Genomic DNA, 218,858 nt, shown 5'->3' with positions numbered 1-218,858 from the left:
TGCTGCTACCGGCGTTGAGCGCAAAGGCAGCGTCGCCATATGTTTTACCGGTGATGGCCGGGAAGGTGATGGTTTGTGACGCCAGTCCAACGGTTAAGTTGCCATTAACAGCAGCGAAAGTATAGTTCGCCGCGGTCAATGGTGTTACATCCACTGTAATAGGATATGTAGCAGGTACGCTGCTGTTATCGGCACTGGTGCTGAGCGCAGGTGTACCGCTTATCACGCTGCTGTTTTCACCATTCACAAACCCACTGATGGTGTAAGTGAGCGCAGGATTATTAGCGCCATATACTTTCTGTTTATCATCCGCGGTTGCCGTCAGTATGGCCGGGGTTACCTGGAACGATTGGCTCACCGCCGCTGCTGCGGTATAGTTGGCGTCTCCTGCCTGCGTGGCGCTGATGGTTACATTGCCCACGCCGGTGATGGTGACGGTGTTACCGTTTACGGTAGCCGGCCCGGAAGTAACGGCATAGGCTACTGTTAACCCTGCATCGCTACTGGCGCTGAGAGTAAAGGCAGGGTCACCATATGTTTTACCGGTGATAGCCGGGAAGGTGATGGTTTGTGAAGCCTGTGTAATAGTGAGTGATCCGTTCACAAAGCTGAAGTCATAATTAGCTGCTGCTAACGCACCAGCGGTAACCGTAATCGGATAAACACCCGGCACGCTATTGATATCAGCAGTGTGAGTAATAGTGGCGTCGCCATTGACTGCGCTGTTGTTTTCACCATTTACAAAACCGGTAATGGTATAATCCGGTGTTGGATTAGCTTGTTTGTACGCCCTGTTTTTATCATTAGCCGTTACCGTTAGTATGGCTTTGGCAACGTTGAATGTTTGTGTTGATTGCGGAGCAGGAGAGTAGTTGCCGTTGCCTCCCTGGTCGGCGGAAACGGTTACATCGCCAGCGCCTGTGAATGTAAGGATGTTGCCATTGACTGTTGCCGGACCGCTTACCACGTTGTAAGTGATCGGCAAACCTGCGTCGCTGTTGGTATTGAGCGTAACCGGTGCACTGCCATATGTTTTGCCGGTGATAGCCGGGAAGGTAATGGTTTGTGGCGCTATTGTTACCGTCAGTATTCCGCTGGCAGGAATGATATTGTAGTTAACAGCACTCAGCGAGGCAGCATTGGTAACCTGGATAGGGTAACCACCCGGCACACTGCTGGCATCTGCCGTAGTACTGAGCAGCGGAGTGCCTGTTACCACGCTGTTATCTTCCCCATTCACCAAACCGCTATAAGTATAGGTTAATGCAGGGTTATTTCCTCCATATAACCGCTGTTTGTTATCGGCAGTTACAAATAATGATTTTTTCAGGACCGTAAATCCGCCGGATACAATGGTGGCTGCGTCGTAATCAGTATCACCGCTTTGTGTAGCCGTGACCGTTACATTTCCCGTGCCCGTAATGGTAACGGTGTTGCCGCTAAGCGTAGCCGGTCCGGCAACAGTGAAGTCCACCGTGAGGCCGGAGGTGCTGGTAGCGTTCAATGCAAAAGGGGCGTCACCGTACGTTTTGTCCGTTAATGCGGTGAGGGTGATTACCTGCGGCGCTTTGGTAACGGTAAGTGTACCGGGTGCGAAACTGAACTGGTAGTTGACAGCAGTGAGTGCGCCGGCGCTTACAGTAATAGGGTAGTTGCCGGTGTGACTATCAATGTCCGCTGTGGTGCTGATGTCCGCATTACCGTTTACCACGCTGCCGTTGTCGCCGTTCACAAGGCCGGTAACCGTATATTCCAGGGTGGGATTAGCCTGTTTGTATGCCCTGTTTTTATCGTTAGCCGTTACCGTTAGTATTGCTTTGGCAACATTAAATGTTTGTGTTACCTGTGCCGCTGCGGCATAGTTGGTATTTCCCGGCTGATCGGCGTTGATGGTTACATCGCCAGCGCCGGTGATCGTAAGTGTGTTACCACTAACGGTAGCCGGACCTGAAACCACAGTGTAAACAATTGCATTTCCTGCATCGGTATTGAGCGGTAATGTAATCGGGGCGGTGCCATACACAATGCCCGTTATCGCCGGGAATGTGATGGTTTGCGGCTGCTGCGTAATAGTTAATGTACCATTTGCGGCCGACAAACTATAGTTGGCTGCACTGGCTGCACTTACATCTGTTGTAATCGCATAGGCGCCAACCGGACTGTTTAGATTGGCTGCGAAGGTGGTATTTACCATACCGGTGATAACACTGGCGTCATCTGCATAAACAAACCCGGTATAAGTAAACGTGGCAGCGGGATTAGCCGTTTTATAAGGCCGGCTCACATCAGCTGCTTTTATAGTCAACGCTTTTTTAGCGACGGTAATAGTTTGTGATACAGGACTTGCAGGAAGATAGGTATTGGTAGCTCCTGCGTGGGCAGTGATCACCGCGGTACCTGCACCGGTGGTTTTAATTTTCCCGTTCACCACGTCTGCAACGGCTGTATTGCCGGAGGTATAGGTAATAGTGCCATCTCCGGAAGTCGTCGCATTCGGATCAATATCTGTATCTCCATACGTAATAACAGGCGTGGAAGGGAAGGCCGGGAAAGTGATTGTTTGCGGTATGGCCTGTATTTCATAGGCGCCCAGGTCAATAAGGCTATTGCTGATACGTGTTTTCCTGTCGAGATCCAGTGTATCTGCCTGTGCGGCATAACCCGCATTATTGGTTTGCGGATCGCCTTTGTTGATGCCGAAGTTGGCAGCCGTTAACCGCAGGTTACCGTTGGTGAGGTCATTAAACACCACATCGGGAACAGGTTGTACAGTAGCTGCGTCGCTATAGTACAGGTTACCCAAAATACTGTACCGGATGTTTGCGAGAGGACCGGAATAGTCGCTGCCACTACCGGGAGTATTCTTTGCCACAATGCTGTTGTACGAAGTGAAAATTCCTCCGGTGCTGCTTATAGCAGCTCCTCCTCCGGAGTTACCACCCACTGTAACGTTGGTAAGCGTAGTATTACCGGTGGTTCTTATAGCCGTTCCATCCAGCGTAGCCTTGTTACCAAAAAATACGCAGTTGACCAGTTTTATATTCCCACCAACCTGGTAGATGGCGCCACCATTCTGGGTGGTGTTGTTTCCATAAAATTGTGTATTCCTTATTGTTAAATTGGAAAAGGGAGCGTAAATACCACCTCCCGACACGTTGCCCGCACCTCCGGTAATAATTATGCCATCCAGTATACTTTCGGCGCTGTTACCTGCCACCGTTACCAGGTGAGTGCTGTTGCTACCCCGGATATCTGTTGCCTTCAGTGTAATAGTATTGGTAAGCACGTCATTGAAATCAACGTCTCCGCTGAGGATTACCGGGTTAGCAGGAATATTCCGGTCAGCCAGCTTAGTTTCAGTGCCTGCAAAGCCGCCATAAACAGCCACACCGGAAGGGATATTAAAGGTAGCGCTGGTATTCCTTGTGTAATCAGGCTTATAAGTATTTTGGGCCACCCATATGGTGGTAATACCATTCAACGGGTCTGCGGCAGCATTGAGTGCAGTGGTTAATTCCTGCAGGGCAGTGGCCCAGCTGCTGCCGTCGCCGCTTTGGGAAACTTGTTTGTTTACATATACAATACCGCTGGTATCCGGGTTCACAACCGTAAAAGAGCAGGGCGGTGCGGATACAAGACTGAATGCCGTTGGGGCTGGCACTGTTAAGCTATAGTCCTTCGTCCAGTTGGTGGTATCCACTACGAGGTTACGCAGGCGGGCCGAAGTGCCGATAGTAGTTATACAGTTATACCTTGCATTCACTGCATTTATGCTGGGGAAGCTAAGAATGCTGGTGGTAGCTGGTTTTAATGATTTGGAAGAAGTGAATTCTTCGGCATCGAGAGATGTCTCCCAGGTTTTGCGGTTTACATTGATACCGGCAATGATGGTGGGATTATTGATGTTGCCGGTGAATGCAAACAACTGGTCGCCGGCGAAGCCAAGACTGATATATTCTTTATTAGCCTGTAACGCAGTATTAGCGGTAGGAGTGGAGAGGGTAAGTACCCCGGCAGATGCGGTAGGGCTATATTTACAGAAAATAGTAACCCGCGTTCCTGCATCCATTTTGTTGTTGCCGCCGGGCGACCACTGCAGCACCCCATCTGTTTTCGGACCGGTGGAGCTGTCGGCGGAAATGGTTTGAAAGCGGCTACCCATCCAGCCGAGATCTGTAAAATAAATGATCGTATTTTTAGGGCAATCGCGGAGCAATACAAACGAAAACGCATCATTCTGTACGCTGCCGCTAATATCGTCATCAAAAATATTGACGCCCGTAAAAACAAGATCGCCGGGGCCGAAAGCCTGTGCCTGCGCGCAGGTGGCAATGCCTGTGAGTAATAAAAGGGATATCAGGGTTCTACGTAAAATTAACTTCATAGAAGGCGAGCCTTAGGTATAAGAAATATATAGACATGCACCCTGTTGTTCAGGATGTTAAATTATTCAGAAGTACCTCACCTGATCTTTCTCAGGCACAGAGGTAAGTGTTGATCCAGCTGGAAGACACGCCGTGTATCTTCGTATGCACAATGTCCTGCCAGATCTGCGCGGTATTATCTGTGCCGCCAATTACTTCCGGCTCAAACGCCTCATTTGTTTTCACCAGCCATGCAGGAGCAATCATGTGGTGAGTAGCTGCATCCATGTGTAGCGGACCGCGCGGACTATCCAGTGTTACGTCGCTGAGTGCCGCCAGGATTTCCCGTGCCCTGAACCGGTGTGTATCTGCTGTATTATAAATCTGCTCCAGGATCATACCGGTGTTCCAGCCGTGCATACCAGGTAAATTGGCTTCGCGGCCGGTGTGAGCGTTAAACTGCGTTTTCAGCAATTCATTAGCGTTATTTTTGAGAGATGATAACCAGGGCACATATCCGCTTACCTGGAACGGTATTTTCAGCTGACCATGCACAGTTGTTAAGGTTTCATCCAGCAGCATGGGACTGCCAAATACCTGTAAGCCTTCCGTTACATCCGACGTCTGCAGCTGCTGCAGAAAGCAATGCGCCAGGTCGCCGTTGTAAAGCGCCAGCAACGTTTGTACGTGTGCGTTAGTCCGCAGGAAATGATGCAATGGCTCCGAATCAAAATCACTCACCTTATACTGGCTTACAAAGTTGTAGGCAACACTGCCGCCGTTATCGGCGTACGACTGCACCAGCGCATGATTATGAGAATAGCCGCCGTCGTAAAACGAGGTACATACGGCTGCTTCTTTTGAGAGAGTGGCAGCATGGATCCCGGTAAGCCGGCACTGAATAGTATTGTTAAGTGTATGTGACAGCACCACAGGGTGAGGCTCCCACTCGTGCATATATTTTGCGCCGTTGTGTACCAGTAATACCAGGCGGTTCAGCTGTTTTGCAAGGGCTGCTATGTTGCTTACTGCCGGCTGATCTGCATATACCACCAATACATCGGCATGATGCTCCAGCAGCATTTTTTCTGCCTCTTGCAGTACCATTTCAGGATTGGTGCCAAACCCGATATTGGCGGTAAACCATGTTGTGGATACGCCGCGGTATTGCAGGTATGCTTCCATCCCTTGGAGAAAATCGTGCTGCAACAGCGGGTGAAATGTAGATCTCGGTAATAGTGCTCCTATTTTCATATAAGTGGTCCTTATTATGGCGTAGGAAATACGCCATACAGGGAAATAATAAAATTCACAACCAGGTATGGTTGCATGTTGTCTGTGTTTTCATTTCCGCCTACTGGCTGTACGCTCATTATCAACGAATCACCGTCAGGAGCCAAACCCATGTGTGGAACCTGTAAAGGCGCCAACCTGCTGGTATCGCTTTTAACAGTGCTGTAAACTTTTTCTGAATTGGTGATAGCAAAGGAACGGTCCTGTGGATTGGTTGTGTTGGCGGGGTTTTCTCCCAAAGCTGGCAGGAATACCGGTCCGGATATATAATGTATATGCGGTGGAAGATTGTTTGAATTCAGCGTCACTTCTTCTGTTCCTCCATTTTCGCCTATCTGGTAGGTTATGCCACTACCGGGATCAGTACCCATATGTAAAGGTACCCTGCCCCGCAGATCCGGCACGGCAAAAACAGACTGGCCATCACCTCCGTAGGTAGTACCAATCAGTTGAAACAGGGTGTCGTTTTCTGAAATGGGAAGTAATTGCCCGTCGCAAATGGCCCAACCCGCCGGTGCAAAATTTCCTGCAAATATTCTTATTTCTCCTACAAAAGGCATTTGTATTGGTGTTTGAGTGTGATCGTTTATTATTGGCGGGGAGGAAATACTCCAGCCATGGCTATAGCAAACATAATGGTAAGGGTTGGCTGGTAATTGTTCACCGGTACATTGCCTCCTGAGCCAGTTGCTTTCAATCTTGACCTCACATTTGCCATTGTTCCGGTGCCCGCTGTTTTACTGTAGGGAAGCCCGGAAGCGGCTATGCCGGGATAATTATTGATCGGATTGTTGGTGTTGTTATTCCCGCCTGTGGGCAAAGACATGGGTCTCCGTTTGATCATATGTGTATGCAAGGGCATTTGGTTGATGGTCAGGGCATTTAATCCAATACCAGCCGACTCGCCCAGGAACCGGTCTGCCAAACCGCTCCCCTGTCCGGTGCCGATGGGAACTTTTCCCTGCAGATCAGGCAAGGCAAAAGTGGCCTTGCCATCCCCTCCGTAATAGGTGCCCAGGATAGAGAAAAGACCGGTGTTCTGGGAAATGGGGAGTAGTTGTCCGTTACAAAGTGCAAAATTTTTGGGTGCAAAATTGAAAGGGATCATAATGATTTCACCAACAAAAGGATCAGTTGCAGACATATCTATATAAATCAAAGAGTTGAAGGAAATATGCCTGTCAAGGCAATAATATAATTCATGGTGAGATAAGGCATCATATTATTAACGGGATTATTGGGAGAGGGATTGGCCTCCGTAGCAAAGGCACCGTTCCCGCTATCCGTTACCAGGTCCTGACCCTGCACGGTTGCCATTTGTTCATCCGCGTTGTTGCTGTATTTAGCGCCGGAGGCAACTGCAGGATAGGCATTGGCAGAAGAATCAGTGTTTGCTGTACCTCCCACCGGCATTTGGAGTACGGCAGTGATATTATGCTCATGTAGCGGAAGATTAGCCGTGGTGATTTTAGTAGTAACGCTGCCGGTTACACTCCCCTGCATATATTCGCCGCCCTGATGCATAGGAACACGCCCCCTCAGGTTGGGTAATGCAAAATTAGTCTGACCGTTACCGCCGTAAGTAGTGCCCAACAGGGAAAATAAAGCCTGATTCTGGTTAATGGGAAGCAATTGCCCGTTACACAGGGCATAACCTTGCGGCGCAAAATTAAAAGCCACTAAAAAGATCTCTGACAGGTAGGGAGTAGAGTTATTCGCCATCGTTGTATTTGGTATTGCAAGGGATAATGGATCACGTTATCTATGATAAAACTGGTATAAAAGTATAGCTTATTTTTTTTTCAAAGTAATATTTATTTGGTTTAACAAGAAATCAATGGAAGTGTTTATCTTCACATCACTTTTTTCCAGATCCCTATAATATGAATAAAGAACGCCGCTCCTTTCTACGGAATACATCACTGGTAACAGGCTTATTACTGCTGCAAAATCCCCTCAAAGCGCTGACTTCCGCTTCAGAAAACGCCACTTATCTTCCCGGCAATAACCGGGAACTCCTGATCTGGCATACGAATGACCTGCATGGTCAGCCGGCCGGTCACCGCCAGGAAGGGGAGCAGGGCGTGTTTGTGGATGCCGGCGATTTTACTTGTGGAACAGATAACGTGAACGCCTGTATGGAAATGATAAGGGCCATGAATAAAGCCGGCTACCACGCCGCCACTATTGGTAACCGGGAACTGGCCAACGGACAGGCTGCACTGGCTGCACTGATTCCACACATGCAGTTTGCGCTGGTAAACTGTAACTACCGTTTCACCGATCAATCGCTGGCGCGCCAGGTGGTACGTCATAAAATCGTATATGCGGGATCGTTAAAAATCGGCATCACCGGTGTAGGGCCACAACTGACAGGCACTCCCGGCGTTACTTACCTGCCTCCCGTGGAAGCTGCCGATGCGGTAGCCGCCACGCTTAAAAAAGAGCACAACTGCCACGTAGTGATCTGTCTTTCACACCTCGGGTTCCAGCAACCCGGCGAAACGGCAGACAACTGTGATATGGCTACTAAATCTACGCATATCGACTTTGTAATAGGTGGTCATCAGCAGAAGATGATCACTACTACTGCTGTATTCCGGAACGTGGCGGGCAACGAGGTATACCTCAGCCAGGCCGGATGGAACGGCATGATGACCGGCAAGATGAAAATGCTTTTCAATGAACACCGCCAGGGTTGCGGTATTCAGCCTGGTTACCTGATGTCGTGATAAAGATTATTTCGCCGATCCTCTTTCTACACTTTTGATATCTTCCTGCCGGTCCTTTTTAAAATCGAAGTGGTTAAACGCTGGAGTGGCTGGTACCTGCACGGTGTAGCTGTCGAGCAAAGATATTTCGATGGTGATATCACCGGTGATAAGGTCAACAATATGGCCGCCGGCATCTTTCTGATCTGAAAGATAATGAAAGTGATAACCGGAGATATTGGTGTTGTCCATATATACCGGCAAACGGTATCCTACCAGGTCGCCGTTGCTTTCTTTATACTGGAAGAAATGCTGCTTGTCGAGCATACCCGCCAGCTGCGGATAAGGTTGCTCATTCACCGGAGGGAAAGCCCTTGTTTTCAGATACCTGAATTTACCTTTAATATGAATCGCGTACATGCCGTTCACGTTAGGCATGATACTGTCGAGATAATGATAAAAAGTAGCTTTGTCCATACTGTTTGGCACATGTATCACGGTATTGGCGCGGAAAAAGTTAACCATGCAGAAAGGAATGCGGTGATGCTGGTCCGCTACCTCAAATGTTTTCCCGGTATATTGTGTTTGATAAACTTTGCCGTTCAATACCAGCAGTTCTCCGTCGAGTTTATCCGGGGCGCCCAATCCGAAATCCCCTTTTGTTTTTAAGGAGTCGATAGGATAGAAGCCGTCGTACAGGCCGCCCATTAAGCCACTGGCCACCCCGGCCGTGAAAAGGTGACGGTATTCCGCTGGTTGCTGCTGCGCCATTGCGAAGGCGGGCCATACCAGTAAAAAAGCGATCATCTTCTTTTTATATTGGAAGAACAGGCGGTGGAAAAGCGCTGGAAAAGTAACCATAGGATGTGTGATAAGCCTGCAAGTTAAGGATAATACTGTTTTAGGGGCAAATTGTTTGATTTCCACAATTATTACTTTGATGGCTACAAGTGGGAGCTGGTATTTGCCCGTTAATTTTGCCTGGTTACACAATTAAAATTCTCTTATAATGATTACAGCTAAAGGTTATGCTGCGCAAAGTCCTGTCACTGATCTTGGCCCCTGGAATTTTGAACGCCGGGAAGTTGGGCCTCATGATGTACAGTTTGATATTTTATTTTGTGGTGTGTGTCACTCAGATCTGCACCAGATAAGGAATGAGTGGTTTCCTGGCATTTTTCCTATGGTGCCGGGGCATGAAATAGTAGGACGTGTTGTAAAAGTAGGATCGCACGTGACAAAGTTCAAGGTGGGCGACCTGGCAGGTACCGGCTGCCTGGTGGATTCCTGCCACACCTGTGATAACTGTAACCACGGCCTGGAGCAATATTGCCAGAATGGCGCCGTATTAACTTATAACAGCGTGGATAAGTATGGAGATGGTAGTCCTACCTACGGTGGATACTCCAATACCATTGTAGTAAAAGAAGATTTCGTATTGCATATCTCCGATAAATTACCGCTGGCCGCAACAGCGCCGTTGCTGTGTGCCGGTATTACCACCTATTCTCCGTTAAGACACTGGAAAGTAGGCAAGGGGCATAAACTGGCCGTTCTCGGATTGGGCGGTTTAGGACACATGGCTGTAAAATTCGGGGTGGCTTTTGGTGCAGAAGTAACGGTATTAAGTACTTCACCATCAAAGGCGGCAGCGGCGGCAAAGCTGGGCGCACATCATTTTGTGGTAACCTCCGACGCTGATCAGGTAGCAGCCGTGAAAGGCTCTTTCGACTTCATCCTGGATACCGTGAGTGCGGAACATGATTTCGGTTTGTACCTGTCTTTATTAAAAACAGATGGTACGCATATCTGCGTGGGCGTTCCGTCTTCCCCTAATAAAATACCTCCTTTTGCAATCATCGATGGCCGCAAAAGTGTGGCAGGATCTTCTATCGGCGGTTTGCCGGAAACCCAGGAAATGCTGGATTTCTGTGCAGAGCATAATATCGTATCTGATATTGAGCTGATAGATATGAAAGATATCCATGCTGCCTATGAGCGTATGGAGCGGGGAGATGTGAGATACAGGTTTGTGATTGATATGGCTACGTTGTAAAACGTTTGCGAAGAAAGCGCGACACTGCTGTTATGGCGGTGTCGTGCTTTTTTTTGTAATTTCGGTTATGTTATATGAACAGCGGATGAAAGTAGAACTGGAGATCTGGCAGCATAAAATGCAGGGCCGGCCCTCCCTGGTGGACCGGTTGTCCAGATCGGTACAGTCCCGTATTAACCGCATTATTCCGCAGAAAGTACATGATGCTATTACCGTTACCATTAAACAAATGGTGCGGGGTGTGTTGTTCGGCTCTACGTACACAGTACCCAGTCAGCCTGTTTTTGCTTCGTTGTATGATATGGAAGAAGCGGTGCTTCGCCGGGTGGACTTTTACCGGAAAACAGCCGCGGCTGAGGGCGGCCTTACCGGCGCAGGCGGATTTTTATGGGGCCTTGCCGATTTCCCGATACTGCTTGGCATGAAACTGAAACTGCTTTTTGACATCGCCACCTTTTATGGTTTTGATGTAAAAGATTATAAGGAACGGTTGTACATCCTCTATATTTTCCAGCTGGCTTTCAGCAGCCAGGAACACCGGCGCAATGTGTATGAGAATATTGTTGACTGGAAAGAGAAAAGCCGCCAGTTGCCGGAAGATATTCATAGTTTCGACTGGCAGCGTTTTCAGATTGAATACCGTGATCATATAGACCTCGCCAAGATGGGGCAGCTGCTTCCCGTAGTGGGCGCGGCTGTGGGCATAGTGGTCAATTACCGCCTGGTTACAAAGCTCGGTACTACCGCTATGAATGCCTACCGGATGCGGATACTGGACTGATATTATATTTTCTAATAGAAGAATTGCTCCAGTACAATCTGTCCGTCTTTCACTTCATATAACATGATCTCATCGAGTTGTATTCTTCCCAATCCTTCTACGGTAACATCCATACACCGGCCTACGGAAAAATAATTGCCGCCAACAACGGGTGGAGTGGTAGAAGCGCCGTGAACTTCCCGGATTTTTGATACAAAGTCCTTCCCTTTTTTGTGAACCGCCGCTTTGCCTTCTGCATAGCCAAAGTAAGGCGAATGGGCCGGGTCAACGCTTCTTACATTATCTGCAAAAAATTCGTCCTGGATTTCAAACCATTTTTCCTGTTGGGCCAGCTCGTTGAACCGGGTTGCTACTTCCTGGGTTGTCAGTGTGGTATTGATGGTTGTTGTCATAATATTGAGATTTATCAGGTGATGTATACCCGGCTATCGCCGGTTGCTTATTACATCATAAAAGTAGTCATCCTTCCGGGAGGAAGTAAGTGGCGGAAGTGACAAAAAAGAAGGCAATATTGCCATATCTTTAATGCAAAAGAATTCTCTTGCGTATTGCTATTCTTGATTATAAAGACGCCGTTCCAACATGCGTGACCGGCCCCGCTGATATCTGGGGCGGGCTTAAGCGGATGTACCCATTGGTAACCGGTACACCGTTAAAGGAAGATATCGGGATCGATTTTATTACCGAAGCAGATGGGCAGTTCACCCGGAGGCCGATGGGAAGCAGCGAGGCGCAGCAGCTCACTCCGCGCGACCGGTACCGCCTAATTATTATTCCCGCCATGCGCTATGATAAGATCGATGAAGTGATTAGCCGCGAAGGCCGGCTGATCGCATGGCTGAAGCAGCAACGCCACAAAGGCGCCGACCTCGCAAGCATCTGCGTGGGCGCTTTCCTGCTGGCAGAAACAGGCTTGCTGGACGGCAAAAAAGCTACCACCAACTGGTTGTTCGCAGACCGGTTTCAGCAGCGTTATCCGGCTATCAGCGTGCAGGACGATAAGATTATTGTAGACGAAGGAGCGGTGTATTCCTGCGGAGGCGCGTTTAGTTTCACCACCTTTATGATCTACCTGATAGAAAAATTAATAGGTCACCAGGAAGCCGTGATGGCATCAAAAATATTAATGATCAATACGCATGAGGATTCACAGCTGGCCTTTTCCGTGTTCCGTTTCCAGCATGATCATGTGGATGACCCGATAAAAAAGATTCAGCAATTCATCGAGGCCAACTACCAGGAAGCAATCATCCTCGAAAAGCTGGCCGGCGACCATCACATGAGCGTCCGGAATTTCATCCGCCGCTTCCGGCAGGCAACGGGCAATACCCCGCTGGAATACCTGCAGCGGGTGCGTATTGAAGCAGCAAAAAAGCTGTTGGAAAATACCCGCGAGAGTATTGAAAACGTGGCGCTGCAATGCGGTTATGAAGATATCAGCTTCTTCCGGAAAGTTTTCCGCCGGCAGGTGGATATGAGCCCGAAGGAATACCACCTGAAATATGGTAAGCTGTCGGAGCGGCAGAAATTGAAAGCCTAGCGGATCCGTTTAAATGAGCAAAACAGGAAATGTTGCGTGGTATTAAATGGCGTTACATGGTTTTCAGTGATACACTTTATCTTCTCAAAGCCGTTGCTGAGCCGGGCTGTCAGGGTATCCTCATTATATTGTTTTATAGGAAGACCGCTGCATTTTTCGGGACCATCAGTAGAAAAGGTGCCTATAATGGCATAGCCGCCGGCATTGATATTTTGCCGGGCGATATGTAAGTACCGGTCAATCTGTTCCGGCGCAGTGAGGAAATGAAACGTGGCCCGGTCATGCCATATATCGTAAGTAGTGGTTGGCTGAAAGGTGGTAATGTCCTGCACGATCCATTTAACAAGACCCGCTTTTTCACCCAGCCGTTGTTGCGCTCTTTCCAATGCTTTAGCCGAAATGTCCAACACGGTAATATTGGTAAATCCTGCTTCCAGCAGGAAGTCGGCCAGTTTACTGTCGCCGCCGCCGATGTCAATAATGGCCGCTGTTTTCGGAAAGTTTCCCGGGAGAATGAAATCGAGGGAAGTTTGTGGTACATCCTGTGTCCAGCTTACTTCTGAAGGCGTTTTGGTGTTGTAAACATTTTCCCAGTGCTGTTTATTTTCTTCCATGCCGGATATCGTTTAAATACAAATGTAGTAATTAAGGAACAAGACAAGATGCCTGTATTTTAAGCCCGCCGTGCATAATAAACACAAACCTTTGTACGTATATTGTCAAATACCTGCGTAAAAAAGCACTAAATGAAAAAGTACCTTGCCTTCATATCCGGCCTGTTGATTTTAATTTCCAATGACGCCTTCTCACAAAATCTGTCAAAAAAACAACTGCTGGAAGACTTAATGTACTACAGGGATACCCTCCCGGTAAAGCACAAAAATCTGTATAACAAAATCACCAGAACAGAATTTGAAAGTAAAGTTGCCCGGATAGCCGGAAAAATTGACACCCTGAATGAGGAAACCTTCATGGTAGAGCTTTTCAGGTTAAACGTGTCCATCGGCGACGAGCATACGCGGATTGAGCCTCAGTTTACGCTGGCTTTGCCCATAAAATTTACCCCATTCGACGATGGCATATTTGTTACCGGTATTGATCCTCAGCAATCATCTGCTCTTTTATCTAAACTAACCGCCATTAACGGGCATCCCATCGATGAAATTAACCGGAAGTTTAAAGAAGTAATTAAGGCCGACAATCAATCCTATTTTGAGATCTATGAGCAACAGTTCCTGAATAACCCTTCTTTTCTCAAAGGACTGGGCATCCTAAACTCAGATAAAAGCGCAGAATTTACATTGCAAAGCCGCAACGGAGAAACCCGCCAGGTAACACTTTACGCCGTTAATAAAGACAGCCTGAATCTGACACTGTCCCCCCAATACGGCGCCATGTTGCCCTACAGGGAACCCGAAAAAGACTATTGGTATGCGTATGACTCAACAAAGAAAACGGTCTATTTCAACTTTGTTCATTGCATAGATGATGAGCAGCATCCATTCGCGCAGTTTAATGAGGAACTGTTTTCAAAAATAAACAGCTGGCATCCCGATAAAATTATTATTGACCTCCGGTATAACAGTGGCGGTAATTCCGGTGTGCTGGAACCTTTCATCGACAGCATTAAACATAGCTATTTAAATAAGAAGAACCATTTTTATGTGCTTATCGGGAAGCAAACCTTTTCTTCCGCTTTAATGAATGCCATTGAATTTAAAAGATATACCAATGCCATCCTGGTCGGGCAAATGACCAGTGGCAACATCAACCACTATGGAGAAGTGCGCGGATTCAGACTGTCAAATACAAAGATCGTGATCGGTTATTCAACAAGGTATTGGGAAAACTGGAAAGGAAAAAAAGGCGCCTTAATGCCTGATAAAGGAATTACCTATAGTTCTTTAAATTTTATTGATAATAAAGATGAAGCACTGGAATACATCTATAAACAGTAAATTATAATTATATAAACATTCCCCTGAATTGTATAATGCCATTGCTGATGGAATAGCTGAACTTCGCATAGCTCAAATACCGGATATATGCTAAGTGCCTATAAAATATTTATCAAAGGAATGGTTTGCGACAGGTGTATTCTCGCCGTGAGAGAGGCGCTGCATGAGCTGCAGATACCGGTAACCGGTATTACGCTGGGACAAATTACCACGGTGTCTGCATTATCTGAACCGGATATGGACGCCATCCGGGAGAAGCTGACCCCGCTGGGTTTCACCCTGCTGGAAGATAAAAAGACCAGACTGGTAAGAGACGTTAAATCCCTGGTAGATAAAGTATATGGCGGATCTTATGATTTCCCGGATAATTTTAAGTTTTCAGATATAGTATCCCGTACGCTGAATAAGGATTATACAGTCATCAGCAATATTTTTTCAGAAGCAGAAGGAATTACCCTGGAGAAATATATTAAAGAATACCGTGTGGAGAAGGTAAAGGAGTTACTGGTTTATTCTGATGAAACCCTGTCGGACATTGCTTTTAAACTGGGTTATAGCAGCGGCGCCCATCTTTCCCGGCAGTTTAAAGATCAAACCGGCCTCAATACCTCTCATTTTAAAGAAATCAGGAAATCAAAGCAAGCCCTGACCCATCACCCCGGTCACCAGTCTTAAAATTATATACAATTCCCCTTGAATAGTGTAACGCCCGTGCCCACACCGCAGCGTAGCTTTGTAAAAAATCAGCAGTATATGTCATCAGCTATATCATTACAACAGGAATCAACAGCCACCAGGAAACACAAAGCCGGCACTACAAAAGAAACCTTTCCCGTATTGGAAATGACCTGTGCAGCATGCGCTGTTAGCGTGGAATCCATGCTGAAATCGGTGCCTGGCGTACAGGATGCCGGCGTTAACTTCGCCAATCAAACCGCCTGGGTACAATATGATCACGCCACTGTTACCCCTGCCATGCTGCAAAGTAGCGTCCGGTCAGTGGGATACGACCTGGTGATTGACAAGGAAAACCAGGACGAAGTAAAGGAAGAAGCGCAGCAGCGGCACTACCGGGAAGTGAAGCAACGCACCATCTGGGCGTCGGTGTTATCGCTTCCCATCGTTATTATCGGGATGTTCTTTATGGATATGCCGTATGGTAACTGGATCATGATGGCGCTTGCCACACCGGTGGTATTTTTCCTGGGCCGGAACTTCTTTATCAATGCCTGGAAACAGGCCAGGCACCGCAAAGCCAATATGGATACACTGGTAGCGTTGAGTACCGGTATCGCCTGGTTGTTCAGTGCTTTCAATACCATATACCCTGAGTTCTGGCATCAGCGCGGATTGCATGCGCATGTATATTTTGAAGCCGCTGCTGTGGTGATAGCGTTTATCTCGCTGGGTAAACTGCTGGAAGAAAAAGCTAAATCCAATACCTCATCTGCCATAAAAAAACTCATCGGCCTGCAACCCAAAACAGTGCTGCTGGTAGACGAAGCCGGCAACACCCGTGAAATCCCTGTTTCTGAGGTAAAAGTGCAGGACCTGCTGCTGGTAAAGCCGGGCGAAAAAATCCCGGTGGATGGAAAGTTAGCAGATGGCGCCTCTTATGTGGATGAAAGCATGATCACCGGTGAGCCGGTACCAGTGGCTAAACATACCGGCGACGCAGTATTTGCAGGTACCATTAACCAGAAAGGAAGCTTCCGCTTCCGGGCCGAGAAAGTAGGCGCAGACACACTCCTGGCGCAGATTATCAAAATGGTGCAGGAAGCACAGGGCAGCAAGGCGCCGGTTCAGAAGCTGGTAGACAAGATCGCCGGTATCTTTGTACCGGTGGTAATAGGTATTGCTATCCTCACCTTCGTTTCCTGGATGGTGTTGGGCGGTGATAACGCTTTCACCCATGCGCTGCTTACTTCGGTAACAGTATTGGTGATCGCCTGCCCGTGTGCATTAGGACTGGCAACGCCCACCGCCATCATGGTAGGCGTAGGTAAAGGCGCGGAAAATAATATCCTTATCAAGGATGCGGAAAGCCTGGAGCTGGCGCATAAAGTAAACGCCATCATCCTCGACAAAACCGGTACCATCACAGAAGGTAAACCGGTGGTAACCGATCTCATCTGGCATACAACCGCCAATAGCACATCCGGCTCAGTACTGTATTCCCTTGAACAGCAATCCGAACACCCGCTGGCAGAAGCCGTGGTAGCATATCTGAAAGACGGCGGCGCAACGCCAGTTCAGTTGTCAGGCTTTGAAAGCCTCACCGGTAAAGGGGTGCAGGGAACTTTTGAACAAACCGTTTACCTGGTAGGTAACCGGAAGCTAATGGATGAAAACCATATTGCTGTTGAACCGCAGCTGGCACGACAGGCCGCCGCATTGCAGGAAGATGCCAAAACAGTGATCTATTTTGCGGCAGGCAAGCAACTGCTGGCGATAATCGCTATCGCCGATAAAATAAAGGAAACCTCCAGGGAAGCCATTGCCTCCTTACAAAAAGACGGTATTGAAGTATATATGCTTACCGGCGACAACACTCACACTGCCGCAGCTGTAGCCAGGAAAGTAGGACTGAAACATTATAAAGCAGAAGTGCTTCCTTCCTACAAAGCTGCCTTTGTAAAAGAACTGCAGCAATCCGGAAAAGTAGTAGCGATGGTGGGTGATGGTATCAACGACTCACAGGCGCTGGCCCAGGCAGATGTAAGTATTGCAATGGGCAAAGGCTCAGACATTGCGATGGATGTGGCCAAAATGACGCTGATCACTTCTGATCTGAACAGTATTCCCAAAGCACTGAAGCTGTCGCGCAAAACCGTGAGCACTATTAAACAGAACCTCTTCTGGGCCTTCATCTATAATATCATCGGTATCCCGGTTGCTGCCGGTGTTTTGTTCCCTGTCAACGGATTTTTGTTAGACCCGATGATTGCAGGCGCGGCTATGGCCCTCAGTTCTGTAAGTGTAGTGAGTAACAGTTTGCGTTTGAAAGCGGCGCGTCTTTAAAATAAATCATCAGGAAACATGAATAATGTACAGATCTGGCGCACCACCGGTATTACCCGGGAAACTGCATCAACAGTAACCATACAATTTGATACCGGCGGCCAGCCGTTTATATATAAGCCAGGACAGTTTATCAATATTACTTTAACGATCAATGGCGGCGCTGTTACAAGGTCTTATTCCTTAAGCTCGGTATATGGCCGCGACAAACAACCTGCCATCACGGTAAAAAGAGTAGCAGGGGGGATCATGAGCAACTATATTGCCGACAAGGCATCAGCCATCACGCATTGGTCTGTATCCGGCCCCTATGGCTCATTTACTCCTGCACACAATACCCATCAGGCGAAGCATCTTGTGCTGCTGGCGGGTGGAAGTGGTATCACGCCCTTGTATGCCATTGCCAGATCCGTGATCGGCCAGTCTCCCGATACCCGTGTTACCCTTATTTACGCCAGCCGCACGCCGGATGAAATTATATTCAGAAACGATATCGCGCTATGGCAGGAGCACTACCGGGAACGGATCAACGTTCATCATGTGATATCAGTTTATGAAGAAGTGGCCTCCCCGGATTTTATTAAGGGCCGGCTGGGTAAACTGATAACGCGGAAGCTCATTCAACAGGCGGTAGGCGACCCTCTGGATGCCGTTCACTATTTTATCTGCGGACCCACAGGCTTAATGAAAATGCAGCATGAAATGCTGGAAGCATTGCAGGTACCGGCGGAGCATATTTTTATGGAATGGTTTTCCCCGGAACCCGTTAAAGAGGAAGAAGTAGTACCGGCACAGGAAGTACTGCTGCATTTTTATGAACAGTGTAACCTGCTGGAGGTGGCTGCCGGTAAAACGATCCTTGAAGCAGCGCTGGAAGACAGGATTCCCCTGCCATATTCCTGCAAGGGAGGTACCTGCGGTATTTGCGCCGCAAAGGTTACTGCCGGAAAGGTGAAGATGCTTGGTAATTATGCGCTCAGGCAACAGGAGGTGGACGAGGGAATGGTGCTTCTTTGCCAGAGCTTTCCTCTTACAGGTGATGTGACGGTGGAGATAGGATAATGCGGAAACCGCCTCACACCGCGGAAACAATACCCTGCTGCTGCTTCCGCTGTATTCAGCCTGTCAATAAAAAAAGCCTGAAGGCCGCGAAGACCTTCAGGCCCGATGAAGTACTCAGCAACCACCTTTGTTGGGAGGACGTTCATAAATTATTTTACTATCCCGTTCTATATAGTCGCCCGATACTATTGGATATGAATACTTGGGGGCGTACGATACATTATGGCTTCTTATAATTATTTTGTCGTTAACTTTCAGGCTATGCAATTGCTGAAATTCATCAGGCTGTTTCGGCCCAAAACTAAGAATATAATCGACCCCATCAATCCTGACCATCACTCCGAAACCTAATCGTGAGCCTGGCGGAAGAGAAAGGGAGGTTATAACAGCCTCCATATTGGTAAAAGCATTTACAGGCTTCCCTATTTTAGCAGCGCCGGCAAGCACTTTTTTACCGTCGGGAGACGTTTGCCATTTTTTGAACATTATACCAGCAGGGGTAGCCTCCCATTTTCTCAATTCGGCTTTCATTTCTGCAGCAGAGGGTGGCCTGGGGGTTGGTTTTTTAGAATTTTCATTTTTGATTTCGCGATTGGCAAATACTAATCCGCCTACCACAACCAGCGGTAAGATCAGTGCATAAATAGCTTTTTTCATATTTTTTGTAGTTTTAATTAACATAAATCTATCTCCTGATAAATCATATCCGCTTAGGGCATCTCTTTTATTTTTCATATAAAAGTTTGATACAGCGAAACTACTTTAATCCTTTCCGCTTGAAGGATTAGGATTGTAAATTAAAATGTAAACTTTGTAAATTATTGTAAATAGCCCGCTGGGCCTTAGAATCCCGTTGCTTAAGATCATCACGGACTGCAAAAAAAAGGTTGCCGCTCCCCGAAGCAAACTTCTTTCCGGTTAAAATATAAAACAAACACAAAATTATATAACAATCAACCGGGCGGTTACCGCTACTTTTGTTACAGCATGAAAAAGGCGTTTGCACTCATATTAGCTTTCCTGTATGCCGGCTCATCTACCGGCGCTACTTTCCACATGCACTACTGCATGGGAAAGCTGGTAGAGGTGGCATTATGGCATGGAGAAGTGAAGCCCTGCAACCAGTGTAGTACTGGTCATAGTAAGTCATGCGCCAAAAAATGTTGCAGGGATGAACACAAAACGGTAAAGCTGGAAAAGGACCAGAAAGCCGCCGAACATGCCTTTCATTTTAACCAGGTAGCTATGCTGGTGGCTCCCCTGTCTTTTTTTGAGCATCACCCGGTGCGTGTGCTGTCCATAGCGGAAGAATATCCGGCTACCCATGCGCCACCGCGAAGTAATAAAATACCCACGCATATATTTAACTGTAGCTTCCTGATCTGATACCCCTCTTCCTCCGGCGTATGCTATTACCATACAGCATTCACACGCCTTTATCTTACCACATAATTTATTGAGAAATAAACTTCCCGGTTTATGAATTGCGCCATTGCCATACGATTGCAGCGGCCTGTTTTATACCTGCCGGGAAAGTAACTGCATAAAGATTTATAGAAAGAGATATGGTACATCGTATTATAGAATGGTCATTGCGCAACCGCTTTATTGTGCTGGTAATGGCGGCAGCTATGTTTGCCTGGGGCGTGTTTGCCGTGAAGAAGAACCCTATTGACGCCATCCCGGATTTATCCGAAAACCAGGTGATTGTATTTACGGAATGGATGGGCCGGGGACCACAGCTGATCGAAGACCAGGTCACTTATCCGCTGGTGACTAACCTGCAGGGTCTTCCCAAAATTAAGTATGTACGCGGTACGTCTATGTTTGGAATGAGTTTTATCTATATTATTTTTAATGATAACGTAGATATTTACTGGGCCAGGGAAAGAGTACTGGAAAGATTAAGTACCGTTTCCAGGACATTGCCAACAGGCGTAACGCCACAACTGGGACCCGATGGTACCGGCGTGGGACATATACTCTGGTACACATTGGATGCGCCGGGTATGGACCTGGGCGAACAACGCGCATTGCAGGACTGGTACGTGAAATTCGCCCTGCAAAATGTAGCAGGCGTCAGTGAAATTGCCTCTTTCGGCGGTTTTCAGAAGCAGTACCAGGTTACCGTAGATCCCAATAAGCTCCTTTATTATAAGCTCTCCGTGGCAGAAGTAATGAATGCCATTCGTACGAATAACAATGAATCCGGCGGCCGCAAATTTGAGCTAAGTGATATTGGCTATATCATTAAAACATCCGGCTACTTAAAGTCAGTGACTGAAATAGAGAATATACCCGTTAAAACGCAGAACAGTATTCCTGTAAAGATATCAGATGTTGCCGCTGTTCAGATGACCGGGGAAACCAGGCTGGGCGTCTTCGATCAGGACGGACAAGGAGAGCGTGTAGGCGGTATCGTAGTAATGCGTTATGGTGAAAACGCTGCAGAGGTGATTGATAAAGTGAAGATAAAAATGCAGGAGGTGGCCAAAGGCTTTCCCGATGGAGTGAAGTTTGACATCGTGTACGACCGGGGAGCACTCATCAAAGAATCCGTGGATTCCATTAAACATACCCTTATTGAAGAAATGGCGGTGGTATCTGTTGTGGTGATCATCTTCCTTTTTCACTGGCGCAGCGCCCTTAGCATCATTATACAGATCCCGGTTACCCTGGCCGCAAGTTTTATCCTGCTGAATGCTTTTGGCATTTCTTCCAACATCATGTCGCTCACAGGTATTGCGCTGGCTATCGGGGTTATTGTAGACAATGGAATTATCATGAGTGAAAATGCCTATAAACACCTGGCAGAACGGTATGCGCAGTGGCAGGGCGAACAAAAAACCAAGTAACTATGAACTGGCTGAAGAATATATTTAAAAAATCACCGCAATGGATATCTGAAGAAGAGCGGTTAAAGATAATAGAGAAGTCGAGTAAGCAGGTATCCCGTGGGGTATTTTTTGCGACCATCATTATTATTACTTCATTCTTGCCGGTATTTATGCTAACAGGGCAGGAGGGTAAGCTGTTTCACCCGCTGGCTTATACCAAAACTTTTATCATGATCGTGGATGCGCTGCTGGTAATTACACTGGCGCCCGTGTTGATCTCCTTCTTTATGAAAGGAAAATTCAGGCCGGATCATGATAACCCGGTAAACCGGGTGTTGGAAAGAATTTATGAGCCCATCATAAAAGGCGTGCTGAAGTGGCGGAAAACGACCATCGCTATCAATATCATCGCGCTGGTGATTACTATCCCGCTGCTTAAAAGTCTTGGTAGCGAATTTATGCCGCCACTGGATGAGCAAAGCATTTTGTTTATGCCCGTAACACTGCCGGATATTTCCAACGGAGAAGTGAAACGCATTTTACAGGTGCAGGATAAGATTATTAAATCTGTTCCGGAAGTGGACAAGGTTTTAGGAAAGGCCGGACGCGCCAGCACGGCTACCGACAATTCTCCTATGAGCATGATTGAAACCATCATCATGCTGAAACCAAAAGCGAAATGGCGGGAAGGCAAAACGAAGCAGGACATCATCAATGAGCTGGATACAAAGTTACAGATCCCCGGTGTGGTGAATGGCTGGACGCAACCGATTATTAACCGCATAAACATGCTGGCTACCGGTATTCGTACAGACGTAGGCGTGAAGGTATATGGGCAGCACCTGGATAGTATTGCGGTGGTATCTGAACGCGTGAAGATGGCCCTGGAAGGTACGCCTGGTATCATGGACCTGTACGTAGAACCGGTTACCGGCGGTAAGTACCTGGATATTGATGTGCGCCGGCAGGATCTGGCGCGTTATGGACTGAATGTAGATGAGGTGAACCAAACGGTGGAATTTGCGCTGGGCGGCGCTCCCGTAGGTAATACGGTGGAAGGCCGGCAGCGGTTTTCCATCAGCGTGCGGCTGGCGCAGGACTATCGTAACAGCGTTGAACGGATTAAACGTATCCCGCTCATGTCCGCATCTTTTGGCGAAGTGCCTTTATCCGCTGTAGCAGATGTGAAATTTGCGGATGGACCGCCTATGATCTCTTCAGAAAACGCCATGCTTCGCGGGGCTGTTTTATTTAATGTGCGTGGCCGTGATCTCGGAGGTACCGTGAGTGAGGCGATAGATAAGATGAGTAAGGCCAAAGGCCTACTGCCGCAGGGATATTATCTGGAGTGGAGCGGACAGTATGAAAACCTGATCCGTGGCCAGCAAACATTGATGTGGATTGCCCCCATTGTATTAGTGATCATTTTCTTTTCCCTGTATTTCGCATTTAATTCTATCCGGGAAGCATTTCTTAGTCTTATTACCGTGCCGTTTGCCCTGATTGGCGGCGCCTACATGATCTATTTCTGGGGCGTGAATTTATCGGTGGCAGTGGCGGTAGGTTTCATTGCCTTGTTTGGTATTGCCGTAGAAACCGGGATTGTAATGGTAATTTATTTAAATGACGCCATGCAGCAACTGGTGAAAGAGAAAGGCAATTCTTCGGAAACAATTACCCCGGAAGACCTGCGGCTGGCCGTGATTCACGGCGCCGCCAAACGTTTACGGCCCAAGCTGATGACGGTATGCGTATCGCTGTTCGGACTGGTGCCCGTTCTTTGGGCTTCCGGTGTAGGCACAGATGTGATGAAGCCAATAGTGCTGCCGATGATTGGCGGTGTGCTTACTTCTTCCACACACATCCTGCTGGTAACACCGCTGATCTTTTTATTGTCGAAAGAATACGAATTACGCAAGTACGGAAAAATAGAAATTCATGAAGTACATCATTAAATATATACTGATAACAGCGCTTTGCGTACCCATAACCCTGGCCGCGCAGCAGGCGCCTGTATTGCGGCTGGATACCATTCTGCAAAGGGTGGATCAGCACAATATCCTGTTACAGTCATACGGTCTGAAAGCAGAAAGTTACAAGTACAGCGCTGATGCAGCTACGGCCTGGATGGCGCCGATGGTAGGCGTCGGAACGTTTATGACGCCTTACCCGGGCCAGCAGGTGATGGACGACAGGGACAAAGGCAGCCTGATGCTGCAGCTGGAGCAGGATATTCCTAATCCTGCCAAACTGAATGCAAAGAAAAAATACATCGCCTCCCAGGGAAATATTGAACTGGCCACCAGGGATATTACGCTGAATGATCTGAAGGCACAGGCTAAACGTCTTTATTTTAACTGGATCGTTGCCAAACAGCGTATTGGGGTATTGCAGGAAAATGAGAAGATCATGGTCACCATGAAAAAGATTGAGGAAGTGCGCTATCCGTATAACCAGTCGCAGCTCGGCGCGGTGTTTAAAGCCACTGCAAAGATCGAGGATAATCACAACATGATCCGCATGCAGGAAGGCGCCATTGCAAAGGCAAGGTCGTGGCTCAACAGCCTGATGAATGCGCCCGGCAACCAGGCATTTGATATTGACACTACTTACCGGCCGGTGTTTGAAGTGGCTGCCTCCTACGACACGGCGTCTCTTGCTTCCGCGAGGAAGGATGTGGTAAAGATGGACGAAAGTATCCGTTCCATGCAGCTGAACATTAGCAGTATGAAGCGGGAGAAGAAACCCGATTTCAAAGTGCGCTTTGATCATATGCGTCCTTTGGATGCCATGATGCCCAGGGCTTTCAGCGCGATGGGAATGATCAGTATCCCGATAGCGCCGTGGTCGTCCAGGATGTACAAATCAGGTATAAAATCCATGCAGTATAATGTGGAGGCGATGGAAAAGGAGCGGGCGGCAATGCTCCAGGAAACACAGGGAATGCTGTACGGTATGCAGTTTGAAATACAGTCGATGCAGCAGCGCGTGGAAGCAATGGAAGAAAAGATCATTCCTGCGCTGCGCCAAACGCTGGATGCCAACTTTCTGAATTACCAGGAAAACAAGCTGGCGTTGTCCAACGTGATCGACTCCTGGGAAGCGCTCACCATGATGCAGTTGAACGTACTGGATGAGAAATTAAAACTCTATGAAATGATAGTGGATTATGAGAAACAGTTATATCGTTAAAATATTCTTCCCTGCGTTTGCAGTGGCCGCCGGATTGTCCGCCTGCAAAGGCAAAGCGGATAAAGCAGCTCACAATAGGCAGGCTGTGCATGATGAGCAGGCCATGGATAGCAGCATTGCCCGGCTTACAAAGCCGGTGAATGCACAGGTAATTGCGGCTATCCCCGCTATTCAACCGGAGGGAGGCACCCGCATTTATGCGTCGGAAGTAAATGGTGTCATTACGTATGATACCCGTAACCAAACCAGTATCGCCAGCAGGGTTGGCGGACGGATAGAGCGCTTGCTGATAAAATATAACTATCAGCCGGTGCGGAAAGGTCAGCTGATCATGGAGGTATATTCTCCTGATCTGGCGGCGGCGCAAAGAGAGTTACTCTATGTAGCACATAACAGCCGGGAGATGCTGGCGGGAGCAAAGCAGCGGTTACAACTGCTGGGTATGCAACCGGCACAAATTAACGAGGTGCTTACAACCGGTAATATCTTTTATCGTATTCCTGTTTACAGTAACAGCGATGGTTATATACTGGAAAAAACGGCTGCGGGTCCGGTGGCTGCGCCGTCTTCGCCTGCTGCTTCCCCGGATGGTATGGGCGGTATGGGTGGCGAAGCAACGGCAACAGCGGCGCCTGCTCCGGCCGCCCCGGTAGCTGCTCCTGTACTGTTACGCGAAGGACAGTATGTAAATGCGGGCCAGTCGCTTTTTACCATTTACCAGGCCAAAGCCCTCGTTGCCGAATTTGCTTTTCCGATGCCACTGGCAGCCAGGATCAAACGCGGTCAGCGGTTGTTATTTTTTCCCGCCAATAATGATACGGCCATGCAATCGGGAAGTATTGGTTTGATAGAGCCCGTGTTCCGCGATGGCGTGAACTTTACGCTGGCAAGGGTATACCTGGAAAATAATGATTTCCGGGTAGGACAATTACTGTATGCAAATGTTCCTGTTGTTTATACCGAAGGATGGTGGCTGCCAAAACAAGCGGTGTGGCGTTTGGGTAATCAATCTGTTGTTTTCAGGAAGGAGAAGGAAGTATATGTTCCCGTTACCGTGAAAACGGGTGTGGTAACGAAAGACATGATCCAGGTAATCACTGACATCGGTAACTGGAAAGTAGCCGCTAATGCAGCTTACCTGGTAGACAGCGAGAGTTTTATTAAAACTGATCATTAAAGCAATATGGAAAGGAAAAGTTTTTTAAAGGCAGTGGCGTTTGTTTCACTTGCACCGGTAGTATTGCTGGCCGCCTGTAAGGATGCAGGTAAGAAACAGGCAGGAGAGGAAAAGGTGCAAACCTATACCTGCCCTATGCATCCGCAAATAGTGCAGAACAAGCCAGGTACCTGTCCTGTTTGCGGTATGGACCTGGTACCATTTGATAAAAATAATAAAGAAGCATCGCTTACCCTGGGTGAAAGCCAGATGGCGCTGGCCAACATCACGACAATGATGGTAGGCGCCGGTGCTTTATCCAACTTCAGGCAGCTGAACGGCAGACTGGTAACAGATCCTGAAAAGTCGGCCGTTATTTCCAGCAGGGTAGCAGGCCGTATTGAGGCATTGTATGTAAAGGAAACGGGCGTAAAGGTAAGCAAGGGCCAGCCCTTGTATAAAATATATTCAGAGCAGCTGGCGAGCCTTCAACAGGAATACCTGCTGGCGGTAGCACAGGTAACACAGTTCCCGGATGATGCGCGTTTTCAGCAGATAGAAAAGGCTGCAAAGCAAAAGCTGGTGTTATATGATCAGTCAGCTGGTGACATCAGCCGGCTGGTACAATCGGGGAAGGTAAACCCTTATGTTACTTACCCGGCAACAGTTAGCGGGGTGGTATCCGGGCTTACCGCCACAGAAGGGCAGTATGTAAACGAAGGCGGCGAAGTGATGCGCCTGGAAGGATATAGCCAGCTTTGGGTAGAAGCGGATCTGTATCCCGCAGAAGCAGCTGCTGTACAGGTAGGTCAACCGGTAAAGGTGATCATTGCCGGCTGGGAAAATGAGCCACAAACCATGACGGTGCAGTTTATCAATCCGTCGTTGCAAAGCGGCAGTCAGCTGATGCAGGTGCGGGGTACTGTTCCCAACCCGGATAACCGCTGGCAGCCAGGTTTACAGGCAAATATCTTATTACCGGTTACCAGCAAAGGCAACGTGTTAAGCCTGCCGGCAGATGCGGTAATCCGCGATGGTAAAGGCGCGCATGTATGGATTCAGAAAGCCCGCGGAAAATTTGAACCGCGCATGGTAAGCACCGGTATGGAAAATTTCGACGACGTGGAAATTACGCATGGCCTGGTAGCAGGAGATACAGTGGTGATTACCGGCGCTTATTTATTGTACTCCGAATATATCCTTAAAAAAGGCGCCGACCCGATGGCGGGAATGCCTGGTATGGGACATTAAAAATATCTGTATAAAAAACAAACAGCCATGAAACAATTTGTAAAATTTACGGTAGCTCCGCTGGCGGCGCTGATTTTCCTGGCCGCATGCGGCAACAACAATCCTGTAACTAAGGAACAGGACTCCACCAGTCAACATGAAACAATAGCAACTTCGCCGGCAATTGTACAACTGAAAGATGATAAGCTGCATGCCGTGTATCAGCATTATGTGCTGCTGTCTGCTGCCCTGGTTAAGGGAGATGTGAAAGCAGCGCGCCTTGCCGGTAACGCTATTGAAACCGGCGCCAGCGAGATAACAGGTGGTGAAGCAATAGGGGCCGGCGCTGCAAAAATCACCGCTACCGCAGATATCGCAACGCAACGGATAGCGTTTTCGGCGTTAAGCAATGATTTTATTTCCCTCGCAAAGAAATCCGGGTTGAGTAGCGGTCAGCTGTATGTCGACTTCTGCCCGATGGCGATGAATGATAAAGGCGCTTACTGGCTGAGCAGCGATAAAGCCATTCAGAATCCCTATTTCGGCGATCAGATGCTGACCTGCGGCGAAGTGAAAGAAACAATTCAATAATATCTAAAAAAAATAAAATGAAAACAATCATCACCGGCGCTTTAGTGGCTGCCACCGTTACCTTTACTGCCTGTAATAACAGCAACAATAACGCTCATGAAGCGCATCAGCATGATACTGCTGCAATGGCTATGAAACAGGGAAGTTCGCCCGCTGATCATTCAATAGCGCAGGTAAAGCCCCGGTTTACAAATGTGGATGCCAACGTAATGGCCTCCCTGACACCTGTTTTCGGACATTATCTGCATCTTAAAAATAGTCTTGCTGCCGATAATTCAGCTGAAGCCGCCAGCAGTGGTAAAGCGATGGAAGCCGCATTGGAAAAAGTGGATAAGGCCGCTATGACGCCTGAACAACAGAAAGAGTATCATGAAAATGAAGATGATCTGAAAGAACATGCGGAGCATATTGGCCGGAATGAAGGAAATATAGCACATCAGCGTGAACACTTTGCCCAGATGAGTGAGGATGTATATGCACTGGTAAAGGCATTTGGCGGGAAGCAAACTTTGTATCATGATTATTGCCCTATGTACAATGATAACAAAGGAGCGCTGTGGCTGAGCGAAACAAAGGACATACAGAATCCTTATATGGGTAGTAAAATGCCTGCCTGCGGTTCCGTTAAAGAGATGATTCAATAGCGTATGACCAGGATCATTTTATTTTTATTGCTGATCATTATTGTTGCGATACAATTTTTTCAACCGGAGAAAAATGAAAACGGTGGCAGGAAATCTCCGGATGAAATCACCGGTTTGTATACCATTCCGGCGAATGTACAAACGATATTGAAGCAGGCGTGTTATGATTGTCATAGTAATAATACCCGCTACCCCTGGTATGCGGGTATTCAGCCTGTGGGCTGGTTAATGGCTGCTCATATCAGGGAAGGGAAAAAGGAGTTGAACTTTGATGAGTATGGGGCCTATTCATCCAAAAGACAGCGTAATAAAATGAAGAGAATGAAAGAACAGGTAACAGCCGGTAAAATGCCGTTAAGTTCATATACCCTTATACATGCTGATGCCAGGCTAACTACCGGCCAAAAGGAATTGATTGCAAACTGGATCGACAGTACCCTTGAGCTGCATACAGGGGACCACTAAATTGTTTTGTAAAAATGTAACTGCATTTGGAAGGTCAGCCGGTGCGTAAGCTGTCAGTGGGCGAAGTCACAAGTGTTTTGCCAGGGATCAGGCATTGGCAGGACAAAATTGCGACTGAAGGCCCCCTGCCTCCCGGATGCTTCTCCGATGCCCCGGACTTGCGTATATCATGGATCATCCATGCACTATCTATACTGTTCGCATGGACTCCTCATGGACTCCTCATGCACTCCTCATGGACTATCAATGCACTATCTATTATACCAGGTCCCCCTTTAGCTCCGGGAGCTTTCACTTCCTGTTGCGATGTTATGTATTGATAATCAATATATTTAGCGGATAGAACAGCCGGCCGGTACCTTTACGGATTTATTTTAGAGAAAGTTAGCGTCATTTTTATTAGCTTGTATGCTGCCAAAATCGTTTGAAATTATACACTAATCGTTTGATCTCTTCAACAATGAGCACATTATCAGCATTGCCAGTGACATCCGGAGAAGCCCCTATGGCAATAAACCGTGACAATGAAAAAAAAGCCCGTCTTTACTCATTAGATGCCCTCCGGGGATTTGATATGTTCTGGATTATGGGCGGCGGCGCCATCTTTCATGAAATAGCCAAAGCAACAGGATCGCCTTTCTGGGCGGCAATAGATGTACAACTGGAACATCCCGCATGGAATGGGTTCCATTTCTATGATCTTATATTCCCGCTTTTCCTGTTTATGGCTGGTGTGTCCACGCCGTATTCGGTAGGCCGGGAGCTGGAGAAAGGTAAGAGCCGGAGCCAGTTGTTATTGCGTGTAATAAAGAGGGGACTGGTACTGGTGTTGCTGGGCATCATTTATAATAATGGGTTGCAGCTGCAGCCGGTATCACAGATACGGTTTTGCAGCGTATTAGGCCGCATCGGCCTGGCCTATATGTTTGCTAATATCATTTACCTGTATACAAAGGAACGGGCGCAAATGATCTGGTTCGCCGCTATCCTGGTGGCGTATTGGCTGCTGCTGAAGTTTACAGCGGCGCCCGGATTTGCGCCCGGTGATCTTACGATGGAAGGGAATTTTGCATCGTACCTCGACCGCTGCATCGTTCCGGGTAAGTTGTACCTGGGCATCCATGATCCGGAAGGATTTACGTCTACCTTCCCGGCCATCAGCACAGCGATGTTAGGAATTCTAACAGGAAATTTATTGCGTAACAACCCCATGCCTCCGGTGAAGAAGGTAGGCGTGATGGCACTTACAGGCGTGGTTTTCCTGGTGCTGGCGCAATTATGGAATCTTGATTTCCCCATCAATAAAAATCTGTGGACCAGCTCATTTGTGCTGCAGGTAGGAGGTATCAGCCTGTTGTTGCTCGCATTTTTCTATTACGTGATTGATATTGCGGGCTACCGGAAATGGGCGTTCTTCTTCCGCGTTATAGGAATGAACTCTATTCTTATTTATATTTCCGGTCACTTTATTGACTGGGGTTACAGCAACAATGTATTTTTTAAATGGCTTGGGCAGTTGGTGGGAGAGCCGTTTGGAGCGGTAGCCCTCAGCATCTCCCTGGTATTTCTAAAATGGTTGTTCCTGTATTTTATGTATAAACAGAAGGTGTTCCTGAAAGTTTAAAGGCTTTCTTTGTTGCGCTTTGCATCGGGAAATCCGGCAATCCGCTTTTTCTGCTCCAGTTCCATTTGGGCCAGCTTTTCTTTTCCCAATGTTTCTGCGAGCAGATCATCTATCGACTTATTCCTGGAATTTGATAACAGTTCCTGGTGCTTATGCTCCGTGTTTGTAAGAATACTTATAACCAGCTGTTTGTCTTTATAATCAATGTCATTATACATTAACAGGGTAGGTTTGTACAGCAGCTGGTATATTTTGAATAGTTTTTTTTCGCCTGTTTTTGTGATGCTGACAAGTTTCGCCCTTTTGTCATCCGGGTCAGTTCTCTCTGTTATATATCCCAGATTTTTTAACTTATTTAGAATGTCAATACCAGTGGTTTGTTCTGTGAAGTTGTATTGTATGACCTGTGTTTTCTTTACTTCTTTTAGCTGGTAGATAGAGTTCAGAAAATAGAACCATTCCAGCTCAAACCCGGGTATTTCCTGTAGCGCCATTTTTGAATAAACCGTTTGCATGCCCGCAAGCCTTCCTATCAGCTTTGCAAATACAGTATCCAGGTCAGGCGGGGTAAGCCCGCTGAATAATTGATTGTTGCTCTCTTTTGCCAAAAAATACATACAGAATTCCGTTGCAGAAACAGTTGTATTCTTTTGAGCATATTCTTCCCAGGCGGTAATCAGCGTTACAAGTTCACTCATAGTTTATATCGGATTCGATGTAAATGTAGCAAAAAATGGTTTGAAAATTTGCTATAATCGATTTTATAACTATTTTTACATCGGAATAGATGTTTTATTGCTATGAATAAAACGGAAATGATCTAAAATGATTTCAAATGAATAACATAACAACAGGTTACCTTACCAGAGCTGAATTATGGTTGTATATCACAACACTGATCTATTTTCTGATGAACGGGGCGCAGATATTTGAAACCCTTGTATTCGTACCAAAATGGACAGATGCCCCACCTGTTAATTTCAAACTCTTGCTGGATGGGCGGGGAGCAAGTTTGAAAAACTTCTGGATCGTCTTTCATTCCTTACATGAAGTTACCTTTATCCTTGCCATTGTCTTCTGCTGGAAAATTGACTTCGCCAGGAACTGGTTACTGATTTTATTTGCCATTCACTTCGCAGTAAGGGTTTGGACGCTGGCTTTCTTTGCACCCAACATTATCAACTTTCAGAAAATAGCCGAAACGCAATCAATGGCGCAAAACTTAGTGAGTAAAACATCACTGTGGCAAACACTCAACTACATCCGGGTAGCCATATTTATCCTGGTTTCAATCGGGCTTATCCCTTTATGTATCAGGGTATTTAATTTACGTCATTGAAAATAGCCCCCTTTCTCTCCAATAAATAAATTTTTCCAAACTTTTAATACATTTGTACTTTGTGATAAATTTAGCAAACAGGGATGAAGGGGAAAGATCTGACAAGCCGGGAGGAACAACTGCAGCAGGAGCAATTTACTGCTTACTTCCGCCTGTATGAATATCCCCTTTATTGTTTTGCCCTTAAAACCATCCAATCCGAATTACTCGCCCGCGACATTATCCAGGAAGTATTTATTAAGTTATGGTCGGTCCGCGATCAGTTCAGCGATATCAGGAACATAGAGGATTATCTTTATAAGATGGTGCGTAATAAGGTATTGGACGTACTACGCCAGCTTGCCAACGACCGCAGGTTGCGTGCCGCCTACTTCAATGATCACCAGTGGGAGGAAAGCCGTACCTACGAGAATATTGTAGCCAAAGAATATGAATTTGCCCTGGCAGAAGCCATCAACCAGCTGCCTCCCCAGCGCCGGATCATTTACCAGCTGAGCCAGGTGGAAGGCCGCACCCGGAATGAAATTGCAGCAGAACTCCGCATTTCCCCATCTACCGTAAAAAACCAGCTAACCGCCGCCCTCAGCTATCTCCGCAAAATTGTAGCCGGCCAGATTAAATTATTTTAATTTTTTTCTCCGCCCGATAGGACATCCCCTTTTTTCAAACGTCAGTAATATATAGTCCTGTATCAGGACACGTCACATTAATACTATCGGAGATTGGATCAGGCATATTTTACACATCTTTTCAGGTTATACATTTCCGGCAAATGCTCGCCGGAAGAAAGGAATGAATTCTTTGACCTCCTGGAAGCCAACAAGGAGGACAATACCATGATTTCCCTGCTGGATCAGCTTTATAGTGAAGTGAGACTGGAAACACCGTCGGCTACCTATGTCAATAACCGCGGTGAAATTGACCTGGCTGTTCATCCTGCGGCTCCTGCAAAGGTGGTGCCTTTTTATAAACGCCGCAGCACCATTCGTGTGGCTGCTGCCGCTTCCCTGTTGTTACTACTGGGCACTGGCGCCTGGATGCTTTCCACAAAGCGGAACCCGGCTCCGCTGGCTGCCGGCGTGCAGAAGGGAGAAAAGCTGGAGCTGATTGCGGCAACTACCACCATCCGCACCGGCAACAAGGAACGTAAAGTGATTGTTCTGTCAGACAGCACCCGCATCGTATTGAACAGTGGTACGGAAATCAGGTACCCCGATCAGTTTGATCCGCAGAAAAGGGAAATATTCCTGGAAGGCGAGGCATTCTTTGAAGTGTCTAACGCGGCTGCATGGCCTTTTGTGATACACTCCGCCGGTGGCATGACTACCACCGTACTCGGTACCTCCTTTAATATTAAAGCCTATCCCGGCCGTAGCCAGGCGATCGTATCTGTTGTTACGGGAAAAGTAAAGATCTCAAAAGATAAAAAAGATATATCCACCCTTATAAAAGGGCAGGAGCTGCATCTCACCATGCTTACCGGTGAAGTGATGCAACGCAATACCATCAGTATTAATACAGCAGGATGGCAAACAGGAGACATCAGTTTCAGCGATGAACCATTGGAAGATATAATGAAAGATCTTCAGATCTTTTACGGCGTAAATATAAAGATCAGCAATCCAGGGTTGGCCAACCTGCTGATCACAACAGGATTTAAGAAGAACACATCTGTTGACAGTGCCCTTGATATAATATGTGAACTGGCCAATGCGAAGTACGCCAGGAATCAGGACGGTTACGTAGTTTACTGACTACACATTTAAATCAACCAATTAAAGTACGAGATGACAAAAAAGATTGTTGCAGTGCTGCTGGCATTGCTATGCCTTAACTATTCCCTTTCTTATGCACAGCAAAAAGAAGACAGGGTTACCCTGCACCTGACCAATGCCACACTGAAAGAAGTGTTTCGTCAAATGCAAACGCAAACAGGGAAGTATTTTGGTTACCAGTCGAAAGACCTGGAAGGGCTTCCGCGCCTGAAGTTCGATTGTACCAACGAGCCGCTGGAGGATGCCCTGAAACAGCTGTTGCGTAACACCGGTTTAACCTTTGCGGTAAAAGGTAATAATGTGCTCATTAAAAAAAGCCAGGAAACACCCGCCGGCGCCCGGCAGGTGGACATTGCCACCACCCGTGCGGAAAACAGAACGATATCGGGAAGGGTGATCAACAGTGAACAACAGGGCATACCAGGCGTAAGTATCCTGGGTCTGCTGTCAAAGAAAACAGCCTTCACCAACGACAACGGGGAATATTTTATCCAGATACCGGAAGATGAAACGATGCTGTCTTTTTCCAGCGTGGGATTTCAAAACCGGAATGTGATGATGGAAGCCGCAAAAACATATAACGTAACCCTGCAGGAACGGGTAGGCAACCTGAAACAGGTAGAAGTAGTTTCCACCGGTTATGTAAACCTGCCAAAAGAACGCGCCACCGGCTCCTTTGGCGTAGTCACCGCAAAAGACCTGGAAAAGATCCCGGTGCCCAACGTGCTTCACCGGCTGGAAGGCCAGGTGGCCGGCGTGCAGCTGAACCTCACAGAATCTGATAACAGTTTTGTATATACCAACCTGAATGGCGCCGTGCAGGGAAACGGCAGTTATGATATTACCATCCGGGGCGCCAGCACACTGAACAATGATGTAAATAAAAAACCGCTGGTGGTAATAGACGGATTTCCTACGGAGATGGATATACGCACTATTAATCCCGCTGATGTGGAACAGATTACCTTCCTGAAAGATGCGGCAGCAGCCTCTATCTGGGGCGCCCGCGCATCTGCCGGTGTAATTGTGATCACCACCAAAAAAGGGAAAATAAATGATGGCGCTCCACGCATCTCTTTCTCTGCAGGATTAGGCATAAACGGCAAGCCGAGGTTATCCTCGCTGCCGCTGATGAATGCCGCACAAATGATCGACTATGAGCAGGAGCTGGTTAACAAAAGGTTTATCACCGATCCCACCGGTTTGCCCGCTGCCAGTCAACGGCCCATCAGCGAGGCGGTAGATTGGATGTTCCGGCTTAAAAGAGGCGAGGTAACCCAGGCACAGGTAGATGCTGCATTTGCAGTACTGAAAGGACGCGATTCCAGGAAACAGGTGGAACAATACCTGCTTACGCCAGCTTCTACCAGCCACTACGATCTCAATGTGAGCGGCGGCACCGGGAGACATACTTACTTCGTTTCCGGCGCCTATGATAAAGAAAATACCAGCACCAAAAATACGTTCGGGGAAAGAATGACCCTGACGGCCAACCAGGAATTTACCTTCTTTAAAAATGTGACCCTGTCTGCCAACCTGCGTGGAAGCTGGTTTCGCTACCGCACCGGCGGACAAGGGATCAGTGTATACGGCCGTTCCCCCAACCCGCTGATGCCTTATGATCAGCTGGTAGACGATAACGGCAACAGCGTAAATTATGCACGCGCCTATTACTCCGGCCGGCTCAGCAACCTGGAGGCAAAGGGTTATATGCCCTGGCGCTATAACTATATCAATGAACTGGCCCTGTCAGATAATACCACCAATGAAAGTAACTACGCTGCCACCTTTGCCTTAAATATCCCGCTGTATAAAGGTTTGAGCTTTAATGCCCAGTATATGGCAGAACGGGCTTCTTCCGGCGCAAAAAACTTTAACAGCGACAGCTCCTACTATACCCGCAATATGCTGAATACCGCTACCTCCATTGATGCAAACGGTAAACTGGTATATGGTATTCCTTTGGGCGGTATCATGGAAACAACGGATTATTCAAAAAATAATTACAGCATCCGCGGACAGCTTAACCTGGACCGGAACTTCTCTGGTAATCACCAGGTGAATGCCCTGCTGGGTATGGAAGCCCGGCAAACCATTGATGGCTCCGGCAGCAACCGCATGTTTGGCTTTAATACACAAACGCAGTATAGCAAGCCGGTAGATTATGTAACCCCGTATGTAACGGTAGACGGCTACCAGTCGGTAGTGCCATATGGCGTAAACTATTCCTCCAAGCGCAGGCGTTATCTTTCTTACTACGGCAATTTTTCGTATACCTATGCAGGTAAGTATACCCTGTCGGGGAGCGCACGATACGACGACTACAATAACTTTGGCCTCGATAAAAAATACCGCGCAAAGCCTTTCTGGTCGGCCGGCGCAGCCTGGGCATTGTCCAAAGAGGACTTTATGCAAAACGTTAGCTGGGTAAGCGGACTTACACTGCGCGCTACCTATGGTATTAACGGTAACATCAGCACCACCGCATTGCCATACGATCAGCTATACCTGCTGAACGACTATCAATACCCCTTTGATCCTTATTCAACGGTGGGATCACCGGCCAATCCATCGCTGCGATGGGAACAAACCGGCGTGTATAACGTTGGACTGGACTATGCGTTGTTTGATAACCGCCTGAACGGAGCGGTAGAATTCTATTATAAAAAAGGTACCGACCTCTTTGCTTCGTTCCCGATCGACAATACCGTGGGCTTTGATAATATCACCCGCAATACTTCTTCCCTGACCGGCAAAGGAATTGACCTGTCGCTGGGTGGCAGTATTATCCGCAACAAAGAATTTGAATGGTCTGCCAACCTGGTATTCGCCTATAACACCAATAAGGTAACAGATGCGAGATATAATGTTACCAACTCCCTGCTGCAATCCGGCGGTGTTGGCGGTCCCATAAAAGGATTCCCCACAGATTACCTGATGGTTTTCCGTTACGCCGGACTGGATCGCAACGGCAGCCCCCGCGTGATAGGAGGTAAGGGAGATACGCTGACTATCTATCAATCGCCCAAAGATATCAGCGATCTGAAAAACGCCGGCCGTTTATCGGCTCCGTATTTTGGTAGTCTCCGGCAAACGGTCCGCTACAAAGGGTTCTCTTTGTTTGTACTGGTTACCTATAAACTGGGCTATGTATTCCAGCGGCCGGTACCCGGTGATTACCCTGGCCGTTACGGGTTTCAGAACTACGACTATAACAAACTCGTGGATCAGCGCTGGCGTAAACCCGGTGATGAAGCCTTCACCAATGTGCCCGGCCTCAGTGGTAACAGCACCGGGCAAATCAGGTACGCGAATGCAGATATCAATGTACTGCCCGGCGATCATATCCGGTTACGCGAAGTGTCGCTCACTTATAACGTGCCGGCAGCATTGTTCCACCGCCTGCCTGTTAAGGGTATTTCCCTCACCGGTGCAGCCAGGAACCTGGCGTTACTGTGGACAAAAAACGAAGATGGCATAGATCCGGATTTTCCGCCGAGCGCCCGGAATGTAAAATTGCCGCCATCTGCATCGTATAATTTTTCACTGAACGTCAGCTTCTGATTTTACTTCAAACCGCAGTCAAATGAAACGATATAAAATATTTCTCCTTTTTATTGTTGCCGGCACACTTATCCAGGCTTGCAGCAAATACACCGATATAAAAACCGAAGGCGCGCTTACACCTTCCGACTATGTGAACTACCGGTACCTGATGAATAACCGCCAGGATCTGGAACGTTCGGTAGATATGCCGGATATGACCGCAGATGATATTGTATACAATGATGCCGCTATACAACAGGGTTTATCGGCCGAGTCACGCAATGCCTATATGTGGGCGGCGCAATACTATGATGTGGTAGCTGCGGACCCCGACTGGAAAATACTCTACGCCAATATCTATCCCTGCAATCTGGTGATCAGGGATGTAATGAACAGTAACGGCGGTACTACACAGCTGAAAAAGCAAGTATTGGCAGAAGCCAGGGTACACCGCGCATACAGCTATTTCACGCTGGTAAACATGTATGGTAAACAATACAATGAGAGCAGCAAAGCTACGGACCTGGGAGTGCCTTTACTGCTGGAACCCGATGTGGCCATTGTAGCTACCCGTGCTACGGTACAACAGGCCTACGATCAGATATTGACCGATCTGCAGGCTGCTGTTCCTGATTTGCCGGAGAAAAATACCTACAATATTTATCCGTCCAAAGCTGCGGCCTATGCGTTGCTGGCAAGAACCTACCTGCAAATGGGACAGTATGTGGAGGCAGAAAAAAATGCAGATAACGCGTTGATGATCCAATCAGGGTTACTGGACCTGTCCACTCTGAGCAGTTACCCGCAGCGCACAGATAACCCGGAAATCATTCTTTCCAAAACAGCAGGAATGAGCCACCAGTATTCCGCTATGCAGGTAATGAGCAGCCAGTTGCTGTCGTTGTACGACACTAAAGATTACCGCTACAGCTATTTTACAAGTAATTACACTTTATCCGGAAATACTTACCGCGTTTATTCCAAAGAAGCGGTGATTGGCGGTAACCGCAATATTGGTCCGTCTGTACCGGAGATGCTGCTTATCAAAGCAGAGTGCCGGGCCAGGGCAGGAGATGCAGGCGGCGCTATGAGCGCTATCAATACACTCCGGGCCAAACGCTTTGCGGCACTCGATTTTACGCCTATGACTGCCACCAGTGCAGCCGATGCGTTGGTAAAAGTATTACAGGAAAGAAGACGGGAATTATGCTTCACCTGCATCCGCTGGTTTGATCAGAAACGTCTTTTTACCGACAGCCGTTTTGCGGAAAATATCACCCGTACCAATTTTGCCACCGGCGAAACGTATACGCTTACGCCTGGCAGCAACCGGTACCTGTTTCCCATTCCGCAGTATAATATCCAGCTGAACCCGTCGCTGGAACAAAACCCGAGATAAATACTAAAAGCAATCTTCAGATGAATAAAATAAAAATGGCCTTTGTGATGCCGTGTGTGTTGTTCTCCGGAATGGCCTTTTCACAACAGGCAATGAAACTATCGCCGGAAAGGGCTATAGCAGGGGATTCAGTCACCATCAGCTATAACCCGGAAAACACCAGGCTGAAAGGACAGGCGCCTGTTAGTGGCGTGATCTATCTCTATAACAACAATCAATGGGAAGCGCACGACCTGCAAATGAAGATGACCGATTCAGGCTGGGTAACCCGGTATTATTTACCGGAGAAAACCGCGTTGCTGGTATGTAATTTCTCCGCCAACGGCATTACGGATAAAGGCGGCACGCTAACTTATGCCACCATGTTGTCCACCCGTGATGGCCGGCAAATGGCTACTGCATACGCTGCGTGGGCTTTTCTACGCACACCTTCCTTTATAGGTGAAGTACCGCCCGCGGTAGATGATACGGTGAAGATCACCAACGAAGTAGCCATGTTCTGGATGAACAACGAACTCCGGTATCACCCGGAAAGCAGGCGTCTTATTTTTTATAACGCCATGAAGATCCTGAAAAGCACCGGCGAGAAACGCGCTGATACCATCATCCGCCGTGAAATTAATTATATAAGTAGTTTGAAAGATGTTACTGAAGCGGAATTAATGGATGTAAGTAAAGCGTATAGAAATTTGTTGGGAGACAGGAACCGCGCCGACTCCATGAATAATGTGATCATCGCCCGTTTTCCTTCAGGAGTGGCAGCGAGAGACGCTATGGTGTTCAAAATGTTCAAGGGGCCAGCAGGTGGCCGCTATCCGATATGGCAGGAGTTTGTGAAAAAGTTTCCGCCGCAGCAGTTTGAAGGAGTGAATACGGAAATACAGCAGATGTATTATAACAAGGCTTTTCGCAGCGTTGTTTATGAAAAGGTGATGGCCGGTAAAAACCTGCAATACCTGGATGAAATAATGGACGTGGCGCCTTTCGAAGCGCTTACAGAATTTCATCGCCTCCTGATCATGAACGCGCTGGCACACGATGAAATTAAACTGGCAGATGCATTTCCATACTCCAAAAAACTGGTGGAGCGTATCGAAGCATATGCCACTAACAGGAGTGACGCCGCCAGCCGGTTTTATTCGCCGCTGCAATGGAAAGAACAGGTCCTGAAATTTGCGTTACCCGCCTTTATGGGACACGCCTCCCTGCTGCATAAACAAGGCGATGATAAAGCCGCCCTGCAATGGATGGAGAAAGTAAAAGAGCAACCGGGCGCTGAAAGGGCTGATTTTCTCAGCTTGTATGCTACCTTACTGGAAAATACCGGCCGGCATGCAGATGCCATGCAGATTGCTGAAAACGCCACCAGGTCCAATAAGGCAACGCCGGAAATAATTGCGCTGCTGAAACAGGAATATGTACGCAAACACAAAAAAGAAACAGGGTTTGATGCTTACTTCGAGGGCATGAAAAGCGCCGATGTATTATCTGTAGAGCAGGAAGCATTGCGCGCACAACTGATCCGCAAACAAGCGCCGGGCTTTAAACTGGAACAACTCACCGGCGGCGTGGCTGATCTTGCCAAAATGAAAGGCAAAATTGTAGTGTTGGATTTCTGGGCTACCTGGTGCGGACCCTGCAAAGAAGCCATGCCGGGCATGCAGATGGCGGCAGATAAATACAGCAAAGACAAAAACGTAAACTTCTTCTTTATTGCCACCCAGGAAACCAAACCGGACTACCGCGACCAGATAAAAAAATTCCTTCAGTCGAAGAATTTGCACCTGAACGTATTACTCGATGCCAAAAGCAGTACCTCCGGTCACCTCGATGATACCTATAACAAATACGCCCAAACATTGTCTTTCTCCGGCATCCCGGCAAAGGCGATCATTGATCAGCATGGAATGATCCGTTGGCTGGGAATTGGTTACAAAGGAAGTCCGAGCGCCCTGGCAGACGAGATATCTTATATCATTGAGTTATTAAAGAAAGAAGGATGAGGAACGCAGGGAGGTTTTTAGCTGTAATCGTTATTTGCATGATGGTGTGCCTGCCGCGGGTATATAGCCAGGCAGACGCGCCCCAAAGCAGGAATGTTTATTTCAGCAACAAAGATAAAAGTATCCGTTTCGGTGGTACCCTTACCATTCCGGCTAACCGCAAAAGCTTTCCCGCCGTGGTATTATTATCCGGCACCGGTAAGCAGGACCGCGATGGCACAATGGCCGGCCATAAAATGTTTAAAGCATTGGCAGATTCGCTTGCCGCAATGGGCGTTGCGGTACTCCGTATAGACGACCGCGGCACCGGCGAAACAAATGGAGTGTATGAAACTACCACTACCAAAGACTTTGCAGACGATGCACTCGCTGCCATCAACTATCTGCGGCTGCAGCCTGGCGTCACCAGAACAGGATTGATCGGGCACAGCGAAGGTGGCGCTGCCGCTATCATCGCGGCGGCAGGGAGTAAAAATGTGGCTTTTGTGATCACACTCGCCGGACTGGCCACCAGCGGCATCGAGGCACTGAAGCTGCAAAACAGCGCTATCATTGATGCCGCGCCCATTTCAGCGTACGATAAAAACCGGCATCATACCATCACCACACTGATGTTTGATACCGCCTACCGCTACGCCTATACGCCGGAGCTGGAGCCACGGCTCCGTGCTACCTATGCGGCATGGAAACATGCGGACGACAGCGCCTACGCAAAAGATAAAGCCGGGGAAGAAGATCATATGCGCTTCTTCCTGGAATCTTATATCCGGCAGGCCACCGGCCCCTGGTACCAGTATCACCTGCGGCACAACCCTGCGCCATTCCTGCAGCAGATTAAAGTACCCTTTCTGGCGCTGAACGGCGATAAGGACATCATGGTGCCTTATAAGGAAAACCTGGCTGCCATCGCGGGAAGCGGCAACCCACAGGTAACCGTAAAAGTATTGCCGGGTTTAAATCATCTTTTCCTGCATTGCGAAAGCTGCACCAATGAGGAACTGCCCCGGCTGAAAGGTGATATTGCCCCGGAAGCCTGGACTGCGATAAAAAACTGGATGCAATCGTTTTTATAAAATCAAAAATCAAAGAGTGATGATGGCCATCCCTGTCAAGGGATGGCTTTTTTGGTTATAACCAGGCCAGCTTTCACAGGGGCGAAATAAAACTAAAGAGAGCTTTGCAGATATATTAATATTTCTTACTTTGGAACAAATTAATACTTCGTAGCCCCGGTTAGTTATTCCTTATCCCTAATACTTACACACATGAAAAGACTCCTTTCATTATTATTGCTATTGCCTGTAGCAGATCTGTACGCGCAATCACCTGATACCATCCTGATTAATTACCAGGACTTACCCAAATCAAAAATAAAACGCCGTGTAAGTCATGGAAATATGGTTGTACTGGAGATCATCAACATTAATAAAAGCCGCTACAATATCCAGGTAAATAATACCAGCACTAATTTCTTCCTGCAACAACCTGAAATTCTTTCAAAACTGGATGGATCATCCCTGGAACTTAATACCTCGGAGGATCCTAAACCGCCCGCCGGGCCCGCATTTTCATTTAATGATGGCGCTTTGAAACTGAAAGCCCTGTGGCAGGCGGAGCTAACTCCTTTTAAAGCAAGCTATAAAAAGTTGAATGATAAGCTGGACAATTACTGGGAGAGTCTGAAGAAATTTAAGAAAGCAGTAGAGGTACTGCAACATAGTTTATACTATAAAAATGAACTGATCGCAATAAAGGATGCCTGCGATGGTACTTATCCCCAGGCAGAGAAAAACCTGCTCGCTGCCACCACCACTTTTGTCAACAATAATAAAATCGGGGAAGAAACAGCCGCTGCATCAAAAGAACTGTTGCTTGCCCAGGTGACGAATATCCTGGACCATTATACGCAGGTAGCCACTACTGAAAAGGCAACCCTGGAGCAACTGGTGAAGGAAATTAATGAAGCCGCAAAGCCTTTTAAAGAAGATGCAGATAAGCTGATGGCAAAGCTGTTAACGGTAAAGAAAACTGCGAAAGCAGATGATTTTACCAATGATAACCTTATCCTCGATAAGGCAATCAGGGTGACCAATGAAAGAGTGGAAACCATGCAATCCAATGAGGAGGCGGTTAAAAAAGGCATCGAAATTATTGATAGCTATAAACTGCTCGATCAGAAGAATTTAATAGTGAATAGTTATAAAGTGATTAACCCGGTAAATTATACAATAAGACAGGCAGCCATTGCAGATAAAGATGAATTGAAATTTGATATTAAGATAGAACCCAAAGACAACACCATTTGCGCCGACCCGGGTATACAAACCCCCGTTATTGTCAGAACGTATGGCGGGTTTAAGCTCGATTTCAGTACCGGCTTTTTTCTGAACTTCGGGAATAACAATTTTTTTGATCAGTCTTACCGGCTGGACAGCATCAGCGGCGATCCGGATAATGTGAAAATAGAAAAAAATGATAACCGCAATAAAGTAGTACCCGCCCTCGGCGCATTGATGCACGTTTATTACAGAACAGGGTGGGACTTTCAGCCTGCATTGGCCGTAGGCGTAAGCTTGTCTACCGGATCTACCACAAAATTTAATTATCACCTGGGCGTTTCTGCTGCTATAGGCCGTGAACAACGGTTTATAGCCAGTTTTGGATGGACGCTCACGCAGGCAACATTGCTTTCGTCAAAATACCAGGAAGGACAAATTGTACCAAAAGCAACTATGGGAACAACGGTGGAAACGGAGTCTTTTTACAAATGGGGAAATTTTCTGGCAATCACCTATAATCTCACCAGGTAATGGCAAAGTATATACTGTTAGGCGCAGCCATCATACTGCTGCTGGCGCAATACAAGGCGTACAGCCAGGTTGCCCCGGCTATACAACCGCTTAATGATACCATACCGGCGGATAGTAATTTTCTTTTTTCATGCGGTTTTGTGAGTAGTCAGCTGGAAGATGAATGCATTCCGGATATGCAGCCGTCATTAAGTGCGGATGGTTTTACTCCTGCAAAGGTCATTCTTAAAATCCAGCAATTATTAGGGGTGGATAGCGATAACCAGGTGGCCGCAAATTTCATCCTGTATGAATGCAGTTTCCCCGGACCGGTGTTTAAAGCGGTAATGACGCGGGGCGACAGTACCCGGTATATTTTATACAATCGCGGGTACCTTAATAAATTAGTAGCCCAGAATACAGATTGGGTGGCCTTTGCAATCTTCGCGCATGAAGTGGGCCACCATTTCCTGGGCCACTCCGTCAGGAACCAGGCGTTGACTTACGCCCTTTCCAGGCAAAGAGAATTAGCGGCGGACTTTTTCTCCGGGTATATTATCAAGAAGCTGGATGGAACATTAAAGAATGCGGAGTCGGGCATTATGGCGGTTGATAACCATCCTCCCCCGGAACTCGAAGCAGGTTGCAGTCACCCTACCAAAGCCAAACGGCTGCTGGCAATAGCGAAGGGCTATGATTTCGTAAATCAGCCCGGCGCTTCCCTGAGCAGCTTTTTAAACATCGACAGCCTGGTGAGGGCCGAAGGGATAGAACAACTGCTTAACCGCACCAACCAGTTGTATCAGCAGCAAAAGTTCCAGCAGGCGCTGGATCAGATCGACAAGTTATTTGATAGGGTTAGCAGCAACCAGCTCCCCATGATGTTTAATAACAGGGGACAAATAAAGCTGAAGCTGAACCAGGAGATTTCTGCATTGGAAGATTTCAACAAGGCAATAATGATTAATAATAAACACGCCGAATTTTTTGAGAACAGGGGCAAGCTGAAAACGCAGCTGGCTAATGAGATCAATATCAAAGAAGCGAAAAAAGACCTGGACAGGGCTAAGTTGCTGAAGCAACAGCAGCGTGTGCAATGATACAGCCCGTAGTTTTTATTGCTGCTCAAAAGAAGAAATATCCACGTAGTACCTGCGTGGATTATTTCTATCTATGTATACATCTATTTTTTTATCGGGGCCAATCGCCGGGGTAGGGTCAGACCAGATAAAGCCACTCTTGAAATGGCGGCTTTCCCCGGTGAGCGGATCTTTCCAGTGGCACCGGATAAAAAAAGGATGACGATTGTTAACGTGAACAAACCGGTTGACGTCTACCGAATCAAAGTCGGCCTGAACCAGGAGCCCCGATTGCTTCAGCTGGTCACTGCGCGAGTGGCCCACCTTTCTCACAATATAATAACCCAGTCCGATCAGGCTGAATACTAACCCGAGGCCACCAACGATGATAGCGCCAAAATACTCCCGCCAGCCGGCTATATTTGCATCATCCGGATTTTTGGGGTCATAATACATGCCAACGCGTTCCCCGATTTCGTAACCGGCAGGATTGGAAGAAACGCTGGAAATATAGCGATGCTTCACACCTGCTTGATCGTAATAGGTAACCACCGGGGCGTAAGACCGCTTGCCTTTGGCTATCAGGTCAACCACTGTTCCACTGGTTTTGACCGCGGAGGCATTGAATTGCCGGATATTGTAGTATATCACCGAGGCGCCGGCAATCATCAGCAAACCAATTCCCAGGAAGATATTAAAAGTAAGCGATACTGAACTACGTTTCATGCAGGCGAACAAATTGGGTAAGGGCGCAAGATACCAAATTGTACAGATAAGGAAACAGGGCGCCTTCCGGGCATTAAACAGGAATGAATAAAGTGAATAAGCCTGGCTGGATAAATAGCTGTAATTTTAGTAAAGTTCAGTATTCTCCTGACGACAACCAATAATCAAACTATGAATGCCCTCGGAAAATCTGTTAAAAGAGTGTATGTACTCTTATTTGCCCGGAAGGTCTTTTATCCCGTGAACCTCTTTCTATATAAGCTAAGTATGTTTGGCATGGGTATCAGGAATCATGAAAATGATACGGTATCCGGGGAAAAGGCGTTTATCAAATTCCTGAAAGCCCGCCGGAAGCTCGACACCGGGGTGATCATGGATATTGGCGCCAACATGGGCAACTATTCGGTTATGCTGAGAAAGAACGGCATTACCCTTCCCATCTTTGCTTTTGAGCCACACCCCGCAGCATTCCGCAAGCTAAGCGCTGTAGCAGGAACATACAATTTCACTGCCATACCACAGGGAGCAGGAGAAGTGAGCAGCACCGCCACTATTTACGACTACCAGGGAGATGGCGGCTCGGAACATGCCAGCATGTATAAAGGCGTGATAGAACATCTTCATAAGGGAAAAGCCGAGGAAGTGGCCATTGCACTTACTACCATCGACGAATTTGTAGCACAACAGGAGATCTCCCGGATAGCATTGCTGAAGATAGATACAGAAGGACACGAACTCAGTGTATTGAAAGGAGCCAGGCAAACCATTGCCAGCGGCCTGGCGGATGTGATACAGGTAGAGTTCAATGAAATGAATATCATCTCCAGAACCTTCTTCAAAGATATTGTAGACATATTACCGGGCTACGACTTCTACCGGTTGCTACCCGACGGACTCAAAGCCCTCGGAGAATACAACAGTACCAGCTATGAAATCTTTTCCTTCCAGAATATTGTAGCCCTGAAAAAGTCCTGGCGTTAATAAGCATTCTTATCGCCTTTGATCATATTCATCAATGTCTGGAAAATGATCTGGCAGTCGAGCCAGAAGCTATAGTTTTCAATATACCACAGGTCAAAGTCTACACGTTTCTGCATCTGGCCGGAGATTCTCGTTTCCCCCCTGCAACCATTCACCTGTGCCCAGCCTGTAATGCCCGGCTTTACTACATGCCGCAGCATATAATTTTGTATGGTATTTTTAGATTCCTGGTGTAAAGGAATGGGATGAGGGCGGGGGCCTACCAGCGACATATCTCCCATCAGCACATTAAAAAACTGCGGCAACTCATCGAGATTTGTTTTGCGCAGGAAGCGCCCAACTGAAGTAATGCGGGAGTCATTCCGGGTGGCCTGGAGATATCGGCCGCTGGCGTCTACCACGTCGCTGTTCCTGGTCATGGACCGGAACTTATAACAGGTGATCTTTTTATTCTTCAGTCCCCAACGCTCTTGTTTGAACAGCACCGGTCCCGGTGAAGATAGTTTAATCAGTATCCCGATAAGCGGAAACAGCCAGCTGAATACGGTAATAAAAAGCACCGTGGTGAAGCAGAGTTCAAAAAGGCGTTTGAACCGTTGCTTCGCCAGGTCATCCAATGGAGAAGTACGGATCGTTAACAGCGGGAATTTGCCAAAGAAGTTCATACTGGCTGTAGAGGTGCAGAAGCGGTGACAATCTGCGATGATCCTTACCCGTTTGGCTTCTTTCTCACTGGTAATAATAATATTTTCCATTTCCGTGTTTAAGGTCTCCGGCAGGGCAACAATTACATCATCTATTTCATGGCTTTCCAGGATCCTGGTGAGGTCTGATATTTTGCCCAGGTACTGGCCGTTCAGATAGGGATTGGTTTGCTCATCCACAAAACCAACGCACCGGTAACCGAAATGGTCGTTGGATAAAATTGTTTTGTAGAATTTCATACCGGTATCGCCGGTACCTACTATGAGGATGTTTTTTATATTATAACCGTTGGACCGCAACCGGAGCAAAGATTGCTTTACAATAAACTTAACAACCGTAATGCTTACAAAAGTAAGGAACGCATAAAGCAACGTGAACGTCCTGGGATAAGGATAGTATTTAAAGCAGTAGAAGAACAGGAACGTGAAGAAACAGGCGTGAAGCAATACAGTTTTAAGAATGGCTACAAATTCGTAGGAGAACGACCTCGTTCTGAATTCGTCGTATAAGTGAAGCGACATGCCAATGACGGTCCATGCGATGATGCTGATGCACAGCAATAGCAGGTTAAAGCCGGAAAAGAATACATCTCCCAAACCCGAAATATATTCACGGGTGCTCAAAAAGGTCAGTATCAGTACTACATAATCGATCAGGAGTCGTAGCAGGAAATTAATGTGGTTGCCGGGTTTCATAACGTTCTCAATTAAAAGATGATGGATAGTATGGATGGCACCGGGTTACGAACGACAATCTTTATCAGTTCAGGATCGTATTAAATACCTGTAAAAATTTGTTTTCAATATGTTTGATGTCGAAATTCCTTTCAGCATATGCCCGTCCGTTATGACCCATTTCCTGTCTTAGTGCCGCATCTGCCAGCAGGGTTTCAATATGCTGACAGAAGCCCTGTTCATTATCCGGCGAAATGCAATAGCCGGCCTTGTTATCCAATACAATTGCAGCGCTCAGGTTATCCGGCGGCATGGCCAGTACGATTGGCTTTTTCGCGCACAGGTAAGTGAGTACTTTCGATGGCACGGAATAGGTACCCGCATCATTTTCCAGTATGGCCAGCAGGATATCCGCGGCGCCCAGCACCTGGCTCATATCCCTGAAATCCTGGAAGGGAAGAAGCAGCAGGTTGTCCAGCTGCAGTTTCTCTTTTTCTTTTTGCAGGAATGTGGCGCCTAATCCTTCGGAGATAACAATAAACACCACATTTGTATGCCTGCGGAAATAAGCCGCTGCGGCGGACAACATAGATGGATTGTGTTTTAATCCAAGTGTGCCCGAATAAATAATGCAGGTTTTATCTGCTACCTGGTGCCGGTGGGCCCAGTCGTTATTTTTAGCCGTAAGCGTTATTTCCCGGAGCGGCGCCCAGTTGGGGATACACGTTACCTGTTTGGGATGCACCTTCCATTTGTCGAAAAGATCGCTGAAGTCTTCGGTAATACTGATCACATGCGCGCTTTTCTTCAGCAGTTTTATTTCCAGGTTTTTAAAATAATACCAGATGGGAAAACTGGCGAATCCCAGCCTGCGGCGGGCAATTTGCCGGATGGCAATGGTGTAAATATCCTGGCACCAGTACACAAATTTGATTCCTTTCCGGATGCAGTATTGCTGCACATGTTGCTGTACAAACAACGGTGTGGTGCCGCTCAGCACCACGTTGGGTTGAAAAAGATCCAGTTTATCAGTCAGCTGCCGGGCGTATTCAATTTCCTGTTTTCTTCTTTTTAACAACGAGTATTTGTCGAATTCACCCTTGATCATAATGGGTAGTATGGTTAGTCCCCGCATGGGCAGGTCTTCAAAGTTTCCTTTGGGCGACTGGAAAGAAACGGAGTAAGCATGCAATACTTCATGCCCGCTTTCAGCGAATTGCCGGCTTAGCTGTAATGTAAAGGCGTGGCCGGAATGGTCGTTAACTACAATTTTCATCCTTTCTTTCTTTTATATAAAAGATCCATTTGCAGGATCTGTAATTTTTCCGATTGCAGGAATCCTACAGGCGCTATGAATTCAAATCCCAGTTCTTTCACAAAATGGTGCATCTCATCAAACAATGGCTCGCCGTCATACATCTGAACAAAAGAGGTTTCAAACAGGAGGTAATCAATTTGCCGCAGGCTGTGCAACGCTCCTTTTAGTACTTCTTTTTCAAAACCCTGAACATCCATTTTCAGTAGTACCGGGGGGATAAAAGGAAGTTTATGACGGAGGTCGTCCAGGCGCTGTACGGGCACCTGTATCCGGTTGGAAGTAGCTGTTTTTGGGAGCATATTTTTTTGCAGATCAGACACGTGCAGCGCCGAGCTGGCGTGTGAATACGCGTTGCTGTAAAATTCCAGTGTTCCGGTGGAGTTGCCCAGCGCCATGTTGTAGGTGTTAATGCTGGTGAGCCTGCGGGTATTACGTTGCAGCAGGCGAAACACTTCCGGCAGGGGTTCAAAGGAATGGATCCGCGCCTGCGGGTAAAAGTGACTGGCAGCTACAGCAAACTGGCCCTGGTTGGCGCCTACATCTATAATTACGCCAAGCGACGGGATATAGTGCCGGCAGTTGTGTAAGATCTGCGTGGAGGCTACGGAGGCGCCTTTTTCCAGCAACGAGGTAAGGCCCCTGCGGGAGGTCAGGAATACTTTTACGGTGTCTGCAATTTTGAAAATAATACTCATGTCGAGAATTTGTAGTTCCAGCAATCTTTGTAAAAACCAATTGTTTCCTGTACGCTTTTATCCCATGTGAATTGTTGCACCTGTTGGAGTCCTTGTGTAATCAGTTGTTGTTTGAAGGTGTCATTTTCAAGCGATCTTATTTTTTCTGCAAACAGCAGGGGATCGGCCCTGTCGGCCATCAGCCCGGCGGTTCCTACTACTTCGGGCATGGAGGTCATGCTGGTGGTTACTACGGGGCAACCGGCCTTCATGGCTTCTCCCGGAGGAAATCCGAAGCCTTCATAAGCGGAGGTATAGAGCAGGCAGAAAGCATGATTGTATAGTATATTGAGGTCGGCCTGGCTTACAGTGGGGAAAATATGATAGCGGCCGGCCAGTTTTTCTTTCATCATGCTGATCTCGTTTTTATTCCACGATTCTCCGCCAATTACTACCAGGTGATAGGATGAAGGCAGTAACTCCATTGTTTTTACCGCCATGAAAAAGTTTTTATAGTTCCTGCGTGCGCCTACATAGAGAATGAACTTTTTGTGAAGATCTATTTCCAGCGAACAGCTCACCGGCAGCTGTTTGTTGATGGGGTAGAAGTCGCCGGCAATGCCATGATGAATCACTTTTACCTTTGCGGGGTCTATGCCGGGGAAGAAGTGGAGCAGTTCTTTCCGGGTGCTGTCTGAAATGCAGATGATCCCATCGGCCCGCCTGATGCCGTATGCTTTTTGCAGGGTATTGGCGAGGCCGCGGGGAAACTTCGAGGCCAGTTTCCGTTCGTGCGCAAAGTCATGTACCGTCAGGATGTTGAGGATATTTTTCTGGGGGGAAACCCGCAGGTATCCTCCGTGAAAAACTGCCGCGGCCGGAAGTGGGTAGCGCACCGGCAGATAGCGGAGATACTTGCTGGGAATCCAGCTTTCACGGATACAGTTGAACCGGTGGTATTCTATTTTCCGTTCAAAGATATTATCGGACCCCGGGCGTGCGTTTAAGAAACCGATGGACAGCCCGCTGTTGCACATACCGGACAACAGCTCATACCAGTAAGCAGATACGCCACCTGCTTTCTGAATAGAGAATACGATATTATCCAAAAATACCTGCATCATTTTTCGTTTACGGATTCATTATTATATGCGCAGAGTAATGCTACTATTATCAGGAAAAGATCTATCTGGCTGAAAAAGAAACACACCACCACATACGCCAGGTAGTTGCGCTGAAAAGGCGGCACATCCGGTCCTGTTCTGGTAAGTATCAGGAAAAAGAAGAACAGGGAAACGGCCCCGAATTCTGCCAGGATAAAGAACCAGCGCATATTGAGATTGCGCCCGCCAACTCCCTCTATGCGGCTCTGGTAGCTGAGCTGCCCGAAGAAATAACTCGAAGGAATAAAGGTGCTGTTGCCTGCGCCGTAACCAGATATCAGCAAATAAGGCTCATCCCGCAGGAAATCCACCACCGGCAGTTCCATATCCCTTTGCAGCGGAATGCCGAGAATGATATTATTCTTACCCCATATTTCGGTATCATAACGGTAAGCGGATCTTTCAAAGAGCATCTGGTATACCGGCTGATTACGGTTAGCCATATAGTGTTTCAGGAAGTATTCCTTAGAGGCGGCTACCCCAAGAAAAAGGACAACGATCATACCCAGGGTGCTGAGTACTTTCCATCTTACCGACATCAGTTTTGGCAAACATAAGTACAGGAGCCCGCCACCCAGGATATTGACCCAGAACGTTTGGGAAGAAGTGAGTATGCCTACTACCATCATTATCGCTGTGGCCTTGTAATTCCGGTCTTTTATAAACAAAGGGATTGCTAAAGAAAGGAAGGCGCTGAATATTTTAGGTTCCCCGAATAATGCCTGTACCCGCAATCCCAGCGGGCCATTGATTTCCTGCATCAGGTAACGGCTTTGCAGCCCAAGCAGCTCACTTAATGCCACATTCCGGAAAATAAGCTGTACGGAAATCTGGATAAGGGCAATGATACAGGATATACCAGCAATTTTCCTGATGGTGGCAGCAAACTGCCCGAATGAAAGCTGCTGCCGGTCCTGTACTATCCTGGCGCCAATAGCAAACCAGGGAAGATAGGTTTTCAGGTAGAAGTAAAGAGGCTTTGTATAGAAAACAAAGAGCTTACCATCGGGATAACTGAAAGGATCTTTATAAAGTTGTGTGATCAGGAATACCGTGATATTTGATATCAATGGTAACAGCAGCAGGAAAAGATATTCCCTCCGGATGAATTGCTTTCCTGTAAAGAGCTGATGCGCCTGTTCAAGGAAGATAAACATGCCTACAAAAAAAGTAGCGGTAAATGTAGGCCCGATAGCCAGCATCGTATAAGCTTCTGATGCAAAAGCATAGAGCAGCGCGTCTATAATAGAGATCCGCTTGTTGTAATACAGGTATAATAAAATTGCCGCAATGATCAGGGGCATGCTTTCCCTGAAACATTCCACGAAAAAATTGCTGCTTTGAAGATTACTGTATCCGGTTTCCATATAAATTTACTGATCAGGAAATACGTTTGTACAGGTTGTACAACAGTGTATTGTTTTTTACTATTTTTTTTAGTTTGACGAATAACCTGCCTGGACTGTACAGGGTGTTGATGGTATACCTGTCTGCTTCCTCGTTGATGTTACTGCTGCCGGGATGAACGATATCCGCTATGGTGCCGTATTGTATCCTTTTAAACCACCGTGGGATAACACGGGTGTGGGTGGCATCTTTGCCATAACCAATATTTTTAACAAGACTTATATTGGGCGTAATTACCCATCCTTTATTAAACCATACAGACATAAACCATTGGATATCCCAGGTATCAACCCGCTTGTCGTATATAGATTGCAGTTCTGATTGCAGGAAAGTGTTGAGCCCTTCCCGGGATACATGCCGGTACCGCTGAAGGGTAAAATCGTAGTATTGCCACGCGCGTCGCCAGGTAGCCCATCCCCATATATGCGCATAGCGGGAGTAGTAGTAGGAAGCGTTTCCCCGCAGGATGCCCGCCTGGTAATTGCCGCCGTGAATATGCATAATGGTGTCATTGAACCGGTATTTCTCCAGCAGCGTGGTGCAGAATGGGAAGAAGGAGGGATCAGGCACACAATCATCTTCCAGTATAATACCTTCCTCAACATGACTGAAGAACCAGTCGATCGCCGAACTAACCGCCTTGCCACAACCCAGGTTGTGCGGGCGGAACAGGGTTTCTACTTTACAGGGCCAGTCGATACTTTTTAAAACAGCCATTCTTGTATCCTCGCACAGCGCCGCGTCTTCAGGCCTGTCCGGCCGCGGGCCATCGGCGGCAATAAACAGTTGCTCCGGCTGCTGCAGCCTGATTTGCCTGAATACAAGCAATGCCTGTTCAGGGCGGTTAAATACCAGTAATAAGACCGGCGTGTGTAACATCATTTTGTTGCCTCCAATGCAACGGCGTTATTAAATCTGATTTCTTCTTCCACCAGTTTAAACATCGTGTCATTGCTGTCGTTAAAACCACAGTGCCGTATGTTTTTAAATCCTGCTGCGGCCAGCTGGTGTGATAGCGACAGGTGATCCCACATATATAAATGTTCCCGGTTACCCAGGGCCAGCTGCACCAGCTGTTTCATGCCACGAACCCTGTTTTCTTTACCCAGCAGCGTTTCTTCCATAAACCCGGTGTTCGCCTTCGGATCGTTACTCCTCAGCTGATCAATATATCTCCTGGCAGCGCCTTCCAGGTCGGGCAGCACACACCGGAAGTATCCGCCGGGCTTCAGAATGTGAAAGGTATTCCGGATCGCCAGGAGGCAGTCGTTATAAGAAAGATGCTCCAGCACATGCGAACAATAGATGCCATCACAGGAGCTTTCCTTAATACCAGGCAACCCTTTCAGTATATCGCCCGGCAATACATCTTTATGAAAGGACACGTGCATCACAGGTTTCAGCAGTTTCCCTATCACGGGAATTTGCTGAATCCTGAGCGTGGGCGAGGAGTCGTAGTTTTTCCAGCCGGCGGGCGCCGAAAAAGGGCCGCAACCATATTGTACATATAACCTGCTTCCGGACATTTTACGTGTTCATGTTTTTAAAGAAGTAAGTGTAATAGGTTTTGGCGAACATGCTATATCCTACCTGTTGCATAAACTGGCATAACTCACTGCGGTCTGTTTGAAGTACCTCAAATGGTGATGATTCTGCCAGTACATATGCGGGTCTGTATTTATCCCAGTTATTGGAGCGCAGTACTTCCATATCAAGCCCTTCGGCGTCGATAGTGATAAAATCTATGGTAACATCTTTTGGCAGATAAGTATCGAGAATATCTGCCAGTGGCCACGTATCTACCTTCTTTTCCCTGATCACCCGGTACTTCGGTATTTGTGTATATTCTTTTACTTTTTCAGGAGAAAAAGTGCTTAAAGCAGGTTCGTTAAAGATGAAATAAGTAAGTTGTTGTTTTACTACGGACACACCTATTTCGAGGTTAATATCTTTGGGCCGGTGTTTATTGAATAATGCCTTTGAGCCGGGCAGCGGATCTATGTTGATGCCGGTCCAGTTTCTTTTATAAAGCAGGTAGGTATTGGATACCCTGAACGGATGATGTGCACCTACATCTATATACACCCCTTTCTTTTTCTTGTCGAAGATCCTTTTCAGAATGAGGTCTTCTCCTTCTGAACTGTAAGCACGCACACCGTAACTGAGCCGGGGAAATAAGGTGGTAACTAACTTTACCGCGATATTTTTCATGCTGTTCATTTGGTATAGTGTTTTTGATTTAGGGTAACCAGATTGGTGGTGAAAATCCTCAGGCTGTTGTATACTTGTTTTATATCAGAAAATACCAGTAAGGGATGAAACATTTTTTGGGTAAGGAGGTATCCCTGGCCGCTTTTGTCGAGCAGCAGCAACATGCCATAAACGGTGGTATACGCTGCTACCGTGGCAATGGCGGCGCCGGTTCCACCATAAAGAGGGATCAGGAAAAAATTGATGCCCGCATTCACCACCAGGCCGGAAAGATTGCCATACAGGTAAATTTTGTATTCCCCTTCTACAAACAGGTACTGCACCATAACGATGCTCAGGAATACGGGAATACCCGCCCATATATGGATCATCAGCATCCACGACGCTGCCACGTAACCCGGACCATAGAGGAATGGAATAATGATATGCGCCGTTGAAGTAACCACCAAGGCAATAGCAATACTCAGCCAGAAGGACAACCGCAGCCATTTTTCCAGCATCAGGAGGTATGCCTGCCGGCTGATCTTTTTCTTTTGTATGAGCCCCGGCAGTATCGCTACAGAGATCACGGTGGGGATGGCATACCATAGCTCGGAAATCCGGGCCGCGCCCACATATTTCCCAAGTTCCGCCGGGTTGGCGAGCGTCTCCAGCAGTACCAGGTCGATCTTCATAAACAACACCACTACCAGGTTGGAAAGCATCAGCGGCCAGCTTTGCACCAGCAGTGTTTGCGCTAACGCGGTATCAATACGCCAGGTAAAAACGTGGGTATTACCGGATATATATACTACGACGATGATAAAATAGGTAACCACTAATTCTATAACCGAAGCCCACAGGAATGTGATCAGGGTACCATCGAAGTAGATGATGAGCAGCTTTATCCCGCAGAAAGCAAGGAATACCGCTACTTTAGGAATAATCACTCTTTTAACATTGTTCTTTACCTGGTAAAAATAATCCAGTACATCAAAAGACTGCAACAGGATAATGAGTGCGGAAAAAATGGTGCAGTAAAGATAAAGCTGCCGGTGTTTTTCCGTAAGCAGTACAATGCCGGTGCTTACCGCCATACACAGAGCGCCGGCAACGATCCTCATCAGGATAACGGTAGCCACAATAGTGCCCTGTTTTTGCTCGTTATTGATCAGCTCTTTCACGGCAAGTTTATCCATTCCCAATATGGCCACGCTGCCAATAATAGTGGTAAGCGCCAGTGCATAGTTCCAGATCCCGAATTCTTCCGGACCCAGGTGCCTGGCAATAAGCGCCATAATGATAATGCCCGGGAAAAGTTTACTGAGCTTATCAATCAGGAGCCAACCGCTATTTTCAAATAGTTTATGCAATGCGTTGTTTTATTTTTTTCATCAATGATAACCAGGTATGATTATGTTGTTTATTTTCTGTGTATGAATAATGATCGTAGTAGTAATACGGGTAGAAAGTATCCTGTTCTATACCGTTAAAGATGATCCCGGTTTTTTTGAAGAACCCTTTCCGGATGTTTTCTGATACCGGTATCAGTTTGGATTTGAGCGTGAAGTTGTACCGCACCACAAACAGGGCGCAATCCACCTGGTGTGAAATGCTTTTTGCGTCAGATACGATACCGATGGGCGACATATCAATCACCACGTAATCGAACAGGTCTTTCAGCTGCGCCAGCAAATCGGCCATGCGTTCTCCTTCGATCAGCTCTATAGGATTGGGTGGAATAGGGCCGGAGGAAACCAGGTAGAGGCCATCGGTGCCGGGTACTTTTTTGATGATCTCTTCAATGGTTTTATTACCGATGATATAGTTGGTAACCCCCACGTTGTGATCCAGTCCGAGGAATTGGGAGAGCTTCGGTTTCCGGAGATCCAGTTCAAGCAGCACTACTTTTTTATTGCTTACGGTTAAGGAGTTGCCCAGGTGGGCCGACAGGAACGTTTTCCCTTCGCCCGATATACTGGATGTAAGCAGGATGGTGGGCGTGCTGGTTATGCCGGTGAGGAGGAACTTCAGGTTGGTACGCATATTAAAAACCTGTTCCACCAGTACGGACCTGTTCTGGAGCGACATATCACGCGCGCCTTCTTCCTGCTGGTAAATTTCTGCGATCACCGGCAGGTCGAATACCTGTTCTATTTCTTTTTTGCTGAGTACACTTGGGTTCAGGAAATATTTAAGATAGATATAGGCGCTGGTAAGTACCAGTCCTGCTGCAATAAAGCCGATGAACACCAGTGATTTTTTGGGGGTGATGGGTTTGTCGGGTACAAACGCGGGAGCAATCACCTTATTATCCACCACGTTGCTGGCGTAGGCCACCGATGCTTCTTCTTTCTTTTTCAGCAGATAGAGATACAGGTTTTCCTTAACGCCTTGTTGTCTTTTGATGTTGATGTATTCCTTTGCGTAGGTGGGAATGTTCGCTATTTTGCCTTGTATCTGGTTTACCTTGGCCTGTGTTTTTCTTTGCACCACGTCTGCATTGCGCCGGTAGCCGGCAATATAATCCTTGATAGTTTTTCGCGTGTCGGTGATTTGCGATTCCACGTTTTGCAGGATATCGCTGGTAGGTTTCAGCGAAAGGGAGAGCCGTTTCTTTTCCCTGAGCGCTTCTTCATACCGGTTGATCATGGAGGTGAGTGTTTGATCGATGTTGCCAAGCACGGGTGCAAAGGGGTAATCGCTGGAAGGGTTGCTGATATAGCCGTCTACCTGGTCAAATACAGAAAGCTGCAGGTTGGCTTCACTGAGCCGGATATCCGCTTCCTTTACCTGTTCCAGTGCCAGTTTGGAGCTGGCGTCAATATCTGTGATGCCTCTTTGTATTTTAAAATTCTCTTCCTGTTTTTCCAGCAGTCCCAGTTCTTCTTTTAATGAATCGATCCTTACTGCCAGGAAGTGAATGGTTTTGAATGCTACTTTGTTTTTATCATCGAGGGTATAGTCATTATAGGCTTCCAGCAGGGAGTTGAGGAAGTCGGCCGTTCTTTCAGGAACGGGGTCTTTGTAGCTTACCAGTATCACGGTGGCATCGCGGTTAACCAGGGCGGTGCCTATTTCCTCTATTTTTTCGTAGGCGTATTCCGGTACGGAATCTACCCGGATGCGGAATGTATTGGTGGGCGTACCTGTGGTTAGTGGCGGGAAGGTGATCACGAATTTATCTTTCCCTACGGTGAATGGTTCGCCGGTCCGTGCGGTTAGCTGCAGACTGGTATCGGTGGTATAGTTCACCTGTTTTATTTTCAGCAGGTCATTTTCGCGTGTTACATCAAAAGTATAGTTGCCTACTTTTGAGCTGTCGCCCAGCACGCGGAGGTGGAGTGGCGGATGGTTATAGATCTCTTCATTCTTTACCGTTCCTTTTATATAGTAACGGATGTTGAAACCATTGCCGGCGATTACTTTTTCCACCAGGATAGGGGATTTCAGCACCTCCATCTCATTTTCAATATTTTTACCGTTGTTAAAAAGCGCCAGTGATTTGAGTGCATCCATTTCTTCTCCACCACCTTTTTTTTCATCTTTCAGGTATAGTTTGGCGCTCGACATATAGATTGGTTTTTTGTACTTCAGGTACAGCATGGCGCCGGTCACCATCGCCATCAGTACTAACAGGTATAATGGCCAGTGAAACACTATTTTCTGGAAAAGATCATTGAGATCTATAACGGAGTTCCTGTTGTTTGTAGGTCTTGGTTGATTCATATCGCGGATCATTTACTTAAAATGACAATCGTGGTAATGAGTGATATAACGCCGATGATGGCTGGTAACAGCTGTATTGTTTTGGACGTGGCAAACTTGCGGTCGGGTCCGGGCTTTACGTATATAACATCGTTATTGCTGAGATAATAGTAAGGCGAGGAAAGGGTTTTGCTGTCGTTCAGGTTGATGGAAGCATATGTTTTGATACCATTTACTTCCCGGATGATCATGATATCATCGCGTTTAGCCGTTACGTTGAGGTCGCCGGCCATACTTAATGCATCCAGCAAAGAGGCCCTTTCAGCGCCGATCCTGAAGGAGCCGGGGCGTGCCACGTCGCCCAGCACCGAGATCCTGAAATTAACCAGGCGGGTAGATACATAAGCGTTACGCACTGTTTTTTCCAGTTCCTGTGATACGAGGTCGTTGATGGCGGCGGTCGTTTTGTCTTTTACATTTATTTTCCCGATCACCGGCAGGGAAATATTACCGGTACTGTCTACCAGGTATCCCTGTTCCATGCCATTGCCTGCTGCCGGGCCGGAAACGGCAATGTTGGGATTAAAGATCTGCGATACTTCCTTATCGAGGGTGGTAATGGTGATTTGCAGGATATCGCCGGGTTGTATTTTGAGTTGCTGCATGCGGCTGAGGGAATCGGCGCCCGCCGCTGCTGCAATGTCATTAAAATAGGTCAGTTTTTGGGTGCTCGCGCATCCGGAAACTATAACTAACGCCAGGATCAGGGGTAAGCTAAATTTCAATCCCATATTTAGTGATTAATTTTTCAATGCTGGTATTGTGTAATAAATGACGCGTGAATACAGGAGTTTATCCGGTAATTATTTACTACACAAAGGTTTTTCTTTTTAACAGGGAGGTGACGGACCTCCTTCACTACGGAACTTTTAAGTCGTTATATTAACATCAGCTATCTTTACACGGGTCTTGTTTGCTTTGGAAAACCGGGCTCTGAGTTTGTCCTGAGCGGGAAGTTCGAAATAATAATAAGTGGCCATGCTTAACGGGATCAGTAACAGGAAAAACAGCAATAATGTACCTGGTGATCTTAATACAAGACGGCTCATGTGAAACCAGTCAACTACGAGAACGAATATTATTTGTAACGGATAATGGATCAGGTACATCGCATAGCTGCCATTGCCGAGCAGCGCCCACTTCCTGTTGAGCATGCCTTTGGTTGTTTCCCACAGTGCCAGGGTGAGAATGGTGAAGGGAGAAACGGCGATGCGGAAGAAAAAGTTTCTGAGCTGGCCAAAGAGGCTCAATGCGGTTTCGGTGCTTTTGTCCGGCATCGCCTGGTGAAATAGTTTTATCCATATTCCCTGTAAGAAAGAGAATTGGTATTCGGCAAGCATGGCTGCCCATAGCACCAGGGTGACAATGGTGAGGGCCGGTAAATATTTTCTGGCCCTGTTTTCTTTCATCATCCAAACATACAGGTAGTAAACCAGGCCACCGAGGAAAAAGGTAAACATACCTTTTCCGATGAGGCTATAATAATATTGTAAAAATGCGCCCACGGGAATCAGTAAAAAGAGCAGCAGTTTTTTCTTTTCCAGTTTCAGGTAACAAATGATAAAGAACAGGAAATACAGGAATACTTCTACGGAAACAGACCAGGAGGGGCCGTTAAAGGAAGGGCCTTTCTCAAATCCCCAGTTTTGAATGAAGAGGAGGTTAAGCAGGAAATGATAGCTATCATTATATTGTATGATAAAGTAATGCCCTACATTTCTCAGCATCAGCCATTGCAGCACCGCTACCAGCACTAATGTAACAAAGTGGATGGGGTAGAGCCTGCTCACCCTGTAAACGATGAACTTGCGGAAGCTGATTTGCCGGGTAGCAATCCGCTCTGCATACAGCCAGAAGAATATAAACCCCGATAACAGGAAGAACAGATCCACGGCTACCATCCCATCGGTGTAGAAAATAGAGAGGTACTTGTACCACGGGAGCGCTGTTTTCTCGTACCCGTTCTGTACATAGATGTCGTTTGCATAATAAAAGAATTGCCAGTGGTATAAAACCACTATCATAGCTGCAATACCTCTGATAGCGTCAAGGGCGTAAAAATGCTGAGGAGGATTTTGGTTAGAAGTCATTAGGGTATTTCGATAGCAATATGATCAATTGACGGTATCTACGATCATTTCCACAATAGTAATTTAATTATAATACTGATAGTTACAAGGTTAGCGTGGATAAAGGATGAAATGGATACGAGGTGATTAAAATGAATAAAATGAACAGGGCTTTGGGGAGGGATTACGTTATATTATAGAGTAACCCAACCGGTGAGTAATCATTGTTACCTCCGATAAAAGAACTCCCTGTTTCCTGGTATATGCAATCATCATGTGAGGGCTATCTTTGTAGCGGATAGAAAAGTAATCCGGTGAATGGTAATACTGGTTAAAACAAACTGATGGACTTTCATTTCGGCCCTTTCGGAGAATATTTAATATACACGATTTACTTTTGGTATGTTACCATGCCTTTAGCTTGTTTGTTCCTGTGGGTTTGCCTTCGCAGGAAAAACCCCCGCGTGCTAAGATGGATTTCCGGCATCGGCGCCGCCGTATTACTGTTTCCCGTGGTAGTAATGATGTGGGTACTGGTGAGCGGATCGATTGAAGACGGAAAAAGCCGCCGGGAATTCAGGCAGAAAAAGGCGCTCCATACCTTTATCTTAAAACAGCCCGAAACCGTAGCAGGTATTGCCCTTTCAACAAACGATACGGTTTATTACCAAACTGATTTTGATATGAACTACAGGAACCAGGCGCAATTGATGGATGTTGACTCGGTTCATTTGACAAAGCCCACCTATTTTTTCAATCTGCAGGTGAAAGACTATATCGGGGTTGTTATCAATGACCCCGATACATGGAACGTTACACTTACGCATGATCAGCTGGTGTTTGGCTGGCCCTGTACAGGCAAGGCGGTCATCGCTGCTGATAGTACGTTTGTTTCGGGAACACTGGCCAAAGATCATGTGGCATGGGGCCACCAGTTGCCCAAAGGTGCGAAGGTGACATACAAAAAGGAGTATGAGCAGCTAAACATCATTTTGCCCGATTCGGAGTTTATCACCATCGATCTGAAAACGAAATAGCCGTTCTATAGCAATGCCATGCTGAACAGCCCATGCTGCGTACCTTTTTTATCGGCCAGATAAATACAGCAAACTTTATCACCGGGCAGGAAGCGGTCATCATCCAGGTATCCCGATACAATTTGCTTACCAATACGGTACCAATATACCCTGGTATATCCACTGCCTTCGTTATCATAGCGGGAAACAAAAACTTCTGTAATGACACCGGTAAGGGCTATTTTTTGTTCAGCGTTTTGTACACGGCGATTGAAAATCAGGGCGAACCCTGCCAGAAAAATAACAATCGCTGCAAAGAAAAGCAGCATGCCGAACATTATTTCAGGTTCGCGCGCCCTTTCAGAAAACATCAGGCAGATTGCCCACGGACCTGCGAATGTGAAGAATAGTATTTTGATGGTGCGGCGGTTCCAGCGCATCATCAAGGGCGCTTTTTCTGCTGCGCTTGTGGGTTCGGCGATGCTGGTCGCCCCGGGCACATCTTTATATTGTACGCCCAGTAGTATATTATGTTGTACGGTTATAGGAAGCCATTCCAATACTATTAATGCCCGCGGCAAAAAAAGGCTGTCGCTAACGTGCTCTAAAGGTCCCGGCGCAACTACCTTTATGGTGTTATTGTCTACGGTATAAGTGAGCAGATGTTTATCTGCTCTCATCTCCAACAGTGTACCCGTGGTCACCTGTTTCAGTCCCCTGCGCAGAACAGTACGGGTTTGCCTCATTTTACCAAAGACGCTCACCAGCTTATAAACAAAGAATGAGGCAAATGGCATAAAGGAAAGCATAAATATATAGGCCGGCAGCTTTTCTTCCTGGTTGAAAAAAATAAAAAACAAGGCTAACAGCAGGAGAGGGAGTACGAGAAGGCTGGCCCATAGCCTGACTTGCCTGCTATACTTTTTACGCCACCAACGTACCAGTTCTTCATCTTCCGGACTAAGCGCCTGACAGCCGGAGTTAATAATCATATTCTTTTCTTGTTTGATGCTTACGCCCTGTACTAAACCCCGAAATTAAAGAGAATATGCACAAGTTATTATACCTGTTTCCAGGGATGTTATTATGAAGCAATTGTGCTTATCATTGTGTATCGTTACAGAACCTTAGCTTTACAGGAAGTAAACAGCAACTATGTACATGAAATTTATTTTATTGGCTTTGTTACTTGCTACAGGTACAACGCTTGTAGCACAGGAAAATGCAGTAACCAAATCATTATCGGTATTTAAAAACGGGCAGTCCTTTGTAGTAAAAGAAATAAAAGCCCAGGTGGCCGACAGTGGCTTTAGGCTCAATAATCTTCCGGTGGCATTATTTGGCACTTATTGGTTTGCCGGTACCACCAACCCTGTAAGCCGCGTGAGTAGCCGGGTAGAGCAGGTAAATGAAATACAGGAAAGAAAAGCCAACAGCTTTTTAGAATTGCTGCATGCCAACAAAGGCAAAAATATTACGATTGTTACCGCCGATAATAATACTTATAAAGGCAGTGTGGAAGACTTTGACCTGCCCGAAGAAATTAACAGCAGGCTGCAGTTGCAGCAAATGCAATTGACTAATGTATATCGTGGGCAATACCAGTTCGACCGGATATATGCCCCTGCCAACCCCGTTCTTTTACTAAAGATGAATGGTAAATGGATAGGCATAGAACCTGCCACCATCAAAACAATTACATTTGAAGATAAGCCCAGCCGCACTACCACAGCGCGTATTGCCGTTCAAAAACCTATAGTTACGGTACATTTTGCTAAAAGCGGGCAGCAATCTTTTACCATGATGTACCTGCAAAACGGATTGAGCTGGACACCCGTTTATCAATTGCAACTGGTGTCTGAAACAGAAGCCACGCTTAACCTGCAGGCAGAAGTGAATAACAATGTAGAAGATATTAAAAATACGGATGTTGATTTTGTGATGGGGGTACCCAATTTTTCGCAAGCTATCACGCTGGCTACCCTGCTCAATTTTAGCAGTACCGGGAATGTAGAAAACGCCAATATATACAGCAATGCCATACAAATGAGGGCGGATTATGCCAGGGACAGAGCTGCAGAATCCATTGTAATGCCGGAACAGGCGTCATCGCCTGATAATACCGCCGTAGAAAACGAAGACCTTTATTTTTATACACTAAAAAACATCAGCCTCAGCAAAGGGGAAAGGGCGCAATATCCAGTTTTTAATAAACCCGTAAAAATCCACCATTTTTATAAAACAGTATTGCCCGCATCTGTCATGAGTACCTACCAGGTAAACGGCGAAGAGGGGACGGCATCAGAAGAAATGGAAGCCGCGAATCATGCAGGGCGCGGCGCCACGCCCAACAAAGTGAACCACTTTGTTGAAATCTACAATAACACCGACAATCCATTTACATCAGGCGCTGTTTTAATCTTACAAAAAAATACACAAAAGCCCATTGCACAGGATGTGCTTAAGTTTACAGCCAAAGGCTCCTCTACGCCCATATTTATTACCACTGCGCCGGATATCCTGGTACGGGAAAAAGAAGCACTTGTTTCGGTGAAAAAAGAAGCCAAAACATATAATGGGTATAAATACACCTTAGCTACTGTAAAAGGTACCATTACTGTTATTAACAGCAAAAGCAGATTGGCGGATATACAGGTGCAGAAAACGATCAGCGGTGCTATTACTTCGGCCAGTACCAAATATAGCCAGTCATTAAATCTTGAATACAAAAACGATATCAACCAGGGGCGACAACTGGATTTTGAACTGGCCGTAGATGCCGGTACAAAAAAATCATTCACCTACACTTATGAAATGTATATCAGGGAATAGCTGAATGATAAACACTGTAAGAAGGTGATTGCCTGCGGGCTGGGGTTCAGGTACCCGCAACACTTCACGCGTCTCTTTCAGAAACGTGTTGGCTACACGCCCAATGAGTTCAGGACGCAAAATTAGACAGATCACCCCGTTGCCAGGATCTTTGCACAACCTGCATATTTAACCACATCAATCACCTCGTTGGTGATGGGCATTCCCATTTCAATACCGATGCCAACCAACAATGTTTTGGTATCGTCCAATTCTGCTAGGTCCCTGAGTTGCAATACAATTCTTTGCGCCTCAAAATCCTGCTTTACCGGTTGCCACTCCGTATGTGCCGTTGTTGGCAGCAGTAGCTTTTCCTGGCTTTGGTAATTGCTTTCTTTGCATACCACATCTGCCACCATTCCGAACGTAATAATAAACCGGAAAAAAGGATATTGCCAGGGCGCCACCAAATTGAATCCGGGGTTAAGTGCCGGAAGTTGTATCTCTGCACTGCCCGTTTCTCTTTCTATAAAACACCCGGCAGGATGGCGGACTACATAATCGAATGTATTCTTTTTATTCAATTGAAATCCATCCAGCAAATAACTATGCCGCGATAGCAGGATACTCCTTTGCCCCCTGTCACCCACTTTATCCTGTAGCTGGATATGTTTCGCCAGTTTAGTTAGGGTAGAGGTGAAATTGTAATCGGCCAGGTGCTTTACCGGGAATAATACCTGCCTGATCGCTTTGGACGCATAGCTGCAGCCACCAAACTCCGTATTGTTTTCCCGGGTACGTTCAAACCCCGGGGAATGTTTGATCTGTGTTTTGGAGGCGCCCCCTTTGCTGCGGACAATAATCTTATCAGTTCCTTTCATTTTATAGGCCGTCATATTGCCTATTGCGCCTATAAAGGCGATGCCATTAGTAAAATAAGCCATAACTCATTCATTGGTTATTATATGACCCTTCCAGGTATATTCGTATTATACCCGGAAAGAAAATAGTGTTTACCTGTATATAACCTGTATTTTATAGGTACGGGTTATATACAGCTTAAGTACGGCTTAAATACGGCTTATCTACGGCTTATCCTATAATGGCGCCTGCCGGAGGTATACCGCGTAAAAGCTTTTTTTTCGTTAATTTAGTACACCCGGTTTCCTGGATCAATACTGTGGCATTAAATGATAATCAACCTATTAAGTCAATTACCGCAAATGTGCTGCGACAATTTAAAGCCGCAGGCCATCCCCCCCGAAGAAGTGAACAGGAAAATAGCGGAAATGGCCAACTATAAAGAAATGTATAAAAGTCCGCAACATTGAAATATAAAAGAGAAACAAGCATACCGTTATTTATTGTATAATACATAGATTTATATCACTTTTTTAATTATACAACACATTTAAATATGAAAAAAGTAACGGGCCTCGGTGGCGTATTCTTTAAATGCGAAAATCCGCAAGGTATGAACGAATGGTACGCCAAAAACCTCGGATTGGCTACCAGTGAATACGGCGCAACGTTTGAGTGGCGGCAGGCCGATGATCCGTCGAAAAAAGGAACTACCGCCTGGTGTACGTTTCCGCAGGATACCCAATATTTTAATCCGTCAGCCAAGCCATTTATGATTAATTACCGGGTGGAAAATATCGTTGCGTTGGTAGAGGAACTAAAAAAGGAAAACGTAACCATTGTTGATGAGATTGCGGAGTATGACTATGGTAAATTTGTTCATGTACTTGATCCGGAAGGGAACATTATTGAGCTTTGGGAACCCAAAGAGGAGTTGGATCAGGATAACGTGGCAGGTAAACCGTAGCTCGCATACATTGGATAGGAATATGATTTTTATTTTCACATAAGATGACCTTAGATACAGCAAGACAAATTGGTAGAAAGTACGCGGTTGCCGCTCAACTGGTGACGATAATTATCCTGGAGTTGTTATGGTTTTTTGAAGAGGCCGGACAGGACCTGGCGAATGGGTGTAGTAGTTGCCTGGCTGTGGGCTTCCAGGCAAATGATGATAAAAATGAAAAACTGACGCGTGGGAAAAATTGTTATCACTGACCGTGCAAAAGGATTTATCAGTATTGTGTTTGTTATGCTCATATGGGGCAGTTCTTTTACTGTTACCAAAACGGTGGTGCAGGAAGTATCTCCTTACCTGTTTGCCACGCTGCGGCACATCATTGCCTGCGGGTTGCTTTTGCCGTTTTATCTTCGTCAGCGTAAAAAGGTAAAACAACAGCTACCTTATAAAAGGCTGGCGTTAATGGGTATCCTGGGCATTACGGTATACTATGGCCTTTTCAACTTTGCCATGCTTTATATCCCGGCGTCTACCGGTGCGCTGGTGGAAGGTTTAATACCGGTAGCCATAGCCATTCCGGCCGCATTGCTGTTGAAAGAACATATCGGCGGCAGAAGTATTGCCGGTATTATATTATGTGTAACGGGCGTAGTGCTGGTGGGTTTTGTGGGGAGTCCGGCGGGGGGGCACACCTTGCGGGGGAGTATATTGATGCTGCTGGCGGTTTGTTGCTGGAGTGCATACACGTTATTATCGAGGAGTTTAAAAGATACAGATACCATCTTAGCCACGTCTGTCAGTACTTTTATTGGCTCGGCTTTTTTAATACCTATAGCTGCTGTGGAATTGTATCAGCATGGCATACCTGAAATATCCGGGAGGGCCTGGGCCGGGATTATTTACCTGGGAGCGTTTGCTTCTGCGCTGGCCTATTTTCTTTACAACAGGGCATTGGAAAGTTTACCGGCTGCCCAGGTAGGTAACTTCCTGAACTTAAACCCGGTGATTGGCGCGTTGATTGCCATGATTTTCCTGAAAGATACCTTTACGCCCTGGCAGATGGCCGGCGGCCTGCTGGTGCTGGGGGGTATCTGGTTAAGTTCAAAACGGGTAAAACAATAGATCGCCTGTCCTGCTATTAAATCTGATAATTAATGTTTAATTTACCTGGCGTCACGTGAACGGTCTCCCGATTGAACGATATTATCACAGCATAATGAATGAACAGGAATTACTAAACCAACTTGCTCTTGGCAACCAGGAGGCGTTTACGGCTATCTATTTACAATACCACGGCGGTATATATAATTACCTGCTGAAATTTACCAAGAATCCCATACTTACTGAAGACCTGGTACATGATGTTTTCCTGAAGATATGGGAGGTAAGGGGGCAGCTGGATATTAAATCGTCGTTCCAGGCTTACCTGTACCGGTTGGCGAGGAATACGGCATTAACGCAGTTAAACCGTATCTCCCTGTACGATACGATCCGGGATGAGGTACTGCACCGGGTTTCGCTGGGTATTAACGACCAGGCCTTAATGAACGCCGTGGAAGCAAAGCAGTATGAAGAGCTGCTGCAGAAAGCGGTAGCCAGCCTGCCTCCGCAACGCCGCGAGGCATTTATCCTTTGCCGGCAGCAGGGCAAAACATATGAAGAAGCCGCTGCACTGATGGACATCTCCCGTAATACCTTTAAACAGCACCTGTCGCTGGCAGTGAAATCGATAAAAGAGTACCTGCTGGAACATGGCGATATTTCATTGCTGATACTTCTGGTGTCACTGAAATAATTTTTTTCCCTCCGCATCCACCCATTTGTTTTATTCATTAGTCTTATTGATATGGAGCTGAACAAATTTTCCGAAACTGACTTGCTTCAAAAGTACCTGGACGGCACCATTACGGAGGCCGAAGGCACAGCGTTGTTTGAATTGCTGAAGGAGAAGGATATTGAAGACAATGCAGCCCTGGAAGCCTTATTACAGCAGGTGTACGACCAGTCGTTTGCCGAGCCGCCAGCGCTTTCCGGCGATGCCAGTCAGCGGATTCTGCACCGGTTACTGGCAGCAGTGGAAGATAATAATAAGGAAGTACCCGTTCGCCGCACCCCTTCCTGGTGGCGTTACGCGGCAGCAGCGGTATTGATTGCTGCGGTGGCCACTATGGCGGTATGGTTTATCAGCAACTATAAAAAAGGCGTACCATCGCTGGCGGGGAATGTATCTTCTTCCGGGGAAATTGTTTCGGGTTCCAGTCGTGCGGTGCTGAAACTGGGCGATGGAGAAGAAATATTGCTGGACAGCACGCAGGGCAATATTGTACGGAATGGAAATTTTAAAGTGAACAATGACAGCGGCAAACTGGATTATGAAGGAAAGGCCGGCAAGATGGAATATCACACGCTTACCACGCCCCGTGGCGGCCAGTACCGGCTGCTGTTACCGGATGGTACGGCGGTATGGCTTAACGCGGAATCCAGCATCACTTATCCAACTGTTTTCACAGATAACTACCGGAAGGTAAAGGTAACGGGAGAAGTTTATTTTGAGGTGGCAAAAAATAAGGATCAGCCATTTATGGTGGATGTTAATAGTAAAGCCACTGTAGCTGTTTTAGGTACCAGCTTTAACGTGAACGCCTATACGGATGAACAAAATATCCGGACTACCTTACTGGAAGGAAGCATCATGATGATTCATGATCAGCAAACTGCCATGCTTCGGCCGGGGCAGCAGGCGCAGATCAACAATGAACTGAAGATGAATATCATTAACAACGCGGATGTGGAAATGGTAGTAGCCTGGAAGAATGGGTTATTCCGGTTTGATCATGCGCATCTCGACGAAGTATTGCGGCAAATGTCGCGGTGGTACGACGTAGGGGTTGTTTATGAAAATGGGGTACCGGATATCATATTCAGCGGGGAAATAAAAAGAGATCTGAATTTATCGCAGGCACTTGTTGTGCTGGAAAAGATGGGCGTTCATTACAGGATCGAAGGAAAGAAAATAATAGTAATGCCATAGCTTAGGCGTAGTATCAATCAACATCAATTTAAGGGGTATGCCAGTCCGGAACGATAGCTGTCCGGTATGTTTAAAAGCAAAGCGGTAACGCTGCAGGCGGAGCTTTGTCCAAACTGAAAATTACATGCATTTGAAGCGGGGAATGATCACAGCAAAAGTGACTCCTCCGGGAGCGGTATGCTCCACAGGAAAGAAGTAGTTATTTAAATCAACCAAAAAATTGTTATGCTAAAATCCAGACTTTACAAGCGGTTGGGCAGGAGGGACCGGGTGTTCGGCAGGCTGATGATTTGTTTTCTTATCACTGCTGCACTGGGTTTGCCAGTCGACGTATTATCCCAGACCATCACCTTCAGCGGCAAACAGGTACCGTTGCAACAGGCTTTTACCGAAATAAAGAAACAGGCCAATTACGCGGTGATCTTTAATCCCGAGCTGATCAATGTAAACGTGGCCATTTCTGTGAATGCAAAAAAGCAGCCGCTGGAAGTATTTATGAAATCGATATTGGCTAAACAGCCTTTGAGCTATACCATTGTAGGGACTACTATTGTTGTTTTCCCCAGGGTGGATAATATGCCGGATTCGGTGAAGTTTACTCTGGAGCCGGTTGTACATGATATTTCCGGGCTGGTATATGACGAAAAAACCGGCGCCCCGGTAATAGGCGCCAGCGTTATTGTGAATGGTTCTGCCAAAGGAACGCAAACGGATGAAAAGGGATCTTTTGTTTTAAGAAAGTTAAAGGATAATGAGCAGCTCACGATTACCTCTATCGGCTTTGAAAAAGTGAATGTAACCGTTCCAATAGGGCAGTCGCTGCTGTATGTGACCATGAAAACGGCTACCAGCGTGTTAGACCAGGCAGTAGTGCAGGCGTATGGTATTACCAGCAAACGGTTGGCTACCGGGAATATCAGCAGGGTAACGGCGGAAGAAATAGAAAGACAACCGGTGATGAATCCATTGCTGGCATTGCAGGGGAGAGTACCAGGTTTACTGGTTACACAAACCAGCGGCTACGCTGCTTCGCCCGTGAAAGTAGAAATAAGGGGGCGTAATTCACTAAACCCCGATATGTTGTCTGATCCGTTATATGTAATAGACGGGGTTCCGCTAACGGTATTGGATGTAAGTGGTTCTGTGAGGTATGAAGGCGGTGCATCGCCGGGATATATCCAGGGAGGGCTTTCAGTTACCGGCGGGCAAAGCCCGTTGTTCAGCATGAATCCAAGGGATATTGCCAGTATAGAAGTATTGAAAGACGCGGATGCCACGGCTATATATGGTTCCCGCGCTGCGAACGGCGTGATATTAATTACCACCAAAAAAGGCAAGCCGGGAAAAACTACCTTCAACATGGAAGTTAACCAGGGTATTATTGATGTGCCAAAACGCTACCAGATGCTGAACACCCCGCAGTATTTACAGATGCGGCGGGAGGCGTTCCGGAACGATGGTATAATTCCAACATTGACTACCGCACCGGACCTGGTATTGTGGGATAGCACCCGGTATACCGACTGGCAAAAAGTGCTGCTGGGAACCGGCAAGCAGAGTGCAGTGGTAACCAGTTTAACGGGCGGCGACAACCTGGCCATGTACCGCATCAGTGCGAATTATGCGCGGCAGGAAGATGTGGTGAAGAACAGCGGTCTTAATCAGCAGGCGTCCATAACATCCAGTGTTGATGTACGCAGCGTTAACCAGAAGTTTTCACTTGGACTGACGCTTGGTTACAGCTATACAAACGTAGATGCAGTTTTTGCCAACGCCTCCGTAATAACGCTGGCTCCCAATGCGCCACCGGTATACGACAGCAAAGGTGAGCTAAACTATGCAGAGTGGAATGCCGCCGGTATAGGAGGTCAGTTTCCTTTTGCGGATCTCCTCCGGACAAATAATGCGCAAACCAATCAGTTCAGCAGCAGTATGAGGATGGGCTATGAGCTGGCAAGAGGATTAAAATTTGTTACTACCGGGGGCTACTCCTATATGATGGGGACAAACAACTATCTCATGCCCATCGCGTCGCAGAACCCGATTGGTAATCCCACCGGGTCAGCTGTTTTTGGTACATCGAAAAATTCAAACCTGACCGTTGAGCCGCAGCTCACATACAGCCGCTTTATAGGCCGGGGCGATCTGAGCGTCCTGGTGGGTGGTACGTATCAATCCACCATGACAAACGGCACCACTACATTTGCCGCCGGTTACGGCGATGATGACCTGATTCATACTGTTGGCAGCGCGCCTTTTTCACAAACCAGTGAAGGGTACAGTAAGTATAAATACATCGGTTTTCTGGCGCGTATCAATTACGACTGGGAGCACAAGTATATCCTGAATATGACTGCCAGGCGGGATGGGTCTTCACGTTTTGCACCCGGCAGGCAGTTCGGGAATTTCGGATCGGCAGCTGTGGCGTGGAACTTCTCAGAAGAAAAATGGATCAAACGTTTCCTGCCGTCGTGGGTAACCTTTATGAAGCTGAGAGTCAGCTATGGTATTGTTGGTGGAAATGCGCCATCGGATTACCAGTACCTGTCGCAATGGGCGGCAATAGCACCTGGCGATATTGCGCCGCTTCCCGGCTACAACGGTGTGCAGCCTTTTGTGCCGATACATGCCGTTAACCAGGATTATCACTGGGAAACAAATAAAAAATTTGAGGCAGGCTTCAGCGCCAGCTTCCTGGAAGAACGCATTAGTGTGGAGGTATCCACATACAGGAACCGTTCCGGGGATCAGATCACCGGCCTGCCCACGCCTGCTTATACAGGCTTCAAATCTGTGACGGGCAACTGGCCTGCACTGATACAAAACAGCGGATGGGAAGGAATGATCTCTGCTACACTGATCCGGAAAAAGGATATAATATGGAACGTGAATTTCAATATTGCTACCAACCGCAACCTGCTGGTGTCTTATCCGGGTATTGAATTATCGCCTTACTTCACCCGGTATAAAGTGGGGCAGTCGCTGAATGCAGAATATCTACTGCATTATCAGGGCATTGATCCGCAAACGGGTGGATACAGTTTTGTTGATTATAACAAAGACGGCCTCGCAAAATACAATTACAATATTCCTGCCGGTACCGGGGATGACGACCGGTACATCGCCATCAACAGGACCCCGAAATATTTTGGCGGTATTGGCAGCACTGTGAACTATAAGGGGCTTTCCGTTAATCTCTTATTTGATTTCAAGAAGCAGTTGGGACAGGATCCGTTTATCACTAACGTAAAAGGGCAGATGAATAATTTTCCTGTAGAAGCACTCCATGACCATTGGCAAAAGCCGGGTGATAACGCGCGGTACGCCCGCTATTCCACTTATTTTGTAGGAGATATAAACGCTTCCGATGCAGGTATCACAGACGCGTCCTACCTGCGTCTCCGGTCAGTGGCCATTGGCTATTCCTTCTCCGATAAATTATCAAAGAAAGCAGGATTGAAAGGATGTACCCTGTCGTTCCGGTTGCAGAATATTTTCACGATTTCCAATTATCCGGGTTTAGATCCGGAGATACAGAACTATTCAGCTGTTCCGGCCGGCCGCACCTTTTCCGGCGCCTTATCATTTACGCTTTAAAATACCAGTGATGCGGATCTATCAAAGAACAATACTCGTCGTTATCAGTAGTCTTTTTTGGAGCATGATACATTCATCCTGCAGAAAGCTGATCGCTATTCCCCCGCCGGTGAATACCATTACCACCACGCAGGTATTCAGCACGGAAGCAAAGGCCAATGCTGCAATGGCCGGCATATACAGCGCCATGATTAATGGAGATAAATCGTTTAGTACATGGTCGTCCGCACAAAGCGTTTTCAGTGCCGGGCTGGTTACCATAATGGGCGGATTGTCGTCCGGTGAGATGTATTCCTATTCCGGCGCCAACGACCAGGCGTTATATGTACTGAGTACCAACAAGGTTAACATCTATAATACCGACAGGCCAATACTGGCCTGGGAAACGGCCTATAAAACCATCTATGCAGCCAACTCGGTAATAGAAGGTATTGCGGCATCTACGGCGGTAACGATCAAAGACAGTACACGCAAAGCGCTCACCGGCGAAGCAAAATTTATCCGCGCCTTTGCTTACTTCTATCTCACCAATTTATTTGGCGATGTACCCCTTGCACTCACGGTAGATTTTAACCAGACCAGCAGCATGCCCAGAACACCACAGCAACAGGTGTATCAGCAGATCGTATCCGACTTAAAGGATGCTGCGGATAATTTACCGGAGAGCTATCCTACCGGCAACGGGGAAAGGGTGCGTGCCAACAAAGCCACTGCCAATGCTTTGCTGGCAAGAGTATATCTCTACCTGGGCGAGTATGGCAATGCCGCCGCTGCCGCCACCACAGTGATTGACAACGTAGCATCGTATGGCCTGGAAACTGATCTAACACGTGTTTTCCTGAAAGAGAGCCGCGAGGCTATCTGGCAGTTGAAACAAACCAATACGGATAATACGCTGAAGAATGCTACCCCGGAAGGATACCAGATGCTGCCTGGTGTGCCCGTCACCGGCATCGCAAAATTTGTTTTATCCGATGAATTACTGAACAGTTTTGAAGAAGGGGACCAGCGCTTTGTAGCATGGACCGACAGCACCAATAACACCGGCCCACAAGGTACCCCCGGGGAGACCACCCATTACCCGGCTAAGTACAGGATCGGGATCAGCAACGGGGTTTTTGGTGCAGAAGCAAAAGAATACTATGTAGTATTCCGTCTTGCCGAGATGTACCTGGTACGTGCAGAAGCCGCTGCCAACGGAGGCCCCGGAGGCGCCGCTGCAGCTATTGCTGATTTGAATGTACTCCGCCGCCGGGCAGGGTTAGGTGATCTGCCGGCTACGCTCACAGCGCCACAAATAAAGGCTGCAGTGGCAAAGGAGCGGCAAATAGAGTTGTTCGCAGAATGGGGCCACCGCTGGTTTGATCTGAAGCGTACCGGCATGGCGCATGATGTGCTGTCGGCCATGCCGCTGAAGCAACCCTGGTCAGGCGATTATCAATTGCTTTATCCTGTTCCGGTATCGGAAATTATTGTCAATCATTTCCTCACTCAAAATCCCGGTTATTAATATGCAGCAGATATTTCCCCGCTACGCAACCGCATGGCAGCTGCTTCGCAGCAGGTTGATAACAGCCCCGCTGCTGATGCTGATACTGGCCTCCTGCGCCAAACAAACGGTGGCACCCGGCGCCGCATCACTCACCCTGATTAACGCAGTAGTGGGCAGTAGCCCGCTGGTCACTAATTTCAAGGGAGGTAACCCGTTTGAGTACTATCACGCCACCCAGCTGATCTATAAAACATTTAATAATAATAGTAACCGCTATGCACAGTTTAGCGGTACCCAACCGGTAGCCCTGTACCAGTATCCCGATACGACGGAGAAAAGTGTTCCTCTTTTTAACCTGGTGCTGGACCTGCCCGTTGGTTCTGTTCAAACGTTGTTTTTAACCGGTACGGTGTCGGCGCCGGATACTATGCTGGTGAAGGATGACCTGCCGTATCATGCCGACAGCTCAATGGGAATGAGGTTTGTAAACCTTTCCCCCGGCAGCAGTGATATCAGCGTCAGCATCAAAGGGCAAACAGGCGCGCCGGAAGTAGCACGCCTGCCCTATAAAGGCAGCACTGTTTTTAAGAAGTATGCCGCCGGATTTGAAGTACACGACTATGAATTTGAGTTCCGCGATGCGGTCAGCGGCGCATTGCTGGGAAGCTATATCACAGAGGGCATCTATCATCAGAATACTATTTATGCGCATCCCTGGATGTATAAGAATTTTACCCTGGCACTGGTGGGAATTCCCGGTGGTACAGGTGTAAACGCACCCGCAGTAATGTTGGTCAGGTACTGAATTCATTCATCAATATTTATTTATTAAAAACGCACTATGAGCACTATACTGAAAATTGAGGGGCTCTCACACAGGTACAGCACATCCTGGGCAATACGTGATATCAACCTGGAAATACAGCAAACCGGCGTAGTAGGATTGCTGGGGTCCAACGGGGCAGGGAAGTCTACCACCATGAATATTATGTGCGGTGTGCTGAACCAAACGGAAGGCCGTGTTTATATCAACGGGATCGATATCAGGCAGCAGCCGGAGCTGGCAAAAAAAGAGATCGGCTTTTTACCGCAGAATCCTCCATTGTATACAGATCTTACGGTAGATGAATACCTCACTTATTGCGCGGAGCTGCGCTTAATAGAAAAGCACCGCATCAAAGCGGCGGTGAACGAAGCCAAGGAACGTTGCGGCATTGCACACTTCAGCACAAGGCTGATCCGCAACCTCTCCGGCGGATACCGCCAGCGGGTTGGCATTGCACAGGCCATCATCCATAAACCGAAACTGGTAGTAATGGACGAGCCCACCAACGGGCTCGATCCTAACCAGCTGATTGAAGCCCGTAAACTGATCAGGGAAATTGCCCTGGATCATACGGTGTTACTGTCGTCGCATATTTTGTCTGAAATACACCTGCTCTGTAAAGAGGTGATCATGATTGAAGGAGGACGGATCATTTTCTCCGATACAATGGACGCCTTCAACAACTATGTGCAGCCGCACACAGTACTGGTGGGGATGGAAAATATGCCGCCTGTAGCCGAGCTGATGAAGATCAGGGGAGTTTCCAAAGTAGAGGTGCTCACCGAAAAACAGGCGCGTATTTATTTCGACGGAGAGAAGGATATCACGGAAAGGATTATTACGGCCAGTGTACAGCATGAATGGCGGCTCCAGGAGATCAGTCTTGACAAAGGACTGCTCGACGATATTTTCAAGCAATTAACTATTCAATCCCACCAATAAACTCACGACATGAAGATGATATTTAAAGTTGCGAAAACAGAGCTTCGAAACCTCTTTTATTCTCCTGTAGCCTGGTTCCTGACGATTGCGTTTATGGTGCAATGTGCGTTTTTTTATACCTACACATTATATCCGTTTACCAAATGGCAGGAGATCTTTGAGAAAAATAATCCGAAGTTTAAAGACTTTAATGTTTCGCTGACGTCCGGAATTTTTTTAGATCCGGCGGGTATGTTTGCCAATGTGCTGCAAAACCTTTACCTGTTTGTTCCATTGCTTACGATGGGACTGATCAGCCGCGAAATTAACAATGGCACCATCAAGTTACTCTATTCTTCCCCGGTGAAGTTGCGCGAAATTGTTTTTGGCAAATACTTCGCCATCATGCTGTATAACCTGTTGCTGGTAGGTATTGTAGGGATCTTTATTGTAACGGGTATCTTTAATATCCGGTCGGCAGATTATGGCATGTTGCTATCTGCTATGCTGGGCTTTTACCTGTTGATGTGCAGCTATACCGCCATCGGGTTGTTTATGTCCAGTCTTACTACCTACCAGATTGTATCCGCTATTGGCAGCTTCCTGATTGTTTTTATCCTGGGCCGTATCGGCAGTTTATGGCAGAAGTATGATTTTGTGAGAGACCTGACTTATTTCCTTTCTCTCTCCGGCCGCACCGGGAAAATGTTGCAGGGACTCATTACCACAAAGGATGTTATCTACTTTGTACTGATCATTTACATGTTTGTGTCTTTTACGATGATCAAACTGAAAGGTGGCCGGGAATCAAAGCCCTGGTTTGTGAAGGCCGCAAGATATGCAGCGGTAATGCTACTGGTGCTGACGATTGGTTATGTATCGTCACGCCCGGCTTTAACCGGCTATTGGGATACTACCGTGGGCGATATTAATACCCTGCATCCGAATACGCAAAAGATCATCAAAGAACTTGGCAAAGAACCATTGGAGATCACGCTTTATACCAACCTGCTGGGTAACGGCGCCAACCGCGGTTTTCCCGAAACCCGCAACGATTACCTGGCCGCTCTCTGGGAGCGTTACCAGCGCTTTAAGCCGGATATCACTTTTAAGTACGTGTACTACTATGATACGGATGATAACGACAGTTCCATTTACAGAAGCTGGCCCGGTAAAAATCTGAAAGAAATTGCAGCGCAGGTAGCAGATGGATATGATTTGAATGCTTCCATGTTTATGCCGCGGGAAGAGATCCGTAAGAAGATAGACCTGGGACCGGAAAATTACAGGCTGGTAATGCAGCTGAAGTACAAAGGTGAAACTGCTTTCGTGCGGACTTTCGACGACAACGTATTCTGGCCCCAGGAAGAGCAGGTGGCGCCGGCCTTGAAACGGCTTTTAAAAGCCGATCTGCCAAGAAACATCTTCCTGACAGGAAACCTGGAACGGAGTATTACCAAAAGAGGGGAGCGGGAATTCAGGCTTCATACCATTGATAAAACGAACCGCAATGCGCTGATCAATGCAGGCTTTGAATCGGACACGCTTTCGCTGGACAACGCCGATATTCCTGCCAATACCACCACGCTGGTGCTGGCAGATCCAAAAACAGCACTGAGCGCCACCACAATGAGTAAACTGAAGCAGTATATCGATAAAGGCGGCAACCTGTTCATAGTAGGAGAACCAGGCAAGCAACAGCTGCTCAACCCTTTACTGGCACAGCTGGGCGTGCGGTTAATGGACGGCACCCTGGTACAGCTTTCGAGGGATGAAATGCCGCATATGGCGACGCCATTTCTTACACATACCACGGCTTACCTGGCCGATGAACCGGCCCTCATCCTGCTGAGGGAAGCGTATAAAGAACATGGCGACAGCATGTTCATCACTACGCCGGGAACTACCGCTTTTGCTTATGCAGATACCGGCGCCTTTGTGATAAAGCCTTTACTGCAAACAATAGAAAACAGGGCATGGCTGAAAGCCGGCGCACTGGTAACCGATTCCACACCGCCGGTATTTAACCCCGCGGAAGGCGATAGCCAGGCGAAAGCTTATGCCACCTTCATCTCCCTGGAAAGAAAGGTGAACAACAAGGAACAACGGATTGTTTTAGGCGGCGATGCAGATGTGTTCAGCAACCTGCGCCAGGGCGGCGGCTTCGTTAGCAAGGGTTTTTACAGCTGGCTCGACTTCAATCACTATCCTATCTATACACCCCGGCCCCGGCCACTGGATAGCCTGTTCACCGTTTCGTCGGCCACAGCAGCAATGTTGAAGATTTTATACGTATGGATACTGCCGGGCGCAGTACTGCTATTCGCCATCATATTATTGATAAGGCGTAAGAGAAAATAAAACGGAAACTATGTTCTTACAAACAGATGATCAAACGATAGAAGACCTCCGGATATTTGGTAAACGTGATGTGAGCGGCATCTACGACCTGTACAATCATACCCACACCCGCGGCGGCGAAAAGGTACTGGAAGAGATGTTCCGTAATCCACTGTCGGACCGGGAGGAGATCAACAGGCGGAGCAATGTAATTGCGCATTTTGCCCGCCTGAAGCTGGCCTTCCCCTTTGATGCGGCCTTGTTTGATATGGCCGAGAAGTACCTGGCAAATACCGGCGAAAAACAAACGGTGCTGAGTGAAAAAGATATTGCCAACGGGGTAAGCGCCGTGATATCACTTATTCATCTTATAAAAAATTTTATAGAAGAAGAAGCAGTAACCGGCATCATTGCCTATGCACGGGAACGGGAACGCATTGCCGTATTACTCACGGATGCCGCTTTTGAACCGGCACTGAAAGACAGCGGGAAAGGGAAGTTATCCTATGCGGCCGTAACCGCCTATGATCTGCTGTTCCGGACCCGCGAGCGGTATAAGATAGAGAAACTGATGGGCTATATCTATTACCTGGATGTGTATCTCTCCGTGGCAAAAGTAGCGGTAGACAGGCAATTCGTTTTTCCAAAAGCGCTGGACAAAGGTACTGCTGCGCTGAAGCTGGAAGGGGTATATCATCCGGGGCTGAAACAGCCTGTGGGCAACAACCTGGCAATGAATGCCAGTCAGAACCTGATCTTTTTAACCGGGGCCAATATGGCGGGCAAGTCTACCTTTCTGCGTTCTTTAAGCACCGCGGTTTATGTGGCGCACATGGGCTTTCCCGTAGCCGCGGCGTTCATGGAGTTTTCTGTAATGGATGGTATTTACACTACCATCAACCTGCCGGATAACCTGGGTATTGGCGCCAGTCACTTTTATGCGGAAGTGCTGCGTGTAAAAAAAATAGCAACAGAACTAAGCGCCGGAAAATCGTTGCTGGTAATATTTGATGAGCTGTTCCGCGGCACTAACGTAAAAGATGCGCATGAAGCCACTGTAGCTATTACCAGTGCCTTTGCAGGGAAAAAGAAAAGTATGTTCATCATTTCCTCGCACATCGTGGAGGCCGGGGAAGAGTTAAAGCAACGGGGCAGTATCGGGTTCCTGTATTTACCTACGCGCATGAACGGCCATACGCCGGAGTATACCTACACACTGGAGCGGGGGATCACCGACGACCGGCATGGTATGATCATTATCCGGAACGAAGGGATCCTGGAAACATTGAAGAACGGGAAGAAGCGTAGCGTTGCACATCTTGTGAAATAAAAAAATAATCATCATGGGTTTTAATACAGACAGGCAAACGATGGATGAACTGAACCTGCTGGGCAAGTACCGGCAGGGTTCCGTATATCATTTGTTCAACCACGTAAAAACGAGAGGAGGGGAACAGTTGCTCGACGATATGTTTCGTCACCCGCTGGAGGAGGCCGGCGCCATCAATGACCGCAGCAGTGTTTTCCGGAGTTTTCAGCGGGCAAAACTGAATTTTCCTTTTGATATATCGCAGCTGAATTTAATGCGCGAATACCTGGATGCAGGCATGCTGGCCAACGGGTTGCTGACGCTGGCGGATACCCTCTTAAAAAAATGGCTTTCCGGTCTTACCCGCGACGAACGCTACAAGAAAAAAGTGCAGGGATTGCAGGCAACGATTGTTACGTTGAAGCGATGTTATTCTTTTCTCGAAATGGTGCCGCCCGATATGGGGGCTTATGCCGCCCGTTTAAAGGCGGTAAAAACCATCCTCTCCGATAAGCTGCTGGAGCGCCTGCTGAATATGGATATCTACCAGGCGTTGCCGGTGAAAACCCTGGCCTTTTATGATCACCTGCTGAAGAGCAGGTTCCGGAAAGAGATGGAAGAAGTGCTGTCGTTTATTTATGAGCTGGATGTAAACATCGCGGTGAGTGATGTGGCGCGCGCCAGGGGATTTACCTATGCGGATGCGTTGCCGCCCACGGAAAATATGTTGTCCGCGGAAGAGCTGGCCCACCCGTGTATCGACGGCGCCGTAGGAAACATTGTGCAGATGCATGAACACAGCAATGTGTTGTTTTTAACCGGCGCCAATATGGCCGGTAAATCCACCCTGATGAAATCTGTAGGCATCGGGATGTACCTGGCGCACATGGGATTCCCGGTGGCGGCGGCGCATATGCAGTTTTCTGTGCGGGAAGGAATATATTCTTCTATCAATGTGGCGGATAATATCAGTCTTGGTTACAGCCATTTCTACGCAGAAGTGGTACGCGTGAAACACGCTGCAGAAGCCGCCGCCAGCGGGCAGCGCTTACTGCTGATGTTTGATGAGCTGTTTAAAGGTACCAACGTAAAAGATGCGTACGATGGCACGCTGGCGGTGACGGCGGCTTTTGCGGAGTACCACGACTGCCTCTTTATTGTATCAACGCATATCATTGAAGTGGGAGAAGCATTAAGAGGCAGCAGCAATGTACAATTCGTTTATTTACCAACTATTATGGATGGCAACCGTCCGCGTTATACTTACCGGTTGCAGGAAGGCATTACGGAAGACCGTCAGGGAATGATGATCATCCGGAATGAAGGCATCCTGGAGCTGATCGGTTCTTAACACAGAAAAATAATAACATCATATGAAGCAACTGTTGATATTTGGCGTAACCGCCATACAGGCTTTCTATTGCCTGAACACTGCCGCACAGGAAAAAAAATTATCGAACCTGACAAAGGAAGACCTTATTTCAGATTTTAAACTGGCGGTGGAGATCTTAAAAAAACAACATCCCAATCCGTATAAGTTTATAGACTCCGTCACCTTTGCGCGTAAAGTGGATTCGTTACTGAACAAGGTAGCGCAGCAGCCGGATGTATTGTCGGGCGTGCAGTATTCGCCTATTTACCTGGTAAAGGATGTACACACCAACCTGGCGTTTTCAAATGACAACGGGAAGGAGTTGTACAACATGATTAATTTTTTCCCGTTTCCGGTGGTGATAGAACGGGAGAAGATATTCGTAAACCTCAAAGGCGGCAGCATTCCTTTCGGGGCGGAGCTGGTGAGCATTAACAACGTGCCGGCGAAAGATATTCTCGGGGCCTTATCGGCGCCGGCTTACAGCGATGGTTACATTACTACCGGGATGGACAGGCTGTACCCTAATTTCCAGGTAATTTTCAGTTTGCGTAACCCGCGGCTTAAAAGTTACCAGGTAGCTTTTCTGGCGCCGGGGAGTAAGGAGGTGAAACGGATTACGCTTCCTGCTGCAGATCCTACACAGGCGTACCATGCAGGGCGGCAGTCGGTATTCCCGGTGAACCTTTTGCAACGGGCATATTATATCTACAATAATTATTTTGATGATACACAAACGGGGCTGCTCACCGTAAATACCTTCGCGTTAAATGAAGCGGACGCTTATAAAGAGTTCAGTGAATTTTTCCGGGAAGTAAACAAACGGAAATACAAGCAGGTGATTATAGATATCCGTAGTAACGGCGGTGGGAATCCGGCTATCTCTGCATTACTTTATTCTTTCCTGGTAGATGCGCCTTTCCGGAATGTTTATAATTACCGCACCCGTACCATAGACCTGGCCTACCCGGAATATGCGGTGGCAGATAACGGCAGGCGGTTATCTGACGAAGATATCCAGGGGCATAAGAATTTTCTTTACCAGCGGTTTGATAAAGACTCTTCCGGTTTTTATGTGGGTAATGCCCGTTTGAAAGAAGGGTTACTGGAAAATTTTCCGCCCGATAAAGATGCGTTTCATGGGAACGTATATGTGCTGACGGGCGGTGGCACTGTTTCTGCGGCTACTTACTTTGCTTCGCTTGTGCAGAAAAACAAACGGGGCGAGATCATCGGGAAGGAAACAGGCAGTGGCGTGGCCGCTACTACAGCCGCGTGGTTTCTGAAATACCTGTTGCCAAAAACTAATTGCGTGTTAACCGTGCCGTTATCGGAGTTGTATTTCTTTAATGCCAGCGCCGACAATGGCCGTGGTATTGTCCCTGACAGGGAAATTCCGCTGACAAAATTTACTACGTATATCCAGTCGGGTAAGGACCCAGAGATCACGTATACGCTTGAGCTGATCAAATCGGGTGGTAAAGTTGACCAGATGCAGTAATTTTGCGGTGAATGAATCACCAGCAACTGTAATATGACCACCGGCAACGTTAAGCAACAAAGAATAAAAGATAAGAATATAGGAATAGCCACGCTGTTGGCTTTTGCCATGATTCCCATGTCGGGGTTTGCCACGGACATATACATCCCGTCGCTGCCGGGCATGACGCATGCCCTCAGTATTTCCAACAGCCAGGCCCAGCTTACGCTGAGTCTTTTCCTGATCAGCTACGGTTTATCGCAGCTTTTTATAGGTGGCCTGCTGGATAGTTTTGGCCGGTACCGGATTGCATTGGTGGCGATGCTGATCTTTTGTGCCTCCTGTGTTACCATTGCCAACACGCACAATATTTATGTGATATACGCCATGAGGGTGCTGCATGGTATTACCATAGCAGCGATGGTGGTAAGCAAACGCGCCTTTATTGTAGACCTCTACAAGGGCGAGCAGTTGAAGCATTACCTGAGTCTTTTTACGATTATCTGGTCTACCGGCCCTATTGTAGCGCCTTTTATCGGGGGATATCTTGAAGTGAACTTTGGCTGGGAATCCAACTTTTATTTCCTGGGTGGTTTTGCCGCTGTGTTACTATTGATGGAGTTGATCTTCAGCGGGGAAACCATCCAGCATACCACGCCGTTTCACCCGGCAAAGATCCTGTCTATTTATTACGGGATGATCCGTACCGGCAGTTTTATACTGGGTATAGTGATGCTGGGGCTCGCCTATTCGATGGTGATGGTATATAACATGTCCGGTCCTTTTATTATTGAGCACTATTTTAACCTGTCGCCCGTGATCACTGGTTACTGTTCGCTGTTCCTGGGTTTTGCCTGGATGGTGGGCGGATTTTTAGGGAAGGGAATGATCAACAAACCTTTTGTGAAGAAGATGAGCATCAACGTGATGTTGCAGTTGGCAGCGGCGTTGCTCTTGCTGGTGATGTTTTCCCTCTATGGCGGGTTGTGGACCATACTGGTATTTGCTTTCCTGGTGCATGTGGGCGCAGGGTTTACCTACAATAATTACTTTACTTTTTGTTTGCAGATATTTCCCAAAAATGCGGGTATAGCGGGTGGGCTCACGGGTGGCTTGTGTTATGTAATTGTTTCCATGCTGAGTTATGGATTGATATATGTGTTGCCTGCCGAAGATGGCAGGCACCTGTCGTTTAGCTATGTTTTCCTGATCCTCGTGAGTGCATTGGTGATGTACCGTGTGTTCCTGTTGTACCGGAAGCGGAAGGCGATAGGGGATGGCCAATAGTAACAAGAAAATAACTGATCATGCAGAAATACCTGTTGCACCTGTTTATGTTCTTACTGCTTTTGCCGGCATTGCCGGGTAACGCGCAGCAGGACACCCTGTTGATAGGAGTAGATGCCCGCAAAAATAAAGGACCCCTGAAACCCATATGGGCCTGGTTTGGCTACGATGAGCCCAACTATACCTATATGAAAGATGGTAAGAAATTACTGACGGAAATTGCCGCATTGAGTAAAGTACCGGTATACGTGCGGGTACATAGCCTGCTGGTAACCGGCGATGGTACGGCTGCGCTGAAATGGGGCTCCACCAATGCCTATACCGAAGACGCCAGCGGGAACCCCGTATACAGCTGGACGATCATTGATAAGATATTTGACACGTTTATAGAACGCGGCATGAAGCCTATTGCACAGATCGGGTTTATGCCGGAGGCATTATCTGTGAAGCCGTCGCCGTACCGGCATCACTGGCAGCCGGATAACAAGTATGGCGATATATTTACCGGCTGGGCCTATCCTCCGAAAGACTATCAGAAATTTGCAACACTGGTATATGAGTGGGTAAAGCATTCCGTAGCGCGTTATGGAAAAGCAGAAGTGGAAAGCTGGTACTGGGAGTTGTGGAATGAACCTAATATCGGTTACTGGAAAGGTACGACCGAAGAATATATTAAGCTGTATGATTACACGGCAGATGCCGTGAAACGCGCACTACCCACTGCCAGGATTGGCGGTCCGGAGGTAACAGGGCCTAACTGGGATGTATCTGCCAGGTTTTTTAAAACGTTCCTGGATCACGTGGTGAGCGGTAAGAACTATGCTACCGGCAAAACCGGCGCGCCGCTGGACGTGATCACCTTTCACGCGAAAGGTGCGCCCAAAGTGGTGAATGGAATGGTACAGATGAACATGGCTGCACAACTGCGTGATATCGATAAAGGGTTTGAAATAGTGGCCTCTTATCCATCGCTGAAGAAGCTGCCTATCATTATCGGTGAATCCGATCCGGAAGGATGCGCCGCGTGTTCAGAAGCATTTCATCCTGCCAATGCGTATCGTAATGGTACTATGTATTCAAGTTATACTGCCGCCTCTTTTGCGCGTAAGTACGACCTGGCGGCTGCCCGTGGCGTAAACCTGGCAGGCGCTGTTACCTGGGCCTTTGAATTTGAAGACCAGCCCTGGTTTGCGGGTTTCCGCGACCTGGCTACCAACGGCGTGGATAAACCCGTTTTAAATGTATTCAGGATGTTTGGCCTGATGCAGGGCAACAGGCTGGAGGTGAGCGGGGCTACCAATTATGATTACCGGCAAATCCTCGACAGCAGCGTACGTGGGGCAAAGCGGGATATTAATGCGTTGGCGGCCGGTGATGAGCATAGCGTTAGCGTAATGGTGTGGAACTATCATGACGACAACATTATTCCGGCACAATCATCTCCCGTAAAAATAAAAATAAAAGGACTGCCCGCCACCCGTGTATTACTAAAGCATTACCGGATTGATGCCGCGCATAGCAATGCATACGAAGCCTGGAAGAAAATGGGATCGCCTCAGCACCCGGATGCTTCACAGATCGCACAGCTGGAAAGCGCGGGACAGCTACAGTTGCTGTCATCACCCGCATGGCTGCAACCGGAAAATGGTGAAATAGTAGTGCCAAATGATTTACCCGGACAAGGAGTATCGTTGCTCCAACTAACGTGGTAACATTTATTTCTGTCGCAAACTCCCCCTTTATTGTCTTATTTCGCCCTTTCATTTGACAATGAACTAAATATCTTTGTGCCTATACATTTCTACCGGTAAAATCAAGTGTTTTACCGGTAGAATGATGATCCTGACCGGAAAGTTTTTCTATTAAAAAACAGGGGTGTCTATATTTGAACCCGGATGAGGATACCCGTTGTGAGAAAGAAAAAACATCCGCCAGAGATCTATCGGTTATTATACAAAATCACCAATATGCACACATCCAGAAAGGCCGCTATCAGCTTTATTTTTGTTACGCTATTAATTGATGTAATGGGATGGGGATTGATTATTCCCGTAATGGCCGACCTCATTGCACAGTTAAAACACATCCCCGTTAACGAGGCCAGTACTTATGGCGCGTTGTTGTTATCCGTTTTTGCGATCACACAGTTTTTATTTTCCCCGGTGATCGGTAACCTGAGTGATAAATACGGCCGCCGGCCTGTATTGTTACTTTCCCTGTTGGGTTTTGGGATCGATTACATTATTCTCGCATTAGCCCCTGCGTATGGATGGTTGTTTGCAGGACGTATTATTGCCGGTATTACAGGCGCCAGCTTCACCACCGCTACGGCTTACATTGCCGATGTAAGTATTGATGAAACTTCCAGGGCAAAGAACTTTGGACTGATAGGCGCCGCCTTCGGGTTGGGCTTTGTATTGGGTCCGGCGTTGGGCGCATTGCTGGCGAACTGGGGTATCCGGGCTCCTTTTTATGCCGCCGCAGTATTATGTTTGGTGAACTGTATATGGGGATACTTTTTCCTGCCGGAATCTTTAAGTAAAGAAAACCGCCGCCCGTTTGAATGGAAAAGGGCTAATCCCTTTGGTTCGCTGAAATTTTTAACCAGGCATCCGGAAATAGGCGGACTGGCATTTGGCTTTTTTCTTATTTACCTGGGCGCACAGGCAGTACAGAGTAACTGGAATTTCTTTACCATTTATAATTTTAACTGGAGTGAGAAAATGGTGGGTATTTCCCTCGCAGTAGTGGGAGTACTGGTAGGAGCCGTACAGGCGGGATTAACAAGAGTGATTAACCCGAGAATCGGTAATGAAAAAAGTATTTATCTCGGGCTGGCGCTTTACGCCGTTGGATTGGTATTATTTGGCTTTGCCACGCAGGGATGGATGATGTTTGTTTTCCTGATTCCATATTGTTTGGGTGGGATTTGCGGACCTTCGTTACAGTCGGTGATATCGGGTCATGTACCGGCTAACCAGCAGGGGGAACTGCAAGGCGCGCTGACCAGTTTGATGAGTCTTACCACTATTATCGGTCCACTGATCATGAATGGCACCTTTGCGTATTTTACGTCAGCCCGGGCGCCGTTCCATTTGCCTGGCGTACATTTCCTGATAGGCGCCGTATGTATTTTACTCAGTATCGTTATTATCCATAAGGTGCTGAGCCGCGAAAAGAAGGAGCATCCGGAGTTAGCGGAGGTGATTGGCAGCAAAGACCTGAGCAGTACGCCCATGCACTAACGGGAAGGGATATACTATTTTAAAATATCTTTATAAAACAGCAATGGCCGCCTCTTACAGGCGGCCATTGTTACATGTTCCCGTTTATTACGCCCTAATCATGCCGTGCGGATCAATCACAAACTTTTTCGCTGCGCCTTTATCAAAATCGTGGTAGCCTCTTACAGAGTCGTTGAGGGTGATCACTTCCACATTCACAGCCGCCGCTATTTTTACCTTATCATACAGGATGGCGTTCATGAGCTGGCGATGGTATTTCATCACAGGGCACTGACCGGTATGAATGGAGTGTGATTTTGCCCAGCCCAGCCCGATGCGGATGCTCAGGCTGCCTTTTTTGGCGGCTTCATCTACTGCGCCGGGATCGCCGGTAACGTATAGTCCGGGTACGCCCAGTTGTCCACCTGCGCGGGTAATTTCCATAATTGAATTCAGCACCGTGGCAGGTTGTTCCACATTGCTGTTATGTCCATGTCCTTTGGCTTCAAAGCCCACGCAATCCACGGCGGAATCCACTTCCGGTGTGCCGGTGATAGCGGCAATCTGGTCGGCGAGGGAAGCTTCTTTTTTCAGGTCGATGGTTTCGCAGCCAAAGCTCCTGGCCTGTGCCAGCCGTTCATCGATCATATCTCCCACAATCACTACGGCCGCTCCCAGCAGGTGACAGGAGGCGGCGCATGCCAGTCCTACCGGACCGGCGCCGGCGATATACACAATACTGCCGGGGCCAACGCCTGCGGTAACGGCGCCATGAAAACCGGTGGGGAAAATATCCGTCAGCAGGGTGAGGTCCCTGATCTTTTCCATTGCCTGGTCGCTGTCCGGGAATTTAAGCAGGTTAAAATCGGCGTACGGCACCATTACGTATTCTGCCTGGCCGCCTACCCATCCGCCCATGTCTACGTAGCCATAAGCAGCGCCGGGGCGGGCAGGGTTTACATTCAGGCAGATGCCTGTTTGCCCTGCTTTGCAGTTGCGGCATCGGCCGCAGGCAATATTGAAAGGCACCGAAACGAGATCGCCTACTTTGATAAACTCCACGTCCCTGCCGGCTTCAATGACGAGGCCGGTAATTTCATGTCCGAGTACCAGCCCGGCAGGAGCGGTGGTGCGTCCCCGCACCATGTGCTGATCGCTTCCGCAGATATTGGTGGATACTATTTTCAGGATCACGCCATGTTCGCATTTACGGTCGCCCAAAGCCAGTTTGGGGTATTCAATTTCCCGTACTTCCACCACGCCGGGTTCTATATAAGCAACGCCATGATTTTTACACATACTGTATCTTTTTAGAAGTTATTTAATTGCATCTGCGCCAGCCTGCGCCACTAAATGATCGTTTTCCACCGAATCGCCGGATACGCCTACGGCGCCAATGATTTCGTTTTTTGCATTACGGATTAGTACGCCGCCGGGAAAGGTGATGAGTCCTCCGTTGGAGTGTTCTATATTATACAGGGAGCCGCCCGGTTGTGACAGCTTACCGATTTCGCCGGTAGGCATATTGAAGTAACGTGCAGTGCGGGCTTTTTTCTGCGCGATGTCTATTGAGCCCAGCCAGGCATCATCCATATGAGCAAAGGCGATGAGGTTGGTACCTGCATCCACTACCGCAATGTTCATCAGTGTTTTAATTTCTGTGGCTTTTGCTTTAGCGGCAGCAATAACAGCTTCCGCCTGTTTTAGCGTAATATTCATAACAGGATTTTTGGGTGAAGGAATTACCAATATTAAGCATATTGGTGGTGGGGAAATTGAACGATTATCCTGATTGATAGAACGATGCTATTTTTTATTTCATTGATCATTCAACCAACGGGAATTTATCGATAAATTTATAAGGCGGAAACGTGCATGACGATAAAAAATTCCACCATGAACCAGATATGCCATCTTTCTCCCATTAACCTGAGTGATGCCACCTCGCTGGATACGATGGTAGAGCATCGCAGGGTATTTAATTTACAGCACTGCGAGCTGAACATCTTTGAAACCTTTCACCGCTGCAGTAATGTGGCATTGTCGTATAACGGGCTGGTAGTGTCCAGTATGATGCGGGGCAAAAAGATCATGTCGTTATCCGGATCTGAAGAGTTCTTTTTTTTGCCGGGAGAAAGTGTGATCCTGCCGGAAGGGGTATCAATGAAAGTGGATTTCCCGGAAGCGGATGAGCGGCATCCCGTGCAGTGCGCCACCCTGGCGCTCGACTGGGATATGGTGAATAAGAACCTGGCATTTCTGAATGAGCAGTATCCCAACAGGGAAGCACCATTTGAGTGGCAGCTTAATTTCAGCCGGTATCACTTCTTAAATAACAAAGAGCTGGCGGCCAGTATGAATAAACTGATCGGGATCAGCATGGAGAGTGATCCTGCAAAGGATGCGCTGGCAGATCTCTCCCTGAAATTTTTATTATTACGTATTATACAAACACAAAACCTGGTAGCCATTAATGATGTGGGAGTGAGCGATCACCGGTTTACACCTGCGTTGCAATATATCAAGGAACATCTTACCCAAAAGATCACGATTGATGCGTTGGCAAAAGTATCCTGTATGAGCCGCTCTGTTTTTTTCCAGGCGTTTAAAGAGCAATATGGTATTTCACCGCTCGAATATATCCTGCGGGAGCGGATCCGGCAGGCAAAACAGATCATGGCCGATCCGGCGTTAAGTATCACGGATGTGTGCTACCAGTCGGGTTTTAATAACCTGAATTACTTTATTAAATTGTTTAAGAGGGCAGAAGGCATCACGCCCAGGGAATACCGTAAATAGCTTCAGGGAAAAGTGATAACACTATTGGAAGCAGGAAGCTCATGATGTACGGGCTGCGTAAGTTTGATATAGGGAATGTTGCCGAATTGGTTAAAGTCGGGAATAGTGCCTGATAAAGTAAATCTTTCAAATACAAAAGGAAGTCCTTCTGCACCCAGTGGCGCATCGGCGTTGGCCACGTGCAGGTGAAGGTGCGGCCCGGTCGACTGTCCCGTAAATCCCAGCCGGGCAATCACATCTCCTTTCTTTACCCGCTGGCCTGCTTTTACAACGATGCTTGCCGGTTGCAGGTGCTCATAAAACACGAAGGTGTTTTCCGCTATTTTTAAAGAGATATAATTGCCTGTGGCCAGATGGGCGGCATAATCCGGGTGACCGGATAATGTGTTGCTTTCCGGGAAATCGTTTCTTGTGGAACTGACAACGCCATCCGCCACGGCCAGTATAGCTGCGCCATAGCCGTACCAGTTAGCAATCCTGTCGTCATCGCCGGCGGCGACTTTGCCGGTACTGTCGAGTTTTATAAAATCAATGGCAAATCTTCCGGGGATGCGCGCTACGCCATCTTTTACAAAGATCACGCGGCGATGTCCCCGTGCCCAGGCAGGGTTGTAGATGGCCGTCCACGGGCCTCCTTTCAGCGGCGCACCAAGTACAATGGCAGGCCCGGTTACAGGTTTTGCTTTGGCGCCGGTGATGGTGTATACCGTTGTGGTATCACGAAGGGTATTTTTGAAAGATACCTGGTGAATAATTTCAGCAGGGAATTGACCAGCGGCAGATGTGTATTCCACAAACAGCACCGCTACATTGCCCGGTGGTATGGTGGCGCCGCCGGGAGCAGCAATCCGTTGTAACAGATCGTTCTCTTTTATTACTGTCAGGGTATTGGTATTCGCCGCATCCTGTGCTTCTACTTTTGTGAGGAGCAGGGGCGAGGGAGAGAAGTTAGTAAGATGAATTTCGTAGAAGAGTGCAGGATGACCACCGGTTACTACCGGCCTGGGATCCTGAAGAACTTTTATTTCAAGCGCAGGGGGCAGGGCAGGGATGCGGTTGTCCTGTGCCTGGCAAATGAAGGTGAGCAGGATGAACAGGGGAAACAGCAGCGCTTTCTTTGGATCGTTTATCACGGGTGTTATTTAGATGAAAAGATAAGGAAGTTCTTCTTCCGTTTGCTGATTACCAGCTAAATACAAGAAAATATTCCGCATGACGTAGTAATGCCGTAGTGCCGGATGCCGGTTCTTTTATGTGAACCCCTACTTTTGAAAGGATTAATCCACATTTCTTTTCAACCAAAAAACTACCCGTATGAAACCATTTCTAAAGCTGTTAGCTATCCTCCTTGTTTGTGCGTTTAACACTATTGCCCAAACCCCTTTCCGCGTTATTGGATATATGCCTTCCTGGGCCGGCAATGTAAACCAGGTGCAGTATAGTAAGCTCACGCATATCAATTACGCATTCCTGCTGCCTACCAGTACCGGTGGCCTGCAGGCGATCGACAATCCCACGAAGTTACAAAGCCTGGTGAGCACTGCGCATGCCAATAATGTAAAGGTGCTGATATCTGTAGGTGGCTGGAACGATGGCAACGACAGCGGCTTTGAATCGCTGGCCGCCAACAGCACCTACCGCAATAATTTCGTGACCAATATGATCAATTTCGTGAACCAGTATGGTCTTGATGGAGTAGATATCGACTGGGAGTATCCCGACCCCGGCGCATCGGCCAATAACTATATTACGTTGATGACGCAGCTCAGCACCGAAATGCATAACAGGGGCAAGCTCCTCACGGGCGCCATTGTAGGCACCGGCGGCGCCAGTATCTTAAACAGCGCCTTTGCGCTGGTAGATTTTTATAACCTCATGGCCTACGACTACAATAACTTCGACCACTCCACTTACAGTTATGCTACCCAGTCGGTGAACTACTGGCGCGGCCGCGGGCTGCCGGCTTCCAAAACAGTGCTGGGCGTACCTTTTTACGGACGCCCTACCTGGGAGTCATTTGCCCAGCTGGTGGCGCGGGGCGCCAATCCTTATGCTGATGTATTTGATAATGTAGGCTACAACGGGATTACCACCATCAGGCAAAAAACCAATCTTGCTTTTGACCAGGGAAGCGGCGTAATGATCTGGGAGCTGTCGCAGGACGCCACCGGGGCCAATTCGCTGCTATCGGCCATTCATGAAGTAGTGCTGGCACGGACCGGCAACCCCGGTGGCAACGCACCTGTCGGGCAAACTATCTGGCTGCGTGGCAACAACAACCTGTATGTTAGCGGCGAAAATGGCACCCAGGCGATGAATTGCAACCGTACCAGTGCGCAGGGATGGGAGCAGTTTACCGTGGTAGATGCCGGTGGCGGCAAAATTGCTTTGCGTAGCCAGGGCAAGTATGTATCTTCCGAAAACGGGACACAGGCCATCACCTGTAACCGTACCAGTGTCCAGGACTGGGAAAAGTTTACCTGGATCAATAACAGCAACGGCACCATTTCATTGCTATGCAACAATGGTGGTTACATCTGTTCCGAAAATGGGACCCAGGCAATGAGCTCCTGGAGAACTACTATCGGTACCTGGGAATCGTTCAACTATGGAGTGGTGAGTGCACTGGCAGCCATCAGCAGCACCACCGCAGCGGTAGCAGAAACGCATGGCGCCATTCCGGAAGAAGCTGCCGCCACTGCTATCAATGTATATCCCAATCCCATCCGCTCGGGCAGCGCATTTACCGTTACCCTGCAGCACTATAACCCGAAGGCGCCGGTAAGGGCCACGTTGGTCAGTGCAGGAATGCAGCCTGTTGCTGTGCAACAACCCAATGCAAAAACCTTCACCGTAAATACCGGCAGCATAGCCGACGGCACTTATATCCTGGAAGTGATGCACGACAATAAACGGCTCGTGAAGAAAATCATTATCCAGTAAACCCTCCTGATGATAAACCTATTTTCTCACCCACAATTACACATTCATGAATTCCACTGTTTTCTCACGTACTGTTGCAGCAGCGGGACTGCTGTTGTTAGGCATCAGTTTTATTTCCTGTAAGAAGGAGCTGGCCAAATCCAATCTTCGGGATAACCCATCCCTGGCTGCTGCTGATGCAGCCATAGGGATTAATGCCATTAACAGCACCTGGTCTGTTAACTGGGACAATTACGCCAATGGCACCACTTACACTTCCACGAATGCGGCCAACGATTTTGGGAATGTAACCGGCTGGAATAACAACCGCGGGTACATCTCCAATGGCAACCTCCGCATCCAGCTGGATCCGAACGCGCTCTCTGCTGCCGGCGGGGTAGTGGCCAACATCGATGTATCTGACGGCGCCGCTTATGAAATGGATTATGATATCCGTTTTCACAGCCAGTTCGACTGGAGCCGCGGCGGTAAAGTAGGTTTCGGCTTTTCCATCGGTGATGGCAACACCGGCGGCGACCCCGCCTGGGATGGGAATGGCGGCACCCTCCGGCTCATGTGGTACCGCAACGATGCCAACAGGGTGTACTTTCAGCCTTACCTCTACTACAGGGACCAGCCGGGCCAGTATGGCGACGACTTCGGGCTCACTTATCCCGCCAGCGGCAGCATCCAGAAAGGCACCACCTATCACGTACACCTGTACATTAAAAGCAATACCGGCAGTAATACCGATGGCCACGTACAGATCGTGATCAACGGCACCGTGCTGCTCGACCGGGATATCCGGTGGACGACCAACGACAGCAAGCGGCTGATCAGGGGCGTTACGTTTCATACGTTCCGCGGTGGCAGCCAGTCTTACTGGGAATCATCTACCGTAGGTTATATTTATTATGATAACCTGAGCATTCATAAGATCAATTAATTAATGGGTTTGAGGTCTGCCGGCGTAATGCCGGCAGGCTTTTTAGTTGAAGAAGATGAATAACGCTGAATAGTTTTTCTATATTTGAAGTAAGAATTTCTAATTTCAGCCTATCACCTATGTTCTTCATTCATGGAAAAAAAACTGCGCGGATTAAGCGGGATACCTATCATCAGTATGCCTGTAAGAATTGTAAAGATTTCGACCTGGATATCCGGGTATACCGGGAGTATTTTCATGTTTTCTTTCTTCCATTCTTCCCTATTGGGTATAAAGAAGTAAAAATACGCTGTAATAATTGCGGAGAGCCTAAATGGATTGAATCAGTGCAGAAGCACTACGAGAAGACCAGCAGAACGCCCTTTTACCTGTACGGTGCGGCGATATTACTGATCCTCTTAATTGTTTCGTGCGTAGTTGTTGAGTTCACTATGTAACAATATAAAATGACCAATAAAAAAATCAACCCAGCACAAACCGGTACCCAACACCTTTTATAGTAAGGATCTGCAGGTTGTCATCCTCTTTCAGGTGTACACGCAGCCGTGTGATATACACATCCAGGTTGCGGCTGTTGAAAAAGGAATCATGTCCCCAGAGCAGGTCGAGGATATTTTTCCGGTCGATGATGCCATCGCGGTTTTCGTATAGTAGTTTGAGTAGTTCGCTTTCTTTGTACGACAGTTTTTTTTCTTCTATGTCGTTGGCCAATACCTGGCGGTTGGTATAAAACCGGAACTTGCCGATTTTGATGTGGTTGGTGGATGGGGCTGGTGTTTTATCCGATTTACGCAATACGTTTTCGATGCGTACAATCAGTTCTTCCATACTGAAAGGCTTGCGGATATAGTCGTTGCCTCCCAGCGTAAAGCCTTTTACGAGGTCGTTGGTTTGTGTTTTGGCGGTGAGAAACAGGATGGGCACTTCCTGGTTGATGGCGCGTATTTCGGCGGCAATCTCAAACCCGTCTTTGTTAGGCAGCATAATATCCAGCACGCATACGGCAGGATTTGCCTGTTTGAACAATTGCATTACGTTGGCGCCATCGCTTTCCAGTATTACTTCGTATCCCCGCCGCTGCAAACTTTCTTTCACTATTTTGCCCAGCGACAGTTCATCTTCAATATATAAAATTTTAATACTCATTTCATCCTATTTTAAGCTTTATAACCCGGCGGCCTTTGTCGTATCGAATTACCGGCGCTTCCGCAAAAGGCAGCTTGATGGAAAAGGTGCTGCCTTTATGCAGTTCACTTTCCACTTCAATAAAGCCCATATGTGATTGTACAATGTGAGATACATAGCTTAATCCCAGTCCATATCCTTTGATATTATGCCGGTTGCCGCTGGGCACCCGGAAAAATTTCTCAAAGATCCTGCTTTTGTATTCGCGTGCAATACCTATACCGTTGTCGGTTACACGTAGTTCCAGGTATTGTTTGTGATCAATGATATGGATCAGGATATCAGGGTCCTCGGTACTGTACTTTAACGCATTATCCAGCAGGTTGTACAGTACGCTGGTCATATGCAGTTTATCGGCGGTGATGATAAAGTTATGCCCGGTTCTTTTCAGCGTGGTAACAGCCCGTTGTTTTTCAAACTGGAGTTTCATGGAAATCATTACGCTCCGGGTAAGGTCTGTAAGGTCGAAGGGTTCTTTGTTTAAAGGAATTTCCCTGTTTTCAAACATCGATAGTTTCAGCACTTTATCTACCAGTAACGCGAGCCGGTTCATTTCATTGGCCGATATATCGAGATATTCGAGTGTTGTTTGCAGATCTTCCAGCGCATCAAAATTTCTCAATGCTTCAATAGCCACGCTTACGGTGGCGATAGGCGTTTTCAGCTCATGCGTCATGTTGCTGATAAAATCATTTTTCAGTTGTGCCAGCCGTTGTTGTTGTTTCAGGTTCCGGTAAAGCAGGAGGAAAGAGAAGATGGTGACAGCCAGGAGAAAGAATGATACCAGTATAGGCTGACTGATACGTTTCAGCAGGTACCAGGTATTGTTTTCAAATAAAACCTGGTAGCTCATGGGTTTGGTAAAACCGATGGTCACCGTATTGCCTTCCAGGTCGTCCGGGAAGGTATTGAACATATCGTTGCTGGTATCTACGGGGATGGTATTGATCATAAAGGAAACGTCAATGTTTTCCCGTTCCAGTGCCCGTTGGTAACGGTCGGTGACTTCCTTTACAGTAATGGAATCCCGGAGGGAATCTACACCGGCCAGGAACTGGAATACCGTTGTAGCGGGAACTGCTTTGGCAACGCCATACCGCACATTCACGGAGTCGTCTTCAGGCATCGATGCGGCGTCTACAGACACGAACATCGTCCGTTTTACGCCACGCATAGGCATAGCAGGAGCCGCCATGGTGGAATCTCTCATTCTTTCCTGCAGCACATTGGTGATACCCGTCATCCCTGCGCGGTCGTGTACCCGCAGGCTGATATTGGAATCGAGGTTGAGCTTTACGGCCTGCAGGCGAAAAATCGTTTCCCGGAAAAGAATATTGGTGCGGACGGTAAACAGCCTTTTTTCTTCCCGGTAGTTATTACTCAGCCAGTATGCCTGGAAAGCGGTGATCAGCAGGATGGTCAACGCAATCAGGAAAACAGTAGCCGGTGTGGAAAGTTTATATCGCACTATGTTGATTGAATGGTCAGAAATAACAATACTACCGCAAATGTATCATTTCCTGCTTCCCAACGCGGAAACATTAACCTAAATTAACATTAAATCAAGTGACATTAACCTCTGTTCCGGCGGGAAGGAAATAGCTTTATTTTCTTAAATGTATTTAACATGAAGAAGATAATTTTTACGCTGGCCATCAGCGGATGCCTGTTAACCGCCAGTGGCCAGCAGCAGCAGGGGCGCGTACTTTACGAACGCACTATACAGATGAAGATGCGTATGATGGGAATGACCGCCGGTGCAGACGACAGCGCAGAACCCGATAACCTGCTGCCGCATTCCAGGAAAGATAAGATCGAAGTATTGTTTGGCAACGGGCAGTCGCTCCGCCGCGCCGTGGAAGAAGATGCGCCCGAAGAATTTGCCGCTGAAGGCGGCATGCACATCCGCATGATGGTAGCAGGCGACAACGACATCACCTACACCAGTTTTTCAAACGATCGCGTAGTAGAACAACGTGAGTTTGCCGCAAAGAACTACATTATCACGGACAGCATTCATAAACTCAACTGGAAGATCACCGGCGAAACCCGCACCATCCTCAATTATCCCTGCCAACAGGCCGTAACACAGCGTATTGGCAAGCGCGCCATGACCTCCATGGAAAACGGGCAGATGAAAACCAGCGAGGTGGCCGATACTGCCAATATCACGGTCTGGTTTACACTGGCTATCCCCGTACCAGCCGGGCCGGATTACCAGGGACAGCTCCCTGGTCTTATCCTGGCTGTAGATATCAACAACGGCGAAATGGTGTACCAGGCGCTGGAAGTATCGGCACAAACAGATCTTGCCGCCATCCGCGAACCCTCCAAAGGGAAAAAAGTAACGGAAGAAGAATTTAATAAAACACGCGAAAAACTGATGAAAGACATGCAACGCAATGGCGGCGGAGCTACCCGGACTATCAGAATAGGACAATAAGAAAAGGGGCCTGGATGATATTCCGGCCCCTTTTATATATACCTCACTCTTTAACGCCGGATCATCCTGATACCCGGCGCAGCGGCGGTGACAAGGCCATTCTTACTAAGACTATAAGTAAAGCTCAGCAGGAAAAAGCGTTGCAGGTTTTTGGTGCGGCTGTCTTCAATATAATTCTGGTTAGTACTGCGGTTGATGCCCACATTTTCATTCAGGATATCAAACGCGCTCAGCTTCAGTTCCCCACGGTTAAAACGGAGGAACTGGCGGCTGACAGCCGCATTCCATAACGGCACCTTCGCATTAAATCCATCGGTACGCCGACTGTTAATAGCATAGTTAAAACTGGTGCTGACATAAAAATTTGCCGGCAGCTGCCAGTTTACTTCTCCTTCATATTGCTGCAGAAAATAACCCGTGTTAAGGGCTGGCTGCAGAGAGTAAGCCGTTTTGTAGTAATTGAAACCCGCGCTGAACGAGAGGTCCAGCTTATCCGCAGGGTTCAGGTCAAAGCGTACAGAAGGCCCCAGCGTAACTGTACTGATACCGTTAGATACGTTATTGATAAACTGTTTGGTTTTGCTGTAACCCACGTTGCTGCTGAAGTTAACCGTACCTTTCAATGCTCGCAGGGGTAGTCCCAGGTTGATGCTGCCGGTCATGTTAAACACGCCGTTTACATTCACCGGCCGGCTGTATTTGATACCAAGACTATCCACTACATCAGCATCCACGATCTTGTTCTGCGTTTCCTGGATGTTGAAAAAAGCAAACAGGTTTTTATTTCTGAAAGGATTTACCGAGATGAAATTTAACTGTACCGCATGTGTTAACTCCGGCTTCAGGTCGGGGTTTCCTTCGCGGATATTGAGCGGGTCACTGATGTCCGGAACCGGCTGCAGCTGCGACATATTGGGCTGGTTAGTGATGGCCGCATAGTTGATGCTGAGGTTGCGGTAACGGGTAAAGTCGTATTGAAAACGCAGCGACGGCAACAGGTTATAAAACGTTTGACGGATCACTGAGTCTTTGGTGCCGGCGATAATAGTGCCTTTCAGGGAAGCATTCTGCCAGTTGAGGCCCGCAGCTAGACTGTATTTTTTTTGTTTTGTACGCAGACGGATGCCTGCATTGGTATAGCTGTAGGCATTTTCGAAGTTGTTTGTCAGCGCGGGATTCGGCTGGTCGAACTTTCCATTATCACCGTTGTAGTCATAAGTGATTTTATCGGAAGTAGTTTTCGTATAGCTGTTACCGATACTAAACTCTATAAGCGAATGTTTGAATAACGGTTCCGTATATACGGCGCGTGCGTTGTAGCTGTTCATATTGCCGGATATGGTATTGCGCTGATGAATGGAATCGTAATTGGGTTGCGATGCAGGGCGGTTATAAAAATGGTTGACGGAAAGCAGGCTGCCATTGCTTTCGCTGTTATTGGAACTGTTTTGCAGGTTGAGCGAAAATGTTCTCCCTTTGCGCCGGAATTTTTTACGGAACAATACATCATTACGGAAATTGGAACCATGACCGGTTGAATAGTTGTTGCTGAAGCCTTCGTTGGCCAGCTGCTGATCTTCCGATAGGGTTTCATATTTGCTGTAGCTTTTGCTGCGGTTTTCCTGGTAGCCGAAAGACGAGGATATTTTAACCGAGTGTAAGGAATCGATCTGGATGTCGGCGCCGAGGTTGAGGCGGTGGCTATTATTGAGGTTGTCACTGGTAGCACGCTGGTTATAGAAATAAGAAGAGTCGGGCAGAAAATACTGGCGCTGTATTTCGCTTTCCTGGTAAGGGTTGTAGCGGTTATAGAAGTAGCTGCTGGTAAAGTCTGTTTTCTTCCCGATGATGTTATTATAATTGATCCCGCCACCCCATGCAGTTGTGATGCCATTGCCACTGTTGCCACCCATGAGCGCAGCAGCCGGATTATCAGAACTCATGGTGAAGCTGGCATTGCCGCTGCCGCTTTGCCGCATGCGGTTCAGTTCCCCGCTGAAGCTCATCATATCCATAAAGGAAAAGCCTTCCGCATTGGTGTTGTTGGCCATGCCGACAGCGGAAAACTGCCGGGCGCCTTTAAAGGCGTTGATGTTGAATCGTCCTTCGTAACGGTCGCTGGTGCCTGCGCCAGCCATTGCTTTTCCAAACATGCCTTTCTTTTTATCCTGTTTTAGTTTCAGGTTGATGGTTTTTTCGCTGTTACCATCATCAAAGCCGGTGAGTTGTGCGGCATCGCTGAGACGGTCGTATACCTGTACTTTATCCACCGCATCGGCAGGTAGATTTTTGGTAGCCATTTTAGGATCGTTGCCAAAAAACTCTTTGCCGTCTACCAGTACGCGGTTCACCTTCTGGCCCTGAGCTTTTACGGAGCCGTCTTTAGCCACCTGCACGCCCGGTAGTTTTTTCAGCAGTTGTTCCACGCTGGAGTTGGGCGGTGTTTTAAAAGAGCCAGCGTTATATTGGATGGTATCGCCGATGAGCGTTACCGGTGGCGCTTCGCCGGTTATCTCCACTTCATTAAGCTGAACACTTAGATCGTGGAGGATAAGGGAAGGAAAGTTTACTACCGGTGCCGTAGCGCTGATAGTCACTGTACGCTGGAGGGAATGATATTTTACATGCGTGATGAGCAGGCGGTACTCGCCGGCGGGAATACCGGTGATTTCAAAAGATCCTTTCTCGTTGGTCATGGTAAAGGATACCAGCGAGGAGTCTTTTTTCTTCAGCAGGGTGATGGTGGCCGATGCCACTGGTCGCCCGGCGCTGGTATCGGACACGACACCTTTGATTACGCCATTCTTTTGTGCGTTGGCAGCAAGTGATAAACAACAGATAAGAAGCCACAGGTAACATTTTTGCATAGCGGACGTTTACTTTGTTACCGAAAGTAGGTCCGCGTGCCGCAAAAGCAGGTTAACAAGCCTTGCATTAATGTTAAGGAAGGTTAATAAAAATTGCCAGCAGTTGTTTTATTCATCATGCGGTTCCAGTGTAAACAGCTGTTCAACGGTAGTCCCAAAGATGCGCGCTATTTTTAACGCCAGTAATGTAGAGGGAATAAACTTACCCAGTTCTATGGCGTTAATGGTTTGCCTGGATACATTCGCTTTTTCCGCCAGTTCCCCCTGCGTGATATTTTGTTTGGCCCTTTCCACTTTAATCGTGTTTTTCATATCGCCTTACTTGCTGTAGCTGCCGGTGAAGAGCAACCTGGTGTAAAATATCAGGATACCCAGGGTGAGCACCAGCATGATAAAGTAGCGGGGAGTAGACAGCTGAAAGGCCAGTACGCCTTTGCTATGAAGATAGGTAGTTCCCACTTCAATGATATATCCCAACGCAAAGCTGATCATCAGTGCATTGGCTCGCAGGCTTTGCGCCCTTTCATCTTCTGTTTTTTCGCGGGTAAAAAGTACCAGGAATAACCCGGTGATGAGCGGCAGTTCGGACCCGGTTTGCGCATGGTTCATCCAGAAAAGCGGGATGCCTGCAAGCACCAGTGCGATGCCAAAATATTTTGTGGCTGTAAACATAGGGAAGATATTTTCTATCATAAAAGTAAAGTATACTTTACAAAAAGACAAATTTTATTGACGGCCTGCGAAGGATTACCATCACTGGCCGAAAACCCTTATTTTTATAAGATACCTTATCAATGAAAGCATTTACCATCGCTAAAGTTCAGCTGCTCATCCTGCTTCTGATCAGCATTATCGCCAGATCGCAGGATATTTCCCCGGTGAAAGATTCCCTTTTTTCCGCCATACTAAAGGAAACCAGGCCCGTGAATGTGGTGCTCCCGAAGAATTACGATCCCGCCATCCAATACGAAGTAATATATTGCCTGGGCGACATCCCGGACTTTTTGAATGTGGAATGGAGCCTTTTGCAATGGGAAGGCTTTATTCCCAAAAACACTATCCTGGTGGGCATTCCGGACTTTGTACGGGATGGCGTGAATATGCGGGAAAGAGATCTGGCGCCAACAAAAACATCGGCCAATACAGGGGAGGCCAACCGGTTCCTGTTGTTTTTCCGGAATGAACTGATGCCCTATATCAACAGGCAGTATCACGCAAAATCGGGCGGGCATACGTTGTATGGCGGTTCAATGGGCGGACTGTTTGTAATGTATACATTTTTAACGGCGCCCGATCTGTTTACTTCCTATGTAGCTATTGATCCGAGTTTGTGGTGGGATAATTTTTACCTGCATAAACTGGCCGCTGAAAAATTTGCTCACCGGGATACCTTGAACAACACGCTTTTTATTGCCGGCCGCGAAGGTGCGGCTTATCAATTCATGGGCGTGGCGGGAATGGATTCCATTCTCAAAGCAAAAGCCCCCGCCGGCCTCGACTGGAAATGTGTGCAGTATAGCAATGAAACCCATTATTCAACAAATTTTAAAGGCTTCTGGGAAGGACTGAAATTTTCCTATGGCGGGTTCTATGCGTCTACAGGAGGGTATCCTACGTCCCGGAAAATTGCTATCAAGCCGGATAACGGCATCGTATTGCGCAACAAGCCTTTTAAATTAATATGCTATAACCTGGCAGCAGATGCATATCTCCATTATACAACTGATGGTACAACACCCGGTATTTATTCTCCCCGGATAACAGGCGAAGAAACGCCCATTACGATCGATAAGGATGCAAAAATAATCGTCACCTCTATGGGTAAACGAAAAGAATACAATAAATCAGCCAGTGCTTTTTTCCAGGTGGGAGAAGTGTTTCCGGCTGCGGCAATGCCGGCAGGATCGAAGCCGGGAGGACTGCGGTATAAATATTATGAAGGCAACTGGGATACCATACCTGATTTCAGGAAATTAAAGCCGGGTGAAACAGGTATTGCCACGACAGATTTTAATCTTAATAAAACTTCAAAGAAAAATAATTACGCACTGGTGCAGGAGGGGTATATTAAGATCAGTGAACCGGGATATTATATTTTTGAGATGGGAACCGGCAATGAGCATACAAAGGTGTATTTGAATAACCGGTTAATTCTTGGTGTGCATTTCAAGGCAGATGAAGGGGAGAGCTTTATGGTGCCCCTGGAGAAAGGATTTTACCCGTTTCGGATCAACTATTTTCATAAAAAGAATGGAAATGACTTGCAGCCCGTTTATCTTAAAACAGAAGGGCAGGAGGATTTCCCCCTTCCGGCAGCAATGCTTTTCAGCGGGAAGTAAGGTTGATATATCCGGTACTGAACAGACGCATCCGCCTGTTCAGTACCGGAGCTGTTTAATCATCATCCCGTCTTTCGTCCATTAGTTTCATGCCTTTTATATTTACCAGTCCGTGTAGAAATATCATATTCATTTCACGATAAACCCTTTCCGGGTTAACGCCCGGCATCCAGATGTCTTCCAGGATAATCTGCAAACAGGTAAAGTGTATTTCCCCGATGAGGTCCCGGTCGATGTTGCTGCGGTAAATTTCTTCCTTATGTCCGCGGTCAATATTTTGCACCAGGAAAGGAATAAGGGCGTCATCCCTGAACTGGTCAAGTTTTTTCCAGCTGCCTGCATAGTACTTTCTGAGTTCATGAAAAAAGATGGGCTTAATGCGCCGGAGAATATTTTCGGTGATGCGGAAAAAGTTACTCATTTCTGAGATGGCATTCACCGATACATACCGGTTCAGCGACAGGTACCTGACGGACTTCGCAGTCCATTGCTCTATGATGAACTCCACCAGTTGATCTTTACTGTTGAAGTATTCATAGAAGGTTCTTTTAGACATGCTGCAGTTTTTCATGATATCTTCCACTGTAATGCTCCTGATACCGCTGTGGCAGAATAATGCCGATGCGGTGGCCATTATCTTCTCTTTTTCTTTTTTCATACAATGCAGTTTTTGCTGTTACAGGAATTGATTATTGCAGGGTTCCGGTTGCTTTTTTATAAGCCGCTTCGTTGATCTTATATTCCACTTTACTGTCAATAATGCTGCTGTATGCCTGTTGCCAGATGGCCTGCGCTTCCTGCACGTCTTTACCGGTGATGGTGCCGGCTTTGAGCCGGTCGTTGGCCAGTTTGAGGTTTTCCTCCGCCTGTGTCAGCGACAGGAGTGATTTATTTATTTTTCTGACAGATTGATTAAGGGCGAGATAGGCCTGTTGTACTTCAATGCTGATCAGTTCCTTTGTTTCCTCCAGTTGTTGCTGCTGTGCTGAGATCTTAAAAGATTGTTCTTTTATTTTACTGGCCTTTTTGCCCCAGTCGAAGATGGGGATGCTGATACTGGCAAGACCGTAATATGATCCCATGAAATCATTGCCGTTGCTGATATTCACGCCTTTTCCGGCGGTGGCGAGGCCCGCGGCGCTTACACCGATGGTGGGGAGCAGATCGCCTTTCAGTATTTTCTTCTGTAGCGCTTCTGCTTCCAGCGAGTTTTTCAGGAGTTTTATTTCCGGGCGGTTGTCTGCGGCGTTTTGCCATTCTTTGAGGGTAAGCTCGTTGAAGTCGCCTGTAACCGAATCCGCTACTGCAAAAGCCGTATTGCCGGGCATGCCTGTGATCTGCGCCAGGTAAAGTTTTGCGAGCACAAAGCCATCTTCTGCCTGCGAAAGATTCACCGCGGCTTCATTCAGATTTACCTCCACGCGGAGCAGGTCATTTTTGTAGATGAGTCCTGCGTCGAAGGAATTCTTTAATTCTTTTTGTAAAGACGTCAGCATCTCCTGGTACCTGCGGGCGAGGATTATTTTTTCGTTGGCCTGTACGATCTGCCAGTATGCTTTATTTACATTCAGCAGCACTTCTGCGGAAGTAAGGGCTTTCTGATTTTCCCGGATGCTGATACCTTTTGCAGCGGCGGCTTTGCCCGCGCGGATTTTTCCGCCTGCATAAATGGGTTGTGTAGCCGTAACAGAAGCAGTGGCAAAGTATTCCGGAATGGCGCCGTTTAATGCGCCGCCAATGGGTTTGCCGAGGTATGCGCCCAGTACTGATCCGTCGATAGAAGGGTAGGCATTGGCTTCCGCCGATTTGAGCGCCGCCTGGGCCGCGTTGATTTCAAATTGTGCGGCCTTTATTTTTTTATTCTGTTCCAGTGCCATCCGCTGGCAATCGGCGATGGATAGTACCGGCGTTTGTGCCATTGTCACATTCCCTGCCAGCACCGCCATTATAATAAATATGGATCTTGATTTCATTGCTGTTGTTTTATAAATATTCCTGCCACCGGCAGTATGGATAAATTAATGCGCCGGTTTATACATGATTTCCACGGTTGCATCAGGCGCTTCCGCAGCTTCCGGTGCGGGTCTTACAAAAAGGTAGTAAAGCACGGGAATCACAAACAGGGTGAGTATCATCGATACAATTAACCCCGACGCCAGTACGCTGCCCAGCGGCGCCCACAGCGGTGATTTTCCGATGATCATGGGCAACACGCCAATGGCTGCTGCTGCCGATGTGAGGAAGATGGGACGCATACGCCGTTTGGCGGCGCCAAGTGCGGCGGCTTTTATCGTATAGCCGTGGTCCCGTATCAGTTCATCGGCATAGTCCACGAGGATAATACCATTACGCACCACGATGCCTATCAGGCTGATGATACCCATGAAGGCGGTCATGCCCATCGGATTACCGGTTACATACAGGCCGAGGAAGGCGCCCAGTAAACTGAGCGGGAAAGTGGCCAGGATGATCAGCGTTTTCCCGAAGGTTTTAAACTGGAACAGCAACGTAAGCAGGATCAGGATCAGGCTGGTGCCCAATGCTAAACCCATGCCCGGCGCATTTTCGCCGGACGATTCCGCATCGCCGCCGTATTGGATACTGATGCCCGGTGGCAGCTGCAGCTTCTCAATTTCGGGCTGCGCTTTCTTCAGTATTTCGGAGGCCATTACGCCCATTTGTGCTTCAGACAATACCGTGAGGGTACGGATACCGTTTCTGTGGGCTATTACGCCCGTATGCCACGAAGGCGTGAGTTCCGCTACTTCCTTCAACGGCACCTTGCTGCCATACATGCTGATGAGATGAAGATTGCTGAGGTCACTGAACTCTTTCCTGTTATTGGCATCCAGCCGGAGGAAGATGTCTATGGGTTTGTCGCCCTCCCAGATCTGGGATACGGCATAGCCTTTCAGGCCGGCGCCGATGGTTTGTGTGATCAGCTGGTTGGAAACACCCAATCTGGCGGCCGCATCTTCTTTTATTTTGAGGCTTACGCCGAGGTAATCGTCTTCATAATCGGAGCGTACCCAGTTGGCGCCGTGCGTATGCCGGAGGATCTCTGTTACCTGTGCGGCAACGCGCTTCTGATCATGGAGATCTTCGCCGATGATGCGTATGGCCAGCGGAGAACCTTCCTGCATGCTCAGTTGCCGCAGGCGGATATAGCCGTTGGGTACAAAGCCTTCAAACTTTGGCAGGTATTCCTTTACCAGGTCGTTGGTAGCGTCGTTGCCGGAAGTGGTAATAAATACCTGCGCGAAGTTCCGGCGGGGCATCTCCGGTGCATAGGTAACATTGAACCGGGGAGAGCTGGTGCCAACAAAGCTGGCGATGCTGGTTACGCGCTTGTCCTTTTGCAGTTCCTGTTCCACGAGCTTCACCACCCGTTCTGTTTCTTCGAGGGAGGTGCCGTTGGCCATCCATATTTCGGCGTTAAACTGTTTGCTTTCGCTCAGCGGGAAGAACTCCTGTTTCACTTTTCCTGCCAGCACCAGTGCCAGTACGACGGCGCCTGCGGCAATGCCCACGGTTGTTTTCGGGAAGCGGAAAGCCAGCTCAATGCCTTTGTTAAACGTGTTCTGTAAACGATCCAGCAGGCTTTTTCTTTGTTTGGTGGTACTTACTTTATGCTTCAGCCCTTTCTTGATAAATACATAACAGGTGTATGGCGTTAACAGCAAAGCCACCGCCATTGAGGTGATCAATGCCACTGCTATGGTTACCGGGAGAGCGGCGATGAAATCTTTGGAGATGCCGTTCATGAACAAGGCCAGTGGCGCGAAGGCAAAGATGATAGCCAGCGTTGCGGTGAAAATGGGGAGCGACAACTGTTTGGCCGCCTGCCAGGCAGCGGTCCACGGCGTGATGTCTTCATCCAGCTTTTCAATATAATTGTCTACCACTACAATCGCATTATCCACCACCATTCCCAATACAATAATCAGCGCGGCGAGGGTTACCTGGTGCAGTTCTATGCCCATGATATTGATCAGGCCAAACGTAATAAGAATAGAGATCGGTGCGGCGAGGGAGGATACGGCTGCCACGCGCACAGGCAACAGCAGCATCACCACTATGATTACGGAGGCGATGGCTAAACCAAACTCCTTCATAAAGTGACGGATGCTTTCATCCACTACTTCCGGCTGGTTTACGATGGTGGTTATTTTTACATCTTCCGGAAAATCCTGTTGGATCTCTTTCAGCTTATCCTGTACAATATGCCCGAACTGCACGATGTTGTTGCCTGGCTGCATTTCAATGGCGAGCATCATTACCTTGTCGTCACCTATACGGATAAACGAAGATGGCTCTTCAAAGCGGCGTTCAATTTTCGCTACATCTTTCAGTCGTACTACTGTGCCTTGCGGTGTGGTATAAATAATCTGTGATGCGATGTCTGCTTCGGTTTTATACTGGCTGTTGGTGAACACCGGGAAGGTATTGGAGCTGATGGTCATTTCTCCTGAATAGCCGGTTACGTTCTGCATTTGCAGGGTGCGGATAATAGTTGACAGGTCAAAACCATACTGCTGCATCTTCTGATCATCGATGGTAACATATAGTTGTTGCTTCTGGCCGCCGGACCTGTTTATTTTGGACACTTCCGGAATGATTTTGAGCCCGTCTTCTATTTTATCCAGGTACTTTTCTATCTCGGCATAACTGCGTTGATTAGAGGATACCGTAATGATTTGTGCGGTTACATCTCCAAAATTACTGTTCACTACAGGACCAATTACACCGGAGGGAAGCGATTGCCTGGCTACGGTATTGAGGCCATGTTGCAGGGTGCTCCAGAATTTTTTCCGGTCTTTGATACTGGTGTGTAATTCCACGGTGATGAAAACCTGGCCGTCTTTTGTCTGTGATTTGGTTTTCGCCTTGTTTACTTCTTCAAAGGAAAACAGGTATTGTTCTATTTTATTGGTTACCTGTTTTTCCATTTGTACTTCATCTGCGCCGGGGTAAAATGCGTATACCATTGCTACGGGCATATCTATCTTCGGGTTCTCGGACCGCGGCATATTGAGCAGTGAGTAGGTGCCCAGCAGGAGCAGCAATGCCGTTACCACGATGGTTACCTGTTTATATCGCATGGCAGCTTCAATGAAGCTGATCTTTCTTTTTTTCATTCTTCCAGGATTGTCGGACTAAGTAAAAATTGTTTAATGCTACAGGCTGATGGCGGTGCCGTCTTTCAGGTTGGAATGTCCTGCGGTAACTACCTGTTCGCCGCCATTTAATCCGGTTGTTACCACTACTTCATTTTTGCCGGTGAGTGCGCCTACAGTGATACGTTTACGTACGGCTTTATTTTGCGCGTTGGTGATAAATACGTACGTGATATCGTCTGCATCCCTTACTACTGCGGTGGCCGGGATGGTAAGTGCGTTCACGGTGCTGCCGGTATTCATTTTAATGGTGGCCAGCATGCCTGGAAGGAGCTGTCCGTGTTGATTATTCAGTTTTATTTTGACGCTGTAAGTACGTGAGGTGGCATCTGCCTGGGGGTTGATGATAGTGATCTTCCCGGCGGTGCTGTCGTTCAGCGTGGGAATAAATACCATTGCACCGGCGCCTTGTTTCAATGCGCCTACTTCGCTTTCAGGCACGGTTACTTTTGCGTATACCATATCTGTTTTGATGATGGTAAACGCCGGAACGCCGGGAGCGGCTGCGCTGCCTCTTTCAATTTTCCGGGCGGTAATGATGCCTGTGATGGGCGCATAAAGGCGGCTGTCGGCGATATGTTTGGCGCTGATCAGTTTATTGGCTTTGGCTTGTGCCAGTTTTGTTTTTATGTCGATATAATCTTTCGCGGGCAAGCTACCTTTTTCATAGAGTGCATTCAAACGGCCATATAGGTCTTCTGCCTGGTCGAGCGATGCGTTGGCAATGGCAAGTGAATTGCTGTATTCGGTGGCGTCGAGCGATGCCAGTAACTGTCCCTGTTTCACCAGCTGTCCTTCTTCCACAGCAATATTATTTACCACGCCGGGTACTGCAAATCCTATCTCCGCGGTATTATCAGGTTCTATGGTGCCAGAGTAAACCAGCTCCCGGGCGATATCACTTTTCTGAACTTTAAACACGTTCACTTTCACCGGAGATTGCTGCGGTTGTTTTATTTCATTGCTGCCACAGGCGGTAAGTGCTGCCGCCATGATAAAAAAGGAAACTGGTTTAAACGTCGTTGACATAAACAGATTTTATTACTATGATGAAATACAAGTATTGTGCGCACAAAATTAGGGGAGATGATTGCGTGGGAAAAGGTTGATAAATCGGGTAAGCTGGTCTGAAAGTCGGTTTGTTTTTTAGCTACATACGGTAATGGCCATACGAAAAAAAAGAGGCCGGGTAAGAGTATCCCGGCCTGTACCTTAAACCTACAACTGTTACACTGTTAGTCGTAACAATAATCTTTATTGATGAACAGCGCGGAACTCTTTAGGGGAGTAGCCTGTATGTCGTTTGAAGAATTTACCAAAGAAAGACTGGTCGCTGAAATGCAGCAGCTCTGCTACCTGTGAGATGCTGAGTTTCGGATCGTCGAGCAGGAGTTTGGCTTCCAGCATCACGAAATCGTCGATCACTTCTCCTGCATTTTTGCCTGTCATTTCTTTAACGGTTTCCGTCAGGTATTTAGGTGTTACAAATAACTGTTCTGCATATTGCTGCAGGTTACGCTGGTGCCTGAACTGCAGCTGTACCAGGTTGGTGAAGCTGATCACCAGGCTTTCCTTTCTTGAAATATTGGACGCTTTTTGTTGCTGGTATTTTGTACTCAGCGATGCCAGTTCATAGAGCAACAGGAAGAAGGTATGATGCAGCAACTCTTTTGCAAAAGGTAATTTCTGCATCAGGTTATCGGAGCGGATAGCCAGTTGGTTAAGGTGTTCCGCTATCGTATTCGCATCTTCTTTATTAAGCTGCCAGTGCGGGGAATACCGGGTAGTGAAATAATCATACAACTCCATTTTAGCAGGAGGCATTCCAATGGCCACCAGGAAATCCAGTGTGAAACTCACCACAGAAACCACGGCTGTTTTATCCACGGAGATCATTTTTTTGGTGCTGCTGGGCGACGCCAGCAACAGGCTGTTGGCACCCATGGTATACTCCTCGCGATTTAAGGAACCGATGATTTTTCCTTTTTTTACCAGTAGTATGGTAGTGAAATCGGACCTGAAGTTTGTTCTGATATTGTCAAAATCAGCCAGGCTCATATCATTAAAGATAGAGATACCAAAGTTGTACGGTATTTCCGGCAACCCGTTTTCACGCAAAAATTCCGCGTGTTTGTATAGCTCGCCCCGTCCCTGTTTCATATTGCAAAGTTTCATTGATCTGAGTTGCCTTCAAAGGTTAATAAGTCGGCAATATTGGTCAAAAAGTCGGTTGCCCGTTTACCATGCAAGATAGAAAGAAATATTGCCAACTTCGTGGTGTGATAATCCATTGATCACCGGCGACATGGTTCTCTGGGTGAGAGAAAATCCAACCTTGCCGTATACGGCCACCAGTCCGCAGTCTATACCAGTTAACAGTTTATTGTTGGCAAATGTTGGGCGGTTGCCTGGCTTGGGCGGTTGTTGCGGATCTTCGGGCGGAGCTACGCCTTTCACGAGTGCGTTGGTGAACATCAGCTCCACACTGGGCCGGATGGTGGCGTAAAGCTGCCAGCGCTTTGTGGTGGCGTATTGGGAAATATAGCCGTTATAGTAAGGAAGCATTTTGCCAATCCTGATCAGGGAGTACACGGCGAAACCATTCAGCATGGTGCCGGCGTATAACTGACCGCCTGCTGTTACTTCTGCTATTTTTTTATACGCTGCTACCTGTTTTTCTGCAGTGAGATTGAGATTGAGGAGTAATTTGTTCCCGATCTGGTTACGCCATCCCCGGGGTCTTGTATAGCCGAGAATGCGGTGGGCAAGGGTTTGTGTTTCTTTTGCCAGCGCCCACGGCCCCATTACACCTGCAAACCATTCCGTTTGGAGGTTGTATTTATGAATGGGGTTGGAAGAGTGAAGGGTATGGGTGATAAACAATCCGCCGGCATAAGCAAAGTCGCCCGGTACAGGCACCACTTTCCGGAGGTCCTGGGGGGTAAACATTACCTGCATAAATCCCCAGCCATAGGTATTGATGCTTTCTTTACCTGCTTTTGGCATCCAGCGGTCGGGAAAGGAATGCGGAGGGTGCTGCCTGATATAAAACAAATCGAACCGGGTACCATTGGTATATGCCTGGTCCGTTCCATTACCATTCAGGTTAATGAAGTCGTTGTCTTCGTAAAAGCGGAACAACCGCGTATTTTCAGTGGAAGCCTGTGCTCTCAGATCATTCCAGGGTGTGCCTATTATACCGCAGTAAATTAATACTGATAAGATCGTCTTTTTCATCTGGCGCCTGACATCTTTGCAAAGATCGGACAATGAAGATAAATAAAGATGGTCGATCTATCGGAATAATTGGTAAAAAAGCCGGTTATCTGTCAACCGGCTTTTTTATCTGAAATGATCATGTAAAGATAATATGACTATTCTGCTTTCAAGCTTTTCACAGGATTAGCGAGAGCTGCTTTTACCGACTGGAAGCTGACCGTTACCAGTGCGATGAACATGGCAATGATGCCGGCCAGTACAAACATCCACCAGGAGATAGGCGCGCTGTAAGCAAAGCCCTGCAGCCACTTGTGCATGGCATACCAGGCAATGGGAGAGGCCAGCACGGCCGCAATGAAAACGTACCGGAGGAAGTCTTTGCTCAGCAGGGCCGCAATATTACTCACGCTGGCGCCCAGCACTTTGCGGATACCGATTTCTTTGGTACGCTGGCGGGCAGTAAAGGCGGCGAGGCCAAATAAACCAAGACACGAAATAACGATGGCGATGGTCATGCCGGTGTTCATCAGCTGCTCCATTTGTCGTTCCCGTTCGTAAAATTTGCGGATGGTATCGTCATAAAAGTGGTAGTCGAATTTTTCGCCGGGGTATACCGACGCATATGCTTTCCCGATGCCGGCAATGGTCCGTTGCAGTTGTTCGCCGGTAAAACCGGCCAGCGACAGCTTTACATTTACAAACCGGCAGATATCCTGGGAAGAAGCGATGAAAACAGGCTTGATCTGATCACGGAGCGCAACGGTATGAAAATCGGCCAGCACACCAACAACAGGTATGATTTTCCGCGACGGCCGGTCGCTCATGCCCGACTCTACAAATTTGCCGACCGCATCTGCCGGGTTTTTAAACCCTAACGCTTTGGCGCAGGTTTCATTGATCAGCACTTCGCTGATGGTATCGGAAGTGCGCAGGTTCCTGCCGGCTACCAGTTTCAGCTGGTACAAAGGCAGATAATTTTCATCGCCGAATTCGAGGTGGCAGTTTGCGCGCAGTTCGGTTTTGTCTGTGTATTTAAGATCTGTGCCCCAGTGGCCATTGTCGGACGGTGGCCCCTGGCTTAAGCTCACCATTTCCACCTGCGGCAGCAACCGGATCTTCTCTGCCAATACACCGGGAAGGGTTTTGGCATATGCGCGGTTGGTATCAAAGGTGATGATCGCATCTTTCGTAAATCCAAGATCTTTGTTCAGCATATACCTGATCTGGTTATTGATCACCAGCGAGCCTATAATAAATACCAGGGAGATGGTAAACTGGAAAACGACCAGGCCTATACGAAGATATCCCCGTTGGTTTCCTTTCACACCGGTGCTGCCTTTGAGACTTTGTACCGGTTTAAACGAAGACAATATTTTTGCCGGGTATAAGCCGGACAGCAGCGTGGTAAACAGCGTGAGGAGCAACAGGAACAGGAGGGTAGGCCAGCTGAATAAATGCAGCGACACACCGTCGGGCATAAACGAACTGAAAAGTTCCAGTAAAGGTTTTACTGCTAAAAGCGACAACAACACCGCTGATGTTGTAAGAAGGAATGTTTCCGTAAGGAAGTATACCACCAGGCTTCGTTTGTTGCTGCCCAGCACTTTCCTTATGCCTATTTCTTTGGAGCGCTCCACTGATTGGGCAGTGGAGAGATTTATAAAGTTGATGGCCGCAATGATCAGTATAAATAACGCGATGGCCATGAGGCCATACATGGTAGGAAGATGTGCCTTGTGTCCGAATTCATCCGTATAGTCGCCGTTAAAATGGATATCTGCCAATGGTTGCAGGCGGAAGGCTTTGCTTACACCGTCTTGCCCTAATACCCGTTCGTTGGCGAAGGCCGCCAGCTGCCTGTTCAGCAATACTGTATCAGCGCCCGGGTTTAGCTTTACATATGCTTGTGTGCCGCCGAACATGCCCCATTGACCGAACCCGAATTCATTTTCGAACGGACTGTTTTTTACCGAGGCAAAGGAGATAAAATCGTTGAAGAGGAAATCACTGTTTTGTGGAAGGTCTTTCACAATACCAGCTACTGTTAACGGGATAGAGTCGTTATAGTAAACGATTTTTCCGAGGTACTTTTCTGCGGGCAGATCGCCGAAGTATTTAACCGCTTTGCTGGCTGTTAGTACTACTTTGAAGGGCTCCTGTAAAGCAGTGCCGGGCTTACCGGCCAGCCAGGTATATTGAAATATGCTGAAGTATTCAGGGGAGGCAATCACCACATTAGGTTTACTGCCGCTTTCAAATTTCTTCACCACGCCGTTGCTGCCGGAAACAGCTACTTTGGGACGGATAGGATGGATAGCCGCCAGCGTCTGAACCCCTGCAAATTTGTTGGATAAAGCCTCCGGGGCCGAATCCGGTACACGGGACATTTTACTGATGCCACGGTCCGGAGAATTGAGCTGCGATACAATCCGGTAAATGTTTTCTCTGCCGGGATGAAAATTATCATAACTCAGTTCAAAATGAACACTGAGAAAAATCACGAGGCAGGCACTGATGCCAAGCGCGAGGCCAATCACATTGATGGCAGCATACACTTTGTTGCGGAGCAAATTTCTCCAGGCTATTTTTATATAACTTTTGAGCATAACAGGAAGTGTGGGATTGACAGCTAAAGAATGAAAAATATGCCAATAATAACAAGCACTGATATTGATAACGTTATGATTTCTTATTATCATGTTAAATGTCCGCTTGTGCAACCGGTGTGTCCGGAAATGAACAGGTAATGAAGGGAACATTTTAAGCAGTTGAACGTTAATGATTATCATGACAACCGTAGCACTCCGCAGTTCCGAAGGCAGATGGGTAATGGTAACCACCATTCTCGCTTCTGCTATGGCTTTTATAGATGGCACCGCATTGAACGTGGTGTTGCCTGCACTGCAACATAACCTGAACGCCTCTGCGGCAGACCTGTTCTGGGTATTAAACGCCTATCTGCTCATGCTGGCTTCGCTCATATTGATAGGCGGTACATTGGGCGACAGGTTGGGCCGAAAGAAAATTTTTATGGCCGGCATCTTCGTATTCATCCTGGGTTCTGCCGCCTGTGGGTTTGCCGGCACTGCCACATTGCTGATCATTTTCCGCATGATACAGGGTATCGGCGGCGCGCTGATGATTCCCGGAAGTCTTTCTTTAATTACCTCTTCCATCAATGAAAATGAAAGAGGGAAGGCTATCGGCACCTGGTCGGCCATCACCACGCTGGTGACAATGGGTGGGCCTATACTCGGCGGCGCACTTGCCGATGCCGGGCTGTGGCGATATATCTTTTTCATCAACGTGCCGATTGGTGTGGCCGCCCTGGTATTCCTGGCGTTGAAAGTAAGGGAGAGCAGGGAAACGGAAGGGGATCAACGGCTGGATTATCCAGGCGCGGTGCTTACTGCCGCAGGACTGGCCCTGCTCACGTTTGGGTTTCTGCGGATGCCGTTGCTGGGCTTCCGTAATCCGGAAGTATACGGTACCATTGCCGGCGGTGTAATATTGCTGATTGTTTTTATAGTGGTGGAAAATAAAAGTCGCCACCCCATGCTGCCGGTGCACCTGTTTAAGAATTTAACCTTCACCGGTACCAACCTGCTGACGTTCTTTCTATATGCAGGTCTTGGTGCAGGAATGTTGTTCCTTTCGTTGGACATGGTGCAGGTACAGGGTTACACCCAGCTTCAGTCCGGACTTACCTTTTTACCCTTTACGGTATTAATGATCACTATTGCGCGTTTTGCCGGGAGTCTTGCTGATAAATACGGTCCCCGTTTATTCCTGGTGGTGGGTCCGTGTGTTGCCGGCGGTGGTTTACTGTTGCTATCTTTTGTAAAGCAAACGCAGGGCGCAGCTGATTACTGGACTACCTTTTTCCCCGGCCTGGTAGGTTTGGGATTGGGCATGTCTATCACCGTGGCGCCGTTAACTGCTGCCGTAATGGGTTCTGTGAGTGATCATTTATCCGGCACAGCCTCCGGTGTAAACAATGCCATTACACGTATTGCCGGTGTTTTTGCCAATGCTATTTTTGGTGCGCTGGCAGTATTGTTTTTTTCGGGAGCAGTGCAGCGGGAAGTTAGTAAGCTGCCGCTGAATAGCTCGCAGCAGGAAGCGGTGATCGCGCAAACCGTGAACCTGGGCAATGCCTCTGTGCCTGCGGGTATCGACAGCGCGCATCAGGATGCCATCCGCAAAGTATATAAAGATGGGTTTATTGCGGCTTATGGAAATATTATGCGGTTGTCCGCAGGATTGGGCTTTATGGGCGGCCTGATGGGTTTTCTTTTTATCCGTAAACGGCCGGCTGCAGTACCTCCCACAGGGCAATAGAAATACCGGTTTACAGGTATTGTTTCCGGACGCGGCTTTTCTATATTTGTATAATAACTACTCCTGATGCAAAAATTCCCTTTCCTGACCCTGAAGCAATCTTTACTGATATTACGTATAGCTGTGGCCGTTATATTCCTCGCGCATGCAGTAGTGAGGATCTGTAATGGTACCATTCCCCAGTTTGCGGCGTTTATGGAAAGTAAAGGACTGCCTTTTGGCGTGGCATGGGTATGGGCCATCACTGCCTATGAAATTGCGGGCGGTCTGTTGCTGCTGCTGGGAATGTATACGCGATTGCTCGCAGCGGGGTTTATCATTTTGTTGCTGGTGGGCATTGTATTGATTCACGCCTCCCTGGGATGGTTTGTAGGGGAGCATGGTACCGGCGGGTGTGAGTATAGTTTTATACTTATTGTAGCTTTGCTGGTGATTGCCGCGGAGAAGCGGCAAGTTTAATCTCACCCAAATACAATCCGGTGCACCGACCAGCGCCAGGTTTCCAATATCGCTTCATTATCCAGCTTACACAAATCCTTCAGCACCGTAATAGATTCTATCCCGAAAAATATACTCAACGCATTTACCATGTGCTTAAAGGTTGCAGGATCGGTTGTTTTCCGCAATGGCTTCAGCGCTTCTTCTATCAGCACAATACGCCGGCCGGCCCTGGAGTAACCACTTTTAGGATGAATGGATTCCGAGATTACAGAACTGAGGAACAGTCTGAATTCCGTTTCATTTTTTGTAAAGAGTTCAAAATGATAATCGATCAGTTTATTGACCCGCGCTTTCAGGTCTTTTTCGGGGATGTTGGCAAATAAGTCGTCGCTTGTTTTGGCTTTGAGCTGCAGGGAAGCTTCCCTTCTTAATACTTCTGTGCCTGTAAAATAGCGGTAGGCCGTGGCTTTGGAGATACCGGCTTCTTTGGCTACCAGTTCCACGCTGATGTCCTTTCCCTGTAACAGGAGAGTGTTGGCCACTGCTATCAGCGTTTCCCGTGTTTTTAGTTTTTGCGCAATCCTGCCCCCGTCCAATGATAATTTCGCCATGCGGTTTTTAAAGTTTGATTTTAGATATAAAGGTATTACTTTCGTGAGACTAAAGTCTCATTAATTATGAAACAGCATATGAAGATAAGGGGAATCAATGTAGTATACGATGATTATGGTAGTGGGGAAACGATTGTATTTATCCACGGGCAGCCATTTAACCGCAGTATGTGGGACCCGCAGGTGGCAGCCTTTAAAAGCGGCTACCGGTTGATAGTGCCCGATTTGAGGGGATATGGCGAAAGTGAAATTCCTTCGGGGATTACATTATTGGATGAACTGGCGCTGGATATTATTCATTTGCTGGAGGCCCTGAAAATAACGAAGGCCACGTTTGTGGGGCTGTCGATGGGCGGGCAGGTGGTTTTTGAATTGTACCGGTTAGCGCCGCATTTGTGCAACGCTCTGGTGCTGGCAGATACCGATGCAAAGTCGGAGAGTGCACAAAGTTACCAGGCGCGGTTGCAGTTATCAAAGGATTTAGTGGAGAAGGGGATGTCCTTTTATACTGATCAACACCTGCATCAGTTTCTCGGCAAAACTACGATGGCAGAGAAACCGTCCGTAGTAGCGGATTTGCGGCATATGATGGTGACCACCAACCCGTTGGGCGCTTCTTTGGTACAGCGGGGCAGGGCAGAGCGAAGGGATCATACTTTGATGTTGCCGGATATTCATTGCCCGGTATTGATTGTTGTGGGAGAAGAAGACGGCTTTACCCCCGTGGCCGTGGCAAAAGGAATGCAGGAACACATCAAACATGCACAACTCGTTGTAATAAAGGACGCTTCGCATATGCCCAATATGGAACAGCCGGAGATTTTTAATCGCCACCTGGAATTATTTTTACAGGGAATTAAATAGATCCGTTGTTCTTCTCACAAAAAGAAAAAAGTTTTTAATTTATTTTATTATCTTTAGGGGGAAGAATATTCAATTCTACGGATGCTTCACTGCGACTATACCGCTTCCTGCCTTTATTCATTCCATGAATTTTATTGAATCACAAACCAGTTCATTAACAAACATCTGATTGCTATGAAAAAAAAGGGATTTTTAATCGACATGGATGGCGTAATCTACAAAGGCAGCGAACCTATTCCCGGTGCTGTAGAATTTATTAATGGTCTGAGAGACAAAGGCCTTCCTTTCCTGTTCCTCACCAACAATAGCCAAAGAACCAGCAGGGATGTATGTTATAAGCTGAATAAGATGGGCTTTAAGGTAAACGATACAGATATTTTTACCTGTGCAATGGCTACCGCAAGATACCTGGCGTCCAAAAAAGAAAATGGTACTGCCTATGTAATCGGCGAAGGCGGTTTGCTGACGGAGCTTTACAACGCCGGCTATTCTATTGTAGATGATCAGCCGGATTATGTGATTATAGGAGAAGGAAGAACCATCATGCTGGAATCCGTTGATAAAGCGATCAACATGATCATGAAAGGCGCGAAATTGATAGCCACTAATCTCGATCCTAACTGCCCGATGGGCGATGGTAAATACAGGGCAGGTTGCGGCGCGCTGGTAGCGATGCTGGAATTTGCCAGCGGCATCAAAGCCTTTAGCGTAGGGAAACCCAGCCCGGTAATGATGCGCATGGCACGCAAAGCACTGCAACTCACAACTGACGAAACCGTGATGATAGGCGATACAATGGGAACGGATATCCTCGGTGCAGGCTCTATGGGCTTTACCACAGTGCTCACCTTATCAGGCGTAACACATGAAAGCGACCTCGCACATTTTGGCTATTCGCCTGATTTTATTATCAAATCAGTAAAGGATTTGCTGGATGAAGAGTTGTTTATGAAAGTAATAGGAGAACCGGCACTCGCGGAAGCGGAGTACTAAAATAATTACGGGGCGCAATGAATGCGCCCCTTTTTTTTTTATTCAACACCTTGCAGGTAAACAGCCGCAAACTCCTCCGCAAAATGATGGAAGGAATGAATGCTGCCGGCCGCACTGCTCCTGTGTTCCCGGTAACTATCGAGCAGGTTGCCTTCTCTTAATGCCACTCCTATTTCTATTACGTATACTTGGGCCATTTGCTCTGTTAGTCCGTTCTGCATCATGCCATATAGCAGGTCGTTGTCAGAGAAACCAATCCAGGCAAGGTCCGGCTGGCCAATCGCTTTGCCCAGTACAGCGGCTACTTCGCCGCCGGTTATTTCATGGCCTATATAACGTATATGCTTGCCCGTGAATGATAAGGTATCCAGCGCTTCTGCGGCAACAGCCGCAATATCGCGGGGATGCGTAAGCACCATGTTTACACCGGCATCAAAATTATTGCCGATGATATGCTGCTGTTTTATCATGGGGATGCTGCCAAAGAAATTGGTATAAAACATACCAGGCCGAAGATGGAGTACATGCGTATCCGTTAGTTCGTTCAACCTCGCTTCTACATAGTGATTAGCGCCGGCAGGCCCGGGACCATCGGGCAAATGCGCGCCCACACTGCTGAGATTTACCACATACTTTACGCCGTTGTCAGCGATAGCGTTGGCATAGCCGTCGCCCACCGACCGCATATACTGCCTGATATCAGTAGCCTGGAAACCAGGTGGTATCATGGTGTATACAGCATCGGCGCCTTTAAAGGCTTCGCGCAGAAAGCCGGGATCGTCTACAGATCCGATTGCCGGGATGGCTTGTATGGCTGTTATGGCGTTTGCCCGCTCGGGGCTGTGACTCACCACTGTAACGGTATGCCCTTTACTGATTAACTGCTGCGCCAGCGGCAGACTGATATTTCCTAATGATCCTGTAAGTGTAATGTTCATGATTTGTTTGTTTATGTAATGCTTGCACAAAAGTAAATTTGTACTTACTTTTGTACAAGTACTTACCCTATAGTATGTATCATGACCAAAGTAAAAGAAACCTCTGTAATACAGGCAAACAAACAGGCGGCATTTAATGAATGCCCCGTTACTTATGTGATGGAGAAGATTGGCGGATACTGGAAACCCATTATCCTGTTCCAGTTGCTGTCGGGCAGTAAACGCTACAGCGACCTGAGAAAGGCCATTCCCGCTATCACCGAAAAAATGCTGATCCAGCACCTGAAACAGCTGGAGGCAGATAATCTGGTAGTACGTATAGCCAAACCCGTAGTGCCGCCACATGTTACCTACAGCTTAACAAAAACAGGCGCTAACTTAAAACCTGTTTTATATGCAATGGCTGTATGGGCCGTATCAGACAGTAAAGAAAATTCAAAGGTATTCGCCAGGAATCTGAAGAACTTCCCCGGCATTAATTAAATGATATCATCATGAAGAAAATCCGTTTGTTATTGTGCAGCATGCTCCTCACAGGATATGGCGCTTATGCGCAACAAACAACCCCCACAAACCAACTGCGGGAAGGTACCCATAACTTTACGCTCCAGTGGATAGGCTGGGATAACCCCGGTAAAGTACAGATAAAGAAAAACAAGGACGGTAACTACACCGTGAAAGGGGAACAACGCGACACGCAGAATGGCGGCTTCGTTACCATCGACGGCGTATTAAAAGTAGTGTCTCCCCGCGAACTGACTTTTGAAGGCACCATCCAAACGATGGATAAATCACTGAACGGCGGAAAGGTATGCGACAAAACAGGTACTTATCATTTCCTGGCCAAAGGTGCGCGTAAATACTGGCGCCTGCAGGAAATGGATAACTGCGAAGGAAATAATGTAGTGGACTATGTAGATATTTTCTTTTAAAGAGCAGTGTCCGCTGCTTTTATTTCCGGTAGTTCATATACCCTGATCTCGCCTGCGCTATGCGTAACGACCAGCTGCCCCTGTTTATTTAACAGCAGGGTTACAATATCCCCGCCGTAATCAACAATAGCTGCCGGGTTGGTGGTGGGCCTTCCGTCCGCATCATACGCCCTGATATCACAGCCTTCCGGCAACAGCTCGCCAAAACAGGTGAAGGTGTGCCGGTCGATCAGCAGCAATCTTCCAAAGCGGGTAAAGGCCACTAAAGTATCGTTGTTAATAAACAGCACCGTGTAATTTACATTGTCGGGATCTTCCGCAGCTTTGTAGCGGTCGTTGATATTGAACAGCTCCTCCTGCGATAGCTCCGCCGTTTTTTCCATGCCGGGAAAGGAAAACAATTGTATGGCTTCCTCGTAATGTGGTCCTGTAACAAATGCTTTTCCATCGGGCGAAAAATTGCCGGCCACGCTGTCGTTGCACTGCGTCAATTCTTCCAGCATCATTTTATCATCGCTGAATTGAACAAGATACAAGGTGATGTCGTCCTGACCGGCAGGCGTTTCGATGAGGAACTTATCTTTATCCGGTGTAGCATGAAAAACATAGCTGCGTTCCTGGCTGGCTTCCAGCGGGAGGTTATTTATGATCGTAAAATCAGAGAGGCGGAGCATCTGCAAAGTATCCTGATCGCCGGGAGATACAAACCACATATATCGTGTATCCGCAGAAAAGAAGCAACCGGAACCCAGGAAATGATACCAGGGTGCATGTTCGTATTGCCACAGCAACTGACCGTTATTATCTGTTATCCTTACAGCCGTTTCACCGGAAAGCGCTATTAGCCTACCATCCGGGGAAACTGCTGTTTCGCAGGTAACATAATGCGTGGTTTGCGCCTGGAGGTCTTTACGCCATACTTCGCGCAGCGAGGTATCCAGCAGCGTCACTTCCGGGCGCGCACTGAAATTGAGGAGATATCCGCCGTTTGTTAAAGTGGTGATGCCCGCGGGGTTTTCTCCCAGTGGTAGTTGCAGGTGAATAGGTAGTGATATACTTCTGAAAGGTGCAGCCATGATTTCTGTAGAATAAGAAATCAAAGGTAGCGTTCTTTCAAAAAAAAATCAGTGGTAGTCTTTTATGGGAAAAGATTACCACTGATTTTTTTATTCTGCAGGATAATACTGCTTCAGCCAGGTGACCAGCTTGGAGAATACATCTATCGCAGCAGTGCCGCCAACACCATGTTTCTCCTGTGGGTATAGTTCGAGCTGTGTGGGGATACCCAGTGCAATGAGCTTGTCGTGCAGCTTCACCGCCTGACTTACATGTACCAGCGGATCTTCACCGCCATGAAATAGAATAGTAGGTACGCCGCTTTCTTTTGTAAGCCGGTAATAAGGGCTGGCATCGGCAGCAATTTTAGCCGCAGGGTCAGGCTCACCGAGTAATCGGACTACCTTTTCATCGGCATCTTTATTTTCCTGCCGTACTTTTTTGTCGGTGAAATCAGTAGGGCCCCAGAGGTCCACCACGGTTTTTACCTGGCGCAAACTATCCATTGCATAAGCATATTGCAAAGCGAGGTAGCCGCCGGCGCTGCCGCCCATGAGGGCAAACTGGCTGCCATCGAATTGTAGTTTTTTAGCTTTGGAAGATATAAACTCCAATGCCTTACGTACATCTTCAAGTTGGGCAGGGTAGCGGTCTTTACCATCGCGGATAAGGCGATAGTTCATAGATACTACGCCATAATGCAATCGTCCAACCAGTTCGTCGATGAGTTCTTTGGGCAGTTCTTTTTTGTCGCCGCCGGTCCAGCCGCCGCCATGCAGGTACACAATAATTTTAGTGCCGGCTTTGTGATTGTCCGGCATGTAGGCGTCCAGCGTGTTATCCTCCCCGGCGTCGCCATAGGACACGTTGCGTAAGGTGCGGTAGGTAGGCGTCGCTTCGGTGATGGTGTTGCCAGCCGCTATGCCATCCCGGAGATGTTGTGTGTGGAGATAACTGATCAGCGCTTCCGGATGGTCCGTTTGTACGCCCTGGATGCCTTTGCTCATCGCGGCCTTCCAGCTGTCCGGCCCCTCATCGGGCGACTGTACATCCAGCCATACTGCGGTGTTCTGCTTACGCGCAACGGCCAGCATTGCCGGATCGGTAATGTTATCGAGTACGGCTATACGAATATTTTTCAGGAAGAATTCCAGCTGCTCCGGCGTTTTTACTTCATCCGGCAGACTGGTCATCAGCGGCGCTTCCGGGGCTGTTTTCTTCCAGGCTTTGTATTGGTCTTTTTCATTGAGATAAACTACTACCTGTTTTTCCATGCCGGCGGCCTGTAGTTGTTTCCAGGTTTCCGGTACATCAGCGGCCTTAAAATCGAGGTAGATGTTCAGTTTACCTTTGCATGCCTGCAATGCTTCTGCGAAGGTGGGCACGCGGTATACTTTTCCATCAGTACTGCGCACCTGTAGTTTTTTGATGTCCGCCAGCGTGAGGTCTGTTACATTGCCGGTACCATTCGTCATTTTATCTACGGTGGCATTGTGCATGAGGATCAGCTGCCCGTCTTTAGTGGTGCGGAGATCCAGCTCGGCGTAATCAGCGCCGCAGCGGATGGTTTCTTCTATAGCCGCCACGGTGTTTTCAGGTACGCTTACGTGGTTGCCACGATGCGCTACCACTACAAATTTATTTCGTGTAGCCGGCAGCGTTTGGGCGAAGGCGGTAATGGCGAGGCAGCAGGTAGCCGCCAGTAATAACGTTGACTTCATCAAAGAATGGCTTTAGTATCGGTAACGAATACACGTGTACTAACGGTGTAGGTACCGCCGGTGGCGTTCTGGTATTTCAGGTCAACGTAAAAGGCACGGTAGCCGTTAGGCGGCAGGGTGGTGGTCACTTTTACTTTCGACTGATGCGCCAGTCCCAGGCTTTTGGACTCCCATTTATCATTGCGGAAGTCCAGGTCCGAAGAGTTGGCCGACCACAGGACTACATCCAGTAAACGGTCGGAGGTGGCTTTGGCAGTAAGCCGTACTTTTCCGCTGCGCGTACGGGTGGTCCAACTGCAATCGGGATACGACTGCTTGCTCAGTGTCATCCCGAAAAAAGCGCTGAGTCCCTGGAAAGCCTGTACTTTATCGCCGAGGTTATGTCCGGCATTGGGTACGTAGTTGATCAGGTTTTTACCGGGAATGCTGTCGATGTAATTCTTGATATTATCCACTACCCAGTATTCATCGTTGGTGCCCATGAATATCATTTTGGGTATAGACAGGCTGCTTCTGTAGGAGTAGGGATCAATCATGGTGTTGATAGCCATACCCTCGGTGGTATGAGCCGTTTGGGGGATGCCCAGTTTCACATAATCTTCTATCTGCACACTATATTCTTTCCAGGTTTTGATCTGGTAATCCAGGCTTACAGGCATGTTGAGCACATCGATCACCATTGGTGCAATGGCCACCACACGGTTATCGTTGGCACCGGTGAGCCAGGTAGTCCAGCCGCGTTTGGAGGCGCCGGATACCACAAAGCCATTCACTTTACGGTTCAGTTGTTTATCCGCAAATTCCTGGATCACATCCATTGCACGTACGGCACTCTTTACCATTGGAAACAGCAGTGGCCAGTTGTAATCACCATCTTTCTTAAACTGGTGAAGGGTGTAAGAGATCAGCGCATCTTCTGTTAGCTTACCAAAGAGTGGCTGGTTGGGTGTTTGGCGTAATACGGCTGTTACAGCATGATTTACTGCGGCTATTTTTCCCATTTGCTGGTACAGTTCATCCGTAGGGCCGTTCCAGTTAGGCAATCCTTCTTTCAGGGAACCGCCGGTAATAAACAGCAATGCGCCGTCGTATTTAATTTCGTCGGGCACAAAAATGGTGAGCTGGTGTTTCCAGGTGTATTCGCGCCACTGTTGCGAGGTAAGGAGTACGTTATAGCCTTTGCCGTTAGTAACGTTGAAAGAATCTTTCAGTTCCCATTTGAACGAAGTATCTCCGTTGTTCAGGTAGCTTTTCAGCGCATTGGCAGGTGTTACGGTTTGCTGTGCAAAGGTATTCGCCTGGCTTAACAGGAGAACAAACGCGGTGGCAGCATGTAAAAAGAGTTGCTTCATATCCAGGTAGCATTGTTTTAAGGGTTGATGAAATATAAGAAATTACCAGGGTTTTCCGGTGCCCTGAATAATCCAGGGTTTCGACCACGGACTGTTTTTGCTGCCATTGGCGCCAAAAGACGAGTAAGTGGTTACTTCCAGTCGGCCGGCAGCCGCTTCCATATTGGCTTTGTTCAGGTTACGTTCTTCCAGCATATAGTACAAACGCACCGGTACTACGGGCGCTTTCGCATAGGGACCGGCCTGCAATACCGGGTAGCCTGTTCTTTTATAATCGGCCCATGCTTCGGTAGCGGCAGTCCAGCTGGCGATCCATTTTTGCAGGATGATCTGTTCCTGTGTATGATTAAATTTCACGGCAGGCTGCGCAAGATAAGCTGCGCTGCTGCCGGCCACTCCCCATACATTCAGCGATGCCTGAACGCCTGCGTTGTAATGCGCTTCCGCATCACCGGCGGCCCATCCTTTCACCGCTGCAGCTTCCGAAAGAATAAAATGTACTTCCGATGCGGAAATGATCCTCGACTTCAACAATGGTCCTTTCGGTTGTTTATAGATATCGTTGAGCCACGAAACATGCGGGTTCCTTGATGCCTGGCTGGCATCGGGACTGAGGTTATATACCGCCGGACCGGAAATAGCCGGGGGAAGTCCCACGTAATTTTCATCCTGGTTAATATCATTGATGGTAAGTCCTTTGGAGGCCAGCACATCGGGCGAGATGTATCTTACCTTCCGTGGTTCTCCTGCTATCACGGTGTCTGTGGCTTTATACACGTTGCCGGTGCCGGCTGGTTTGGTATCATCTACCAATAAAAAACACTGTACTTTACTGGCCCATACGCCCAGCCTGGGATCGTGTCTTGATTGCAGCGCATTTACAAACGTGCTGCACATTTTTAACCGGCGGTAGTTGCTGCTATCGGTATCGTAGGCCACATTCATGGGCCAGGAATCCGCGTTGCTGTTGCCGGGGAACGACATGGTGGCATCTTCCGAGCCATCGATGTTGAGGATAAGCGGATATTGCGCAGGATCGGCTACTATTTTTTCAATACCGGCTTTTGCAATCGCCGGCAGCTTCTCAGACAGGCGCATATAATACCGTAATGCGAGGGAATTGGCCATTTTACGCCATTTCACCGGGTCGCCCTGGTAGTACACATCTACGGCGTCAATAGGGTTGGCATAGGCGCTTTTAGGCTTTGAAAGCAGGGTGTTTGCTTTTTCAAGATCAGCGAGGATGCCGGCGTAAATAGTTTGCTGCGGATCAAATACCGGCAGCGTGGTTTCGGGCGTACCATTTTCACCCTGCAGGGCATAGGTGTAAGGCGCATCGCCCCAGAGATCCGTGATCAGGCCAAAGAGCAGCGACTTCATCACCAGCGCAACGCCCTGGTGCAGTTCACTGTTCAGGTCTACTCCACGTTTATATACCAGCTGGTTGTTTCTCAACACGTCGTAATAGCCGGTCCAGCTGTTGGAACCAGACCAGTCGTATTCGTTGTGAGTGGTGGTCCAGCCATCTTTTTGTGTGTGCTGCATCACCCCGGCCATATCCTGGTAACCCAGGAATACAAGCTGGTACCCTGTGGTGGTGAGTACAGTAGATAACACCAGGTTGGGATTGACGGTAGCAGGATTGCCGCCGTTGGGATTTTCGTTCATGTTGATCAGGTCCTTTTTACAGGACGCAACAGATAAACAAAGGAGCCCGATACTGAGTATAATAGATTTACGCACTGTTTTCATATATCAGAGTTAAAGGAACACTTAAAAGGTGACGTTCAGTTTTGCGCCCACCGGGATAGCCCAGGGAGTAACATTGTATCTTTCAATACCCTGCTTAAACTGCATACCAGAGCCCTGTACAGCGGTAGAAGGCTGATAGGCGTTTTCCGGATCGATGCCGATCTTGGCGGCTGTCCACAGGATAATATTCCTGCTGTATACCGAGAAGCTGGCGCGTTGCAACCTGGCGGTACTGATCAGTCGCTGCGGCAGCTCATAAGTAAGCGACACTTCTCTCAGCTTCAGGTACGACGCAGGGAATAAGAACGCCCTGGTAAACGACCAGGCGGTACTACCTGCATAAGGAAGCGTGAGGGTGCCATCGTTACCAAGATTTTCGAGATAGCCGGTAGGGTTACCGTTGCTATCATATCCTTTTGCCCTTACACCCGGAATAAATACGCCGCCATAAGGCAGCACATACGGACCATAAGTAAAAGGAAAGCTGTTGTATTCAGGCGTAGGACCACCTACCAGCGGGAAGTTGTTGCCGGTAGGGATTACCAGCTGATCCTGGTGGCTTACGAGATAGTCGCGCAGTTCCTGCCCTTTCATAGTACCGGGGTCCGTGAGTTTATCGAGGAACAGCTGCGAGTTGCCGTGTTCTTCTCCATAACGATAAGTTTGTGATACAAAATCACCGCCATTCCTCCAGTCGAAGGTCATGTTCAGTGTAAAGTTTTTATAAGAGATAGATGTCTGGAAACCCATGATGAAATCAGGGTTAAAATTGCCAATCTTATTTTTTGTATTGATAGCATCTATACTTTGCCATTTACCGGTGTTATCCAATATGGGGTAGCCATAGTAAGGAGAGGATTTGTCTGTAACCGTTACCAGCTGTGCATCGTAGATGTCGCCTATATCTTCTCCTACATAAGTCCAGGCGCCGCCTTTTCCTTCTTCCCAAAGGGTATAATAAGGCATATCATCCGGCAGGGAAATGATACGGGTTCTGTTTCGGGTGAAGTTAAAGTTCACATCCCATTTCCAGTTTCTTGTTTGCACAGGTGTGCCGCCGAGCGTTAATTCAATGCCCCTGCTCCTGAGCAGACCTGCGTTGATACTGCGGGAAGAGTAGCCCGAAGAAGGAGGTGTTTTAGGACTGAAGATCTGGTTCTTGTTTTCAACAATATAGTACGTGCCTGAAAAATGCAGGCGGTTCTGAAACAGGTTGATATCAACACCGCCTTCATACGAAGTGGCGATTTCCGGCTTCAGGAAAGGATTCAGCAAGGTGCCGAAAGTGGTGAGCCGCGGTATATTTCCCCAGGCGCCCACGCTGCCTAGCGTAGCTACCAGCTGGTATGGCGAAGCATCGTTACCTACCTGCGCAGCGCCGCCTCTTAACTTGATCATGTTGATGTTGGAAGAGGTGATGTGCGCCATTTCATTCAGGAGTACACTCAGTGAGGCCGACGGATAAAAGTAAGAGGCCGCGTCGGGGAGGGTGCTGGACCAGTCGCTACGGCCCGTCACATCAAGATAGGCCATCCCTTTATATCCCACGTTGAGCATACCATAAATACTGTTCACGCCTTTTTCAAAGGTGCTGCTGTAGAAATTGAGGTTTGCGGGAGAAATATTCTGAATCGTATACACGCCGGGCGTATTAAGACCGGTACCGTCTTTAGTAGACGTGGTAACGTTGCTGCCTGTCTGGTACCGCATATTGCCACCGGCAGAAACGGACATGTCGAAATGATGAATGGCTTTTTTATAGGTAAGCAACACATCCATGTTGCGCTCGTAGTTATCGATGTTGATGATACCATAAGCGCCGCCGGGATTATTCAGGTAGCTGTTGGAAATTTTGGTTTCTCTTTTTTCGCCATAGGTATCCAGTGCATACCGCGCCATGAAAGTAAGGGATGGCAGTATTTTCCAGTCGGCCCGGATATTACCAAACAGCCGGTCCCTCACAAACCCGTTCTTTACTTCATACGCGAGGAAGTAAGGATTATTGAATACGCCGTTATACTGGGTGCGTTGCTGTAGTCCTTCCTGGCCCGGCATCCAGTAGTCGGCCAGGTCGCGCACATCAATATGCGGGGAGATGCTGTATACAGCCTGCAGCGGGTTAGCGCCACGATCGCCGGCAGCGCGGTTGTTGGAGTTATTGCGGCTGAAATCGATGTTGGTGCTTAGGCTGAGCTTTGAGTTCACCTGCAGACCCGAGTTCAGGCTCAATGTATTTTTATAGAGATCGGTGTTCGGGATGATTCCCTTGTTGGACATATTCGCATAGGAAACACGATAGGAGATCTTATCATTGTTGTTGGCTACCGAAGCGCCGGCAATAGTAGTGATGCCGGTGTTGACGAAATTCTTCACATTATCTTTATGCGATACCAGCGGCATGGGTATCTTTTTACCGTTTGCATCGAGCGGGCTGTTCCACTGCACTTCTTCATAACCCATATCCAGCTCGGCGCCAAAGGTGCCGTCTACATTTTCCTGGATGATGGTGCCGAAAGGATTGGTGAGCAGGTTGCCGCTGCGTGAAAATGGAATGCCTGCAAGTTGACCGGAGCCAAACTTCGTTTGCCATTTCAGGTATTTGTAGGGAATGTCGAATACGGAGTTTACATACGCATCAACAGTTACCTTATTTACTTTTCTGCCTGTTTTGGTGGTGATGAGCACTACGCCGTTGGCAGCGCGCGAACCGTACAATGCTGCGGCGCTGGGGCCTTTCAGGATAGTCACGCTTTCAATATTATCGGGGTTGATATCGGAAATGGCATTGCCATAGTCCACCATATTATCTTTACCGATCTGGCTGATGTTGTTCACGGTGTTGGCTACAGGTACGCCATCTACTACAAACAGCGGCTGGTTATCGCTGCTGAGGGAGGTAGCACCGCGTATGATCATACTTACAGACGACCCGGTGGTGCCGGTGGAGTTAATAGTAACGCCTGCCACTTTTCCGGACATGGAGTTGAGCACGTTTTCCTGTGCTACCCGGCTAAATTCCTTGCCGCCCAGTTCTTCCACAGAATAGCCCAGTGCTTTCTTTTCTCTTTTAATGCCCAGTGCCGTAACCAGTACCTGGCTTAACTCTTCTACTTTTTTTTTCAGTACTACCGATAGCGATAATTTGCTGGAGTCGTTGATTATATACCCGCGCAGCGTATCGGTGGTGTAACCCATTTGTGATAGTACGAAATGATACGGACCACCCGCAGGGAGTTTGGCAAAGGTAAAGATGCCTTTTTCGTTGGTGACGGTGCTGGCCAGTACTTTATTATCTGCGTCTTCCATTTTCACCATTACACCGGGCAGGCTTTCATTGCTTTCATTTTTTATCATACCAATAGCGGCAGGGCGTGCATTCTGCGCCACTGCGTTTCCTGCCATCAGTTGCCAGAGCAACAGCAGTAGCCAGATAATGGTGGTGGGGCGTGATTGTTTGATTTTTACATACATAATATGTTCGTTTTTTAGGCAAAAGGAAGTCCGTGCAGCCTCATGGAGACTGCCTTTGTTGTAAGTATGGGAACTGTTTTCCGGGATTATTGTACTATGTAGATAACATCATCTTTCTGATTAATAGTAAGATTATTTAACGTACCAATAGTCGTCAGGAATTCTTTTAATGTTTCTTTGCTACTGTCGAATGTTCCGGTGAAATTCATGCCTGTGAGGCTGCTTTCTGTATATTGTATGCTGACGTGGTATTTCTCAGACATCTGTTTGAAAACGCCCGCCAGCGGTTCATTGTTGAACGTGATAATTTCGTTTATGCGTACAGGTGCTTTATCTTTTTTATTGCTGATGGCCGCATTCACAGTTACCAGCATTTTTTGCCGGTCGTAGCGCAGTGCCTGGCCGGGAAGCAGGTAAACATCGGGTGCCTGTGCATGCTCCTGTTTTACTACCACCTTGCCGCTGATCAGCTGTACCTGTGTAATCGCTTTCCCGTTCCACGCAGTTATTTTAAACACGGTGCCTAATGCGGTGGTGCCAAGCTGGCCTGCATATACGGTGAATGGTTGCTCTTTATTACCGGTTACGCGGAACAGGGCTTGTCCTTTTAAATAAACATCCCTGCGGCTACCGGTAAATGGCTCCTGGTATTTCACTTCGCTTTGCGGCGACAGTTCAACAATGCTGCCATCGCTCAGCTGCAGCGGCATTGTTTTGCGGGTGTGGTTCATCACCGTACGTAACGCTGTTGCCGGGGCAACATTTGTTTGCGCGGGTTTTACGGCCATTGTTTTATTCACGGGCAACGGACGTAACAAAGTCCATAGGAGTCCGCCGGAAATAATCAGTACAACAGCTGCTGCCGCTGCATACCAACGCCTGTTTATTTGTTTCTTCTGAAAAGTACGACCTTCAATCACCGTCATCATTTTACCGGAAATGGCTTCCGGTAATTGCTGGCCGGGCTGGAAAGCATGCCAGCTTTCTTCCGTTAAGTAAGGTTGTAAAGCCTCCGGATGCTGCGCAATGTATTCTTTTACCCATTGCTTCTCTGCTTCATTGCATTCATCCCGGAGAAACTTTTCAATAAGTGTTGCTGAATGCTTCATAGTAAGTATTCGTTTGAAAACAGTAAATCCCTCACTGCATAACATTTAGTTAATAGATCACGAGTAGCAGCAGTAGCAGCAGGGAATTTTTTAATTGCCGGATAGCCCGTACAATATGGTTTTCAACTGTTTTAGGGGAGATGGATAACTGCCTGGCAATTTCTTTGTGCGGAAGTCCTTCAAAGCGACTGAGTTTAAAAACATTTTTCCGGATGGGAGATAGTTGTTCTATACTGTTGTACACCCGTTTCAGTTCTTCCTTTACAGAGATGTCTGTTTCCACATGCCAGGTAGTGGTATCCTTTACCAGTGTTTGCGTATGACGGTTACGCACCTGCTGTTTGCGGAGCAGGTCGGTCATCACGCTTTTGCCTATACGAAAAATTTGTGTGGAGATATTGAAGTTTGTTGAAAGCTTCTCCCGTTTTTCCCAGAGGAGTATGAAAGTAAGTTGCACAGTTTCCTCCGCTATGTAAACGGAGTGTGTACATTTCAGCACGTAGAAGTAAAGTTTTGTGTGGTACTGTTGATATACCATCTTAAAACTTTCGATATTCCCATTGATAATATCCTGTACAATACTTTCCATAATTGCCAGCAAATATCTGATCAGCCTAAACAAGATACAAGGAATTACCGATTATATTATTGTTATTTTCAACAATAGCATGCGATATCTCCGCGGTTCGTTTATTTCTTCAATTTTAATATTAAGGGTACCGTAGCTACACCGGGGATCGTTACCGTGAGGGAAAGATCCAGGTTGGTGCTGCTGATATTTTCGATCCAGTGCGGGTCGTTTTCTCCTTTGGCGGAAATAAGTTTCAACACTGAATCATGTACATCCAGGTCCCACGTACCGCTGTTGCCCGCAACAGGCAGGATCAGCGTGGTGCAGCCCTCAATGGCAAAGGAACCATCGGTGTTAAACCGGTAGGTGTTATTAACGGTGCAGGTAAACAGGGCGCCGCCCGGTCCGAGCAGGGGAGCCAGGGCAATGATGCTGGTGCCTGCGGGAATGTTCTGTTTATTCAATTTAACGGCTACAGCCAGCACGATGTCCTGTTGTTTCCAGGTACCCGTCACCAGTTCATACTTAGGCGATTTTTGGGGCGTTGCAGGCTTATCTTTTTTACAGGCGCCTGTAAGTATACAAAATACAGGCAGTACAATAAATAGATAACGGGGGATAAAAAAGTGCATGTGTTTTGGTATTAAATGATGGAAGGAGTTTCGTTCCTTCTATATATTCGTTTTGAAACGGTATATCCCTCACCGCTTAACAATTGGTTAATATAAACTAGCCTTTATCCCTGAATTTTTTGGGCGACACCCCCATGATCAGTTTAAACGACCTGGAAAACGTGTATTGATCGGGGTATCCCATTTCCTGCGCAATTTCTTTTACGGTAAGATGGGTATCTTTCAGCAGCTGGCTGGCCTTCTGCATCCGCAGGGAGGTAAACAGCTGGATGGGAGAGTAGCGTGTTTTTTCTTTGAAGAGGGCCGACAGGTACGACGCGGAAATACAGGTTTCCCTGGAAAGGTCGGCCAGGGTGAGGTGCTGGTCCAGCTTTCGTTTCATGAGCTGGATACATTGCTCAATAATATTGTCGGCGCCCTTTTTCATATAATTGAAAACCGTGAGCCGGAAGGTGCCCAGGAAACTATAGAACCGGAAATTGGCATACAGCAGGTTTTCTATATTATTCATGAGGTCGAGGTGATGGAGGATATCATCGAACTGCGCATTGCGCCCTACAAGAGGCGGAATGGTATGTGGTTTCAGGCCGGTGCCGAGGTAGCTGTAGATGTCATCTGCGAGCTTGCCGGAAAACTGTACGGCGTAGATGCGCCACGGTTCTTCGGCCGAAGGGCCGGAGCGGAACGCGGCGCCTTTTGGAAAAAGCAGGTATTGATTGGATTTGATGGCCACTTTCTTTTTCCCGGTTTCCAGCCATCCTTTTCCATGTGTTACATATAATAAGGTGTATACCGGAGCGCCCTTTGGTTCGCTGATTTCGCGGGCAGCATTTTCAGGATAGAGGCCAATGGTGGTAATAAAAAGGTTTCTGCCAAGCGGATGCTTTTCCAGCTTGTGTTTCAGGTGGTCCGGTAAGTTCCAGGTGGTCGGTGTGTTGGCGGCCAGGTTGTTCATCGCAATAGTAATTTAAGCTATTCTTTTCATAACATTCAACATTGTTTGATCCATAAAAATTAGCAATCTTCGTGTAACGACTGTAATATTTATTCATCCACGTATTGAACTGGTTTTATCAACCAATCGGAGAATCGTTATGCACCAACTGCCAATAATTGATCTGGCTGTAATCGCCATTTACCTGCTATGTATGATTGGAGTGGGGGTATGGTTTTCACGGAAAAACAGGAACGCAGCACAATTTACCACGGCATCAGGAACTATACCGGGCTGGGCTTTGGGGCTTTCTTTGTATGCCACGTTTTTAAGTAGTAATACTTTTCTCGGCGTGCCGGGAAAATCATTTGGCAGTAACTGGAATGCTTTTGTATTCAGTTTATCTATGCCGCTGGCAGCTTTTATTGCGGCAAAATATTTTGTGCCGTTTTACCGGCGCAGCGGTGAAGTGAGCGCCTACACACACCTGGAACACCGCTTTGGCCCGTGGGCCAGAACATATGCGATGGTTTGTTTTATCCTGATGCAACTGGCGCGGATGGGCTCCATCTTTTTTGGTGTGGCGCTGGCGCTGCAGGCGCTTACGGGGTTGGAAATGCGTACTATCATGACCGTTACCGGCGTATGCATCATTATATATACGGTGTTGGGCGGTATGGAAGCGGTGATCTGGACAGAGGTATTGCAGGGGATTGTAAAAACCGCCGGCGCCATCGTGATCCTCTGGCTGGTGATTACAGGAATGAACGATGGCGTGAAGGATATCTGGAAGATAGGAATGGCAGATGGAAAATTTTCCCTGGGCAGTTTTTCCCTGCGGGATTTCAGTACGTCTACTTTCTGGGTGGTGTTCCTGTATGGCTTTTTTATTAACCTGAACAATTTCGGGATGGACCAGAACTATGTACAGCGCTATCATACGGCCCGTTCAGAAAAGGAAGCGTCGCGCAGTATATGGCTTTGCGTGTATTGGTATGTGCCGGTGAGCATGGTATTCTTTTTTATCGGCACTGCCTTGTATGCGTATGCGCAACAGCATCCGGAACTGCTGCTGCCGCTGAAACAACAGGTGGCTGCGGAAAGGCAGGTGCCGGTTGCATCACTGCAGCCAGCGGACTACGGCGATAAAGTATTGCCCTGGTTTATGGTGACGAAAGTGCCTAAAGGACTCATGGGCTTAATCGTAGCAGCCATTCTTTCAGCTGCGATGAGTACCGTCAGCAGTGGCATGAACAGTACCGCTACTGTTTTTCTGAAAGATATTTATCAGCGGTATGTTGATCCGAAAATCACGCCTGCAAAGGAAATGCGGGTATTGTATATCGCCACTACGTTGTCTGGTTTGCTGGCTATTGGTTTTGGTATTTCCATGATAGGCGTGAAGAGTATACTGGATATGTGGTGGGAGCTGTCTGGTATTTTTGCGGGAGGCATGCTGGGATTGTTTTTGCTGGGTATTATCTCCAAAACAAAAAATGCCACAGCGGTTACTGCTACCATCATTGGTATTATAGTGATTCTGTGGATGTCGTTATCAAAGTATCTGCCCGCCGGATGGGTAAATCTGCGCAGCCCGTTGCATGCGCATATGATCATCGTGGTGGGAACTTTATCAATATTCCTGGCGGGAATGCTGCTATCGCGGCTGCAACGTCTTAAAACTTCCTGATTTATTAAAACCCGTTTGTTATGCAAAAGAAATTTGTACCGGTGATGATCACCCCCTTTAATCTGAAAGCGCAGATTGACCATGACATGGTGGAGCACCTGGTAGATTTTTATCTGGATGCCGGCGTAAAAGGTTTTTTCGCCAACTGCCTGTCGTCCGAAATGTACAGTATCAGCGAGGATGAGCGGCTGGAGCTGACACGCCACGTAGTGCGCTATGTGAATGGCCGTGTGCCGGTAGTGGCCACCGGGTCGTTTGGTCTTACCATCAAAGACAAAGCGCTGTTTACACAAAAGATCTATGACACCGGTGTGGATTCTGTGATCATGATCACCGGTCATTTCGCCAATATAGATGAGCCGGATGCAGTACTGCTGCAAAGATTTGAGGAATTGTTTTCGCTGACCGGCGATATTCCGTTAGGCTTATACGAATGCCCTGCGCCTTATAAAAGAGTGATTACGCCGGAAATCCTGCAAACCTTACTGGCTACCAACCGACTCATTTATCACAAGGATACTTCCTGCAAAGTAGAAAACGTGCGCGCCAAACTGGCCGTAACAGCGGGCAGCCGGCTGGAGTTCTACGATGCGCATACGCCTAATGCGGTAGCATCTATGCAAATGGGAGCAGCCGGTATGTCGTCTATCTCCGGAAATTTTTATCCTGAAATACTGGTGTGGCTGTGTAATCATGTAAATGATGAAAGCCGGCAGGAAGATGTGCACTGGATACAATCGGAATTGCAAAGAGTAGACCCTTTGATCCATGTAGCCTATCCGCTGAGCGCAAAATATTTTCTGCAGTTAAGAGGCATTCCTGTACGTACCATCAGCCGCGCCCATGCGCTGGAGCTGACGCCGGAACAGAAAGAAACCTTGCAGCAGATTTACCGTGATTTTAAAGGCTGGTGCGAGCGTTTACAGATCCGGGAAGTGGTGTCGGCGCCTTTGCCCTCACATTAAATCGATGTTATTTCTGACAGGAAGTTATGACGGCAACCGGCCAATGTGTAGTTTAGAGAAAGATCCTTATGCTAATTCACACAATAGATGTCAAGCAGTCCATACAATCCGCAGCAAGATGAACAGTTCCTGTGGGTCCGGCTCCGTAACGGAGACCGGGACGCCTTCGGGGAAATATACCGGCGCTACTTTCCGTTGCTGTTCCGCTACTGCATCCGGTTTACAACAGACCGTGCATTGGTAAAGGATATGTTACAGGACTTCTTCTCGCAGCTATTTGTGCAAAGGGCCGGCCTTTCACTTCCTGTCAGCCTCAAAAGCTACCTGATGGTAGCCGCCAGGAGAAAGCTGTTCAGGTATCTTGATAAGTCGGCGCACGGCCCTGCCAGCCTCGACGAAGGCACTGCCTCCACTTTCGCCCTGGAGCTTTCCCCGGAAAGTATCCTCATCAACCGGCAGCATACCGAAAACGCCACACGGTTGCTGCAACAAAAACTGAATGCCCTTACCCTCCGCCAGAAAGAAGCCGTATACCTGCGTTTCTATGAAGGTCTTTCCTACGAGGAGATTGCCGATATTATGGTATTGAAAGAAGTAAAGTATGCCCGGACCCTGATATACCGGGCCATAGCAGAATTAAAAGAGCTGCTGGCGCAGGATGAATCAGCCCTGATGTTCCGTTAAAAAAAAGTTTAAAAAAATATCCGTTTCCCTGAGGGTATTTTTTCGATTCGTGACTCTTCTTATTGTACAAGGTACTTTTTTATGAACTATAGTGAATTCGACGCAGCAGATTTTGCTGCGGATGACTTATTCCGTGCGTGGGTGCTGGAAGAAACAGGTGCTGCTTTCTGGGAAGGCTGGATAACAGCGCATCCCGAAAAGGAAGCGGCACTGCAGGATGCCCGCGCATTGGTGCTGGCACTACGGTTCCGTACCAACGAAATAAGCATGGAAGAAATGGATGCGGTGAAAGATCAGATAGATCTGTTGCTGGACGAACCCGTTATTAAAAAAAATAACGGAACTGCCCGCAGGCGCTGGTACTATGCCCTGGCTGCCGCTGCCGCCGTGTTGCTGTTTGCCGGTATATGGTATGCACAGGGAAGCGAACCACCCATTGAAAACATTCTTGTTCAAACCGGTTTCGGGGAAACCAAAACGCTGCAACTGCCCGACGGTTCTATTGTACAGCTGAATGCCAATTCATCTGTTTCTTATCCCCGCAAATGGACAAAAGAAAATGTAAGAGCAGTAACGCTGAACGGCGAAGCCTATTTTAATGTATCCAAGTCGCCCGCCGGATTGCATCCCAAATTCCGGGTGCTGATGCCGCAGGTCACCATTGAAGTAAAAGGAACTGCCTTTAATGTATACCACCGTCACGACCAGGTGAAGGTATTACTGGAAGAAGGAAAGATTGTAGTGAACGATAGCCTGGATATGAAGCCTGGCGACATGATGTCTTTTACGCCGGGAGCACATCACCGGCTGCAGGCAGATCCTGTGCAGCTTACCGCCTGGAAGCAACACCGGCTCCTGTTCAGGGATACGCCGTTGATAAGCGTTGCACAGCAACTGGAAGATATTTACGGTTATAAGATTCAGTTCAGGAATAAGAAAATGGAAGGCCTGTTATTTACAGGCGCCGGTCCTGCTGACGATCCTTCGATGGTGTTGAAAGCTATGGCCACTGTACATCAGCTGAAAATGAAACAAAGCAATTCAGTTATCATTTTTGAATAAGGTTTTTAAAATTTACAGTTATGCAAAAGAGCTTTACGAAGCTTTATTCTCCCTGGAGAGCAATGCTGCTGTTGTTGCTGCTGCTGACCACCGAAACCAGCGCACAGCAATTAATGGTAAGAAGCGGAGATACTCCCGGGGAAGCAGGAACCATCCCACTCCGGCAGATGCTGACCAACCTCGAAACAAGGTTTAACATCAGCTTTAATTATTCGCCGACACAGGTGGCGGATAAATTTGTAGCAGGAAAACAACTCCGTGTTACCGACAGCAACCTGGAAGTCCAGCTAACGAAAATGCTTACACCACTGGGTTTACAGGCAGTAAAATTAAGCGATCACGATTATGCGATCCGTCCTTCCGGTGGGGAAGCCAACACCACCAAAGCACAGGAAGTTACCGTAAAAGGCATCGTCACCGATGAAAGCGGTGTAGCCCTTCCCGGTGTAAGCGTACATGAAAAAGGAACCTCGAATGGTACGGCTACCAACGTAGACGGACAGTTTACCATTAAGGTAGCAAGCAGCAATGCGGTGCTCGTATTCCGCTCCGTTGGTTACCAATCAAAAGAAGCAGTGGCCGGCAACGGTAACCTGCAGGTGCAGTTAGTGGCTACCGTACGCAGTTTGGACGACGTGGTGGTTACCGCCCTCGGTATTAAGCGCCAGGAGAAAGCACTCGGCTACTCTATTGCCACGCTGAAAGGCGACCAGGTAAGCACCGTAAAAGAAGTGAACATTGCCAACGCCTTAGCCGGTAAAGTAACCGGTGTAAACGTAAGAAGCACCAGCTCTGATCCGGGCGGTACCTCGCTGGTAACCATCCGCGGCCAAAGCAGCATGGAAGGCTATAACCAGCCTTTGTATGTAGTGGATGGTATTCCCATTGCACCGGCGGTGCGTAACCCGAAACAACCCGTAGGACAGGTAGTAGTGGATTATGGCAGCACCATCTCGGATATCAACCCGGATGATATCGCCAGCATCTCTGTACTGAAAGGCGCCAGCGCCTCCGCTTTATATGGCTCCCGCGCTATCAACGGCGTGATCCTCATCACCACCAAATCCGGCTCAGGCGCCACTAAAGGTTTAGGCGTTTCCGTTAATTCCAGCGCGATGTTTGATCAGCCCTGGCTGTTTCCGAAATTCCAGAATGAATTTGGCTCCGGCGACCGTGAAGGTTCGGATGAAACTATTTCTGATGCTTCCTGGGGACCGCGGCTGGACGTAGGTACCAAACATGTACAATGGAACAGCCCTTTGGATGCAAACGGACAGCCGATTCCAACCGACTGGGTATCTTACCCCGACCGGCATAAGGACTTCTTCCGTACCGGATCTACCTTCACCAACAACATTGCCATCACCGGTAATAACAAGGATGGTAACTTCCGCCTGTCGTTTACCAACCTGAAAAATGAAGGCATCATTCCAAATACAGATCTGAAAAGAAATACGCTCAACCTAGCAGCAGGATATAATCTGAATTCCAGCATCAGGGTGAGTACCAATATCGGCTATACGAAAAACAGCAGTGGCAACCGGCCTACTTTTAACCGGGGAAGCGTGAGCAACATCGTATATACCACTACACCCAACGTAGATATCAGGCAGCTGCGTAACTACTGGTTGCCCGGTAAAGAAGGTCTGCAGCAGTTTTCACATGTACCCGGATCTACCGATAACCCTTACCTGGTGGCATATGAATTCATCAACGGGTTTGACCGTGACCGTATGACCGGTAACGTGGAACTGAATATCCAGATCACGAAAGACTTATCGCTGATGGGCCGTACCGGCATGGATCTCTACTCTGAAACACGCGAAAGTAAACGGCCTTTTAGTGCAATAAAGAGTCCAACCGGTGCGTATGCTTTTGAAACAGAATTTTTCAGGGAACAGAATACCGATTTCCTGTTGAGTTATAAAAAGAATATTAACTCCGATTTCTTTGTATCTGTTTCCGCAGGCGCTAACCGGATGAATCAAACCGGCAAGGGCTCCAGCCAGAAAGCAGAAGCGCTGGTAATACCAGGGCTATACAATATTGCTAATGCCAAAGCAGGTTCGGTATCGAATACTTCCAGCAGGTATACCAAACGGATCAACAGCGTGTATGGTATGGGACAGGTGAGCTTCCGCAATTATGCATTCCTGGATCTGACAGCGCGTAACGACTGGTCAAGCACCCTGCCTGCGGGGAACAATTCCTATTTCTATCCTTCGGCTTCACTGAGCCTCATTGTATCAGATATGCTGGGTATTAAATCGGATGTATTGTCTTTTGCAAAGATCCGTGCCAACTGGGCGCAGGTGGGTGGTGATACCGATCCTTATAATTTGTACAACACCTTCAGCTTTGGCCAGGACTGGGACAAGACGAAACTGGCAAACATCAATAATGTGCTGAAAAATAACCGGCTAAAACCACTGATTGCCACCTCGCATGAATTTGGGGCCGATGTTCGTTTCCTGAAAGGAAGACTCGGCATTGACTTTACCTATTATAACACGGTGAACCGCAACCAGATCATCAAGATACCGGTAACAATGGCTACGGGTTATTCCAACATGGTAACCAATGCCGGTAAGATCAGGAACAAAGGTATTGAAATCGGGCTGACCGCAACACCGGTAGCAGGGCCGTTCCGTTGGGATCTGCAATTAAACTATACCCGTAACCGTAATAAAGTGCTGAAGCTGATAGATGGCGTGAGCAATTACCAGTTAGGCAGTGCTGAAGGGATCCGCTTCCTTGTAAAAGAAGGCGCTGAAATGGGCGACATGTATGCGCAAACCTGGGCTACCGTACCGGATGGGGAATTTAAAGGACAGCCTTTATTGAGTGATGAAGGCGGTTACCAGCAGTTGAATGATTATGTAAAGATAGGTAACTATAACCCCGACTTTATGCTCGGTATCAATAATACCTTTACTTACAAAGGGTTTACGCTGAATGTACTGATCGACTGGCGCCAGGGCGGTAACTTCTTCTCTTACGTGGCGAAGAACCTGTTGAGCGATGGCCGTACACAAACCACGGTTCCGGGTCGTGATCCGAAGAGTGGTGGCCTGGCCTGGAAAGATGATGATGGTAACAACCGTACAGATGGCATGATCCTTTTCGGTTATGTAGATGACGGAAATGGTAAATACAAACTCAATGATAAGGTTACCGATCCGGAAAACTACTATGGTGAATACTACTGGAGTTTCAATGGCCGGTCTACTTTCGATGCCAGCTATGTAAAGCTCCGGGAAGCATCTCTTACCTATACCTTTTCAAAGAAAACACTGGGTAAGCTGCCACTGGGAAATCTGAGCGTATCACTGATTGCACGCAACCTGTTTACCTGGACTGCTGCAGAACAAGGGTACGATCCGGAAACAGCAATGACGATCTCCAACGGTAGTTTCTCTCCGGGAGTAGCCAGCTGGGGATTGCCTTACACCCGTTCTTTTGGCGCTAAGGTAGGTTTCAATTTCTAAACCAATAATTGTATGGTTATGCAACGCATGCCTTTTAAATACCTGATACTGATCTTTGGTGTTCTTTTTGCTTCCTGCGAAAAAGGACTGCAAGATATCAATGTGAATCCGAATGAATCGGAAGTGATCAATCCTGAATTCCTGTTATCATCAGTGTTGATCAATACCGCTTATGATTACCAGAAGGAGGCTTACTTTGATGAACCTGCTTCCGCCGGCCGTTATATTACGATGGTGCGCAATGAGGGAAATGATAAGTTCGACTGGGGTCCTCAAAGCTGGGATAGCTATTATTCAAAGCTGTCGTCTAACCGGGAAATGATGGATCTGGCGAAGAAGCTGAACGTACCGCAATATGTGTCTGTAGGCAAGATACTGGAGGCTTTTAACTTTGCGTATGTCACTGATCTGTTTGGCGATATTCCTTACAGCGAGGCGCTGCTATTGAAGAACCAAACGCTGGCGCATCCGAAGTATGATCCGCAGCAAACCATATACCCGGCTTTATTGCAAACGCTGAAAGAAGCAAATAATGAGCTGGCCACTATCACCGATAAGGTAGATGCTACGGCAGATGTGATGTACAAGGGAGAACCGCTGAACTGGCGCAAATTTGCCAACTCGCTCCGCCTGCGGATGTTGTTACGCATCTCTAAAAACTATCCCACTGCCTTCACAGAAATGCAGGAGATCCTGAATGACAAAAGTAAATATCCCATCTTTGAAAGCAATGCAGATAACGCGGAAATCATTTACCAGGGCGCTGTAGCGGCCAATAGTTGGCCGGGTAGCCCGCAGGGAAGTTCCTTTGATGAATTTGATAAACGCAAGCCCAGCAAGGAAATTGTAGATGCTTTGTTGCAACGCAATGATCCCCGTTTGAAGGTATGGATAGCACGGGTGGATTCGCTGAAAGAATGGACAACAGATCCCAATCCTTATGTAGGCGTACCCAATGCGATTCCTGCACCTTATGATTATAATGGCGGTAAGTTTCATATTTCCCGTCTTTCTTCTCTGTTCAGCAGCACTAAGGGAGATATGTTAAAAGCCAGCATGCTTACCTATGCAGAAGTTTGTTTCATCCTCGCAGAATGTGTGCAGGCGGGCAAAGTAACCGTGCCGGGTAAAACAGCGGAAAGCCTCTATTATGATGGCATCCATGCCAACATGAAATTTTATGGCGTAGATCAGGCAGCTATTGATGCCGGTTATTTCAACCAGGCGTCTGTAAAATACAATGGTACCCTGGAACAACTCATCGGTCAGAAGTGGATTGCCGGTTTCCTGAAAGGCGCGGAAGCGTGGTTTGATAACCGCCGCACCGGCCTGCCTAAATTTGTACTGGGGCCTATGTCGTCTACTACGGTGCTGCCTAAACGATATATTTATCCTACCGGCGAAAGAGATACCAATGAAGAACAATACCAGAAAGCACTCACCGTATTTGGAGCAGATAAACAAACCACGCTGATGTGGTACCTGAAGTAAAAGCTATGAAGAAAATACTGATAAGCGGGTGGCTGCTGGCCACCTGCTTTTTACAACAAGCATATGCCCAGTGTTTGCGGCCCGACAGGATTGTATTGAATGTAACGGAAGACCCTTCCCGCTCAGCGGCAGTTACCTGGAGAACCAGTGAGGATGCAGCTGTCAGTTACGCCGAACTGGCGCCTGCTACAGCCGATCCGCGTTTCACGGCAACGGCTGTAAGATATACTGCGGTTACAACACCGCCTTTCGCTGATTCCTTACCGGTACGGTATCATCATTTTACGTTCAACAACCTCCAACCCAATACCAATTACGTATACCGCGTAGGGCAGGGGGACAACTGGAGTGAATGGTTCTCATTCCGCACAGCAGGATTGCCGGGCGAACCCTTTTCGTTTATTTACCTGGGAGATGCGCAGGTAAACATCTTTTCCATGTGGTCAAGGACTATCCGCAAAGCCTGGTCGGTGGCGCCGGATGCACGCCTCATCATTCACGCGGGCGACCTCGTGAACAGGGGCAATAATAACAACGAATGGCAGCAATGGTTTGAGGCAGGTGGCTTTATTCATAGCACCGTTCCCGGTATGATGACCACAGGTAACCACGAATATTACGAAAACGCTGCAGGACAGGATGTTCCTTCTGCTTTCTGGCGGCCACAGTTTACCTTGCCGGAAAACGGTCCGGTGGGATTGGAGGAAACCTGCTACTATACAGATGTACAGGGCATGCGTTTTATTTCACTCAATTCGCAGGAGGTGGAAATATCCGATACGTTACTGGCCCGTCAGAAGGTGTGGCTGGAACAACTGCTAAAAAACAATCCCAACCGGTGGACGGCCATCACGTTCCATCACCCGGTATTATCCACCAAGAAGAGCCGCAACAATGAGCGGCTGCGTGAAAACTTTAAGCCGCTATTTGACAGGTATAAAGTAGACCTCGTATTGCAGGGGCATGACCACACCTACGCACGTGGCCGCGATGGCAACAAGGGACCGGTATACGTGGTGTCTGTAAGCGGACCCAAAATGTCGGAGATAGATCCGCAGCCGTGGATGACCCGCACCGGCTCCTATACACAGCTATTCCAGGTAGTGGATGTGAAACCAAAGATGATATCGTTCCGCGCCTACACAACCACCGGTGAATTGTATGATGCCTTTGACCTGGAGAAACAAGCCAACGGAGAAAATCTCCTGAAGAATAAAATGAAATAACCGTCCTGCTATTCCTTTTTTTTATATTAATCAGTTTATGAAATAATGAGAGGATTCCTTATCATATTATTTTTCATTCCGCAACTTTGTACAGCACAGGTAACGATTGTATCGAAAGATAAGCAGATCGCCGCACAGGTATTACAGGAAGAAGTGAAACGCCGTACTGGTATCGTATGGCCCATTACAGCGCAGACGCCGGAAAAAGGGAGGGTGATCATCTTTCAAACAAAGAAATGTGATAAGGAGTCTTATCATATCCGTACCACTGGACGTACCATTCTCGTAGAAGGAGATGGTTCCCGCGGTTTGTTATATGGTGCTGGCTACCTGCTGCGCATCATGCAGTACCGGCAAAAGGAGGCCGTGTTACCGGAGGTGATCAATGCAGATGCCACACCTGAAAAGGGGATCCGTGGCCACCAGATCGGTTACCGCAACCTGGCTAACTCCTACGACGGGTGGACGCCGGAACAATATGAACAGTATATCCGCGACCTGGCCATCTTTGGGGCTAACAGTATAGAGGCCATTCCGTTTATGCCGGCATCACCGCATTTCACCGTTTCTTCCAACGAAATGACCCGCCGGATCAGCGGGTACTGCAAAAAATACGACCTGGATTTTTCAGTATGGACACCCGCTACTTTTGATCTGAAGGATACTGCTAAAAGACATGATTTCCTGATGCAGTTTGATACGCTGTTCCGCGAATCGGTGCGGCTGGATGCGGTGTTCTTTCCCGGTGGCGATCCCGGCAACAATGCGCCGCAGCTGGTGCTGCCATTGCTGGAGGACTTAGCCGTTCCCTTAAAACAGTATCACCCGGAAGCTGCTATCTGGTTATCGCTGCAAGGCTACGATTCCACGGAGTGCGCATTCGTTTATTCCTATATCCATCAATACAAACCGTTGTGGCTGGGAGGTATAGTAGTGGGGCCTTCCAGTCCTACGCTGGAAGATACCCGTGCAGCTTTGCCACCACAATACAAGATCCGTCATTACCCGGATATTACCCATACCGTTCGCTGCGACTATCCCGTAGTGTGGTGGGACCCGGCATTTGCGTTTAGCCTTGGCCGTGAGCCGGTGAATCCGCAGCCGGTATATTATGCAAACGTCTACCGTTTTATTGCGCCCGATATGGATGGCTTTATCAGCTACTCCGACGGCGCGCACGACGATATCAATAAAATGCTCTGGAGCATGCTGGGCTGGAACAGCCAGGCCGATGTGCGGGAGATGATGACCCAGTACGCCAATTACTTTTTCCCTTCCGCTTCACCGGAGCTGATAGCAGATGGGATCCTCGCGCTGGAAAAGAACTGGGAAGGACCGGTGGCAGATAATGGTGGTATAACGGCTACGCTTACACTGTGGCAGCAACAGGAACGGCTACACGGAGAATTGTCCGGCAACTGGCGCTGGCAGATGTGTTTGTTAAGAGCTTATTACGATGCGTATACCCGTGAGCGTGCCATCCGGGAAGCCGCGCTGGAAGCGGAGGTGAACCGCACCTTGCTGGAGCATAAGGGCAATGAGATCGCCAATGCCGAAAAGATCCTGCAACAGGCAGATAAAAAAGTAATGCCGCAGTGGCGCGATCGTATTGTAGCGTTATGCGATGAGCTATACAAATCAGTATCCCTGCAAACCAGCGTGGCAAAGTATAAAGCCGCCGGGCCGGAACGGGGAGCGGTGCTGGATTTCCTGGACCGGCCGTTGAATAACCGCTGGTGGCTGGAAGATAAGTTCCGTTATATCAAGACCCTTCCGTTGGCGGAGCAGCGTAAGGCGCTGGATACTTTGGGGAGATGGGAGAATCCGGGGCCAGGCAGTTTCTACGATGATATTGGCAATATCTCGAAATCACCGCATGTAGTCCGGAAAGAGGACCTGCACACCGATCCGCTGATGCGCCGCAGTGATACGCCGGGGTTCGACTGGTGGGAGAGTGGTTACAGCCGTAAACGGTTGTCGTGGATGGTGAGCCTTCGCTGGCCTTCCGCCATGCGTTATGATCACCTCGATACTACCGCGCACTACGTGGTAAGAATAACAGGTTATGGCGAAAGCCTGCTGCGCGCGAATGGCGTATTGCTCAAGCCATCTCTCTATAACAAAGGAATAGGGGAGATAAAAGAATTTCCGGTACCCTCAGCTATCAGTAAAAGCGGTACGCTATTGCTGACATGGGATAACATCGACGAAGAACATCTTAACTGGCGACAACATTCAAGGGTCACAGAAGTGTGGCTCATTAAATTATAAAATTATTGGGATGATGAAAATAACTTACCTGGCGGCAGCCCTGCTGCTGTCGTATTCTGCCCGTGCCACGTCCGACCTGCCTTTTACACAGGCGGTTTCCGTTAAATACAACGTTCCGCAGGGATTGGAGCTGATCAAAGTGATCACCGATTACAACGATAACGTACAGGTGCTTACGAAGCAGGGCTTTTATCGCCTCAGTGGAAACGACCTGGTGCGCGATCTGCGTTTCCGCCCGCTGGCGCAGAAGATCCCCGTGGATGTTACTACACAGGAAGGAAGTGGTCATTTATATTATCTCTATGCAGATAAATGCCTGACCAATGGTTATGCAGGCATCCCGTATATCAATCTCCCGCAGGGGAAATTTAGCCGGGTAGCAGTAGATGCTGCCGGTCGTATGTTGTTGTCTGGCAGCAACGCGCTGGCCATTGGTAACAACGGAAAACTGGAAGAGCTGCCGCTTATTCCTGAAGACGTGCAACGGATGGAAGCTAATGGAGGCACTTTCTTTATCTTAACCAATAAAGCCGTGTATGTGCTGAAGGACCACCGGTTTGTTCCGGTACATAAGGTGAAAGATGCTACCGCAATGGCTTTCAAAGGAAACGATATCCTGCTCGGTACTGCTAATGGCTACTATGGTATTAACCGCAACAGTGGAGATACGAGTATGTCGCTGCAAACGCGTGTACCCGTTCCAGTTATCAGTGAGCTGCTGGTGACCAACGGGCATATCTGGGCAGGCACCGGTGCGGGTGCTTTTATGCGTACCGATTCCGGCACCTACCGTTACTTTGCCTCCAAACGTTGGCTGGATCAGGATGTGGTGAAAAGTATGGCCGCCGATAGTCATGGTGATGTGTATGTATTAACCGGTACCGGTCTTAATAAAATTACTTTTATACAACAAACACTCGCGCAGAAAACCGCTTTCTTTGAACGCAAGATCCGCGAGCGGCACATCCGTTATGGCTTCATCGCCAACCTCCTCCTGAATCCTCCCGGCGACGTAGGATCAGCTGAAATGGCGGATACCGATAATGATGGTTTGTGGAGCAGCTTTTACCTCGGCAGCCAGGCTTTCCGGTATGCGGTTACACATGATCCAACGGCTAAAAGATATGCCTGGGAGGCGTTTGAAGCATTTGAAAGGATTTTATCCATCAACCAGTTAACAGGATTTCCTTCCCGGACATTTGAAAGAAAAGGCTATAAAAATTCTGACCCTGAAAGATGGCGCGATTCACCCGATCCCGAATGGGAGTGGAAAGGGCATACCAGTAGCGATGAATATGTAGCCTATATCTGGATCACCGCGGTATTAAACGAAATGGTGGCAGAAACACCGGAGGAAAAGAAGCGGGTCACTGCTTTTATTGATAAAATCATGACGCACATTGTAGATCATAAGTATACAATGGTGGACATTGACAACAAGCCCACGCTCTGGGCCCGCTGGAACCCGGAGTACATCAACTGGTACCCGACTACCATCGGCGACCGGCGACTGGGCAGCACTACTATCATTGCGGGTTTACAGCTGGCGTATAAATTAACAGGCAAAGAAAAATATAAAACAGAAGCGTATAAATTGCTTAACAAGTACGGCTATCTGAAAAATATACAGATCGACTATCGCACCATCAAACCCACACCAGGATACCTGCACCAGGGAATTGATATGGGGATGGGCGACTGGAATCATTCTGACGATGAAATGGCTTTTCTTACTTATTGGGTGTTGTATAAATACGCATTCACCGATGAGCTGAAGGCACAATACAAAGGCGCTATCCGTAACCACTGGGAAGTGGAGCAACCGGAGAAGAACGCCGTATGGAACCTGATTACACTGGCCACCACAGGAGACTTCGACGCATCTGCCACTACCTGGTGGCTGCAAACTTTCCCGATGGACCTGATCAGCTGGAAGATTACCAATTCTAACCGTAAAGATATTACCCTCCTTCCGCCAAATTTCCGGCACCAGTACACCGAAGTGCTGCTGCCGCTGGATGAACAGCCCGTACACCGTCATAACGCCAATGCCTTTACCCTGGATGGTGGCAGCAACGGCGAATCCGAGCTGGCGGGAGATGAATTTTTGTTGCCCTACTGGATGGCGCGTTACCTGAAAGTATTAGAATAATTTAAAAGTATGAAACAACTTTATACGGCAGGCATCCTGTTGATGCTGGCGATGAATGCGGCGGCACAGTCGCCTGCACCCAAACCCAAAATTGTAGTGGGCATGATGGTAGACCAGATGCGTTGGGATTACCTGTACCGCTACGCCGCAAGATATGGGAATGGCGGCTTTAAACGCCTGTTGCGCGAAGGTTTTAAATGCGAGCAAACGTATATTAATTACGCGCCTACGGTAACCGCCTGCGGACATACTTCCGTATACACCGGCAGCAGTCCGGCAGTGCATGGCATCGTGGACAACGACTGGTACAGCCGGGAGTTACAGCGATCCATGTACTGCACGGAAGACAGCACCGAAACCACGGTAGGCGCAGAAGGAAAAGCAGGGAATATGTCGCCCCGCAATCTGCTTGTTTCTACCGTAACAGATGAGCTGCGGCTGGCCACCAATTTCAGAAGCAAAGTAGTAGGCGTAGCGCTGAAAGACAGGGCCTCTATTCTTCCTGCGGGGCATACCGCCAATGCGGCTTTCTGGTATGATGGTAAATCGGGCAACTTTATTTCCAGCAGCTATTACATGAAGGCACTGCCCGAATGGGCGCAACGCTTCAACGAACAACAGCTCCCGGTGAAATACCTGGACAATGGCTGGGAAACATTATATCCCATCAGCAGTTACACGCAAAGTGATGCGGATAATAAAGACTATGAGAAATCATTTGGTCATGAAAAGGCGCCGGTGTTTCCGCACACTTTCACCGGCAGGGAAAAGAACTCCATACGTACCACTCCTTATGGCAACACGCTTACTTTTGCTTTTGCCAAAGCAGCCATAGAAGGGTACGCGCTTGGCGCCGGTACGGAAACAGATTTTCTGGCCGTCAGCTTTTCTTCTCCTGATGCTGTTGGCCACCAGTTTGGTCCTAATTCTATTGAAGAAGAAGATCTTTACCTGCGGCTTGATAAAGACCTGGAGGCATTCTTCACCTATCTCGATAAAAGATTCGGCAAAGGAAACTACCTCTATTTTATTACCGCGGATCATGGTGTGTCGCAGTCGCCCGGCTTCCTTGAAACACACCGGCTGCCAACCGGTTTGCTGGATGCAGACGCGGTATTGAAAGACATTAACACCGCTATTGCGGAACAATTTGGTGTGGCAAATGGCATAGTGGCTTTGTCGGCTTACCAGCTATACCTCAACCGGCCCGCCTTTGCCGCCCGGAACATTCCCCTGCAACAGGTAATAACACTGGTAACAGAGAAGTTGAAAGCAACGCCTGGTATAGCCGACGCCGTTAGTTTACACGACCTCGGTACGGCCGCTTTGCATGAGCCATTACGCACCATGCTGATAAATGGTTACAATAAGCAGCGCGGCGGCGATGTGATCCTGCTGATGCAGGCCGGCTGGAAAGATGGTGGCCGCAGCGGCGCCACACATGGCCTGTGGTATCCCTATGATGCGCATATCCCGCTTGTATGGATGGGCTGGGGGATTAAGCCCGGGAAAACCTATCGTACCACCGGTATGACGGATATTGCGCCTACTGTGGCGGCGCTGCTGAATATACAGGTGCCGGGTGGGAATATCGGGGAAGTGATTTGGGAGGTGTTTAAGTAGAGGAAGCCCGGTATCCCAGTTACTTCCCGGATGCCTCTGCAATACTTCGGACATGGGTATCTCATGGACCATCCATGCACTATCTATACTGTTCGCATGCACTCCTCATGCACTCCTCATGCACTATTGATGCACTATCCATGCACTATGTCCACATGAGGTCGCTAAAAATTCCGGGCTGACGGTACGTCAGAGCCGTTCCGTGAGCTTCACCGTTACGGCATCCCCGGCTTCTTTTCCCAGTAGCTTTCTTAGTTCCACTTTTACAGGGAGCTTGTGGGTACCATCTCCCAGGGCCATAAACGAGCTCTGAAAAGGGTGGTTGTCGATGGTGCCTTTTACCTTTACCAGGCCACGGGTGCCAAAAAATACCACGGAATCGGGCCATATCACGTAGGTCCAGCCGCCAGCGTTGGGACTTTTCAGTAGTGTTGCGCTAAACTGCTTGTTCAGCTTGCCTTTTGCGGGTGCTTCTTTTACAGTTGCCATATGAATATGATTTTGTAAGATAAAGGTAGCGGCGTTGCCGCAATGTGAGGGTTGGTTAAAACGACATTCTTAGGGGCGATTTGCGACAATTGTGAGATTAGGAAAAAAGTCCCGCTCACAAAGCGGGACCAGTCCTTTACCACATATGAGCAACATACACGGCTCAACCCTTCATAACGCCACTCAATGGTTTCCGGCTATCAACCTTGCCTGCGGACATGGCAGTCAGGCTATCGAGGAACGTAACGGTTAATTTATCTCCTTCAAATACACATTGAATCCTGTCGCCATGCAAGGTTTCCACGAAGCGAAGGTTCAGCTGCAGCGTGTTGTTGTTGATCCAGGTAGCGGTGCCTGCTACTTTGGTGGGCTGATGGTTCAATCCCACTTCAGGGAATTTATAAAGCTGGCGTTCCTTATTCAGCATCCATTTTTCCCAGCCTAAGCGGATACTGGCAACGCCTTCGGCTGTTTGCGTGGTCCAGGTACAACCGGCCGGTGAGAAGTCGAACTGCATGGAGGTGGCATTAAAATCGTTTTTATCGAGTGTCCAGGTTTTGCGGTTGTACCGGGAAGCCATGTCGTTGGCAGTGTTGCCTGTAACTACGGGCAGGGCTAAACGACCCAATGCTGTTTTCAGCGCGGCCTGTTCCGAAGGATTATCCGGCAGCACGCCATCGTGAAGAGCGGGCAGCAGGTGTTCCCAGATGATGTTAAGGGATTGCTGCATGTCGGCGGTTTGACTGGTCACTGCCAGCACTGCATCTTTACCGGGCATTACAATACAATACTGACCGAAGGCGCCGTCGCCGCGATAGGCGCCATGCCTGCACTGCCAGAACTGGTAGCCGTATCCCTGGGCCCAATCGCCGTTGCCTTGTTGTGAGGACGTTTGGTAGCCGGTGGCATCTTTTACCCAGCTTTCGGTGAGTAATGTTTTGCCATTCCATTTTCCTTTTTGCAGATATAGCTGCCCCAGTTTTGCGATGTCTGTTGTTTTAACACGGAGGCCATATCCGGCAGTATTCAATCCCTGCGGAGAGGTTTCCCAGTCGTACCCGGTAATATCCAGCGGCTCAAACAGCCGGGGAGCGAGATATCGTTCCAGCGTTTGCCCCGTAACGGCATGGAGGATGGCTCCGAGCATATACGTAGCGCCGGTATTGTACAGGAAATGGGTGCCGGGTTCAAAGTCAACAGGTTGTTCCAGGAACGTTTGTACCCAGGTTTTATTTGATTTAAGCATTGGCGGCATAGTATCTGCGCCGTTGCCGGTGTTCATGGTAAGCAGGTGCTTTACCGTCATTTTCTGAAGATTAGATGACGGATTAGCCGGTACGTCTTTAGGGAAAAATGAAACGACGGGGCTTTGAATATCCAGTTTGCCTTCTTTTACCAGCATGCCGATTGCGGTGCTGGTAAAGCTTTTGGAGAGAGAATACAGCGAGTGTGTAAATTCCGCTGCATAAGGATTCCACCAGCCTTCGGCTACAATATGCCCGTGTCGTAATAAAACAAAGCTATGCCAACTGATGCCGGAGGCATTGGCCGCTTCAATAAAAGAAAGGATTCCGCCGGATGATACTCCCTGCGATTCGGGAAGGGCGTGGGGCAGCAGTACGGAAGGGCGCCATAGTTGACCGATAGGGCCCAGCACCGGAAGAAACCCGATTCCTGCAAGACCTATGCCTGCGTTTTTAATAAAATGTCTTCTGGATTGCATCGTGTTCATGGGAATTAAAGTGAAACGTGGAATGGTTGAATAAATTTACATCTTAATAACACCCGTTATACAACCGGAGCTGCATCTTCGGGGACTTTGCGCCTGCCTGCAATTACCTCCGCTATAACAAATACGATCCCTTCTCCTACAAGGATCAACAGGTAATGCAGCGACCGCGTTTCATATTTCCCGGACACCCAGAAAAACAACAATGCGGAGAGGGCGCATACGATGCCGGTTAATAAAAGGATCCATTTGGCAAACACCATTTGTTGATATGCTTTGTGTACTTCAGGCGTGGAGGGCGTTACATCCGGTTTTATTTTATTCAGCAGGTAGCCGTTTTCCATTGCATCAAATAACCAGGCGATGAGCTGGAGCCATGCGAGGCATTCAAAGAATATTTCGCCGGCGGGTGTCATCTTATCGGCTACCTGTATGCACAACAGGAAGATACTTCCGTAGAGGGCGGGCATGAAAAGGAAATCGACCCACAGCTGTCCGCGGAGGGCTGAAAGCGTGCGTGATCGTTGCGGCGCCGGCAACGCATAGATGCCTTTGATCAGCTCCGGAATTTCTTTGGAAGAAGCGGGAAACTGCAGATCGATGATGCTGAACTTGCGCACCACTACATCCAGGAGATAAAAGTGCCGTGCCTGCCGGAGCATAATAAAAGCGGTGAGCAGCAATAGGGCTGCAGAAAAACATAACCAACACCAGGCATTTGCAATAACAGGTTCCATATTTATTTTTTGAGTTGGATTTGAAGATCTGTGCGGTCGTTTTTATAGGTATCCCAGTCGAATGTTCTTAAAAATTCACAGGCAGCTTTGGCGCCGAGTACGAACATGTCTATTTTATCTTTATCAGACAGGAAGAAGTTCAGCCAGTTATACTGATCGGACGACAAATCCACTTTTCCTACTCCGCGCTGATACACTTCATTTTTAAGCAGGAAATCTTTATCGTAATAGTTACGGATGGTATTAAACATGCGTCCGAAATATCCCGTGAGCGACCAGCTGAAGGCATTCTCCTGTTTGTCCGCCGGCTTGCTGTCGTCCAGGTCGATCCCAAATGATGGCAACCTCGGCACCGTTACATTGGCATTGAAAAAAATGCTGATCGGGAAATTGGACAGGATGCCGCCATCAACGAAACGGGCAGTGGAAGGCGGCTGTGTGATGCCAAAAAATTTCTTCCATGCGTCTTTGATCCGGATATCATCTGCCGGAATATCATTGATCATATAAGATTCAAAGAAGAGGGGGATAGACATCGACGCGCGGATGAATCCTGCGGGAGAGAGGGTATCCACATCGGTGCGGAACAGGGAACACATGGCAGGGAACTGGATCTTATTCTGGGTAACCAGTTCGGAGGCAATAAAGGTTACATCTCCCTTCAGTTCTTCCAGCCCGCTTTGATTGGGCACACGCAATTGCAGCGCCGGGCAGATAGCAGCTTTTCTATTCAGATCGCTCACTGTGGCCACCTGGTTTTCCAGCAGCAGCCGTTTGATCCAGTCATAAAAAACATCTCCCGGATTTATTCCATATCCTGAATTCTTCAGCCGTTTAAAGAGATCGATCACGTAAGAAATACCGATGCCAAGCACCAGCGATAAAAATCCGCTGAGGATAAAACAGATGCCGGTCCATACATACAACGCCGGGTATTTGCTGCTGAGTCCCACCAGCACCACATCTCCGGCTATCAGCAATGCAAATGCCGCCAGTACAACCAGCAGCTTATTTTTGGCTTTATCAATATAGTTTTTCCGGGTAATAAAATTTTTGATCAGTGTGCGTGCCGCAGGATGTCCATCTACCAGCGAAAAAAAATCCAGGTCGCAGATGGCCTGTAATACTTCCGCTGATTTTTTATCGGACTTATTTTTAATCACTGTCATCAGGGCGGTATTGATGGCGCCCGCGCTGGTGCCGGCCAGCCGGAGGAACCGGATACCCATTTCTTCCAGGATATAAGTATATCCCACGAGGGCAATACCAAATACGCCACCACCTTTCTGTACCAGGTTTACATATTGATGCCCTTCGGCATCCAGCACGTCAGATACAATCAGCGGTTTGCCACCACTGGCGGCAGGATCAAAGGTTTTCTTTAAACTCTCCAGCTCCTCTATCACTACGCGGTTGTGAATAAAGTCGGATACGGTTAATTTAACAGGGTTTTTCGCCGGCATAATGTTATGTATAAGGGGTATCCTTCTAAATTAATCATTTTTTTGATTTTTTTCATCCCGGGATAAGGTTGCAGAATCGTTGCTGATCGATTATATTTAGCTGTTATTATTTTCCACGTTATTCAAATTGCTGCATATGCACCGGTCGTTCCTGTTATTCATTATTGGTTGTTGCACATTCATGGGGCCTCTCCGGGCACAGGAAATGTATGAAAGGGCCAACCGGTTTACCCGGTTGCTGAGTAAAGCGCAGCAGGCGCAAACACTGTTTCCTTTTGACACCGGGGAGCGCTATCATTTTGCTTATGTGCCCCGCGACGACCGGAAGGGGATTTCTGTAAATGAGCTGAACCCTGCGCAGCGTAAAGCGCTCATGGCTTTGTTGAACACCGCGTTAAGCGAAGCCACGGTAAAAAAGGTGAATGATATTATGCAGCTGGACCTGGTACTGAAACAGCTGGAGCACCGGGAAGAAAACGATCATTACCGCGATCCGGGTAAATACTTCCTTACCATTTTTGGCGTGCCTGCCGCTAATACTATCTGGGGCTGGCGGTTTGAAGGGCATCATGTGGCATTTAATTTTTCGGCAGATAAAAAAGAACTTGTAGCCGGCACGCCGGCTTTCCTGGGAGCTAATCCTGCTATTGTGCTGGAAGGACCGCAAAAAGATAAAGAGGTATTGAGAGAAGAAACCACGCTGGCCTTTGACCTCCTGCATGCTTTATCCCCGGCGGAGTTACAGAAGGCGCTGGTAACCACCAAAGCGCCGGCGGAAATCATTACGGGCAACAGCCGCAACGCCATGATTGCACACCCGGAAGGCATCCGTTTTAAGGAGTTGAGCGCCGCGCATCAGCAGCTGTTACTACAACTTATTAATGTGTATGTACACCGTTTCACCAAACTGTTTGCCGATAAAATGCTGAAGGATATTCAGCAAGATGGTTTGGATAATTTGTGGTTTACATGGGCGGGAAGTACGGTACATGCGCTGGGAAATCCTTGCTACTACCGTATTCAGGGACCGGGCCTCATCATTGAATACGATAACACACAGAATAACGCCAACCATATCCATACCATTGTACGGGACCTGAAAAACGATTTTGGCGGAGATATGCTGCTGGAGCATTACCGGGCGGCACATGCGAAATAACGCAGCGGATGTTGTCTTTAATTCTGAGAAAGACAACATCCGCGGTAACTCTTACCTGCTTTGGGGCTTAGCTCTTATCGCTTCCAGCTCTGCTGCCAGTGCTTTTACCTTGTCAGGATATTGCGTGGCCAAATTATGCTGTTCGTTGGGGTCGTTGGTCAGGTGATAGAGTTGTGGCGCCGTATCGTTGCCCAGTTCAATATTTACATCCCGGTCGATTTTTGCGCCTTTTGAGGGTGATATATATTTCCAGTCGCCTGAAATAATGGCGAGGGTGCCGGCGTGTGTAACCAGGTAGGGGCGGTTTTGACGGGATTTGCCCAGCAGCTGTTGCAGCATGTCGAAGCTGTCCGGCGCTTCATCCGGCTGTATAGACTGACCCGTTAACCGGGCAAAGGAAGCAAAGAGGTCCAGTTGACTGATAAGTGTGTTGGACGTTTGTTTTGCTTTGATGCCGGCAGGCCATTTAACGATGAAAGGCACCCTGGCGCCGGCTTCGAAGGCACTGTACTTGCCGCCTCTCAAAGGTCCTGCGGGATGATGGTTACCTGCCAGCGCTGCTGCCTGGTCCAGGTATCCGTCGTTTAGCACGGGACCGTTGTCGCTGGAAAAAATGATGAGGGTGTTTTTGGTCAGCTCCAGGCTGTCCAGTGCTTTTACGATTTCACCTACGGTCCAGTCGAGTTGTAATATAGCGTCTCCTCTCAGGCCCATGCCGCTTTTGCCCCGGAACTGGCTATTGGGGTAGCGGGGTACATGGATATCGCCGCTGGCGAAATAGAGAAAGAATGGTTGCTGTTTATTTTTGCTGAAGAAGTCAATGGCTTTGCGGGTGATGATGCCTGCAATGTTTTCATCTTTCCAGCGGGCGCTGTTGCCGCCGCTCATCCAGCCGATCCTGCTGATGCTGTCTACGATGGTTTGGTTATGTCCCTGGTGGGGATCGGGGTGCATGCGCAGCTTTTCCGGGTTTTCCAGCCCGGTAGGATCGTTGCCTATTTTATGTTTGTAATTTACTTCGATAGGATCATTGGGATCTGCATTCACCACGTGGTGATCTTCCACAAACACACAGGGCACACGGTCGAGTGTGGCGGGCATAATAAAGGAATAGGTAAATCCTGCTTCCAGCGGACCGGGGCTGATGGATTTGTTCCAATCGATCCCGGTGCCGTCGCCAAGACCCAGGTGCCACTTGCCAATAACGGCGGTCTGGTAACCGGCATCTTTCAACATGCCCGGAAGGGTGCGGCGATCCGTAGGAAGGATCAGCGAAGCATCGCCGGGTGCGATGCCGGTATTTCGTTGCCGCCACGGATATTTGCCCGTTAAGATCCCAAAACGGGAAGGGGTACACGTGGCAGAAGTAGCATATGCATTGCTGAACCGGACGCCCTGCTGCGCCAGCCGGTCGATATGCGGTGTCCGGATCTTCTTCATGCCGTAACAGCTCAGGTCTCCATATCCGAGATCATCTGCATAAATAATAACGATGTTGGGTTTTTGCTGCGCAGATACTGTTAGCGAGAGTAGACCGCATAACAATCCGGTACTGATTTTTTGAATGAAATTCGTTTTTGTCATCAGGATAATTGTTCACTTTTAGCCCCTGATAGCGGAGGGGTACCGGCAAAGATGCGGATAAATATAGTTTTTTCCTGCTAAAAGTATGGGGGATAAAAAAGTGACTATTACCACCTTGCTGATTAATATATTTTACTGGCTGTTTATAAAAGGAGAGACAGGGCTTTATCCAGTATAAACGCCACCCGTTCCGCCACGGTGGCTTCAGGTAGCTTTACCAGCCTGTATCCCAGCCGTGTGTATACTTTTATCATGCTTTCGTAGGTTTGCACGGCTTCTTCAAAAGATTGTTTACGTTCCTTATCGTGTTCATAAATGGCCATCCACGGCGGTGTGAGAAACACGGTGGGATTAAACCGGTATAAGGTGGCGGCGTGCTCCATCTCTTCCGGAACGGGCAGTCCGCATAGCTCAAGATAACCGATGGTATCGGCAATACCCCGGTCGAAAAATACGGGGCGACTGGTGGCCGGCTGCTCCAGGTAATCCTGCAGCGACTGCTCAAACATCAGCCGGGCAAATGCCTGCCGGTTGGCCCAGGGCAGTGCCTGTCCGCCGGCCGCAACCTGCTGCCGGATAATTTCCCGGCCCGTTTCCGGAACGGTGATATGTCCCATGTCACGCAGCGCCGCTATGATAGCGGTTTTGCCCATGCCGGGCCCACCCGTGACAATAAAAAAGTGATCTCTTACTTTTTTGTTCATCTTAATAAATTAAAAAAATAAATAATTGGATAGAGGGGAGTGGGAGGGTGTAAAAAAATATTCCGCTGACAAACGTTATAAAGTATCTTTACGGCATCTATGCTGCAGGGAGTCAAGCAATTTCTATACCGTTCAGCCGAATATCACTGGAACAACATTGTGAATGTTGGTGTGCATCCTGCTATGCCTTATATAGAATCCAGGCGCACAAAATTATTGAATTTACTCTCATTGCCCTGTATTCCCTTTATGTTTTTTTACTGTATTTTAAATACCATCCAGGGCAGGTACATATTAGCGGCATTGAATGCTATTACTACCACTACTTCCGTACTGGTACTGATATTCCATAAAAAACGGATGTACCTCAGCGCAAGGATCGTACTTATTTGCATCAGCATCCTGATCTATACTTTTACCGGTGTTTATTTTCATAACGGAGCGGAATACTTCTTACTGAACATTCTTTTTATCGTGATCCTGATCTACGACAATAAGTGGGTAGTGGGCAGCCTGAGTGTATTGGTGATCGCGGCTTTTATGCTGATCGTATTTATGCCGCGGTCGTGGTACCTGGCGCCGCCGGTGCCGGTAGAAAGGGTGTGGTTTAATGTGGCCGTTGCGTTGGCGTTTGTAGTGGTGGCACTTAGTTTTTTTAAGTATATCCAGTCGGATTACCAGCGGGAAATTGAGCAGCAGCGACAAACGCTGGTGTCGATGAACAAGGATAAAGAAAAACTTTTCTCTATTGTGGCGCATGATATCCGCAGCCCGCTGGCCACGCTGGAAAGCCTGCTGGACATGTTCCGGAAAGGGCAATATCCCCGTGATGATATGGAAGAAGCGGCGGATGTACTGTATAAAAAAGTGGCGCAGCTGGGCGTTACACTCGATAATGTATTGCGCTGGAGCACCCGCAGCATGAAAGGCATTCAAACCCGGCCCCGGCATTTTTTACTGGCGCCGGTAGTAACGGAAGTGCTTCATTTTTTTGAACTGATCATACAGCAAAAACAGATCACCGTAGAATTGCAGATACCCGTATCTACGGCCTTGTATGCGGACCGCGACCAGGTGTCGGTAATTCTTCGCAATCTTTTCAGCAATGCGCTGAAGTTTAGTTATACCGGTGGGCAGATTGAAGTAAAAGCGCAGATAACAGATGAAGTGGTGATCACGATTACGGATCACGGTGTGGGCATGTCGCCGCAGCAACTCAGTACGCTGTTCACTTCCCACCAGCATCCGGGATATGGTACGGATGGTGAGCGTGGCACGGGACTCGGGCTATTGCTTTGCCGGGAATTTGCAGAACAGAATGGCGGCGTGATTAAAGTAACAAGTTTGCGGGAAAGCGGCACCAGCTTTACCCTGCTTTTTGTAAAAGGCGACTTTTCCCCGGAAGACGAGGCCGCTTTCAATTAGCTATTATTGCAAGGCTTCCTGCATGCGTATGATATGGTCCCGGTTAGTAAGCCCCCACTGATCAATGGCGGCTACCAACGGCAGTATACTTTCCCCGGTAGGCGTGAGGTAATATTCCACTTTTAGCGGCGTACCGGGAAAGATCTTTTTACATACCATTCCGTATTCTTCCAGTTCGCGCAGCTGCATATTGATCACCCTGGGAGCGGCGCTGCTGATAGCGGTGTGCAGCTCGCTGGGTCTGCGGACGCCTTTGCTGATGCTGTCCAGTATACAGGCTTTCCATTTGCCGCCCAGTACCTTCATGCTCACATTAATACCGCATTCCAGGTCTTCAGGTATTTTTCTCTCGTACATATACAGGTAATTATCCTACAATTTTAAAGAATTATTGGCGGACAGGGAATAAAGATTCCCGCAGGGAATAATTTTTCCCTTATTTTTTCCCTGCGCCGTTCTGTGGAAGTTTGTGTCATAAAATTTGAATGTATGACACAAAAGATTAACAAAGGAAGCGCGGTTACCGTTATCGGCTTAGGCGCTATGGGTATTACACTGGCGCAGCTTTTACTGGCGGCAGGATACAAAGTAACCGTATGGAACCGCAGCCCGGACAAAGCAGCGGCACTTGTTGCTGAAGGAGCAGTGCTGGCGCCGGATGCAGCATCGGCCATTGCTGCAAGCCCGGTTACCGTTATCTGCGTATACAACCACACCGCTACATTGGCGATACTTGATACACCCGCAGTAAGAAACGTGATCTCCGGCCGTACTTTATTACAGCTTACTACTATCAGTCCGGCGGAAGCCCGCTTTACCGCCGCCTGGGCAAAGGATAACGGTGCCGCCTATATGAATGGCTCCATCCAGGCAGCTCCGTCACAAATGGGCCGTCCGGATACGCCGATTCTGGTTTCAGGAGAGGAAGCCACCTATACTTTGCTCACGCCTGTGTTACAGGTATTTGGCGGCGGCATCTCTTACCTGGGCGCGGCTATCGGCGCAGCTCCTACAATGGACCTGGCCACGCTGTCGTATATCTACGGATCGGTGATCGGTTTCCTGCATGGGGTAAGGATCAGTGAGTCGGAGGGACTGGGAGTAGATCAGTACGCCGCTATTGTGGCAGGTATTACACCCACGTTTGGCGACTTCCTCCAACATGAGGGCAATATGATCCATACCAGCAACTTCCAGGTAACGGAGAGCCCAATGCGTATTTCTATTGAAGCCACCGCGCGGCTGGAAGCAACCGCCCGTGAAGCCGGTATCAATGCGGCTTTTCCGGCCTTTGCTTCGGCGCTGTTTAAGAAAGCGGCAGCTGCGGGTTATGAAAATGAAGAAGTGGCGGCGCTGATCAAAGTGATGCGCGATCCTGCCTGAGCTGGATTTTGTTTTATATTTGCCTTCTAAACAAGGCATTATGCATATCCTGGTGATTGAAGATGAGCAACGGGTGGCAGAGATGATCAGAAAAGGACTGGAAGAACAGGGCTTCCGGATCACGCTGGCCTATGATGGTGAGATGGGAAAGAAGCTGGCCCTGAACAGCTCCTTCGATCTCATCATTATGGATATCATCCTGCCAAAGATCAACGGATTGGATCTGTGTAAACAGATCAGGAGCGTGTTGCCGGATTGCCCCATTATTATGCTCACCGCCCTCGGAACTACAGACGATAAAGTGGAAGGCTTTGATGCCGGCGCGAATGATTACCTCGTGAAGCCGTTCGACTTCAGGGAACTGCACGCCCGCATCCGCGCACTGGTAAAGCGGAACCAGGCCGGTAATACTTTCAACCAGGGATTCCTGCTGCGCTTCGCGGATATGGAAATGAACCTGCAAACAAAAATTGTGAAAAGGGAAGATGTAGTGATAGACCTGACCCCAAAGGAATTCCGGCTGCTGGAATACATGATGAAAAACCCGGAACGCGTATTGTCCAGAACAGAGATCGCAGAAAAAGTATGGGATACCTTTGATTCCGGTACCAATTTTATTGATGTATATATTAATTATCTTAGGAAAAAGATAGACAAAAATTTTCCCACAAAGCTTATTCACACCCGCTCCGGAATGGGCTTTATATTTAAAGCAGAGTGAAAATAAGAACCCGGCTCATATTGCTGTTCATGGTACTCTTCGGGGTATTGCTGCTGGCATTTGCGGTGTTTATTTATATTTTTTCTGCCGGTAATCAGAAAGATGAATACTATGACCACCTGAAAAGGGAAGCGATCACCAAAGCCAATATGCTCCTGGACGCACGGGTACCACCGGCTGTTTTACAGCTTATCTATAAAAATGCCAACAACGATTTGTTTGAGGAAGAAGTAGCCATTTATGACACTGCTTTCCACCTGCAATATCATGATGCGGTAGATATAGATAAAGTAAAAGAAACGCCGGAGATGATCAACCGCATTATCCAGCAACTGGAAATCAGGTTTAAACAGGGTACATTACAGGTGGTTGGTTTCCTCTATGCACACCAGGGACGCCATTATGTAATTACTGCTGCGGCTACGGATAAGTATGGGCTGCAACGCCTGCAGGGATTGAAATACAGCCTCATCTTTTCTTATATCGGTATCATCGGTTTAACCATAATAGCCGGGTACTTTTTTGTAGGCAGGGCATTGAAACCGGTAGAGAAAATGGTGGACAAAGTAGAAGAGATCACCGCTACCAACCTCGATTTACGGGTACCCGTACAAAATGAAAAAGACGAAATAGGAGAACTGGCTACCACGTTTAATAAAATGCTGGACCGGCTGGAAAAATCCTTTGATGCCCAGAAGTATTTTGTCAGCAACATCTCTCATGAATTACGTACCCCTTTATCTACTATTGTGGGAGAATTGCAGATTGCTTTGATAAAGGACAGGTCCGCACCGGAATACAAAGAAGTGATCCGGCTGGCGCTGACTGATGCCCAACGCCTGGTAAAGCTCTCCAACGGCCTCCTGGATCTGGCAAAGGCCAGTTACGACCAAACGGAAATAGGCCGCAAAGCATTACGCACAGACGAATTACTGATGGATGCCCGTGATACCGTGATCCGGTCAAACGAAGGGTACCAGGTAGATATACAATTTGAACAGGAAATTGAAGATGATGATTTTATTTCAGTGAACGGGAATGAATACCTGTTGAAAGTAGCGTTTGTGAACCTGATGGAAAATGCGTGTAAGTTCTCTGCCAATCACCAGTGTATAGTGACTATTAATTACCACGGGCGCGTTGTTATACTGCGGTTTACCGACAATGGCATCGGCATATCCGCCACCGATCTTCCCAATATCTTCTCTGCATTTTACCGCGGCGCCAACCAGGATTTTACCGCGGGAAATGGTATCGGTCTTTCTTTAACCCAAAAGATCCTCGCCATGCACCAGGGCACTATCAGCGTTACTTCCCGCATGGATGAAGGCAGTACCTTTACGGTGGAAATACCGCACCTGTAGCGTTCTAATAAATTTCTAATAAAATTCTGTTCCCTTTCTAACGAGCCTTTCTATAAGGCCGGCCTACCTTTGCAGCGCATTAAAACAACAATGATGATGGACGCTGGTCCGGAACGTTACTTTATTTCTTCATCTCCTGCCTGATGTCATAGCGCTGCTGTGTTGTCAGCAGGTAAACTATAGCGCTGTGTTATACTTATTAAAAAGATTCCTTGCCATGGGCTTACTGGGTGCAACTGCCTGTCATACTGTAAACCGGGAGCCAGCCGCCGCCGCTGCAATCACCAGCGTCGATACCATCACCCTGCCACCGGCGCTGGCCGGCAAGGTGAAAATTTCCACGGTGGGAAGTACGGCTTATCAAAAACAGATTACTACCGCCGGCACCATAAAAGTGATTCCTACAAAGTATGCAGAAATAACGCCGCCCTTTGAAGGAAGAGTCACAAAATGCTTTCTGCAGCTGGGCATGAAAACCACGCCGGATATGCCGTTGTTTGAAATCAGTTCCCCGGATTTTATGGAAGCCCAGAAAACATTTTTCCAGGAAAAGGCGCAGCTGGAGCAGGCCCGCAAAACCTGCAAACGCCAGCAGGACCTGGTGGATAACGGCGTAGGTACACAGAAAGACCTGGAAGAAGCACAAACCGCCCTGGCAGTTGCGCAAAAGGAATATGATAATGCACAGATGGGCATCCGTCTCTTTAAAGCCAATCCCGGTACACTGGTACTCGGACAGCCCCTGGTAGTAAGAGCGCCGGTAGCCGGCGAGGTAATTGCCAACAAAGTAATACTGGGGCAATACATAAAGGAGGACGCCGGCAGTGTAGCCACCATCGCAGATGTATCTGCCCTGTGGATTGCCGGCCAGGTAAAAGAGAAAGACATCCGCTTTCTTCATACCGGCGATGAATGCCATATTGAGGTAGCTGCTTTACCTGGCGTAACCCTTACCGGGAAAGTGTATCATATTAATGCATTGGTAGATGAAGACACCCGCAGCATAGAAGTGCTGATCAGTGTACAAAATAATAACCGCGCGCTGAAACCCGGTATGTACGTAACCGTTAGTTTCTCCGGGCAACCGGAAAACGCTTTACAGATCCCGCTTACAGCCCTGCTGCAAAACGGCGATACGCCCGCGGTATGGGTGGCCGCTGCCAACGGGCAGTTTATAAAACGCAGCATTACTACTAATGGCGCCAACGGTCTGCAGGTGATTGTTACGGCAGGCTTACACGAAGGCGAGCGGATTATTTCCGAAGGCGCCTTCTATCTCTCCGGTACCAAATAACTACGCTTTTATTTCAACAGGATTTTATGAAGAAATTAATATCAGCTGCTATTCAGAAGCGCTGGCTGTTTGTTGCATTGTTCGTGCTGCTGGCGCTGTTCGGTTATTATTCCTGGAAACAGCTGGCACTGGAAGCTTACCCGGATATTGCCGACGTAACCTCACAGGTGGTAACACAGGTGCCGGGACTCGCTGCAGAAGAGGTGGAACAACAGATTACAGTGCCCGTAGAACGTGCGCTCAACGGCATGCCCGGCATGCATGTGATGAGAAGCAAAAGCACCTTTGGCTTATCAGTGATCACCATTGTTTTTGAAGACGGGATGGAAGACTACTGGGCGCGGCAACGGATCACAGAACGGCTGGGAGATGTAGAACTGCCGTATAACGCCAAACCCGGACTGGACCCGCTTACTTCACCCATCGGGGAAATATACCGGTATATTATTGAAAGCAATAATCATGATCTGAAAACGGTCACGGACCTGCAAAATTATACCATCATTCCACGCATCAAACAGGTAGCGGGTGTAGCAGATGTAACTAACTTTGGCGGGATCACCGCGCAATACCAGGTGGAAATTGATCCGCAGAAGATGGAACAGTACCATGTTTCCCTCGCAGACGTGCAAACCGCTATCAGTAACAACAATGCCAACAACGGCGGCAGTGTGCTCACCATGGGAGATCTCGGCTATGTGGTGCGCGGTATCGGGCTGGTGAAAACACTGGAAAGTCTTGGTGATGTAGTAGTAAAATCGGTGAACGGTGTACCCGTATTCCTGAAGGACCTGGGCCAACTGAAACTGGGCAACCTGGAACGCAAAGGCATCCTGGGCTATACCGACCGGCGCGTGAACTACTCCGAAGGCGACGAAGGAATTGTATTGCTGCTGAAAGGACAAAACCCTTCCGTGGTGCTGGAAGGTATTCACGCCGCGGTGGATGACCTGAACCGGCATATCCTGCCGGAAGGCGTGAGCATCCGTCCGTATCTCGACCGTACACAGCTCATCGACAACACGCTTCATACGGTGTCGCATACACTATTGGAAGGCATCGGGCTGGTGATAGCAGTGTTGATTATATTCCTGGGAAACTGGCGCGGGGCACTGATTGTAGCCATTACTATTCCGCTGGCATTGCTCATTGCTTTTATCGGGATGTACTTTACGCATATTCCCGCTAACCTGTTATCGCTTGGCGCTATTGACTTTGGTATCATCGTAGACGGTGCCATTGTAATGATGGAAGCCATCCTGAAAAAACGCGAAGATGATCCGGACGCGGAACTGGCAGAGTTAACCATTGCACAGAAGGCTACATTGGTAGCAAGACCGGTACTGTTTTCCACCATCATTATTATTACGGCTTACCTGCCGTTGTTTTCTTTTGAAAGAGTAGAACGCAAGCTGTTTACGCCGATGGCGTTTACAGTTGGATACGCGCTGCTGGGCGCGCTGGCCGTGGCGTTGCTACTTATACCCGGACTGGCATTTGCCGTATACCGGAAGCCGCGTAAGCTGTATCATAACAGGTGGCTGGACCGGTTGACCAATGCTTACAAGCATCGCCTGGAACAGCTCATGAGCAGGCCAACGCGGGTATTCATTCCGCTGGCGCTGGTGCTCACAGGCGCCATCGTGTTGTCTGTTACCGTTGGCAAGGATTTTCTGCCGCCACTGGATGAAGGTACCATCTGGCTGCAGGTACAGCTGCCGCCGGGTATTTCACTGCAACGTTCAAAAGAAATGAGCGACAGCCTGCGGCAACATACCATGAAATATGAAGAGGTAACGTATGTGATGGTGCAGGCTGGCCGTAACGATGATGGCACCGACCCGTGGACGGCCTCTCATTTTGAATGTAGCATCGGGCTGAAGCCTTACCGTGAGTGGAAGCGGGGAAGAACTAAAGCAGACCTTATTAACGATCTGGCGCTGGAATATGCCACCATGCCGGGTTACAGCGTTGGGTTCAGTCAGCCTATGATCGATGGGGTGATGGATAAAATTTCCGGTGCGCATAGTGAGCTGGTTGTAAAAGTATACGGTGACGATTTTAAAGAAACACGCCGTATTGCAGATGAAATAGCCACCACTTTAAAACAGGTAAAAGGTGCTGCCGATGTAGCCATCGACCAGGAGCCGCCTTTGCCGCAGTTGCAGATCACTGTAGACAGGGACGCCCTTGCAAGGTATGGCCTCAATGTAAGTGATGTGGGAGAACTGATAGAAGTGGCTATTGGCGGTAAGGCGGTGTCGCAGGTGTTTGCAGGCAACAAAGTATTTGATGTAACCTGCCGGTATGCGGAAAGCAGCAGGGACACGCCGGAGAAGATCGCCGGCCTGATGCTCACTTCCGCCACCGGTGCTAAGATACCACTGGCGCAGGTAGCCACCGTAAAAACCGCTGCCGGCGAAAGCACCATCACCCGCGAATGGAATAAGCGGCACCTGACCGTGAAGCTGAACCTGCGGGGAAACGACCTCACCGCATTTCTCGCCGACGCACGGCAGCAGATAGAAAAACAGGTACAATATGACCACGCGAAATACACTATTAAATGGGGTGGCCAGTTTGAGAATCAGCGCCGCGCGTATAGTAAGCTGCTCGTCGTAGTGCCGTTGGCGTTAGCCATCATGTTTTTACTGCTTTACAGCGCCTTTGGAAAATTCCGGCAGGCAGGGCTGATCCTGGGCGTAGTGCCATTGGCATTGTTTGGGGGCATGCTGGCGCTAAATGTCCGCGGGATGACGCTCAATGTATCCTCCGCTGTGGGTTTCATCGCGTTGTTTGGGGTAGCTGTGCAGAATGGAGTGATCCTGGTATCGCAGATCAACGACCTGCGTAAGCAGGGATACGGGTTGATGAATGCCGTGATCGATGGCGCCCGTAACCGTTTCCGGCCGGTATTGATGACGGCCTCCGTTGCAGCGCTGGGGTTACTGCCGGCTTCTTTTGCCACGGGCATAGGGTCTGATGTGCAGCGGCCGCTGGCTACCGTAATCGTATATGGGTTACTGTTAGCTACCGTGATTACCTTATTTGTATTGCCGGCCCTGTATTATCTCATGGAAAGAAAATGGAGTGCTTCACCAGCAGAATAAATAAATTATGCAGTTTTTATATAGATTTTTTGGGCAGATGTTTTTATGGATGGCCATTCATAGCGCAGTACTCGCGCAGGCAGATAGTAACTTTCAGCAGACGCCTGTTCCACTGGCCGGCTACCTTCGCCTGGTGGCCACGCAACACCTGGGCTATGCCGCGCAGCAGTATAATGTGAGCATTGCCGCGGCAGGGATAGAAAGCGCCAAAGTATTTCCAGATCCACAGCTTTCGCTGGACGGCTTCGACAACCAGCACCGGGTGCTGAAGTTATCGTATGGATATAATTCAGGCATCAGTACCACGCTGGAGCTGGGCGGCAAAAGAAAAGCCAGGGTAGCATTGGCGCAGAGCGGGCTTGAACTGAGCCAGGCGCAATTGCAGGACTATTTCCGCCAACTGCGTGCCGACGCCACCATCGCCTGGTATAATGCCTTGCTGCAGCAAGGACTTTTGCGGGTGCAGCAACATGCCGGCGATATTATGCGGCAGCTCGCTGCTGCCGATGCTATACGGTTTCAGAAAGGTGTGATAACGGCAACGGATGCACGACAATCAGAACTGGAAGCGAACCAGTTGCTCAACAGCATATACCAGCAGGAGGCAGATTTCAAAACAGCGCTGGTGCAGTTAAACATCAACACCGGCAGGTCGCACGGTGATACGTTGCTGCTGCCCGCCGGTGGCTTTGATCACCTGGAAAGGGATTTCAACTTAGCCATACTGATTGCGGATGCGCAGGAAAGTCGCGCGGATATCCTGGCGGCTAACGCCACAAAAACCGTAGCGGAGAAAAGTCTCGCCCTGGTAAAGGCTAACCGGAAAATAGACCTCGGCATCAATGCCGGTGTTGGCTACAATGCCGCAGCTACCAGCGATATTGCTCCCACACCGCGTTACATTGCCAGCAGCGCGGGCATCTCTGTGCCGCTGAAATGGTCCAATCATTACAAGGGGGATCTGCATAGTGCGCAGTATGCCATCAAACAGGCCGGCGTGGCGTACAACCAGGTGCAGCTGCAAATCCAGGTGGAAGTAACCCAGGCATGGTATAATTATCATGCAGCACAACAACAGGTGCAGCAATTTGAACATACGCTGCTCACCAGTGCGCAGCAGGTACTACAGGGAAAGATGTACAGCTATCAACGCGGGGAAACCTCGCTGCTGGAAGTATTGAACGCACAACGTACCTGGAATGAGGTGCAGCAGAACTACCAGGAGGCGTTGTTCCGCTATGCGGCAGCGCTGGTAGAGCTGGAAAGGGCAGCGGGCATCTGGGATATTTCCTGACACATCAGGACACTACAGGATAGTTTATTACAGGTATTCATTATCTTGTTCTGCTCCACGTTTAATTGTTCAATATGAAAAAACTCCTTGTTCCTGTTGCGGGATTATTTTTACTTACTGCAACAGCTTCCGCTCAAACTGCCAAAGGCCCGGCACCACTGAAATTTGAAAAGCGGCAGATCGCTGCAGAAAGTTATGAATCCGTGGCGGTGATGGATGTAAACAATGATAAGATCCCCGACCTGGTATCCGGCGCTTTCTGGTATGAAGGACCGGCGTATTTTAAGCGTCATTATATTGGCCCGGTAAAACAGTTTGGCGAGTACTGGGACGACTTCTCCACGATTCCGTTTGATGTAAACGGTGATGGCCGCATGGATTATGTGACCGGCGGCTGGTTTGGAAAAACGCTGGTATGGAAGGAGAACCCGGGGAACGACAAGGAATGGACAGAACACGTAATTGCCACTCCCGGCAATATTGAAACCACCCGTTCGTGGGACCTTGATGGCGACGGCATACCGGAAATTATTCCCAACACGCCCAATGATCCGCTGGTGGTATATCATTATACCAAAGGCGCGTTTACGGCGCATACAGTGCTGGACCGTAAATCGGGGCATGGCCTGGGCAGCGGGGATATTAACGGCGACGGCCGTACGGACCTCGTAGTGCCGGAAGGATGGGTAGAAGCGCCGGCATCGCCCTACAGCGCCGCCTGGGCTTTCCACCCGGAGTTTAATCTTGGCACCGCGAGTGTGCCTGTAATAGTGGCCGATGTAAATAAAGACGGTCTGCCTGACCTCATTGCAGGACAGGGGCATGATTATGGGCTCGACTGGTACGAGCAAAAGAAAGATACCAAAACAAACAAGCGGTTATGGATCAAACATGCTATTGACCCTTTTAATTCGCAATACCATACCATGTTGTGGGAAGATATAGATGGAGATAATGAGCCGGAGCTGATAACCGGAAAGCGTTACCGCGCGCACAACGACCATGATCCGGGTTCCAGTGATCCCTGCGGCATCTATTATTTTAAATGGAACGGCGCTTCCTTCACCAAACAGGTGATCAGCTATGGATCAAAAGGAGCAGGGTTATATTTTGTAACCCATGATCTTACCGGGTCCGGCAGAAAAGATGTGATTGTTGCCGGCAAGGATGGATTGTTTATCTTTTATAACAAGGGATCTTTATAAAAATACTGCCTGCAAGATAAGCAGGCAGTATACTGTGAAAAAAAATGTTCCTGCGGGTCAGGAATTATTCTTCGCCAGCCAGTTCTCAATGGCGGCTCCAATATTAGCAGTGAGGGTGGTTTCATTATCCTTGCCCTGCTCAAACCAATGGTTAGCTCCTTCGTTGTCCTGCTTTTTTTCCAGGTAAATAGTTTTCTCAGGAAGACGGACGATGAACACATCTTCGTCGCGGCGCGTAACCCCTGTTTCGTGGTTGTCGAGTTGTATGCTGAAGGTATTCATGGCTAAAAAGTTTATCTTTTATGGTACAATCATTATGCCTTATGTGGGCTGGTTGGTCCTTTTTTTGTTTCTTCGCAGCTGAGTCCTCTTTATCCTATTTAACAAGACCAACAAAATGTGCGTATGATCATTAAAGAGTTACCTGTTGTTATTGAAACTCCGAGAGGGAGTGGTGAAAAATACGATTTCGACCCTGCATCCCGGTTTTTTGTACTCAGTAAGATATTATCCGCCGGTATGGTGTTCCCTTATGATTTTGGTTTTATCCTTGGAACCAAAGGAGCCGATGGAGATCCGCTGGATGTGATGGTGATCTCCGAATTTAAAAGCTTTCCCGGCTGCCTGATTAAATGCCGTTTGCTGGGCGCCATCAAAGCAGAACAAAAGGAAAGGGATGGTACAGTAATCCGGAACGACCGCTACATCGCAGTGCCGGTGTTATCAAAATTATATAAAGGAGTGGATGCCGTGTCGGCGCAAACCATCCGTGAAATAGAACATTTCTTTATTACCTATAATGAGCAGGAAGGAAAACAGTTTACTCCACTGGGATATATAGAAGCAGCTCCTGCTTATGAGCAGATAAAATTTCCTGAAAAATAAATGTCGCGCCTACACTTTTGGGTCAAAGCGATCCATCAGCTGCGCTGCAGATGTCTGCAGCGGTGCCGGTATATTTTGTTATCCCCAGCCCTCGTCATACCGGGTGGCATGTGCATTTTTGGTGAAAATCTGCTTTCGACACGATTATTGTAATTATCATCCCAACGGTGCCGGTTTGGGTGATGGTGGGCGCCTCCCCGTTTGGAGGTACTGTAGCCGCCGCCGCTGTAGTGGTAGCTATTAACAGGAGCCTGGTCCGGATCTCTTTGAAAAGCAGTAAGATCAACCACGTGATAAAAGGACAGCATGGAATAAATGGTGATTGTGCATTTTATTACACGGTTTTATAGTTGATTGTGGAATTAATGGCATCCCCATAGCAAGGATCAACCAGTATATATTTTAGGATTATATATTTTGTACAATGATAAATGCCCCGACAAAGGCAACTTTAAGTGAACCGGCTACGGCGTCTGATAGGTTTCCCCCCGGTGGAGGTGAAACAGGTGAACTGATCCGTTCTTTTAACTGGAGCGCTACTCCCTTAGGGAGGGCGGACCAGTGGTCGCAAAGTTTAAAGACCTGTATACAGATTTTACTCTCCTCTGCGCAACCCATGCTCCTGTGCTGGGGCAATGAAAATATCTTTATATATAATGATGCCTGCCGGGAATTACTTGGCAATCGGCACCCTTTGTCGATGGGACAACCGGCAGCAACGGTATGGCCTGCCTTATGGTCAACCCCTGAAGCGGCTGTAATAACTCCACAGCTGCGGCTGATGCAGCCGGATGGCAGTTGCTACCAGTTTGACGGCATGCCTGTAAAGGATGATACCGGCGACACCGGCGCCTTGTTTATCGGCGTATCCCTGCATAACGGGAAAGCGCCTACGTTTGTTAAAACGGACCTTAGTAATTTCACCAGGACATTGCTGGAGCAGCTGGACCCGGTGATCCGGGAAGCGGGTCTCACCCTCGTTATTAACCTGGGGATTGTTTCGGAAGATGTGTATATAGACAGGGACATCTGGGAACAGATCCTGTTATCATTGCTTACTAACGCCCTTAGCTATACGTTGCAGGGGGGCGTAGCGGTAAGGCTTAGCCAGGAAGACAACCGGGTAGTACTTTCAATAGCGGATACCGGTATCGGCATTCCCCCAGGGCTGTTGTCTGAAATCAATGCAGCATTGCAGGGACCGCCCCGGAGCCGTGGTGGCCTCACTGTAGTAAATGAAGGTATCCTCCTGCATGGCGGAGCGCTGCAGATCAGCAGCATTCCCGGCGAGGGAAGCACCTTTACCATATCCATTCCGGTTGGTCATGCACATCTGCCTGCTGCGGAAGTGGTTCACCATGCTGTCCCGGTACATAAGGCTTATCATGGTTATCTGCCGCAAATGACTTCAGCTATCCGGATGTGCCACGGGAAACTCCTGCAGCAACATACAGGGTCACATTATCAGCAACTGCTGGAAGCGCTGCCGGCCGCCGTATACACCTGCGACAAGGAAGGCCATGTACTCCTTTACAATACAGCAGCCGTTTCTTTATGGGGCAGAACACCCGTGGCAGGGGTAGATATGTGGTGTGGTTCCTGGAAAATATATGAGTCCGATGGCATTACGCCCATTGACCTGGACAGCTGCCCGATGGCGGAGGCCATTAAAGGTGGCACACCGGTGAGAGGAAAAGTTATCATGATAGAAAGACCCGACGGCTCCAGGCGCATCATCCAGCCATACCCCGATCCGATATTCGATAGCGCCGGTAATCTCCAGGGTGCGGTGAATATGCTGGTAGATATTACCGACCAGAAAAGCGCGGAAGAATATGTATCCAAACTGGCAGCTATCGTGGAATTTTCAGATGACGCCATTGTCAGTAAAACGCTGGATGGTATAATTACCAGCTGGAACCCGGGCGCAGAAAGGTTGTTTGGGTATACTGCGGAAGAAATGAAAGGGGAAGCCATCACCCGAATCATTCCGGCCGACAGGCTGGATGAGGAATCCCGGATCATTGAGCAACTCAGGGCCGGCAACAGGGTAGATCATTTTGAAACAAAGCGTGTCACCAAAGACGGGCAGCTGCTGGACATCTCCCTGACCATCTCCCCGGTAAAAGATCTCCATGGAAATATAATAGGCGCTTCCAAAATAGCCCGGGACATTACGCAACAAAAGAGATTATTCCAGGCGCTCCAGGAAAGCGAATCCAAATATATGCAGCTGGCTGTCAAACTGGAGGCAATAGTAGAACAGCGAACCAAAGAACTGGTGGAAGCCAATTTCTATCTCGAAAAATCAAACCGCGAACTGGAACAGTTTGCCTATGTAACCAGCCACGATTTACAGGAACCCCTGCGGAAGATCCATACGTTTGCGGGCATGTTGTTTAATGTAAACAAAGACATCCTTTCCGATACCTCCCGGATGTACATTGAAAAAGTAATGCAAAGCGCCAAACGGATGTCGCTCCTGATCAGTGAGCTGCTGGATTACTCCCGGCTGGTACACGTAAAAGATCCGTTTGTGGAAACTGACCTCAACGAAATCCTGAAAAATGTAATGACAGATTTTGAGGTGCTGATCAGCCAGCACGATGTTACCATTACCGCAAATGAACTGCCCCGTCTTACCGTAAGTCCCTTGCAGATGAACCAGCTGTTTCATAACCTTATTGGTAATGCTATTAAGTTTTTATCACCCGGAAGAAAGCCCCGGATCAATATTCACGCGGAGTCGCTTAGTGCTGCGGACCTGGCCGCATTCCCGGACCTGGAAACGGGAAGGGACTACTGCACTATCACGGTGGCGGACAATGGTATCGGGTTTGACCAGATATATGCCGATAAAATCTTCCAGATCTTTCAACGGCTAAACGACCGTACTGTTTATGAAGGAACAGGAATAGGACTGGCCCTGTGTAATAAAATCGTACTAAACCATAAAGGAGGAATTTATGCGACCGGCGTACCGGATAAGGGCGCCGTTTTTAAAGTGATCCTGCCAATGTAAAGGGATGTGTCCGATCTGTTGTGCTTTTGTTAATTGTGTTTGTTTTTTGAAGAAAGGTGGGTTATTGCAGGCCGCTGATTTTTTCAGGAACATTTCCTGCTGTACTTTTGCAACAGTTACAACTTTTCTTTTTCCTCGTTTGTTTTCATAGTTCGAATTGTTACCAATTTATCCTGCCATTAAACTGCCCTGCAATGAGAGAGAAATTAATCAGCTTACTAATTGATCCGGATCGCGACCGGCGTAACCAGTTCTATCTTGCGCTGGACCTCCTGAACGTGAGTAAAGCCTGCATTTCGCAGGATAACACCAGTAAAGCGCTGGACTATTTTAAGAAGCACCCCGACCTTGTCCCGGACTACATTTTTTTAGACAGCCTGTTACCTTCAGATGAAACGCCCCAGTTTCTGCGCGAGCTAAGGAAGATCAAACGTCTGAAACAGGTACCGGTTATCTGGTATGCCGCTTCCTTTGAACCCGATCAGCAGCAGGCCATCCGGGAAGCCGGATTTGCCGCAGGCTTAGCCAAGCAGAGCGACCTGTATAGGCTCAAAGGGAATCTTAAAGTACTCTTCCAGAGCGAACTGCAGGAAAATGTGATGCCGGACGAAGCTTCTGCTGCCACCCGCTTTAAGATGAAGATGAAGGAAATGTTACTGCAAACCCAGTCGTTACTGGAAGCGCCGGAACATCTGCTCACTCATTCCTGATTTATTTTATTCCGATTGCAATGCCTTCACAGGATTGGCCATCGCAGCTTTCGTACCCTGGAAGCTGATGGTGAGTAATGCAATGAGCGCCGTAAGGATGCCCGCTGCCGCAAACATCCACCACTGCAGTGATACCCGGTAATCGACATTGCGCAGGGCTTCCTGCATGGCCAGCACCGCCAGCGGTACCGTAATCACAAAAGCAATGAATACCGGTTTCAGGAATTCTTTAGCAAGCATATACCAGATCCTGCCCACGCTGGCGCCCATAATTTTACGGATACCGATTTCTTTGCTGCGCCTTTCCGCGAGGTAGGTAGATAAACCAAATAACCCCAGGCAGGAGATCAGGATAGCCAGGCTGCTGGTCCAGTTAAGCATGAACCCGGACGAACGCAAGCCTGTAAACATTTTCCGGTAAGCTTCTTTAGTGAAGCTGAATTCAAACGGGAATTCAGGATTACTTTTTTTGATAGCCGCTTCAATTTTTGCAAGGGCTGTTTCCGGGTGCTCCGTTTTACGAAGCCGTACAAAAATATGGCTCATGGGGCCGGAGCCAAAATAGATGACCAGCGGTGGCGACGACCGGTAAGGGTTATTGACCACAAAGTCTTTCACTACCCCAATGATCGGATTGTTACCAAGCATGGTACCGATCACCGGTTCCTTCAATCCCATTTTCTTTACGGCAGCTTCATTTACCAGGCATCCGGCGGAATCGCGGCCATACTCCGGGCTGAAATCGCGGCCTGCGGCGAGTTGTAGCCCGGCGGTTTTTACCCAGTCGTATTTCACCCAGGTAATATTAATGGAGAAGTTCTGATCCGCGGTTTTCCCGGGCCAGGCAATGCCATCGGTAGCGCCGCCAAATCGTAACAGGTCGTCCGTACCGGCCGACACGCTTTCTATTTCAGGAATACGCAGCAGGTCTTCCTGCAGCAGGAGGTACTTGTTCGCCATTTCGCCGCGGGCGGGTATTTCCAGCAGGTTGTCCTGGTTGTAACCCACAGGCCGGTTTTCGCCATACTGCAACTGTTTGTATATAACGATGGTGGTGATAATAAGAAAAATGGAGATGATAAACTGGAACGTCACGAGGCTTTTCCGGAATAATCCGCCACCACGATTGGTGGATATGACGCCCTTTAACACCTTTACGGGACGGAAGCCGCTCAGGAAAAACGCCGGATAGCTGCCGGCTACCAGGCCGGTGAACAGGAGCAGCAATAATAACCCGGTCCATATCTGCCAGTTCATAAAATCAAGGCTGATACTTTTACCGGATATCCTGTTAAGTCCCGGCAGTGCCAGTTTCGCCAGCAGTATTCCCAGGAGCAACGCGCCAAAGGTGACGATCAGCGCTTCTATGAGAAATTGAAGGATGATAGTGATCCGCGATGCGCCCAGCACTTTTCTTACGCCTACCTCTCTTGCGCGGCGCTCTGCACGTGCAGTAGAGAGGTTCATGAAATTAATACACGCAATCAGTAAAATAAAAAGGCCGATGGTGCCTAGCAGCAGCATGATCTCTATACGCCCGCCGCTGGGCTTACCATTTTTGAACCCGCTGTGGAGGTGCAGCGCGGTGAACGGATAGGCAAACAGGTAGTTGATACTATCTGTAGCATTTGCTATCCTTGACTCCTTCAGCTTTTTGTTAAAGCCCTCCACGCTGCTTCCCGGCTGCAACAGGGCGATGTTCCCAACACGGTAATTATCCCAGCGGTTGATCCAATCGGCGTTCTCCAGTTCATAAAGGCGGAAGGGGAGCACTACATCAAATTGAATGGAACTGTTTTCCGGTGCATCGCGGATCACCGCTGCCACCCGGAGGTGATGCTGATTATTATGTTTGATAATACTGCCAATTGGATCTTTATCGCCAAACAACCTATGGGCGGTACTTTCCGTAAGTATGATGGCGCCCGGGTCCTGAAGGGCGGTAACGGGATTCCCGGAAATAGCCGGGAAGGTAAAGATGTTAAAGTAATCAGGGTCGGCGTACATGCTTTGCTGGTAAATACTTTTCTTACCGGTGCTGAGCAGCTGTTGCCCGCCATATGCCTGACGCGTGGTATATTTTATTTCTGGGAACCCAAGTTTCATTTTCTCTGCCAGTGGCGCCGGGGTAGCGTCCCCGGTAAACCACCTGCCATCGTGGTACGAATTACTCATCAGCTGGTAAATACTTGCTTTGTGCTGATGGAAGGCATCATAACTAACCTCCCCGTTGATCCATAACAGGATAATGATGCCCGTCGCCAAACCAATGGAGAGGCCACCTATATTGATAAGGGTGGAAAGTTTGTTTTTAAGGAGATTTCTCCAGCCGTGCCTGCAGTAGTTTTTGAACATAGCGGATAGTTTTGGGAGAAGAACGGGTTCTTCTATACTACCTAAAATTAACTGCGGGCGCGGAACATTTATTTATAATGTGACAGAAGTTGCATTTGCTGTGATGAAAACAGCTTTGCGTTATGCCGGTCCCTGTTTCCTCCATGTCAGGATAAATCCTGCAGCTACCACCACCAATAATAATATAGACGAGATGGTGGAGATCTTTCTTCCGAGGAAGAAAGTGGCCGGTTCAAAGCGGAACACGATTTCGTGTTTACCTGCCGGCACAACGAGGCCGCGCAGGGCATAGTTTACCCGGAGAATAGGCGTTTCTTTCCCGTCGATAAAGGCTTTCCAGCCGGCGGGGTAATAAATATCGGAGAACACCCCCAATCCTGCGCCGCTATTCACAGAAGTATATTTCAGTTCGTTGAGGCCATATTTATCGAGTACAATGCGTGCGTTGCTATCGGCGGCGGGAGTGAAGGCGCCGGTAGTTTGCTGAAAGCGCTGGTCGATGATCACGGTATCTGCCGGGTTAAAATGATCGAGCGCTTTCATTTCCGCATTGGCATTGGGCGCCCACTGAATGGCTTTTACAAACCAGGCGTTGCCGAGTGCGCCGGGGTTGCGTTGCGCAACCGGCTGACCGCTCTGCCGGTCGGGTACTATAAAGTAGCGGGTGTTCAGCATGTTGAACACTGCCATATTGTTTTTGGTGAGCTGGTGTTGGATGAGGTCTTCGTAGATCCATAGCTTCGCCGGACTTTGCCCGCCGATGGATTTATGAAAGTAGCTCGTATTGGCATCGAGAAAAGGATTGGTAGTGGCGTTGAGCACGCGGTAATAAGGGTCTTTGTCGCGCAGGATCATTTCATCCGCAGGCGACGGGGCGATATAGTTTTCCAGGTTGGATGCTTCCATGAAGCTATCTTCATTGAGATAACTTTTATCTACCTGGAAAAGATCAAACAGCACCGCAAAGGCAATAATTCCTGTAGCGTATACCGGTTTTAATTTTTCTTTCAGGGAGAACCAGAGCGCTGCAAAGGCGATGAGTATAAACACCAGTGCGCGGATGCCATCGGCGCGCAGCATGGCGCTGCGGTCCTGTTTGAGGGCATTCAATAATCTCGCGGCGGGTATTTCACCGCCCAGCATTTGTGTATACCGGGCAAGGATGTTACTATCATTAGGGCCATTGAAGGCATATACCATACTGCCGCCAATGGCCAGCAGTAATACCAGCCCGCCGGTTACATACAGCGTCATTTTAAGGTGTTGTTCCAGCCAGGCTTTTGTCTGCTTACCATATAATAATTCCTGTAAAGCCCAGCATGCGAGGATCACCATCGTAACCTGTGGAATTACCAGCGCCATTGTAGGTGCGCGGAATTTACTATATAAGGGAAGATGATAAAAGAGAAAGTTATTCAGTTCCGGGAAGTTGTAGCCCCAGCTGAGTACTATGCCGATGAGCGTGGCGGCTATCAGCCACCATTTATGCCAGCTGTGAACAATGAACAGGCCGAGTACAAACAGGAAGCAAATGATAGCGCCAATATAAACAGGGCCACCGGTGAAGGGCTGGCCACCCCAGTATAACTGCCACGAGGGCCGTTCTACGGCTTCCGCCGCCTTTGCAGGTGGTACGCCAATATCAGTGAGGGTTTGGTAAACATGAGAACCGGTAGACAGCTTTTCAGAAGTAGACCCGCCTACGAGATGGGGCAGCAGCATGGTAAAGGTTTCCCCTTTGCCATAGCTCCATTGAAATGCGTAGCCGATATCGAGGCCGCCGGATTTCTTCGGGGCCTTGTCGGGCTGGTCTGTTGTTAACTCCGACTGGCTGCCCCGGATAGTGTAGCTGGTATACTCTTTCATGATGAGCAGGTTATCCATTGAAGGGAGGATAGCCAGGATACCGGCAGCCACTAATATCGCTGATGCTTTGAAAAAGGCGGGTAACTGCTTTTCCCGGAAAGCGTGTATGCCCGCAGCTATTGCCAGGCATAGAGCGATGATGCCGGTGTAGTAGGTGATTTGCGGGTGGTTGTTGTAGATCATCACCGCTGCCGCCAGGGCAGTGAGACTTCCGCCAGCGAGGTATTGTTTTCGATAAGCGAGGATGATACCGCCCAGTACCGGCGCTATATAAGCCATGCTCATTACTTTGGTGATATGCCCGGCATCGATGCTCGTAATGGTAAACGTAGCAAAACCGTAAGCAATGGCGCCGGTTATCCTTATCCAGTATTTAAAGTTGAGCACACATAGCAATACATACATGCCCATCATCAGCACAAAGAACATATCTACCGGGTTGGGGAGGTACAAAGCAAATACGCGGTTCAGGATGCCTACTTTGTTGGTAGAGGGACCGGTGTAGATAACATAGGTGGGCATACCGCCAAACATGCTGTTGGTCCAGAGGGGAATATCGCCGGTAGCTTCGTAGTAATCGCCCGCTTCTTTTTGCATGCCTTTGTAATGCACCATGTCCGATTGCAATAATTGTTTGCCTTCCAGTACAGGGCTGCAAAACACAAATGCCAGGGCTACAAAGAGGAGCAAAGCGCACAGGTGAGGAGTTAAAGCTTTAAGCCATGTATATTTCATATTGCGCTGGTTTTCATATTATTTAGGAAGGACAGTTAATGTAGGTTATAATTACTTAGGCCCCTTTGGGGGCTGTTGACTTAAAGTTTTACTTTAAGTAGATAGCCGGGTGTTGTTATAAGCTATAAACAGGTACGCTTACAGGGAAAATATACACAGTAACCTTATTGAGATAGCAGTTCCAATGTGCGGGAGAACATGGCGGCTCCGCTGCCACGCCAGGCATCATGACCGGGAATTACATAAGCCGGGTTAGGAAATTGTTGTTTTACTCTTTCTACACTGGCGGGCCATTCTTTTACATTGCCATCTGCGGTGTAGCCAATACTTTTTGCTTCGCTGCTTTTTATAAAGCAACCGCCGTACAAGACTTTGGTTGTGGGGAACCAGGCCACGATGTTATCTTTCGTATGTCCTTCACCGGGATAGTAAGTTTGAATTTTTACGCCGCCTATATTAAAAGTGGTGTCTTTGGTAAATACGTACTGCGCCTGTTTTTCTCCTTTGGCTTTGCACATTTCCAGGGTGGCGGTGCTGCTATAGGTTTTTACGCCCAGCTTTTTGAAGAGGTCGAGGCCGGCGGTTCTGTCTTCATGAAAATGAGTAACAATGCAGTAAATGATTTTGCGGTGGTGTTTCTTCATGATAGCGTTTACCAGTTGTTGGGTTTGATCCACGCTCCAGGGAGTGTCCATTACCACTACGCCATTCTTTGTTACCACATACACGCCGTTGGTAGGGTACACCACATTTTTGAATTCACCATAAGACGTATATACGTAAAGGTTACCAGTGAGGTGGGCGGTGGTAATCCGGAACCTGCTGGTGTCCTGGGCAGATGTGGCGCCTGATATCAGCAGGGCGCAGATAAAAGCAAAAACTAGTCTCATAAAAAAACAGGATGAGCAGCAAAACTACATATTAATCACCGGGCTGCAGCTTATTTTCTTCTTTTTAAACATTACCCTACTAAATTAGTAGATTATTCATATCTTACCGGTAAATCCCACACCCGTATGGATAACAGGCATACACAAACATTAATCAGCTTACTCCGGAAAACGCATCATGCGGAGTGGGAGGCCACGCCGTCTGCCCAGGATGCCATTACCTGGCTGAACGACCTGGTTGGTTTTTTATTCCCCGGAAATCATCTCCCCAAACAAACCTCCTATGAGGGCATCTTAAAAAAGAACCAGATAGACCTGGAAAACATCCTGCTCAGTTACCTGGACCCGCGGGAGGTACCTATAGAAGAAATTGTAAATGACTTTTATAACTCGTTGGGAACCATATATCAGCACCTTCGCCAGGATGCCGCTAAAATACATGAATACGACCCGGCGGCTACCAGTGTGAACGAGGTAATTGTGTCCTACCCGGGGTTTTATGCCATCACAGTATACCGCATTGCCAACCGGCTAACGCGACTGGATATACCGGTATTGCCGCGGATCATCAGCGAGTTTGCGCATGGCAAAACGGGGATTGATATTCATCCCAACGCCACTATCAATGTTCCTTTTATTATAGACCACGGCACGGGGATCGTGATTGGCGCCACCAGCATCATTGGTTCCAACGTGGTGATATACCAGGGCGTAACGCTGGGCGCGCTGCATGTTACAAAGGAGTTATCTGATGTAAAAAGACACCCGACAGTAGAAGACAACGTGATCATTTATGCGCGCAGCACCATTCTGGGCGGCAATACCGTGATCGGGCAGGGCAGTATTATTGGCGGCAGCGTTTTTATCACGAAGAGCGTTCCGCCGTATTCGCAGGTGTTCAATACCCACCAGGTGCGCATTACCACCAAAACAGGCGTATAACTGTTCCACACAAATAGCCGTTGCATTCGCAGAAATATTTATATCTTAAGCCGAAAGATGACCGTCTCCGCGGCGGATAAAGAACTACTGACATGCGAATGAGCGTTTTGCCTGTGGGCGTTTTATTAACCATACTATCCTTTTCTTCGGGGCTCAAGGCCCAGCAGGATACCCTGCAGCAACTGCCGGAGGTAGTAGTACAATCCTATTATTCAAAAGCTTCCCTGCAGCGTGTACCCACTGCCGTGAGTATCCTGTTGCCGGCCGATATGCAGCTTCAGCAGGGCGTTTCCCTGTTGCCTGCCATGAACACGGTGCCGGGTATACGAATGGAGGAAAGGTCGCCGGGCAGTTATCGTTTATCCATCAGGGGTAGTTTACTCCGTTCGCCCTTTGGTATCCGGAATATTAAAATTTATGCAGATGATATCCCGCTGACCGATGCGGGAGGCAATACTTATCTCAATCTTATTGATGCTGACGCGGTAAGTCGCGCCGAAATACTGAAAGGACCGGATGGCAGCCTGTTTGGCGCTAACTCCGGCGGCGTGGTGCGACTGGATCTTTTCCCGCCACCGGCGGATACGCATCATTTGCAGGTAAACCTGCAGGGAGGCAGCTATGGCCTGTTTCATGGCAGCGCGGCCTGGCAGCAGCAATGGAAAAACTACCAGGTGCAGGTGTTCCAGGGATACCAGCGGGCAGATGGCTACCGCCAGAATACTGCCATGAAACGGTCTTATACCCAAACGGCTCAACGCTGGGAATACAAACCCGGTTACGCCCTGAAGTTGCTGGCGTTTTATTCTGATTTGTCGTACCGCACACCGGGAGGGCTCACCCTGGCACAAAGTGAGGCCAACCCACGTGCGGCGCGTCCCGGCACGCCGGCCACACCGGGCGCGGTGGCGCAAAAGGCGGGGATTTATAACCGCACCTTCCAGGGCGGACTGGTCCATGAAGCGCAGTTCACGCCCCGGTTGCAGCATGTGCTGTCGGTGTTCGGCGCCAACACCCATTTCGAAAACCCTTTTATCACCAACTATGAAGCCCGCGATGAAAATACCGCCGGCTTCCGCACCTACCTGCAATGGACCAATGATCCGCGGCGCACGTCCCTGTTCCAGTGGAAATGGCTGAATGGCGCAGAGTGGCAGCAAACCACCACCGACGTCATCAATTATGGTAACAAGCAGGGGAAGCGCGATACGGTGATAGCTGCCGATAAACTAAAAGCGAGTCAATACTTTTTCTTTACCCGCTTCCAGGCCAATGTGCAGGCGTTTACTTTTGAAGCGGCCGCCAGTTTAAATTATTATGGCTACAGCTACAACAGCAACGGGCACACGAAAATCAAATTCACACCGCAGCTGATGCCGCGTTTCTCGCTGTCGTACCTCTTTACCCCGCAGCTAACGGGCCGGGTTACGGTAAGCAGGGGCTACTCCCCACCGGCTACGGCAGAAGTTCGTGCATCCGACAACGTGATCAATACGGCGCTGCAACCGGAAACCGGCTGGAACTATGAAGCCGGCGTACGCGCGGCTTCCCGCCATCATACGGCCACTATCGACGCGGCCTTCTTTTATTACAAAATGCAAAACGCTATTGTGCTCCGGCAGCACGACAGCGGCGAGGAGTTTTTTACCAATGCCGGTGGCGTTCAGCAGAAAGGGATAGAGGTACAGGGCATGTGGTGGCTGATGAAACCACGCACCGGCGGCGTATTGCGCGGCATCCGGTGGCAGGAAGGCTACACGCTGAGCGACTTCCAGTTTAACCACTATGTAAGCGCCGATGGGAAAGACTATTCACGGAATTCACTCACCGGTGTGCCACAGCATGTATTGGTGAGCAGTTTGTTGTGGCAGTTCCCGGCGGCGGTGTCGTTATATGCGCAGCATACTTTTACCAGCAGCATACCACTGAACGATGCCAACAGCGTTTTTGCCGGCGGCTACCACCTGCTGCAGGCCAATGTGAGCTGGAAACTACCGCTGCGTTCCCGTTGCAGCATCAGTGTACGCGCCGGCGCCGATAACCTGCTGAATGTAAATTACAGCCTGGGTAACGATCTTAACGCTTTCGGCGGCCGGTATTACAACCCTGCGCCGGGAAGAAATTATTTCGGTGGCATCAGCATGCAGTTATAATAATCAGCTATTCCCCACCACAGATCATGCAGCGGAACAATATTCCGCTGCATTTTTTTTGTGCAGTTGGGGAAGATAATGACCGTAATGTGAAGAGACATCCTCACGGGGTATCACGCACATGCAGCGACTTCCGGCGCCACGGGGTTAAAATTCCTGTCACAGCGGGGCCTGACATTAACAACTGTGTATTTAACAAAAGCGGCATAGAATTGTAATAAGTGAGTAAGCATTTACAAGAAGATGAATTCTACTAACGGAAAATCGGATAAGCCGGTCATAACCGCAAAAATTGATGGCTTTTTTCTCCAGTTTTATGATATCGCCGTCTTTATAGCCCGCTTTTTCAGGGAGGCATTCCGGCCTCCTATTGAGTGGGGCGAGTTTGTGCGGCAATGTTACCAGGTGGGGTATAAGTCGCTGGCCCTTGTTACGGTAACAGGGTTTATCACCGGCGTGGTGTTTACGGAGCAATCCCGTCCTACTTTATCGGAATTTGGGGTTACGGCGTGGCTGCCGTCGCTGGTGGCTATTGCGGTGGTGAGAGCGCTGGCGCCGCTGATCGCCGCATTGATCTGTGCGGGTAAGGTGGGCTCCAGCATCGGTGCGGAGCTGGGTTCTATGAAAGTAACAGAACAGATTGATGCGATGGAGGTATCCGCGATTAACCCTTTCCGTTACCTGGTGGTGACCCGCGTAATTGCCATGACGGTTTGTTTGCCATTGCTCATGTTTTACAATGCCCTCATTGGTTGCCTGGGTTCTTATTTTGATGTACATGCCCACGAACAAACCAGCCTGGTGTCATTTTTTGACAATGCCTTTGCGCAGATCACGTTCCTTGATTATACCACGGCGCTTACCAAAGCTATCCTGTACGGGTTTACTATTGGTATTGTGAGTTGCTACCAGGGCTTTAATGCGAGCCAGGGCACCACGGGCGTGGGTAAAGCGGCGAATGTATCGGTGATCGTATCCATGTTCCTGATATTTATAGAAGAAGTAATTATTGTTCACGTGTTTAATTCCATCCGCTAGTCATGAAAACAAATGGTCACCAGATAGATATGAATGAAACCGTGATCAGTATCCGGAACCTTTATAAGTCGTTTGGGCAGAAGCATGTATTACAGGGAATAGACCTCGATCTTCATAAAGGCGAAAATGTGGTAGTGCTGGGCCGGTCCGGTACCGGTAAATCGGTGCTGATAAAAATTATCATCGGGTTGCTGAAGCCGGATGCCGGTACGGTAAATGTATTGGGAGAAGAGGTGGATCAGCTCAAAGATGCCGCCCTGCGCGCACTGCGGCTGAAGGTAGGGTTCTCTTTTCAAAGCAGCGCCCTGTACGATAGTATGACGGTAGGGGAAAACCTGGCCTTTCCATTGAAACGTAACCAGCGGGACATGACCAAAGACCAGATCCGGAAAACGATCGACATTGTACTGGAAGCCATCGGGTTACCGGAAACCATCAACCAGATGCCGTCGGAGCTATCGGGTGGCCAGAAGAAAAGAATAGGCATTGGCCGTACCCTCATCCTGCGGCCGGAAATTATGCTGTATGATGAGCCCACTGCCGGTTTGGATCCTATCACCAGTATGGAACTGAATAAACTGATCATCGCGGTACAGGAAAGGTTCAATACGAGTTCTATTATCATCACCCATGATCTTACCTGCGCCAAAGAAGTGGGCGACCGGGTAGCAGTAATGGATGAAGGGAAATTTATACGACAGGGAAGTTTTGAAGAAGTATTTAACGAGAAGGAAGGACTTATTAAAAGTTTTTACGACTATAATTTTATACAGTAAGTTATGGAAGCAGGAAAAAAACGCGCTGTTATTGTAGGCATCTTTGTATTCGTGGGCCTTGTTATTTTTGTTACGGCCATTATGATGCTGGGCAAGCAACAGAAACTGTTCAGTAAGTCCATCCAGGTGAAGGCTTATTTTAAAGATGTAAACGGCTTATCCGCAGGCCGCAATATCCTGTATTCCGGCGTAAAGATCGGTACGGTGAAGAAGATCAGTTTTGTAAGAACCAACCAGATCCTGGTGTTAATGAATATTGATGAAAGCTCGCAGGAGTTTATCCATAAGGATGTAGAGGCCCGTATCAGCTCCGAAGGCCTGATGGGTAACAAAATCGTGATGCTGTCCGGCGGCACACCCAATATGCCGGTGATAGAAGATGGGGATCAATTGCATGTGGCCAGTGGTTTAAGCACAGAAGAAATTATGAGCACCCTCCAGGTAAACAATAAAAGCCTGGTGGAAATCACTGATAACCTGAAAGTGATCACGAAAAGGATAGTAGATGGGAAAGGTACTTTAGGGAGATTGCTTACCGAGGATACTATCTACAAAGATCTCAATACCACGATGGCCGGACTGAATGACGCGGTGGTGAATACCCGCCGGCTCACGGGTGCTTTATCCTTGTATGCTGCCAAACTGCAAACTAAAGGTGTATTGTCCAACGACCTGGTAACTGATACGCTGGTATTTGCAAAACTTCGTACAGCCGTTACCGAAATGAACAGCGCTGCACTCAACGCCAACCAAACCGTACAGGAGTTGCGGCAGGCCAGTGCAGGGTTGCGGGCCAACCTGGATGATCCCGAAGCGCCGGTGGGCATGCTCTTAAAGGATACCCTGCTGGCGGATGCTTTTAAAGAAACGATCTATAACCTCGAAAGTGGTACCCAGAAACTGGATACCAACATGCTGGCGTTGCGGAATAATTTCCTGTTCCGCGGCTACTTCCGGAAACAGGCGAAGCGGGAAAGGAAAGCACAGAAAGAAAAGGAGAAAGCGGAGCGTCAGGCGCAGAAGTAACAAAGCGTTTCTCCCTGCGGCCGCTAATGCCCTTTTTCGGAGAATGCTGTAATAGGCGTGAGGTCCACCTTGCGGAACTCCACTTCCGAACCTTCTGCCTGGAGCGCAATTTGTCCTTTGCTGGCTGTGGCGTTGGTGCCGTAATTAACAAGGTCGCCGTTTACCCATACCTTTATGGCGTTGCCTACGCATTCCACGATCATGGTGTTCCATTTTTTCAGCGGTTTTTCGGAACCATCAGTGAGATTGATGATGCGGCGTTTTTTGCCATCTACGGCGCCCCATTCATTTTTCGGTCCCCTGCGTTTTTCCATATCCGGAACAGTGATATCTTCCCCTATGCACCAGAAATCCCCCGCATCATTATGCTGTAATTGTACTTCAATGGACTTCGGGAACATATCATATAATACCCGTGGGGTAGAAGCAAATACCAGTACGCCGCAGTTGCCAGGTTTGGCCGGGAAACGGTATTGTACTTCCAGGCGGAAGTTCTCGTAACTGGCGTCGGTAATGATGTGGCCCTGTGGATTGGCCAGGCTTACAAAAACGCCGTTCCTTACAATGAAAGGGCTTTTCACGTTGGGATCTTTGTCCATCGCGGGAACGTCGATATGCCATCCGCTGAGGTCCTTAAAGTTAAACAGGCTGCGCGTTTGTGCGTGTACGTTGGCAATGCCGCCCAGCAAAGCGGCGGCTGTGAGGGCAGAGAAAAGATATTTCTTCATAAACTAAATATAATAAATTCTGCGGATGTTGTCTTTTTCAGGATTAACCTGATTATACTGATTACTTTGATTTTACTTTTTTGATTTTATAAGGATTAAAAAAAATTGGGAGATATAAGCTAATATCCGCTTATATCTCCCAAAATCATTTTAAATCAGAAGTGATCAGATCCCTGAATCAGTATAATCAGGTTAATCCTGAAAAAGACAAAACCCGCTTAGTTCAGCACTAATTCCACCACGGGAATTTCCATATCAGGTTGTTTCTCCGGCAGGTTTAATATGATGTTGTTGCCGTCAGTAGTGAATTTCACTTCTGAGTTATCGTGCAGCAGCTGGGCATACTTTATTTTGCCTTTGTATTGCGGCAGTTGCAGGCGGTTGTTGTATTCCAGCAGGTGTACATACAATCTTTGGGTGGTGGGATTGTAGGTGAGCATGGTGTTTTTAGGTACCTCGAAACTCTCTGGTGCATAGGTGCAGCCGTAAATGGATTCGCTGTTGCCTTTCATCCAGTCGCCGATATTGCCGAGGGCACTTTGTGCGCGGTAGTCGAACAGGCCGCGGGCGGTGGGACCTACGTTCAGGATAAGGTTACCGCCTTTGCTTACGGAGCCGATGAGGAGTTCCAGCAGCTGGTGCGTGCTTTTCCAGGAGTTTTCATCGCGGTAGTAGCCCCATGATCCGGAGAAGGTCTGACAGGTTTCCCATGTTTTGCCGCGGTATTGCGCCAGTTCTTCCACTTTCACCTGTTCGGGGGTGAGGAAGTCGGCGCCATCTTCGTATTCCTCGAGGTTGAGGCGGTTGTCCACGATGATGCCGGGCTGCAGTTTGCGGATCATTTTCAGGAGGTTCACGGCATCCCAGTCGTCTTTACCTTTTCCGTTTTTGCCGGGGTAGGAGAAGTCGAGCCAGAGGATATCAATTTTACCGTATTGGGTAAGCAGTTCCGAGATCTGGTTGCGGAGATACTGCCGGTATTTGTTCATGTCCCTGCCTTTGTTGAGCCGTGCGTAGGTGCTGTCGGCGCCGTTCTCTACCCGTTGCGGGTGCATGCCATCGATAGTGAAATCAGGATGGTGCCAGTCGATCAGCGAGTAGTAAAACCCTACTTTGATGCCTTCTGCGCGGAAGGCATTTACAAATTCCCGTACCAGGTCGCGGTGGGCTTTGGTGTTGGTGGCTTTGTAATCGGTGTACCTGGAGTCAAACAAGCAAAAGCCTTCATGATGTTTGGTAGTGAGTACGGCGTACTTCATTCCCGCGGCCTTTGCCTGTTTTGCCCAGGACTTCGGATCAAACTGGTTGGGGTTAAATAAGTCGAAATAAGTTTGGTATTGTTCATTGGTGAGCCGTTCGTTATGTTTCACCCATTCGTGGCGTGCGGGCAGTGCATACAGGCCCCAGTGGATGAACATGCCGAAGCGGTCGTGTGTCCACCAGGCCATGCGTTTTTCTTTCTGGGCCGGTGTTTCCTGTCCGATCATTTTTTTCTCCTGCGCCTGCAGCGCGATGAGCGGGCTGCATAACAGCAGGATGATCCCTAATTTCCTAAGTTGTTTGTTCATGATGCAATTGCTATTTATCTCTGATCAGTAATACTTTGCTTATACGGATGGTTTGTTCCGAGGGATTGGTAAAGGTGCCGGTGAATCCCACGGTAACGGTAGCCGGCGCTGCGAGCGTAAATGCGGCAGAGGCATATTTATTATTATTGTTTACAAACCTTGCGGCGCCCAATGCGGTATTTACCTGGTCCACATCGGGGAGGGCGTTGCCTGCGGCCACCAGCAGCCAGGTATTTTCCAGGGTGTTATCAATATTGGAGGCTTCTGCTTCAAAACGGTATTCGCCTGCGGGCAGGGCAAAGGTTTGGTAGATCTTTCCGTTGGTGATAGGGCCGTTGCCCCAGATCCACATGGTGAGCCGGCCGTTGCCATCAATATTATCATAGGTGCCGTTTTTGGATGCTTCGGTATTGTATTGCCAGTCTTTCACCTGTCCGAAGCGGCCACTAAAAGGTTTGGTATCATCGAGTATAAAAGGATTCCCTGGGTTACGTATATACGTTTGCGTGATATCTTCCTTTACGCCTTTTGTTTCATAAGGGGTGTGAAAGGTATCTACTGCAAGTTTATCCGGTATGTACAGGGTGCGGTAGCGGAAGCTACTCATAGAAAGATAATTATTAAGCACGGTTACCTGGCCTTCTGCTTCTGCGGCGATAATGGTGTCGTGTGCCACGTTGTCGCTGGTGGTGTATTGCAGTTGCATACCAATGATACCACCGGTGGTATCGATGTTGGTCCAGGTTATTTCCGCATTACCGTCTTTCATTTCTGCGTTGCTGAAAGCCCTGGTCAGCAGGGCTTCTTCATAAAAACTACCATATACAAAACCGGTTGCCTCTGATCTTACGGAAGTGTTACCATCGCGGTCGTAGTTATACACTTCAAAGGTATAGGCCCGTTCTTCGAGGTTGCTGATAAAGTAACGGATGGTATCCACGCCGCTGGTGCGTTTAATATCGAGCATAGCGGAGTCCTTGTGGTTGTTCCAGTAAATTTTGGCGCGGCTGATCTTTGGATCGGAGATCAGCAACCAGGACAGCTGTACGCGATTACGGCCGGCGTGTACCAGGAGTGAATCTGCTTTACCGGTGTACAATATTTCGCCGTTGCCCAGGTATTTTTTATAGTCGCTTTGTTTGGTGCAGGCGCTGATGGTTGTCAGCAGTACACTATATAATATGATAGAATGAAGGATGCGCATAAATTTTGTTTTTGGTAAGATGATCATCATTTGTCGTTACCCCAGAACTTCATTTCCTGGATATTGGCGGCGTATCCGCCATCGGTCCAGGTGCGGAGTATTTTTACGCGGATATACCTTACACGTGGAGCGTCCAGTGGCACGGTCATTTGTTCGCCGGCGATGCTGGCATCTATGTCGTCCTGTGTTTTTTGTCCTACGGGCAGGCCGGAAGGCTTGATCACAGTATGTTCCACGAGGCGGGTCCAGCTGTCCCAGCTGCCATCGGAGGCGGGATTGGTGGAGCCCCATATTTCAAACTTGCGGACATTGTTCTGCAGGTAGATCCATTCATTGGGCCGTTGCCACAGGGTAATGCGGCTCAGTTGCGCCGTTACGCCGAGGTCGAAAGTGATAGACATGGGCATGCCATCGAGTTTATCTGCGGAGTGCCACAAGGTTCCGTTCCACAGGTTGGGGATAGGCAGGCCCCAGCCGTAGTCCACATCTCCCGGTAATTTTACTTCCCTGAAATTCGCTTTGTCCAGCAGTTTTTCAAAGATGGGCGTCAGTTCCTGTATGAGGGTATCTGACTGATTACCCCACCTGTCTCTTACAAAAAATCCAAACTTTCTTTTTTCTGCGGCAAAGCCCCTGATGGAATAGTTGCCGCCTTCCAGTTTGGTATAATGAACATCAGAAGAGGTGAATGCACCTAAGGAATCGGTGGTGAGGGTAACGATGGCAATATCTGCTTTGGTATCGTTTTTAAAGGTGAGGTTGATACCGCCAAAGTCTGCTTTTACTTCCAGCGATTTGCGTACAATCAGCATGGGCGGCGACAACGGCTTGATGGTAGTCTTTACGGCATCGGAGGCTGTTTCATTACGACTTACCACGTACAACGAAATTTCGTGCGTGGCAGAATCGCCAAAGCCATCTACCACGAGGAAATTATTATAGTAAGATGATCTTATTTCCCGTTTCTCTCCCGGCCTGATATCATACACGGCCTTTACATACAGGATATCCTTGTTATCGGGCAGGCTGTAGGTAATTTTTGCGGCGCCCGGCAAATTTGTAACGCTGAGATTTGTTACTACATCAGGTTTTTCGCCGGAGGTATTTACCGGCTGATGTGTTTCTTTCTTGCAGGCGGCTGCCAGCAGTAAGCAGGCAAGCGGCAGGATATATTTAAAGTGGTTCATGTTGTGTGCGTTTTAAATAAATGAAAGGTTACCATCCAAAGCCCTGCACCAGTTTCGGATTGTTGAGCAGGTCCCAGTTTTCCAGCGGCCAGAGGTAGTTGCGGGTCTGGAACGTTTGCCGGTAGAGGGTTCTGACGCGGTAATAGAATATGGGGTCCGACTGGTCCACATCCCAACCGGTAACAGGTTTGTTCAGTTCTTCCATACTTTTTTTCCAGCGGCGGAGATCCCAGAAGCGGGCGCCTTCCATTGCGAGTTCTATTAATCTTTCCTGCTGAATGATCTGGCGGAACCCTTCTTTGGTCTGGTATTTTCCGGGCTGCCGGGAGTAGGCGGTCCATGCGGCTTGTACGCCTTGCAATCCTGCGCGGGCGCGTACTTTATCGATATAGGTAAATGCGGCGGGTTGCGGGCCTGCTGATTCATTCAATGCTTCTGCGTAAAGCAGGTACAGGTCGGCGAGCCGCATTTCCGGCCAGGGGTGCGTTTCTACAAAGAGGCCTTGTCCTTCGAGGATTTCACTTTTCCAATTCACCAGTTTCTTTGCGAAGTAGCCGGTAACGTTATTATCGTAGATATTTTTGCGGGTTTGCCATTGGCCTGCTTTGGATTCAATGTGGAACATTTTCTTCTGCATCATCCATATGGCGCCGTCGAATGCGAGGTCGGCGTAGAAGCGTGGCTCGCGGTTGAAGTGCATGGCTGCGGTGGTGTATCCTTCCTGTATGAGTTCTCCTTCTGCTTTCACCGCCGTTCTGAGTTTCATGCGGCCGGCGTAATCGAAGGTTTTGTCTTCGCTCATAGGCACGCCTTTGTCTGTATAAAACTGCTCTGCAATTTTCATTGTCGGCGCCAGGCTGCCCAGTACCGATTCATTGCCTATGCGGGCAGGATCGAGGCGGGGCATGGCCTGCCGTTGTATTTCGTAGGTGCTTACACTGGGGTTGGCCCAGATAATTTCCGGGTTCCATTGTTCGCAGGTGCTGTTGCGGATAGACATCTGCCGGGTGAGTGTATCCGACAACGTTACCCCAAGCTGGCTGAAGGTGTAGAGCAGCATGTCGGTGCTTTCGCATGCGTCGATGGCTGCTTTGCAGGCATCAGCGGCAACTTTCCATTTGTTGGCATCGTAGGCGGTATTGAAGAGGGGAGCGCCGTCCGGGTTTTTGAAAGCGGTGTAATCGGTATTGCCGTTGTACAGCGGACTGGCAGCGGTTACCAATACACGCGCTTTGATGGCGAGTGCAATCGGTTTGGTGATGCGTCCCAGTTCTGTAGAGCGGTCCGCAATGATTTCCGGCAATCCTGCAGCGGCGGTGTCCAGCAGGTGTGAGATGTAGCTGAATACCGTATCCACATGTTCGCGTGGCACTTTGGTTTCTTCGGCAGTGCTGGAAATAGGGAGGTTGTACCGGATCACGGGAACGGGGCCGTACTGGCGCAGCAGCAGCCAGTGATAATATGCTTTGAGAAAAATCACTTCTGCACTCCAGCGGTTTACTTCACTCTGGCGCATGTCTACCACTTTATGGATATTTTCCAGGAAGATGTTACAGTCGCGCAGCGCCCTGTAGTACCAGCCCCAGTTAGACATATACACGTTGTTGGCGCTCTGGAAACCCTGTGCTACCTGCCAGGGTGTTTCGCTGGTGCTGTATGGGCGTACCATCCAGAATTCATCGCCGGCCACGAGGGCGGGATTGGTGGAGAGGTCCGCGCTGTTGGGAAGATAAGAGTAACAGGTAAACAGGTACTTTTCTGCTTCTGCGCGCATGGTAAAAGCATTGTCGATGGTGGCCACATTATCCGGCACTACATCGAGGAATTTTTTACAGGAAGCGGCAGATAGCAGGAGTATGCATAGTCCGCACCATTGCAGGTAGCGGCGTATATTGAGCGTATTGGTATGTTTCATATTTGCACAGTTAAACGGTGAATCAAAGTCCCAGGGTTATTCCCATATTGATAACCCTTTGTACCGGGTAGCCAAGTCCGTTGCCTCCCATTTCAGGATCCCAGGTTTTAAATTTGCTGATGGCAAAAAGATTGGAGGCATTGGCGTAGATGCGTGCGTTGGTCATGCGTACACGATCCAGCAGCCTTTTGGGAAAAGTGTATCCCATTTCGAGCGACTTTAACCGGAGGAAGTCGCCGCTGCGCATCCACCAGGTGGACGTTTGATTGTTGTTGTTCACGAAGTAATCGCTGAGGCGTGGCCACATCGCATAGAGGTTGCGGTTACTTTCACTCCAGTGATCATCTGCAATGGCTTGTAACAGGCCATGTTGCCCGCCTCCGTTGAGTACGAACGGTGAAATTTCGTAGGAGCTGATAAAGAAGGAAGAACGCGCAGAGCCCTGGAAGAAAAAGCTAAGATCCAGTTGTTTGTAGCCAAAAGAAAACCCGAAGCCGTAAGTGATTTCCGGTGTGGTGGGCAACCCGATGGGTACGGCATCGGAGGAGTTGATTTGCCCGTCGCCGTTTACATCATGGTATTTGATATCTCCGCCCATTACTGCCTGTCCCCAGTTCTGGTAGGCGGAATTGGCTACTTCCTGTTCATCTACAAATAATCTTTCTGCGATATAGCCCCAGGCTTGGGAAAGTGGTTGTCCTACGCGGGAGCGGTATGCTTCGGGGTAAATGGGTTCTTCATTTACCAGCAGTTTACTGGTGGCGTAGGTGAAGTTGCCGCGGAACTGTACGAAGGAATTGTTGTTGAAGCTTTTCGTATAGTCGACGGAGAGATCCACGCCTTTACCGGAGGCTTCGCCTACGTTGGCCTGTGTGGCGGCATTCAGTCCCATTGTGCTGGGGATGGTGCTGCGTGTCATGAGGATATTTTTCCGGTGTTCCTGGTACACATCCAAAGTAATGTTCATGGCGTTGAAGAGGCCGAGTTCCATACCGAGATTTGTTTTGTATGATTTTTCCCAGGTGATGTCGCGGTTTTCGTAACGGTTCACGGATACGCCATCGCGGTAGTAGCTTCTTCTTTCTCCGAAGAAGGCGCCTTTGCTATTGTCGTTCATATTTACTTCCGACAGGTAGAAGAAGCGGTCGTTTTCATTTCCGATCTGGTCGTTACCTACCAGTCCGTAGGTAGCGCGGAGTTTCAGTTTATCTATTTTTTTGGAGAACGGTTTAAAGAAGGCTTCGTTCTGGAGGTTCCAGGCGATACCGGCGGAGGGGAAAAATCCGAAGCGGTGGTTGCTGGCAAACCTTTCAGAGCCGTTGTATCCAAAATTAAATTCCGCGAGATAGCGGCTGTCGTAGTCGTACGTAAACCTGCCGGATACGCCCTGGTTACGGTGTGGCAGGGATGTTTGCAGCGAGCCGGCGTTTGCGGTAAGGTAGTTGCGTACCAGGCCGATGAGCATACCGGACACGTTGTGTACTTTATTGAACTGCTGGTTGTAGTTCACCGCGGCTTCCATGTATGCGGTGGTGTTGAGTACTTTATTACCGGGTTCATAGCCCAGGTATTCGGTACCATTGGTATTGAGTGAAGTAAGCATCGGTTGTTTGGTGAACTGGTCATACTTCATGGTATAAAAATAAGGCGTGTACCTGCGTGTAACATCGAAATAGGAGTAGCGTTCTGTGTAACCCATGAGCCGGGCGGTGAGTCCGGGCAGCAGGAATTTGAAATCCTGTTTCAGTTCCAGTTGCACCAGCAGGGTAGAGGTATTGTATTGCTGGTAGCCGGAAACGGAGTTGGCGTAAGGGTTGTTATAGAGATTGCCTCCGTTGCCGGGCAGGCTGTTAAAGCCTGGTTTCACCGCGTTACCAAACAATGGATGTTTCAGTTCCGGTGCATAGCTGGCGGGATAAACAGCGGGGAACATCACGGGATTGGCCCACACGGTTTGTGAAAAGAGGCCGGCGCCGCCGCCTACTGGTCCGTTATAATCGTCGAACTGGCCGTAGGTACGTACAATTGCCTGCGAAGTGGGAGTAAGGTTGATGTTTACGTTAGAGCGCAGCGAATAATTTTTTAGTTTGATGTTACTGTTGAAGTTATTCCGCTGATCTACGTTCAGTACGCCGTTGTCTACATTATAGGTACCTGCAATATAGAACTGGGCTACTTTTCCACCGCCTTTCAGGTTGAAGTTGGTGCGCTGGTTTACGGTGTAGTCTTTGATCAGTTGTTCGATCCAGTTATTATTCGGGTACAGCAGCGGATCATCGCCGGCGGCGGTATGATCTATTTTCGACTGGGAATATTGTACATCCTGCAGCGGGAACCTGGTAAGCACGGCTTCATTGGCCAGCTTCATATAGGTGATGTTGTCAGCAAATTTGAAGTTGCGGGTATTGCTGGAGATGGAGTTTTCGAAGCGTACATTAAAAGATGTTTTTGCTTCCACGCCGGATTTGGTGGTTACCAATACCACGCCGTTGGCGCCCCTGGCGCCGTAGAGGGATGATGCGGTGGCATCTTTCAGGATAGAAAAACCGGCGATATCATCCGGCTGCAGGCGGGCGAGATCGTTGGTGCTGGATTCCATACCATCGATGAGGATGAGTGGATCTACTTTACCGGTTCCGAAAGTAGTAATACCACGTATAAAGAAGCTGGCATTATCCCTGCCGGGTTCCCCGCTGCGCTGGTAGGAGATTACACCCGACAGGCGGCCGGCGAGCATGGTAGTAAGGTTGCTGGTGGGGCCTTTCAGCTCTTTTGGATTGATGCTGGTAACCGCACTCACCATGCTGGTTTTTTTCTGGGTGCCATAGGCTACCACTACCACTTCTCCTACATCCGATACTTTTTGCTGCATCGTTATCTTCAGGAGTTTATCGTTTTTCACCTGTACGGCCTGTGGCAGCATACCGATCATGGTGAAGAGGAGGCTGTCGCCTACATTGGCTTCTATGGTGAAGATGCCGAGTTCGTCGGTGAGGGCGTTGGTACGGGATGTTTTATTTACAACGGACACGCCTACCATAGGGGTGCCGTTGCTTTCCGTTACCTGTCCTTTTATTTTTATGCGCACCACGCCGGTAGGAACGGTGGAGGCGATGAGCGTTTTCTTTTTAAGGATAATTGTTTTTTTAACGATGGTCCAGGTAAGTGGCTGGTCCCGGAAAATATCGTCCAGCAAGCGTTCCAGCGGAACGTTTTCCAGCGAGCAGTTAACCGGTCTGGCGTTTTCCACCATTTGGAGGTCAAACACAAATACATACCCGGTTTGTTTCCTGATTGATTTAATCACTTCCGTGAGCGGGGCTGCTTTTACGTGGAGCGTAACGGGCTGCGCATAGCCGGTGGCGTGAGCCTGCAGAACGGCGGCGAGCAGCAGTAGAAAGGTTAGTTTCATAAAGCATAATAGTTTTTGGTTCGATGAAACATGCCACCGGTTATGGCGGACTTTCAGAGAAGTTTGCATCATTTTTTACTGCGATTTAGCATGTTATTAAGGTTGATGATGGAACAGGAACATAAGGGCATAGCTACGCCGGTGCGTACTGGCCGCTGCTGCTTATTCACTGTCGGTAAAAGCTTTGAATGTTAAGCTGTCGTTGATTTTGGCTGACTTATTTCTTTTTTCATAACTAAAAAAAATACGCGTGGTTTTTACGGACTTACTGTTATTGTTTTATCGTTGATGTTGAAATGAATACTACCTGTTAATTCCAGTTGTTGCAAAATATCTTTCAGGCTGTCGTGCCGGGAAAAGGTACCGGCGAAAGCTTTGTTTGTCAGCTCGCCTTCATAAACAAACTGTACATCGTACCAGCGGGCCAGTTCGCGCATAATACTTTTGATGTTGCCATTAAATTCGAAGCGGCCTTCCTTCCAGGCGATAGCTGCATCTACATCGGCGTTGCTGATGCTGATACCATTATGTTCGCGGTTTACGAGTGCCTGCTGGCCTGGTTTCATTTGCCGTACCGTGTTTCCGCTGATGATATTTACGGCTCCTTCCAGCAGGGAGGTGCAGATATTTTGTTCTTCTTCATATGCCATCACATTAAAATGGGTACCGAGTACCGCTATTTTCATGGTGTTGGCTTTTACAATAAAAGGCTGACTGGCCTGTTGCGCTATTTCAAAATATACTTCTCCCTGGATGGTTACTTCGCGGGTGCTGTCGGTGAATGCGGTGGGGAAACGGATGGAGGAAGCGGCATTGAGCCATGCTTTGGTACCGTCGGGTAATACCAGCTGGTAGGTACCACCTTTATTGGTATAAAGCGTATTGATGGTGGGGGTGATAGAATTGTTGCTGTTATATGAAAGCGTGTTGCCTTTACGGGCAACGGATACGCCGGTTTGTACATCTACTTCCGCATCTTTATGTTGTTCCAGGTCGATCACTGCGCCATCGCCGCGTACCAGGCGGGCGTGTTCTTCTTTACGGGCGGGGGCGTGGTTGCTGGCCACGGGCCTGTTAACGGCGCTGGTTTTTACATATAATTTATAGCCTGCCAGCGCGAGTACGCCGAGTACACAGGCTGCTATGGCTGCGCGTTTCCATACCGGCATAACGCGGATAGGCGCAGGCTGTGGTTCGCTGTTTTTTGTTTCCATGATCTGTTGCAGCATGTTGGCAGCGGTGTCGTCCGGCATGGCGCCGGCGTCGTCATCTGCGTGCAGCAGCAGTTCGTCGAGCAGGTGTTTCAGTTCTTCGTCATGTGTTGACTGTTCCATCAGGAGCATAAACTCCTGTTGTTCTTCCGGGGTGCATTGCCGGGTGTAGTAACGATCAAACAGGTATCTGAATCGGGATACTGTCATGAATAGCGATTTGATTAAGGAGACTATAAAAAGAAGCACATGGGTTAGTGCCCGGGGAAATTTTTTTTAACTGCACATCCATAACAGGATCAGGAATGTGTTGAGGTCCATGCGGGTGAGGCAAAAGGCGCGGATAGAGCGCATGGCGTTGGCCAGGTGTACTTTAATGGTTTCGGGGCTCAGCTGGAGGCGGTCGGCGATTTCATTTCTTTTCAGTCCTTCTTCCTTGCTGAGTTTATAGATCAGTTCCTGCTGGGGCGGCAGCTGGGCAATAGCATGCTGGAGGATCTGTTCATATTCCTTGTGGATGATGTGGGCATCCCTTACTTCCTGCACCATGGTGGCCGACAGTTCTGATTCCATGAGTTGTTCACGGGCCAGCAGCTTCAGCGAGGTAAAAATATGATTGCGGGTAGTAGTAAAGAGGTATGCTTTGAAGTGACTGATTTCATGGAGTTCATAGCGCTTCAGCCACATCTTCATAAAAACATCCTGTACAATATCCTCGGCCTGTGAGGCAGAGTTGAGCAGGCGGAAAGCAATAGCGTATATGCGGTGACGGTAGTGATGGAATACCCCCGCAAAGGCATGATCGTTGCCTTGAGCGAGGCTCAACAAAAGCTCTCTTTCATTGTAGGTGTTAATTTCCATACGTGGTTACAAGTACACCCAAATTACTTGATTTACAGATAGCTTGTTAACCGTAAATTCGCCGCGATTAATAGTATTTTAGCTTTTAGTAAATGCAGCGAGGGGCATGGTCTACCATATTTACCAAAAATGCGCTTACCTGCTGCATACCTCCCGGTCACCGCCTGCTATTCCTAAATGATTTAAATTAGCGGTTTAATATTATATAAGGACGATTAAATGTGACCCGGATTTATGGAAATAGCAAACGAAGCAACATACCAGGCTGCCGCGAAGGTGGCCGGAACAATAGAAGCACATTTTAAGAAACATCTCTGCGCTGCGAAAGAGAACGGGGAGGATGATCTCGCCACGGTGCCGGCTGCCCGGCAGGTGGAAAAGATTATTGACGTAGCCTTTTGGGCCAGCCTCCGCAAGGAAGAAGGGAATGCCATCCGGATTTCCCTGGCGTTTTTGCCTCCTGTACAGGCGGGCAAGCCCCTGCTTTTTGAAAAACCCCTGCTGCTTACGCCGCAGCTGCTCACCAAACTGGCGCCGGGTGTGGAACGCCCCGGTATTCATATTGGTGTATGGCCTGTGGGCGACGAGCTGTATGTATGGGGCACTACTATAAAATTACCCAACCTCTGCTTTGTACTGGACGTATCGGAGCCGGGACTGCTGGTGGTAAAACACCGCCGCGCAGCCGGCTTGGGTAAATTCACCAATGTGGCTATGCTCCGCGGCGACCAGGTAAAGGTGGTGAATGAAGACAGTGGAATGTTGCCTGATAGTCCGCCGATCCTGAAATCCCTGCTGGGGTTAACGCCTTCCTGTTTGTGGAACAACAGCGTAAACGTATTGATACAAATAGCCGTGTCTATGCGGGCGCATAAGCGGGGTGGTATTTTACTGGTAACACCCTCCAACAGCGACGCCTGGCGCGAATCCATTATTCACCCGCTTCAATATCCCATCAACCCGGCCTTTTCCGGGGTGGCGGACCTGTTGCGGTATGATGGCAAAAGCGTAACCGAAATTTTCTGGCAGAATGCGCTCCGCCGCGAAGTGGAGAACATTACCGGGCTTACTGCCGTAGATGGCGCTACTATTGTAAACGATCAGCAGGAGTTGCTGGCTTTTGGCGCGAAGATCACCCGCGCCAAAGATGCGTGGCCGATTGATAAAGTATTGCTGGCCGAGCCGATAGAAGGCGGCGTGCCTACGCTGATCCATCCGTCTGCCATCGGGGGAACGCGGCATTTATCTGCTGCCCAGTTTGTGCACGACCAGCACGATTCGCAGGCGCTGGTAGCTTCGCAGGATGGGTACTTTACTATATTTTCCTGGTCCAATCACCAGCAGCTGGTACAGGCGCACCGGATCGATATCCTGCTGATATAACGGCGCTATTCCTTACTTTGCAGCCTCTTTATGCACAGATACTTCATTATTAACAAGCCTTTTGATATGGTGTCGCAGTTTGTCAGCTCTCACGATGTGAGGTTGCTGGGGGAGCTGCCGTTTGAGTTCCCGGAAGGGACGCATGCTATTGGCCGGCTGGACAATCATTCCGAAGGGTTGCTGATATTAACCACCAATAAAAAGGTGACGCGGTTGCTGTTCCAGGGGAAGATGCCGCATGAGAGAACGTATCTCGTAAAAGTAAAAGGAGAGATGAGCGAAGCCACCCTGCAGCGTTTGAAAGAGGGCGTGCCTATTTGCGTGGGCGAAGGCGAAGAATATATTACCACGCCGTGCCGGGTGGAGATAGTGGAGCGCCCGGATGGATTGTTTGATCATCCGCGGGAGCTGCCTTTTAAAGTGCCGCATACCTGGCTGCTGATCACCTTAACTGAAGGGAAATTCCACCAGGTGCGTAAAATGGTAGGGGCGGTGAGTCACCGTTGCCAGCGGCTGATCCGCGTGTCTATCGAAAACCTGTTACTGGGGGATCTGCAACCCGGCGAAGTAAGGGAACTGCCCGAAGAAGAGTTTTTTCACCTGTTGAAAATAACGGATTACAGCGATTAGCATCCGCAGCGGATTAATATAGCTGCATGATAAGCGAAGATCCCATTAGTTTACTGCAACGTTTCTTATTAGGTTTGCCGTTTGGACATCATGCTTTAACGAGATTTTTTATGAAGAAGATTTTCTTGCTTGCAGGGGCTTTGTGTTTACTGATGCAGGCTACCTTCGCGCAATCTGAGCGCTATCCCTTAATTCCTTATCCGCAGCAACTGGAGGCCAGGACGGGCTCATTTGTAATTACGCCTGCTACCAGACTGGTGTTGCCGGCTAACCGGACCGCCTTTACTACCGAAACGGCGCAACTGCAATCGTTGTTGACCCAGGCATTGGGTAAGCCATTACGCGTGACAAAGAAAGCCGTGAAAGGCGCCATTGTGCTGCAACAGAACACCGCGCTGGCAGGAGCGGAAGACTATACGATGGACGTAACCGCGCAACAGTTGCTGATCACCGCCGGCACACCGGCAGGATTTTTCCGCGCTATTCAAACATTACGGCAGCTGATGCCGGCTGCTGTAGAAACAGCACCTGCGTTAAAAAGTATCGCCATTCCGGCCATGCTCCTGAAAGATCATCCGGCCTACGGCTGGCGTGGTATGCACCTGGATGTATCCCGTCATTTCTTCTCGGTTGATTATCTCAAAAAATTCATCGACTTACTGGCATTATATAAAATGAATAAGCTGCACCTGCACCTGACCGATGATCAGGGCTGGCGCATAGAAATAAAAAAGTACCCGTTGCTTACCTCACAGGGCGCCTGGAGAGAGTTTAACAACCAGGATTCTGTTTGTATGAAGATGGCTGTCAGCAATCCTGACATGGCTATTGATACGCAGCACATCATTCATAAAGATGGTAAAACGCTGTATGGCGGCTTTTATACGCAGGAACAGATGAAGGGTATTATCCGCTACGCGGCCGACAGGCAGGTGGAAATTATTCCTGAAATAGACATGCCGGGTCATATGATGGCGGCTATCAGGGCGTATCCATTTCTTGCCTGCAGCGGTGAAATTGGCTGGGGTAAGACTTTCTCCACGCCGATTTGTCCGTGTAACGAATCTACTTTTGCTTTTGCGGAAGATGTGTTTACAGAAATTGCCGCATTGTTTCCTTCCAAATATATTCACCTCGGTGCGGATGAAGTAGAGAAAACCAGCTGGGCGGCCTCTCCGCTGTGTGCCGAAGTGATGAAGGCCAATAACCTGAAAACGGTAGAAGAGCTGCAGAGTTATTTTGTAAAACGGATGGAGAAATTTTTCCACTCGAAAGGCAAGGTGCTGATTGGCTGGGATGAGATATTGGAAGGAGGTATCAGTCCTACGGCGGTGCTGATGTACTGGCGCGCCTGGGTGCCTGATGCTCCTGTAAAGGCAGCGCGGCATGGCAACGCAGTGATCATGACGCCAGGCAACCCGCTGTATTTTGATGCTGTTCCGGATCGTAACTCCATTTATAATGTATATCATTTTCAGCCGGTGCCCAAAGGCTTAACAGCCGATGAAGCGAAGCACATTATGGGTGCGCAGGCAAACATCTGGACAGAATACATTCCTTCGGAGAAGCGCGCCGACTATATGTTTATGCCGCGCATGACCGCATTGGCCGAAGTGTTGTGGACCAACCGCAACAATTACGACAGCTACCTGCTACGCCTGAACGAACAATACAAACGCCTGGATTTGCTGGGTGTACATTACCGCTTACCTGACCTGGATGGTTTTACAGAAGATAATGTGTTTGTAGACCAGGTGACGCTGGAGGTAAAGAAGCCACTAACGGACATGGCTATCCGTTATACAACGGATGGTACTATTCCGGGTGAGCAGGCAGCCGTGTTACCGGACAACTATGTTATCCGTGAGCCGCAAACCATAAAGCTGGCGGCTTTCAGTCCGGCGGGCAACCGGGGCGATATTTACACCCTTCGTTACCGCAAAGAAGCCTACCGCAAAGCTACCGTGGTGAAAGATGCGCGGCAGGGTTTAAAGCTGGATTATTTTGAGGGCGCCTATAAAAGCGCTACCAAAATCAAGGAGCAGGCCGACAGCTCCATCCGTGTGAACAACGTTATCATTCCGGAAGGCATGGGTAAAGGCGGTGGTCCGTTTGGCGCAAGGGTGTATGGTTATATCAATGTGCCGGCTACCGGCATCTACAGCTTTTACCTCACCGCAGATGATGGCGCCATATTATATATTGACGACCAGGAAGTGGTGAATAACGATGGCTGGCATGCGCCGTTGCAGAAAAGCGGGCAGGTAGCGTTGGAGAAAGGCTGGCATCCCATTAAAGCAGCGTTTGTAGAAGGCGGAGGCGGATACACGCTGAAGCTGGAATACAGCGTAAATGGCAGCAAGCTGCAACCCGTGCCGGACAGCTGGCTGGGAGCAGGGTTATAAAAAAGAGGTGTTTAAAAAATAAAGGAAGCGGGTAGCGGTAAGCTATCCGCTTCTTTACTTTTTGGGAAGTGGATTTTTTTGTTATTTTTGATACCATCTATGCGTATTATAAAAATATTCCTGTTCCTGTTAATCCTCGGTCAACCGGCATTTGCAACAGATGCTGCGCTGGCGAAGATCCTGGCCTCCCTTAGTTCTGAGCAAAGAACGTTGTTGTATCAATATGGCACCTTAAACACCTGGGCAAGTGCTGCGGAAGCAGACAGCTTCTGGCGTGTGCACCAACCGGCGTTGAGCGCTATTACCCCAGAGCAGGGTAAGCTGCTGGCAACAGAGTTGTTGAATAATACAGAGCTTACCTATACTATTAAGAAGCCTTCGCGGCTGCAGGCGCTCCGGGGCGTGTTTACCGCTTCCCGGCTGTTGCTGGGACTGGCCGCACTGGTAGCTGCTTTTGCGGCAGTGCAGCTGATTGGCCGGTATTTGCCGGGCGCCTGGCAATGGCTGGTCAGGCATTTTTATCCGTTGTTCCGGCGGTTATTTTCGCCGCAGATGCTTAGCTGGGAGTTGCTGATAGTAGCGCTGGCGGGTATTTACTGGGGGCCTTTGATCCCGGAACTGATTATCCGTACCGTTGTGATTCACGTGGGGTTGGTGCTGTTGTGGACGCAACTAACGGCTATCCTTACACGCCGGTATTTTGCGAAGCAGTACACGCATATTATCCTGCAGAGTTTTGATCATTACAACACGCCGTTGCAGGCTTTTTTATATGTATCTGTGCCGGCGCTTCTTACATCCGGTGCAGTGTTGTGGGTGATGCAGGTGTGCGCGGATGTGTGGTATCCGTATGAAGTGATAGTGCCTGCTATGGTGGGCGTATTTACATTGCCGCCTTTACGGAGCATGGAAAAGGCATTAAGCCGTTTACTGTTTCCTTTTTCCTATGAGCGGCTGCGACCCAAAGATCAACGTGCCGCCTCTTATGTGCTTATTTCCCTGCTGGTGTGGGTGGTGTTGTTATTGGCGCCGGTATTGCTGAAAGAGGCATTGCTGATGCTGACCGTTTTCCTGACGGGGGCGTTGCTGTTTATCTCCATAGCAGATGTAATTCACAGCGGTGGTAAAAACTATATCTGGCTGCAATTGGTTACACTGGGCTTTCTTTTTGCGGTGGTAGTGATGGGATCACAACTGGGGATACTTTTACTTACCTGGACAGGCATGGGCGGACTGCTGGTGTATTTGCTGATCAAGTACTGGGAACTGCCGGTGGTGTTGGGTTGGAGCTGGAAGAATAAGAAGGCGTGGGGCGCGTTAGGTATGGCGGTGCTGATATGGGGGATTGCCACATTGATCCGTTCCCGTCCGGAATGGTTTGCGTTCTTCCACTAATATTTAGTGAAGAATTTGATGCAAAAGTGTATTTTTGCGCTCCTTACATGCACGGCATTTAATTAATTTAAGATACGCGCAGATCCGAAAACGTACTGACAAGGCTTCTCAGGGCCTCCAAGGCGGGAGTAGGGTTTGCGCTTTTTTATTTTCTTTCCTCCGGAGATATTTTACTCGACAGCTGCTACTAATCACGTTTATGGGACCGGGACGTTTTTTTATGAACGGTTATGATTCCCCCGGAAAATGTAATACATTTAATAATTGTATTTAATACGCTTAATCGATTTATCAAATCCCGTTATGGTGAGAACACTTGCATTTTTAGCCCTGCTGGGCATTGGCGGCAGCGCTGTAGCACAACAAAAGGCTCCGTCTTATCCTTTGATCACGCATGATCCTTACTTCAGTATCTGGTCGGCCACCGATGAATTGAATGGCAGCACCACCAAACACTGGACCGGCGCGGCTCAGTCGCTGACCGGGTTTGTAAAGGTGGATGGCATAACTTACCGGGTGCTGGGGCAAAACGAACAGAGCTACCAGGCCATAGCCGCTACCAGCGATGAAGCGCCTTACCAGGTGAAGTACACCGAAACCGCCCCTGCAGAAGGCTGGATGCAAAACTCCTTTGACGACAAAGCCTGGAAATCAGGGAAAGCGCCATTTGGCGATAACGTAGCCTCCGGCGGTACCCATTGGGAAAGCCGCGAGCTGTGGACCAGGAGAACATTCGATGCCGGCGACCTGTCGGCCGCAGAGTTATTCCTGAAAATCTCTCATGATGATAATATTACTGTATACCTCAACGGAGAAGAAATTTACGGGCATAAAGGCTGGCTGAATCAATACATCTATAAACCAATACCAGATGCCGTAAAAAGTAAGTTGAAGGCGAAAGGCAACGTACTGGCCATACATATCCTGAACACTGCCGGCGGCGCCTTCCTGGATGCAGGCATTGCGCGTTTGGTGCCTCCTCCGGGCAACAAAGGTATAGAGAAAGGGATACAGACAGCGGTGAACATTAACGCTACACAAACCAGCTACCAGTTCACCTGCGGCAAAGCAGATGTAACCCTCACCTTTACCTCTCCCTTGCTGATGGACGACCTGATGCTGCTGTCGAGGCCCATCTCTTATATTTCTTATAAAGTAAGCTCCAACGACAACGCCGCTCACAAAGTGCAGGTGTACTTTGGCGCCTCTACTAACATCAGCGTAAACGTGCCCGCACAGGCTGTAACCACCTCTAAATATACCAACGGCCAGCTCTCCGTTTTAAAAGCCGGCACCAAAGAACAGCCCATGCTGAAAAAGAAAGGCGACGACCTGCGGATAGACTGGGGTTACATGTACATTGCCACTCCAACCGCCACCCGCCCGGTGCAATATGTAAGCAACGCCGGTGATGCGATGGCCGCATTTGCCAACGGTACCACCGCCAGCACCAAACTGGATAAGCAACTGGTGCTTAGCACCGCTGTGGATCTGGGCACCGTAAACGCCACGCCTAAAGAACAGCTGTTCCTGCTCGGCTACGATGACCTCTACGCTTTACAGTATTTCAATACCAACCTGAAAGCATGGTGGAAAAATGATGCCACCCAAACCATCGATAAACAACTGAATGCCGCCTATACCGATTACGCTTCCATCCTCAGCAAATGCGCGAAATTCAATGCGCAGCTGCATAAAGATGCCGTAAGCGCCGGCGGCGAAACGTACGCAAAACTCTGCGAACTGGCCTACAGACAAGCTATTTCCGCACACAAACTGGCTAAGAGTCCGCAGGGAGAAATCCTTTTCCTTTCCAAAGAAAACTTCAGCAACGGCTGTATTAATACGGTAGATGTTACCTACCCATCTGCCCCGCTGTTCCTGCTCTACAACCCGGACCTGCTGAAAGGAATGATGAACGGCATCTTCTATTTCTCTGAAAGCGGCAAATTCACCGAGCCTTACGCCGCGCACGACCTGGGCACCTATCCACTCGCCAACGGACAAGTCTACGGTGAAGGCATGCCGGTAGAAGAATCCGGTAACATGCTGGTGCTGGCAGGCGCCATCGCCCGCGCAGAAGGCAATGCGGACTACGCCAAGAAACACTGGAAAACGCTTACCACCTGGGCGGAATACCTGCTGAAAGAAGGTTTTGATCCCGCTAACCAGCTATGTACCGATGACTTTGCAGGCCACCTCGCCCGCAACACCAATCTTTCCCTGAAAGCGATTGCCGGTATCCGCTCATACGCCATGCTGGCTAAACAACAAGGTCTTACTGACGTAGCCACCAAATACGAAAACGCCGCCAAAGAGATGGCCGCCAACTGGGTGAAGCTCGCTGATGATGGCGATCATTTCAGTCTTGCTTTCGAAAGCAAAAACACCTGGAGCCAGAAGTACAATATGGTATGGGACAAAGTGCTCAACTTTAATTTATTCCCTGCGGCGGTGTACAAAAAGGAAACAGACTTTTACCTGACCAAACAACATAAATTCGGACTACCGCTGGACAGCCGTAAAACCTACACCAAATCAGACTGGATTATGTGGACGGCTGTACTCACGGATAACTCTTCCGACTTTGACGCGCTGGTAGCACCTTTATATACCTATGTAACGGGCACGACTACACGGGTACCACTGAGCGACTGGCATGAAACTACCAATGGGAAGATGGTGGGATTTCAGGCAAGGAGTGTAGTAGGAGGGTATTTTATGAAGATGCTGGATGCGAAGTTTAATCCTGCTGCTGTTTCTGTTTCTTCGAAATGATTTGCTTTGCGCCCTTTCTGCGTTGTGTAGAAAGGGCTTCATTTCAATTGATGTGGATAAATTATTCAAAATGAGTTTGGAAGTAATTTAGAAATTCCTATCTTTGCACTCCGTTAAACAAAAAAAGAAGATTCCCTAGCTCAGTTGGTAGAGCAATACACTTTTAATGTATGGGTCTTGGGTTCGAGTCCCAAGGGGATCACAACAAGAATATCAAAGACAATTAAAGCCGCTTAAATCTTAGGATTTACGCGGCTTTTCTGTTTTTGGTCTACAAAGGTTTATCATTCAAAACGAAGGTAAATGGTAACATAAAAGGTTACACCTGCAATACTTAAATTTAGTGTAACCTTTCTCTCTGTAATGCTTCACTGATCAGGGTTTTAGGACTTCAAACCAAAACAATTAACACCAAACAACACCAAATCAACAGGGCCGGCTTACACTTCCCGGAATTGTTACCATCCGTTTGTTTCCGGGTTCTTGCGATGACGATTTCACCCAGCTTCAATTATTTGATGAATTAAAAGGAGGGGAGCGAGGTATGAGCAGTAATCGTTCTGGTCGCAAAAGTGATACCGGTACTTGTATCATAAATGCGATTATGCCGTGTCGCAAAATTGCGACTGGATCGTATCGCAGAAATGCGACTATGCCGTGTCGCAAAAGTGATACTATACCAGTCGCAATTTTGCGACGCTTTATAATAAACAAATAAACAATTATAAACGAGAGAGAGAAAACAGGCTCTCGCTCTCAAAAAAAAATTATAAAGATGAAATTAAAAATCCCCAACTCGATCAGTATACACCCGGCGCGGAAAATGCCGATGCTGCCGGGCGCGTTCTCCCCACCTTGCCCCAGGTGCAGGAATTTTTTAACGCCAACGTTTACCCGTCGTTGGAAGCAGGCAAGTTTTTCCACCACTACCAGGCCAATGGCTGGCGGCAAGCCGGCAGGACGCTGATTACTGACTGGCAGTCTGCTGCCCACAAATGGATACTGAATATTCCTTCTCTAAAAATTGTAACCCATGACCGATACACCAAACAATCAGGCGGGCCAGGAAGGCTCCATGTCAATGAAAACAAAAGCTATTCAGAGCCCTTATGACTACTACCAGTTAATGCAGCAGCTGGAGGAACATGGAAAGAATGTGTATGGCCCGCGATTCAGGATTGATGATATAGACCGGTCGGTAGTGGTGAAACTGCTGGCTTACTTCCTGCAGGACGAGCCCATAGCTACCGCTGAAGGCATAGACCTTCAGAAGGGCATATTGCTTATGGGACCAATCGGGTGCGGAAAAACCTCACTTATGACCCTGATGCGGGCATTGGCGCCGGAATCGTACAGGCCGCAAATTGTTTCCTGTAGGGATGTGAGCTTTGAATTTGGCAAAATTGGCTATGATGCCATTGCCCGGTACAGTAGGAATGCTTTTTTCCCCTACTCCAGTATTCCGAGGGTACATTGCTTTGACGATCTGGGGGTGGAGCAGAATATGAGTTTTTGGGGGAATAGCTGCAACGTGATGGGGGAGATATTGCTTTCACGGTATGACTTGTTGATATCGCACAAGATGGTAACGCACGTGACGACGAATTTGAATAGTGAGGAGTTGGAGGGGATTTATGGGAATAGGTTGAGGAGTAAGATGCGGGCGATGTTCAATTTAATAGCTTTTGAATTGAGTACTTTAGACAAGCTAAGATCTTAAATCGATGGAATATTAAATTAGTAGAATGATAGTTATTATGTAGTTTTTCATATATTTAATTATATTATGGACCTCAAATAATAAAGAATGCAGGCTAAAGTTTTATCCCTCCGTAAATACTCCCTTTCTTATCAACAATTAATTTATGAAGACATTGTAAAGAAAGACAATGTTCTTATGGATATTGATGAATTGGCTCAGGACGGCAATAAATTGATTATCATAGAAGGGAATGAAGGCAGTGGAAAGACTAATATCCTCCTGCAATTAGCAACAAAGCATATGTTTTCTTCATTCACCTATTTCATTAACCCTGCCTGTAGACTGACATATAAGCAGGATTACCTTATGGAGGATCTAGGGAAACAATTTTATTTTTATATAACTGGTCAAGATCCAGATCAAGAGATGGTCATTAATGAATCTGCTTTTAATAGCCTTGTTTTAGAGGTTATGAAAAAGGCATCCAAAAATAATGATAAGTTATATTTTATATTTGATGGATTGGATCAAATCGATAACAGTGATTTAAATTTGCTTTTGCCTTTAATTCATGACTTACCGTTTAATAGCAACTATTTTCATTTTATAATATCTGGCGAATATGCGACAATTTCAAAAATCCTTCCGAGATCTGTTAAGGAATATAAACAGATAAGAATTCTCAAGTTCTCAGTTGACGACACAATCACATTTTTTAAATGGTCAGGAGAAGAGAACAAAGAGAATGCTAAGGAAATACTAAGTATAGCGAAGGGGAATCCGGGAACACTATCACAAATTAAGAGAATTTTAGATAATGGGATTTCTATTGAAGATTTTTTATCTAGAACAGATATTGATGAGAAGAATAGCCTGCTAAATATCGAATGGAACCAATCAGGAATTGACAAATTGGGATTCAGTGACTATATTATAAAGGCACTTTCAATAATAATATTTAGTGAAAATGTTTATTCTCTTGAAAAATTAGCTCATATAATTGACTTAGATGTAAAGGAATTAGAGAATAAACTATCTATATTGAGTTTTCTTGCAATTAAAGAAAATCAAATTTCATTTGTTTCAAATTCCTATCGAAAATTTGCCTCCATAAAGCTGAAAAAATACGAACGTGAAGTATTGTCATTTCTCGTTAGTTATTTTACAGATTCCAATGATGAAGGATCAATACTAAACTTAACAACTTTATATGATAAGAAGGAGGATTATCCTAATCTAATCAAGTTGCTTGATATAAATAGTATTAATATAATTATTAGTCAAACGAAATCTTTTTCTGAAATAAGAAAGCAGTTGAATTATGGATATAAAGCATCAAAACGCGTTGGTAAAATAAATGAAGAGGTTTTCAAATTTTCATTGTATCGAAGTATCTTATCCAGTATTCAAAAGGGAGATATTAAGGAAGCACAGATAGAAGCGTATGTCAGACTAAATATGCATGAAGAAGCGGTTGGATTAGTAACATCTCCTGTGTTAAAAGAGGACCGATTAAGAAGCTTGCTGCATTACTTAAAAGAAGTGAAGATAAATTCTGATAGTAATATTGAAGATTCATACAAAGAGGAAGTGCAGAATTTATTATCAGAGTCTGATCCTGAATTTATAAAAGAAAATTTGATCGAGATAGCTATAGATATGGCTTATGTCATGCCTGAACAGGCTATGAAAGTTATCACCGATTTTTCGGGTCAAAATAAAACAAGTAATATAGATATGCTTGTTGGTTATGTTTCTCTAATATCAAGAATAAGATCGAATAATGATGATGATTCAATTAAGGTTTCTTCTGATCAAGACATTGATGTGAATAATTCATTTGCTGACGATTTTGCCGATTCTATTGGATTTGGAGTCAAGAACTTGTCTGGTAAAGAAGTTATTAGGGAGATAAATGAACAAAAGAAAATATCAGATCGTATTTTTAAAATTAAAAGTTGGATTAAGCATAATCGGAGTGAAACTGATATTTACGAAGTGGTATTATATGGCCTTGATTTGATTATACAAAGTTCATCCGAAATTAAGCCGACTACAACTTTATTATATTCTATTGTTAAGACCATTGATAATATTAATTATTATCAACAGTTAAAGCCTATTGTAGATAAAATAGATGAATTATTGACAACTACTACTACACCTACCATAGATAAATTTCTTATATTCTTTACAGTAATTAAGGCCGTTTATCCATTTGATGAGAAAAGAGCAGAGGAGAGAGCATTTGAGGCTTTTCAAGAGCTGGAAGACATGGAAGATTATGTTGTTGCACTGGAGATTCAAGCTAGTGCCCTACAGCTTATTAAAGATATTGATATTCTTAATAAGAAATCGACAAAATTTATTTTTTCACAGGAGGAAGTGAAAAATGAGATAGAAAAGAGATTCGCGATGTTGTTAGCGGAGACTGCGAACCAGTATTCTGAAGTTCGTGATACCTTAACGGTTTTAGCCAAATGTGACTTAGAATTTGCAATCTCTTTAGCTAAAAGACTGAATGTAGCTGAAAGAAGAAATAAATCCATCGCTCATTGCTTAGCTACTTATTCAAAGATACCTATGGAAAGGTGGAATATCGATTTATTAAAAAAGACAGGATTATCAATCAAACACGATAAGCGAGAATTTAACCGAGCTATAATTTCAATTTTTACCTCTGTATATAAGAGAAAGGAAGAACTGACAAATGATGATCGGCAAAAATTTGTTAGATTAATACCCTGCATAAATGATGTAGAGGGGTATGGAACTCGATGTATGTTGATAACCATAACTTTATCCATTTTGGCTTATAAAAATGAGAAGATTTCTGAAGTGGCTTTAAAATATATTCAACTTACCGATAAGCTCTATAAAGCACTTTATGAATTTTGGTCCCAAGTCGATAGTTCATTGGTGAAAAGTCTCAACGGATATAAGATAGCGTCAACTTTGTGTAACACGGATAGAGAACTTTCCCTTCAATATTTGCGAGAAGCTGAAATTTTATCTTCCAATTTAAATATTGATGATTTTGCCCATCTGAATACACTTCAGGATTCAATTAGAATAATTATTAGGATTTACTGTGCGTTATTAAGTAAGGATAAAAGTTATTCGTATGAGAAGGTTGAGCGTTTTATTAAGTTAATACCATCTGTTGCAGAACAACTTTCTCTGTGGGCTGAATTTAGTGTGAGATGTGCGGGCATTGGCGAAGTAGGTGTTTCCGATGATGTAGTGGCAAATAGGATAATTCCGATCTTGGACAGTTATAAATCAGCAAAAGATAAATACTATTTTACTTCTTTACTCGGTAAATGTGCTAGCGCTATACATTGTTCGCAGCCAAAAGCTTTGCATTTAATGTTGCAGCATGTTTCCCCTGAAAATATCGACGATATTTTATCACCAGTTTTCTTTGTTTTGCTTACTAAGAAATTTGATACTGAACCATATACGACTTCTTATAAAAAAGTAAAGTTGACATACCAGCAAGCCTTTGAGTATCTTGAATTGTTACGACATTTGACAACGGATCATACTTTTTTCTATCACTTACAGAATTTGACCTCTGTGTTTGTTGAGCAGCCCAGTATAATGGTTCGTGAACAAAAGAATAACTTGTATAGTAAGATTGAGCAACTTATAAAATCAAAATTGCCCAATATAAAATATGGAATTTCTCATAACGGATATGTGATCCTTTCTTCTGCTTGTTTGAGTAATTTGAAGTTGCATTCCAATACTGGCACTGCTGAGATTAGAGAGATGTATGATGAGTTTGAACGACAGGCTATGGAAATCCCTAATCTCACTGATCGATCTTATACTTTATCCCGTTTAGCTTGGGAGTGTACAAATAAAAGAAAGCAGATTGAACTTATGAATAAAGCTTTCGAGCAAGCTAGCATGATCGGCAGTATTAGCGAAAGAGTTGCTAGCTATGAAGAATTACTTGCCATGGCGGAAAGAATTGCACCCTCAATTGTTGTTGAACATCACAGGAAAATTATTTCTGAAATTTATAAATTAGACAATGATGAGATGTTTCCGAGTTTTAGAAGAGTGATTGATGCCGTTTACAAAAGCGACAAAAATTTGGCTCAGAAGATAGTTAATTCGCTTGACTCTGACCCGGCTAGAAGTGCTTTATTTGAATCCATGTCTGAACATCATGAAGATCTCAAACAACGAACTGATGTATATGAAGACTACTCTTTAATTGGCCAAATTAGAGATAGACGAAAGATGGGGGAGGTTGTAGATAAGCTTCGTGGAGACTTGAATTCGCAGAAGCGTACAGTTAAACCTTTAGATAAGATAATTAATCTTTTGCATACCGCCTCAATCATACCATTAGGAAGAGCCTTACCACTTTTTGAATTTTATATTGAGAATGTTGTTAATAATGATAGTCTTAGTAGCTCTTTTTTAATTTCATTGTATGACGCAGCATGTAATAACGCGGAGTTTTGTTACTCTCTTATCTGTTATGTAAATAAGAAGAAAGTTGGTTTACGCTCTAGCGTGGATTATAATGATGGTACCGTAATAGTGCGCCCAGGAATGCGCTCTGATGGAATTAGCTTCATTAAAAAGCACATACAAACTATTGACTCTAAAGACATTGTTATAATAGATCCCTATTTTTCAGAGAAAGATACTGAGTTTGTAAAAAGCATTGCAGATTGGTCATATATGGCAAAAATCACTGTACTAACTGGTCCCGAAGAGTCTAAAGATTTCACGGCCTCGTCGTTTATTGAGAAATGGAAAGAATTGACTGAAGAGAAGACTCCGGAAGCACGTGTTATTAAAGTACGTACTCAAGATAATAAATGCCCGTTCCACGACAGATATATCGTTTTTAGAGATAAGTTCAAAAGCCTGAGACTCAATGCATCTATTAATCATATGGGTGAATACAAAACAACAGAAATATCTCTGATGGAATCTAATGTTGAATTGGAGAAGTTAAATAATGATTATATTATTCCATTTATCGTGAATCGAGATGGTAGTTATGAAAACTTGACCATTAAATACGAGATGTTTGATGTATGATAAGCCGTTTTTATGAGAAGAAGCATTTGACGTATAAAGTTTAGGAACTTTATGAATGCCAATTTTATTTTCTTTGCTATTTGATTGCGAGTGTTTGGTGATTGCAGCCGAGGTGCTTTTAAGAAAGGGATAGATAAATTTAAAAAAAGTTAAAGAATTATTACTTTAGATCCAGGATAAAATATGTTATGTTAGCATTTCCGGCTAAAGTATGTTTCTTCAGAACCATGGTTTTTTTAGCGATAGTCCATAAAAGAAACCGATATTTCCAAATAAGTTATTAGTTTAATGGTTAATGCGAGACAATAAATATGCAGGCAAGTACAGTTAGAACCCATTTATATGATTACACGGCGGGTAGCGGCCGAGATAAAAGAGCTTTTATTGAAACTGCAAATGTGGATAAAGGAGGTGTCTCTACTTGGGAAATAGGATCTAGTATAAGGAAGACAGTTATTGACCTTGAAAGTGGCAAGTTTGATGTCCATTCAAGCCATGAATTACCTACAGAAGATATTGCTTTAATGATTAGAGAGAATTGCCCATTTTCTCTATTTTTAAACTGTCCGATTTTGAGGTAGAAGGTCAAAGGCATCAACCACACGAAGAATAGTTTTTTGTCTACAAATGCCTCATCAGGCGACAGTATTACCATAAATCTTATCTTGTGCTAAATACAACTAACATGTTAGCCGTTTATTAATAATTACTCCTTTTCTTTGTAGGCATATTGTTACCCTTTTGAAGTAATTTATTAAAGTAGTGTTCGACAAGTTGCCATTCCCCTTTTTATGGAATATTCACCTTTACCATTGATTTCTTTTGCCCTGAAGGGGATTGCACTGTACCTGTCCGCACAGGTTAATTCGGCTAAGTATATACTTAACCATACATCCCCTATACAAGGCGTTAAAATTGTCAATTAGTCATAAATAATCACGGTTCATTGTAGCACCCTATAATAATTAAGTCAACTATGGAATTAAATACCCTAATCAGTTCTTGTCTTATAAAGAGAAGTTTATCCGTCGGTTTATTAATCATTTTATTCCTTAACTGTCATGCTCAAAGCGATTTTTCGACATTATTGAAATCGCTTAGTATTACTGGTCCATCCCCGACCGCAGCAGCATTAGGCGAATACGGAAAAAGCCCCATTGGTTTGGCTACAGGCACTCCCGATATCACCATACCACTATACACTGTTAAAACTCAGCATCTGGAATTGCCTTTAATGCTGAGGTATAGTTCCAATGGTATTAAAGTAGATGCCATTGCATCCAGAACTGGTATGGGCTGGAATATGGAGGCAGGTGGAGTAATTACTAGAAATGTAAATGGGAGCCCTGATGAATCAAGTACCTGGTTACCTTATACTATAACAGGCAGGGCTGGTGTTAAATACATGTGGAAAGCGGCAGATGTGGCAGAAGGAAACCTGTTAACCTGGGATACCCAACCGGATTTGTTTACGTATAATTTTGGGGGGTACACTGGTAAATTTACACTCGATTCTGCCAGGAATGTAGTATTGATTAAATATGAGAACCTAAAAATCGAGTATTATTTCGCAGATGCAACGCTTAATTTTAAAGTAACGGCTCCAGATGGTGTCATCTACTTTTTTGGTGGTTTTGGTGCCACTGAGTATACGAAACCTCCATCCAGCAGCGGAGTGTGTGAGGTTAACTACATAAGAGCGTCATCAACGGCATGGTACCTCACTAAAATAGTACATCCATTGGGAGATTCTATTATGTTTAAATATCAGGGATTTACGAGTACCTATGAGTCTGGCATCAGTCAAATCTACACTGCTAAAACTTATGGAAGCCCTACTTATAATTGTAGCGAGGGTCTTGTTTGTGATGGTTATGGAAATTCCACCTGTTTGTCCCGATTGCGTGTGGATGCCTTCGCGTTATCAGAAATCAACACCTCACAGGGAGACAAAATAAAGCTGATCAATTCGCCGAGATTAGACATCGATAACGAATTGTTGTTGGATAGTATCCAGATCTATCATAAGAAAGATCTTACAGTACCCTATAAGGTCATAGATCTTCAATATACCTATTCGCAAAGCCGACAGAGCTATGCCAATACCTATTTTATCAATCCTCAATATAGCAAGCGCCTGTTCTTAACAGATGTTATTGAAAAAGCGAAGGGTAACACATATAAGAAGCACAGTTTTTTTTATAATGATTATGATGGATTGCCAGCAAGATTATCTTTTTCGCAAGATGACTATGGTTATTTTAACGGGAAATCCAACAGCTATCTGATCCCAACTCCACCACAAGGCTATCAGGCAGAGTTTTCCTACATTGTGGCTGATCGTAGTCCGGACCCTGCTTATGCCGGAAAAGGGCTTTTATCCAAGATCGTTTTTCCGACCGGAGGATATGATACGCTGATCTATGAAGGACATTCTATCAATACCATACAGGCTATTCCTCCTTCAACTAGTTATATTACCATAACTACGGTGGGGCAGGGAGTTAAGAGTGTAAAAAAGATTGATACGTTGATTACCCCTAGTGTCAATCAAAATGTAACATTCTATTTTAAATGCGAATTAGTACCGGGGGAAAGCTACTTCCCACTTGATAATTACATGTATGTGCGCATTTATAACGGAAGCTCGGAGATATATAGTAAAACAATTAATGTCGACAGCCCTGAAAGTTACACCCTCCCACTGTTGGCCGGCACGACTTACAAAGTCGAGTTAAATGTGTATGGCAACGTAGTAAGGGGGACTGCTGACTTTTCCTATACAGGGGGGCAGCCAACATACGAGGACAGGAATAAATTTGTCGGGGGAATGCGTATTGCCGAAGTTAAATCCTTTTCCAGTGAGCGGGGATTCCATGATATCAGAAAGTTTTACTATGGTATTCCAACAAACCTATTAAAGTCATCCGGAGATATTGTTGAAGAGGTATGGGGATATTTCGCAGAATTTCCCGTTCGCTTTTTTTGTGGGTCTACCAGTCAGCCCCCCTCTGGATTTACAATTGCAGAGTGTATGAGAAAAGCTGCCTATTCCAGCACTATGCATAATACATTCGGCAGTGCCGCGAGTCACATTTATTACCCATCGGTGGTGGAAAGTCATGGTAATGACTTTGAGAACGGAGGTATCTGGACGACTTTCAAAGTTCGTAGTAATGACTATGCGGAACTAATGCTGGGCTATCGGCCGCATGGAATGACCTCATCTAACGTTGCTTGGGAAAATGGGTTGAAGACTTCGGAACTTTATTTTTCAAAGGTGAACAACAACTTTATAAATCGAAAACTTACTGCCTATCATTATAAGATTGACTTTCGTTACCAAAAAGATTTGTTTGGATATCTGGTGAGGAGGCGATACGAGGAAATCGTTATAAACCCTGATACATCACCAGTTAATCCAGAGGAGTATGCAATGTATGATGTTTTAAGATACCCGGTTACTGGTAATTGGACCTACATGGATTCAACCTATACTACGATTTATGATGATAATGGAACAACTTTAACAACCCAAAGCGCATATACTTATGACAATGCGCTGCATACTTTTCCAAACAGGATATGGAGTATAAGAAGTGATGGGCAGGAGGAGTTTGCTAACATGTCTTATCCACTGGATTATGCGCCCGGAACTGCTTTTTTAGATAGTCTTAAAATCGCCAATATCGTTAATGTACCTATTGAAAATGTGAAATATCTGAAGCAAGGGACGAACATAAAGGTACTTGCTGGTTCTATCACCTTGTATAATGCCAGCAGGAAAGGAACAAAAAAATCGGAATTATTGTTGGCAACGCCTAATCCGGTTGCCTTATCAGATTTTAAGTTCTCCAATCGAGCTAAAGGCATTTTACCACAGGCAGGAAGCGCAACCGTTTTTTCTCAAGACCCACGTTATGAAGAAAGGATTACCTATGATGGTTATGATGCCGCAGGCAATATTAGTCACTTTGTTATCAATCAGCAAACCGGGATGTGTTATTTGTGGGGATACGATGCACAATATCCGATTGCGGAGGTGAAAAATGCTGACCTGTCAGATGTGGCTTACACTAGCTTTGAATCTGCAGAATGGGGCAATTGGACTTCGACAAGTAATACTTTTATTACTAATGATGGGCTTTCCGGAAAACAAAGCTATGCTTTAGGCAGTGGTAACATCAGTAAGTCCGGACTCGGTTCCTCAAAGAAATATGTGGTTTCTTATTGGGCCAAATCCGGATCAATTATTAATGTTAACGGAACTGTGAGCACTGCATCTGGAGCAACCTATAATAATTGGACTTATTACGAGAAAATAGTAACAGGCATATCTGCTGTTACCATTAGTGGTAGCGGTAGCATTGATGAATTACGATTATATCCACTGGAGGCCCAGATGACCACCACCACCTACGAACCCGGTGTTGGTGTTACAGGGAAGCTAGATGAGAAAGGAGGACTTGCTTATTATGAATATGATGCATTCGGCCGGTTAAAATTGGTGAAAGATCAGAATGGAAAAATCCTCCAGCAATACGATTACCAGTATAAGACCACCTTATAGGAAATTATGCTGGTAATGTAAATGATGGATTCTATGTATAGATTTTTTCGAAGCAGTACGTTAATGCCATTTTCTTACTTTTCTTTTTATCAACATATTGTTTGTTTAAAGTCTTTATCTATGAAACAGTTAAAAAAATATAGTTTTATTTGTTTATTGATCTTGGGCTGCAAAGCTCCTATACTGGCTCAGGTAACGGGTGCCTTCTGGGTAAAAGGGGATACCTCTAAATTTTACCCAGTCACGTTTGCAGATGGCGGGTGGAATAGTAATGTTGCTACTGACCTGGAAGTAGGCCGTTCAAACGTGCATAATGACAACTGGTGGAGGGGGTCTATTATAGCGAGATTCAGATACCATGTAACCGCGTGGGGAAATGGATCCAATTTTATTGATGCTGATATAAGGCAGTACAGCAATGTGGCTGGATTAAATAGAATGATCGCTGGCTGGAGAGATGCCACAATAGCTAATTCAAGTGGCAGGATTATCATCTGGATGCGGGGAAATACAAGTTATAACTATCGCTCCAATTTTGCTGTTTCCCCGGTTATTTATGACGGAGAGCAAGAGCCGCTTCCCTACCAGGAAGTTGGTGGCCCGGCCCATAGTTTTAAAGCAGCGGTGGACAGTGCTGTGAATGTCTATGGCTCTACCTATAATAGTTCCGCTTACTTCATTGGTGGAGGAAATAACTATATAGCCGGTAAATTGGCTATAGGAACCTATAATCCCGGTAGTTATAAACTTGCTGTGGAAGGTACTATAGGGGCGCGGAGAGTTAAGGTAACCCAAGGAACCTGGGCTGATTTTGTGTTTCATCCAGACTATGAGTTGCCTTCACTACAGGAAGTAGAGCGTTTTATTAAAGCCAATAGACATTTGCCAGAGATCCCTTCGGCGAAGGAGGTAGACAAAGATGGATTGGATGTGGGGGAAATGAATAAGAAACTATTACAGAAGATAGAGGAGTTGACCTTGTATATGATTGAGATAAAGAAAGAGAGTGCTGCGCAGCGTGCAGACCTGGAGATGTTGAAGAAAGAAATTAAGAAGAAAAATTAGCTGTTATTCTTGAAGTCTTAGTTACCTCATTCATTGACAAACCTATTGAAATAATTATCATGTATAGATTTTATCTGATTTTAGTGTTGTTGGGTTTTACGATAACGCTGCAGGCGCAGAATAAGCCGGATGTCACCGGCCGGCCATCTGCGGCCCCGGTTGCCGTACCAGCGGCCTATACCAATGCTACGAATAATTATGTCCGAACTTGGGAGCCGGCAGCCCCCCTTACTGATACGTCCTATGTAGCATCGCTTAGCCGCCCAGTAACAGAGGTACGGCAATCGACCCAGTATTTTGATGGACTGGGACGGCCGCTGCAAACGGTGTCAAAAGCGTTGAGTGTCGGAGGAAACGACCTGGTTTCGCCTATTGTATATGACCAGTTTGGAAGAGAGCAAACCAGGTACCTGCCTTATGCAGCGCAGAATGTTAGTGATGGAAAATTTAAAATGGATCCATTTAATGCCCAGAAGACTTTTTATCAGAATGTTACCCTTGCACCTGGCGCAATAGGAGAAAGTGTATATTATAATCGCGTTGATTACGAGCCCTCCCCATTAAACCGCGTACTCAAAACTTATGCTCCTGGTAACAGCTGGGCTAAAAATGACCCGGCAACAGTGGAACGCGGTGGTAACCGCTCTGTATCTAATCAGTATCTGATAAATACTGTGTCAGATTCTGTGCGTATCTGGGATTTTGCAGCGAGTGGTATTATTCCCACTAGTTTGGCTGGACGTATATATACTGCAGGGCAATTATATAAAAATGTCACTACTGATGAAGC

The 218,858-nt window shown here is 47.7% G+C and carries 168 protein-coding genes and 1 tRNA gene (1 of these 169 only partly in view); 99 read left to right on the top strand and 70 right to left on the bottom strand.

Going from position 1 to position 218,858, the window contains the following annotated elements; all coding sequences use genetic code 11:
* The 5 genes from B5Z18_RS26090 to B5Z18_RS26070 form a co-directional block, all read right to left on the bottom strand.
* A partial coding sequence (locus B5Z18_RS26090; RefSeq protein ID WP_143313698.1) for a beta strand repeat-containing protein occupies positions 1–4,384 on the bottom strand: 4,384 nt, incomplete at its 3' end.
* Positions 4,385–4,475: 91 nt separating this feature from the next.
* Positions 4,476–5,618: an ABC transporter substrate-binding protein gene (locus B5Z18_RS26085; RefSeq protein WP_079472468.1), complete on the bottom strand. Its 1,143-nt coding sequence runs from the start codon at positions 5,616–5,618 to the stop codon at positions 4,476–4,478.
* A gap of 14 nt (positions 5,619–5,632) precedes the next feature.
* A complete protein-coding gene (locus tag B5Z18_RS26080) occupies positions 5,633–6,217 on the bottom strand; it encodes a phage tail protein (RefSeq protein WP_079472467.1) in 585 nt (194 codons plus the stop codon).
* A 29-nt stretch (positions 6,218–6,246) separates the two neighbouring features.
* Positions 6,247–6,801 carry a phage tail protein gene (locus tag B5Z18_RS26075; RefSeq protein WP_079472466.1) on the bottom strand — a complete coding sequence of 185 codons (555 nt, stop codon included), beginning with the start codon at positions 6,799–6,801 and terminating at the stop codon, positions 6,247–6,249.
* Positions 6,802–6,812: 11 nt separating this feature from the next.
* Positions 6,813–7,379: a phage tail protein gene (locus B5Z18_RS26070; RefSeq protein ID WP_079472465.1), complete on the bottom strand. Its 567-nt coding sequence runs from the start codon at positions 7,377–7,379 to the stop codon at positions 6,813–6,815.
* Positions 7,380–7,540: 161 nt separating this feature from the next.
* Between B5Z18_RS26070 and B5Z18_RS26065 the strand changes: the two genes are divergently transcribed.
* Positions 7,541–8,389 (top strand): metallophosphoesterase, encoded by an 849-nt coding sequence (locus B5Z18_RS26065; RefSeq protein ID WP_079472464.1) that lies wholly within the window; start codon positions 7,541–7,543, stop codon positions 8,387–8,389.
* A gap of 6 nt (positions 8,390–8,395) precedes the next feature.
* Here B5Z18_RS26065 and budA read toward each other — a convergent pair whose 3' ends face one another.
* On the bottom strand, positions 8,396–9,229 hold the full coding sequence (gene budA, locus B5Z18_RS26060; RefSeq protein ID WP_143313697.1) for an acetolactate decarboxylase: 834 nt from the start codon (positions 9,227–9,229) through the stop codon (positions 8,396–8,398).
* A 148-nt stretch (positions 9,230–9,377) separates the two neighbouring features.
* Between budA and B5Z18_RS26055 the strand changes: the two genes are divergently transcribed.
* Positions 9,378–10,424, top strand: a complete 1,047-nt coding sequence (locus B5Z18_RS26055) for an NAD(P)-dependent alcohol dehydrogenase (protein WP_079472462.1) — start codon at positions 9,378–9,380, stop codon at positions 10,422–10,424.
* Between the two features lie 67 nt (positions 10,425–10,491).
* A complete protein-coding gene (locus B5Z18_RS26050; RefSeq protein ID WP_079472461.1) occupies positions 10,492–11,205 on the top strand; it encodes an EcsC family protein in 714 nt (237 codons plus the stop codon).
* A gap of 11 nt (positions 11,206–11,216) precedes the next feature.
* Here the strand turns inward: B5Z18_RS26050 and B5Z18_RS26045 are convergent, their stop codons facing one another.
* Positions 11,217–11,597 carry a SnoaL-like domain-containing protein gene (locus B5Z18_RS26045; RefSeq protein ID WP_079472459.1) on the bottom strand — a complete coding sequence of 127 codons (381 nt, stop codon included), beginning with the start codon at positions 11,595–11,597 and terminating at the stop codon, positions 11,217–11,219.
* Between the two features lie 149 nt (positions 11,598–11,746).
* On the opposite strand from B5Z18_RS26045, the gene B5Z18_RS26040 reads away from it, so the two are divergent.
* Positions 11,747–12,745 carry a GlxA family transcriptional regulator gene (locus tag B5Z18_RS26040; protein WP_079472457.1) on the top strand — a complete coding sequence of 333 codons (999 nt, stop codon included), beginning with the start codon at positions 11,747–11,749 and terminating at the stop codon, positions 12,743–12,745.
* On the opposite strand, the gene B5Z18_RS26035 is transcribed toward B5Z18_RS26040, so the two are convergent.
* Positions 12,742–13,359, bottom strand: coding sequence for a class I SAM-dependent methyltransferase (locus B5Z18_RS26035; RefSeq protein WP_079472456.1), 618 nt, complete (start codon positions 13,357–13,359; stop codon positions 12,742–12,744). The two genes, B5Z18_RS26040 and B5Z18_RS26035, sit on opposite strands and share 4 nt — an antisense overlap.
* Before the next feature lie 132 nt (positions 13,360–13,491).
* Between B5Z18_RS26035 and B5Z18_RS26030 the strand changes: the two genes are divergently transcribed.
* The 4 genes from B5Z18_RS26030 to B5Z18_RS26015 all read left to right on the top strand — a co-directional run bounded on the left by B5Z18_RS26030 (position 13,492) and on the right by B5Z18_RS26015 (position 18,786).
* Entirely contained in the window at positions 13,492–14,703 is a 1,212-nt protein-coding gene (locus B5Z18_RS26030) for a S41 family peptidase (RefSeq protein WP_079472455.1), read from the top strand.
* An 87-nt stretch (positions 14,704–14,790) separates the two neighbouring features.
* On the top strand, positions 14,791–15,378 hold the full coding sequence (locus B5Z18_RS26025) for a helix-turn-helix domain-containing protein (RefSeq protein ID WP_079472454.1): 588 nt from the start codon (positions 14,791–14,793) through the stop codon (positions 15,376–15,378).
* Positions 15,379–15,456: 78 nt separating this feature from the next.
* Positions 15,457–17,724, top strand: coding sequence for a heavy metal translocating P-type ATPase (locus B5Z18_RS26020; protein ID WP_079472453.1), 2,268 nt, complete (start codon positions 15,457–15,459; stop codon positions 17,722–17,724).
* A gap of 18 nt (positions 17,725–17,742) precedes the next feature.
* Positions 17,743–18,786: a ferredoxin--NADP reductase gene (locus B5Z18_RS26015; RefSeq protein WP_079472452.1), complete on the top strand. Its 1,044-nt coding sequence runs from the start codon at positions 17,743–17,745 to the stop codon at positions 18,784–18,786.
* Between the two features lie 114 nt (positions 18,787–18,900).
* Here B5Z18_RS26015 and B5Z18_RS26010 read toward each other — a convergent pair whose 3' ends face one another.
* Positions 18,901–19,521, bottom strand: coding sequence for a hypothetical protein (locus B5Z18_RS26010; RefSeq protein WP_235016017.1), 621 nt, complete (start codon positions 19,519–19,521; stop codon positions 18,901–18,903).
* A gap of 252 nt (positions 19,522–19,773) precedes the next feature.
* Between B5Z18_RS26010 and B5Z18_RS26005 the strand changes: the two genes are divergently transcribed.
* From B5Z18_RS26005 to B5Z18_RS25960, 10 genes are all read left to right on the top strand, one after another.
* The gene (locus B5Z18_RS26005; protein WP_079472451.1) at positions 19,774–20,172 is read left to right on the top strand and encodes an HYC_CC_PP family protein; all 399 of its coding nucleotides are present in this window, start codon (positions 19,774–19,776) and stop codon (positions 20,170–20,172) included.
* A 179-nt stretch (positions 20,173–20,351) separates the two neighbouring features.
* Positions 20,352–21,641 carry an efflux RND transporter permease subunit gene (locus tag B5Z18_RS26000; RefSeq protein WP_079472449.1) on the top strand — a complete coding sequence of 430 codons (1,290 nt, stop codon included), beginning with the start codon at positions 20,352–20,354 and terminating at the stop codon, positions 21,639–21,641.
* A gap of 2 nt (positions 21,642–21,643) precedes the next feature.
* Complete coding sequence (locus B5Z18_RS25995) at positions 21,644–23,578, top strand: efflux RND transporter permease subunit (RefSeq protein WP_079472448.1); 1,935 nt, start codon at positions 21,644–21,646, stop codon at positions 23,576–23,578.
* Positions 23,562–24,815, top strand: a complete 1,254-nt coding sequence (locus B5Z18_RS25990; protein ID WP_079472447.1) for a TolC family protein — start codon at positions 23,562–23,564, stop codon at positions 24,813–24,815. The genes B5Z18_RS25995 and B5Z18_RS25990 overlap by 17 nt, the downstream gene beginning before the upstream one ends.
* A complete protein-coding gene (locus B5Z18_RS25985; protein WP_079472446.1) occupies positions 24,793–25,992 on the top strand; it encodes an efflux RND transporter periplasmic adaptor subunit in 1,200 nt (399 codons plus the stop codon). The genes B5Z18_RS25990 and B5Z18_RS25985 overlap by 23 nt, the downstream gene beginning before the upstream one ends.
* A 6-nt stretch (positions 25,993–25,998) precedes the next feature.
* Positions 25,999–27,222 (top strand): efflux RND transporter periplasmic adaptor subunit, encoded by a 1,224-nt coding sequence (locus B5Z18_RS25980; RefSeq protein ID WP_079472445.1) that lies wholly within the window; start codon positions 25,999–26,001, stop codon positions 27,220–27,222.
* A gap of 27 nt (positions 27,223–27,249) precedes the next feature.
* Positions 27,250–27,792 (top strand): DUF3347 domain-containing protein, encoded by a 543-nt coding sequence (locus B5Z18_RS25975; RefSeq protein ID WP_079472444.1) that lies wholly within the window; start codon positions 27,250–27,252, stop codon positions 27,790–27,792.
* Between the two features lie 17 nt (positions 27,793–27,809).
* Entirely contained in the window at positions 27,810–28,436 is a 627-nt protein-coding gene (locus tag B5Z18_RS25970) for a DUF3347 domain-containing protein (protein ID WP_079472443.1), read from the top strand.
* A 3-nt stretch (positions 28,437–28,439) separates the two neighbouring features.
* Positions 28,440–28,901 carry a heme-binding domain-containing protein gene (locus tag B5Z18_RS25965; RefSeq protein ID WP_079472442.1) on the top strand — a complete coding sequence of 154 codons (462 nt, stop codon included), beginning with the start codon at positions 28,440–28,442 and terminating at the stop codon, positions 28,899–28,901.
* A 460-nt stretch (positions 28,902–29,361) separates the two neighbouring features.
* Positions 29,362–30,525 carry an acyltransferase family protein gene (locus B5Z18_RS25960; protein WP_200817348.1) on the top strand — a complete coding sequence of 388 codons (1,164 nt, stop codon included), beginning with the start codon at positions 29,362–29,364 and terminating at the stop codon, positions 30,523–30,525.
* On the opposite strand, the gene B5Z18_RS25955 is transcribed toward B5Z18_RS25960, so the two are convergent.
* On the bottom strand, positions 30,522–31,223 hold the full coding sequence (locus tag B5Z18_RS25955) for a helix-turn-helix domain-containing protein (RefSeq protein WP_079472441.1): 702 nt from the start codon (positions 31,221–31,223) through the stop codon (positions 30,522–30,524). The genes B5Z18_RS25960 and B5Z18_RS25955 overlap by 4 nt on opposite strands.
* Positions 31,224–31,360: 137 nt before the next feature.
* Between B5Z18_RS25955 and B5Z18_RS25950 the strand changes: the two genes are divergently transcribed.
* The 9 genes from B5Z18_RS25950 to B5Z18_RS25910 all read left to right on the top strand — a co-directional run bounded on the left by B5Z18_RS25950 (position 31,361) and on the right by B5Z18_RS25910 (position 44,476).
* Positions 31,361–31,864, top strand: a complete 504-nt coding sequence (locus B5Z18_RS25950; RefSeq protein WP_079472440.1) for a transposase — start codon at positions 31,361–31,363, stop codon at positions 31,862–31,864.
* Positions 31,865–31,947: 83 nt separating this feature from the next.
* The gene (locus tag B5Z18_RS25945) at positions 31,948–32,493 is read left to right on the top strand and encodes an RNA polymerase sigma-70 factor (RefSeq protein ID WP_079472439.1); all 546 of its coding nucleotides are present in this window, start codon (positions 31,948–31,950) and stop codon (positions 32,491–32,493) included.
* Between the two features lie 93 nt (positions 32,494–32,586).
* A complete protein-coding gene (locus B5Z18_RS25940; RefSeq protein ID WP_079472438.1) occupies positions 32,587–33,618 on the top strand; it encodes a FecR family protein in 1,032 nt (343 codons plus the stop codon).
* Between the two features lie 33 nt (positions 33,619–33,651).
* Positions 33,652–37,203: a SusC/RagA family TonB-linked outer membrane protein gene (locus tag B5Z18_RS25935; RefSeq protein ID WP_079472437.1), complete on the top strand. Its 3,552-nt coding sequence runs from the start codon at positions 33,652–33,654 to the stop codon at positions 37,201–37,203.
* Positions 37,204–37,225: 22 nt separating this feature from the next.
* Complete coding sequence (locus B5Z18_RS25930) at positions 37,226–38,584, top strand: RagB/SusD family nutrient uptake outer membrane protein (protein WP_079472436.1); 1,359 nt, start codon at positions 37,226–37,228, stop codon at positions 38,582–38,584.
* Between the two features lie 20 nt (positions 38,585–38,604).
* Positions 38,605–40,587, top strand: coding sequence for a TlpA disulfide reductase family protein (locus B5Z18_RS25925; RefSeq protein ID WP_079472435.1), 1,983 nt, complete (start codon positions 38,605–38,607; stop codon positions 40,585–40,587).
* 38 nt (positions 40,588–40,625) lie between these two features.
* On the top strand, positions 40,626–41,660 hold the full coding sequence (locus B5Z18_RS25920) for an alpha/beta hydrolase family protein (RefSeq protein WP_159454434.1): 1,035 nt from the start codon (positions 40,626–40,628) through the stop codon (positions 41,658–41,660).
* Positions 41,661–41,852: 192 nt separating this feature from the next.
* A complete protein-coding gene (locus B5Z18_RS25915; protein ID WP_079472433.1) occupies positions 41,853–43,397 on the top strand; it encodes a hypothetical protein in 1,545 nt (514 codons plus the stop codon).
* The gene (locus B5Z18_RS25910; protein ID WP_079472432.1) at positions 43,397–44,476 is read left to right on the top strand and encodes a M48 family metalloprotease; all 1,080 of its coding nucleotides are present in this window, start codon (positions 43,397–43,399) and stop codon (positions 44,474–44,476) included. Before B5Z18_RS25915 ends, B5Z18_RS25910 begins: the two co-directional genes overlap by 1 nt.
* Positions 44,477–44,491: 15 nt before the next feature.
* Here B5Z18_RS25910 and B5Z18_RS25905 read toward each other — a convergent pair whose 3' ends face one another.
* Positions 44,492–45,181 (bottom strand): DUF3592 domain-containing protein, encoded by a 690-nt coding sequence (locus B5Z18_RS25905; protein ID WP_079472431.1) that lies wholly within the window; start codon positions 45,179–45,181, stop codon positions 44,492–44,494.
* Between the two features lie 171 nt (positions 45,182–45,352).
* Between B5Z18_RS25905 and B5Z18_RS25900 the strand changes: the two genes are divergently transcribed.
* Positions 45,353–46,162, top strand: coding sequence for an FkbM family methyltransferase (locus B5Z18_RS25900; protein WP_079472430.1), 810 nt, complete (start codon positions 45,353–45,355; stop codon positions 46,160–46,162).
* On the opposite strand, the gene B5Z18_RS25895 is transcribed toward B5Z18_RS25900, so the two are convergent.
* From B5Z18_RS25895 to B5Z18_RS25840, 12 genes are all read right to left on the bottom strand, one after another.
* Positions 46,159–47,562, bottom strand: coding sequence for an undecaprenyl-phosphate glucose phosphotransferase (locus tag B5Z18_RS25895; RefSeq protein ID WP_079472429.1), 1,404 nt, complete (start codon positions 47,560–47,562; stop codon positions 46,159–46,161). The genes B5Z18_RS25900 and B5Z18_RS25895 overlap by 4 nt on opposite strands.
* A gap of 64 nt (positions 47,563–47,626) precedes the next feature.
* Entirely contained in the window at positions 47,627–48,817 is a 1,191-nt protein-coding gene (locus tag B5Z18_RS25890) for a glycosyltransferase family 4 protein (protein WP_079472428.1), read from the bottom strand.
* Positions 48,814–49,554, bottom strand: a complete 741-nt coding sequence (locus tag B5Z18_RS25885) for an FkbM family methyltransferase (protein ID WP_079472427.1) — start codon at positions 49,552–49,554, stop codon at positions 48,814–48,816. Before B5Z18_RS25885 ends, B5Z18_RS25890 begins: the two co-directional genes overlap by 4 nt.
* A complete protein-coding gene (locus B5Z18_RS25880) occupies positions 49,551–50,654 on the bottom strand; it encodes a glycosyltransferase family 4 protein (protein WP_159454433.1) in 1,104 nt (367 codons plus the stop codon). Before B5Z18_RS25880 ends, B5Z18_RS25885 begins: the two co-directional genes overlap by 4 nt.
* Positions 50,654–52,063, bottom strand: a complete 1,410-nt coding sequence (locus B5Z18_RS25875; protein WP_079472425.1) for a hypothetical protein — start codon at positions 52,061–52,063, stop codon at positions 50,654–50,656. Before B5Z18_RS25875 ends, B5Z18_RS25880 begins: the two co-directional genes overlap by 1 nt.
* A gap of 13 nt (positions 52,064–52,076) precedes the next feature.
* Positions 52,077–52,982 (bottom strand): hypothetical protein, encoded by a 906-nt coding sequence (locus tag B5Z18_RS25870; protein ID WP_079472424.1) that lies wholly within the window; start codon positions 52,980–52,982, stop codon positions 52,077–52,079.
* Positions 52,982–53,629 (bottom strand): class I SAM-dependent methyltransferase, encoded by a 648-nt coding sequence (locus B5Z18_RS25865; protein WP_079472423.1) that lies wholly within the window; start codon positions 53,627–53,629, stop codon positions 52,982–52,984. The genes B5Z18_RS25870 and B5Z18_RS25865 overlap by 1 nt, the downstream gene beginning before the upstream one ends.
* Before the next feature lies 1 nt (position 53,630).
* Positions 53,631–54,323, bottom strand: coding sequence for an FkbM family methyltransferase (locus tag B5Z18_RS25860; protein WP_079472422.1), 693 nt, complete (start codon positions 54,321–54,323; stop codon positions 53,631–53,633).
* Complete coding sequence (locus B5Z18_RS25855) at positions 54,320–55,666, bottom strand: flippase (protein WP_079472421.1); 1,347 nt, start codon at positions 55,664–55,666, stop codon at positions 54,320–54,322. Before B5Z18_RS25855 ends, B5Z18_RS25860 begins: the two co-directional genes overlap by 4 nt.
* Positions 55,659–58,022: a GumC family protein gene (locus B5Z18_RS25850; protein ID WP_159454432.1), complete on the bottom strand. Its 2,364-nt coding sequence runs from the start codon at positions 58,020–58,022 to the stop codon at positions 55,659–55,661. Before B5Z18_RS25850 ends, B5Z18_RS25855 begins: the two co-directional genes overlap by 8 nt.
* An 8-nt stretch (positions 58,023–58,030) precedes the next feature.
* Positions 58,031–58,792 carry a polysaccharide biosynthesis/export family protein gene (locus B5Z18_RS25845; RefSeq protein ID WP_079472419.1) on the bottom strand — a complete coding sequence of 254 codons (762 nt, stop codon included), beginning with the start codon at positions 58,790–58,792 and terminating at the stop codon, positions 58,031–58,033.
* A gap of 138 nt (positions 58,793–58,930) precedes the next feature.
* Entirely contained in the window at positions 58,931–60,151 is a 1,221-nt protein-coding gene (locus B5Z18_RS25840; RefSeq protein ID WP_079472418.1) for an acyltransferase family protein, read from the bottom strand.
* A gap of 443 nt (positions 60,152–60,594) precedes the next feature.
* Here B5Z18_RS25840 and B5Z18_RS25835 point away from each other — a divergent pair, with 443 nt between their 5' ends.
* Positions 60,595–61,167, top strand: coding sequence for a hypothetical protein (locus B5Z18_RS25835; RefSeq protein ID WP_143313696.1), 573 nt, complete (start codon positions 60,595–60,597; stop codon positions 61,165–61,167).
* A 5-nt stretch (positions 61,168–61,172) separates the two neighbouring features.
* Here B5Z18_RS25835 and B5Z18_RS25830 read toward each other — a convergent pair whose 3' ends face one another.
* The gene (locus B5Z18_RS25830; protein ID WP_079472416.1) at positions 61,173–62,138 is read right to left on the bottom strand and encodes a hypothetical protein; all 966 of its coding nucleotides are present in this window, start codon (positions 62,136–62,138) and stop codon (positions 61,173–61,175) included.
* Between the two features lie 169 nt (positions 62,139–62,307).
* Here B5Z18_RS25830 and B5Z18_RS25825 point away from each other — a divergent pair, with 169 nt between their 5' ends.
* Both B5Z18_RS25825 and B5Z18_RS33055 read left to right on the top strand, forming a co-directional pair.
* Positions 62,308–63,978, top strand: a complete 1,671-nt coding sequence (locus tag B5Z18_RS25825) for a DUF4139 domain-containing protein (protein WP_143313695.1) — start codon at positions 62,308–62,310, stop codon at positions 63,976–63,978.
* A 24-nt stretch (positions 63,979–64,002) separates the two neighbouring features.
* Positions 64,003–64,104, top strand: coding sequence for an AraC family transcriptional regulator (locus tag B5Z18_RS33055; protein WP_394333865.1), 102 nt, complete (start codon positions 64,003–64,005; stop codon positions 64,102–64,104).
* Between the two features lie 5 nt (positions 64,105–64,109).
* Here the strand turns inward: B5Z18_RS33055 and B5Z18_RS25820 are convergent, their stop codons facing one another.
* On the bottom strand, positions 64,110–64,901 hold the full coding sequence (locus B5Z18_RS25820) for a hypothetical protein (protein ID WP_079472414.1): 792 nt from the start codon (positions 64,899–64,901) through the stop codon (positions 64,110–64,112).
* A 473-nt stretch (positions 64,902–65,374) separates the two neighbouring features.
* Here B5Z18_RS25820 and B5Z18_RS32855 point away from each other — a divergent pair, with 473 nt between their 5' ends.
* The 15 genes from B5Z18_RS32855 to B5Z18_RS25740 all read left to right on the top strand — a co-directional run bounded on the left by B5Z18_RS32855 (position 65,375) and on the right by B5Z18_RS25740 (position 86,679).
* Positions 65,375–65,785 (top strand): VOC family protein, encoded by a 411-nt coding sequence (locus B5Z18_RS32855; protein ID WP_079472413.1) that lies wholly within the window; start codon positions 65,375–65,377, stop codon positions 65,783–65,785.
* Positions 65,786–66,013: 228 nt separating this feature from the next.
* Positions 66,014–66,901: a DMT family transporter gene (locus tag B5Z18_RS25805; RefSeq protein WP_079472411.1), complete on the top strand. Its 888-nt coding sequence runs from the start codon at positions 66,014–66,016 to the stop codon at positions 66,899–66,901.
* A gap of 94 nt (positions 66,902–66,995) precedes the next feature.
* On the top strand, positions 66,996–67,574 hold the full coding sequence (locus B5Z18_RS25800; protein WP_079472410.1) for an RNA polymerase sigma factor: 579 nt from the start codon (positions 66,996–66,998) through the stop codon (positions 67,572–67,574).
* A gap of 51 nt (positions 67,575–67,625) precedes the next feature.
* Complete coding sequence (locus tag B5Z18_RS25795) at positions 67,626–68,810, top strand: FecR family protein (RefSeq protein ID WP_079472409.1); 1,185 nt, start codon at positions 67,626–67,628, stop codon at positions 68,808–68,810.
* Between the two features lie 225 nt (positions 68,811–69,035).
* On the top strand, positions 69,036–72,407 hold the full coding sequence (locus B5Z18_RS25790) for a SusC/RagA family TonB-linked outer membrane protein (protein ID WP_079472408.1): 3,372 nt from the start codon (positions 69,036–69,038) through the stop codon (positions 72,405–72,407).
* 64 nt (positions 72,408–72,471) lie between these two features.
* Complete coding sequence (locus B5Z18_RS25785) at positions 72,472–73,917, top strand: RagB/SusD family nutrient uptake outer membrane protein (protein WP_159454431.1); 1,446 nt, start codon at positions 72,472–72,474, stop codon at positions 73,915–73,917.
* A 1-nt stretch (position 73,918) separates the two neighbouring features.
* Positions 73,919–74,704, top strand: a complete 786-nt coding sequence (locus B5Z18_RS25780) for a DUF4397 domain-containing protein (protein WP_079472406.1) — start codon at positions 73,919–73,921, stop codon at positions 74,702–74,704.
* Positions 74,705–74,740: 36 nt separating this feature from the next.
* Positions 74,741–75,667, top strand: coding sequence for an ABC transporter ATP-binding protein (locus B5Z18_RS25775; RefSeq protein ID WP_079472405.1), 927 nt, complete (start codon positions 74,741–74,743; stop codon positions 75,665–75,667).
* Positions 75,668–75,676: 9 nt separating this feature from the next.
* On the top strand, positions 75,677–78,007 hold the full coding sequence (locus B5Z18_RS25770; protein WP_079472404.1) for a Gldg family protein: 2,331 nt from the start codon (positions 75,677–75,679) through the stop codon (positions 78,005–78,007).
* Between the two features lie 10 nt (positions 78,008–78,017).
* The gene (locus B5Z18_RS25765) at positions 78,018–79,316 is read left to right on the top strand and encodes a MutS-related protein (protein ID WP_079472403.1); all 1,299 of its coding nucleotides are present in this window, start codon (positions 78,018–78,020) and stop codon (positions 79,314–79,316) included.
* 13 nt (positions 79,317–79,329) lie between these two features.
* Entirely contained in the window at positions 79,330–80,646 is a 1,317-nt protein-coding gene (locus B5Z18_RS25760; RefSeq protein ID WP_079472402.1) for a MutS-related protein, read from the top strand.
* Positions 80,647–80,668: 22 nt separating this feature from the next.
* Positions 80,669–82,168: a S41 family peptidase gene (locus B5Z18_RS25755; RefSeq protein WP_079472401.1), complete on the top strand. Its 1,500-nt coding sequence runs from the start codon at positions 80,669–80,671 to the stop codon at positions 82,166–82,168.
* A 33-nt stretch (positions 82,169–82,201) separates the two neighbouring features.
* Positions 82,202–83,434, top strand: coding sequence for an MFS transporter (locus B5Z18_RS25750; RefSeq protein ID WP_079472400.1), 1,233 nt, complete (start codon positions 82,202–82,204; stop codon positions 83,432–83,434).
* 20 nt (positions 83,435–83,454) lie between these two features.
* Positions 83,455–85,146, top strand: a complete 1,692-nt coding sequence (locus B5Z18_RS25745) for a GH39 family glycosyl hydrolase (protein ID WP_079472399.1) — start codon at positions 83,455–83,457, stop codon at positions 85,144–85,146.
* A 255-nt stretch (positions 85,147–85,401) separates the two neighbouring features.
* A complete protein-coding gene (locus B5Z18_RS25740) occupies positions 85,402–86,679 on the top strand; it encodes a TCR/Tet family MFS transporter (protein ID WP_079472500.1) in 1,278 nt (425 codons plus the stop codon).
* Between the two features lie 87 nt (positions 86,680–86,766).
* Here the strand turns inward: B5Z18_RS25740 and fdhA are convergent, their stop codons facing one another.
* Positions 86,767–87,957 (bottom strand): formaldehyde dehydrogenase, glutathione-independent, encoded by a 1,191-nt coding sequence (fdhA, locus tag B5Z18_RS25735; protein ID WP_079472398.1) that lies wholly within the window; start codon positions 87,955–87,957, stop codon positions 86,767–86,769.
* 18 nt (positions 87,958–87,975) lie between these two features.
* Complete coding sequence (locus B5Z18_RS25730) at positions 87,976–88,377, bottom strand: GlcG/HbpS family heme-binding protein (RefSeq protein ID WP_079472397.1); 402 nt, start codon at positions 88,375–88,377, stop codon at positions 87,976–87,978.
* Between the two features lie 177 nt (positions 88,378–88,554).
* Here B5Z18_RS25730 and B5Z18_RS25725 point away from each other — a divergent pair, with 177 nt between their 5' ends.
* Positions 88,555–89,457 carry an AraC family transcriptional regulator gene (locus tag B5Z18_RS25725; RefSeq protein ID WP_079472396.1) on the top strand — a complete coding sequence of 301 codons (903 nt, stop codon included), beginning with the start codon at positions 88,555–88,557 and terminating at the stop codon, positions 89,455–89,457.
* 2 nt (positions 89,458–89,459) lie between these two features.
* Here B5Z18_RS25725 and B5Z18_RS25720 read toward each other — a convergent pair whose 3' ends face one another.
* Entirely contained in the window at positions 89,460–90,590 is a 1,131-nt protein-coding gene (locus B5Z18_RS25720) for a M23 family metallopeptidase (RefSeq protein ID WP_159454430.1), read from the bottom strand.
* 181 nt (positions 90,591–90,771) lie between these two features.
* Here B5Z18_RS25720 and B5Z18_RS25715 point away from each other — a divergent pair, with 181 nt between their 5' ends.
* The 3 genes from B5Z18_RS25715 (at position 90,772) to B5Z18_RS25705 (ending at position 93,762) form a co-directional block, all read left to right on the top strand.
* Positions 90,772–92,400, top strand: coding sequence for a glycosyl hydrolase family 18 protein (locus B5Z18_RS25715; protein ID WP_079472394.1), 1,629 nt, complete (start codon positions 90,772–90,774; stop codon positions 92,398–92,400).
* Positions 92,401–92,446: 46 nt separating this feature from the next.
* Positions 92,447–93,325, top strand: a complete 879-nt coding sequence (locus tag B5Z18_RS25710) for a polysaccharide lyase (RefSeq protein WP_079472393.1) — start codon at positions 92,447–92,449, stop codon at positions 93,323–93,325.
* A gap of 119 nt (positions 93,326–93,444) precedes the next feature.
* Positions 93,445–93,762, top strand: a complete 318-nt coding sequence (locus B5Z18_RS25705) for a zinc-ribbon domain-containing protein (RefSeq protein ID WP_079472392.1) — start codon at positions 93,445–93,447, stop codon at positions 93,760–93,762.
* Between the two features lie 25 nt (positions 93,763–93,787).
* Here the strand turns inward: B5Z18_RS25705 and B5Z18_RS25700 are convergent, their stop codons facing one another.
* Positions 93,788–94,471 carry a response regulator transcription factor gene (locus tag B5Z18_RS25700; protein ID WP_079472391.1) on the bottom strand — a complete coding sequence of 228 codons (684 nt, stop codon included), beginning with the start codon at positions 94,469–94,471 and terminating at the stop codon, positions 93,788–93,790.
* 1 nt (position 94,472) lies between these two features.
* On the bottom strand, positions 94,473–95,978 hold the full coding sequence (locus tag B5Z18_RS25695; RefSeq protein WP_133256290.1) for a sensor histidine kinase: 1,506 nt from the start codon (positions 95,976–95,978) through the stop codon (positions 94,473–94,475).
* Between the two features lie 159 nt (positions 95,979–96,137).
* Here B5Z18_RS25695 and B5Z18_RS25690 point away from each other — a divergent pair, with 159 nt between their 5' ends.
* On the top strand, positions 96,138–96,953 hold the full coding sequence (locus B5Z18_RS25690) for a GLPGLI family protein (RefSeq protein ID WP_079472389.1): 816 nt from the start codon (positions 96,138–96,140) through the stop codon (positions 96,951–96,953).
* 50 nt (positions 96,954–97,003) lie between these two features.
* On the opposite strand, the gene B5Z18_RS25685 is transcribed toward B5Z18_RS25690, so the two are convergent.
* The 3 genes from B5Z18_RS25685 to B5Z18_RS25675 form a co-directional block, all read right to left on the bottom strand.
* Entirely contained in the window at positions 97,004–99,820 is a 2,817-nt protein-coding gene (locus B5Z18_RS25685; protein ID WP_079472388.1) for an outer membrane beta-barrel protein, read from the bottom strand.
* A gap of 108 nt (positions 99,821–99,928) precedes the next feature.
* Positions 99,929–100,132: a helix-turn-helix transcriptional regulator gene (locus B5Z18_RS25680; protein ID WP_079472387.1), complete on the bottom strand. Its 204-nt coding sequence runs from the start codon at positions 100,130–100,132 to the stop codon at positions 99,929–99,931.
* A 6-nt stretch (positions 100,133–100,138) separates the two neighbouring features.
* Positions 100,139–100,492 (bottom strand): hypothetical protein, encoded by a 354-nt coding sequence (locus B5Z18_RS25675; RefSeq protein ID WP_143313694.1) that lies wholly within the window; start codon positions 100,490–100,492, stop codon positions 100,139–100,141.
* Between the two features lie 122 nt (positions 100,493–100,614).
* On the opposite strand from B5Z18_RS25675, the gene B5Z18_RS25670 reads away from it, so the two are divergent.
* Complete coding sequence (locus B5Z18_RS25670; protein WP_079472385.1) at positions 100,615–102,159, top strand: alpha/beta hydrolase-fold protein; 1,545 nt, start codon at positions 100,615–100,617, stop codon at positions 102,157–102,159.
* Between the two features lie 55 nt (positions 102,160–102,214).
* Here B5Z18_RS25670 and B5Z18_RS25665 read toward each other — a convergent pair whose 3' ends face one another.
* From B5Z18_RS25665 to B5Z18_RS25635, 7 genes are all read right to left on the bottom strand, one after another.
* On the bottom strand, positions 102,215–102,817 hold the full coding sequence (locus B5Z18_RS25665) for a TetR/AcrR family transcriptional regulator (RefSeq protein WP_079472384.1): 603 nt from the start codon (positions 102,815–102,817) through the stop codon (positions 102,215–102,217).
* A gap of 31 nt (positions 102,818–102,848) precedes the next feature.
* Positions 102,849–104,132 carry a TolC family protein gene (locus tag B5Z18_RS25660; RefSeq protein WP_079472383.1) on the bottom strand — a complete coding sequence of 428 codons (1,284 nt, stop codon included), beginning with the start codon at positions 104,130–104,132 and terminating at the stop codon, positions 102,849–102,851.
* 45 nt (positions 104,133–104,177) lie between these two features.
* Positions 104,178–107,297, bottom strand: a complete 3,120-nt coding sequence (locus tag B5Z18_RS25655; protein WP_200817347.1) for an efflux RND transporter permease subunit — start codon at positions 107,295–107,297, stop codon at positions 104,178–104,180.
* A 39-nt stretch (positions 107,298–107,336) separates the two neighbouring features.
* Positions 107,337–108,365 carry an efflux RND transporter periplasmic adaptor subunit gene (locus B5Z18_RS25650; protein ID WP_079472382.1) on the bottom strand — a complete coding sequence of 343 codons (1,029 nt, stop codon included), beginning with the start codon at positions 108,363–108,365 and terminating at the stop codon, positions 107,337–107,339.
* Positions 108,366–108,590: 225 nt separating this feature from the next.
* Positions 108,591–109,496, bottom strand: coding sequence for an AraC family transcriptional regulator (locus tag B5Z18_RS25645; protein WP_159454429.1), 906 nt, complete (start codon positions 109,494–109,496; stop codon positions 108,591–108,593).
* A gap of 78 nt (positions 109,497–109,574) precedes the next feature.
* Positions 109,575–110,573, bottom strand: a complete 999-nt coding sequence (locus B5Z18_RS25640; protein ID WP_079472380.1) for a lipid A-modifier LpxR family protein — start codon at positions 110,571–110,573, stop codon at positions 109,575–109,577.
* 137 nt (positions 110,574–110,710) lie between these two features.
* On the bottom strand, positions 110,711–113,161 hold the full coding sequence (locus tag B5Z18_RS25635; RefSeq protein WP_079472379.1) for an ABC transporter permease: 2,451 nt from the start codon (positions 113,159–113,161) through the stop codon (positions 110,711–110,713).
* A 181-nt stretch (positions 113,162–113,342) separates the two neighbouring features.
* Here B5Z18_RS25635 and B5Z18_RS25630 point away from each other — a divergent pair, with 181 nt between their 5' ends.
* Together B5Z18_RS25630 and B5Z18_RS25625 are read left to right on the top strand one after the other, a co-directional pair.
* Positions 113,343–114,896 carry an MFS transporter gene (locus B5Z18_RS25630; protein ID WP_079472498.1) on the top strand — a complete coding sequence of 518 codons (1,554 nt, stop codon included), beginning with the start codon at positions 113,343–113,345 and terminating at the stop codon, positions 114,894–114,896.
* A 66-nt stretch (positions 114,897–114,962) separates the two neighbouring features.
* The gene (locus B5Z18_RS25625) at positions 114,963–115,355 is read left to right on the top strand and encodes a DoxX family protein (protein ID WP_079472378.1); all 393 of its coding nucleotides are present in this window, start codon (positions 114,963–114,965) and stop codon (positions 115,353–115,355) included.
* Positions 115,356–115,357: 2 nt separating this feature from the next.
* On the opposite strand, the gene B5Z18_RS25620 is transcribed toward B5Z18_RS25625, so the two are convergent.
* Positions 115,358–115,948, bottom strand: a complete 591-nt coding sequence (locus B5Z18_RS25620) for a TetR/AcrR family transcriptional regulator (protein WP_079472377.1) — start codon at positions 115,946–115,948, stop codon at positions 115,358–115,360.
* A gap of 66 nt (positions 115,949–116,014) precedes the next feature.
* Between B5Z18_RS25620 and B5Z18_RS25615 the strand changes: the two genes are divergently transcribed.
* Both B5Z18_RS25615 and B5Z18_RS25610 read left to right on the top strand, forming a co-directional pair.
* Entirely contained in the window at positions 116,015–116,812 is a 798-nt protein-coding gene (locus B5Z18_RS25615; protein ID WP_079472376.1) for an alpha/beta fold hydrolase, read from the top strand.
* A 174-nt stretch (positions 116,813–116,986) separates the two neighbouring features.
* Entirely contained in the window at positions 116,987–117,805 is an 819-nt protein-coding gene (locus tag B5Z18_RS25610) for an HAD-IIA family hydrolase (protein ID WP_079472375.1), read from the top strand.
* A gap of 38 nt (positions 117,806–117,843) precedes the next feature.
* Here B5Z18_RS25610 and B5Z18_RS25605 read toward each other — a convergent pair whose 3' ends face one another.
* On the bottom strand, positions 117,844–118,743 hold the full coding sequence (locus B5Z18_RS25605) for an NAD(P)H-binding protein (RefSeq protein WP_079472374.1): 900 nt from the start codon (positions 118,741–118,743) through the stop codon (positions 117,844–117,846).
* Positions 118,744–118,824: 81 nt separating this feature from the next.
* Between B5Z18_RS25605 and B5Z18_RS25600 the strand changes: the two genes are divergently transcribed.
* Together B5Z18_RS25600 and B5Z18_RS25595 are read left to right on the top strand one after the other, a co-directional pair.
* A complete protein-coding gene (locus B5Z18_RS25600; protein ID WP_079472373.1) occupies positions 118,825–119,226 on the top strand; it encodes a winged helix-turn-helix transcriptional regulator in 402 nt (133 codons plus the stop codon).
* 11 nt (positions 119,227–119,237) lie between these two features.
* Positions 119,238–119,675, top strand: coding sequence for a hypothetical protein (locus B5Z18_RS25595; RefSeq protein WP_079472372.1), 438 nt, complete (start codon positions 119,238–119,240; stop codon positions 119,673–119,675).
* On the opposite strand, the gene B5Z18_RS25590 is transcribed toward B5Z18_RS25595, so the two are convergent.
* From B5Z18_RS25590 to B5Z18_RS25550, 9 genes are all read right to left on the bottom strand, one after another.
* A complete protein-coding gene (locus B5Z18_RS25590; RefSeq protein WP_143313693.1) occupies positions 119,672–120,751 on the bottom strand; it encodes a hypothetical protein in 1,080 nt (359 codons plus the stop codon). The genes B5Z18_RS25595 and B5Z18_RS25590 overlap by 4 nt on opposite strands.
* A gap of 90 nt (positions 120,752–120,841) precedes the next feature.
* Positions 120,842–122,452, bottom strand: coding sequence for a glycerophosphodiester phosphodiesterase family protein (locus B5Z18_RS32375; RefSeq protein ID WP_143313692.1), 1,611 nt, complete (start codon positions 122,450–122,452; stop codon positions 120,842–120,844).
* On the bottom strand, positions 122,452–123,804 hold the full coding sequence (locus B5Z18_RS25580) for a PhoPQ-activated pathogenicity-related family protein (RefSeq protein ID WP_079472370.1): 1,353 nt from the start codon (positions 123,802–123,804) through the stop codon (positions 122,452–122,454). Before B5Z18_RS25580 ends, B5Z18_RS32375 begins: the two co-directional genes overlap by 1 nt.
* 42 nt (positions 123,805–123,846) lie before the next feature.
* Complete coding sequence (locus B5Z18_RS25575; RefSeq protein WP_079472369.1) at positions 123,847–125,556, bottom strand: SusD/RagB family nutrient-binding outer membrane lipoprotein; 1,710 nt, start codon at positions 125,554–125,556, stop codon at positions 123,847–123,849.
* 21 nt (positions 125,557–125,577) lie between these two features.
* Entirely contained in the window at positions 125,578–129,027 is a 3,450-nt protein-coding gene (locus B5Z18_RS25570; RefSeq protein WP_200817346.1) for a SusC/RagA family TonB-linked outer membrane protein, read from the bottom strand.
* An 86-nt stretch (positions 129,028–129,113) separates the two neighbouring features.
* Positions 129,114–130,136, bottom strand: coding sequence for a FecR family protein (locus B5Z18_RS25565; protein ID WP_159454428.1), 1,023 nt, complete (start codon positions 130,134–130,136; stop codon positions 129,114–129,116).
* A 49-nt stretch (positions 130,137–130,185) separates the two neighbouring features.
* Complete coding sequence (locus B5Z18_RS25560; protein WP_133256293.1) at positions 130,186–130,725, bottom strand: RNA polymerase sigma factor; 540 nt, start codon at positions 130,723–130,725, stop codon at positions 130,186–130,188.
* A 101-nt stretch (positions 130,726–130,826) separates the two neighbouring features.
* Positions 130,827–131,339, bottom strand: a complete 513-nt coding sequence (locus B5Z18_RS25555; protein WP_079472366.1) for a hypothetical protein — start codon at positions 131,337–131,339, stop codon at positions 130,827–130,829.
* Positions 131,340–131,436: 97 nt separating this feature from the next.
* On the bottom strand, positions 131,437–132,294 hold the full coding sequence (locus B5Z18_RS25550) for an AraC family transcriptional regulator (protein ID WP_079472365.1): 858 nt from the start codon (positions 132,292–132,294) through the stop codon (positions 131,437–131,439).
* A 139-nt stretch (positions 132,295–132,433) separates the two neighbouring features.
* Here B5Z18_RS25550 and B5Z18_RS25545 point away from each other — a divergent pair, with 139 nt between their 5' ends.
* The 10 genes from B5Z18_RS25545 (at position 132,434) to pafA (ending at position 148,925) form a co-directional block, all read left to right on the top strand.
* Positions 132,434–133,963, top strand: a complete 1,530-nt coding sequence (locus tag B5Z18_RS25545) for a sodium:solute symporter family protein (RefSeq protein WP_079472364.1) — start codon at positions 132,434–132,436, stop codon at positions 133,961–133,963.
* A gap of 20 nt (positions 133,964–133,983) precedes the next feature.
* Positions 133,984–134,928, top strand: a complete 945-nt coding sequence (locus tag B5Z18_RS25540) for a dihydrodipicolinate synthase family protein (protein WP_079472363.1) — start codon at positions 133,984–133,986, stop codon at positions 134,926–134,928.
* 87 nt (positions 134,929–135,015) lie between these two features.
* Positions 135,016–135,612 carry an RNA polymerase sigma factor gene (locus B5Z18_RS25535; RefSeq protein WP_079472362.1) on the top strand — a complete coding sequence of 199 codons (597 nt, stop codon included), beginning with the start codon at positions 135,016–135,018 and terminating at the stop codon, positions 135,610–135,612.
* A gap of 81 nt (positions 135,613–135,693) precedes the next feature.
* A complete protein-coding gene (locus B5Z18_RS25530; protein WP_079472361.1) occupies positions 135,694–136,674 on the top strand; it encodes a FecR family protein in 981 nt (326 codons plus the stop codon).
* A gap of 20 nt (positions 136,675–136,694) precedes the next feature.
* Positions 136,695–140,162 carry a SusC/RagA family TonB-linked outer membrane protein gene (locus B5Z18_RS25525; protein ID WP_079472360.1) on the top strand — a complete coding sequence of 1,156 codons (3,468 nt, stop codon included), beginning with the start codon at positions 136,695–136,697 and terminating at the stop codon, positions 140,160–140,162.
* Between the two features lie 12 nt (positions 140,163–140,174).
* Positions 140,175–141,653 (top strand): SusD/RagB family nutrient-binding outer membrane lipoprotein, encoded by a 1,479-nt coding sequence (locus tag B5Z18_RS25520; protein WP_235016015.1) that lies wholly within the window; start codon positions 140,175–140,177, stop codon positions 141,651–141,653.
* Between the two features lie 5 nt (positions 141,654–141,658).
* The gene (locus B5Z18_RS25515) at positions 141,659–142,879 is read left to right on the top strand and encodes a purple acid phosphatase family protein (protein ID WP_143313691.1); all 1,221 of its coding nucleotides are present in this window, start codon (positions 141,659–141,661) and stop codon (positions 142,877–142,879) included.
* Between the two features lie 45 nt (positions 142,880–142,924).
* Positions 142,925–145,150: a glycoside hydrolase family 20 zincin-like fold domain-containing protein gene (locus B5Z18_RS25510; RefSeq protein WP_079472358.1), complete on the top strand. Its 2,226-nt coding sequence runs from the start codon at positions 142,925–142,927 to the stop codon at positions 145,148–145,150.
* Between the two features lie 10 nt (positions 145,151–145,160).
* Positions 145,161–147,302, top strand: a complete 2,142-nt coding sequence (locus tag B5Z18_RS25505) for a ligand-binding sensor domain-containing protein (protein ID WP_079472357.1) — start codon at positions 145,161–145,163, stop codon at positions 147,300–147,302.
* Positions 147,303–147,311: 9 nt separating this feature from the next.
* Positions 147,312–148,925, top strand: a complete 1,614-nt coding sequence (gene pafA / locus B5Z18_RS25500) for an alkaline phosphatase PafA (RefSeq protein ID WP_079472356.1) — start codon at positions 147,312–147,314, stop codon at positions 148,923–148,925.
* 189 nt (positions 148,926–149,114) lie between these two features.
* Here the strand turns inward: pafA and B5Z18_RS25495 are convergent, their stop codons facing one another.
* The 4 genes from B5Z18_RS25495 to B5Z18_RS25480 form a co-directional block, all read right to left on the bottom strand.
* Entirely contained in the window at positions 149,115–149,414 is a 300-nt protein-coding gene (locus B5Z18_RS25495; protein WP_079472355.1) for a DUF1905 domain-containing protein, read from the bottom strand.
* Positions 149,415–149,577: 163 nt separating this feature from the next.
* Positions 149,578–151,137 carry a serine hydrolase domain-containing protein gene (locus B5Z18_RS25490; protein ID WP_200817345.1) on the bottom strand — a complete coding sequence of 520 codons (1,560 nt, stop codon included), beginning with the start codon at positions 151,135–151,137 and terminating at the stop codon, positions 149,578–149,580.
* 65 nt (positions 151,138–151,202) lie between these two features.
* Positions 151,203–151,880 carry a hypothetical protein gene (locus B5Z18_RS25485; protein ID WP_079472353.1) on the bottom strand — a complete coding sequence of 226 codons (678 nt, stop codon included), beginning with the start codon at positions 151,878–151,880 and terminating at the stop codon, positions 151,203–151,205.
* A gap of 2 nt (positions 151,881–151,882) precedes the next feature.
* Positions 151,883–153,343 (bottom strand): patatin-like phospholipase family protein, encoded by a 1,461-nt coding sequence (locus B5Z18_RS25480; RefSeq protein ID WP_079472352.1) that lies wholly within the window; start codon positions 153,341–153,343, stop codon positions 151,883–151,885.
* Positions 153,344–153,479: 136 nt separating this feature from the next.
* Here B5Z18_RS25480 and B5Z18_RS25475 point away from each other — a divergent pair, with 136 nt between their 5' ends.
* Positions 153,480–154,502: a DUF3500 domain-containing protein gene (locus tag B5Z18_RS25475; RefSeq protein ID WP_079472351.1), complete on the top strand. Its 1,023-nt coding sequence runs from the start codon at positions 153,480–153,482 to the stop codon at positions 154,500–154,502.
* 51 nt (positions 154,503–154,553) lie between these two features.
* Here the strand turns inward: B5Z18_RS25475 and B5Z18_RS25470 are convergent, their stop codons facing one another.
* Entirely contained in the window at positions 154,554–156,086 is a 1,533-nt protein-coding gene (locus B5Z18_RS25470; RefSeq protein WP_079472350.1) for a sulfatase family protein, read from the bottom strand.
* 143 nt (positions 156,087–156,229) lie between these two features.
* The gene (locus tag B5Z18_RS25465) at positions 156,230–156,790 is read right to left on the bottom strand and encodes an AAA family ATPase (RefSeq protein ID WP_079472349.1); all 561 of its coding nucleotides are present in this window, start codon (positions 156,788–156,790) and stop codon (positions 156,230–156,232) included.
* Between the two features lie 99 nt (positions 156,791–156,889).
* Here B5Z18_RS25465 and B5Z18_RS25460 point away from each other — a divergent pair, with 99 nt between their 5' ends.
* Complete coding sequence (locus B5Z18_RS25460) at positions 156,890–158,215, top strand: sensor histidine kinase (protein ID WP_079472348.1); 1,326 nt, start codon at positions 156,890–156,892, stop codon at positions 158,213–158,215.
* Between the two features lie 3 nt (positions 158,216–158,218).
* Here the strand turns inward: B5Z18_RS25460 and B5Z18_RS25455 are convergent, their stop codons facing one another.
* Positions 158,219–158,572: a winged helix-turn-helix transcriptional regulator gene (locus B5Z18_RS25455; RefSeq protein ID WP_079472347.1), complete on the bottom strand. Its 354-nt coding sequence runs from the start codon at positions 158,570–158,572 to the stop codon at positions 158,219–158,221.
* A gap of 132 nt (positions 158,573–158,704) precedes the next feature.
* On the opposite strand from B5Z18_RS25455, the gene B5Z18_RS25450 reads away from it, so the two are divergent.
* The 7 genes from B5Z18_RS25450 (at position 158,705) to B5Z18_RS25420 (ending at position 168,586) form a co-directional block, all read left to right on the top strand.
* Positions 158,705–159,598 carry an NAD(P)-dependent oxidoreductase gene (locus tag B5Z18_RS25450; protein WP_079472346.1) on the top strand — a complete coding sequence of 298 codons (894 nt, stop codon included), beginning with the start codon at positions 158,705–158,707 and terminating at the stop codon, positions 159,596–159,598.
* A gap of 40 nt (positions 159,599–159,638) precedes the next feature.
* Positions 159,639–160,319, top strand: a complete 681-nt coding sequence (locus B5Z18_RS25445; protein ID WP_079472345.1) for a response regulator transcription factor — start codon at positions 159,639–159,641, stop codon at positions 160,317–160,319.
* Positions 160,316–161,683, top strand: coding sequence for a HAMP domain-containing sensor histidine kinase (locus tag B5Z18_RS25440; RefSeq protein ID WP_079472344.1), 1,368 nt, complete (start codon positions 160,316–160,318; stop codon positions 161,681–161,683). The genes B5Z18_RS25445 and B5Z18_RS25440 overlap by 4 nt, the downstream gene beginning before the upstream one ends.
* 187 nt (positions 161,684–161,870) lie before the next feature.
* The gene (locus tag B5Z18_RS25435) at positions 161,871–162,977 is read left to right on the top strand and encodes an efflux RND transporter periplasmic adaptor subunit (RefSeq protein WP_143313690.1); all 1,107 of its coding nucleotides are present in this window, start codon (positions 161,871–161,873) and stop codon (positions 162,975–162,977) included.
* 26 nt (positions 162,978–163,003) lie between these two features.
* On the top strand, positions 163,004–166,087 hold the full coding sequence (locus B5Z18_RS25430) for an efflux RND transporter permease subunit (protein WP_079472342.1): 3,084 nt from the start codon (positions 163,004–163,006) through the stop codon (positions 166,085–166,087).
* A 37-nt stretch (positions 166,088–166,124) separates the two neighbouring features.
* Entirely contained in the window at positions 166,125–167,381 is a 1,257-nt protein-coding gene (locus B5Z18_RS25425; RefSeq protein ID WP_159454427.1) for a TolC family protein, read from the top strand.
* 74 nt (positions 167,382–167,455) lie between these two features.
* A complete protein-coding gene (locus tag B5Z18_RS25420) occupies positions 167,456–168,586 on the top strand; it encodes an FG-GAP-like repeat-containing protein (protein ID WP_079472340.1) in 1,131 nt (376 codons plus the stop codon).
* Positions 168,587–168,643: 57 nt separating this feature from the next.
* Here B5Z18_RS25420 and B5Z18_RS25415 read toward each other — a convergent pair whose 3' ends face one another.
* Positions 168,644–168,868, bottom strand: a complete 225-nt coding sequence (locus B5Z18_RS25415) for a hypothetical protein (protein WP_079472339.1) — start codon at positions 168,866–168,868, stop codon at positions 168,644–168,646.
* Between the two features lie 123 nt (positions 168,869–168,991).
* On the opposite strand from B5Z18_RS25415, the gene B5Z18_RS25410 reads away from it, so the two are divergent.
* From B5Z18_RS25410 to B5Z18_RS25400, 4 genes are all read left to right on the top strand, one after another.
* On the top strand, positions 168,992–169,471 hold the full coding sequence (locus B5Z18_RS25410) for an inorganic diphosphatase (RefSeq protein WP_079472338.1): 480 nt from the start codon (positions 168,992–168,994) through the stop codon (positions 169,469–169,471).
* A gap of 167 nt (positions 169,472–169,638) precedes the next feature.
* Complete coding sequence (locus B5Z18_RS32370; protein WP_143313689.1) at positions 169,639–169,821, top strand: hypothetical protein; 183 nt, start codon at positions 169,639–169,641, stop codon at positions 169,819–169,821.
* Between the two features lie 74 nt (positions 169,822–169,895).
* Positions 169,896–172,493 carry an ATP-binding protein gene (locus B5Z18_RS25405; RefSeq protein ID WP_079472337.1) on the top strand — a complete coding sequence of 866 codons (2,598 nt, stop codon included), beginning with the start codon at positions 169,896–169,898 and terminating at the stop codon, positions 172,491–172,493.
* A 194-nt stretch (positions 172,494–172,687) separates the two neighbouring features.
* The gene (locus tag B5Z18_RS25400) at positions 172,688–173,203 is read left to right on the top strand and encodes a response regulator (RefSeq protein WP_079472336.1); all 516 of its coding nucleotides are present in this window, start codon (positions 172,688–172,690) and stop codon (positions 173,201–173,203) included.
* Between the two features lie 6 nt (positions 173,204–173,209).
* Here B5Z18_RS25400 and B5Z18_RS25395 read toward each other — a convergent pair whose 3' ends face one another.
* The 3 genes from B5Z18_RS25395 to bla form a co-directional block, all read right to left on the bottom strand.
* Positions 173,210–175,558 carry an ABC transporter permease gene (locus B5Z18_RS25395; RefSeq protein ID WP_079472334.1) on the bottom strand — a complete coding sequence of 783 codons (2,349 nt, stop codon included), beginning with the start codon at positions 175,556–175,558 and terminating at the stop codon, positions 173,210–173,212.
* A gap of 120 nt (positions 175,559–175,678) precedes the next feature.
* Entirely contained in the window at positions 175,679–178,159 is a 2,481-nt protein-coding gene (locus tag B5Z18_RS25390; protein WP_079472333.1) for a YfhO family protein, read from the bottom strand.
* A 164-nt stretch (positions 178,160–178,323) separates the two neighbouring features.
* Complete coding sequence (gene bla, locus B5Z18_RS25385; protein ID WP_079472332.1) at positions 178,324–179,049, bottom strand: BlaB/IND/MUS family subclass B1 metallo-beta-lactamase; 726 nt, start codon at positions 179,047–179,049, stop codon at positions 178,324–178,326.
* 126 nt (positions 179,050–179,175) lie between these two features.
* On the opposite strand from bla, the gene B5Z18_RS25380 reads away from it, so the two are divergent.
* The 5 genes from B5Z18_RS25380 (at position 179,176) to B5Z18_RS25360 (ending at position 184,984) form a co-directional block, all read left to right on the top strand.
* Positions 179,176–179,991 (top strand): serine O-acetyltransferase, encoded by an 816-nt coding sequence (locus B5Z18_RS25380; protein WP_079472331.1) that lies wholly within the window; start codon positions 179,176–179,178, stop codon positions 179,989–179,991.
* A gap of 92 nt (positions 179,992–180,083) precedes the next feature.
* Positions 180,084–182,144 (top strand): TonB-dependent receptor, encoded by a 2,061-nt coding sequence (locus tag B5Z18_RS25375; protein ID WP_079472330.1) that lies wholly within the window; start codon positions 180,084–180,086, stop codon positions 182,142–182,144.
* Between the two features lie 243 nt (positions 182,145–182,387).
* Positions 182,388–183,182, top strand: coding sequence for an MlaE family ABC transporter permease (locus tag B5Z18_RS25370; protein WP_079472328.1), 795 nt, complete (start codon positions 182,388–182,390; stop codon positions 183,180–183,182).
* 2 nt (positions 183,183–183,184) lie between these two features.
* Positions 183,185–183,958, top strand: a complete 774-nt coding sequence (locus B5Z18_RS25365; RefSeq protein ID WP_079472327.1) for an ABC transporter ATP-binding protein — start codon at positions 183,185–183,187, stop codon at positions 183,956–183,958.
* Positions 183,959–183,961: 3 nt separating this feature from the next.
* Positions 183,962–184,984, top strand: a complete 1,023-nt coding sequence (locus B5Z18_RS25360) for an MlaD family protein (protein ID WP_079472326.1) — start codon at positions 183,962–183,964, stop codon at positions 184,982–184,984.
* 23 nt (positions 184,985–185,007) lie between these two features.
* On the opposite strand, the gene B5Z18_RS25355 is transcribed toward B5Z18_RS25360, so the two are convergent.
* From B5Z18_RS25355 to B5Z18_RS25320, 8 genes are all read right to left on the bottom strand, one after another.
* Positions 185,008–185,712 (bottom strand): 3-keto-disaccharide hydrolase, encoded by a 705-nt coding sequence (locus B5Z18_RS25355; protein WP_079472325.1) that lies wholly within the window; start codon positions 185,710–185,712, stop codon positions 185,008–185,010.
* Positions 185,713–185,930: 218 nt separating this feature from the next.
* Positions 185,931–187,280, bottom strand: a complete 1,350-nt coding sequence (locus tag B5Z18_RS25350; RefSeq protein WP_079472324.1) for an alpha-L-fucosidase — start codon at positions 187,278–187,280, stop codon at positions 185,931–185,933.
* A gap of 10 nt (positions 187,281–187,290) precedes the next feature.
* On the bottom strand, positions 187,291–188,484 hold the full coding sequence (locus B5Z18_RS25345) for a DUF4998 domain-containing protein (protein ID WP_159454426.1): 1,194 nt from the start codon (positions 188,482–188,484) through the stop codon (positions 187,291–187,293).
* Between the two features lie 26 nt (positions 188,485–188,510).
* Positions 188,511–189,671 carry a DUF5000 domain-containing lipoprotein gene (locus B5Z18_RS25340; RefSeq protein WP_079472321.1) on the bottom strand — a complete coding sequence of 387 codons (1,161 nt, stop codon included), beginning with the start codon at positions 189,669–189,671 and terminating at the stop codon, positions 188,511–188,513.
* Positions 189,672–189,699: 28 nt separating this feature from the next.
* Positions 189,700–191,586 (bottom strand): RagB/SusD family nutrient uptake outer membrane protein, encoded by a 1,887-nt coding sequence (locus tag B5Z18_RS25335; protein WP_079472320.1) that lies wholly within the window; start codon positions 191,584–191,586, stop codon positions 189,700–189,702.
* Between the two features lie 22 nt (positions 191,587–191,608).
* Positions 191,609–194,998, bottom strand: coding sequence for a SusC/RagA family TonB-linked outer membrane protein (locus B5Z18_RS25330; protein WP_143313688.1), 3,390 nt, complete (start codon positions 194,996–194,998; stop codon positions 191,609–191,611).
* A gap of 257 nt (positions 194,999–195,255) precedes the next feature.
* Positions 195,256–196,419 (bottom strand): FecR family protein, encoded by a 1,164-nt coding sequence (locus tag B5Z18_RS25325; protein WP_079472318.1) that lies wholly within the window; start codon positions 196,417–196,419, stop codon positions 195,256–195,258.
* A 66-nt stretch (positions 196,420–196,485) separates the two neighbouring features.
* On the bottom strand, positions 196,486–197,070 hold the full coding sequence (locus B5Z18_RS25320) for an RNA polymerase sigma factor (RefSeq protein WP_079472317.1): 585 nt from the start codon (positions 197,068–197,070) through the stop codon (positions 196,486–196,488).
* 234 nt (positions 197,071–197,304) lie between these two features.
* On the opposite strand from B5Z18_RS25320, the gene B5Z18_RS25315 reads away from it, so the two are divergent.
* The 13 genes from B5Z18_RS25315 to B5Z18_RS25260 all read left to right on the top strand — a co-directional run.
* Positions 197,305–198,453 (top strand): putative sensor domain DACNV-containing protein, encoded by a 1,149-nt coding sequence (locus tag B5Z18_RS25315; RefSeq protein ID WP_079472316.1) that lies wholly within the window; start codon positions 197,305–197,307, stop codon positions 198,451–198,453.
* Between the two features lie 30 nt (positions 198,454–198,483).
* Positions 198,484–199,083 (top strand): pseudouridine synthase, encoded by a 600-nt coding sequence (locus tag B5Z18_RS25310; RefSeq protein ID WP_079472315.1) that lies wholly within the window; start codon positions 198,484–198,486, stop codon positions 199,081–199,083.
* A 110-nt stretch (positions 199,084–199,193) separates the two neighbouring features.
* Entirely contained in the window at positions 199,194–201,488 is a 2,295-nt protein-coding gene (locus B5Z18_RS25305; RefSeq protein ID WP_079472313.1) for a family 20 glycosylhydrolase, read from the top strand.
* A gap of 99 nt (positions 201,489–201,587) precedes the next feature.
* Positions 201,588–202,883, top strand: a complete 1,296-nt coding sequence (locus B5Z18_RS25300) for a hypothetical protein (RefSeq protein ID WP_079472312.1) — start codon at positions 201,588–201,590, stop codon at positions 202,881–202,883.
* 303 nt (positions 202,884–203,186) lie between these two features.
* Positions 203,187–205,661, top strand: a complete 2,475-nt coding sequence (locus tag B5Z18_RS25295; RefSeq protein WP_079472311.1) for a glutaminase family protein — start codon at positions 203,187–203,189, stop codon at positions 205,659–205,661.
* Positions 205,662–205,790: 129 nt separating this feature from the next.
* A tRNA-Lys gene (locus tag B5Z18_RS25290) sits at positions 205,791–205,863 on the top strand.
* A gap of 573 nt (positions 205,864–206,436) precedes the next feature.
* Positions 206,437–206,628, top strand: a complete 192-nt coding sequence (locus tag B5Z18_RS32365; RefSeq protein WP_143313687.1) for a hypothetical protein — start codon at positions 206,437–206,439, stop codon at positions 206,626–206,628.
* A 66-nt stretch (positions 206,629–206,694) separates the two neighbouring features.
* A complete protein-coding gene (locus tag B5Z18_RS25280; RefSeq protein WP_200817344.1) occupies positions 206,695–207,381 on the top strand; it encodes a P-loop NTPase family protein in 687 nt (228 codons plus the stop codon).
* An 87-nt stretch (positions 207,382–207,468) separates the two neighbouring features.
* Positions 207,469–212,433: a P-loop NTPase family protein gene (locus B5Z18_RS25275; RefSeq protein WP_079472309.1), complete on the top strand. Its 4,965-nt coding sequence runs from the start codon at positions 207,469–207,471 to the stop codon at positions 212,431–212,433.
* 311 nt (positions 212,434–212,744) lie between these two features.
* Entirely contained in the window at positions 212,745–213,014 is a 270-nt protein-coding gene (locus tag B5Z18_RS32360) for a hypothetical protein (RefSeq protein WP_143313686.1), read from the top strand.
* 395 nt (positions 213,015–213,409) lie between these two features.
* Positions 213,410–217,003, top strand: coding sequence for a hypothetical protein (locus B5Z18_RS25270; protein ID WP_079472307.1), 3,594 nt, complete (start codon positions 213,410–213,412; stop codon positions 217,001–217,003).
* A 120-nt stretch (positions 217,004–217,123) separates the two neighbouring features.
* Positions 217,124–218,068: a hypothetical protein gene (locus tag B5Z18_RS25265; RefSeq protein ID WP_079472305.1), complete on the top strand. Its 945-nt coding sequence runs from the start codon at positions 217,124–217,126 to the stop codon at positions 218,066–218,068.
* Between the two features lie 59 nt (positions 218,069–218,127).
* Positions 218,128–218,858 carry the start of a DUF6443 domain-containing protein gene (locus B5Z18_RS25260; RefSeq protein WP_079472304.1) on the top strand. The gene runs 3,793 nt beyond the window's last position, so the window shows 731 of its 4,524 coding nt (coding positions 1–731); the start codon lies at positions 218,128–218,130; its stop codon lies off the right edge, out of view.

The organism is Chitinophaga ginsengisegetis (assembly GCF_900168065.1).
GTDB classification, from domain to species: Bacteria; Bacteroidota; Bacteroidia; order Chitinophagales; family Chitinophagaceae; genus Chitinophaga; species Chitinophaga ginsengisegetis.
The sequence above is the reverse complement of the archived record's forward strand: the minus strand, read 5'-3'. Positions and strand labels throughout refer to the sequence as shown.

What these genes read in the sequence shown, in the direction of transcription:
- B5Z18_RS26085 (WP_079472468.1), bottom strand. Translation starts at nt 5,618, where the DNA reads ATGAAAATAGGAGCACTATTACCGAGATCTACATTTCACCCGCTGTTG.
- B5Z18_RS26080 (WP_079472467.1), bottom strand. Translation starts at nt 6,217, where the DNA reads ATGCCTTTTGTAGGAGAAATAAGAATATTTGCAGGAAATTTTGCACCG.
- B5Z18_RS26075 (WP_079472466.1), bottom strand. Translation starts at nt 6,801, where the DNA reads ATGTCTGCAACTGATCCTTTTGTTGGTGAAATCATTATGATCCCTTTC.
- B5Z18_RS26070 (WP_079472465.1), bottom strand. Translation starts at nt 7,379, where the DNA reads ATGGCGAATAACTCTACTCCCTACCTGTCAGAGATCTTTTTAGTGGCT.
- B5Z18_RS26065 (WP_079472464.1), top strand. Translation starts at nt 7,541, where the DNA reads ATGAATAAAGAACGCCGCTCCTTTCTACGGAATACATCACTGGTAACA.
- budA (WP_143313697.1), bottom strand. Translation starts at nt 9,229, where the DNA reads ATGGTTACTTTTCCAGCGCTTTTCCACCGCCTGTTCTTCCAATATAAA.
- B5Z18_RS26055 (WP_079472462.1), top strand. Translation starts at nt 9,378, where the DNA reads ATGATTACAGCTAAAGGTTATGCTGCGCAAAGTCCTGTCACTGATCTT.
- B5Z18_RS26050 (WP_079472461.1), top strand. Translation starts at nt 10,492, where the DNA reads ATGTTATATGAACAGCGGATGAAAGTAGAACTGGAGATCTGGCAGCAT.
- B5Z18_RS26045 (WP_079472459.1), bottom strand. Translation starts at nt 11,597, where the DNA reads ATGACAACAACCATCAATACCACACTGACAACCCAGGAAGTAGCAACC.
- B5Z18_RS26035 (WP_079472456.1), bottom strand. Translation starts at nt 13,359, where the DNA reads ATGGAAGAAAATAAACAGCACTGGGAAAATGTTTACAACACCAAAACG.
- B5Z18_RS26030 (WP_079472455.1), top strand. Translation starts at nt 13,492, where the DNA reads ATGAAAAAGTACCTTGCCTTCATATCCGGCCTGTTGATTTTAATTTCC.
- B5Z18_RS26025 (WP_079472454.1), top strand. Translation starts at nt 14,791, where the DNA reads ATGCTAAGTGCCTATAAAATATTTATCAAAGGAATGGTTTGCGACAGG.
- B5Z18_RS26020 (WP_079472453.1), top strand. Translation starts at nt 15,457, where the DNA reads ATGTCATCAGCTATATCATTACAACAGGAATCAACAGCCACCAGGAAA.
- B5Z18_RS26015 (WP_079472452.1), top strand. Translation starts at nt 17,743, where the DNA reads ATGAATAATGTACAGATCTGGCGCACCACCGGTATTACCCGGGAAACT.
- B5Z18_RS26010 (WP_235016017.1), bottom strand. Translation starts at nt 19,521, where the DNA reads ATGAAAAATAAAAGAGATGCCCTAAGCGGATATGATTTATCAGGAGAT.
- B5Z18_RS26005 (WP_079472451.1), top strand. Translation starts at nt 19,774, where the DNA reads ATGAAAAAGGCGTTTGCACTCATATTAGCTTTCCTGTATGCCGGCTCA.
- B5Z18_RS26000 (WP_079472449.1), top strand. Translation starts at nt 20,352, where the DNA reads ATGGTACATCGTATTATAGAATGGTCATTGCGCAACCGCTTTATTGTG.
- B5Z18_RS25995 (WP_079472448.1), top strand. Translation starts at nt 21,644, where the DNA reads ATGAACTGGCTGAAGAATATATTTAAAAAATCACCGCAATGGATATCT.
- B5Z18_RS25990 (WP_079472447.1), top strand. Translation starts at nt 23,562, where the DNA reads ATGAAGTACATCATTAAATATATACTGATAACAGCGCTTTGCGTACCC.
- B5Z18_RS25985 (WP_079472446.1), top strand. Translation starts at nt 24,793, where the DNA reads ATGAGAAACAGTTATATCGTTAAAATATTCTTCCCTGCGTTTGCAGTG.
- B5Z18_RS25980 (WP_079472445.1), top strand. Translation starts at nt 25,999, where the DNA reads ATGGAAAGGAAAAGTTTTTTAAAGGCAGTGGCGTTTGTTTCACTTGCA.
- B5Z18_RS25975 (WP_079472444.1), top strand. Translation starts at nt 27,250, where the DNA reads ATGAAACAATTTGTAAAATTTACGGTAGCTCCGCTGGCGGCGCTGATT.
- B5Z18_RS25970 (WP_079472443.1), top strand. Translation starts at nt 27,810, where the DNA reads ATGAAAACAATCATCACCGGCGCTTTAGTGGCTGCCACCGTTACCTTT.
- B5Z18_RS25965 (WP_079472442.1), top strand. Translation starts at nt 28,440, where the DNA reads ATGACCAGGATCATTTTATTTTTATTGCTGATCATTATTGTTGCGATA.
- B5Z18_RS25960 (WP_200817348.1), top strand. Translation starts at nt 29,362, where the DNA reads ATGAGCACATTATCAGCATTGCCAGTGACATCCGGAGAAGCCCCTATG.
- B5Z18_RS25955 (WP_079472441.1), bottom strand. Translation starts at nt 31,223, where the DNA reads ATGAGTGAACTTGTAACGCTGATTACCGCCTGGGAAGAATATGCTCAA.
- B5Z18_RS25950 (WP_079472440.1), top strand. Translation starts at nt 31,361, where the DNA reads ATGAATAACATAACAACAGGTTACCTTACCAGAGCTGAATTATGGTTG.
- B5Z18_RS25945 (WP_079472439.1), top strand. Translation starts at nt 31,948, where the DNA reads ATGAAGGGGAAAGATCTGACAAGCCGGGAGGAACAACTGCAGCAGGAG.
- B5Z18_RS25935 (WP_079472437.1), top strand. Translation starts at nt 33,652, where the DNA reads ATGACAAAAAAGATTGTTGCAGTGCTGCTGGCATTGCTATGCCTTAAC.
- B5Z18_RS25930 (WP_079472436.1), top strand. Translation starts at nt 37,226, where the DNA reads ATGAAACGATATAAAATATTTCTCCTTTTTATTGTTGCCGGCACACTT.
- B5Z18_RS25925 (WP_079472435.1), top strand. Translation starts at nt 38,605, where the DNA reads ATGAATAAAATAAAAATGGCCTTTGTGATGCCGTGTGTGTTGTTCTCC.
- B5Z18_RS25920 (WP_159454434.1), top strand. Translation starts at nt 40,626, where the DNA reads ATGATGGTGTGCCTGCCGCGGGTATATAGCCAGGCAGACGCGCCCCAA.
- B5Z18_RS25915 (WP_079472433.1), top strand. Translation starts at nt 41,853, where the DNA reads ATGAAAAGACTCCTTTCATTATTATTGCTATTGCCTGTAGCAGATCTG.
- B5Z18_RS25910 (WP_079472432.1), top strand. Translation starts at nt 43,397, where the DNA reads ATGGCAAAGTATATACTGTTAGGCGCAGCCATCATACTGCTGCTGGCG.
- B5Z18_RS25905 (WP_079472431.1), bottom strand. Translation starts at nt 45,181, where the DNA reads ATGAAACGTAGTTCAGTATCGCTTACTTTTAATATCTTCCTGGGAATT.
- B5Z18_RS25900 (WP_079472430.1), top strand. Translation starts at nt 45,353, where the DNA reads ATGAATGCCCTCGGAAAATCTGTTAAAAGAGTGTATGTACTCTTATTT.
- B5Z18_RS25895 (WP_079472429.1), bottom strand. Translation starts at nt 47,562, where the DNA reads ATGAAACCCGGCAACCACATTAATTTCCTGCTACGACTCCTGATCGAT.
- B5Z18_RS25890 (WP_079472428.1), bottom strand. Translation starts at nt 48,817, where the DNA reads ATGAAAATTGTAGTTAACGACCATTCCGGCCACGCCTTTACATTACAG.
- B5Z18_RS25885 (WP_079472427.1), bottom strand. Translation starts at nt 49,554, where the DNA reads ATGAGTATTATTTTCAAAATTGCAGACACCGTAAAAGTATTCCTGACC.
- B5Z18_RS25880 (WP_159454433.1), bottom strand. Translation starts at nt 50,654, where the DNA reads ATGCAGGTATTTTTGGATAATATCGTATTCTCTATTCAGAAAGCAGGT.
- B5Z18_RS25875 (WP_079472425.1), bottom strand. Translation starts at nt 52,063, where the DNA reads ATGGAAACCGGATACAGTAATCTTCAAAGCAGCAATTTTTTCGTGGAA.
- B5Z18_RS25870 (WP_079472424.1), bottom strand. Translation starts at nt 52,982, where the DNA reads ATGTTACACACGCCGGTCTTATTACTGGTATTTAACCGCCCTGAACAG.
- B5Z18_RS25865 (WP_079472423.1), bottom strand. Translation starts at nt 53,629, where the DNA reads ATGTCCGGAAGCAGGTTATATGTACAATATGGTTGCGGCCCTTTTTCG.
- B5Z18_RS25860 (WP_079472422.1), bottom strand. Translation starts at nt 54,323, where the DNA reads ATGAACAGCATGAAAAATATCGCGGTAAAGTTAGTTACCACCTTATTT.
- B5Z18_RS25850 (WP_159454432.1), bottom strand. Translation starts at nt 58,022, where the DNA reads ATGAATCAACCAAGACCTACAAACAACAGGAACTCCGTTATAGATCTC.
- B5Z18_RS25845 (WP_079472419.1), bottom strand. Translation starts at nt 58,792, where the DNA reads ATGGGATTGAAATTTAGCTTACCCCTGATCCTGGCGTTAGTTATAGTT.
- B5Z18_RS25840 (WP_079472418.1), bottom strand. Translation starts at nt 60,151, where the DNA reads ATGACTTCTAACCAAAATCCTCCTCAGCATTTTTACGCCCTTGACGCT.
- B5Z18_RS25830 (WP_079472416.1), bottom strand. Translation starts at nt 62,138, where the DNA reads ATGATTATTAACTCCGGCTGTCAGGCGCTTAGTCCGGAAGATGAAGAA.
- B5Z18_RS25825 (WP_143313695.1), top strand. Translation starts at nt 62,308, where the DNA reads ATGAAATTTATTTTATTGGCTTTGTTACTTGCTACAGGTACAACGCTT.
- B5Z18_RS25820 (WP_079472414.1), bottom strand. Translation starts at nt 64,901, where the DNA reads ATGGCTTATTTTACTAATGGCATCGCCTTTATAGGCGCAATAGGCAAT.
- B5Z18_RS32855 (WP_079472413.1), top strand. Translation starts at nt 65,375, where the DNA reads ATGAAAAAAGTAACGGGCCTCGGTGGCGTATTCTTTAAATGCGAAAAT.
- B5Z18_RS25800 (WP_079472410.1), top strand. Translation starts at nt 66,996, where the DNA reads ATGAATGAACAGGAATTACTAAACCAACTTGCTCTTGGCAACCAGGAG.
- B5Z18_RS25795 (WP_079472409.1), top strand. Translation starts at nt 67,626, where the DNA reads ATGGAGCTGAACAAATTTTCCGAAACTGACTTGCTTCAAAAGTACCTG.
- B5Z18_RS25790 (WP_079472408.1), top strand. Translation starts at nt 69,036, where the DNA reads ATGCTAAAATCCAGACTTTACAAGCGGTTGGGCAGGAGGGACCGGGTG.
- B5Z18_RS25785 (WP_159454431.1), top strand. Translation starts at nt 72,472, where the DNA reads ATGATACATTCATCCTGCAGAAAGCTGATCGCTATTCCCCCGCCGGTG.
- B5Z18_RS25780 (WP_079472406.1), top strand. Translation starts at nt 73,919, where the DNA reads ATGCAGCAGATATTTCCCCGCTACGCAACCGCATGGCAGCTGCTTCGC.
- B5Z18_RS25775 (WP_079472405.1), top strand. Translation starts at nt 74,741, where the DNA reads ATGAGCACTATACTGAAAATTGAGGGGCTCTCACACAGGTACAGCACA.
- B5Z18_RS25770 (WP_079472404.1), top strand. Translation starts at nt 75,677, where the DNA reads ATGAAGATGATATTTAAAGTTGCGAAAACAGAGCTTCGAAACCTCTTT.
- B5Z18_RS25765 (WP_079472403.1), top strand. Translation starts at nt 78,018, where the DNA reads ATGTTCTTACAAACAGATGATCAAACGATAGAAGACCTCCGGATATTT.
- B5Z18_RS25760 (WP_079472402.1), top strand. Translation starts at nt 79,330, where the DNA reads ATGGGTTTTAATACAGACAGGCAAACGATGGATGAACTGAACCTGCTG.
- B5Z18_RS25755 (WP_079472401.1), top strand. Translation starts at nt 80,669, where the DNA reads ATGAAGCAACTGTTGATATTTGGCGTAACCGCCATACAGGCTTTCTAT.
- B5Z18_RS25750 (WP_079472400.1), top strand. Translation starts at nt 82,202, where the DNA reads ATGACCACCGGCAACGTTAAGCAACAAAGAATAAAAGATAAGAATATA.
- B5Z18_RS25745 (WP_079472399.1), top strand. Translation starts at nt 83,455, where the DNA reads ATGCAGAAATACCTGTTGCACCTGTTTATGTTCTTACTGCTTTTGCCG.
- B5Z18_RS25740 (WP_079472500.1), top strand. Translation starts at nt 85,402, where the DNA reads ATGCACACATCCAGAAAGGCCGCTATCAGCTTTATTTTTGTTACGCTA.
- fdhA (WP_079472398.1), bottom strand. Translation starts at nt 87,957, where the DNA reads ATGTGTAAAAATCATGGCGTTGCTTATATAGAACCCGGCGTGGTGGAA.
- B5Z18_RS25730 (WP_079472397.1), bottom strand. Translation starts at nt 88,377, where the DNA reads ATGAATATTACGCTAAAACAGGCGGAAGCTGTTATTGCTGCCGCTAAA.
- B5Z18_RS25725 (WP_079472396.1), top strand. Translation starts at nt 88,555, where the DNA reads ATGAACCAGATATGCCATCTTTCTCCCATTAACCTGAGTGATGCCACC.
- B5Z18_RS25715 (WP_079472394.1), top strand. Translation starts at nt 90,772, where the DNA reads ATGAAACCATTTCTAAAGCTGTTAGCTATCCTCCTTGTTTGTGCGTTT.
- B5Z18_RS25710 (WP_079472393.1), top strand. Translation starts at nt 92,447, where the DNA reads ATGAATTCCACTGTTTTCTCACGTACTGTTGCAGCAGCGGGACTGCTG.
- B5Z18_RS25705 (WP_079472392.1), top strand. Translation starts at nt 93,445, where the DNA reads ATGTTCTTCATTCATGGAAAAAAAACTGCGCGGATTAAGCGGGATACC.
- B5Z18_RS25700 (WP_079472391.1), bottom strand. Translation starts at nt 94,471, where the DNA reads ATGAGTATTAAAATTTTATATATTGAAGATGAACTGTCGCTGGGCAAA.
- B5Z18_RS25690 (WP_079472389.1), top strand. Translation starts at nt 96,138, where the DNA reads ATGAAGAAGATAATTTTTACGCTGGCCATCAGCGGATGCCTGTTAACC.
- B5Z18_RS25685 (WP_079472388.1), bottom strand. Translation starts at nt 99,820, where the DNA reads ATGCAAAAATGTTACCTGTGGCTTCTTATCTGTTGTTTATCACTTGCT.
- B5Z18_RS25680 (WP_079472387.1), bottom strand. Translation starts at nt 100,132, where the DNA reads ATGAAAAACACGATTAAAGTGGAAAGGGCCAAACAAAATATCACGCAG.
- B5Z18_RS25675 (WP_143313694.1), bottom strand. Translation starts at nt 100,492, where the DNA reads ATGTTTACAGCCACAAAATATTTTGGCATCGCACTGGTGCTTGCAGGC.
- B5Z18_RS25670 (WP_079472385.1), top strand. Translation starts at nt 100,615, where the DNA reads ATGAAAGCATTTACCATCGCTAAAGTTCAGCTGCTCATCCTGCTTCTG.
- B5Z18_RS25665 (WP_079472384.1), bottom strand. Translation starts at nt 102,817, where the DNA reads ATGAAAAAAGAAAAAGAGAAGATAATGGCCACCGCATCGGCATTATTC.
- B5Z18_RS25660 (WP_079472383.1), bottom strand. Translation starts at nt 104,132, where the DNA reads ATGAAATCAAGATCCATATTTATTATAATGGCGGTGCTGGCAGGGAAT.
- B5Z18_RS25655 (WP_200817347.1), bottom strand. Translation starts at nt 107,297, where the DNA reads ATGAAAAAAAGAAAGATCAGCTTCATTGAAGCTGCCATGCGATATAAA.
- B5Z18_RS25650 (WP_079472382.1), bottom strand. Translation starts at nt 108,365, where the DNA reads ATGTCAACGACGTTTAAACCAGTTTCCTTTTTTATCATGGCGGCAGCA.
- B5Z18_RS25645 (WP_159454429.1), bottom strand. Translation starts at nt 109,496, where the DNA reads ATGAAACAGGGACGGGGCGAGCTATACAAACACGCGGAATTTTTGCGT.
- B5Z18_RS25640 (WP_079472380.1), bottom strand. Translation starts at nt 110,573, where the DNA reads ATGAAAAAGACGATCTTATCAGTATTAATTTACTGCGGTATAATAGGC.
- B5Z18_RS25635 (WP_079472379.1), bottom strand. Translation starts at nt 113,161, where the DNA reads ATGCTCAAAAGTTATATAAAAATAGCCTGGAGAAATTTGCTCCGCAAC.
- B5Z18_RS25630 (WP_079472498.1), top strand. Translation starts at nt 113,343, where the DNA reads ATGACAACCGTAGCACTCCGCAGTTCCGAAGGCAGATGGGTAATGGTA.
- B5Z18_RS25625 (WP_079472378.1), top strand. Translation starts at nt 114,963, where the DNA reads ATGCAAAAATTCCCTTTCCTGACCCTGAAGCAATCTTTACTGATATTA.
- B5Z18_RS25620 (WP_079472377.1), bottom strand. Translation starts at nt 115,948, where the DNA reads ATGGCGAAATTATCATTGGACGGGGGCAGGATTGCGCAAAAACTAAAA.
- B5Z18_RS25615 (WP_079472376.1), top strand. Translation starts at nt 116,015, where the DNA reads ATGAAACAGCATATGAAGATAAGGGGAATCAATGTAGTATACGATGAT.
- B5Z18_RS25610 (WP_079472375.1), top strand. Translation starts at nt 116,987, where the DNA reads ATGAAAAAAAAGGGATTTTTAATCGACATGGATGGCGTAATCTACAAA.
- B5Z18_RS25605 (WP_079472374.1), bottom strand. Translation starts at nt 118,743, where the DNA reads ATGAACATTACACTTACAGGATCATTAGGAAATATCAGTCTGCCGCTG.
- B5Z18_RS25600 (WP_079472373.1), top strand. Translation starts at nt 118,825, where the DNA reads ATGACCAAAGTAAAAGAAACCTCTGTAATACAGGCAAACAAACAGGCG.
- B5Z18_RS25595 (WP_079472372.1), top strand. Translation starts at nt 119,238, where the DNA reads ATGAAGAAAATCCGTTTGTTATTGTGCAGCATGCTCCTCACAGGATAT.
- B5Z18_RS25590 (WP_143313693.1), bottom strand. Translation starts at nt 120,751, where the DNA reads ATGGCTGCACCTTTCAGAAGTATATCACTACCTATTCACCTGCAACTA.
- B5Z18_RS32375 (WP_143313692.1), bottom strand. Translation starts at nt 122,452, where the DNA reads ATGAAGTCAACGTTATTACTGGCGGCTACCTGCTGCCTCGCCATTACC.
- B5Z18_RS25580 (WP_079472370.1), bottom strand. Translation starts at nt 123,804, where the DNA reads ATGAAGCAACTCTTTTTACATGCTGCCACCGCGTTTGTTCTCCTGTTA.
- B5Z18_RS25575 (WP_079472369.1), bottom strand. Translation starts at nt 125,556, where the DNA reads ATGAAAACAGTGCGTAAATCTATTATACTCAGTATCGGGCTCCTTTGT.
- B5Z18_RS25570 (WP_200817346.1), bottom strand. Translation starts at nt 129,027, where the DNA reads ATGTATGTAAAAATCAAACAATCACGCCCCACCACCATTATCTGGCTA.
- B5Z18_RS25565 (WP_159454428.1), bottom strand. Translation starts at nt 130,136, where the DNA reads ATGAAGCATTCAGCAACACTTATTGAAAAGTTTCTCCGGGATGAATGC.
- B5Z18_RS25560 (WP_133256293.1), bottom strand. Translation starts at nt 130,725, where the DNA reads ATGGAAAGTATTGTACAGGATATTATCAATGGGAATATCGAAAGTTTT.
- B5Z18_RS25555 (WP_079472366.1), bottom strand. Translation starts at nt 131,339, where the DNA reads ATGCACTTTTTTATCCCCCGTTATCTATTTATTGTACTGCCTGTATTT.
- B5Z18_RS25550 (WP_079472365.1), bottom strand. Translation starts at nt 132,294, where the DNA reads ATGAACAACCTGGCCGCCAACACACCGACCACCTGGAACTTACCGGAC.
- B5Z18_RS25545 (WP_079472364.1), top strand. Translation starts at nt 132,434, where the DNA reads ATGCACCAACTGCCAATAATTGATCTGGCTGTAATCGCCATTTACCTG.
- B5Z18_RS25540 (WP_079472363.1), top strand. Translation starts at nt 133,984, where the DNA reads ATGCAAAAGAAATTTGTACCGGTGATGATCACCCCCTTTAATCTGAAA.
- B5Z18_RS25535 (WP_079472362.1), top strand. Translation starts at nt 135,016, where the DNA reads ATGTCAAGCAGTCCATACAATCCGCAGCAAGATGAACAGTTCCTGTGG.
- B5Z18_RS25530 (WP_079472361.1), top strand. Translation starts at nt 135,694, where the DNA reads ATGAACTATAGTGAATTCGACGCAGCAGATTTTGCTGCGGATGACTTA.
- B5Z18_RS25525 (WP_079472360.1), top strand. Translation starts at nt 136,695, where the DNA reads ATGCAAAAGAGCTTTACGAAGCTTTATTCTCCCTGGAGAGCAATGCTG.
- B5Z18_RS25520 (WP_235016015.1), top strand. Translation starts at nt 140,175, where the DNA reads ATGGTTATGCAACGCATGCCTTTTAAATACCTGATACTGATCTTTGGT.
- B5Z18_RS25515 (WP_143313691.1), top strand. Translation starts at nt 141,659, where the DNA reads ATGAAGAAAATACTGATAAGCGGGTGGCTGCTGGCCACCTGCTTTTTA.
- B5Z18_RS25510 (WP_079472358.1), top strand. Translation starts at nt 142,925, where the DNA reads ATGAGAGGATTCCTTATCATATTATTTTTCATTCCGCAACTTTGTACA.
- B5Z18_RS25505 (WP_079472357.1), top strand. Translation starts at nt 145,161, where the DNA reads ATGATGAAAATAACTTACCTGGCGGCAGCCCTGCTGCTGTCGTATTCT.
- pafA (WP_079472356.1), top strand. Translation starts at nt 147,312, where the DNA reads ATGAAACAACTTTATACGGCAGGCATCCTGTTGATGCTGGCGATGAAT.
- B5Z18_RS25495 (WP_079472355.1), bottom strand. Translation starts at nt 149,414, where the DNA reads ATGGCAACTGTAAAAGAAGCACCCGCAAAAGGCAAGCTGAACAAGCAG.
- B5Z18_RS25490 (WP_200817345.1), bottom strand. Translation starts at nt 151,137, where the DNA reads ATGCAATCCAGAAGACATTTTATTAAAAACGCAGGCATAGGTCTTGCA.
- B5Z18_RS25485 (WP_079472353.1), bottom strand. Translation starts at nt 151,880, where the DNA reads ATGGAACCTGTTATTGCAAATGCCTGGTGTTGGTTATGTTTTTCTGCA.
- B5Z18_RS25480 (WP_079472352.1), bottom strand. Translation starts at nt 153,343, where the DNA reads ATGCCGGCGAAAAACCCTGTTAAATTAACCGTATCCGACTTTATTCAC.
- B5Z18_RS25475 (WP_079472351.1), top strand. Translation starts at nt 153,480, where the DNA reads ATGCACCGGTCGTTCCTGTTATTCATTATTGGTTGTTGCACATTCATG.
- B5Z18_RS25470 (WP_079472350.1), bottom strand. Translation starts at nt 156,086, where the DNA reads ATGACAAAAACGAATTTCATTCAAAAAATCAGTACCGGATTGTTATGC.
- B5Z18_RS25465 (WP_079472349.1), bottom strand. Translation starts at nt 156,790, where the DNA reads ATGAACAAAAAAGTAAGAGATCACTTTTTTATTGTCACGGGTGGGCCC.
- B5Z18_RS25460 (WP_079472348.1), top strand. Translation starts at nt 156,890, where the DNA reads ATGCTGCAGGGAGTCAAGCAATTTCTATACCGTTCAGCCGAATATCAC.
- B5Z18_RS25455 (WP_079472347.1), bottom strand. Translation starts at nt 158,572, where the DNA reads ATGTACGAGAGAAAAATACCTGAAGACCTGGAATGCGGTATTAATGTG.
- B5Z18_RS25450 (WP_079472346.1), top strand. Translation starts at nt 158,705, where the DNA reads ATGACACAAAAGATTAACAAAGGAAGCGCGGTTACCGTTATCGGCTTA.
- B5Z18_RS25445 (WP_079472345.1), top strand. Translation starts at nt 159,639, where the DNA reads ATGCATATCCTGGTGATTGAAGATGAGCAACGGGTGGCAGAGATGATC.
- B5Z18_RS25430 (WP_079472342.1), top strand. Translation starts at nt 163,004, where the DNA reads ATGAAGAAATTAATATCAGCTGCTATTCAGAAGCGCTGGCTGTTTGTT.
- B5Z18_RS25425 (WP_159454427.1), top strand. Translation starts at nt 166,125, where the DNA reads ATGTTTTTATGGATGGCCATTCATAGCGCAGTACTCGCGCAGGCAGAT.
- B5Z18_RS25420 (WP_079472340.1), top strand. Translation starts at nt 167,456, where the DNA reads ATGAAAAAACTCCTTGTTCCTGTTGCGGGATTATTTTTACTTACTGCA.
- B5Z18_RS25415 (WP_079472339.1), bottom strand. Translation starts at nt 168,868, where the DNA reads ATGAATACCTTCAGCATACAACTCGACAACCACGAAACAGGGGTTACG.
- B5Z18_RS25410 (WP_079472338.1), top strand. Translation starts at nt 168,992, where the DNA reads ATGATCATTAAAGAGTTACCTGTTGTTATTGAAACTCCGAGAGGGAGT.
- B5Z18_RS25405 (WP_079472337.1), top strand. Translation starts at nt 169,896, where the DNA reads ATGATAAATGCCCCGACAAAGGCAACTTTAAGTGAACCGGCTACGGCG.
- B5Z18_RS25400 (WP_079472336.1), top strand. Translation starts at nt 172,688, where the DNA reads ATGAGAGAGAAATTAATCAGCTTACTAATTGATCCGGATCGCGACCGG.
- B5Z18_RS25395 (WP_079472334.1), bottom strand. Translation starts at nt 175,558, where the DNA reads ATGTTCAAAAACTACTGCAGGCACGGCTGGAGAAATCTCCTTAAAAAC.
- B5Z18_RS25390 (WP_079472333.1), bottom strand. Translation starts at nt 178,159, where the DNA reads ATGAAATATACATGGCTTAAAGCTTTAACTCCTCACCTGTGCGCTTTG.
- bla (WP_079472332.1), bottom strand. Translation starts at nt 179,049, where the DNA reads ATGAGACTAGTTTTTGCTTTTATCTGCGCCCTGCTGATATCAGGCGCC.
- B5Z18_RS25380 (WP_079472331.1), top strand. Translation starts at nt 179,176, where the DNA reads ATGGATAACAGGCATACACAAACATTAATCAGCTTACTCCGGAAAACG.
- B5Z18_RS25375 (WP_079472330.1), top strand. Translation starts at nt 180,084, where the DNA reads ATGCGAATGAGCGTTTTGCCTGTGGGCGTTTTATTAACCATACTATCC.
- B5Z18_RS25370 (WP_079472328.1), top strand. Translation starts at nt 182,388, where the DNA reads ATGAATTCTACTAACGGAAAATCGGATAAGCCGGTCATAACCGCAAAA.
- B5Z18_RS25365 (WP_079472327.1), top strand. Translation starts at nt 183,185, where the DNA reads ATGAAAACAAATGGTCACCAGATAGATATGAATGAAACCGTGATCAGT.
- B5Z18_RS25360 (WP_079472326.1), top strand. Translation starts at nt 183,962, where the DNA reads ATGGAAGCAGGAAAAAAACGCGCTGTTATTGTAGGCATCTTTGTATTC.
- B5Z18_RS25355 (WP_079472325.1), bottom strand. Translation starts at nt 185,712, where the DNA reads ATGAAGAAATATCTTTTCTCTGCCCTCACAGCCGCCGCTTTGCTGGGC.
- B5Z18_RS25350 (WP_079472324.1), bottom strand. Translation starts at nt 187,280, where the DNA reads ATGAACAAACAACTTAGGAAATTAGGGATCATCCTGCTGTTATGCAGC.
- B5Z18_RS25345 (WP_159454426.1), bottom strand. Translation starts at nt 188,484, where the DNA reads ATGCGCATCCTTCATTCTATCATATTATATAGTGTACTGCTGACAACC.
- B5Z18_RS25340 (WP_079472321.1), bottom strand. Translation starts at nt 189,671, where the DNA reads ATGAACCACTTTAAATATATCCTGCCGCTTGCCTGCTTACTGCTGGCA.
- B5Z18_RS25335 (WP_079472320.1), bottom strand. Translation starts at nt 191,586, where the DNA reads ATGAAACATACCAATACGCTCAATATACGCCGCTACCTGCAATGGTGC.
- B5Z18_RS25330 (WP_143313688.1), bottom strand. Translation starts at nt 194,998, where the DNA reads ATGAAACTAACCTTTCTACTGCTGCTCGCCGCCGTTCTGCAGGCTCAC.
- B5Z18_RS25325 (WP_079472318.1), bottom strand. Translation starts at nt 196,419, where the DNA reads ATGACAGTATCCCGATTCAGATACCTGTTTGATCGTTACTACACCCGG.
- B5Z18_RS25320 (WP_079472317.1), bottom strand. Translation starts at nt 197,070, where the DNA reads ATGGAAATTAACACCTACAATGAAAGAGAGCTTTTGTTGAGCCTCGCT.
- B5Z18_RS25315 (WP_079472316.1), top strand. Translation starts at nt 197,305, where the DNA reads ATGGAAATAGCAAACGAAGCAACATACCAGGCTGCCGCGAAGGTGGCC.
- B5Z18_RS25310 (WP_079472315.1), top strand. Translation starts at nt 198,484, where the DNA reads ATGCACAGATACTTCATTATTAACAAGCCTTTTGATATGGTGTCGCAG.
- B5Z18_RS25305 (WP_079472313.1), top strand. Translation starts at nt 199,194, where the DNA reads ATGAAGAAGATTTTCTTGCTTGCAGGGGCTTTGTGTTTACTGATGCAG.
- B5Z18_RS25300 (WP_079472312.1), top strand. Translation starts at nt 201,588, where the DNA reads ATGCGTATTATAAAAATATTCCTGTTCCTGTTAATCCTCGGTCAACCG.
- B5Z18_RS25295 (WP_079472311.1), top strand. Translation starts at nt 203,187, where the DNA reads ATGGTGAGAACACTTGCATTTTTAGCCCTGCTGGGCATTGGCGGCAGC.
- B5Z18_RS32365 (WP_143313687.1), top strand. Translation starts at nt 206,437, where the DNA reads ATGAAATTAAAAATCCCCAACTCGATCAGTATACACCCGGCGCGGAAA.
- B5Z18_RS25280 (WP_200817344.1), top strand. Translation starts at nt 206,695, where the DNA reads ATGACCGATACACCAAACAATCAGGCGGGCCAGGAAGGCTCCATGTCA.
- B5Z18_RS25275 (WP_079472309.1), top strand. Translation starts at nt 207,469, where the DNA reads ATGCAGGCTAAAGTTTTATCCCTCCGTAAATACTCCCTTTCTTATCAA.
- B5Z18_RS32360 (WP_143313686.1), top strand. Translation starts at nt 212,745, where the DNA reads ATGCAGGCAAGTACAGTTAGAACCCATTTATATGATTACACGGCGGGT.
- B5Z18_RS25270 (WP_079472307.1), top strand. Translation starts at nt 213,410, where the DNA reads ATGGAATTAAATACCCTAATCAGTTCTTGTCTTATAAAGAGAAGTTTA.
- B5Z18_RS25265 (WP_079472305.1), top strand. Translation starts at nt 217,124, where the DNA reads ATGAAACAGTTAAAAAAATATAGTTTTATTTGTTTATTGATCTTGGGC.